General features: G+C 36.4%; 210 protein-coding genes and 17 pseudogenes (2 of these 227 only partly in view). 82 read left to right on the top strand and 145 right to left on the bottom strand.

Going from position 1 to position 230,686, the window contains the following annotated elements; translation table 11 throughout:
- Positions 1–104: the beginning of an ABC transporter ATP-binding protein gene (locus LO754_RS07830; protein WP_231785948.1), read on the bottom strand. The gene continues 802 nt to the left of window position 1, outside the view; the window shows 104 of its 906 coding nt (coding positions 1–104); its start codon is at positions 102–104; its stop codon lies off the left edge, out of view.
- The gene (locus tag LO754_RS07825) at positions 88–339 is read right to left on the bottom strand and encodes a PLD nuclease N-terminal domain-containing protein (protein WP_024363332.1); all 252 of its coding nucleotides are present in this window, start codon (positions 337–339) and stop codon (positions 88–90) included. Before LO754_RS07825 ends, LO754_RS07830 begins: the two co-directional genes overlap by 17 nt.
- 342 nt (positions 340–681) lie before the next feature.
- On the opposite strand from LO754_RS07825, the pseudogene LO754_RS07820 reads away from it, so the two are divergent.
- Together LO754_RS07820 and LO754_RS07815 are read left to right on the top strand one after the other, a co-directional pair.
- Positions 682–1,011: pseudogene (locus LO754_RS07820) on the top strand (GntR family transcriptional regulator); the annotation flags it as partial.
- A 185-nt stretch (positions 1,012–1,196) separates the two neighbouring features.
- The gene (locus tag LO754_RS07815; protein ID WP_025219134.1) at positions 1,197–1,814 is read left to right on the top strand and encodes an HAD-IA family hydrolase; all 618 of its coding nucleotides are present in this window, start codon (positions 1,197–1,199) and stop codon (positions 1,812–1,814) included.
- A 108-nt stretch (positions 1,815–1,922) separates the two neighbouring features.
- Here the strand turns inward: LO754_RS07815 and LO754_RS07810 are convergent, their stop codons facing one another.
- Entirely contained in the window at positions 1,923–2,888 is a 966-nt protein-coding gene (locus tag LO754_RS07810) for a VanW family protein (RefSeq protein WP_231786295.1), read from the bottom strand.
- Positions 2,889–3,445: 557 nt separating this feature from the next.
- Between LO754_RS07810 and LO754_RS07805 the strand changes: the two genes are divergently transcribed.
- Positions 3,446–4,642: a DNA glycosylase AlkZ-like family protein gene (locus LO754_RS07805; RefSeq protein ID WP_231785947.1), complete on the top strand. Its 1,197-nt coding sequence runs from the start codon at positions 3,446–3,448 to the stop codon at positions 4,640–4,642.
- A gap of 201 nt (positions 4,643–4,843) precedes the next feature.
- On the opposite strand, the gene LO754_RS07800 is transcribed toward LO754_RS07805, so the two are convergent.
- From LO754_RS07800 to LO754_RS07785, 4 genes are all read right to left on the bottom strand, one after another.
- Positions 4,844–7,417, bottom strand: a complete 2,574-nt coding sequence (locus LO754_RS07800) for an ABC transporter permease (RefSeq protein WP_231785946.1) — start codon at positions 7,415–7,417, stop codon at positions 4,844–4,846.
- Positions 7,417–8,103: an ABC transporter ATP-binding protein gene (locus LO754_RS07795; protein ID WP_024363325.1), complete on the bottom strand. Its 687-nt coding sequence runs from the start codon at positions 8,101–8,103 to the stop codon at positions 7,417–7,419. Before LO754_RS07795 ends, LO754_RS07800 begins: the two co-directional genes overlap by 1 nt.
- An 80-nt stretch (positions 8,104–8,183) precedes the next feature.
- Entirely contained in the window at positions 8,184–9,173 is a 990-nt protein-coding gene (locus LO754_RS07790) for a sensor histidine kinase (protein WP_231785945.1), read from the bottom strand.
- The gene (locus LO754_RS07785) at positions 9,160–9,846 is read right to left on the bottom strand and encodes a response regulator transcription factor (protein ID WP_231785944.1); all 687 of its coding nucleotides are present in this window, start codon (positions 9,844–9,846) and stop codon (positions 9,160–9,162) included. The genes LO754_RS07790 and LO754_RS07785 overlap by 14 nt, the downstream gene beginning before the upstream one ends.
- Positions 9,847–10,181: 335 nt before the next feature.
- On the opposite strand from LO754_RS07785, the gene LO754_RS07780 reads away from it, so the two are divergent.
- The 3 genes from LO754_RS07780 (at position 10,182) to LO754_RS07770 (ending at position 11,219) form a co-directional block, all read left to right on the top strand.
- The gene (locus LO754_RS07780) at positions 10,182–10,379 is read left to right on the top strand and encodes a DUF6980 family protein (protein ID WP_231785943.1); all 198 of its coding nucleotides are present in this window, start codon (positions 10,182–10,184) and stop codon (positions 10,377–10,379) included.
- A 78-nt stretch (positions 10,380–10,457) separates the two neighbouring features.
- Positions 10,458–10,652: a hypothetical protein gene (locus LO754_RS07775; RefSeq protein ID WP_231785942.1), complete on the top strand. Its 195-nt coding sequence runs from the start codon at positions 10,458–10,460 to the stop codon at positions 10,650–10,652.
- Between the two features lie 312 nt (positions 10,653–10,964).
- A complete protein-coding gene (locus LO754_RS07770) occupies positions 10,965–11,219 on the top strand; it encodes a hypothetical protein (protein WP_025219126.1) in 255 nt (84 codons plus the stop codon).
- 373 nt (positions 11,220–11,592) lie between these two features.
- On the opposite strand, the gene LO754_RS07765 is transcribed toward LO754_RS07770, so the two are convergent.
- The 11 genes and pseudogenes from LO754_RS07765 to LO754_RS23420 form a co-directional block, all read right to left on the bottom strand.
- A complete protein-coding gene (locus tag LO754_RS07765) occupies positions 11,593–12,744 on the bottom strand; it encodes a glutathionylspermidine synthase family protein (protein WP_231785941.1) in 1,152 nt (383 codons plus the stop codon).
- Positions 12,745–12,839: 95 nt separating this feature from the next.
- Positions 12,840–13,232 carry an RNA helicase gene (locus LO754_RS07760; RefSeq protein WP_231785940.1) on the bottom strand — a complete coding sequence of 131 codons (393 nt, stop codon included), beginning with the start codon at positions 13,230–13,232 and terminating at the stop codon, positions 12,840–12,842.
- A gap of 80 nt (positions 13,233–13,312) precedes the next feature.
- Positions 13,313–13,711, bottom strand: coding sequence for a DUF350 domain-containing protein (locus LO754_RS07755; protein WP_025219123.1), 399 nt, complete (start codon positions 13,709–13,711; stop codon positions 13,313–13,315).
- 15 nt (positions 13,712–13,726) lie between these two features.
- Positions 13,727–14,059: an aminotransferase yhxA gene (locus LO754_RS07750; protein ID WP_231785939.1), complete on the bottom strand. Its 333-nt coding sequence runs from the start codon at positions 14,057–14,059 to the stop codon at positions 13,727–13,729.
- A gap of 203 nt (positions 14,060–14,262) precedes the next feature.
- Positions 14,263–15,060, bottom strand: coding sequence for a DUF2705 family protein (locus LO754_RS07745; RefSeq protein WP_231785938.1), 798 nt, complete (start codon positions 15,058–15,060; stop codon positions 14,263–14,265).
- A 45-nt stretch (positions 15,061–15,105) separates the two neighbouring features.
- Positions 15,106–15,903 carry an ABC transporter permease subunit gene (locus LO754_RS07740; RefSeq protein WP_024363314.1) on the bottom strand — a complete coding sequence of 266 codons (798 nt, stop codon included), beginning with the start codon at positions 15,901–15,903 and terminating at the stop codon, positions 15,106–15,108.
- A 6-nt stretch (positions 15,904–15,909) separates the two neighbouring features.
- Complete coding sequence (locus LO754_RS07735) at positions 15,910–16,794, bottom strand: ABC transporter ATP-binding protein (RefSeq protein WP_231785937.1); 885 nt, start codon at positions 16,792–16,794, stop codon at positions 15,910–15,912.
- Between the two features lie 971 nt (positions 16,795–17,765).
- A complete protein-coding gene (locus LO754_RS07730) occupies positions 17,766–18,953 on the bottom strand; it encodes an aminotransferase (protein ID WP_231785936.1) in 1,188 nt (395 codons plus the stop codon).
- 106 nt (positions 18,954–19,059) lie between these two features.
- The gene (locus LO754_RS07725) at positions 19,060–19,965 is read right to left on the bottom strand and encodes a D-alanine--D-alanine ligase (RefSeq protein ID WP_231785935.1); all 906 of its coding nucleotides are present in this window, start codon (positions 19,963–19,965) and stop codon (positions 19,060–19,062) included.
- Between the two features lie 4 nt (positions 19,966–19,969).
- A complete protein-coding gene (pdxR, locus tag LO754_RS07720) occupies positions 19,970–21,418 on the bottom strand; it encodes a MocR-like pyridoxine biosynthesis transcription factor PdxR (RefSeq protein ID WP_231785934.1) in 1,449 nt (482 codons plus the stop codon).
- Between the two features lie 17 nt (positions 21,419–21,435).
- A pseudogene (locus LO754_RS23420) lies at positions 21,436–21,639 on the bottom strand (transposase); the annotation flags it as partial.
- A gap of 405 nt (positions 21,640–22,044) precedes the next feature.
- On the opposite strand from LO754_RS23420, the gene LO754_RS07710 reads away from it, so the two are divergent.
- A complete protein-coding gene (locus LO754_RS07710; RefSeq protein WP_108030445.1) occupies positions 22,045–22,929 on the top strand; it encodes a helix-turn-helix domain-containing protein in 885 nt (294 codons plus the stop codon).
- A gap of 387 nt (positions 22,930–23,316) precedes the next feature.
- Here LO754_RS07710 and LO754_RS07705 read toward each other — a convergent pair whose 3' ends face one another.
- Complete coding sequence (locus tag LO754_RS07705) at positions 23,317–25,065, bottom strand: methyl-accepting chemotaxis protein (RefSeq protein WP_231785933.1); 1,749 nt, start codon at positions 25,063–25,065, stop codon at positions 23,317–23,319.
- Positions 25,066–25,444: 379 nt separating this feature from the next.
- Between LO754_RS07705 and LO754_RS07700 the strand changes: the two genes are divergently transcribed.
- On the top strand, positions 25,445–25,732 hold the full coding sequence (locus LO754_RS07700; protein WP_231785932.1) for a hypothetical protein: 288 nt from the start codon (positions 25,445–25,447) through the stop codon (positions 25,730–25,732).
- Positions 25,733–25,815: 83 nt separating this feature from the next.
- Here the strand turns inward: LO754_RS07700 and LO754_RS07695 are convergent, their stop codons facing one another.
- Positions 25,816–26,376, bottom strand: coding sequence for an LOG family protein (locus LO754_RS07695; protein ID WP_024363305.1), 561 nt, complete (start codon positions 26,374–26,376; stop codon positions 25,816–25,818).
- A gap of 58 nt (positions 26,377–26,434) precedes the next feature.
- On the opposite strand from LO754_RS07695, the gene LO754_RS07690 reads away from it, so the two are divergent.
- Entirely contained in the window at positions 26,435–26,749 is a 315-nt protein-coding gene (locus LO754_RS07690) for a MazG nucleotide pyrophosphohydrolase domain-containing protein (protein WP_024363304.1), read from the top strand.
- Between the two features lie 238 nt (positions 26,750–26,987).
- Here LO754_RS07690 and LO754_RS07685 read toward each other — a convergent pair whose 3' ends face one another.
- The 10 genes and pseudogenes from LO754_RS07685 to LO754_RS07640 form a co-directional block, all read right to left on the bottom strand.
- Entirely contained in the window at positions 26,988–27,443 is a 456-nt protein-coding gene (locus tag LO754_RS07685; protein ID WP_108030441.1) for a hydrogenase maturation protease, read from the bottom strand.
- Positions 27,443–28,706, bottom strand: a pseudogene (locus LO754_RS07680) (nickel-dependent hydrogenase large subunit). Before LO754_RS07680 ends, LO754_RS07685 begins: the two are co-directional and overlap by 1 nt.
- Before the next feature lie 121 nt (positions 28,707–28,827).
- Positions 28,828–29,733 (bottom strand): hydrogenase small subunit, encoded by a 906-nt coding sequence (locus LO754_RS07675; protein WP_025219112.1) that lies wholly within the window; start codon positions 29,731–29,733, stop codon positions 28,828–28,830.
- The gene (locus tag LO754_RS07670) at positions 29,726–30,262 is read right to left on the bottom strand and encodes a cytochrome b5 domain-containing protein (RefSeq protein WP_231785931.1); all 537 of its coding nucleotides are present in this window, start codon (positions 30,260–30,262) and stop codon (positions 29,726–29,728) included. Before LO754_RS07670 ends, LO754_RS07675 begins: the two co-directional genes overlap by 8 nt.
- A 55-nt stretch (positions 30,263–30,317) precedes the next feature.
- On the bottom strand, positions 30,318–31,325 hold the full coding sequence (hypE, locus tag LO754_RS07665) for a hydrogenase expression/formation protein HypE (RefSeq protein WP_024363299.1): 1,008 nt from the start codon (positions 31,323–31,325) through the stop codon (positions 30,318–30,320).
- Between the two features lie 4 nt (positions 31,326–31,329).
- The gene (gene hypD / locus LO754_RS07660) at positions 31,330–32,436 is read right to left on the bottom strand and encodes a hydrogenase formation protein HypD (protein WP_231785930.1); all 1,107 of its coding nucleotides are present in this window, start codon (positions 32,434–32,436) and stop codon (positions 31,330–31,332) included.
- Positions 32,411–32,644 carry a HypC/HybG/HupF family hydrogenase formation chaperone gene (locus LO754_RS07655; RefSeq protein WP_024363297.1) on the bottom strand — a complete coding sequence of 78 codons (234 nt, stop codon included), beginning with the start codon at positions 32,642–32,644 and terminating at the stop codon, positions 32,411–32,413. The genes hypD and LO754_RS07655 overlap by 26 nt, the downstream gene beginning before the upstream one ends.
- Positions 32,645–32,659: 15 nt before the next feature.
- The gene (gene hypF, locus LO754_RS07650) at positions 32,660–34,963 is read right to left on the bottom strand and encodes a carbamoyltransferase HypF (RefSeq protein ID WP_231785929.1); all 2,304 of its coding nucleotides are present in this window, start codon (positions 34,961–34,963) and stop codon (positions 32,660–32,662) included.
- Positions 34,948–35,607: a hydrogenase nickel incorporation protein HypB gene (gene hypB, locus LO754_RS07645; RefSeq protein ID WP_024363295.1), complete on the bottom strand. Its 660-nt coding sequence runs from the start codon at positions 35,605–35,607 to the stop codon at positions 34,948–34,950. The genes hypF and hypB overlap by 16 nt, the downstream gene beginning before the upstream one ends.
- A 1-nt stretch (position 35,608) precedes the next feature.
- The gene (locus LO754_RS07640; RefSeq protein WP_024363294.1) at positions 35,609–35,962 is read right to left on the bottom strand and encodes a hydrogenase maturation nickel metallochaperone HypA/HybF; all 354 of its coding nucleotides are present in this window, start codon (positions 35,960–35,962) and stop codon (positions 35,609–35,611) included.
- A 406-nt stretch (positions 35,963–36,368) separates the two neighbouring features.
- Here LO754_RS07640 and LO754_RS07635 point away from each other — a divergent pair, with 406 nt between their 5' ends.
- Positions 36,369–36,926, top strand: coding sequence for a hypothetical protein (locus LO754_RS07635; RefSeq protein ID WP_108030438.1), 558 nt, complete (start codon positions 36,369–36,371; stop codon positions 36,924–36,926).
- 234 nt (positions 36,927–37,160) lie between these two features.
- Positions 37,161–37,479, top strand: a pseudogene (locus tag LO754_RS07630) (transposase); the annotation flags it as partial.
- Between the two features lie 144 nt (positions 37,480–37,623).
- On the opposite strand, the gene LO754_RS07625 reads toward LO754_RS07630, so the two are convergent.
- From LO754_RS07625 to LO754_RS07615, 3 genes are all read right to left on the bottom strand, one after another.
- Positions 37,624–38,283 carry a hypothetical protein gene (locus tag LO754_RS07625; protein WP_024363292.1) on the bottom strand — a complete coding sequence of 220 codons (660 nt, stop codon included), beginning with the start codon at positions 38,281–38,283 and terminating at the stop codon, positions 37,624–37,626.
- A 111-nt stretch (positions 38,284–38,394) separates the two neighbouring features.
- Positions 38,395–39,792, bottom strand: coding sequence for a sensor histidine kinase (locus tag LO754_RS07620; RefSeq protein ID WP_024363291.1), 1,398 nt, complete (start codon positions 39,790–39,792; stop codon positions 38,395–38,397).
- Positions 39,793–40,446, bottom strand: coding sequence for a response regulator transcription factor (locus LO754_RS07615; protein WP_024363290.1), 654 nt, complete (start codon positions 40,444–40,446; stop codon positions 39,793–39,795). It abuts the gene before it with no gap.
- 847 nt (positions 40,447–41,293) lie between these two features.
- On the opposite strand from LO754_RS07615, the gene LO754_RS07610 reads away from it, so the two are divergent.
- Both LO754_RS07610 and LO754_RS07605 read left to right on the top strand, forming a co-directional pair.
- On the top strand, positions 41,294–42,070 hold the full coding sequence (locus tag LO754_RS07610; RefSeq protein WP_024363289.1) for a MerR family transcriptional regulator: 777 nt from the start codon (positions 41,294–41,296) through the stop codon (positions 42,068–42,070).
- A 470-nt stretch (positions 42,071–42,540) separates the two neighbouring features.
- Positions 42,541–42,981: a GNAT family N-acetyltransferase gene (locus LO754_RS07605; protein WP_024363288.1), complete on the top strand. Its 441-nt coding sequence runs from the start codon at positions 42,541–42,543 to the stop codon at positions 42,979–42,981.
- Between the two features lie 275 nt (positions 42,982–43,256).
- Here LO754_RS07605 and LO754_RS07600 read toward each other — a convergent pair whose 3' ends face one another.
- Positions 43,257–43,970 (bottom strand): M15 family metallopeptidase, encoded by a 714-nt coding sequence (locus LO754_RS07600; RefSeq protein ID WP_229389796.1) that lies wholly within the window; start codon positions 43,968–43,970, stop codon positions 43,257–43,259.
- Between the two features lie 126 nt (positions 43,971–44,096).
- Positions 44,097–45,030: pseudogene (gene vanY, locus LO754_RS07595) on the bottom strand (VanY-A/VanY-F/VanY-M family D-Ala-D-Ala carboxypeptidase).
- A gap of 875 nt (positions 45,031–45,905) precedes the next feature.
- On the opposite strand from vanY, the pseudogene LO754_RS07590 reads away from it, so the two are divergent.
- Positions 45,906–46,304, top strand: a pseudogene (locus LO754_RS07590) (methyl-accepting chemotaxis protein); the annotation flags it as partial.
- An 86-nt stretch (positions 46,305–46,390) separates the two neighbouring features.
- Here LO754_RS07590 and LO754_RS07585 read toward each other — a convergent pair.
- Entirely contained in the window at positions 46,391–48,118 is a 1,728-nt protein-coding gene (locus LO754_RS07585; RefSeq protein ID WP_024363285.1) for a methyl-accepting chemotaxis protein, read from the bottom strand.
- A 369-nt stretch (positions 48,119–48,487) separates the two neighbouring features.
- Between LO754_RS07585 and LO754_RS07580 the strand changes: the two are divergent.
- Positions 48,488–48,697 (top strand): annotated as a pseudogene (locus LO754_RS07580) (IS4 family transposase); the annotation flags it as partial.
- 228 nt (positions 48,698–48,925) lie between these two features.
- Here LO754_RS07580 and LO754_RS07575 read toward each other — a convergent pair.
- Positions 48,926–50,611 (bottom strand): methyl-accepting chemotaxis protein, encoded by a 1,686-nt coding sequence (locus LO754_RS07575; protein ID WP_231785928.1) that lies wholly within the window; start codon positions 50,609–50,611, stop codon positions 48,926–48,928.
- A gap of 829 nt (positions 50,612–51,440) precedes the next feature.
- On the opposite strand from LO754_RS07575, the gene LO754_RS23625 reads away from it, so the two are divergent.
- Positions 51,441–53,936, top strand: a complete 2,496-nt coding sequence (locus LO754_RS23625; protein WP_305068883.1) for a winged helix-turn-helix domain-containing protein — start codon at positions 51,441–51,443, stop codon at positions 53,934–53,936.
- 138 nt (positions 53,937–54,074) lie between these two features.
- Here LO754_RS23625 and LO754_RS07560 read toward each other — a convergent pair whose 3' ends face one another.
- Both LO754_RS07560 and LO754_RS07555 read right to left on the bottom strand, forming a co-directional pair.
- A complete protein-coding gene (locus LO754_RS07560) occupies positions 54,075–54,683 on the bottom strand; it encodes a CAP domain-containing protein (RefSeq protein ID WP_025219101.1) in 609 nt (202 codons plus the stop codon).
- Between the two features lie 270 nt (positions 54,684–54,953).
- Positions 54,954–55,586, bottom strand: coding sequence for a transmembrane-type terpene cyclase (locus LO754_RS07555; protein WP_024364226.1), 633 nt, complete (start codon positions 55,584–55,586; stop codon positions 54,954–54,956).
- A gap of 206 nt (positions 55,587–55,792) precedes the next feature.
- Here LO754_RS07555 and pgeF point away from each other — a divergent pair, with 206 nt between their 5' ends.
- Positions 55,793–56,557, top strand: coding sequence for a peptidoglycan editing factor PgeF (pgeF, locus tag LO754_RS07550; RefSeq protein ID WP_231785927.1), 765 nt, complete (start codon positions 55,793–55,795; stop codon positions 56,555–56,557).
- A gap of 575 nt (positions 56,558–57,132) precedes the next feature.
- Here the strand turns inward: pgeF and LO754_RS07545 are convergent.
- From LO754_RS07545 to LO754_RS07520, 7 genes and pseudogenes are all read right to left on the bottom strand, one after another.
- Positions 57,133–57,747 (bottom strand): hypothetical protein, encoded by a 615-nt coding sequence (locus tag LO754_RS07545; protein ID WP_231785926.1) that lies wholly within the window; start codon positions 57,745–57,747, stop codon positions 57,133–57,135.
- A gap of 323 nt (positions 57,748–58,070) precedes the next feature.
- Positions 58,071–59,183 carry a Ger(x)C family spore germination protein gene (locus tag LO754_RS07540; protein ID WP_231785925.1) on the bottom strand — a complete coding sequence of 371 codons (1,113 nt, stop codon included), beginning with the start codon at positions 59,181–59,183 and terminating at the stop codon, positions 58,071–58,073.
- The gene (locus LO754_RS07535) at positions 59,180–59,350 is read right to left on the bottom strand and encodes a hypothetical protein (protein WP_231785924.1); all 171 of its coding nucleotides are present in this window, start codon (positions 59,348–59,350) and stop codon (positions 59,180–59,182) included. The genes LO754_RS07540 and LO754_RS07535 overlap by 4 nt, the downstream gene beginning before the upstream one ends.
- A gap of 81 nt (positions 59,351–59,431) precedes the next feature.
- Positions 59,432–59,875, bottom strand: a pseudogene (locus LO754_RS23700) (GerAB/ArcD/ProY family transporter).
- Complete coding sequence (locus tag LO754_RS07530; RefSeq protein ID WP_231785923.1) at positions 59,844–60,263, bottom strand: GerAB/ArcD/ProY family transporter; 420 nt, start codon at positions 60,261–60,263, stop codon at positions 59,844–59,846. Before LO754_RS07530 ends, LO754_RS23700 begins: the two are co-directional and overlap by 32 nt.
- 30 nt (positions 60,264–60,293) lie before the next feature.
- A complete protein-coding gene (locus tag LO754_RS07525) occupies positions 60,294–61,688 on the bottom strand; it encodes a spore germination protein (protein ID WP_024364231.1) in 1,395 nt (464 codons plus the stop codon).
- A gap of 166 nt (positions 61,689–61,854) precedes the next feature.
- A complete protein-coding gene (locus LO754_RS07520; protein WP_305068882.1) occupies positions 61,855–63,228 on the bottom strand; it encodes an amino acid permease in 1,374 nt (457 codons plus the stop codon).
- Positions 63,229–63,747: 519 nt separating this feature from the next.
- Here LO754_RS07520 and bcaP point away from each other — a divergent pair.
- Positions 63,748–65,133: a branched-chain amino acid transporter BcaP gene (gene bcaP / locus LO754_RS07515; RefSeq protein WP_231785922.1), complete on the top strand. Its 1,386-nt coding sequence runs from the start codon at positions 63,748–63,750 to the stop codon at positions 65,131–65,133.
- Positions 65,134–65,254: 121 nt separating this feature from the next.
- On the opposite strand, the gene LO754_RS07510 is transcribed toward bcaP, so the two are convergent.
- From LO754_RS07510 to LO754_RS07485, 6 genes are all read right to left on the bottom strand, one after another.
- On the bottom strand, positions 65,255–65,464 hold the full coding sequence (locus LO754_RS07510; RefSeq protein WP_025219097.1) for a hypothetical protein: 210 nt from the start codon (positions 65,462–65,464) through the stop codon (positions 65,255–65,257).
- Positions 65,465–65,484: 20 nt separating this feature from the next.
- A complete protein-coding gene (locus tag LO754_RS07505) occupies positions 65,485–67,005 on the bottom strand; it encodes an NCS1 family transporter (RefSeq protein ID WP_231785921.1) in 1,521 nt (506 codons plus the stop codon).
- Positions 67,006–67,271: 266 nt separating this feature from the next.
- Positions 67,272–68,534 (bottom strand): NAD-dependent dihydropyrimidine dehydrogenase subunit PreA, encoded by a 1,263-nt coding sequence (gene preA, locus LO754_RS07500; RefSeq protein WP_231785920.1) that lies wholly within the window; start codon positions 68,532–68,534, stop codon positions 67,272–67,274.
- A 13-nt stretch (positions 68,535–68,547) separates the two neighbouring features.
- Complete coding sequence (locus LO754_RS07495; protein ID WP_231785919.1) at positions 68,548–69,915, bottom strand: NAD(P)-dependent oxidoreductase; 1,368 nt, start codon at positions 69,913–69,915, stop codon at positions 68,548–68,550.
- A 204-nt stretch (positions 69,916–70,119) separates the two neighbouring features.
- Positions 70,120–71,520, bottom strand: a complete 1,401-nt coding sequence (gene hydA / locus LO754_RS07490; protein ID WP_231785918.1) for a dihydropyrimidinase — start codon at positions 71,518–71,520, stop codon at positions 70,120–70,122.
- 135 nt (positions 71,521–71,655) lie between these two features.
- Entirely contained in the window at positions 71,656–72,900 is a 1,245-nt protein-coding gene (locus tag LO754_RS07485) for a Zn-dependent hydrolase (RefSeq protein ID WP_231785917.1), read from the bottom strand.
- Between the two features lie 139 nt (positions 72,901–73,039).
- Here LO754_RS07485 and LO754_RS07480 point away from each other — a divergent pair, with 139 nt between their 5' ends.
- On the top strand, positions 73,040–74,209 hold the full coding sequence (locus LO754_RS07480; protein WP_231785916.1) for a PucR family transcriptional regulator: 1,170 nt from the start codon (positions 73,040–73,042) through the stop codon (positions 74,207–74,209).
- A gap of 295 nt (positions 74,210–74,504) precedes the next feature.
- Positions 74,505–76,025, top strand: a complete 1,521-nt coding sequence (locus LO754_RS07475; protein ID WP_025219091.1) for a CoA-acylating methylmalonate-semialdehyde dehydrogenase — start codon at positions 74,505–74,507, stop codon at positions 76,023–76,025.
- 83 nt (positions 76,026–76,108) lie between these two features.
- Here the strand turns inward: LO754_RS07475 and LO754_RS07470 are convergent, their stop codons facing one another.
- Entirely contained in the window at positions 76,109–76,435 is a 327-nt protein-coding gene (locus tag LO754_RS07470; RefSeq protein ID WP_231785915.1) for a DUF378 domain-containing protein, read from the bottom strand.
- 693 nt (positions 76,436–77,128) lie between these two features.
- On the opposite strand from LO754_RS07470, the gene LO754_RS07465 reads away from it, so the two are divergent.
- Positions 77,129–78,934 carry a diguanylate cyclase gene (locus tag LO754_RS07465; RefSeq protein ID WP_231785914.1) on the top strand — a complete coding sequence of 602 codons (1,806 nt, stop codon included), beginning with the start codon at positions 77,129–77,131 and terminating at the stop codon, positions 78,932–78,934.
- A 37-nt stretch (positions 78,935–78,971) separates the two neighbouring features.
- Here the strand turns inward: LO754_RS07465 and dinG are convergent, their stop codons facing one another.
- The 4 genes from dinG to panB all read right to left on the bottom strand — a co-directional run bounded on the left by dinG (position 78,972) and on the right by panB (position 84,045).
- Positions 78,972–81,743: an ATP-dependent DNA helicase DinG gene (gene dinG / locus LO754_RS07460; RefSeq protein ID WP_024364244.1), complete on the bottom strand. Its 2,772-nt coding sequence runs from the start codon at positions 81,741–81,743 to the stop codon at positions 78,972–78,974.
- A 225-nt stretch (positions 81,744–81,968) separates the two neighbouring features.
- Positions 81,969–82,352 carry an aspartate 1-decarboxylase gene (gene panD, locus LO754_RS07455; protein ID WP_024364245.1) on the bottom strand — a complete coding sequence of 128 codons (384 nt, stop codon included), beginning with the start codon at positions 82,350–82,352 and terminating at the stop codon, positions 81,969–81,971.
- A 1-nt stretch (position 82,353) separates the two neighbouring features.
- The gene (gene panC / locus LO754_RS07450; RefSeq protein WP_231785913.1) at positions 82,354–83,208 is read right to left on the bottom strand and encodes a pantoate--beta-alanine ligase; all 855 of its coding nucleotides are present in this window, start codon (positions 83,206–83,208) and stop codon (positions 82,354–82,356) included.
- Positions 83,209–84,045, bottom strand: a complete 837-nt coding sequence (panB, locus tag LO754_RS07445; RefSeq protein ID WP_024364247.1) for a 3-methyl-2-oxobutanoate hydroxymethyltransferase — start codon at positions 84,043–84,045, stop codon at positions 83,209–83,211.
- A 498-nt stretch (positions 84,046–84,543) separates the two neighbouring features.
- On the opposite strand from panB, the gene LO754_RS07440 reads away from it, so the two are divergent.
- The 3 genes from LO754_RS07440 to LO754_RS07430 are packed head-to-tail and all read left to right on the top strand — an operon-like array spanning position 84,544 to position 86,290.
- Complete coding sequence (locus LO754_RS07440; RefSeq protein WP_024364248.1) at positions 84,544–84,864, top strand: PadR family transcriptional regulator; 321 nt, start codon at positions 84,544–84,546, stop codon at positions 84,862–84,864.
- Positions 84,857–85,456: an HAAS signaling domain-containing protein gene (locus tag LO754_RS07435; protein ID WP_231785912.1), complete on the top strand. Its 600-nt coding sequence runs from the start codon at positions 84,857–84,859 to the stop codon at positions 85,454–85,456. Before LO754_RS07440 ends, LO754_RS07435 begins: the two co-directional genes overlap by 8 nt.
- Positions 85,457–86,290, top strand: a complete 834-nt coding sequence (locus tag LO754_RS07430; protein WP_229389191.1) for a DUF4097 family beta strand repeat-containing protein — start codon at positions 85,457–85,459, stop codon at positions 86,288–86,290.
- Positions 86,291–86,605: 315 nt separating this feature from the next.
- On the opposite strand, the gene LO754_RS07425 is transcribed toward LO754_RS07430, so the two are convergent.
- From LO754_RS07425 to LO754_RS07395, 7 genes and pseudogenes are all read right to left on the bottom strand, one after another.
- Entirely contained in the window at positions 86,606–87,589 is a 984-nt protein-coding gene (locus LO754_RS07425) for a biotin--[acetyl-CoA-carboxylase] ligase (RefSeq protein WP_024364251.1), read from the bottom strand.
- 83 nt (positions 87,590–87,672) lie between these two features.
- A complete protein-coding gene (locus LO754_RS07420) occupies positions 87,673–88,209 on the bottom strand; it encodes a GNAT family N-acetyltransferase (RefSeq protein ID WP_029747403.1) in 537 nt (178 codons plus the stop codon).
- Positions 88,210–88,362: 153 nt separating this feature from the next.
- Positions 88,363–89,538: a CCA tRNA nucleotidyltransferase gene (locus LO754_RS07415; protein WP_231785911.1), complete on the bottom strand. Its 1,176-nt coding sequence runs from the start codon at positions 89,536–89,538 to the stop codon at positions 88,363–88,365.
- Positions 89,525–90,670 (bottom strand): N-acetyl-alpha-D-glucosaminyl L-malate synthase BshA, encoded by a 1,146-nt coding sequence (gene bshA, locus LO754_RS07410; protein ID WP_024364254.1) that lies wholly within the window; start codon positions 90,668–90,670, stop codon positions 89,525–89,527. The genes LO754_RS07415 and bshA overlap by 14 nt, the downstream gene beginning before the upstream one ends.
- A gap of 31 nt (positions 90,671–90,701) precedes the next feature.
- Positions 90,702–91,106 (bottom strand): methylglyoxal synthase, encoded by a 405-nt coding sequence (mgsA, locus tag LO754_RS07405; RefSeq protein ID WP_024364255.1) that lies wholly within the window; start codon positions 91,104–91,106, stop codon positions 90,702–90,704.
- An 18-nt stretch (positions 91,107–91,124) separates the two neighbouring features.
- Positions 91,125–91,921 (bottom strand): annotated as a pseudogene (dapB, locus tag LO754_RS07400) (4-hydroxy-tetrahydrodipicolinate reductase).
- Positions 91,921–92,256: a nucleotide pyrophosphohydrolase gene (locus LO754_RS07395; protein ID WP_024364257.1), complete on the bottom strand. Its 336-nt coding sequence runs from the start codon at positions 92,254–92,256 to the stop codon at positions 91,921–91,923. Before LO754_RS07395 ends, dapB begins: the two are co-directional and overlap by 1 nt.
- Before the next feature lie 115 nt (positions 92,257–92,371).
- On the opposite strand from LO754_RS07395, the gene LO754_RS07390 reads away from it, so the two are divergent.
- Positions 92,372–93,241: a YitT family protein gene (locus LO754_RS07390; protein WP_024364258.1), complete on the top strand. Its 870-nt coding sequence runs from the start codon at positions 92,372–92,374 to the stop codon at positions 93,239–93,241.
- A 105-nt stretch (positions 93,242–93,346) separates the two neighbouring features.
- Here the strand turns inward: LO754_RS07390 and LO754_RS07385 are convergent, their stop codons facing one another.
- The 21 genes and pseudogenes from LO754_RS07385 to LO754_RS07280 all read right to left on the bottom strand — a co-directional run bounded on the left by LO754_RS07385 (position 93,347) and on the right by LO754_RS07280 (position 114,642).
- Positions 93,347–94,021 carry a zinc metallopeptidase gene (locus LO754_RS07385; RefSeq protein WP_024364259.1) on the bottom strand — a complete coding sequence of 225 codons (675 nt, stop codon included), beginning with the start codon at positions 94,019–94,021 and terminating at the stop codon, positions 93,347–93,349.
- Positions 94,022–94,081: 60 nt separating this feature from the next.
- Positions 94,082–94,678 carry a lipoprotein heptaprenylglyceryl N-acetyltransferase LhaT gene (lhaT, locus tag LO754_RS07380; RefSeq protein ID WP_025219081.1) on the bottom strand — a complete coding sequence of 199 codons (597 nt, stop codon included), beginning with the start codon at positions 94,676–94,678 and terminating at the stop codon, positions 94,082–94,084.
- A gap of 204 nt (positions 94,679–94,882) precedes the next feature.
- A pseudogene (locus LO754_RS07375) lies at positions 94,883–95,656 on the bottom strand (c-type cytochrome).
- 42 nt (positions 95,657–95,698) lie between these two features.
- Positions 95,699–96,373, bottom strand: a complete 675-nt coding sequence (gene qcrB / locus LO754_RS07370; RefSeq protein ID WP_024364262.1) for a menaquinol-cytochrome c reductase cytochrome b subunit — start codon at positions 96,371–96,373, stop codon at positions 95,699–95,701.
- Between the two features lie 22 nt (positions 96,374–96,395).
- Positions 96,396–96,899 carry a QcrA and Rieske domain-containing protein gene (locus LO754_RS07365; RefSeq protein WP_024364263.1) on the bottom strand — a complete coding sequence of 168 codons (504 nt, stop codon included), beginning with the start codon at positions 96,897–96,899 and terminating at the stop codon, positions 96,396–96,398.
- A 155-nt stretch (positions 96,900–97,054) separates the two neighbouring features.
- Positions 97,055–97,504 (bottom strand): DUF2487 family protein, encoded by a 450-nt coding sequence (locus LO754_RS07360; RefSeq protein ID WP_231785909.1) that lies wholly within the window; start codon positions 97,502–97,504, stop codon positions 97,055–97,057.
- A gap of 151 nt (positions 97,505–97,655) precedes the next feature.
- Positions 97,656–98,213: a ReoY family proteolytic degradation factor gene (locus LO754_RS07355; protein WP_024364265.1), complete on the bottom strand. Its 558-nt coding sequence runs from the start codon at positions 98,211–98,213 to the stop codon at positions 97,656–97,658.
- A gap of 14 nt (positions 98,214–98,227) precedes the next feature.
- Positions 98,228–99,496 carry a tetratricopeptide repeat protein gene (locus tag LO754_RS07350; RefSeq protein WP_029747404.1) on the bottom strand — a complete coding sequence of 423 codons (1,269 nt, stop codon included), beginning with the start codon at positions 99,494–99,496 and terminating at the stop codon, positions 98,228–98,230.
- A gap of 287 nt (positions 99,497–99,783) precedes the next feature.
- A complete protein-coding gene (gene aroA, locus LO754_RS07345) occupies positions 99,784–101,073 on the bottom strand; it encodes a 3-phosphoshikimate 1-carboxyvinyltransferase (protein ID WP_231785908.1) in 1,290 nt (429 codons plus the stop codon).
- 101 nt (positions 101,074–101,174) lie between these two features.
- Complete coding sequence (locus tag LO754_RS07340) at positions 101,175–102,272, bottom strand: prephenate dehydrogenase (RefSeq protein ID WP_025219078.1); 1,098 nt, start codon at positions 102,270–102,272, stop codon at positions 101,175–101,177.
- On the bottom strand, positions 102,269–103,369 hold the full coding sequence (hisC, locus tag LO754_RS07335; RefSeq protein ID WP_024364269.1) for a histidinol-phosphate transaminase: 1,101 nt from the start codon (positions 103,367–103,369) through the stop codon (positions 102,269–102,271). Before hisC ends, LO754_RS07340 begins: the two co-directional genes overlap by 4 nt.
- An 18-nt stretch (positions 103,370–103,387) precedes the next feature.
- Positions 103,388–103,756 carry a chorismate mutase gene (gene aroH, locus LO754_RS07330; RefSeq protein ID WP_024364270.1) on the bottom strand — a complete coding sequence of 123 codons (369 nt, stop codon included), beginning with the start codon at positions 103,754–103,756 and terminating at the stop codon, positions 103,388–103,390.
- A pseudogene (gene aroB, locus LO754_RS07325) lies at positions 103,753–104,844 on the bottom strand (3-dehydroquinate synthase). The gene aroH and the pseudogene aroB overlap by 4 nt, the downstream one beginning before the upstream one ends.
- Positions 104,845–104,847: 3 nt before the next feature.
- Positions 104,848–106,029 (bottom strand): chorismate synthase, encoded by a 1,182-nt coding sequence (gene aroC / locus LO754_RS07315; protein ID WP_024364272.1) that lies wholly within the window; start codon positions 106,027–106,029, stop codon positions 104,848–104,850.
- A gap of 375 nt (positions 106,030–106,404) precedes the next feature.
- Positions 106,405–107,175, bottom strand: coding sequence for a CheR family methyltransferase (locus LO754_RS07310; protein WP_024364273.1), 771 nt, complete (start codon positions 107,173–107,175; stop codon positions 106,405–106,407).
- Between the two features lie 84 nt (positions 107,176–107,259).
- The gene (locus LO754_RS07305; protein WP_024364274.1) at positions 107,260–107,490 is read right to left on the bottom strand and encodes a hypothetical protein; all 231 of its coding nucleotides are present in this window, start codon (positions 107,488–107,490) and stop codon (positions 107,260–107,262) included.
- Between the two features lie 532 nt (positions 107,491–108,022).
- A pseudogene (locus tag LO754_RS07300) lies at positions 108,023–109,646 on the bottom strand (long-chain fatty acid--CoA ligase).
- A gap of 124 nt (positions 109,647–109,770) precedes the next feature.
- Positions 109,771–110,538 (bottom strand): 3-hydroxyacyl-CoA dehydrogenase, encoded by a 768-nt coding sequence (locus LO754_RS07295; protein ID WP_024364276.1) that lies wholly within the window; start codon positions 110,536–110,538, stop codon positions 109,771–109,773.
- A gap of 14 nt (positions 110,539–110,552) precedes the next feature.
- Complete coding sequence (locus LO754_RS07290) at positions 110,553–111,701, bottom strand: thiolase family protein (protein WP_231785905.1); 1,149 nt, start codon at positions 111,699–111,701, stop codon at positions 110,553–110,555.
- A 770-nt stretch (positions 111,702–112,471) separates the two neighbouring features.
- Complete coding sequence (locus tag LO754_RS07285) at positions 112,472–113,650, bottom strand: DUF418 domain-containing protein (protein ID WP_024364278.1); 1,179 nt, start codon at positions 113,648–113,650, stop codon at positions 112,472–112,474.
- A gap of 170 nt (positions 113,651–113,820) precedes the next feature.
- A complete protein-coding gene (locus LO754_RS07280) occupies positions 113,821–114,642 on the bottom strand; it encodes a MerR family transcriptional regulator (RefSeq protein WP_029747405.1) in 822 nt (273 codons plus the stop codon).
- A 145-nt stretch (positions 114,643–114,787) separates the two neighbouring features.
- Between LO754_RS07280 and pssA the strand changes: the two genes are divergently transcribed.
- The 4 genes and pseudogenes from pssA to LO754_RS23695 all read left to right on the top strand — a co-directional run bounded on the left by pssA (position 114,788) and on the right by LO754_RS23695 (position 117,092).
- The gene (gene pssA / locus LO754_RS07275; RefSeq protein WP_024364279.1) at positions 114,788–115,327 is read left to right on the top strand and encodes a CDP-diacylglycerol--serine O-phosphatidyltransferase; all 540 of its coding nucleotides are present in this window, start codon (positions 114,788–114,790) and stop codon (positions 115,325–115,327) included.
- Complete coding sequence (locus LO754_RS07270; protein ID WP_231785904.1) at positions 115,314–115,787, top strand: DedA family protein; 474 nt, start codon at positions 115,314–115,316, stop codon at positions 115,785–115,787. The genes pssA and LO754_RS07270 overlap by 14 nt, the downstream gene beginning before the upstream one ends.
- 25 nt (positions 115,788–115,812) lie before the next feature.
- Positions 115,813–116,373, top strand: coding sequence for a GNAT family N-acetyltransferase (locus LO754_RS07265; protein ID WP_024364280.1), 561 nt, complete (start codon positions 115,813–115,815; stop codon positions 116,371–116,373).
- A gap of 117 nt (positions 116,374–116,490) precedes the next feature.
- Positions 116,491–117,092, top strand: a pseudogene (locus tag LO754_RS23695) (ABC transporter transmembrane domain-containing protein).
- 289 nt (positions 117,093–117,381) lie between these two features.
- Here LO754_RS23695 and LO754_RS07250 read toward each other — a convergent pair.
- The 19 genes and pseudogenes from LO754_RS07250 to prsW form a co-directional block, all read right to left on the bottom strand.
- Entirely contained in the window at positions 117,382–118,890 is a 1,509-nt protein-coding gene (locus LO754_RS07250) for an SH3 domain-containing protein (RefSeq protein ID WP_231785902.1), read from the bottom strand.
- Positions 118,891–120,100: 1,210 nt separating this feature from the next.
- Positions 120,101–120,517: a nucleoside-diphosphate kinase gene (ndk, locus tag LO754_RS07245; protein WP_024364284.1), complete on the bottom strand. Its 417-nt coding sequence runs from the start codon at positions 120,515–120,517 to the stop codon at positions 120,101–120,103.
- An 86-nt stretch (positions 120,518–120,603) separates the two neighbouring features.
- Positions 120,604–121,578, bottom strand: coding sequence for a heptaprenyl diphosphate synthase component II (hepT, locus tag LO754_RS07240; protein WP_024364285.1), 975 nt, complete (start codon positions 121,576–121,578; stop codon positions 120,604–120,606).
- A gap of 19 nt (positions 121,579–121,597) precedes the next feature.
- A complete protein-coding gene (locus LO754_RS07235; protein WP_024364286.1) occupies positions 121,598–122,302 on the bottom strand; it encodes a demethylmenaquinone methyltransferase in 705 nt (234 codons plus the stop codon).
- Between the two features lie 16 nt (positions 122,303–122,318).
- On the bottom strand, positions 122,319–123,086 hold the full coding sequence (locus LO754_RS07230) for a heptaprenyl diphosphate synthase component 1 (RefSeq protein ID WP_024364287.1): 768 nt from the start codon (positions 123,084–123,086) through the stop codon (positions 122,319–122,321).
- A 312-nt stretch (positions 123,087–123,398) separates the two neighbouring features.
- Complete coding sequence (gene mtrB, locus LO754_RS07225; RefSeq protein WP_010858802.1) at positions 123,399–123,617, bottom strand: trp RNA-binding attenuation protein MtrB; 219 nt, start codon at positions 123,615–123,617, stop codon at positions 123,399–123,401.
- 63 nt (positions 123,618–123,680) lie between these two features.
- The gene (folE, locus tag LO754_RS07220; RefSeq protein ID WP_024364288.1) at positions 123,681–124,250 is read right to left on the bottom strand and encodes a GTP cyclohydrolase I FolE; all 570 of its coding nucleotides are present in this window, start codon (positions 124,248–124,250) and stop codon (positions 123,681–123,683) included.
- Between the two features lie 459 nt (positions 124,251–124,709).
- Positions 124,710–124,982, bottom strand: coding sequence for an HU family DNA-binding protein (locus tag LO754_RS07215; protein WP_004232618.1), 273 nt, complete (start codon positions 124,980–124,982; stop codon positions 124,710–124,712).
- Between the two features lie 199 nt (positions 124,983–125,181).
- On the bottom strand, positions 125,182–126,660 hold the full coding sequence (gene spoIVA, locus LO754_RS07210) for a stage IV sporulation protein A (protein ID WP_231785901.1): 1,479 nt from the start codon (positions 126,658–126,660) through the stop codon (positions 125,182–125,184).
- A gap of 144 nt (positions 126,661–126,804) precedes the next feature.
- On the bottom strand, positions 126,805–127,593 hold the full coding sequence (locus tag LO754_RS07205; RefSeq protein WP_024364290.1) for a hypothetical protein: 789 nt from the start codon (positions 127,591–127,593) through the stop codon (positions 126,805–126,807).
- Positions 127,523–127,783, bottom strand: a complete 261-nt coding sequence (locus LO754_RS07200) for a DUF2768 domain-containing protein (RefSeq protein WP_255702664.1) — start codon at positions 127,781–127,783, stop codon at positions 127,523–127,525. Before LO754_RS07200 ends, LO754_RS07205 begins: the two co-directional genes overlap by 71 nt.
- Positions 127,784–128,234: 451 nt before the next feature.
- Positions 128,235–129,246: pseudogene (locus tag LO754_RS07195) on the bottom strand (NAD(P)H-dependent glycerol-3-phosphate dehydrogenase).
- A 157-nt stretch (positions 129,247–129,403) separates the two neighbouring features.
- Entirely contained in the window at positions 129,404–130,714 is a 1,311-nt protein-coding gene (der, locus tag LO754_RS07190) for a ribosome biogenesis GTPase Der (RefSeq protein ID WP_024364293.1), read from the bottom strand.
- A gap of 436 nt (positions 130,715–131,150) precedes the next feature.
- Positions 131,151–132,287: a 30S ribosomal protein S1 gene (gene rpsA / locus LO754_RS07185; protein WP_025219071.1), complete on the bottom strand. Its 1,137-nt coding sequence runs from the start codon at positions 132,285–132,287 to the stop codon at positions 131,151–131,153.
- A 102-nt stretch (positions 132,288–132,389) separates the two neighbouring features.
- Positions 132,390–133,064 carry a (d)CMP kinase gene (gene cmk, locus LO754_RS07180; RefSeq protein WP_025219070.1) on the bottom strand — a complete coding sequence of 225 codons (675 nt, stop codon included), beginning with the start codon at positions 133,062–133,064 and terminating at the stop codon, positions 132,390–132,392.
- A gap of 83 nt (positions 133,065–133,147) precedes the next feature.
- Positions 133,148–133,807, bottom strand: a complete 660-nt coding sequence (locus LO754_RS07175) for a flagellar brake protein (protein WP_024364296.1) — start codon at positions 133,805–133,807, stop codon at positions 133,148–133,150.
- Between the two features lie 86 nt (positions 133,808–133,893).
- Positions 133,894–135,168, bottom strand: coding sequence for a PepSY1/2 domain-containing protein (locus LO754_RS07170; RefSeq protein ID WP_036205511.1), 1,275 nt, complete (start codon positions 135,166–135,168; stop codon positions 133,894–133,896).
- Between the two features lie 24 nt (positions 135,169–135,192).
- A complete protein-coding gene (gene sleB, locus LO754_RS07165; RefSeq protein ID WP_024364298.1) occupies positions 135,193–136,017 on the bottom strand; it encodes a spore cortex-lytic enzyme in 825 nt (274 codons plus the stop codon).
- A gap of 100 nt (positions 136,018–136,117) precedes the next feature.
- Positions 136,118–136,792, bottom strand: coding sequence for a glutamic-type intramembrane protease PrsW (gene prsW / locus LO754_RS07160; RefSeq protein WP_024362348.1), 675 nt, complete (start codon positions 136,790–136,792; stop codon positions 136,118–136,120).
- 82 nt (positions 136,793–136,874) lie between these two features.
- On the opposite strand from prsW, the gene LO754_RS07155 reads away from it, so the two are divergent.
- Positions 136,875–137,843 (top strand): asparaginase, encoded by a 969-nt coding sequence (locus tag LO754_RS07155; protein WP_231785900.1) that lies wholly within the window; start codon positions 136,875–136,877, stop codon positions 137,841–137,843.
- 68 nt (positions 137,844–137,911) lie between these two features.
- Here LO754_RS07155 and LO754_RS07150 read toward each other — a convergent pair whose 3' ends face one another.
- The 8 genes from LO754_RS07150 to LO754_RS07110 form a co-directional block, all read right to left on the bottom strand.
- Positions 137,912–138,868 carry an aminotransferase class V-fold PLP-dependent enzyme gene (locus LO754_RS07150; RefSeq protein WP_231785899.1) on the bottom strand — a complete coding sequence of 319 codons (957 nt, stop codon included), beginning with the start codon at positions 138,866–138,868 and terminating at the stop codon, positions 137,912–137,914.
- 21 nt (positions 138,869–138,889) lie between these two features.
- The gene (locus tag LO754_RS07145) at positions 138,890–139,453 is read right to left on the bottom strand and encodes a GNAT family N-acetyltransferase (RefSeq protein ID WP_231785898.1); all 564 of its coding nucleotides are present in this window, start codon (positions 139,451–139,453) and stop codon (positions 138,890–138,892) included.
- Between the two features lie 4 nt (positions 139,454–139,457).
- The gene (locus LO754_RS07140; RefSeq protein WP_025219067.1) at positions 139,458–140,018 is read right to left on the bottom strand and encodes a glycerol-3-phosphate acyltransferase; all 561 of its coding nucleotides are present in this window, start codon (positions 140,016–140,018) and stop codon (positions 139,458–139,460) included.
- Positions 140,019–140,087: 69 nt separating this feature from the next.
- Entirely contained in the window at positions 140,088–141,053 is a 966-nt protein-coding gene (locus tag LO754_RS07135; protein WP_231785897.1) for a YpdA family putative bacillithiol disulfide reductase, read from the bottom strand.
- A gap of 145 nt (positions 141,054–141,198) precedes the next feature.
- The gene (locus LO754_RS07130; protein ID WP_231785896.1) at positions 141,199–141,954 is read right to left on the bottom strand and encodes a metallophosphoesterase; all 756 of its coding nucleotides are present in this window, start codon (positions 141,952–141,954) and stop codon (positions 141,199–141,201) included.
- 393 nt (positions 141,955–142,347) lie between these two features.
- Complete coding sequence (locus tag LO754_RS07120) at positions 142,348–142,863, bottom strand: hypothetical protein (protein WP_231785894.1); 516 nt, start codon at positions 142,861–142,863, stop codon at positions 142,348–142,350.
- An 87-nt stretch (positions 142,864–142,950) separates the two neighbouring features.
- A complete protein-coding gene (locus LO754_RS07115; protein ID WP_231785893.1) occupies positions 142,951–144,393 on the bottom strand; it encodes a RecQ family ATP-dependent DNA helicase in 1,443 nt (480 codons plus the stop codon).
- Positions 144,393–145,421, bottom strand: coding sequence for a helix-turn-helix domain-containing protein (locus LO754_RS07110; RefSeq protein WP_231785892.1), 1,029 nt, complete (start codon positions 145,419–145,421; stop codon positions 144,393–144,395). The genes LO754_RS07115 and LO754_RS07110 overlap by 1 nt, the downstream gene beginning before the upstream one ends.
- A 105-nt stretch (positions 145,422–145,526) precedes the next feature.
- Here LO754_RS07110 and LO754_RS07105 point away from each other — a divergent pair, with 105 nt between their 5' ends.
- Both LO754_RS07105 and LO754_RS07100 read left to right on the top strand, forming a co-directional pair.
- Positions 145,527–145,775, top strand: a complete 249-nt coding sequence (locus tag LO754_RS07105; RefSeq protein ID WP_024362357.1) for a ferredoxin — start codon at positions 145,527–145,529, stop codon at positions 145,773–145,775.
- A 210-nt stretch (positions 145,776–145,985) separates the two neighbouring features.
- Positions 145,986–146,768, top strand: coding sequence for an enoyl-ACP reductase FabI (locus tag LO754_RS07100; RefSeq protein WP_081769866.1), 783 nt, complete (start codon positions 145,986–145,988; stop codon positions 146,766–146,768).
- 97 nt (positions 146,769–146,865) lie between these two features.
- Here the strand turns inward: LO754_RS07100 and LO754_RS07095 are convergent, their stop codons facing one another.
- On the bottom strand, positions 146,866–148,071 hold the full coding sequence (locus LO754_RS07095; protein ID WP_025219061.1) for an MFS transporter: 1,206 nt from the start codon (positions 148,069–148,071) through the stop codon (positions 146,866–146,868).
- A 300-nt stretch (positions 148,072–148,371) separates the two neighbouring features.
- Here LO754_RS07095 and LO754_RS07090 point away from each other — a divergent pair, with 300 nt between their 5' ends.
- Positions 148,372–149,196: a methyl-accepting chemotaxis protein gene (locus tag LO754_RS07090; RefSeq protein WP_231785891.1), complete on the top strand. Its 825-nt coding sequence runs from the start codon at positions 148,372–148,374 to the stop codon at positions 149,194–149,196.
- A gap of 28 nt (positions 149,197–149,224) precedes the next feature.
- Positions 149,225–149,797: a GNAT family N-acetyltransferase gene (locus LO754_RS07085; protein WP_229389153.1), complete on the top strand. Its 573-nt coding sequence runs from the start codon at positions 149,225–149,227 to the stop codon at positions 149,795–149,797.
- Between the two features lie 96 nt (positions 149,798–149,893).
- Here LO754_RS07085 and floT read toward each other — a convergent pair whose 3' ends face one another.
- From floT to LO754_RS07045, 8 genes are all read right to left on the bottom strand, one after another.
- Positions 149,894–151,450, bottom strand: coding sequence for a flotillin lipid rafts scaffold protein FloT (floT, locus tag LO754_RS07080; RefSeq protein WP_024362362.1), 1,557 nt, complete (start codon positions 151,448–151,450; stop codon positions 149,894–149,896).
- 15 nt (positions 151,451–151,465) lie between these two features.
- Complete coding sequence (locus LO754_RS07075; RefSeq protein WP_231785890.1) at positions 151,466–151,996, bottom strand: NfeD family protein; 531 nt, start codon at positions 151,994–151,996, stop codon at positions 151,466–151,468.
- Between the two features lie 145 nt (positions 151,997–152,141).
- Positions 152,142–152,792: a 3D domain-containing protein gene (locus LO754_RS07070; protein WP_229389151.1), complete on the bottom strand. Its 651-nt coding sequence runs from the start codon at positions 152,790–152,792 to the stop codon at positions 152,142–152,144.
- A gap of 109 nt (positions 152,793–152,901) precedes the next feature.
- Positions 152,902–153,090, bottom strand: coding sequence for a hypothetical protein (locus LO754_RS07065; RefSeq protein WP_025219057.1), 189 nt, complete (start codon positions 153,088–153,090; stop codon positions 152,902–152,904).
- A gap of 36 nt (positions 153,091–153,126) precedes the next feature.
- Positions 153,127–153,384: a hypothetical protein gene (locus LO754_RS07060; RefSeq protein ID WP_229389148.1), complete on the bottom strand. Its 258-nt coding sequence runs from the start codon at positions 153,382–153,384 to the stop codon at positions 153,127–153,129.
- 82 nt (positions 153,385–153,466) lie between these two features.
- Complete coding sequence (locus LO754_RS07055; protein ID WP_231785889.1) at positions 153,467–153,931, bottom strand: Ros/MucR family transcriptional regulator; 465 nt, start codon at positions 153,929–153,931, stop codon at positions 153,467–153,469.
- A gap of 260 nt (positions 153,932–154,191) precedes the next feature.
- Complete coding sequence (locus tag LO754_RS07050) at positions 154,192–155,178, bottom strand: phage lytic cycle repressor MrpR family protein (protein WP_231785888.1); 987 nt, start codon at positions 155,176–155,178, stop codon at positions 154,192–154,194.
- Positions 155,179–155,193: 15 nt separating this feature from the next.
- Positions 155,194–156,507, bottom strand: coding sequence for a ParB N-terminal domain-containing protein (locus LO754_RS07045; protein ID WP_231785887.1), 1,314 nt, complete (start codon positions 156,505–156,507; stop codon positions 155,194–155,196).
- Between the two features lie 282 nt (positions 156,508–156,789).
- Between LO754_RS07045 and LO754_RS07040 the strand changes: the two genes are divergently transcribed.
- The 27 genes and pseudogenes from LO754_RS07040 to LO754_RS06910 all read left to right on the top strand — a co-directional run bounded on the left by LO754_RS07040 (position 156,790) and on the right by LO754_RS06910 (position 188,946).
- Entirely contained in the window at positions 156,790–157,299 is a 510-nt protein-coding gene (locus LO754_RS07040; RefSeq protein WP_231785886.1) for a hypothetical protein, read from the top strand.
- 75 nt (positions 157,300–157,374) lie between these two features.
- Complete coding sequence (locus LO754_RS07035; RefSeq protein WP_231785885.1) at positions 157,375–157,845, top strand: hypothetical protein; 471 nt, start codon at positions 157,375–157,377, stop codon at positions 157,843–157,845.
- A 230-nt stretch (positions 157,846–158,075) separates the two neighbouring features.
- Positions 158,076–158,618, top strand: coding sequence for a hypothetical protein (locus LO754_RS07030; protein ID WP_231785884.1), 543 nt, complete (start codon positions 158,076–158,078; stop codon positions 158,616–158,618).
- On the top strand, positions 158,615–159,385 hold the full coding sequence (locus LO754_RS07025) for a hypothetical protein (protein WP_231785883.1): 771 nt from the start codon (positions 158,615–158,617) through the stop codon (positions 159,383–159,385). The genes LO754_RS07030 and LO754_RS07025 overlap by 4 nt, the downstream gene beginning before the upstream one ends.
- A 22-nt stretch (positions 159,386–159,407) precedes the next feature.
- Positions 159,408–160,406: an immunoglobulin-like domain-containing protein gene (locus tag LO754_RS07020; protein ID WP_231785882.1), complete on the top strand. Its 999-nt coding sequence runs from the start codon at positions 159,408–159,410 to the stop codon at positions 160,404–160,406.
- Positions 160,407–160,478: 72 nt separating this feature from the next.
- A complete protein-coding gene (locus LO754_RS07015; protein ID WP_103977117.1) occupies positions 160,479–160,973 on the top strand; it encodes a hypothetical protein in 495 nt (164 codons plus the stop codon).
- A gap of 155 nt (positions 160,974–161,128) precedes the next feature.
- Complete coding sequence (locus tag LO754_RS07010) at positions 161,129–167,512, top strand: peptidoglycan DD-metalloendopeptidase family protein (protein WP_231785881.1); 6,384 nt, start codon at positions 161,129–161,131, stop codon at positions 167,510–167,512.
- A complete protein-coding gene (locus tag LO754_RS07005) occupies positions 167,512–168,108 on the top strand; it encodes a distal tail protein Dit (RefSeq protein ID WP_025219045.1) in 597 nt (198 codons plus the stop codon). The genes LO754_RS07010 and LO754_RS07005 overlap by 1 nt, the downstream gene beginning before the upstream one ends.
- A complete protein-coding gene (locus LO754_RS07000) occupies positions 168,109–168,765 on the top strand; it encodes a hypothetical protein (RefSeq protein ID WP_025219044.1) in 657 nt (218 codons plus the stop codon). It abuts the gene before it with no gap.
- A gap of 11 nt (positions 168,766–168,776) precedes the next feature.
- The gene (locus LO754_RS06995; protein WP_229389134.1) at positions 168,777–169,418 is read left to right on the top strand and encodes a phage tail domain-containing protein; all 642 of its coding nucleotides are present in this window, start codon (positions 168,777–168,779) and stop codon (positions 169,416–169,418) included.
- A gap of 23 nt (positions 169,419–169,441) precedes the next feature.
- Entirely contained in the window at positions 169,442–173,206 is a 3,765-nt protein-coding gene (locus tag LO754_RS06990) for a phage tail spike protein (RefSeq protein WP_231785880.1), read from the top strand.
- Between the two features lie 12 nt (positions 173,207–173,218).
- Complete coding sequence (locus tag LO754_RS06985; protein WP_231785879.1) at positions 173,219–173,632, top strand: PAAR domain-containing protein; 414 nt, start codon at positions 173,219–173,221, stop codon at positions 173,630–173,632.
- A gap of 23 nt (positions 173,633–173,655) precedes the next feature.
- Positions 173,656–174,819 carry a hypothetical protein gene (locus tag LO754_RS06980; protein ID WP_229389124.1) on the top strand — a complete coding sequence of 388 codons (1,164 nt, stop codon included), beginning with the start codon at positions 173,656–173,658 and terminating at the stop codon, positions 174,817–174,819.
- 64 nt (positions 174,820–174,883) lie between these two features.
- The gene (locus LO754_RS06975; protein ID WP_231785878.1) at positions 174,884–175,630 is read left to right on the top strand and encodes a hypothetical protein; all 747 of its coding nucleotides are present in this window, start codon (positions 174,884–174,886) and stop codon (positions 175,628–175,630) included.
- Between the two features lie 104 nt (positions 175,631–175,734).
- Positions 175,735–176,331 carry a hypothetical protein gene (locus tag LO754_RS06970; protein ID WP_025219038.1) on the top strand — a complete coding sequence of 199 codons (597 nt, stop codon included), beginning with the start codon at positions 175,735–175,737 and terminating at the stop codon, positions 176,329–176,331.
- A 25-nt stretch (positions 176,332–176,356) separates the two neighbouring features.
- Positions 176,357–176,686 carry a hypothetical protein gene (locus LO754_RS06965; protein ID WP_229389118.1) on the top strand — a complete coding sequence of 110 codons (330 nt, stop codon included), beginning with the start codon at positions 176,357–176,359 and terminating at the stop codon, positions 176,684–176,686.
- 17 nt (positions 176,687–176,703) lie between these two features.
- A complete protein-coding gene (locus LO754_RS06960) occupies positions 176,704–177,777 on the top strand; it encodes a hypothetical protein (RefSeq protein ID WP_231785877.1) in 1,074 nt (357 codons plus the stop codon).
- A complete protein-coding gene (locus LO754_RS06955; protein ID WP_231785876.1) occupies positions 177,774–179,087 on the top strand; it encodes an SPRY domain-containing protein in 1,314 nt (437 codons plus the stop codon). Before LO754_RS06960 ends, LO754_RS06955 begins: the two co-directional genes overlap by 4 nt.
- Positions 179,088–180,269 (top strand): discoidin domain-containing protein, encoded by a 1,182-nt coding sequence (locus tag LO754_RS06950; protein WP_231785875.1) that lies wholly within the window; start codon positions 179,088–179,090, stop codon positions 180,267–180,269.
- 1 nt (position 180,270) lies between these two features.
- Positions 180,271–181,449, top strand: a complete 1,179-nt coding sequence (locus LO754_RS06945) for a discoidin domain-containing protein (RefSeq protein ID WP_231785874.1) — start codon at positions 180,271–180,273, stop codon at positions 181,447–181,449.
- Positions 181,450–181,491: 42 nt separating this feature from the next.
- Positions 181,492–184,344: a discoidin domain-containing protein gene (locus LO754_RS06940; RefSeq protein WP_231785873.1), complete on the top strand. Its 2,853-nt coding sequence runs from the start codon at positions 181,492–181,494 to the stop codon at positions 184,342–184,344.
- Between the two features lie 31 nt (positions 184,345–184,375).
- On the top strand, positions 184,376–186,292 hold the full coding sequence (locus LO754_RS06935) for a DNRLRE domain-containing protein (RefSeq protein ID WP_231785872.1): 1,917 nt from the start codon (positions 184,376–184,378) through the stop codon (positions 186,290–186,292).
- Positions 186,293–186,314: 22 nt separating this feature from the next.
- On the top strand, positions 186,315–186,764 hold the full coding sequence (locus LO754_RS06930) for a hypothetical protein (RefSeq protein ID WP_025219030.1): 450 nt from the start codon (positions 186,315–186,317) through the stop codon (positions 186,762–186,764).
- A gap of 66 nt (positions 186,765–186,830) precedes the next feature.
- On the top strand, positions 186,831–187,253 hold the full coding sequence (locus LO754_RS06925) for a hypothetical protein (protein WP_231785871.1): 423 nt from the start codon (positions 186,831–186,833) through the stop codon (positions 187,251–187,253).
- A 17-nt stretch (positions 187,254–187,270) separates the two neighbouring features.
- Positions 187,271–187,561, top strand: a complete 291-nt coding sequence (locus LO754_RS06920; protein WP_025219028.1) for a phage holin family protein — start codon at positions 187,271–187,273, stop codon at positions 187,559–187,561.
- Positions 187,551–188,093 (top strand): annotated as a pseudogene (locus LO754_RS06915) (peptidoglycan recognition protein family protein); the annotation flags it as partial. The gene LO754_RS06920 and the pseudogene LO754_RS06915, both read left to right, overlap by 11 nt.
- 472 nt (positions 188,094–188,565) lie before the next feature.
- On the top strand, positions 188,566–188,946 hold the full coding sequence (locus LO754_RS06910; protein WP_024362364.1) for a hypothetical protein: 381 nt from the start codon (positions 188,566–188,568) through the stop codon (positions 188,944–188,946).
- Between the two features lie 62 nt (positions 188,947–189,008).
- On the opposite strand, the gene LO754_RS06905 is transcribed toward LO754_RS06910, so the two are convergent.
- The 4 genes from LO754_RS06905 to LO754_RS23620 form a co-directional block, all read right to left on the bottom strand.
- Complete coding sequence (locus LO754_RS06905) at positions 189,009–189,743, bottom strand: hypothetical protein (RefSeq protein ID WP_024362365.1); 735 nt, start codon at positions 189,741–189,743, stop codon at positions 189,009–189,011.
- Between the two features lie 91 nt (positions 189,744–189,834).
- Entirely contained in the window at positions 189,835–190,626 is a 792-nt protein-coding gene (locus LO754_RS06900) for a GNAT family N-acetyltransferase (RefSeq protein WP_231785870.1), read from the bottom strand.
- Positions 190,619–192,424, bottom strand: a complete 1,806-nt coding sequence (gene abc-f / locus LO754_RS06895) for a ribosomal protection-like ABC-F family protein (RefSeq protein ID WP_231785869.1) — start codon at positions 192,422–192,424, stop codon at positions 190,619–190,621. Before abc-f ends, LO754_RS06900 begins: the two co-directional genes overlap by 8 nt.
- 104 nt (positions 192,425–192,528) lie before the next feature.
- Positions 192,529–192,669 carry an RAxF-45 family protein gene (locus LO754_RS23620; RefSeq protein WP_279633374.1) on the bottom strand — a complete coding sequence of 47 codons (141 nt, stop codon included), beginning with the start codon at positions 192,667–192,669 and terminating at the stop codon, positions 192,529–192,531.
- Positions 192,670–192,955: 286 nt separating this feature from the next.
- On the opposite strand from LO754_RS23620, the gene LO754_RS06890 reads away from it, so the two are divergent.
- Positions 192,956–194,650 carry a methyl-accepting chemotaxis protein gene (locus LO754_RS06890; RefSeq protein ID WP_231785868.1) on the top strand — a complete coding sequence of 565 codons (1,695 nt, stop codon included), beginning with the start codon at positions 192,956–192,958 and terminating at the stop codon, positions 194,648–194,650.
- A gap of 51 nt (positions 194,651–194,701) precedes the next feature.
- Here the strand turns inward: LO754_RS06890 and LO754_RS06885 are convergent, their stop codons facing one another.
- On the bottom strand, positions 194,702–195,736 hold the full coding sequence (locus LO754_RS06885; RefSeq protein ID WP_229389091.1) for an AbrB family transcriptional regulator: 1,035 nt from the start codon (positions 195,734–195,736) through the stop codon (positions 194,702–194,704).
- A 318-nt stretch (positions 195,737–196,054) separates the two neighbouring features.
- Here LO754_RS06885 and LO754_RS06880 point away from each other — a divergent pair, with 318 nt between their 5' ends.
- From LO754_RS06880 to LO754_RS06855, 6 genes are all read left to right on the top strand, one after another.
- On the top strand, positions 196,055–196,504 hold the full coding sequence (locus LO754_RS06880) for a LytTR family DNA-binding domain-containing protein (RefSeq protein ID WP_231785867.1): 450 nt from the start codon (positions 196,055–196,057) through the stop codon (positions 196,502–196,504).
- 1 nt (position 196,505) lies between these two features.
- Positions 196,506–196,910, top strand: a complete 405-nt coding sequence (locus tag LO754_RS06875; protein WP_025219022.1) for a DUF3021 domain-containing protein — start codon at positions 196,506–196,508, stop codon at positions 196,908–196,910.
- A gap of 6 nt (positions 196,911–196,916) precedes the next feature.
- Entirely contained in the window at positions 196,917–197,870 is a 954-nt protein-coding gene (locus LO754_RS06870) for an ABC transporter ATP-binding protein (protein ID WP_231785866.1), read from the top strand.
- Positions 197,836–198,711: an ABC transporter permease gene (locus tag LO754_RS06865; RefSeq protein ID WP_231785865.1), complete on the top strand. Its 876-nt coding sequence runs from the start codon at positions 197,836–197,838 to the stop codon at positions 198,709–198,711. The genes LO754_RS06870 and LO754_RS06865 overlap by 35 nt, the downstream gene beginning before the upstream one ends.
- A 134-nt stretch (positions 198,712–198,845) precedes the next feature.
- A complete protein-coding gene (locus tag LO754_RS06860) occupies positions 198,846–199,601 on the top strand; it encodes a DUF2087 domain-containing protein (protein ID WP_231785864.1) in 756 nt (251 codons plus the stop codon).
- A 16-nt stretch (positions 199,602–199,617) separates the two neighbouring features.
- A complete protein-coding gene (locus LO754_RS06855) occupies positions 199,618–199,962 on the top strand; it encodes a GIY-YIG nuclease family protein (RefSeq protein WP_024362375.1) in 345 nt (114 codons plus the stop codon).
- A 22-nt stretch (positions 199,963–199,984) separates the two neighbouring features.
- Here the strand turns inward: LO754_RS06855 and LO754_RS06850 are convergent, their stop codons facing one another.
- The 8 genes and pseudogenes from LO754_RS06850 to LO754_RS06815 all read right to left on the bottom strand — a co-directional run bounded on the left by LO754_RS06850 (position 199,985) and on the right by LO754_RS06815 (position 209,013).
- Positions 199,985–200,341: an MmcQ/YjbR family DNA-binding protein gene (locus tag LO754_RS06850; protein WP_024362376.1), complete on the bottom strand. Its 357-nt coding sequence runs from the start codon at positions 200,339–200,341 to the stop codon at positions 199,985–199,987.
- A 107-nt stretch (positions 200,342–200,448) separates the two neighbouring features.
- On the bottom strand, positions 200,449–201,264 hold the full coding sequence (locus tag LO754_RS06845) for a YitT family protein (RefSeq protein WP_024362377.1): 816 nt from the start codon (positions 201,262–201,264) through the stop codon (positions 200,449–200,451).
- Positions 201,265–201,374: 110 nt separating this feature from the next.
- A complete protein-coding gene (locus LO754_RS06840; protein WP_025219018.1) occupies positions 201,375–202,676 on the bottom strand; it encodes a M48 family metallopeptidase in 1,302 nt (433 codons plus the stop codon).
- A gap of 665 nt (positions 202,677–203,341) precedes the next feature.
- Positions 203,342–204,148, bottom strand: coding sequence for a hypothetical protein (locus tag LO754_RS06835; protein ID WP_231785863.1), 807 nt, complete (start codon positions 204,146–204,148; stop codon positions 203,342–203,344).
- Positions 204,145–205,236 carry an MBL fold metallo-hydrolase gene (locus LO754_RS06830; RefSeq protein ID WP_231785862.1) on the bottom strand — a complete coding sequence of 364 codons (1,092 nt, stop codon included), beginning with the start codon at positions 205,234–205,236 and terminating at the stop codon, positions 204,145–204,147. Before LO754_RS06830 ends, LO754_RS06835 begins: the two co-directional genes overlap by 4 nt.
- Entirely contained in the window at positions 205,229–206,890 is a 1,662-nt protein-coding gene (locus LO754_RS06825) for an ABC transporter permease (protein WP_024362381.1), read from the bottom strand. The genes LO754_RS06830 and LO754_RS06825 overlap by 8 nt, the downstream gene beginning before the upstream one ends.
- Positions 206,891–207,021: 131 nt before the next feature.
- A pseudogene (locus LO754_RS06820) lies at positions 207,022–208,068 on the bottom strand (ABC transporter substrate-binding protein).
- A pseudogene (locus LO754_RS06815) lies at positions 208,050–209,013 on the bottom strand (ABC transporter ATP-binding protein). The pseudogenes LO754_RS06820 and LO754_RS06815 overlap by 19 nt, the downstream one beginning before the upstream one ends.
- Before the next feature lie 137 nt (positions 209,014–209,150).
- On the opposite strand from LO754_RS06815, the gene LO754_RS06810 reads away from it, so the two are divergent.
- The 6 genes from LO754_RS06810 to modB all read left to right on the top strand — a co-directional run bounded on the left by LO754_RS06810 (position 209,151) and on the right by modB (position 213,901).
- The gene (locus LO754_RS06810) at positions 209,151–210,047 is read left to right on the top strand and encodes a LysR family transcriptional regulator (RefSeq protein WP_024362384.1); all 897 of its coding nucleotides are present in this window, start codon (positions 209,151–209,153) and stop codon (positions 210,045–210,047) included.
- Positions 210,048–210,245: 198 nt separating this feature from the next.
- Positions 210,246–210,701, top strand: coding sequence for a PTS sugar transporter subunit IIA (locus tag LO754_RS06805; protein WP_231785861.1), 456 nt, complete (start codon positions 210,246–210,248; stop codon positions 210,699–210,701).
- On the top strand, positions 210,702–210,965 hold the full coding sequence (locus tag LO754_RS06800) for a PTS sugar transporter subunit IIB (RefSeq protein ID WP_108029685.1): 264 nt from the start codon (positions 210,702–210,704) through the stop codon (positions 210,963–210,965). It begins immediately after the preceding gene.
- A 67-nt stretch (positions 210,966–211,032) separates the two neighbouring features.
- Entirely contained in the window at positions 211,033–212,301 is a 1,269-nt protein-coding gene (gene ulaA / locus LO754_RS06795) for a PTS ascorbate transporter subunit IIC (RefSeq protein ID WP_024362387.1), read from the top strand.
- A 157-nt stretch (positions 212,302–212,458) separates the two neighbouring features.
- Entirely contained in the window at positions 212,459–213,244 is a 786-nt protein-coding gene (modA, locus tag LO754_RS06790; protein ID WP_231785860.1) for a molybdate ABC transporter substrate-binding protein, read from the top strand.
- Positions 213,245–213,901, top strand: a complete 657-nt coding sequence (gene modB, locus LO754_RS06785; protein ID WP_024362389.1) for a molybdate ABC transporter permease subunit — start codon at positions 213,245–213,247, stop codon at positions 213,899–213,901.
- A 317-nt stretch (positions 213,902–214,218) separates the two neighbouring features.
- On the opposite strand, the gene moaD is transcribed toward modB, so the two are convergent.
- The 5 genes from moaD to LO754_RS06760 are packed head-to-tail and all read right to left on the bottom strand — an operon-like array spanning position 214,219 to position 217,731.
- Entirely contained in the window at positions 214,219–214,452 is a 234-nt protein-coding gene (gene moaD, locus LO754_RS06780) for a molybdopterin converting factor subunit 1 (protein ID WP_231785859.1), read from the bottom strand.
- Entirely contained in the window at positions 214,449–214,928 is a 480-nt protein-coding gene (locus tag LO754_RS06775; protein ID WP_229389067.1) for a molybdenum cofactor biosynthesis protein MoaE, read from the bottom strand. The genes moaD and LO754_RS06775 overlap by 4 nt, the downstream gene beginning before the upstream one ends.
- Positions 214,909–215,442 carry a molybdopterin-guanine dinucleotide biosynthesis protein B gene (mobB, locus tag LO754_RS06770; protein WP_024362392.1) on the bottom strand — a complete coding sequence of 178 codons (534 nt, stop codon included), beginning with the start codon at positions 215,440–215,442 and terminating at the stop codon, positions 214,909–214,911. The genes LO754_RS06775 and mobB overlap by 20 nt, the downstream gene beginning before the upstream one ends.
- Positions 215,443–215,444: 2 nt before the next feature.
- Entirely contained in the window at positions 215,445–216,701 is a 1,257-nt protein-coding gene (locus tag LO754_RS06765; protein ID WP_231785858.1) for a molybdopterin molybdotransferase MoeA, read from the bottom strand.
- A gap of 13 nt (positions 216,702–216,714) precedes the next feature.
- On the bottom strand, positions 216,715–217,731 hold the full coding sequence (locus LO754_RS06760) for a thiazole biosynthesis adenylyltransferase ThiF (protein WP_231785857.1): 1,017 nt from the start codon (positions 217,729–217,731) through the stop codon (positions 216,715–216,717).
- A gap of 101 nt (positions 217,732–217,832) precedes the next feature.
- On the opposite strand from LO754_RS06760, the gene LO754_RS06755 reads away from it, so the two are divergent.
- From LO754_RS06755 to moaC, 3 genes are read left to right on the top strand one after another with little or no spacing between them, the layout of a single operon-like run.
- Positions 217,833–218,327 (top strand): MogA/MoaB family molybdenum cofactor biosynthesis protein, encoded by a 495-nt coding sequence (locus LO754_RS06755; protein WP_231785856.1) that lies wholly within the window; start codon positions 217,833–217,835, stop codon positions 218,325–218,327.
- Positions 218,324–218,914: a molybdenum cofactor guanylyltransferase gene (gene mobA / locus LO754_RS06750; RefSeq protein WP_024362396.1), complete on the top strand. Its 591-nt coding sequence runs from the start codon at positions 218,324–218,326 to the stop codon at positions 218,912–218,914. Before LO754_RS06755 ends, mobA begins: the two co-directional genes overlap by 4 nt.
- Positions 218,907–219,389, top strand: a complete 483-nt coding sequence (gene moaC / locus LO754_RS06745) for a cyclic pyranopterin monophosphate synthase MoaC (protein ID WP_024362397.1) — start codon at positions 218,907–218,909, stop codon at positions 219,387–219,389. The genes mobA and moaC overlap by 8 nt, the downstream gene beginning before the upstream one ends.
- Before the next feature lie 48 nt (positions 219,390–219,437).
- On the opposite strand, the gene moaA is transcribed toward moaC, so the two are convergent.
- The 3 genes from moaA to LO754_RS06730 are packed head-to-tail and all read right to left on the bottom strand — an operon-like array spanning position 219,438 to position 221,633.
- Complete coding sequence (gene moaA / locus LO754_RS06740; protein WP_231785855.1) at positions 219,438–220,454, bottom strand: GTP 3',8-cyclase MoaA; 1,017 nt, start codon at positions 220,452–220,454, stop codon at positions 219,438–219,440.
- Positions 220,455–221,273: a formate dehydrogenase accessory sulfurtransferase FdhD gene (gene fdhD, locus LO754_RS06735; protein ID WP_229389055.1), complete on the bottom strand. Its 819-nt coding sequence runs from the start codon at positions 221,271–221,273 to the stop codon at positions 220,455–220,457.
- Positions 221,274–221,285: 12 nt separating this feature from the next.
- Entirely contained in the window at positions 221,286–221,633 is a 348-nt protein-coding gene (locus LO754_RS06730; protein WP_025219003.1) for a Na-translocating system protein MpsC family protein, read from the bottom strand.
- Positions 221,634–222,205: 572 nt separating this feature from the next.
- On the opposite strand from LO754_RS06730, the gene fdhF reads away from it, so the two are divergent.
- From fdhF to LO754_RS06715, 3 genes are read left to right on the top strand one after another with little or no spacing between them, the layout of a single operon-like run.
- On the top strand, positions 222,206–225,142 hold the full coding sequence (fdhF, locus tag LO754_RS06725; RefSeq protein WP_231785854.1) for a formate dehydrogenase subunit alpha: 2,937 nt from the start codon (positions 222,206–222,208) through the stop codon (positions 225,140–225,142).
- Between the two features lie 4 nt (positions 225,143–225,146).
- Positions 225,147–225,626, top strand: coding sequence for a helical membrane plugin domain-containing protein (locus tag LO754_RS06720; RefSeq protein ID WP_024362402.1), 480 nt, complete (start codon positions 225,147–225,149; stop codon positions 225,624–225,626).
- Positions 225,627–225,638: 12 nt separating this feature from the next.
- On the top strand, positions 225,639–226,685 hold the full coding sequence (locus tag LO754_RS06715; RefSeq protein ID WP_229389051.1) for an Mrp/NBP35 family ATP-binding protein: 1,047 nt from the start codon (positions 225,639–225,641) through the stop codon (positions 226,683–226,685).
- Positions 226,686–226,734: 49 nt separating this feature from the next.
- Here LO754_RS06715 and LO754_RS06710 read toward each other — a convergent pair whose 3' ends face one another.
- From LO754_RS06710 to LO754_RS06700, 3 genes are all read right to left on the bottom strand, one after another.
- Positions 226,735–227,025 carry a hypothetical protein gene (locus LO754_RS06710; RefSeq protein WP_025218999.1) on the bottom strand — a complete coding sequence of 97 codons (291 nt, stop codon included), beginning with the start codon at positions 227,023–227,025 and terminating at the stop codon, positions 226,735–226,737.
- Positions 227,026–227,140: 115 nt separating this feature from the next.
- A complete protein-coding gene (locus tag LO754_RS06705) occupies positions 227,141–228,271 on the bottom strand; it encodes a CamS family sex pheromone protein (protein ID WP_231785853.1) in 1,131 nt (376 codons plus the stop codon).
- 192 nt (positions 228,272–228,463) lie between these two features.
- Positions 228,464–228,676, bottom strand: coding sequence for a DUF3955 domain-containing protein (locus LO754_RS06700; RefSeq protein ID WP_024362406.1), 213 nt, complete (start codon positions 228,674–228,676; stop codon positions 228,464–228,466).
- A 226-nt stretch (positions 228,677–228,902) separates the two neighbouring features.
- Between LO754_RS06700 and LO754_RS06695 the strand changes: the two genes are divergently transcribed.
- Together LO754_RS06695 and LO754_RS06690 are read left to right on the top strand one after the other, a co-directional pair.
- Positions 228,903–229,352 carry a hypothetical protein gene (locus tag LO754_RS06695; RefSeq protein ID WP_024362407.1) on the top strand — a complete coding sequence of 150 codons (450 nt, stop codon included), beginning with the start codon at positions 228,903–228,905 and terminating at the stop codon, positions 229,350–229,352.
- Positions 229,353–229,507: 155 nt separating this feature from the next.
- Positions 229,508–230,686 carry the 5' portion of a spore germination protein gene (locus tag LO754_RS06690; RefSeq protein ID WP_231785852.1) on the top strand. The gene runs 345 nt beyond the window's last position, so only the first 1,179 of its 1,524 coding nucleotides appear in the window; it begins with the start codon at positions 229,508–229,510; its stop codon lies off the right edge, out of view.

Raw genomic sequence — 230,686 nt, 5'->3', positions numbered from 1 at the left:
CCAATAAGCCCTACACATTGTCCAGTTTCAACCACCATCGAGAAATTATTGACTGCTGTCTTTGCCTTAAATGTTTTAGTCACCCCTTTAATTTCTAACTTCATGATGTTTCGCTCCTTTTCGCCCAATAGTGAAATATAAAATTGGACCAATGGTATTAAAAAATAAAATAATGATTGTCCACAACACAACATTTGATCTTGCATTTCGGTGTCGATACAAATCAATTAATGCAACAAGGATAAGGATGAAACCAACCATCATAAATGGCAATATAACCTGTAATACAGCCAACCAATCAATGTCATTCAATTCATCTAACCCATAGTGAAGTTTCAATAAAAACGCTCCTCTCAACATTCATTATCATTACTAATAATGATAACATTAACACACATTTTTTGGAATTGCACTTGTTATTTTATTAAATGATATGCTACAGTCAATATTATCTATAATGATAATATTATCATTATAGATAATTATTTTTACATTGATTTCACTGCCAATATTGTTAAAAGGAGAAAATCGCGTGAAAGTGCACCGGATAAGAATGAAAATTAGTCAAACTCAAAAAGAAATTCCTATTACGCCGATTTCAGCTAATTTATTTATTTTAGGGGGAATACTATGCTACCTATTCATATAGATACAAATAGCCCATAGCTATTATATAAGCAAGTCGGAAATCAATTAATTGAACAGATTGCAAAAGGGCATATTCAAGACAATGAAATGCTTCCTTCCATTAGAAATATGGCGCAAGATATTGGAATCAATATACATACTGTTTCAAAAAGCTATCGTGAACTTGAGAAAAAAGCGATTATCAAGATGGAAAATCGCTTGAAAGCAACAGTTATCGCTCGTTCAAATCGACGGTTAGACGAAAACCAATTACATAATCTCGAACTTTCTATAAAAAACATGATAATGGAAGCTTATGTAATAGGTTATAGCAAGAAACAAATCAAACAATATATCACAAAAGTATTAGACCAAGTGCAGTAATTTACCTGCTAAATAGGTAAGGTATTAATGCCTGTTTTGTATTCTTCCCTCCATAATGTATGAATCAGATAGTGTATACTAATTCATTTCTTTTTTTCCGCATTCATGTCATCATGAACGAATGACTATATTGATTTAAGTATTATGAATGGTAAAGCCAAATACCCTTTAAGGAGAAAAATACAATGAAACATATAATATTTGATTTTGATGGCACACTTGCGGATTCCACGGCAGTGTTTGCTTCTGTATGGAATACGATTGCTAAAAAACATGCATTCAAAGAAGTACAGTTAGAAGATATTGATGCACTAAAAAAATTATCGATTGCTGAACGAAGTAAATTATTTAACTTCCCGTTACACAAACTACCTACTATACTCCCGCAATTTTATCGTTTATATCAGCAATCATTACAAGATGTTCATTTATTTCACGGTATGAAAGAGGTCATACAGGAACTTGATAAGAAAGGATATACAATTGCCATTATTTCCTCCAATTCAAAAGATAATATTTTGGCGTTTTTACAAACTAATGGTATCGACCATGTGTCCGAAGTACTTTGTTCGAGCCGTATTTTTGGTAAAGATAAAGTGATAAAAAAATATTTAAAACAAGCCAATTTAAAAACATCCGATGTTTTATATATTGGGGATGAGCAACGAGATATCGTCGCCTGCAAAAAAGTAGGTATTCCAATTATTTGGGTTGGTTGGGGGTATGATGCCATTGAGATAGTCCAATCCGCAGAACCCGATTACAAAGTATTTACTCCTGCAGAAATACTAACTATTATTTAAGGTTTATGAACTCTATCACCACTGCCTAGGCTCTAAAAAAAAGACACTCTTTATAAGTGTCTTAAAATACAAGAGAAGTTGATTATTATTCCTACATCAACTTCTTTCTTATTGTGGGGGAAGCTTTGTTAAAATTTCTTGGTATTTTTTTGCTGTCCTTATTTCCACTGTCAGAAAATCTTGTCCATAGGTCGCCTTAATTAAAAATGGTACATCACTGGTGTTTTGAAATCTAAAATCTAAGCCACCATAGGACACCGTTGCATCTCTGCCCTTTGGAACATATCCTACATCTAATGAATGATGGTGTCGCTCCACAAATTTAATCGGGAGTTGATCGACTGCATTAAACAATGTTGAAGATGTTTGGCAAATCCCCCCACCAATGCCCATAACAAGCTTTTTATTAATAATTTCAGGTGCGGGCTGATAGCCATTCGCTTCATCTCTAGGGCCTATAACAGTATTAAACGAAAAAGTATCTCCGCTACCAACAATCACATTGTGAATGGCTTTTGCTGAAAGTTCAATATTTTTATTTCTTCCAACATCCGCTCCATTGAAGTAGGTTGTATAAGAAGCCACTACAACATCTTCTAAATAGGGTATGTCTTCAAAATAATAGCCACTTTCAGTAATATACAGTGGCATTTCTACTGTGCCACCCGTTGCTGATGCTGCCATAATTTTTTCTACCAATTCACTTTCTTTTAAAATAACTAATGGACTACCTTTTATAATCCGACCATTGTCATCGACTTTATCAAGCATCATTCGCTTATCAAAACCAACTTTTGTTTCTGTGCCTCTCGCTAATTGTTGTGCCAATTGTTCAATGTTCTTTTTATACAAGACTGGGTCTGTTTCAAAGCCTAATTCTATGGGCGATACGATGTGGATGATTTCTTTAGATTGTGGATTAACAATTTCAACCACTACAGGACCTACTTCCTGCTCCTTGTCATGCGTGTACATAACAGATTGTTGCACGTCGTCTTTTTCAATTTGTTCGTGCTTTATTTTATCCTGACAACCTGCTAAAGCCATTACACTGCCTAAACAAAATACAACCATCCATTTTTTCAATTTAAACACCTACCTCCAACTTACTTACAGCAACATCTTATTCGACTCGTTAGGATAGTGTGTTTCTTTTTATGGATTATTATTGACTGTTGCTTAAATATTTGTTCGTTTACTTTATCTTTTGCAATTAAAAACACACCCATTAAGATTTTGCTCTTGCTTTAACAGCATTTTGTAATCTTTACAAGACTATAGTTATATATGTGTCGTTTCCCATGTGTCCTGTGCAAAAATAAGAGAGTACAGCCTTATTTGAGGTCTTTTCTCACTCATCCACCAAACGGAACATATGTTTGTTTATTTTCACTGTATTCTGTATAATAAAACAGAAATGGTGCTAAGAGGAGAAGTTTGGAAGTATTAGGGATGATGGTTTAATGGCATTTGCAGTAGCTAGAAGGAACATTGCAAGTATGCCAAATTAGAATAAGCTATTTTGTAAGAAGCATGCTACACTGACTATCCGTAAAAAGATTTCACTTCACGGTTTCGTTTTTTGTTCTCCACTCTCCTGAATTACACTAAAACTAGAGGTAGGTGCATAGATGATTCACTTAACAAACCGCCAGGCACGGCAATTTCTGTTGTTGAAACACGGACTTTTGGACGACTATAAATTTAGCGGGAAACGGGGTGTATTGGACTTTACTCGACAAGCTGGTTGTATTCAATACGACCCCATCGATGTTTGCGGAAAGAATGCCGAATTGGTGTTGCAGTCCCGAATCAAAGAATTTACTAAAGGAATGCTCGCCGATTTGCTGTATGTGGAAAGAAGCCTTGTCGATTATCCCGACAAGAACCTCTCTATTATCACTGTTGAAGACTGGCCGTATTTTGAACGCTATAGGGAAGCCGCCCGACAACATGCCAAACGCTATCCCGAAATGGAAGCGTTGACAACGCTAGTACGGGCTCATATCCAAAATCATGGTGCACTAAGTTCGGATGATTTAAAATTGGATGGAGATTTCTCTTGGCAATCAGCCATTCACTGGAGTAGCGGAAACAATCCATCTCGCTCAGTACTGGAACAGATGTATTCAACGGGTGAGTTGATTATCCATCATAAAAAGGGCAGCCGTAAATATTACGATTTAGCCAAGAAGTACATACAGCCGAATCTGCTGACTGCATCAGAGCCCCTAGTTGATGAACTTGCGCATTATAAGTGGCGGGTACTACGTCGAATCGGCTCGGTCGGTCTCTTATGGAATCGTGCGTCAGATGCATGGTTGAATATTTGGGGGTTGAAAGCAGCACAGCGCAAAGAGGTTTTTAACCAGCTATTGCAGGAAGATCGTATTGTTGCTGTTACTGTGGATCAAATGAAGGATATGCTGTATTGCCTTGCGGAGGATTTACCGCTTATTGAAGTGGTTTTGCAAAATCCAGAACCAAAATGGCGTTGCGAGCTGATTGCGCCGCTCGATAATTTCCTTTGGGACAGAAAACTAATTACCGCATTGTTTAACTTTGATTATACGTGGGAGATATACACACCTGTAAGCAAACGAAAATTCGGCTACTATGTGCTCCCCCTCGTATATGGCGAACGCTTCATTGGACGAGCTGAGATTATCGCGGAGCGAAAAACTAACACACTCGTTGTTAAAAACATCTGGTACGAGAACGGTGTGAAGCAAACAACTCAATTGCGTACAGCTTTGAACAATTGTCTCAAAAAATTTGCTCACTTCAACGGGTGTGAGACCATGTCAGTAGAATATTTGAACGAATAGCCATAATTTTGTGCAGTATAGGAAGATATGCCATTGTTTATGTGCAACCATTTATCGTTGCCAATTGCCATTTTCACCATAGTCTCTCCCCTACTATTAGACAACAAATTGTTACAGAGTCGGATTTCCAAAGTAAAAACGGCGGTTCTGAAAGATTCAAAACTGCCGTTTAGGTCTATAGCTATTCGCTACATTTTAAAATTAATTCATATCATCACGCAGTGCATCGACGATATTTTCTTTTTTAATTATGCGAAGTGCGTACATTGTTGTAATAAATATGACAAGGAATACGCCCAGTACACTAATGCCCATACTGCTCCAAGGGAATGTGAATGCAACTTCCGCTCCACCGATAAACATCCCTTTATAGATTAGCCAAGCTAAAATACCTGAAATAGGGAGTCCAAATAGTAATGTTTGGAACCCATAAAGAACACATTCAAAGCGCATCATCTTATTGAAATCACGATTGGACATACCAACTGAGCGAAGCATTGCAAGCTCTCGTCTACGTAATCGAATATTCGTAGAAATGGTGTTAAACACATTGGCGATGGCAATAAGTGACATCATTATGACGAAAACAATGGTGAACAAATCAATGATGAAGATAATATTGCGGTTCTGGTCAAATATTTCATTGGCATTGTATATCGAATATTCGTATGAGGTTTCTTCCGATTCGATTATTTTTTTCATTTCATCAACTGACTGCGATGCATCCTTTGATAGGAACGTTAAGCCCCAATCCATCGGAACATCAGCTAGTGCCCATGTATCGATTAATTGATATGGTGCAACAATCATAAACGTGTACGGTCTTACTTCAGACGGTAACTTTGGTAATGGATCGACAGGATACGTATCGACAAATGTAATCGTTACATTTCGCTCTTCATTTAAGATTGCGCTAGTATTTACGTTTGGAGTAATATCTAAATTCATCGACTGTTTTGTAAACATATCTATTATGTTGTCTTTTTCCGATGCAGTAGCCGTTTTATTTTTCACTTTGGCAACGGCAATGACTTTCGCATTTTCCCCTGTATATTCAGCTATATCTAAACCTAAGCTTTTAATAAAATCTAGGTAAACACTATCCTCTAAAAACTGCATGTCTAGCGGTACATCAATCGTCTTATCGAGCTCAACATAACCTGCTGCTTGACGGTAGTCTGCTGAGAAATCATGTAAGTTAATTTTACTTGCATATTCCATCATGGATTGATAAGAGCCTTTATAAACCCCATCTACATTTTGTAGTTTGTCAAATAGCTGAAATGAATCGTTTTCTTTCATGTTCTCACTAAAGAACATAATATCGTAATCCGTATTGACAACGGATGACTCTGCAGCCTGCTGGAGCGTTGTTTTAAATGTGCTAGACGATACAAACATCACTACACTTAATATAAGTGATAGGACGATACTGCGATATCGTCTTTTGTTTCGTTTAAAGTTTTTAAGCGCAAGTGTGCGTTCTAAGCCGTAAATACGCTCCATCCATTTAGACGTATTAATGGCTTTTGATTCCACTTTAATTTCATTTGTTTGACGAATACAAGCCATAACTGGAGTATTAGCAGCTTTGCGTGCTGGGATATAAGCTGAAATTAAAATGGTCATCAAACTAATAACGACTGTGGCGATTATGATAGGTATCGAAACGGTCAAAGTTAATGGTACATTATCATAGGCGATATTTTCAAAATTTTTCGACACAAGAGAAAGAACACCTTTGATACTTGGGATGCCAACTAGCACACCGATTGGTATACCAACAGCACCAATACAAAGTCCTTCAAATAATACGGAATTTCGCAATTGTTTTGCCGTTGCACCTACTGACATCAAAATTCCATATTGTCGCATACGTTCGTTTAACGAAATGGAAAAGGCATTGTATATAAGGAAAACTGAACCGAGCATAATTAAGGCAACTAACATGCCACCAATTGAGTAGAGGAGACGATTAAATATTTTATCATTTGACAGACCCATAAATCGTAACACGTTGTCATTTGTAACAAATTGATGTTCAGTTGCGAATTCATCTGCATAATCATGCACTTTACGAGGACTTTTCATTTTAATAAAGGTACTAAAGCTACTCGCTTTTTTCATAGCATTAGTTGTTGTAATTAATGTATAACCAGGTGCCTTTACCTCTTCGAATCCAGGTCGTTTGAATGTCCCAACGACTGTATAGTGTTTCTTACGCTCAGCTACAAAGCTTTCTGGATTAGTTGAAAGATAAGGGTCATATTGTGAGAGCTGTTTATCCTCGCTTATACGTCTTCCAACATTCAATGCAAGGGTATCACCTACAGAAATCGTCACGCCCCCATTTTCCTTAAGGTGCGAAGGAATGAGAATTTCCGTGTCATTTTTAGGGTATCGACCAGCAGTAAGTGTTATTGGTAAATGGGCATACGTGTCTTGGTCAAAGCCAGCAATAAAGAGATACGGCTTGTTGACGTTTTTACCTCCCTCCAGTTTGGCATAACCAATGTTTTCAAAGGTAATGGTATTGGCTATTCGATTATCTTCATTTTGTTGTTCGATAAATGTAGCGTCAACATCAGAAAATCCAACGTGCCAATCGCCATATTTTATTATCGAGCCATTAATCATGTAGTTTTGTAGGGAGGTCGCAAAGGTCGTAACGCCTGTAATCATCGCTGCAGATAAAATAACGCCAATAATGGTCACAATCGTTCGCGTGCGGTTTTTTAGTAAACTTTGCAAGGCGACTTTATTGAAAATATTCATTATCTTGCCACCCGTTTCTCATCTCGAATAACTTTGCCATCAGACATGGAAATAATCCGATCCGCTTGTAAGGCGATATTTTCATCGTGCGTGACTACAATCAGCGTTTGCTGATATTTTTCGTGGCTGGATTTTAACAAACGCATAATTTCATGCCCATTTTTGCTATCTAAACTACCTGTAGGTTCGTCAGCTAACATCACGGCTGGCGCGTTCATCAGTGCACGTCCAATCGCAACGCGTTGCTGCTGACCACCTGATAGTTGATTGGGTAAATGGGTTTTTCGGTCTTCGAGCCCAAGTAAGTTTAATAAGTCCATTAATCGTTCTTCATTCACTTTACGTCGATCCATCAAAATTGGTAATGTAATATTTTCTACGACATTTAACGTAGGAATAAGGTTATGAAATTGATAAATCAGACCAACTTCTCGACGACGGAAAATTGCCAATTTTTCATGATTTTGAGCATACACATCTTGTCCGTTCAAGTAAATTTTTCCGCTTGTCGGTACATCTACGCCAGCTATTGCATGTAGTAATGTCGATTTACCTGAGCCAGATGAACCGATAATGGCAGTAAATTCCCCTTTTTCTATCGTAAGTGAAACATTGTCCAATGCTGTCACTTGATTTTCACCTTGCCCATATGTTTTGTATAAGTTTTCAATTTTTAAAAACTCCATTATGTGAGCCTCCTTTTGTGCTGTACCCTTATAATAGAATTTTTAACTTACATCCTCGTGACTCTAAAGTGAGAGATTCGTCACTTTGGGAAACGAATAGAAAAAATTGCGCCACCTTGCGGATGATTTTTGGCACTAATAGTTCCCCCTTGGCGCGTAATAATGGTTTTGCAAAGCGCTAGGCCAATGCCATATCCTGCCGTGCTCGTATTTTTCCCACGGTAAAATCGTTCAAATAAGTAGGGCACATCTTCTTTTTTAAAACCTGGTCCACTATCATGCAAGGTGATTTCTGTATACAGTATATTTTCCTGACAAACAATTTGAATCGTCCCGTTATTGCCTATACTCTCTATGCAATTTTTTAAAATGTTTTGAATGGCCTCTGAAAGCCAACCGAAATCTCCATGAATAACTAGTCTGTCCGCTGTATTCACTTGAGGTGTAATATTATGTAAATCCATCGACATAAGAAATGGATGAAGCGAATCCTTTATTAAGGTTGTGACATCCAATGGTTTCATTTTGAAATTTACAATATCTGCATCTAAACGTGATAATTTTAACAGAGAGGTTAATAGCCAATCCATTTGTACAAATAATTTTTGAATATCCCATAGCAACGTTTTACGCTCATGTTCCTCTGGATTGTTTTTCAGTAAAGATACAATCAAATTCGCTGAAGTTAGTGGTGTACGTAGTTGGTGTGCAATATCGGCTAGTGAATCAGCTAGATATATTTTCTCTTTTTTCAGTGCTTCATTTTGTTCTCGTATGCGAAGCGTCATTTTAGTAATTTCATTTTGTAAAATAGACAGTTCGCCTTCTTCTGCATTACTAATAAACAAATGATCTGTATTATGCAGCACTAAATTTATTTGCTCCGAAATTTGTGTAATCCTTTGATAATGCGCTTTTGTAAATAGGAAAAATAAGGTACCAAATGTAGCACAAGTAAAAAGTATTAATAGGCCAGCTACGGGCTGAATAGTAAAGCCTAAAATGGCGGTAATGATTGTGATGCCGGTAAATAAAAGTGTAAATTGTCGAATCTCCCTATTCCGCAACATGGCTAGCTCCTAGGCGATAACCTGTACCACGAACAGTTAAAATGTATCGCGGGTTGCCAGGTTCTGTCTCAATTTTTTCTCTTAGGCGTTTTATATAGACGGTTAGGGTATTGTTCGTTACAAACTCGCCGGATGCATCCCATAATTCGTCCAATAGCCTGTCGCGCGTGATAATACCTTTAGGGTTATTTATAAACACTAATAGTAATCGGTACTCAAGCGCAGAAAGAAAAACTTCTTGCCCATCCTTTTTGACAACGCCACTCGTTGGATCAACATGAAGGTCCCCCATTTCAAAGACAACTGGAGAATGGCCGTTTTTTCGTAATGCTGTTCCAATTCGAGCAATCAATTCGCGTGGACGAAAAGGTTTAGTAACATAGTCATCAGCCCCTATGTTCAGCCCCGTTACAACACTGCCTTCATCGCCAGAAGCTGTTAGAAAGATTACTGGAATGTTCTGAGTTTGCTTGATATCCGTACAGACTGCAAAGCCGTTGCCATCAGGAAGGGAAATATCAAGCAATGCCAAGTCATATTTCTGCGCAGCAAGCATGAGTATGGCTTCTTTTTGCGTCGCAGCATGGGTGATGGTAAATCCTTCAGAGCGGAGTAAAAGAGCGAGGTTTTTCGCAATTTCCAAATCGTCTTCAACTAAAAATATATGTTTCATTTATTATCACCAACCTTTATTAGCATATTTTGTATTTTTAATATATAGATTTTCTGTTTCAATCGGACCATAATCCATACTTCAACACCTCTGAAATTGATTTCAAGAGAAATCATACCATGTATCTCAATGAATCCGTACAGACTATAAAGTTTTTGCATTCAATTAAGCTATGGTACCTGTCACACACTTTTCATGGATTACGTCGCACTTATGCAACGTTTCGATTAAAATAGACAATGATTGGAACTGTGAAGTGTTGAAACGAACCTATCCCATAAAGGCGCCAAGTGTGCCGATATTGGGTCCGTTTACTTTAGGAAAAGAGGTTGAATATGGCGAAACAACATTGTTGTGAGTATATGGATTACCATGCAAATTTCAAATGTGACATGCATATCGATTCATTTGATTGTCCTGACAAAATAATCATTTTTTCGGATAAAGATAATACATACGGTTTGATTATTCATGATGGCGGTTCTTCAAGTATAGCAATTGAATTCTGTCCATGGTGTGGTTCAAAATTATAGTTAGTTGTTGGTGCATGTGTTTATCGAATACATGAATAGTAGAATCAGATACTGAAATTGATTGAGGGAGAGTTATAAATGAAAAAAATTAGAGCAATATTTATTGGCGATGTCAGATTTGACCAATGTCCAGTGTTTGAACTTAATGTTGAAACAAATTATTTTGAAATGCTGATTGATAAAGAACTTAGATATGAAAAAGAAGTTGTAGAAGAAGATACTGATTTTTTAGTTTTTGAAATAGAAAACGATGTCGCAACATTGATTAAATAAAATTATGGCATTTCACAATGGTGAATATAATTTTCGAAAAAACGTTGCGAATATAAATATGAATAATCTATACCTTCACTCGAGTCTAGCATGTTTAACTAACGATTTTGATAGCGGTTTTGGACTTCCTCACGTCTTGTAAATATTAGATGTTTGGGGTAGTTCCCAACGTAAATATAAAAACCAATATTCATTATATTAAGTAAATAATGTTATATTTAAATCATAAGTAATTGAATACTATGCATGAAGGTGCTCCTCACACAAGCCTGCTTAATTAATAAACTTGTTGATTTAAAGGGGGTTACATTTTTGAACAAAAATATATTAGGCGTTTTATCAGTTTTGACAGTAGCAATAAGTATCATTTTTTTCTTTATAATCAGAGGACCTAACGCAAACTTAACTTTGGGTATAAATGTGTTTACAGTGCTTTCTGTACTAGGCATTATCTTTGCTATCTTATCTAAAAAACTATGGTTTATTATTACAGGAATCTTGTTAAATGGTGCCGTGTTAGTATTTGTTTATTTTCTGTTGCTTGCAGTAGGAATTAGTGAACCATAAAAAAAATAAACGTCAAGAAAATGGCGTGATTGTTGTATATCCTCTTTCCTGATTCGGCTAACGTGTGCTTAAATTTTAAGGATTTATAACATTTACATAAATAAACCTACTAACGTTCCCAAATACTGTTACGTTAGTAGGTTTATAATGAATATAAAATGGTTTTAGGAGTTACTTATTTATATCTTTCGAAATGGAATAAAACTAAAGACGATTTGCGTTCAAGAATGGATTTTCAGTTCATTCATAATAGACGTGCGCATGACTGGCTGGCAGAGCCGTCATGACTTTGATACTCTCTATTCTCGCTAGCTTGGGAGAACTTCCGTTGAATTCAACTCACATTACTTTAAGTGCATTGCTTCCTCTTCTTTTAAAATCGTTCAGAACCCAAACTTCCCACTTTTATTCCAATTGGCAAGTAATACGATAAATTGTTTGTAATCATTCCACCAATGCGTAAACCAATTGCGCTTGGCTTTCCGCTAATTAAAAAGCTACCAACCAATATGTCTCCTGTTTGTTTGCCTTTTTCACTGTGAAATGTTGTTTTTGGTTGCTCGATATATTGCTGATACACCTTTGTATAGTGATGATAAGATTTTTGTGCATCCGCCTTTAGTAAATGTCCATCTGCTTCATAAATCTCTATCGTATCCCCTTCACGACCGAATACAGGTTTTTTTACATAGCGCAGCCCTTTGTCCAAAAACGGGCTTTCTTCTAAATAGGTAGGTAACAAATAATCGGCAATCCATTCATGCTCTTCAGCAGAAAAAAATTCATTTCCTTCCTCGTGCAAGCCCCAAATGACAGCTTGTACCGCTTTGTTTTGTAGTAAAAAAGCAGAGGGTGGGTTGATAATCGTTAACAAATTTTGTTCAACTAACTCTAATAGCCACAAGCCGATTTTATTTTGTGCTTCATCCTCGTCTAGAATTAAATTTTCAATCGGAAACGTTTGACGATACAGGATATCGATTTGCTTCCCGTCCTCATCAAATAACCCGACACCTCTTTGAATTTGTAATTGATGCAACGGCGTAAATTTGGCTCCAGATATAAATTGCATTAAGTAAAGCGTTGTATAGTAGTCTTCTATATTTTGTTCATGCGCAGTAAAGACGATATGTGTTTTTTGAGAACATTTATTTTGTTTAACGCTTTCCTGAATCAAATCTTTTAAAACCTGCTCCGCTTCAGCATTCGGATTTTCCATTGCGAACGCATGACAAATGCGTTCGTTGACAAAAAATAATTCCTTAATAAACGTCGGTGTATCTGCATTCATTTCAATACATTTATAGCTACCGTTATGTGGAATAAAGTCAAAGCGCGCAATTACGCTTTCAACCTCCATCGTTTTTAAACGAAGAAAATGGAGCGTTTCTTCCGGATAACCCATTTCAAGTAATGTCTCATTGGATACGTTGCGTAATAAATGAGCCGTTTTAAAAAAAATTTTACCCGTTCGTTCCGTTGCTAACCGAATCTTTTCAACTTCTTCCTCTGTTATTTCATACATATCATAAAGGGCATATTCCTCGTCATATAAATCGGCTCAAAACTGTTCAATTTGCGTATAAAACTGTTGGCGCTCGCTTTTATACATGAAACCATTCAGCTCACTTTCAATTCCGTTACATAAATCACATAAACGCCACGGTCCTCGTCAATTTCAGTAGAAGTAACAAGCATTTGTCCGATATTAGGAATATCTACAACATTCTTTAATAAATAGCGAATAACTTCAGTATGTGTCTCACAAGGGATACGTAAGAGCAATGGATAATTTTCACGTTCATTTGGACTTCTAAATTCGATATGTATGCCTCGTTCACGAAAGCTTCGCTCATCCTCACCTGATAAATTACGGCTCATCTCTCTTAATACAAGCACTTCCACATTCCCTTCCATCTCATTCGATATAAGCTCATATTGTATACCTTGCATGATAAAATATGTACAAAGCTGTCGCGCATAAAATTCATCTAGGCCAACATTAGGTTCCATATATTCAAAAAACGGCTCAAAATATCCATTTCCTTTATCAATATAATAAATTAACTCCTTCAGAGCTACCCCTCCTCAAACTAATATGATAAACATTTCGCAACAATCCAACCAACTGCTAATGATAACGATAATAAAATTGTTCCGACTGCTCGATTATCTTCTTCAATCGCTTTTTGAATGCTAAAACGAATCGTTATTAGTTCTGCTATGAAAAACACAACGACTTGCGCTACAATGCCGATTGCACCCCAGATGACCATATCAAATAATGAAATCGAATACTCTACAGCCGCCCCTAATACGATGGCTAAGCCGATTACTTTACCACCTAATAGCATCGCAGCACTTACATTTTTTTGCGCAATTAATTGGAACTCTTTAATTTTTGGTGTACTTAGCGTAAATAGCAACATACCGATTACTAATAAACTAATGGATACACCTAGATATGATAAAAAATTTAAATACACATTCATATTTTTCGCCCTCTCTTATCCTCCGAAACTTTTTAATCCACTGCCAAACCCTGAGCTGGATCGCCCTGCTTTAGAGCTGGTACTGCTTTTATAATTTTTGTAGTCTCTGCTACTCTTTAACGCTGACTTGGTATTATAATAGCTTCCCCCGTAATAGTAGGCTCCATAATGCCCTGAACGACTTTCATCACATTGCCATACGCCCTCTTCCTCTGACCAATCCCAGTCATTACAGCTTTCATCTGTTGGCTTTGATGGTAAGCTACTTGTTGATGTGTCACAACCAGCTAAGCTTAACGTTAAGGCTGTTGCTGATATACCAACCATCATTTTTTTCGTTTTCTCCATTTCTATGAGCCTCCATTTCCTTTCCTACTTTAACGTACGAAAGAAGAACGAGAAAAGATTCAAAAAATTTAACATCGTATAAATCTTGGAAAAAAAGTGAAACTGCAATGATCGGAAAATTCACTAGTATAGGTTTTTTTGCAATGTTAACTATCTTTGTGATTTTTCCCATGAAAAAAAGACCGCAAATGATGGTCTTTTAACTAAACATTCAAATCTCTTTTTTTATAATAAACATAGGTTATCACCAAAAATGATAGAATCAATATTAGGGAGATTACGACAAAGCTTACATCTAGCCCACCGCCATACATTACATTTTTCGCTTCAAAATATTTAAATGGTGTAAAATACCTTATTCCTCTTATACTCTCATTCAGATCAATAATCATTGATAACATATACATAAGTAAGAGAATTCCAGTAGCCACTGATGCAGCCGTTTTTGGTTTCTTCTTTACAGCAGCAATCGCACTGCCAATAACCATAAACAACACCTGCAAAATGAACATTGCTACCATTAAGATTGCGATTTCACCATTCACCGCTTCGCCATCGCTGTATTTCCCTAAAAGAATAATAGACGAAACGAATGTTGCGAGATTGAAGATCACAATATTTATCAACGCAGCCAATAGCTTGGCTGTAATAACTTTACTTCTAGATACTGGTTTAACGAATAAAAACTCAGATGTTTTATCTCGCTCTTCTTTGGCAATAATGGTCGCTCCGAGCATCACTGCATGAATAGTTGCCATTAACACTAAATAGAGAAAAAGCATACCATAGTAGCCGCTAGCTTTCGTTAAATCCAAATCATTGAAACCTAATACAGCCCGTAGCGATTTTGGCATATCTGCCATCAATTTATTTATCGATTGGCTCGATGACGAATACGCTTCATATTTAGTCATTCCTGATGCCACCATCAGGAAAACACCGATGCTCCAAAATATGAGTGATTTTCGATGAGACTTCAATTCTTTTAAAAATATATTCATTACCGAACCCCTCCATTTCGCTTTCTACAAGTAAAGCTAACATTTTTAAACCGCATGGATATCCTTCTTACTATAGACAACATAACTAGTTGCAATTGCAAGAATAATAATCACTGCACCAGCAATTAAAAATGTTGTTTCATAGCTGGAATGCTTTATGATATAAGCGGTGTCGAAGTATTTAAACGGCGAAAAATAACGTTTCACTTCATCACCAGTCGTATCGCTGAACATTCCGACAAAATAGAAAGCAAAGACGGTAGCAAGTGAGACGGTCAGCACAGATTTAATCTTTTGGACAATAACGGAAATGATTATTCCTAAGGATAGGAATATCAGCTGAATAAAGAATATTGTAAGTGAAAGCAGCAAGAAAATTTTTAAGCTAAAATCATCAGTCTGAACTTGTAATGCCACAAAGCTAGCGGCAGCGAAATAAAAGATATTCGTCACGACAATCGAAACGAAGGCTGCTAATAATTTAGCTGTCAAGATTTTTGTACGGGTAACAGGCTTCGTTAGCAAAAAGTCCGCTGTTTTTTCACGGACTTCCTTATTGATAATGGACGTGCCAAGATTCATCGCCTGGATTGCTGCGCAAAGAGTAATAAACGATAACGGGAAACTATAGAATCCTAAAATAGTAAAAAAATTTTCTTGATTAAACCCCATTGCATTTCTGATCGCCTCTGGATAGTTTTCAACGATTTTCATAAAACCCTTTGCATCTTCAGCAAATGTAGAATACATTGACATAAAAATAATCATAATGGCAATTAACGATAGCGACCAAATAATTGTAGACTTTCGATACGTTTTCAATTCATGTATAAAGATATTCATTAATGCTTAGACCTCCTTCTCATAATAATGTAAAAAGATCTCCTCAAGGTCTGGTTCTTCAATCCACAAATTCGTAATTTCAATGTCAGCGATTTTTTTCATCACCGTATTAATATTACCTTTAAATAAAAAGCTAGTTACGTTATTGTGAATATCTAATTTATTGACCCCATCGATTTGGAAGTAATTTTTGTCTAGGGGTGCATCCGTCTCAACTTTAAACTTTTTATAGTTATTCTCTTGTAACGTACTAATCTTTTCTACCGTTACAATTTTACCTTCTTTAATGATGGCAACACGATTACATAATCTTTGAACCTCACTGAGGATGTGCGACGAAAATAAGATCGTAGCACCTTTTTTATTCTCTTCCTCTAATAGTTCAAAGAATTTTTGTTGCATTAATGGGTCTAGCCCGCTTGTCGGTTCATCTAAAATAATGAGTTTCGGCTCATGGAGGAGCCCTTGAACAATTCCGACCTTCTTCTTGTTTCCTAAAGATAGGTCATCAATTTTTTTATTCAGATCCAAGTCCATCATTTTTGCTAACTCTTTCATTCTGTTACTGCAATCTTTTTTATAAAAGCTAGCTGAGTATTTTAATAGGTCCTTTACTTTCATATTGTCATAGTAAAAGATTTCTGATGGTAAATAGCCGACCTCCTTTTTTATTTCGGGTGCAAATTGAATGCAGTCCTTGCCAAAAATCGTGGCGCTGCCGCTCGTTGGGTAAATAAGCGATAATAATGTGCGAATTGTTGTCGACTTTCCAGCACCATTAGGTCCAATAAATCCGAAAATTTCACCCTGTTCAACGTTAAAACTAACATCAGCTATTCCCCTTGCTTTGCCGTAAGTCTTCGTTAGATTTTTAATTTCTATTACGTTCATTAATAATACCTCCCTTTTTCTTCTCAAACAGTTTCGCAAAAGATTACTGTCTTATTCGTAAGTCAGCTCACAGTCAACAACGATATTTCTCTTTTCACTTTATATATACATACATTAGTATTTTTGTAAATTACAACTTGCAACATTCATTTTCTCTAAATGGAATCTATAATAAAAGGGGTGTTAATATGAATAAAAGACTTTTGTTTTTAAGGTTGAGGTAAAATAAAAATTACAACTACTAATTTTAAGTATTTGCTGTTAGGGAGAGGTCACGAGGTAGCTCTTTATATAGGGGTGCTGTTGAAGTAAGCTTACTGTTAAGCCTAGAAGCTTGTTCTCTAAAATCATAAAAAAGTCAGATCACTGTGACTATCCTAGTTTTTTGTGAAATGACCTTTATTAGTAAGGTTCACCTTCTACTTTTATTACTTAAAGGTATATACTGATTTTCCACATTAGGGGGTAAATTCGTGAAATTGAAATGCAAGTGTTTGCTATCTATTGTCTTATGTTTGAGTATATTGAGTGGATGTAGTAATGAGAATCGTTCTAACGGGACATACGTTTCTTTTGCTAGAAAAGAAAATTTATCAGACGCGTTACGAAAATCGTTATTCGAACAATTAAAAGAAAATGATATAGAATATATAATAGATACTGAAGGTTCCGTGTATGTAAGTGAAAAAGATATCAATAAAGCTGTTTCGTGTTGTTCATAATATAACAAAACTTGCTATACGTCGTTAGGCTATGGAACAGTTATCAACGACACCGTCAAAGAGAGTTACATCCATTAATGGATGTCCTCACACTTTTGCAATGATTCTAATAAATAATGGGCAAAACGTAAACAACATTGCTGAACGATTAGGTATAGCTCAGCAATGTTGTTTAATTTTACGGACTTGTAATGAGAGCGTTAGAGAAGCAATCAATAGAAGTGTGTAGCATAATTTATTTTATTAATATTAAATCTGGGGATTGTGATTTTCAAGATTATCAACAAATCGCTGAATACGTTTCATCGCTTCTTGTAGTTGTTCCATAGAAGCAGCGTAGGAGCAACGAATACTTCCTTCACCGCTTTCACCGAAAACATCTCCTGGAACAACAGCAACTTTTTCAGTTAATAACAACTGCTCTGCGAATGCTTGAGAACTTAGTCCTGTTGACGCAATGGATGGAAATGCATAGAATGCTCCGCCCGGATAATGACAACTTAACCCCATATCATTAAAAGATTTAACGATAAAATTACGACGTTGGCGATAAATGTTTCTCATATCCTCTACATTGGATCTACCATGTTTTAGCCCTTCTAGCGCTGCATATTGGGCCATCGTTGGAGCACACATAATAGTGTATTGATGAATTTTTAACATGCCCTGTGATATTTCTTCAGGAGCACAAACAAATCCTAAGCGCCATCCTGTCATCGCAAATGCCTTTGAAAAACCGTTAAATAAGATCGTTCGCTTGTGCATTCCTTCTATAGAGGCAATGCTTGTATAGTTTTCATCATAAACAAGTTCTGCGTAAATTTCATCAGAAAGTACAAGCAAATCATGTTGTTCACACAGTTCAGCAATCTTCTCTAATTCTGTTTTATTAAGCAAAGAACCAGTAGGATTATTAGGAGAACAAATCATAATCGCTTTGGTCTTTTTTGTAATAGCTGCTTCTAATTGATGCGGAAGAATTTTAAATTCATTTTCTTTTAATGCTTGCACAGTAACAGGTACGCCTCCAGCCATCGTTACGAGTGGAGCATACGAGACAAAACAAGGCTCCACAACAATGACTTCATCACCTGGATCTAGTATTGCTCTTAAAGCTATATCTATTGCTTGGCTAGCACCCACAGTCACAATAATTTCTGATTGCGGAGCATAAGTAACTGAAAAGTATTTTTTCATATATAAAGCAATCTCTTCTCTTAGTTCAAGTAGTCCAGCATTTGCTGTATAAGAAGTATAGCCTTGTTCTAACGATGAAATTGCAGCTTCTCTGACATGCCAAGGTGTGACAAAGTCTGGTTCTCCTACGCCAAGAGAAATAACACCTTCCATTTTTGTAGCCAAGTCAAAAAAGTGGCGTATACCAGAAGGCTTTAATTGTTCTACAGCGTTTGCTAAATAAGATTTTGTTTCGATCATTATGGGACACCACGATTCTTTTATCTTTATCTTTTGTTCGTATTCTATTTCAATAATATGTAAAAATATTGCTAAGGCTAATATCTGCTTATTATTGCTCTATCCATCATTTCTCTTTAACTTTAAGTGATTTTTCAATGATTAAGTCAAGTAGCTGAGGATACGGAATGCCTGCTGATTGTGCACTTTTAGGTAACAGGCTGTTTTTCGTCATTCCAGGTAATGTATTAACTTCCAATACATACGGAACGCCGTTATTCATGATCATATCAATACGGGCATAAACGCTACATTTCAATGATTTATAGCAAGAAATCGCTGAAGCAACAACACGATGATATGTTTCAGGCGGTAGCTGAATCACCTCTTCAACTGTAGTCACATCATTATATTTAGAAGTGTAGTCAAAAAACTCGTTCTGATGACGAATAGAAATTACCGGCAAAATTTTGCCATCCAATATCGAACAAGTGATTTCCTCGCCCGTTACCAGCTTTTCGATTATCACTTCGGAATCCCATTTGAATACTTCCGCAATCGTAGATTTTACCGCTTCTTTGTCATACACAATTTTTACGCCTACACTTGAGCCACCTGCATTAGGTTTCACTACTACTGGGTATCCCATGTTATCTAGTTCATCCATATTAAGCTCTTCCATACTCATAAGATGAATCCAATCTGGTGTTTGCACACCTTCAGACCTCATGATTTTTTTCGAAATATTCTTATCCATACATAAGCTACTGGACAGGACACCGCTTCCTGTATAGGGAACTCCCATAGTTTCAAGGGTACCTTGAACGGTGCCGTCCTCACCATACTTGCCATGTAACGCCAGTAACGCAACGTCAAGATTCCGTGCATTTTCCACTAAATCTTCTTTATTCTCTATGTGGATTGGTATAATTGTATACTTATTTTTATCTAAATTAGCTATCATTTCTTCACCTGTCATAATCGAAACTTGCTTCTCGGAAGAAACCCCGCCCATAATGACGCCAACTCTCATTTTTTTAACCTCCATAATTATTTTTTAAAGTGTCTCCTATGATTTTAATTCCTTGAATAATTTCTTTCTCATGTAACCTAGAAAATCCTAACCGCAACGTATGTTGTCCACTACTGTCTGTGTAAAATACATTGCCTGTCGAAAAAACAACTCCCTTTTGGTAACACTTTTCTAAAAGCTTTTGTGAGTCAATGTTGTGATCTAGTTCTATAAAAAGGTGGAGCCCACCGTCACTTGTGATTCGCTTACATGGAATATATTGCTTACAATAATGGACAGCTAGTTCATATTTTTTCTTATAGACTGCTTTTGCTTTTTTTATATACTTCTCAAAGTAGCCATCATTTAAATATTGATATAGCACGGCTTGATCTAAAGTTGACGTATGCACCGTTCGAGCTCTTTTCATACTTTCCAAATAATAAATCAACTCTTTGTCTGCTAAAATCCAGCCAACTCGCAAGCCAGGAAAAAGAATTTTAGAGAAGCTACCAATATAAATCACATTATTGCCGTTTCCAGCAAAAGCAGCTAATGGAGCCTGATGGGACCCTGAGTAACGTAATTCTTCATTAAATCCATCTTCTATAATAGGAAGCTGATAGGTCGAAAACAGATCCATGATTTTCTTTCTTTTTTGAGAGGATGTTACGATTCCAGTTGGATTATGATAAGACGGAATGAAATAGGCAAAATCATATTCCTGTTTAGATAAGCATTTTTCTAGCTCACTAACATTGACACCGTCATCCTCCATTTCAATGCCATCAATCTCATAGCCATGTAATCGAAAGAGCTTGAGGGCTGCATGATGGGTTGGATTTTCACAAATCACACGGCCTTTCTTTTTATTTAAGGTGGATAAAAGAATATCCAGTCCTTCCGTAAAACCATTGGTAATTAAAATATCTTTGTTTCGAATGTCTACTCCCTTAATCTCCATGTAGTTAAGGAGGTAATCGATAAGCGGTTTATAGCCCTTTGCATAACCATAGTTAAGAACAATGTCTCCTTCAATGGACATACGATTTAAAAATGCCTTTTTAAAATTTTCTACATCAAATAGCTTTTCATCGGGCGCGATACTTGTAAATGAAATCATTTCTTTATTCCAACGTACTCCGTGTTTCATGAGATCTAATTTTTCAGATAAAAAGGTTTGCTCATTGATTTTTTCAGTCCAATTTAACTCGATAGTTGGAGCTTGAAAGGTCTCTACATGACTTACAAAGTGTCCTTTTCCTTTTACTGCATAAATCATGCCTTCTTGCTCTAAATCTGCATAAGCCGTAAGAACGGTATTTCGACTGATAGCTAATAATGAGCTGAGTTCACGAGTGGATGGAAGCTTTTGATGTTCAAGTAAATGCCCGTTCGTCATCATTCTTATTAAATATTCCTTAAGCTGAATATACAAAGGCCTGCCTTCCGTTATCTTAAAATCCTTAAACACTGAATTCATCTCCTTATTTACATTTTTACATTTCTGCACCGATTCCAAAAGGTCCACTCAACATGGATTTTTATGGTCTGGTGGTAGGGTGTGGAACGATTCTTTTCTTTCAAATAACCTACAAACGATGAAACACGTAATTTTGGTAGTATACTCACCAACATGTGAATACAATCAGGACAATTTGTTACTTGACTATTTTCTACTCTATTTCTTTCACATCACTATCGAAGAATCATCTATTATTTGCCAAGGGCGATGTGATACTTATAATCCTGGTCGTGTGCTTTCCTTTCGTACGGCGTTGCTAACCAAACTTGATTTCATGGTACGATTGTTTTTTCTTGTTGTACTAGAACCTGTTTGGCTGTCTCTATTACGAACGTAGCCATTCAAAACTATTCAGTTATTCCATTATAGAGCGCCTTTCCAGTGTAACGATAAACTAAATTTCTCGAGCAAGTTGGTTTGTTATATTGTACAGGTTCTATTGTTGTAGCTATAAAAAGAGTATTATTACATCAACCTGTTCTTAATGGTTTTTAGGATGCAGCGATTACTTCGCAAGATATATCAAAAAACGAAGGAAGAACCTTGATATTCTATATTTAAAGGAGGTGTCTTCGTTGTATAACCATGAAATTATAATTAAAAAAATTATTTTATATGTGGAAGAAAATCTACATGAACCACTTACATTAAAAAATATTGCAGCACAATCAAATTTTTCAATGTATCACTTCCATCGAATATTTCAAGCCACGGTTGGCATGACGGTAACTGAATATATTCGGTTAAGAAGATTGGCTAATGCTTCTTCCGCCTTGCTTTACACAAGCAAACGCATTCTGGATATTGCTTTATATTATCAGTTTGAATCACAAGAATCATTTACGAGAGCATTTAAAGAGATTTATAAGCTACCACCTGGTAAATATCGCAGAATAATGTCAGACGTGATGAAAATGAAGGAGGAAACAAATATGGATACAAAGGTGAAAGGTTGGTTTTTAAGTGGATCAAATCCATTTAATTACGAAATGGGAATTGATTATGAAGTTGTTCATCAGGGGAAAGCATCAGGTTATTTAAAATCCAAAACAGTGTTAGATTCAACTGAATTCGCTACTATGATGCAAACATTTAAGGCTAATCAGTTTGTTGGAAAGCGTATTCGACTCTCTTGTTTCATCCGTACGGAAGAGGTAAATACGTACGCTGGGATGTGGATGCGAGTAGACAACACAACGGAAGATGTTCTTCAATTTGATAATATGAGTAATCGCCCCATTAAAGGTACAACAAAGTGGAACCACTACTCTATTATTTTAGATGTTCCCACCCAAAGTGCTGTTATTTCGTTTGGTATCATGCTGTGTGGACAAGGAACTGTATGGGCAGATCAATTCACTTTTGAAGAAGTAAATAAAAATATTCCAACAACTAATTTAGATGTGCATGGTGAACTGCTGGACGAGCCAGTAAATTTATCGTTTGACGAAGAAATATAATTTAAGAGATGGTGATAACATGGCTAATTCCGGTAAAAAGGCTATTGGTGTAGTATTAAGTATTATCGTTATACTTATAATTATGTCTGTTAAGTTTGCAGGAATTAATACGTTAGTACATTACTTAACGTTTTGGTGAATATACGCCTAACTACACCGCAAATGTGCGCATTTCTTTAATAAAGAGATGCGTATTTTTTCATTAAAGGCTATATTGTAGTCATTCCGAATATCATTTTTGAAATTTAAGGGGCAAAATGAAGAGTCAACTTACTAACTAGAATAAATGCATCGAAACATTTGATTCGATGCATTTTTTTATATCTAATTTGTAAACTGGTTATCTTTTGAAGTAGTTTTAGAGCATGTCCTACCATCACTATCCTGTTATAAAGTATATTTGTCCATTAAAGCATTTAAATCTCGATTTAATTCCGTTAGTGTTTCAGCAGCACTTGCAACATCAGCAATTGCTTTAATGTGCTCATCTATGGACGATGCAATTTCCTGTACTGAAGCCGCCGTCTGTTCTGATACACTGGACGCGCTTTCGATTCCTTCACTCATCAACTTATTATAGGATGTCATAACGTCCATTTCTTTATTTACTGCTAATATCGATTCTACTATTTGTTTAACAGAATCAGACATCTGATTGAATTTGCTTTGTGTTAGAACAACATCATCATTTAACTTTTTAGCAGTCTCCATTGTTACTTCTACAGTTTCAACTGTTTTAGTAGTTTCTGAAACAATGGATAAAACGACTCCTTGTACTTGATGAGTAGCATTTTTTGATTGTTCCGCTAGTTTCCTTATTTCATCGGCAACAACTGAAAATCCTCTACCATACTCACCTGCTCTTGCTGCTTCAATACTCGCATTTAAAGCTAGTAAATTTGTCTGTTCTGCGATTGTTTCAATTGTTTCCATTACCTGTGTGATTTGATTTATTTTACTATTTAAATTTTTTATTTCATGACTGACTTCTCGTGATGCTGCTAATGAATCCGTATTTGATTTTTGTAATTGGTGAACGATTTCAATTCCCTCGGATGATAGTTTTTCTGCATGTTTTGTAATGTCGTACATAACTTTACTTTGTTTTTCCGTAGTATCTATTGAACAAGATAATAGCTCTACTGTTTGGTTTATCTTGTCCAAATCATGGGCTTGTTCTTGTGTACCAGTAGCAATTTCGGTAATTGCTCTACCAACTTCATCACTACTAGCTGATGTTTCTTCTGAAATTGCTGATAAGTTTGTCGCTGAATCCAATAATTGTTCACTAGTATTTTTAGTATTTTCGACAAGCGTACGTAATTGCTGTGACATTTTATTAAAAGCAATCGCAAGTTGTCCAATTTCATCACTTGATTCAGGCAAATTGGTAACCATTATATGACCATCAGCAATTTTTGATGATGTTTCAGCTACATCTTTTAGTGTATTTATTTTCCTGCGAATACCTAAATAAAACACAAGTGAGCTTAAAATAATGAGTACAACTGTTGTACCAAAGATAATATATTGTAAAATGTTTAATCCTTCATAAAATTCATCTTGAAAAACAGCAATTCCAATAGTCCAGTCCCAAGGCTCAAAATATTCTGTATAGGCTGTTTTATCTTTAAAAGAACCATCAGGCTGTTTGTCGGAATAAACGACATAACGATCTGATTCATTTTTGGACTTACCACCTGCAACTATCTTTTCTCGATTGCTTCTGTTAAGTTCATCGGTAGGAGCTCCACCTATTTTAGAAGGGTGCAGTTGCAACACTAAATCTTCGTCAAAAGCTAATATATAACCATTTTCTTTGTAAGTAAAATGGGATTTTTTATAATCGTAGATTCCATTTTCATTTACTGGTCCATTTAGAATAATTCTCGCTTTTTCTTTCCCTTCCGCTAGTGTTATTTTGCCACTTTCTACTTCTTCATTAATCAATTCTAATGAAGTATAGGCCTCCTTAACAATGCTTTGTAGTTCTCTTTGACCTGATTCTAAGAGCTGATTTTTGGCAACCAAATAACTTGTTGAGCCGATAATCACAACTGTGACAAGTATAATAGTTGTGATAAGTAGCATTAACTTCCCTGAGATACTTCGTAACTGTAAATTTTTCTTCTTCATTTGCTTCCTCCCACAACTATATATAGGTATATTTCGACAATAATCTACATAATTCAATAGTATCGAAATTATTTTTTATATTAGGAGAATGGATCTACGAACAGCTAGAAGCAAATTCTTTTTTAATCATTTGTCTTTTTCCACTGCCAACAGCCTTTTAAAGTTGTAACACTCTTGTGAAATGTCATCTAAAAGCAATCGCGTATAAATAACTATACATTGCTCATTCTTTAGTACTTTATGGTCTCCATCTTCCACAATCGTGCATTTTTTGTGAGAAGCTATGAAAGTGTTCATCTTGTTAAAGATTATATTGTTGAGGAACGCTCATTTTTTTATAATTCATTCATAGCAAAAAAACATGTTAGGGGGCATTGTTATGGAAATACATTGGGTAAATGGACAATATAGAGAAGATAATAGAATTTTTGATTCTCCGTTTGAAGTATATGAATGGACGGACTCTTTGTATCAAGATTTCTCAAATCACTTTTTGAGAGAAGAAAATGTCGGTTATGCCAGTCCTGATGTAAAGGTTATTGATTGTTTAACTGAACTAATACCACAATGGGCGGGATACATTAATGTGGTTGTTATATTACATAGAGATGTGATAGAGGTAGATGGTAAATATTTGTATAGGGTTTGGACGTCATATAGTAGATAAAGTTAATCAACAATTGGGCGCATTTCTTTAATAAGGAATGCGCATTCCTCTTTTAAAGAGCCATTTTGTTTTATTATGTATCATTAATATGTTCTTACGGAGACCGGTGTAAATTCTTTTATATATTGTTCCATTTTTGTAATGGAATCCGTAAATAACATCGCTTTTTGGTCAGCCATTGTTAAAAATCCACTTGTTACCATACCATTGTAAAAATCCTTTAACTTATCGTAATAACCTGCTACGTTGAACAGGATACATGGATTTTTGTGTTGCCCAATTCTTGCCCATGAAATAACTTCTGATATTTCTTCTAATGTCCCTGGTCCACCTGGTAATGCAATATAGCAGTCTCCTAATTCAATCATTTTATTTTTTCTTTCAGACATTGAATTTACAATTTCTAAACGAGTTAAATTTGGATGACTTAGCTCTCGGTCTACTAAAAATGTCGGAATAATTCCGATTACTTCACCATTATGGTATAAAACTTCATCAGCAATGACGCCCATTAACCCTGCTTTTCCCCCACCATACACTAGCGTATGACCATGATCGGCAATCCACTTACCTAACGCTTTTGCTGCTTCAATATAATCTTCATTGTTTCCTAAACTCGCGCCACAATAAACTGCAATATTCAAATTTAACGCCTCCTTCATGCTATTATTATCATTATAGAAAAATAAGGAGTAGATTGCTTTGAATATTGTAGAATATCAAAAATGGATTACAGAATTTTATAAAAAACGAGGTTGGTATGACTTAAATCCATTTATTCGTGTGAATTTTTTAACAGAAGAAGTAGGTGAAGTATCAAAAGCCATTCGTACACTTGAGATTGGTCGCGACCGTCCAGATGAAATTACACAATCTAAAGAACAACAAATCGAAAACTTGAAAGAAGAACTGGGTGATGTATTGGATAATTTATTTATTTTAGCAGACAAATACGAAATTGATTTGACAGAAATTATGGAAAGTCATAAAGATAAATTAACGAAACGCTATCAATAATACATATAGAAAGCGTCCCAAACACTGCTTGTAAAAAAATGCGGATTATCAACGTTAAAAATAGGCTAATTCTTATTCAATAATGATGAGATTGAAAGGCTTCAAATGCGCAATGCTTTTATCATTTAAATAGGGGGATTGTTAAAAAATTTACTCTGTTGGTTCCTTTTTTGGGTCGTCCAAAGTCTCCTTTTTCACTTACTAAATAGCATAGAGACCACCATTAATAGAGTAGTCTCTATGCTATGTTGATTAATTGTTGAATCACTTCTTTTACATTTTTTTCGATTTCATTTCTTTTATTTTCTATGACTTTGCTTAATCCAAAATTAAATGATATTTTATATGGCTCAATTCCAATTAGATAACCTTTGATTTGATTTCTCAATTGATACAATACTTGGAATAAATGAAGATTATGAACTGAAAAGTCGAATGAACGAGATACAACAAGATGATCTAATGAATGAATTGTTATCTCTCCTGGTTGCCCACCTGTAATGGTACAATCTATTATAATAACAAACGTTGCATTTTCGATTTGTTGAATACAATAGTCGATGTCTGACTCTCCGATAATATACTGGATATTTTGTGCACTTGCATCTCGCATCATTTCTTCTACTAAATAAATGCCAATCCCATCATCCATCATTAACCGATTTCCAATACCAAGTACGATAACTTTTTCCATTAGAACACCTGTATAGTTTTCACTTTTTTTCCGGGGCTGTATACATGTGTTGCACATGACATGCACGGGTCGAAAGAACGTAGTATTCTGCCGATCTCAACCGGTTCATCGGGATTGGCTATCGGTGTACCAATTAGCGCTTCTTCAGCTACTCCTCTATAACCATTCTCATCTCGGGTTGAAAAATCCCATGTTGATGGTGTTATAATTTTTCTGATTTTTAATCTCTAGCCAATGCCCTAATGCTCCTCTTGTAGTATCTACTAGTCCCCTACCAGATGCTGATAAAGGGAGGTCGTATTTTTGCTGCATTTCCACATCCGGTATAATTTGTTTCAGTAATATTTTCATAATTTCTGCAATTTTCTTTGTTTCTAATGCTCTGGCAATTGTACGGTCCATTGCTGAAATACGATTTATATAATTTCCACTTAAAATTAGTCTTGCTAGTGGTCCTACTTCAAAAGGAAGTCCATTATATCGTGGTGCCTTCACCCAAGAATATGCCCCTTTTTTATCCATGTCTGGTTCTAGAGCCAATTGATTTTGTTTATCAGTTTTCTCTGACAACTTGTAATAAGAATAATCTATTTTTTCTTCTATATTATTTTCGTTAAACACTTCTAGTCCTTTATTTGATAGAACAAGTGGATTCGTATACAGTGTTCCTAACTCTTTATAATTATGAAATGAACCATAAGATAGTAAGTTACCGTACCCTCCACCTAGTTTAAAATATTCGGGGTAATAATGAGCAATATCATAAACGTCAGGAATCATTTTTTCGTCTATAAATTCTACAATTTTTTGTAATAGTGAATCAATCAATACTACCTTCTCAGATGTTGCTTTTGTTGTAATACCACCGATAAACACCCCATGATTATGTGGTGCTTTCCCTCCTAATACCGCTAACATTTGGTGTGCTGAACGACTGATAGCGAGTGAATCTAAATAATGCTGTGCAATCCGATTATTCATTTCTTTAGCTAATCGAAAATCATGATGATCCGTTTCTAAGAGTGTATTTTGACCTAATTTAACAAAATCCGGAACAGTATATTGATAAAAATGACGAATGTGATTTTGTAAAAACTCACAGCAATGAATGATGTCTCGTAAATAGCGTCCTTGTTCCATAGGCTCAATTTTTAGTGCATCTTCTAAAGCCAGTGAGGAAGCCATAGAATGAGCCGCCGAACAAATTCCACATATTCGTTGTGTAAAGTAAACCGCATCAAAAGGACTCCTACCTACTAACATTTGTTCAAATCCTCGAAATAAGTTTCCTTTTGTTTTTGCATCCACAACTACATTGTTTTCAATCCGAACGTCAATTTCTAAAAAACCACTAATACGTGTCAAAGGATTTATGATAATTCTTTTATTCATCTTTTACCACTCTCGTTGTGTCATAGCTAATAAAAGGAGCCATCGCATCTGGAAAACCAAATTGCGCACACCCAATACAAGGTGTATCATCCCCAATTGGCCAATTTACGTGCCCGTTCCATTGCCTTGTCGGACAATCCGTTCTCGTTACTGGGCCACGACATCCAAGTTTGAATAAGCAAGTTTTATCACTTAATTTCTCCGCAAAAATTCCCCGATCAAAAAACGGTCTTCTTGGGCAACGGTCATGAATAAGCGTACTATAAAACATCAATGGGCGGTTTAAGCTATCTGTATCTGGCTCCCCATATAATAAAAGATGGGCTAAGGTTCCTAAAAACCAATCTGGGTGTACAGGACAACCAGGTAACATTATCATTTTTTTATTTGTTAGAACTTTGTTTATACCTACTGATTCAGATGGGTTTGGTTTTGCTGCTGACACTCCACCATGTGTAGCACATGCACCGACTGCCAATATGTGTGATGCTTTTTCTCCTAACAACTTGATTGCTTCTAGTCCTGTTAACGGTTTTCCTTTCCAACTACCAATGATGTTGTAAAGACCATTATTTTTTAAGGCTACTGCCCCTTCAACGGCTAAAATATAATCTCCTTCTAGTGCGTTCATTAATTTTGCAATAGCTTTTTCACCCTCCGAAACCATTAACGAATTACTGTAAAGAATATTGACCATTGATGTAAAAGCGTATTCGAAGTCTGGATTTTGCCCGTTTAACAAAGATATAATATTTCCTGAACAACCATTCAGTTCTAAATACACAAGATTCTTTTTGTTAATCAGTCCATTGTTCACATTATTTAACGCATTTGTCGTTAACCTTTTTGAAATAGCTTCATTACTTAAATCTTCCGGCGGTAAAATAAGCTTATTCAAGAAATAACCTCCCCACAACAGGTAGAGTTGTTAAAATAGATTGTTGTCCAGCATGACATGAAGCAAATTCTTGTGAATATTCTTTACCAGCTAGTAAACCAAAGTGGGTCGCTGCAGCCCATGCTCGATTATTGGTGATATCATAAACAGTGCCGTTGACAGCAACATAAGCAGGATTTCCATTTTTACCATCGAAATTTGCTAATTCTCCTATTGTAAAATTACGTCCGTTTAAATGTGGAATGGATTGATTTGGCGATTGAGGTGTAGTAGGTGGCACTTGAGTGTTTTTAGGGGTACTGTTTACAGAAATTATTTGTGAATTATCAGATATTGGCTGGTAACAATTTAAAGCTTGATTGACAAGTAATTCACCAATGAAATGGATACTAGAAGTTGTATCCCATAACCTTTGAAGAATTACAGGGGTTATTGATGATTGATTAGTTGTAGAAAGTGTATAAATATCTTGTTGTACTTGTGAAACAAGGCTGTTCAACTGCCATCGAAGCATCTCGATATTTTGCATGTTTTCCTCCTAATTAGAGAGACTCCACACATTTTATGCTTCATGTTTATTTTCATTAACAAATTCTAGGTAATAGCAGGCCTGAAAGACGGAAAAGACGTCTTGTAGAACCTATAGGTGTTTTTAATAACACCTTCCCCTCTTCTTTTTGACATTCAGTAATTTGGCCAATTACTTTTGCATCTTTGCCTAGTTCGTGATTTTGTAGGATATCTAAAACACAATCTATTTGATTTTTGTCAACAATCAGCAATACTTTACCTTCATTAGCAAGATAGAGTGGGTCAAAACCTAAAATATCGCATGCTCCTTCTACCTCTTGCCGAATAGGAATTGAACGGTCTTCTATTTCAATTGTACAATGCAATTCTTCACATAGTTCGACAAGTGCCGTTGATACACCACCACGTGTAGGATCACGCATTACACGAATCCCATCCACTTGCTCTAAAAGCTCTTGTAGTAAATGATTTAATGAAGCACAGTCACTTTGTACATCTGTCATCAAACCCAATTCCTCGCGTGCAGATACGATAGCAATACCATGGTCTCCAACTGTTCCACTTACAATTACCATATCGCCCACGCTTATATTTTCTGGATACAATTGATGTGTTTCTTTTATAAAACCAATTCCGGTTGTGTTAATAAATAATCCATCAACACTTCCCTTTTCTACTACTTTCGTGTCACCAGCTATAATTGACACACCTGCATTTTTGGCTTCTTCCGCCATACTTTTAACGATAAGTTTTAATTGCCTTATTGGAAATCCTTCTTCAAGAATAAAACCTGCAGTAATAGCTTGAGGTGTTGCACCACTTACTGCTAAGTCATTGACTGTTCCCGTAATAGCAAGCTTACCAATATCTCCACCTGGGAAAAATAAGGGTTTTACAACGTAACAATCTGTTGTAACTGCTAATTTTGAAGCGTTTAATTTAATGATTGCTGCATCAAGTTGTGTGTGCTGAAGATTACCAAAAGATTCGATAAAAACATCTTTAATTAACCGATGAGTTAACTCGCCGCCTTCTCCATGTGTTAAACTAATACGCTGCACCAAATTATCCCTCCTTCATATATTGGTAATGTGCTGCACAAGTACCTTCTGCCGAAACCATACAAGGACCAATTGGAAATAATGGTGTACACCCTTTACTAAATAGGATACATTCCTCAGGTGTTATTACCCCTTGAATAATTTCACCGCAGCGGCATTTTGTTTTTCGCGGCTCTTCAACAGACACATGAAACTTTTTCTTTGCATCGAATATCGCATATTCAGGTTTTAAAATGAAGCCACTGTTTTGAATTACGCCTATACCGCGCCATGCTTCATCGTGGTAATCTAAATATTTTTCCATCAACTTTTTCGCGACTATATTTCCGTCATTTTTGACCATATATTTATAATCATTAATAATTTCATTTTTTCCGCTTAATAATTGCTGTAATAGTTTATAAATGGCTCTTAACAATTCAACTGGTTCAAACCCTGTTATTACACCAGAAATACCGTACTCTTTTACTAAAAAATCAAAACTATTCTTTCCTGTCACCACAGAAACATGACCAGGTAATAAAAAACCATCTATATTAATCTCTTTGCCATTAAGTAGCGTCCTTAGTATAGGCTCCACTAATTTCGTTGTCATCCAAATAGTGTAATTTGTTAATCCCTTTTTTTCTGCCTCCTGAATAGTTGCCACAAGAATAGGTATAGTCGTTTCAAAACCAATACCTAAAAAAATGACTTCTTTTTCTGGATTCTCTTCTGCAATTTTAATACTGTCTAACGGGGAGTACACAACTCGTATATCCTTGCCTTCTGTTTTTGCCTCCATTAAAGAAAACTTTGATCCTGGGACACGCACCATATCACCAAATGTACAAAGAATGCGATTGGTATCTCGCGATAATTCTATCATGGTATCTATGGATTTTTGATCTGTTACACAAACTGGACATCCTGGTCCTGCAATTAAACGAACATGATCTTTCAGTCTTGTTTTAATACCAGTTTTTGCAAAAGCCATTGTATGTGAACCACATACTTCCATCAGTACAGGGATTCTACCTTTTTCTTTCTTATATTGCTCAGCAAGTTGAATGACTGCTTCCAAAGATTTTCGTAGAATAATAGGATTAGATAAATGTATCAGATGTTCCATTCATTATATTCCTCCATTCTTCCATACTCTCTTTTGCAAATTTCTCATCAACTATAGTCATGGCTTGCCCAGCATGTAACAAAACAAAATCGTTTAATTGAACTTCTGGTACAAAAACGATTCCAACAAACATCTTTGATCCCATTACATCCACTAATGCTTTCTCCGCTTTTATTTTTATTACTTTAGCAGGAACCCCTATACACATTGTTTCAAGTCTCTCCTAACTATTTTTATCTATAATTTTATGTGCAGCAATTAAAAGTTGTCCTATAGCTAAGCCACCATCATGACATGGAATCTTTTGATGTGTATATACTTGAAACCCTTCCTCACGAAGCTTATTCGTTATTTCAATTGACAAATAGTTATTTTGGAACGAGCCACCCGAAAGAACGACATTTCTATTTAAAACAGGGGATTTTTTCACAATTAATACAATCATTTTAACGCAACTTTCAACAATCGTTTGATGGAACTTTTGGATGATTTGGACAATAGGTTTTTGTTCTAATTTATCAATGACTATTTGACGTATCATAGCACTCATATCAAGTACAAATTCTTGAGGATTTTCTATAATTTCGAAGGAATACATATCCTTCGTTGATTTATTCATTGTGTCACGAGTTAAGTAATCAGATAACTTGATTGCTGCTTCTCCCTCATAAGTAGAACTTGTACAGATGCCCAATATTGCACTAACCGCATCAAATAAGCGTCCACAAGTTCCTGCCATTGCTGTATTTAATTGTTTTATAATCATTTGTTCTAGGACATGAATTTCGTTTGATTTTTCAGGGAAAAGTTGTGTAGCAAATCTATTTCCTTCTTCTTTCAAAGATGAAACAATCATCCCAACTGCATTTCGCCACGGTTCTTTAACTGCCTTTTCACTTCCAGGTAAAGGTGTGTACTTTAAATATACCAATCTTCTGATTCTTTTTGCATCTCCATATAAAAATTCAAATCCCCAAATATGACCGTCATTACCGTAACCAGTACCATCTAAAATAATACCCAAACATGGTTCTTTGAGATTATGTTCTGCCATACAAGATACGTGATGAGCGTGATGATGTTGAATCGGTATTACTTCACTTTTCGATTGTTTTGCCAGTATAGTAGTTGCGTATAAAGGATGCATATCAACGGCGATATATTTTTCGTCAACAGTGTACCATTCTTTAAAAGATTGAAGCTGTTTGTTCAAGCTATTCATCATTTCCTCATTTTCTAAATCTCCAATTTGCGGACTAAGTATTAGACCTTTTTGACCCCCTATAGCAAATGCGTTTCTTTGATTTCCACCAAGAGCAATAATATTTGAAACATTCATATTGGATTCAATTACTTCAGGTGCGAAACCTCTAGCACTTCTAATAATGACCGTATTCTCTCCATTATGTTGTATTACTGAATCATCAATTGGATGTGCAATTTCACGATTATGCGTTAAGATATAATCACTAAGTTCACTCAAACCGTCATAATCTGAATCTTTGTAATAAATGGGAGAGCCACTTCTGTTGGCACTTGTCATAATTAGACATTCCAGTTCTGGCGTATCAAATAACAGATGATGAATAGGTGTATAGGGTAACATAACTCCAAGCTTGGTTAATCCAGGAGCAATATTAAGTGGTAATAAATTTTCTTTCTTCATTTCCAATAAAACGATAGGATTTGCTGAACTTGTTAATAATGCGGCTTCATCAGATGTTATATAACAAAATTTCCGCGCGACTTCTAGTGATTTTACCATTATAGCGAATGGCTTTTGAGGACGTTTTTTTCGATTCCGTAGTAAATCTATTCCTTTTTCTTGGGTGGCATCACAAACAAGATGATAACCGCCTATTCCTTTAACGGAAATGATTTTCCCGAGTTTCAATAACTCTGTGGTTTTGGCGATTGCGAAAAGGTTATACGCTATTTGCTCACCTTTTGTATTTAGTAGATTCAATGTTGGTCCACAATTAGGGCAACAAATTGGTTGTGCATGGTGCCGTCGATTATTTGGGTTATGATATTCATTTTGACAGTCTGAACACATCGGAAATTTACTCATAGTCGTCTGAGGACGATCATATGGAAAACGATGTATTATCGTATAACGTGGACCGCATTGAGTACAATTAATAAATGGATGTTGAAAACGGCGATTTTGTGGATTCATCATTTCTTCTAAGCATAATTCACAAATTGCTGCATCTGGAGTAATAGCAAGAGTCGTAGGATGTTTGCTTTCTTTACTTTGAAGAATAGAGAAATCTTTGTAATAATGAGGCGGTATTTTTTGTATTTCCAAATCCGTGATGTTGCATATTTTTGGTGGATTACTTTTTAATTCGTGTATCATCTCGTATAGTCTTTCTTCTTCACCCTCTATAATAATCGATACACTGCCAACGGTATTTTGTACAGTTCCTTTTAAGTCGTACTTTTTTGATAAATCATACACAAAAGGACGAAAACCTACACCTTGTATTTTTCCCTGCACAACGACATTTAATGCTTGATACATGTACGATAAACATCCTTAATCCAATTAATCCAATCATCTATACCTTCCCCTGTCGTTGCAGATACTAATTTGAATTGTGCGGTGGGATTAATTTGTGCTAAATCTTGTTTCGCCTCTTCGATGTTGAAAGCTACATATGGCAAAAGATCTATTTTATTAATAATCGTTAAATCGGTTCTTCGAAACATGACAGGATATTTCGGTATTTTATCATTACCTTCTGGGACACTTAAAACGACAACTTTATAATCTTGGCCTAAATCATAACCAGAAGGACAAACTAAATTACCAATGTTTTCTATAAAGAGTATATCAATAGATTCAAAGTTGAATTCTGGAATAGTCTTGGCAATCATTCTTGCATCTAGATGACAACCACCCACAGTATTAATTTGAACTGTTTTGATTCCAAGAGAGCGTAATCTTTCTGCATCTCGTTCTGTCGCTAAATCTCCTTCAATCACAGCAATATTGAACTTGTCCGCTAGTCTTTTAACTGTTTCTTCTAATAGGGTTGTCTTACCTGCACCAGGTGAACTCATTAAATTAATTACTAGTGTTTTATTCTCTTTAAACAAATTCCGATTAAATGTTGCCGCTGCATTCAGATCGGTTAATACTTCTTCTTTAAGTTTTATTTTCAAACTAATCACTTCCTTCATAAAATTCAACTTGAAATGTTTCTCCTGATATAATCAGGCCATCTAGTAAATTGCATTTTGGACAAAGGGCGATGCGATAGTCCGGTTCAAACTGAAATAAACAGTTTTGGCATTGTGATATTGCCTTTTCACGGATAATTGTTAGTTGTGATTCTTCATTCAGAAGACAGGCTCTCTCTCTACAAAAATACAAAAATGCCCATTCTAACGCATCTGGCAACACGTTTGATAAATCTCCTACAATCACTTGGATTTGTTTTACTTTTTGAAAACCTCTTAATTTCGCATCCTCTGAAACAAGCTGAATGATTTCATACATTAATGACATTTCATGCATCTAATAGGCGCCTTTCTTCAAACTTCTATAAAAATTTTATGTTTGATATTACCAAAAAGAACTTAAATTATAAATTAAGGATTATGCTTATTTATTTCTCACTTTGTCCATTTTGGTATGGTTGCTTCAAACGAAAGAAAGAATTCACCCCTGTAACTAGCTATGACATAACCATACATTTGGATATTAAAACACTCTAAGATAAGTAGAAGGAAAGAAAAGTCGACTGCCATCTAGAACCATTTGTAAGTCTGTATATCAAAGCCGCTAACATCCCTTCTATGAATCAATCCACTTCTTCATGCAGTTAACAAATTTCATAAAGGAATTTCTCCATTAGCCCTAGCGTAATTCCTTATAAAACATATTATAGAGATAATAAGTTGAAACTTTTTGGGGTGAGTTTATGCATAGAAATAAGACCTATAAAATCGTTCAAAGATGCTGTTCAGAACAAGAATGTAAAAAATATACTAAGATAAAAGCAGTTTGTCCACCAGAACCACAGAGAGAAAAAGAACCTCCGGCAAGCAGCGGGCTATTGACGGAATTTGATCAAAATATCGTTATACCTACTTTTATTGAGCTTACGTTGTTACCAACACTGTTAGCTACTGTCACATTAAATATTGACGACTTAGGTGACCGAGTATGGTTTACTGGAACAGTTCAGACAAGGGTATCTACAGGTGCGCCTGCACCAGGTTTTGTACAAATTGCTCTCCAAATATTTAGAAATGACCCTACGTTCACTTCATCAATTTTCCTGATTGAAGATGTAGTAGTGAATAGCGGGTTTGTAAATGGCAATGCTACTACCTTTACCTTTGTAGACCTCTCACCGCCTACTGGTGTGAATACTTACTATCTTACTGGACAAATATTATCTACAGATCCCCAAGCTACAGGGGCTTTTGTAGAAAAAACTGTTTTTACAGGGGCAGAAATTGAAGCAAATAGTTAGCTATTTTCAATTTATTTAAAAAGTGATTATTATAAGAATGCCAAAACCGTTATATGTCCCAAGCAGCAGCCGAGCGTTCTTCAATACGCTTTCCTGCTGTTTCTTTATCCACTGAATTAGAGAGCAGGCAATGGAAGTGTTTAGTAGAAGTGTAGCAATCGGGGGAATTAGCTTGAATTTAAACAAGTACCACAAAAACGGATAAGTACGATTACACGCGAGAGTGTAAGGTGTGAAAACTGTTCCAAATACCTCCTCCGTTCATTCTGTACAAAAGCAAAAGAAGAAAATCGTAAGTTAATCGTGAGTGAGTTGTGGGAACAGCAAAAGGAACAGGTGAGAGCAAAGCTTTCAGAAGAAAAAACGAGGACCATTTATCGTCAACACAAAATTAACGTGGAATCCGTTTTTGGATTCTTGAAGGCTAATTTGCGTTTCACTCAATTTTCTGTACGAGGAAAATCGATGGTAATAATAGAAGGGTCTCACATTAATGGCTGTGAATATAAGAAAATTCACAGCCATTAGCAAAAACTATCTGGAGATAACATAAACAGAGAAATCCGAATTTAAATTTATTCAAATTCGGATTTCTTACTAATCGAAGCTAGTTATGATCTAGCCTCTTTTTGTATCTTATATCTCGTCACAATTTAAGAATTTTATGATGTTAATCAAGGGTTTTCGTAAAACAACATTATCCGTGCGCTTGACCTTCATCTAACATAAAATAAGTTACTTTCTTAAGGTCTTTATTTACATGAACTAAACATGTTTTTCCGTCATCATACTTAAAATAAAAATAATAGGACCAAACCTCTTTTGCATCTTTAGCAGTATTTACTTCCTTACTTTGTGCTTCTAAAAATTCATAGCTTTTACCATCTAATATGTTATTCTCTTTGATAAAGTTAGTTGCTAAATCTTTAGCTTCATCATAAGAGAAATCCTTATAATTTTGATTTTTAGGTTCTCCTGGATGGTAATCTAGACTTACTATCTCATTAGTTTCAGCGTCTATTACAGCAATATAAGAACTGGCTGTATTTCCATTTACAAATTCACTATTTTTATTAGACCATCCTATTAGATAAAATTTATGTCCGTCTATCTCAAAAAAATCATTGTTTCTTTCATAAAAGTTTTTCGTATCTATTGTTTCATTAAAATTCTTTTGAAAAGCATTAAGTGCCATTTCTTTAAGTTTATTTGCTTTGTAATTGTCTTGTTCAACAACCTGCTCAGTCATTACTGTATTCTTTGGCACTAAATCAGTTGAGGCATGTGCAATAGCTGTAACACCTCCAGTACTTAATATCCCAATTAACGCTAATCCCAATATTTTTGGTGATTTCATAATATTTTCCCTCCTGTATTTGCAAGTATTTATTTTACTTCCCTGCTATTACTGAAGTATATAGTGGATATTTATCTAAACTATCTACTAGTTGTAAATTAGTTGTAAAATCTAATTAAATAATATTTTTATAGTTGTCCCTTTATTTATTTCACTTTCTATTTTTAATTCAGCCTCATGAATTTTGGCTATTTCAGCACATATCGTAAGTCCAAGTCCAGCACCATTGTTAGCTCTAGTTCTAGATTTATCAACCATATAAAAGGCTTCAAAAACTTTGGGTAGATCTTCTTCTGAAATCCCTATCCCTTCATCTTTTATTTCAAGTACAACTTTACTTTCTTTATTTTTATAAACATTTAAATATATATTACTATTCTCTTTTGATGCTTTAATAGAGTTATCAATAAAATTTCTAATTAAATTTCTAATTAAATCTTTTTCTACACTAATTTGATACTCATCACTACTTATAATTAAATTTATATTTTTATCCTGTAATTTGGGCTTTAAAGCATATCTGATATCTACCAGTATTTTGTTTATGTTTTCTATTTCCATCATAAAATTTTCTTTTTTAAGCATTATTAAGCTCATCATTTTCCATGATAGTTCTTCTAGTCTTTTTCCCTCTTCAAATATATGGTTTAACCCTTCTATAAATATTTCTTCATTATATGCAGTTGAACGAAGAAAATCTGCATATCCAATTATAGAAGTTAAGGGTGTTTTAAATTCATGAGTTAAATTATCTATAAATCTTTGTTTTTCCTCAGCATTAATTTCTAACTGATGTATTTTTTCCTCAACAGCATCTGCCATTTCATTAAAGTTTTCTGCTAAAACCCCTATTTCGTCCTTAGAATTAATTTCTACTCTCTCTGAATAATTCCCCTTTGATATTATTCTTGTAGTGTTTATTAGCTTATCTATAGGGCTTGTAATAAGCTTACTTAACATATATATACAAATAGCTAAAATTATAGATACCCCCATGGATAATCGAATAAAAAAGCTATATTGTTCTTGTTTATCTTGGTAAATATATGTTATATCATGAATGTATGAAACCTTTAAATCTTCTCCTTGTACATTTACCAAACTAGTTACAAATAATAATGTTTTATTTCCTACATCCCTTATAATATATTTCCTTTCATCTGAAGAGACCTCTTTTAGTTCTTTCCTTTCTCCTGAAATGTTAAAGTACATGTTGCTAAAAACTACATTATTATTTTTATCTAAAACCTCTAAGTACGTATCTTTAGAGTTGAATTTTCCCAAATAATTTTTAATAATTTCTTTATCTATAGTTTTACTACTCTTTACTGAAATCATATTATAATAAATCATTCCTGCTGAGATATTACTCTGCTCACCTAAAGACCTATCTATTTCTCTTTTTAAGGTTAAATTGTAGCTGTTTTGGATTATGAAAACAGCACCAAAATTAAAAGCGACCAAAAATATCAATAATGTATATATGAAGATTTTTTGCCAAAACTTCATTTAATCCTCCAATCTGTAACCAACCTTATATACAGTTTTAATTTCTTTCTCTAAATCAAGTTTTTTTCTAAGTTTTTGAATATGCATATCAACAGTTCTAGTCTCACCTAAATAATCATATCCCCAAACTGTTTCTAAAATTTTTTCTCTAGATAAAGCTATACCTTTATTTCGTATAAAAAGATTTATAAGTTCAAATTCTTTTAAGGTTAAATCTATAATATTACCTTGTTTTTTCACAATCATTTGTTCTAAATATATTTCTAAATCTTTAAAACTCAATATATCCTTCTTTTTACCATAACGCCTTAAGACCGCTTCAACCCTCGCTAAAAGCTCTATGGATTCAAAAGGTTTAACGATATAATCATCTGCTCCCATTTTAAGACCTTGAACTTTATCTGCAATAGATGCTTTAGCAGTTAAAAAAATTACAGGTATATCTTTATGTTTTATTTTACCTATTATGCTGAAACCGTCCATTTCAGGAAGCATAACGTCTAAAAGTATTAAATCAAATCCTTCTTTTCCAATTACTTCCAAAGCTTGTATCCCATCGTAAACTTGCCAAGTCTCATAACCGACCATTTTTAAATTTAATTTTATTAAATCTGAAATAGTTACATCGTCTTCTACGATTAATATTTTTTCCATTCTATCAATTCACTCTCCTAAATATAAACTTGCATTCGATAAGTTGTTAGAAAAATTCTAACACTCATGCCTTTTTACCTTTAAAGTCTCACAGTATATGGTATAGCTTCAACTGGGTTAGCAGCAAATTACGAAAAAATTGCTACTATATTGAATTTTAATTAGAAGATCCTTAACATTTACGTACCCTATTTGGGGATAAAAGTAGATATAGTTTATTTCACCTATGATTAATACGACTTAGTAGCCTTCTTTAATTTCATCTATGTTATTTTCTACTCACGTCTTTGATTATAATCATGAAATTCTTTCTTACCTTGTTTATATTTTTGCATATTAATATTAACATGAAAGAAGATAAACAACTAAAGTTTCATTGTGCTTTATTAGTTGCATCTATGATAATCCTATAAAGATTCCAGAAGAGCTAAAAAACAAACTCCGCCCTATTAATAACTAATCCTTGTGAACTCTGTGACCTGCGATTGTTTTATACTGTTTGATGCAGTTTTCAAAGCAAAAGAAAAAGCCACACCTATTTAGATGTGGCTAAATCTATATAATTAAGGAAGTACATACATAACTGTAACAGCTGCACCAAATGGCAGTGCCCCATCACCTGTTACAATCCTAAATGTGAAGAATAATTATCACCTTTTTATTATAACTATATTTTCATTAAAAGTATAAAATTTACTTTTTATATTATTTTACCCAATGCAATTTGCCCATGCAAAATAGTATACAATTATAGAATATGAACAATATTATTCTTCAAATTCCGTCTTGAACCTAAAGTTACTTGAGGTTTTATAATGAACTTATACTTTTGATGGGAGGATTTTTGATGAATAAGAATAACAAATTTTCTATTGGGGAATTTTCAGAAAAAACAGGAATCTCTATTCCTACTTTACATTACTATGATGAGATTGGTTTATTACGACCAGAAAAAAATCCATCTTCAGGGCATCGCATTTACAAATATCAAGACATGATAAACTTACAAAAAATTCTTAGTCTAAAATTCCTAGGGTATAGTCTAGATAAAATCACTAATTTGTTAAATGAATCGAGCTTTTCTGTTGACTTAAATGAAAGCTTGTCTCTCCATTTGCACGCTTTAGAGAAAGAAGAAAAACGAATCGAGCAATCCATAAAATCCATTAAAAGAGTAATAAGATTAGTCGAGGAAGAAGGAGAATTGGATAGCACCTTATTATTTAGTCTTATTCACGGTATGAGTACTGAACATATACATGAAGAATGGATGAATCGCCATATGTTAAAGGATGTCGCAGAAGAATTATCAAAGAAATCGGAAGAAGATAAAATCCTTTTAGATCAAACGTTTATTCAATTGACGAAAGAAGTGAGAAAATTATATGGTAAACCAGTAGAAGACCCAAAAGTACATGCGATGATTAAGACCTATTTAGAAGCTTTGTTTTCATTTCTTGGTGAAAATATGATGCAAAAACTAGCTAACACTAATATCGAAGAACTGGATATGGATATTTATGAAATAGAAAATATGACACTATCTCCCTTCACTGAAGATGAACAAAATTGGCTTAATCAAGTGATGGAATATTATATGAAGCAAGAAGTAATAGATTATTAAAAAGCTATTCTCTTATACGGGACTGCCTCCGATATATAAGACGGTAATCAAAAAAGCATTCCTAACCAGTAGTCGGTATTGAACCGACGACCGGTAGACTGTTCAAATGGTCTAAGTAGAATGTTTCAGACTTTAACACAGCATGAAACGATTCGATTGGGGCATTTCAGGGGCTACTAGCATTTTTATGTACCTAATTTACACATTATCTCTTAAAAAATTTAAAACGATTATTGGTCTTTAATCATTTCAATGAATACAAGACTACAGCTTGCCCTTAAAAAGATGAGTTGGTGATAACGTATGATATGAGAACCTATGCGGGCATGATTCTCCAACAAGGAGGTTCATGCCTTTAATGACAATAAATATAAAGAGACCCCAATCAAAAAAGATATGAATATCCTTTTAAATATTGCTATAATTATAGCAATATTTAAGTTTTCAAACAAAGTTTGGAGGTATATAGAATGATTAGATTAGAGAAAGTGAACGCTGATAACTACCAAGAAGTTTTTGGTTTAGAACTTGTAGGAGAACAACAAAATTTTGTTTCGTCAAATATGAAATCATTGGCACAAGCATGGGTATTTTACAATAGAGCCCAGCCCTATGCTATTTATAGTGATGATACAATTGTAGGATTTATAATGTTTGACTATAGAATAGAAAATAGAAAAGTAGAGATTTGGCGTTTTATGTTAGGAAATGCATATCAAGGAAAAGGCTATGGTAAGGAAGCATTAACTAAAGCCATTGAATTTTTGAAGCAAGAAAACTTATTCGACTACATCCAAATAAATTATGTTGAAGAAAATCTAGTAGCAAAAAAACTTTATCAAAAAGTTGGTTTTTCAGAAACCGGAGAAATGGAAGGAAACGAAGTTGTTATGAAGCTTTCATTAGTTTAAGTTCCATAATGCTCCAAAATTTCTTTAATTCATATATATTTCCATTACACAAAATCAATAATACATAACTTTATTGTAAAATGTAATATTTTTTCTAGTTATACTAATTATTTTTAAAACTAATAATCCATTTTAAGAAAAAAAACATAAACCTTGATATAGCAATAACTACAATTAATTCAAAAAAGAGCCCCCATTCTTCAATAGGAGCCTACTAAATTAATTTTCTCTACATATCATTGGAAAATATAATAATTGTTATTTTCTCTCTCTGCTCACAGGTGCAGATCATAATATTCTTCTAATGTTAGCTCTTTATTATATAACTCAGTGGCTAAATTCACCCCAACATAACGGATATGCCATGGTTCATATTGATACCCGGTAATATGTTCTTTTTCTTTCGGAAAGCGAATAATATATCCATATTTATGGGCGTTATCTTCAAGCCATGCTGACTCCTCTGTATTCGCGAAACAGTCATCTGCTGCACAAGATCCATTAGTACCACTAACGTCAATTGCTAATCCTGATTGATGTTCGCTTGTTCCAGGAGCAGCACTATATGTTTTTGCTTTTTCGATTCCATCTTTTTCAACATAATTATTAAATAGGGTTGCTTGAGTTTGAGAAGAACGATAGGCTGAAACACCTGCTAGATGAATATTCATTTTTTTCGCCGCATTGAACATTTTCTCGAGATACTTTGCTGCTTCTTCTCTCATCATTCTTTTGTCTATTTTTTCTTTAAATATAAATGCAACATCTGGATAAACGAGATCTTTCGGTTCATAGCCTTCTGGAAAAGAATATTTTTTATTGACAAGTACGATAATACTTTCAGGATCATTGACAGAGGGTACTTCCTGTTGGGAATCATCGACAGAGGGTACTTCCTGTTGGTTTTGTTGTTGGTTTTGTTTATTTCCGGAACAGCCAGAAACAATTAGAATTATCATGAGTGTTGCAATTGTGACTATTTTTTTTATCATATTAATATGACTCCTCGTTAGTAGTAATATCTCTTTCCAATAGAATTTCCAGTTAATCCATAGAACTGAGGAATTTGTTGGATTTCCTAGGTGTTAATTGCTTCAAATAGCGCCTGTACCATATTACCGCTCATCAATTTTGTTCAGTTTATTTCGCTCCCTCAACATCCTTGAGTTTCTATACGTTATCAGGATATACTGTCACAATCACACCATCCATATTATTTCCAGATACCTCATACCGAAGATTTGCTGGCACATTAATAGTGGTGTTTTCAGTAACAGGATAATAAAAGACCTCATATTTTTGACCATTTATAGTAGGAGAAATATATTTTTCTTCTTTTAGATAGTCTAAGTATTCCTCTAAAACAAAATTCTTTTCTTTCATAATCACACTATGTGGTAAACCGACATAGCGGATATGCCACGGTTCATTCATAATTCCCGTTATGTCCGTTTTGCCCTCTGGATAACGTAGAGTAAACCCATATTTCCAAGCGTTCTCTGCAATCCACTCTCCCTCAGGTGCGACCTCCATCTTCCCTTGGGTACTTCCAACATCAAGCGATAATCCTAAATTGTGTTCGCTGTAACCTGCTGGCAAGGCACGATTGGAACCCATTTCTTCATAAAGTTTAGTTTGCTCATCAAATCCTCGAAAACCACTTGTAATTAAAAAACTAGAAACTCCATCTTTTCCCGCATCCAGAACCATATCCGAAAATTTACTTGCTATATCTTCTGATAAATATATTTCGCTGTTAAATAATCGGTATCCTTTTACCAATTCATCACGAGCATATAAATTGATGCTATCTGATTTTATACTTTTATTGTGAACTGGGTAATTACTGTTGACCAAAAGTAAATTCCCTTGATAAATTTGTTCTACTGGAATTTCTACTTTTTTTATATTTCCAGAAACCAACTTATCCTCCACTACACCATTCTCGCTATAGGCTTTTTCACCTTTTTCATCTTGAAAGAACGGTGCTATCTTAAAGACTGTCACACCTAAACATATTACAAAAATTAAAAAGCCCCACTTTTTCATTCTTAACTTCCCCTTATTCTTTCTAAAAATGTTCCTTTAGCGGAACGTTTTTGCTTTCTTCAATCCCCCGACATACCCAATAGGAATGGGGTTTTCTCGTAGCTATAGTTTTATAAAAAGGATTGATTATTTTATTTAAAACTAAAAAGTATGATTATAAAAAGTTTCATTAAACACCCTGTGTTAAAATGCAGGATTTTTTATTCCACAACGTACCTTTGAGGAGCAAATTTAGTATCAACGGTGGCGAACCCTACCACAAGTAATGGAGGTTTTTCTCAAAATTAAATTTATATTTTAGGGAGAAGTGTACTGTAAGTGATGCAGATTTAAAACTTTTTTTGAAAAGTATTAAGTGCTATTTATTTGAGTTTACTTGCTTTGTTCGTGTCTTGTTTACAACCAGCTCAGTCATTACTGTATTCTTTGGCACTAAATCCGTTGATGCATGTGCAATAACTGTAACACCTCCAGTACTTAATATCCCAATTAACGCTAATCCTAAATTTTTGTTTATTTCATAATATCTTCCCTTCTGAATTTGTAAGTATTTATTTTATTTCCCTGCTATTACTGAAGTATATAGTGGATATTTATCTAAACTATCTACTAGTTGTAAATTAGTTGTAAAGTCTAATTAAATAATATTTTTATAGTTGTCCCTTTATTATTTCACTTGCTATTTTTAATTCAGCCTCATGAATTTTTGCTATTTCAGCACATATCGTAAGTCCAAGTCCAGCACCATTGGTAGCTCTAGTTCTAGATTTATCAACTATAAAAAAGGCTTCAATATCAAAGCTTTGCTACCATAAAAGGCAGTAGTTTCTTTTTTATCTATCCGTTTTAATAACAAAAGCTAACACGGGAAAGGTTTCGCTATCGTAGCAGAAGAAGTACGGATTTTAGCAGAACAAATAGCAAGTTCCGTAGATGAAATTACAAAGATTGTTCAAACGTTTCAACAAGATTTTCAAAACGTCAATACATCCTTAGCTACTGGATTTATGAAAGTACAAGAAGGATCCGCTCAATTACAACAAACAACAGAAACATTTAAATCTATTAATGAAGCAATGCAACAAGTAGCGAATCATGTAGTGCGTATGATGCAAAATGTTCAAGGTATGGCGGAAGAAGGACAAGAATTCAATGCTTCCATTCAAGAAATTACCGCTATTACAAAAGAGGCATCAGCTGGCGTTCAAGGAACAGAGCAACTAGCTACCCTGTCTACAGAACTAGATGCATTAGTCAAACAATATAAACTATAGCCATTACCTTAAACATACAAATAAAATAGCATTATAAAAGCGCAATAATCCTTACAATACAAGGATTATTGCGCTTCTATTTATTACTAAAGTTCTTTCTCTAAATCCGTTAATAAACCCAAAACAATTTCGGAATATTTCTCTAATTCTTCAAAGGCTTTCTCTATTCCTATAGGATCATTCATTTCAAAACATTTCACTGCCAGTTGAGCACTTTGATGTACTTTCATATGCGGTTGTTCCAAGTCTTTAAATGTTTTTTTGCTTTTCACATGATTAGGTAAATCTCCGTAATACCAATTGCCTAGCCTACATTCTTTATGTGAAATCATTTCTTTTGAGTCAATCGTCCCTATGCCTAAAATTAAGTTATACACTCGCCATTTCCATAGTAAATGGTCCGTTTTCGCCACTTTTAAAATATCTTTTGATGTTAGTTTCACATTGATATTTAAGAATTTTTTTCGATACGTATCCATTTTATTACTAATTTCAAAAAATGTTTTTGCTGTTCGTTTTGATATTTCTTGTGATTCCACACTATTATCATAGATACTGGCATTTCGTGAAGCGATGTCCACAATCGTAGCGGTTTGCTCTTCACTCATCGCTGCGATTTGGGAGGTTGATTCATTAATCCCTTTCATCATTTCAACGATACTGATTAATGCTTCACTTGCACTTTCTGCCCCTACAACACTCTTTTCAACTAATTTTTCCGTTTGGTCAATCCCTTCAATGACTTCCAAAGATACATTTTGCAATGACTCCATATTAGCAATAATCTTCACGATTTCTTCCTTCGTATGCTCTGACAGCTTTCTCACCTCTGAAGCAACTACCGAAAAACCACGTCCATGCTCCCCTGCACGAGCCGCTTCAATGGATGCGTTAAGTGCTAATAAGTTGGTTTGATCAGCGATTTCTTTAATGATTCTCACAATATCCTGTGTATAGTCAATTTCTTGATTCAGTTGTTCTACATTCTTTACAATTTTTCCATATACATGACCGACTTGCTTTATATCTTCCATCGTTTCATCTACGACTTTTCCGCTTTCTTCCGCTGAATGAACCGCCTCATCTGTTCCTTCTGCTACTTCTACTGCATAATTTGCTACCCCATGTATAGAAGCGCTCATTTCTTCCGTTGCGGCAGTTACACTATGGGTCTCATCTATCTTTTTCTGCATATTCGAAAGCAGTTGTTTGATTGTATCTAAACTCATCATATCATTTAACATGTCGGATACTTCGTTTAAAAAGTATTTAAACGTATTTTCCATATATACTTCAACGATTAATTGTTTGTCATAGGCTGCTAGCTTTTGTACAGCAACCACACTTTCTATCATACGCTTAGGATGTCGATGTAGTTTTTCCATTAAAATTGTGGTCATTATCTGAATCAGCAAATCATGTGCAGCAACAAAATTTTCTGCTGTCAAATTAATTCGACTATTGTACTCCCCTATTTTTATTCGCGTCACGATATAATGCTGATCTACTTCCGCTTCTAAAAATTGATCGATATATTGTTCTATCTTCTCTCTTAGACGATCGACTGTGGCGTGTTGCACAATAAGTTGATTAAATATATGTTCAGATTGTATTCTTCCGTAAAATTTATCAATCATTTCCTTCTTAAAAGGAGCTAATATATTCGCTGATTGTTTTACCCTATTAAGCGTTTCTTGGTCAACACCTAAGAACGATAAGCGCTCCTTCGCTCGTTCCCCTACTTTAGGTAAGTCTGTTTTTGAAGCATTTATATATTGATCCCATTTGTTAGATTTATTTATGAAAAAGACCATCTTTTCCCCTCAACTTTGCATAATATTATTTTTCATTTGAATACATACATTCCATTTCGTATTTCTATTCGGTTAGTAACTTGAAGCTATTCTAGAATTAGGTATTTTAGACTATACACAATTAGAAGTTTCGAGGGCTTTTCGTATAATAATAAGGAGGGCAAAAAATCTAATAAAATCCCCTATAGTAAGTAGTGATACAAAGGTATTTCACTACTAGCTTACATCCATTCAACCGTTCATCACTTCAGCTACTTTACTCTATTATAGTTATATATAACTAAAAATCAATATTTATTCTTACTTTTATGAAAAATAAAGAGCACAAAGAATCAATGTGCGCGTCTTTCATTTAGGAATATAGATTTTGAAGGATTGAATCAACGCTTTAATCCGGCAGCTGTCGCCTTTCTCCAAGAAGTCTTTACTTTCCTTCTCACACAAAAACTTTGTGCGACACAATTCCTCTCTTCAGATATCCTTTCAGCTTTCGAACCTATTCGGATTTTAGATACGACGGTGTTTCAACTGCCTGACTCCTTCACCATTGATTATCAAGGCTCTGGAGGGAGTCGTAACATAGTACCGATTTATTATTTTCAGGAAATAGTTTATCCCCTTAAAAAGACGAAATGAAATGATTATAAACATTACGGGATTGTTCATTAAGCCATTTCATTTAAGGTATATTCTCTTTTTTAAACAGACAGAAAATCCTCATCTCCTTTTTAAATGGAAATGAGGACTTCTTTTTAATAGAAAAGGATGATTTTTTTCATAAAGCAACTAACCAAATTAATCCTTTAATTATATTTTAAATTTATTAATTTCTTCTTGCACTGTCATTGCACCTTCACTTAACGATTTAGCTACAGCATTGATTTCTTGAATCGTTGCTGTTTGTTCTTCTACGGCTGCAGCAATCATTTCGGATTGTTCTGCGGCGGTAGTTGCAGCAGAAGCCATTTCATTTACTGAAGCGGCAACTTCTTCAGTACTTGCCGAAATTTCTTCAGTAGAAGCTGAAACATCTTCAATTTGAGAAGTAATTTCTTGAATGGCCTTCATAATAGTATCAAATGATACTTGGGCATTTTGGATAAAGGTAACACCTTCTTCGACATTTTGCACAGTGACACTCACTGCCTTTTCAACTGCATTTGTTTCTTGTTGAATAGATGTTGTTAGATCAACAATTTGATGAGCAGAAGCCTTTGATTCTTCTGCAAGCTTCCGAACTTCATCGGCAACGACTGCAAAACCTTTTCCATGCTCACCAGCACGTGCCGCTTCAATAGCTGCATTAAGGGCAAGAAGATTTGTTTGCTCCGTAATATCTGTAATAACTTTTATAATTTTTTCTATCTCTGTTGATTGTGCACTTAACTGTTTAATTCGCTCATTTGTCTCATGAGAAGATTGTTGAATAACAGCCATTTGGTTTTCTGCGGTCTGTAATGTTTTTCCGCCTTCATTGGCAATCACTTGTGTGTCTAATGCTTTTGAATTAAGTAGCTGTGTTGCTTCTGCAATTCGTTGTACACCATGGGCAGTTTCATCCATTGCGGTCGCACTTTCTCGTCCCGTTATAGCTGATTGATTAGCACCCTCTGATGTTACCTCTATTCGATTGGCTACTTCATTGGATGAGATAGCTACTTGATCTGTACTGGCTGCTAATTGTTCAGCAGCGGCCGTTGTCTGCTCTACATTTGCGGCAACATTATTAATAATTGAATGTAATCTCCTTTTCATTTCATTAAATGAATCAGCTAATACTCCAATTTCATCGTTTGTTTTCACATTTATATCTTCTCCGCTTAAATCACCCTCAGCAATAACTTTTGCAGTAGCATTTAGTTTATTAATAGGTACAGTAATTAAACGAGTAATAAATACTGAAATGAGAAGAGCAAGAATTGTGGTTACGATAGCAATACCTAAAATGATCAGTGAACTATTATTTGCAATTTTAGTTGCTTCCGTGTTCGCCTTTTCCATCAGTTCCTTTTGGTAAACAGAAATTTTATTCACTGCAAGTTGAATACCTTCGTTTGCAGGACGCACCAAGACTTGTATTTTTTCAATTGAAGCTTGAACATCTTCTTTGTCATATGTATTGATAATATCTTGCGCACCTTGATTAAATTTTGCTTGGTTTTCTTTTATACTTTGAAGTTGTTTTTGCATTTCAGGATTTTTTATTATTTTTTCTAATTCTGCAGTTTTTTCTTCGATTAGTTCTTCCTGTTTTTCCAGGTTTTTAATTGTTTCATCACTTGGATCAAGTATGTAAGAACGAATGTAAAGACCTTGTAAAGAAGATGCGTTTAATATTGCATCGACTTGTAAAAGTTTATAGACTCTGTCTTCTATAGTAAATGAATACTTGTTATTAACACTTTTTAATTGAACAAATGCAATGGTAGAACTAAGTAATAGAAATAAAATAATACTACCAAACCCTAAGTAAATTTTCTTTTTAATTGACATAAATCTAAACCTCCCATATTTTGAAACACCTTTCTTTTAAAAAAGTATATTAGAATAATAATTAAATAATGCATTAACCTTTTAAAATTCATCTGGTTATATGAAAATATCCATATGTTAAAGCATGTCTTTTGTTCCTCTCGATCTTCTATAAAAGCCAGTAATCTCACCCATAAAGCCATATTATGCAAATCTAAAACGATTTAAACAGTTCAATCAAATAGCTTAATAATAAAGGTAATGCAGGAATCGCCCTTCTTACAGTAACGAATCTTCCTTGGTATGTCCATAACTTAATCAAATGTTCTTCCGACTTTTTAAACTTGTCATACTCAGAGTCATTATTTAATGAATTAACCTAATTGAATAATTTAGAGTTCACTTTTTATATACAATAAGTCATCTAGGTCAATGGTGAATTTTACAAAATCCTCTCAATTATTGTACTAAATCAATAAAATAATGTGGGGAATTATACATATAACAAGTTAAATCATACGTAAAAGAATTAATATATAATAAATAGTTTTATAATAAATATTGTTCCGTTCTAAATCTAACTATACTGTCCCATTTTTCTTCAAAATTACAGAATGCCTTTTTAATTATTCAACCCTCTTGATTCTATTCATTCTTCGAAATTCGAAAGACAAACAAATTGCTTTTATTGTCTTTGGAAAAATGCTATTTGTTTAGTGAACTCTAAGGACCACTTGGCTTAACTTGGATTTATCTAATGCTAGGACTATTAACATTCGAAATTATGTTAACGCTTGTAGTAAAATTAATTACATGATTATCCTAAATTTAAAAAAATGAGGTAAAAAAGATGTCTACTACACTAGTATCTTCTAAATTAACTATTCCTCTCAATACACCTGATTTGATTGAGCGCAAGCAATTGTTTGATCTTTTACAGAACCAAACTTATAAAAAAGTGACGGTTCTCCGTGCACCAGCAGGTTATGGGAAAACGACTGTTCTAAGTAGTTGGTTCAAATCTAAGAAGGGCACGGTGGCTTGGCTTTCACTTGATGCTGCTGATAATGATCCGATTCGTTTTTGGACGTACGCTGTGCATGCCGTTGCAAAAGCCTATCAATGCCCTATCGATCAAGTACTTGCACCGCTTTTACACACCCAAGACCTAGCTACACTGGAATTTTTTATCAATTCATTTTTAGAGGAGCTCCATGCTTTAGCAAAACCGATTCAAATTGTATTAGATGATTATCATGTAATCGATAATCCGGTAATTCATCAACTTATGACACAATTTATCGAGTACTTACCTGTAGAGATACACGTCTATCTAACGACTCGAACAACCCTAGCCCTCCCTATTGCTAAGTGGCGAGTGAAACAATGGCTACAAGAATTCGATGCGGATCATTTACGCTTTACGTTCCAAGAAACGAAGCAATTTTTTTCTTGCAAACAGGTAACACCACTCAATCAACAATTTTTACAACAAATGTTGGACAAAACGGAAGGATGGGTAGCTGGCCTATTATTAACACGCTTGGCAAATGAACACCAAGTTGACTTATACGATCATATCGCACAACCGTTTATTTCTGAATTTTTATGGCAAGAAATCATTCAAAACCTTCCGACAACAACGCAAAAATTTCTTATAAAGACCTCCCTACTGCACGAGCTAGAACCAGCGATATGTGACCAACTAACAAAGCAGTCAAATAGTCTTGAACTGTTGGAAAGTTTAGAAGCAAAAGGTCTATTTATTATTCGTCTCCAAACAAAAAAGCCTGTTTTTCGCTACCATCATTTGTTTGCCGAAGCTTTACAAGTAGAACTAAATAAACAGTATTCCGTGCAGCAAGTACAGACTATTGTCCAAGAAGTCTCACATGCTATTTACAATCAAGGAAATTATCATTCTGCCATTGAACTTGCACTTAAATATGAACAATATAATCAAGCTGCTTTATGGATTGCAGAACATCTTGTCCAGCTATACGCTTCTGGGCAAACGACAACATTCATGCGCTGGTTGCATCAACTTCGAAGTGCTCATTATACCGTTTCGTATGAAATGCTTGTTATCGGCTTCCTAACTTCTATAACAACAATGGACACAAAAATAGCTACTTCTCTAATGGAAGAGCTTGAACTGCGACAGCATGTAGAACAATGGATGGCGCAAGAAGAGCATGCTGCTATGGCCTATATATATGAAAGTGCAAAGGCGTATGCCATTGTCGCTTCCGGCGGAAATTTACAATTAGTAGAAGAGATTATGCGCAATTTGCTTGCGAATGGTCCTGCTCCTTCTCGCTGGGATAATGTTCCGATTCCCTATAATATTTTTGAATATAAGATTTCACGTACAAGTATTGGCTCTAAAGGAAAACTGCAACTGTTTGAAGAAGGCGAAGCTGTTAGCAAACTTTTTCGAGAAACAACATTACAAACTGCAAATGTGACAGCATTTAGTTATGGGGTTGCTGCTGAATCTTTATATGAGCGAAGTTTTATAGAAGCTGCCCAAAAAGAGTTGGAAATCGCCATTGCATTAGGTCATCAACATCAAGACCCAGGTTTATATATCCCTATGTATTTACTTAAAGCGAAAATATACGCTCATCAGCAACAGTCAAATACAGCCCGTATCATGTTGTCTCAGGTGTTAGAAGATGTTTCAGAAAAACATTGGCAAACGTCGATTCAAATTATGCAAGCCTATTGTTTTATCGTCGAGGGAGATAGCCAAAACGCAGAGATGCTCTTACTAGCAACAAAAACAAAGCAACCATTTTGGCAGCTCGTTTATGCTCGTTTATTGTTATTAAAGGACACACCTCAGGATGCACTACCAGTAATCATTCAAGTTAAAACAAAGGCACAGCAAGATGATCAAGTTGCAACGATGATAGAAGCAACAGTACTAGAAGTTATTTGTCAGCATCGTTTAGGAAACACTGCTATTGCATTAGATATTTTACATAAAGTATTGCAATGGGCCGCTAAATACTACTATGTTCGGACATTGGCAGATGAAAAAGAGCTACTCCCCCTTCTGGAGCAATATTTTCAATTAGATTCATTGGCAGCTAAGTGGAATCCTTACCCAGACTATTATTTACATTATTTACAAAGCTGTACAACCAATGTAGTTCGTCATGAAGTGTTGACACCGCGTGAAAAAGAGGTATTTGATCTGTTAGCCAAGGGTGTAACCAATCGTGAAATTGCAAACATGCTAAATCTATCGGCTGGTACTATTCGCGTTTATTTATCTACTATTTATCAAAAACTAGGTGTAAAATCCCGTTCACAAGCTATTCTCCTTGCCAAAAAGTAACAAAAAGCAACTAACAGCTCTTGAAAGCTGGTAGTTGCTCTTTTTTGTCAACTTATAGACGACACGCAAAGGACGCATAATTCATGAATGCACGTCATAAAAAAGAACTGTTCCACTTTGAGAACAGTTCTGAATATATTATTTTTGAATAAACATTTGAGACCAATAGTTGCCGTCTTTCACAAAGCCAACTCCGATATGTGTATAGCTTTTGTTTAAAATATTTGCACGGTGTCCTTCACTATTCATCCACGCATTTACGACTTCAGAAGCTGATTTTTGACCTTTGGCGATATTTTCTCCAGCTGCTTTATACGTAATGCCAAATTTCTTCATCATTGCAAATGGTGAACCATACGTTGGGCTAGTATGGTCAAAGTAATTTTTATCATGCATATCTTGAGATTTATATTTTGCTACTCGTGATAGCTCCCAATCTTCTTTTAATGCTGGCAGACCTGCTTTCGCTCGTTCTGCATTGACAAGTTTCACTACTTCTTGCTCTACAGAAGCTTGTTCATTTGTTGGAATATTAATTTTTTGACCTATATTTATTTGATCTGGGTTTGCCAGTTGAGGGTTTGCATCTATTAATTCTTGTACACCTGTTTGTGTTTTTACAGCAATTTTCCAAAGAGAATCGCCTGCTACTACTGTATATGAGTCAGCGGCCATTGCGCTAATTGGTACCAATAAGGATAGTGATAATACGGATGCCATCGCTACTTTTTTTACTTTTCTAAACATGTAAATCATTCCTTCCTGTTTTGCTCTATATTTATGGTAAATAGATTAGTGAAATAATGCATCACTAAATATTTGGAAGGATTTTTACAGTTGTATGACATTTGAAATAATTGACGAATAGATTACGAGTTTATCAGTGTTTATTCTCAACTTGTCAGTAATAAAATTGAAATATAGTTGTAACAGGAATATATTACTACAAGATTTTAAACAGCAAAGGCACCATTCCAGTCATAAACTTCATGATAAATGGAAAACTTCCCGCCCACATTAAATTGTTTGAGTGACTGGCACTATATTCAGAATTGTTTGGGTGACTGGCACTAAACAGTCATACATAAAGGTTGCCATAGAGATAATTGTAATAAGTGGGATGCTACTATAGAAATAGAATGCGACGGCTGCAAATAATGTTCCAATCATTTTGCACACTGCAATAGACATAGATTGACCTGCCAGACTCCCCCTTGCAAAAAACAAGCCGATAAATAACCCTGACATCATTAAGTTTTGTATAAACGCAGCATATATCCCTTGCATATCATGAAGCTCATGCGAGAGTGCCAAAATAACTAAAAAGCTTGTTGCCAATGTAAAAAGGAAAGATGTATAAAAAAGTGTGGTAGACATAGTATTTTTAAATTCTTTGCGCCCATATATTAAATACTGCCACATAATTACAAGGTCAAGGACAAACCAACTAAACGTAATGATTCTTTGAAAATCATTGTGTGGATATATAAACGTAAAGATAAACTCCCATGAAATATTGGCACAAATTGCAACCATTGGCATACCATATTGCTCATCCTGAAAACCACGTTTTATAATAAATATGTATGTCACTATCCAAAACAGACCCATGCCTATTTGACAAATTAAGAGAAAGTAGTCTTGATTCATAAACACACTCCTTTTTACTTGAATGTTGGTAATGTAACCTCTACTTTGCTACTGTATGATAAGGTATGAATCTATTATGTCTGTTTAAAGAAAGTCCGTTTTTTATAAGTAAACACAGTGAGGTCAAATAGCCTGTAACACCAGATACATATTGCATAAGCTATACATTGGCAATCTAATCCGATATAGTTAAACGGGGTGATAATATGAAAACTAAATTTTATTACAACAATAAGCAATTCATAGCAGGAACTACCTTAAAGGACGATTTGGAACTTGAACAAAATAATATGGCACTACATGTCTGCACAAATACTGAGGATGTGTTAAGCAATCGAAAGAAATTAGCAGCTTCGTTGCAATGTGATATCAATGATTTTATATGTACTCAACAAACACACAGTGCTAATTTTTATCGTGCAACTGTAGCAGATAAAGGTTTAGGCGCGCTGAGGCAAGATACAGCCATTGCCAATACCGATGCACTCTATACATTTGACCAAGATGTAATGCTTTGTACTTTTACTGCTGATTGTGTACCTGTTATTTTTTATAATGAACGTAGTGGTGTCATCGGTGTCATTCATTCTGGCTGGCAAGGAACAGTCAAGGAAGTGACATTGAAACTTTTCCGTCATTTAATAGAACAAGAGCACTGTAATCCACAGGATTTCCATGTTCAAATTGGCATGGCACTTAGCCAGCAAAAATTTGAGGTTGATGGTGATGTCTATGAACAATTTAATCGTCTAGGCTATGCCGATAATTTTATGTATTTCAATGCTGACACAAACAAGTATCACATTGATAATCAGCAAACTGTGAAAAAGCAATGTGAAATTGCCGGCATTCCGTCACAACAAATTACGATTGATCAAACATGTACGTATCTTAGTGAAGAAGGTTTCTCCTACCGCCAAGACAAAACATGTGGCCTACATGTAAGCTTTATTATGCGAAAATCATTCTAAAAAAAAGGCAATTTATCACTTTTTCAAATGATAAATTGCCTTTTTATAGCTTTCAAGTCCAGTAGTGTTAATAGCGGGACTTTCTTCAATTGAGCTTTCGGCAAATGATAAATACTTGTGTCTTGCTTATCCTCTTTGAAAACACAAGTCAAAATAATCTTCGCTTTGGAAATCAAATTATCTCATCTTTTGTTCCTTCCAAAATATAAAATATATAAAGTAAAAGTCGCAAATAAGAATAAAATAATGGTTGTCGCTCTAGGAAAATAACCATTTTGGACTTGATTAAAAATTTCTATTAATGAAAAAGATAATACGCCAAATATGATAAGTATTACTAAAATAAAATGTATCGCTTTTTTATTTTTCATGAAACCCGTACATTGGAAAAATCATCGTATTTTCCAAATCTCCAATTCCGTTCTGGTCCAGGGATTTTTTTATAGGCGTCTAACGTTTTATTAGTAAGAATTAAATATTCAACAGATGCAACTATTACAGAAATGCCTAGTATGCTTTTTAAATATTTTCTCAAAAAATTTGTGACATTAGCAACTGTAGGCTTTTTAATTGATTTAAATGCCTGATCTAGTAATCACATTTCTTGTAAATTGATCAAAGTACTTATTGTATGTGTTAACTGTTTTTTCATTGGATAGTTCTCTTGCTTTTCCCCCTCCATTACTATGTTTAGAATATGAATAATTAAACCCACTCGCTCTTGCTGTCACCCATTCACCTGGTGCACTTGACGTATATACTGTTTTATCATTCTTAATTTCGTTCACAGGCGAAACATGCACAGATGTTTTTGAATACATCTGTTTACTTAATAAATTTTTCTGGCTTACAAAACTATCATCTTTATTCATATCAATAATTGTTATGAAATTTTCGACAAGTTCTTTAGCTACATTATCTATTTTATATTTATTAGTAGTTACAGCTTCATTTTCAATTTGCTCCTCATATAAAAAAAGGTCCCCATTTTCTAATGTTTTATAAGCTACTTCGTTATCCGTAAATTTAATAATTTCCAATATAACAAAACTATCATCTTCCAATTCTTCTGAAAGAGGTATAGCAAATGACTTAGCTGGTACAAAAGTTAATGTAACTGTAGTGATTAATACAACTGTAGTTATGTAAATTATTGAGTTTCTAGCAAAAAAGTAAAATGTTTTTTTCATAGTACCATTTTCCTTCCCTTTCTTAGAAAATATTCAATAAATATTTTTTGAATAATCAGTTTTTTATTTATAAAATAATATACACTCTTTAGTTTTTCAACAATTTTGTATGTTTTTCTTCAATTCTTTTCAAACCCTTTAAACAGCAATTTACTGTATTTATAAATCAACCACATTAAAACTGGCTATGGGTTAAAAAATAAAGGCAATTTATCACTTTTTCAAATGATAAATTGCCTTTTTATAACTTTCAAGTCCAGTTGTGTTGATGATAGCTGTGAACATATACCTGTCAATAGTGGCACTTTCTTTACTGAATCAGTTTATTTTAATGTCCCTGTACTAATGATGGATGTTTTCACCTGTACATCAATTGCTACTTTACTAATAATCTCCCGCTTTTTTTCAGTTGTCCATTTTCCGCGATGGTACATTCGGAAATATTCACTAAGACCACTTGGATCTACTTGCCATTCATTGAGTTTATCTAAAAACTTTTTAATATCTTGCTCCAACTCTTTATTCACGTCTTTTTCTAAATCCGCTAAACTTTCTATAGTAAATAAATCATTTTCTCGTGCACCTTTATATTCACTTAATGTTCCTTTGATTGTTAATGCTATCTTGAGTTTAGGTGAATGCATATTTTTATTACTCTCAATATGCACATCATTTTCCACTAAGTCAATCAATAACTTTTCTTTGCCATGTCCTTGCTCCATTTTAATATCTAATGGCGCAAGATTTTTTCTTCCTTGGATTGCCTGAATAATGAGTGCCTCATTCGGCGTGATCAATTCAATCATCTGGTTACCTTTAAATACAGAAATCCCTTTTATTTCGATTTTATCACTATTTTTATCAATAAACGGTATAGTAGGATCAAATACCGGATTCGAAATGGTATACATAAAATCATGGATGTTCGTATTAGGATTAAATGCTGTATTAATGCTAGGTTGCAATAAATCGTTTAAATAGAAATTAATATTCGGTTTATCGGGATAATTATATTTCAGCATTTCCTCTCCTTTTTCCTTCACAATGGCGATAAGTACTTTATTACCAACTTCGGCATTTCGGTATAAATGCTGAAGCACTTTTCGAATATTGCCTTGACGTGCGAACTCTTCATTAAACAACACAACGCGTAACTGATTAAAAACAATTTTTTTGTCTGAAAGTTTTTCTATTTCCACAATGCCATTTGAAACAAGTTCCGTAGTCACAGAAAAAGTTTGCGTACTACGTTGCGCTTCAGGTGAATATTGAGGAATGGCGACGGTTAATTTCATACTATCCTTATCAATATAATCAAATGCGATAATGCCCACCATTCCGACGTCTTCAAGCGGAACTTTTACTTCTTTTTCCGTACAGGCGGCTAAAACGAATAGTTGGATACAAAGAGTTACATAAAGAAGTTTTCTGCTCATACTTGCACCTGCTTCTTTTTTCGAAGTACATAAACCATCATTAATAATACTGGCCAAAGAATTAACATATAGCCAACATAATTGGCACTTGTAAATAATTTATCTTGAAATTCTCTGGAAGATGGCATTTTTACAACAAAGAAAATAATCGCAACTAAGATGTACAAATAAACATTACTTTTTTTAGATACTAAAGTCTCTACCCCTTTTTTGCACACCATAAATAGGCGTTACCACGGTCGATAAAATTAAAAAACCCATAATGTAATGCCAAAAATATCAATTCTCTCAATAAACGAAAACTCTCCAGCTTTAAACAAGTTTAGTACTGAAAATTCCACATATTCTAGCTGCCATTCAGAATAATACATAACACTAATCGCTGTCGTAATAAAACAAAGTAAGATACTAATCCAAATGCCAATTAACGAATGACGGAATGCTTTTTTGATCGACAATGTAGGGAAAATAAAACATGACTAATTCATAACCTAGAACGGATAAATACCCTCTTTTAATGCCTCATAAAAGTCATTTACACTAAAAAAATTAAATAGAGGTAAAAAGTGACTCATATCGCCCTTTTCAAATGCCCAATGTGTAAAATATAGAAAACCTATCGTTAGAAAAAAGGTCATGATACAAAAACGGGCAATTGATTTAATGCCTCCACTGACAATATAAATAAGCAATAATAAAAAACAAAAAACACGTAATAGTTTGCTCTTGAAGAGCAGTACTTTGAATTAGATGCATATAATTACTAATAATACCTGCAATAAAAACGAGAAATTGAATAACGAAAAAAAGATTGATACATTTCCCTAACCATTTACCTAGTAGGATTTCATTGATACGAAATAGGTTGTCATTTGGAAATTTAGAATTAATCCAAATCATTGGGTACAGTGTAACACTTGCAATCACACCAAAAATCAATGGCATCAATGCTTGGCTATAGCCTAAAGAACTAAGTTGCTGAGGCAGGGAGAGAATACCAGTACCAATCATGACGCTTTGTGCTAAAAACACAACATGATATGCATTTAATAACTTTTTCTTGCTCTTACCTGTACTCAACTAAAACCACCTCAAATGCTACAAAAGCTGTTATTTTTTTTGTGCTCTAGAAATACCCTTCTTGGTTTTTAAATATTTTGTTGGAAATCGAATAATACTATCGAATAAATCACTGGCATTACGAGGAACAACCGGTGACATATACGGTGTTCCTAATGAATTTAATCGTAATAAATGAGCAAATAGCCATGCAAATGCTAGCATTAATCCGTATAACCCAAACAGACCAGCAGACAAAATAAAAATATAACGAATAAATCTACTTGTATTACTCAATAAAAAGATCGGTGGTAGAAATGACAGTAAGGCAGATGTCGCAACCAATACAATTAGAATATTACTAAGCAATCCCGCTTCAACAGCTGCTGTACCGATCACGATACCTCCAACGATACCAATCGTTTGACCGACTTTAGCAGGCATTCGCGAACCTGCTTCACGCAGCACTTCAATAATTAATTCAATAAACAATACTTCTATTAGTGGCGGAAATGGAACTTTACTTCTGGATTCCTGAAGATTTAACAAAAGCTCATAAGGTAATACTTCAGGATGAAATGTTAAAGCAGAGATATACATCGGCGTAATCATAATGGTTAGGAAAAAGCCAAAAAATCGAAGCATTCGTAATAATGAGGCTGTTGTCCAACGGTTATAATAATCTTCGACTGAAACAAACATTTCAAAAAAGGATGTAGGACAAACAATCGCAGCCTGACTATTATCCATAAAAATCACGATTCTTCCATCAATAAGATACTGACTAACACTATCTGGTCGTACGCTCATATAATGCTGCGGGAAAGGAGATAACGGATTATCTTCAATCAGTTGCTTGAGCTCTGATATATCTGTAAAAAAAGGGAATTGTATTTGATTGATTCGCTCTCGTAGCGTGTCTAAATTTTCTTTATTTACGATATTGTCTATATATAAAATTGAAATTTTAATATTGGTTTCTGTTCCTACAGTGCGTGTTTCATTTTTTAACATTGGATTTTGAATCCGTCTTTTTACTAATGAAATATTGGTCTCTAATGATTCAGTAAAAGCATCTTGTGGTCCAATAACTGTTGACTCTGTTTCCGTATTTGTTATCGAACGTGTAGGGGCACTATAGGTGTCAATCACTCGTAGTTGCGCTGTTTTATGGAAAAACAATAAGGTTTGGCCTGCATCTAATTTTTGCAAAATCAAATCCACATCGTCTAATTCTACTGCATCAGATACTTGAAAAATTTGATTAACATGGTTCGCTAACGGTATGAAAACCATCGATTGTAATGTCATTTTCTCGATAAGAGAAGAGAAATAGATAATTGTCGCATCCCCTGCATCAGTAACCATCTCTTTTATAACGACATCATCAATTTCTTGAACCTTGTCCTTTATCTGGTCAATTACTTGCTGTTCTCTTTCTTCCATGCCATTTCAACCCCTTTAAACGCCCGTATGTATCATGAACACAACATATTTCTTTATGTAGCTTATCCCTTTTTTGAATAACTATGTATGGAACATCTCTAAAAAATCTTGATTCTACTATAAAAAAGGATGTATCTCAACTTAAAGAGATACATCCTTTTTCTATTTATTTAGTACGCTTGCCAGCAGGTCTTTCTTTTCCAATACCAAACACATAATAACTAAGTGTTACAAGTATCAGGAAAGCAATCCCTACAATTAACGAAACACGCGTATCCTCATTAAACCACATACCGATAAGCACCATAACTAAAAACGCGATGGTTGCATAGTTTGTCAAAGGAGCTAAAGGCGTTTTAAATGGGTGATTTTCCATTTGCGCTGCTTTTACTTTTCTAAACCGAATTTGACTAATTAAAATAATAAACCAAGGAATCATCCCAGGAAGTACGCTTGCACTATAAACATAAACAAATAGGTTTTCTGGTGCAATATAACTTAAAATAACACCAATGACTAACCCAACTAATACGCCAGCAGTACCTAAAATCGGAACACCGTTATTTGAAACCTTTGCAAAAAACTTAGGTGCCTGACCATTCATAGCCAGTGTATAAAGCATACGTCCCGCACTGTAAATGCCACTATTACAACCACTCATAGCTGCTGTAATTACAACAAAGTTAATAATACCGGCTGCTGCCGTAATCCCTACCTTAGCAAAAGTAGCAACAAACGGACTACCAATCGTTCCTAACTCATCCCACGGGTAAACCGTTACAATAACAAAAATCGCACCGATATAGAAAATTAAAATGCGCCAAATAATACTTTGGATAGCATTGGTAATTGTTTTTTGCGGATTTTTTGCTTCTCCAGCCGTAATTCCGATAAGCTCTACACCTTGGTAAGCCGCCACGACTAAAGATAATGCAAAGAAGAAACCTGTCCAACCACCTGTGAAGAAGCCACCATGTGACCACAGATTGGATAAACCGATTGGCATACCGTCATTTCCAAACCCAAAGAAAATAAGGACAATACCAGCCACAATCATAAGCACAATTGTAACGATCTTAATCATCGCAAACCAAAACTCGAATTCGCCGAATGATTTAACAGAAATAAAGTTTGCTACACCTAGTATAACCATAGCAATTAACCCAGGAATCCATGCAGGTAAATCAGGATACCAATATTGCATATATGTTCCGACTGCTATAATTTCAGACATCCCAACGATAACCCACTGAAACCAGTTACTCCACGCAGTTAAATAACCCGCCAATGGGTGAATATATTTATAACCGAATGTTGCAAAAGATCCAGTACTTGGCTCTACATAGAGCATCTCACCCATAGCTCGCATGATGAAAAATATAAAAATGCCCGAGATAGCATATGCAAGGAGCACGGATGGCACAGTCCACTGGATAGCGCTAGCGGAACCCATAAATAGGCCTATACCAATCGTACCACCTAGAGCGATCATTTGAATATGTCGCGCCTCCAGCCCTCTCTTTAATTCTTTGTTTGCCACTTGAATACGCCTCTTTCTATCTTAATATAAGAACGATAAATTACTTTATAAATAATAATAAATTCTTCTCAAAAACACAAATGTATTTTTAGGAAAAACAATATTTTTTAAATTTTAATATAATAAATACACGATTTAATACCCTCTTTGAAAACAGTTTTACCTAGACACTACTAAAGAAGTCAACAATCCATATATCTAGTTAAAAGAACATAATAAATGTGCTAAAGAAACAAAAATTCTTAAAATTCACTACCTGCTTTTCCCATGTATAACGCACGCTCAATTACTATATTAGTAGCGTAATAATATCGTTAAACTTCCTTCTCTTTTTAACAGTATTATTATTTCAGAATATTCATAATTATCATTTTTATACTAAAAAACTTCTTTCTTTTCTTTAGATTTTAATATTTCTTAAAATTCGACCAATTTCACTTCGAAATCGTAAAAATAATTGACCTGAATGTCAAAAAAGTATAAGATTTTTACATATTTCTAAGAAAAAGAGGCTTTCATGTGAGAAATTTATTATTTAGAAGAAAAAATATAGCGGATTTATTGAAAAAAGAAGGAACCATTCAGCTCAAACAATCGCTAGGTGCTTTTGACCTGATATTGCTTGGGGTTGGCGCAATTGTTGGCACAGGGATATTTATCTTGCCTGGAACGGTGTCAGCTACCCATGCAGAGTATGGAATTGTTTTTTCATTTATCATAGCCGCTATTGTTTGTGCATTAGCAGGTATGTGCTATTCTGAGTTTGCTTCAAGTGTACCTGTCACAGGGAGTGCCTATACGTATGGCTACATTGTATTTGGCGAAATCGTTGCTTGGCTAGTTGGCTGGGCACTGTTATTAGAGTATGGATTAGCCGTTGCAGCCGTTGCAACTGGATGGTCATCGTATTTAAGTGCGCTCCTTGCTGGCTTTAATATTTCGCTGCCAACAGCAATCTCAGGATCATTTAACCCTGCCGCTGGTACGTATATCAATTTACCTGCCATCGTTATTATTTTTGCCACAGCCTTTTTCTTAATGCTAGGCATAAAAGAATCCACTCGATTAAATTCCATTATGGTCTTTTTGAAAGTGGGTGTTATTTTACTATTTATTGGCGTTGGCGTATTTTACGTGGAACCATCAAATTGGCAACCGTTTCTACCATTTGGCGTAAGTGGTGTATTAAGTGGCGCTGCTCTTGTATTTTTCGCTTATCTTGGATTTGATGCTGTTTCATCAGCAGCTGAAGAAGTAAAAAATCCCCAACGTAATATGCCAATTGGTATTATTGGCTCCTTATTAATATGTACAGTTCTTTATGTTGTTGTTTCACTTGTATTAACAGGTATGGTGCCCTACACTGATTTAAACGTTAGTGATCCAGTCAGCTATGTTATGCAACTTGTTCATCAAGACTGGATTGCGGGTATTATTTCCCTTGGTGCAGTTGTCGGCATGATGACGGTTATCCTTGTCATGTCCTATGGAGGGACACGCTTGCTATATGCTTTAGGTCGTGATGGTTTACTGCCAAAAAGTATGGCTGAACTGAGTCCTAAGTTTAAAACCCCTGTCAAGAACACTTGGGTATTCGCTATCCTTGTAGCCTTTTGCGCTGGCTTTGTCCCGTTATCGAAGCTTACGGAACTTGTCAATATGGGGACGCTAGTAGCTTTCACAATCGTTTCAATAGGAGTCATTTATTTACGTAAAAACAAAAATATTCCATCAGGTGGTTTTAAAGTACCGTTCTTCCCTGTACTACCGATTCTGTCATTCTTGATGTGCTTATTTTTAATTTCCCAGCTATCTATTCATACATGGATTGCTTGTGGACTTTGGTTTGTATTCGGTTTAATTGTGTACTTTGTATATGGCCGAAAGCATAGCACGATGAACTAAATCGTGCCAGTCACTCAAACAATTTGCAAACAATTTAAAAGCTGTGTGGCCCTTGTGGAAACGCACAAAACGTAAGCCGCAACAATCTGCGTGGTAGCAGAGGTTGCGGCTTACGCAATAGCTATTGCAATAAGGTTTGTTCTTGAAGTTTTGCGGCGAAATATTTGCGGGCATCCGCTGTAAGAATTTTCAAATGTACAACTTCTTCCTGCCGTGCAAACTCTACAAACATACCACTTAAGTTTTCATAGACATATTGTATTTTAAAGCCGCTGTCTAAAAAGTCATCAACTTTCTTTATTTCTTCCGTACTTTGTAAAAAATCTGACATGCGCTCACCCCTTCTCTCTACTAATCAGCACCTTTTATTTCTAAAAGTGGTTCCGTTTGATCTACTGCCTCAACGTCATCTGAGCCAACTGCTGGCAGTGGCACCAAATCTTGCCCAAATAGTTCATCTAAGTTATGACCAGCTGTAATCCCTAAATACTTCGCATCACTTGGATCTTCTAATTCAGCTTGAGGATACTTTTTAAACCACCAGTACTTCGCTAATACATAGTAAATCAACGCTCCAACGATAAAACCCACTAGTGATGAATAAGCAGAGAAAATATTTGCAATGACACCGCCGATAACCCAAGCGATTAAGCCAGCTAAATTAAAGCCATTCATATATTTGAATTGACCGTTTAGCTCATACAAATCTTTGACATTGATGCGTCTTTTTCGAATTAAATAATAATCTGCGTATAAAATACCAACAATGGCTGTTAAAATACCACCTATAATTAAGAGCGCGTTGACTAAAACATCAAATAAGCTCCATGGCTGTGCAAGAATTCCTATTACACCCGCAATTACAACGCCAACCCAGAATGGTACTTTTGGGCCGCCAATATTAGAGAAAATAGTAGCTGCTGGAATCACATTAGCAGACGTATTCGTTGACCATTGCGCTAAAACAATCATTAATAATAAAATTCCAAGTATCAAGCCACTTGCACTTTGCTGTAATGCATTGATTGGATCTGCAGATGCAACCGCCATATAACAAACCGCGCCAATTGTAACGATAAATGTATTCGTGATGGGCATAACAATTAAAGAACCGACCAACTGGGTTTTGTTCCGTTTAAACCAGTTGCGCTCATTTTTAGGTGCTTTAAAAAAGCGAGACAATGATGGCATATCAGCGGCTAACGTAGCCCAGAATCCCATATTTGCCATGATAACAATCATAAATGCTGTAAAAGCCGCTACACCCGTAGTTGGCGTCTCAACCCAAGTCCAGACATCTTTGCCTTGTGTTGTGGCAGCATCTGCTAATGTTATATACATCCAGCAGGAAATTAAAATAATAATGGGCGCCGCTAAATCTGCAAAACGCTCAATTGATTTAATGCCTAACGAAGTATTAAATAATTGTAGAGCAGCAAAGACTAGAAAACATAGAAACCAATTATTAAAACCAAAAAGTAAATTAAGAATGCCATTAATAGCCATGGCGCCGAAATAGGTGTTTATACCGAACCAACAGGCTGCTGTTACGCCTCGCACTAACGATGGAATGTGCGTTCCAAAAGTACCGAATGGAGCACGCATATATACAGGAAAAGATAAGCCATGCTCAATCCCGATATCACCAATTAATGTCATAAATACACCGATTAAACAAGAGCCAATCAATGTCGCTAAAATAACCATTGGCAAAGGTAAACTCATAATAGCAGAACCACCAATTGCAAATGCGGCTAGTACAATAGCCATGCCTATCCAAATGACTGCAAAACCGAATGTTCCAATATTTCTTTGTTGATGTGTCACTGGAAGTAAATCAGGGGATTTCAAATAATTCCCGTCATGTTCCATACATTTCGCTCCTTTTTGAATAGATTATGCATCGGCACAAGGAATCCGAATATCATTCGTACCATGTACTGACAGCATGCATTTATCCAGACATCGAATCATTATCCCCTGAAATCTAGCATTTTGTACCAGTTAGCTCTTACATGGGGAAAATGCTCTACTGAATAAACGAGATTTCCGTGACAACTCCATGAGGCTTTCCTCCCTTTTCGAAATCATTCGTAAGGAAGGTGGAAAAACAGTTAATCATTACACAGATGAACCTTTTATTTAGATAGACTATTCATTAACAATTGGCGCTCATTCCAAGTCATTGGCGCAATAGCGGATTGTCTTTCGACCATAGAAATTGCTCCATCAACCGGACAGACAATCGAACATAAATTACAACCAACACAATCTTCTTCGCGAACCTTTAGCATAGGTTTTCCATTTTCCGTATACAAATCGATACATTGATGGGACGTATCTTCACAAGCAATATGACACTTATTACAGTTAATACATACATCATTATTGATGTCCGCAACAATTTTATAGTTTAAATCTAGATTGCCCCAGTCTGAATATCGAGGCACCGAGCGACCAACTAAGTCCTTTACCGAGGCAATTCCCTTATCATCTAAATAATTATTTAGTCCATCAATCATATCTTCGACAATACTAAATCCGTGGTGCATAGCTGCTGTACAAACTTGCACACCAGTTGCACCCATCAACATAAACTCTGCTGCATCTTGCCAATTGGAAATACCACCTATACCCGATATCGGAACCTGAATGTGAGGATTACGAGCACACTCTGCTACCATATTGAGTGCTATTGGCTTCACAGCTGGACCACAATAGCCGCCATGCGCCCCTTTACCTGCAACATGAGGTATTGTATTCCATGTATTTAAATCAACACCTGCCAAGCTGTTGATTGTATTAATCATACTAATAGCGTCTGCTCCACCTCTTGTCGCCGCTTCTGCTGTTACTGTTATATCCGTTATATTTGGCGTTAGTTTCACAATAACTGGCGTACGTGCTACTTCCTTCACCCAATACGTTTGCCTTTCCACCAATTCAGGTACTTGACCAGAGGCGGAGCCCATTCCTCGTTCTGCCATGCCATGTGGACAACCAAAGTTAAGCTCAAGACCATCTACCCCCACATCTTCTACGCGTTTGACAATTTCATGCCACTTTTCTTGCTTTGGTTCTACCATAAGGGAAGCAATAATGGCGTGATGAGGAAACCTTTTTTTCGTTTCATAAATCTCTTTTAAATTTACCTCCAACGGTCGATCGGTTATTAATTCAATGTTATTAAAACCTGCCACACGTTGCCCGTTATAACTAACCGCTGCAAAACGTGAAGAAACATTTAAAATCGGTTCACCCAATGTTTTCCAAACTGCCCCACCCCACCCTGCTTCAAATGCACGCTGCACTTGATAGCCTGAGTTCGTAGGTGGTGCGGATGCGAGCCAAAATGGATTGGGTGATTTTATCCCCGCTAAATCTATTCGTAAATCTGCCATGTCACTGCCCCCCTTATGCAATCTCGCTTGGTTTTCTTAAACGTTCATGAATCTTATAAGCAGCATCTTTTCCTTGTTGAACCGCTGTTACAACCATTGCCTCTCCTTGTCCGTTGCCAAAAACAACATCCCCACATGCAAACACTTTTTTATTCGATGTTTGCATCGTCGTTTCATCAATATCAACAACGCCATTTGTATGCTGTAAGCCAAACGCTTCAATTAATGACACAAAACGCGTTTGACCAATTGCTTTAATAACTGCATCCACCTTTAAAATAAAATTGGATCCTGCAACCTCTTCTGGTCTTTGACGACCATCTGCTCCTGCTTCACCGAGCTTCATGTGAACGCATTCAATGCCAATCACTTCACCTGCATCATTGCCGATGATTTTTTTCGGCGCTGTTAACCATTGAAACTCCACGCCATCTTGCTTGGCAAATTCAAATTCAAATTTGTATGCGGTCATTTCTTTTTGCGTTCTTCTATAAAGTATTTTCACATTATCCGCACCTAATCGCATGGCACAAGTAGCACCATCAATTGCGGTATTCCCAGCACCGATAACTGCAACACGTTTCCCTACTAAATCAGTTGGAAGCGCTCCCACTTTTGTTTGTTTTACAAATTCAATGGCATCATGCACGCCTAACAGACCTTCTCCTTCAATGCCCAGATGTGGCACAGCCCCCATACCAACTGCTAAAATGACACTGTCATATTGTGCTAATATTTCTTCTGCAGAAATGTCGCTACCTACTGTCGTATTTGTTTGAATGTTCACACCGAGTTTGGCAATTTGCTCGACTTCCCAATCTGCTATCTCATTTGGTAAGCGGAACGACACGATACCATAGCTTCCTAAACCACCTGCTTTCGCTTCAGCCTCATAGATTGTGACACTATAACCAAACCGACTAAGCTCACGCGCCGCCGAAAGACCAGCTGGACCCGCCCCAATAATGGCTACTTTCAGTCCATTGCTTTCGCCTTTCTTAAATAGCTGTGCACCTGTCTCCATCGCCCAATCTGTCGCATAACGCTGTAGTTCTCCGATTCTAATTGGCTTTGTTGAGGAATTTAACACACATGCCCCTTCACAGAGCTCTTCTGTTGGACAAACTCTTGCACAACTTGCACCAATTGGGTTTGCTTCTAATATAGTAGTGGCAGAACCCTTCATATTCCATGATGCAATTTTTTTTATGAAATTTGGGATTTGAATGCTTGTTGGACAAGCTTTAATACAGGGTGCATCATAACAATAAAGGCAACGATTTGCTTCTTCCATTGCCTCATTTTTTGTCATTCGACTTGTTAACTCAACAAAATTACGCTGAAGTAGCTTGGTCATTGCATGCTCTTGCATCGGAACCATTTCCACATCCCCCTCATGTGTTCTTGTTGAACTTGCTATTGTTTAATAGCCGATTGTTTTGTTCTCCAGTCAAAACAATCGGCCATGTATTACCTATTGCTAATTACACCTTTGCATGATTGTTTAAATCCTGCTTGAAAGGTGGTGCTACATTGACTGTGTGACAACAGTGTTGAAGCCACACGAAATATTTGCAAAAACAAGTTAGATTTTTATCGTTTCCGCAGTCGTTTTCAGTTGGCGTTTGATATAGCGACCACTGCCTAGTACACCAACAAATTCTTTCTCTTTAATAACATATTCCCCACGGACAAGCACAGTGACCGGTTCACCCGTCACTTCCCAACCTTCATATGGGTTGTAGTCCACATTCATATGGTGGGTTTTTGCTGAAATTTCGCGTTTTACATTAGGATCAAAAATCACGATATCTGCGTCAGAACCTATAGCAATTGTCCCTTTTTGTGGAAACAGACCAAAAACTTTTGCAGCATTTGTAGCAATCATATCAACAAATTCATTGACAGTTATTTTCCCTTTGGCAACCCCTTCTGAATATAAAATACTAAAGCGATCTTCAATAAACGGTCCACCGTTCGGAATTTTAGAAAAATCATTTAACCCTAATTGCTTTTTGCCGTTAAAACTAAACGAGCATTGATCGGAACCAATTGTTTGTAATTGCTTCGCTTTTAAGGCATTCCATAAATGCTCCTGATGGTATTTCGGACGAAGTGGCGGTGACCATACGTATTTCGCCCCTTCAAAGCCTGGTTGTGCTAAAGCAGACTGGTCTAATGTTAAATAAGGTGGACATGTTTCGCCATAGACGTTATAGCCTTTTTCACGTGCTGCAATAATTTCATCCACCGCTTCTTTACAAGTAACATGGACAACATAAAGCGTTGCACCTGCGATATGGGCTAGTTCAATGGCACGTTTTGTCGCCTCACCCTCTAATTCAGCTGGACGCGTAAGTGCATGATAAATCGGCTCTTTATGTCCCGCACGTCTTGCCTCTTCGACAAGCTCATCGATAACTGAGCCATTTTCACAGTGCACCATAACAATAGCACCAACATCTTTTGCAATTTTGAACGCTTTAAAAAGCGTGCGATCTGTCGCTTGGAATTCTTTTGCATATGCCATAAAAACCTTTACAGAGGTAATTCCTTCTTGCTCTAGTAACACGGGTAATTCCGCTTCTGTCTGTGGTGTTAAATCCCCAATCATTAAATGGAATCCATAATCAATCGCAGATTTCCCTTTTGCTTTTTCATGCCATTTTTCAACAGCAGTAGAAAGTTTCTCTTCACCTGCTGTTAAACAAAAGTCTAAAATCGTTGTGGTGCCGCCAAACGCAGCCGCTATCGTACCCGATTTCCAATCATCGTCTGTTACTGTATTATTAAAAGGCATATCTAAATGGGTATGCGGATCAATTCCTCCTGGCATTACGTATTTATCAGTAGCATCAATGATTTCCGCACCTGCAACAGATAAATTTTTACCTATCTGTACAATGATTCCGTTCTCAATAAGAATATCTGCTTCGTAGACATCTGAAGCAGTTGCGATTCGTCCACCTTGAATGATTTTTTTCATACTATCCTACCTTTCGTGGTCGATATTCAAGTAAACTATTTTCACTTTCTTCTTTTAACTTGATTCATTGCAGCATCACTTTGACAGCTTTTTAGTTAGTAATAGAGACGTAACAATCATGATAAATTTCAAATTTTAATGTAAGCTGTACGTTTGCCCCATACTGTATTTTGTTTGCATCGTTAATACCGTTTCGAGGAGAATATCTGCTCCCTTTGCGCAATCTTCAAATGATGTGTCTTCCTCCTCGCAATGACTCTTTCCATTAATACTTGGTACGAAAATCATTGCTGAAGGTATCATCGTCGCTATATATTGCGCATCATGCCCTGCTCCACTAAACATTCGATGAGCGGTATAGCCAAATCGTTGGCAAGATTTTTCGATTTCATCACAAATTTGTCGATCAAATAATACTGTGTCTCTTCCCCATAGTTTCACAGCTTCTATACGACAACCTGTGTCTTCTGTAGGCAAGTTTTTCAATACTTCCTCGACCTTTTGCATAATAGCAGGATTTTGATGCCGTGAATCAATTGTAAACGTCACTTTATTTGGTATAACGGTATGAATATTAGGTAAAACATGCATCCGCCCAAAGGTATATACTAGTTGCTCATCAATCTTGCCAAGCTGTTCATGTAAAAATACCATTGTTTTTGCGGCAACAATCATCGGGTCTTGGCGCATTGCCATCGGTGTTGTTCCTGCATGATTGGATTGGCCAGTAAAGGTAATTTCATAACAAACCATTCCTAGTACCCCTTCAACAACACCTATTTCCATTTGCTTTGCTTCTAAAACGGGCCCTTGTTCGATATGGAGTTCAATATAAGCAAGGGCTTCCTTTAAGCGATGTTGTTGCTCACCCTCATAACCACTTGCTTGTAGTGCAGCTTGAAAAGTCATGCCATTGTTATCGACAGACTGTAGCATTTGGGCTTTTTCAAATTTTGCAGCAATGACGCCTGAGCTCATCATCGCCGGATCAAAGCGAGCCCCTTCTTCATTCGTAAAATTCACAATCATTAATGGCACATCTAACTCTACGTCATTGTCCTTTAATGTTCGAATCGCTTCTAAGGCTGTTAACACACCCAAAACACCATCAAATTTCCCACCCTTTTCAACTGAATCTAAATGGGAGCCCATAACAATTGGCGGAACTTCTTTTTTGCCTGGTAGCATCGCATAGATGTTGGCCATATCATCTACTTTAATTTCCATCCCTAATTCTTCACAACACTTACAAAAATAATTTCTAGCTAAAATATCTTCTTTCGAAAGAGATAAACGCGTGACACCACCGTTTAAAGTAGCTCCAAACTGACTAAATTGTTCAATCGAATCTTGCAATCGTCTACTATTACATTTATACATATGCAAGTCCTCTCTTTCACAGTAGTTACTAAACATTCTAAAATAGATAAATTTTAAGAGATATGGATATAACACTAAAAAAATATGTGCATCTGCACATGATATATGGTAAGTTATGTTCATAATAAGGGGGGAAACGATGGGAACGATTCGCAAAATTGTGGAGGGAAATCAATTCCCTATGCTTACATTAGTAGCTGGACATAGTGGTGTACATCGAAGAGTTACAGGTATTAACGTAGTAGAGAGCATTGATTTAATTATGTTTTGTCGGCCAAATGAATTGGTCGTCACGACAGGTATTAACTTATCACAGCAGGAAGATTCCTTAGAACAACTCGTTAAGTTAGCTTATAGCAAAAAAGTAGCAGGATTTATTATCAATATCGGCCCTTATATTCCTGCCATTCCTGAATCTATCATCGCTTTTGCTAACGAGCATGATTTCCCTGTTTTTCAAATGCCTTGGCATTGCCGCGTAGCTGATTTATTAAAAACTACTTTTCAATTTATAGCTAACCATCATCAAGAACATTCCATTGAAGAAAAGGTACTTTTCAATTTACTTTTTCACTCCAAAAAACAGATGGATACGAGGAAAGTACAACTGGCGCAACTTGGATTCCCACAAGGTAGAGAACTTGCTATTATCACTTGCACAACAATAGGTGTACAATCTAGCATTGACCGCTATGAAGTGATGATCCAATTTGCTTTTCAACATCGTTATAAACGCTTTTTAAAACTAAAACATAAAAATCACCTCATTTTTTTAATTGACCGAGCGCAAATTAATACACCGAACATCCCCTTCTCAAAAGTAGTTGAAGAAATCTATGAAAAAATCAAACAAAAAAATGGCTTTCTCGATATCATTATTGGCAAAGGAAACTATCAAAAAGAACATGAAAATATTCGTAAAAGCTATGAAGAATCGTTAACAGTTATCCATTTAGCACAGCTTCATAACAATCGTTTTTTGTACAAATATAAAGATATTGGTGCCTACCAAATTATTATGGCTGTACAAAACCAACCATTAATGCAATCCTTTAGCCATGATATTTTAGGTCAATTACAACGATACGATGAACTGCACAATACGGATTATATTGCATTTTTGCGCATATTTCTCGAGGAAAATGGGAGTACAAGTAAAATTAGCGAACGGCAATTTATTCACCGTAATACTGTGCTATATAAAATTAAAAAAATAGAATCACTGTTAGATATGGATTTAACAAATCCATTTACCAAAACCAATCTCTACTTAGCATTTTTAATTGAAGATGTCTTAACACATCAATAATGAATGAGATACTAAGTTTATACACCTCGTTTTATATATCAGAATTTTCGATTAATAGATAAACCTTCTAAATTATTTTTCCTATTCATATAAAGTATTATTGACGTAGCCTTTAAACGTCATAGATTACCCCCACTTGTTGGTATAAGGGAAGTTGCGACAATAGGGTACTAGAAAGTTAAACAGATAAAGCATAACAAAACTACTTATTCGTCGTATCGTTTTCACAATGAATAGAGAAAGAATACCTTATGTAATGTTTTTAGTGCATATAAACGAAGGAGGAATAATGAGGATGGTAACGAATACGGACGTAAAAGAATTAGGGCATTTTATTAATGGCACCGTAGTGGCGGGTCAAAGCGGGCGCTTTTCAAATGTCTATAACCCGAGTACAGGAGCTGTCATTGCCCATGTCCCACTTGCTACAAAGGAGGAGGTTCAACAGGCAATCGCTACTGCTCAAAATGCCTTTCCAGCTTGGCGCGCACTTTCAGTTGGCAAACGGGCGGAGATTGTACTGAAGTTTCGACAATTACTAACAGCACGTATGGACGAATTAATTGACATGATTTGTACTGAAAGTGGCAAAACCATTGAGGATGCTAAGGGTGAAATTACCCGCGGTTTAGAGTCAGTGGATTTGGCAATTAATGCTCCTCATTTAGTTAAAGGGGAATATTCGGTCAATGTAGGCGGAAATATTAATGCCTATTCTACAAAAGCGCCCCTTGGCGTTGTGGCGGCAATTTCACCTTTTAACTTCCCAGTGATGGTGCCACTTGCCATTACAAGCATGGCAATTGCAGTAGGAAATGCCGTTATTTTAAAACCGTCAGAACGTGTTCCTTGCTCTGCCCTCTTGCTTTCAGAGCTGTGGAAGGAAGCTGGCTTGCCTGATGGGATTTGGACGGTCATCAATGGTGATAAAGAGACGGTAACCGAATTATTAGAAAATCCTTCTGTTGAAGCGATTTCTTTTGTCGGATCAACACCAGTTGCTGAATATATTTACGCAACAGGCTCAAAATATGGAAAACGAGTAACAGCATTAGGTGGTGGTAAAAACAATATGGTGGTCATGCCTGATGCCGATTTGGAACAAGCTGCAAATGCCTTTTTAGGGGCGGCATATGGGGCGGCTTCTCAACGTTGTATGGCGATTTCAACAATTATTCCAGTCGGTGATACAACCGCTAACAAGCTTGTTAAAATATTAGCCGATAAAATTGCCAATTTAAAAGTAGGCCCTTACACGGATCCAGAAGTAGATTTTGGTCCTGTTATTACACAACAATCGAAGGACTCCATCATCGGCTTTATCGATCGCAGTCTTCAAGAAGGTGCTACAATCGTGTGCGATGGTCGCCAACCCGATATCTCAAAAAACTCTAAAGGATTTTACTTAGGGCCAACTCTATTAGATAACGTCAAGCCAGGGATGGAAATTTACGAACAGGAAGTATTTGGACCTGCACGAAATGTCGTACGTGTACAAACATTGGAAGAGGCGATAAGCTTAATTAATAACCATGAGTTAGGAAATGGCGTCACGATTTTTACAAATAATGGTGCTGCTGCGCGTAAATTCACTTCTGAAATAGAAGTTGGGATGGTAGGCGTTAACGTACCTATTCCAATTCCCGTTGGCTACCATAATTTTGGTGGCTGGAAACGTTCAAAATTTGGCGAAGGTCATATGTTTGGGCCAGATCAAGTACGCTTCTTTACAAAGGCTAAAACAATTTCCGAAAAATGGTTTGAGGATACGAACGAGTCTGCATCCTCTTTTGCCTTCCCAAGTAATAACGACTAATAGGAGGAGCCGTTTCATTTTTTGAGGCGGCTTCTTGTTATTAAAAAACTGACGCACCCAAAGGGCCATCAGTTTTAAAAAGCTTACATTTTTTTATTTCCTGAATCCTTTTTCTTCGCTTTTGGCACGTCTGTAAAATCGGCTTCTTCCCCAGCTTCCATACCATAACTCGGATTGCTGTGAATACGAGTATGTGCATCGAAGTCTTCTTCCTCATCTAAACGCTTCATAAGGATTGGGATTGATATAAGCCCAGCAATTCCGACAAGTGCATAAATCCATCTCGACAATACGGCTGTTTGACCGCCAAATAAATATGCGACTAAATCAAATCTAAAAAATCCTATTAGTCCCCAGTTAATTGCACCAATAATTACGAGAACTAAGGCAATCCTATATACTACACCCATTTGTAGCACCTCCTTCCTTCTGTTGTTCCAGCGAAGCAATCATTGTATGGTAATGACAAACCTTTACCATTCTTAAACGCAACACTGTTATAACTGTCTTGGCGATAACGCCAAAATTACTTGCCATTTCTCGAATGTGCAATGTAAATTTTTTACAACACTCATGATGACGGTCTTATTTTTTGCAATAACCGTTTTTTTATACAAAGAGCAATTTCAGCTCGTCGAGAAGAAATTGTTTTCATCAAAATTTTTTGCAATACAAAAATGCACTAATAAAATTCATTAGTGCGTAAATGCCATTTAGAATGATGTTCATTTCTATTTTATCTAACGAAAGATTTACGTTACTATCCATTAAGTACCTCTTCTTTTTCAGCAATTTTTATAAAAATGATGTATTCTCTGTCTCCACTAATCGTGTTGCATTTTTTAGGATATTTCATTCTAAAATGCTGGAAACGTTGAACACCCTTCGTTCCTCATTCTTTTCTTATGGTCTAAGGTAACATTTGATAATATAAAAATCATGTATTTTATTGGTAAATTCAGAAAATAGCAAATAAAATATGGTATATTACTTAAGGTATATTCTTCTTAAAGAGCTAATACCCTAAGTTGCTAAGTATTACGTATCATTCTAGATACGATTAATTGAATGACTTATTTATGAAACGTAGGTGAAAGAAAAATATGAAAAAGAAAATTGTAATAAAAGTTATCGTTATGATTGCAATGTTCGCGACATTAAGTACGGTAATGCTATTTCCTTTAAAAAGTTATGCCACAGAACTTTCAGAGCCTATTGTATTAGGGCAATACTTTGATATTTTTCGTGATCCTTCAAAATCCATTACAATTGAGGACATCTTATCTGGTGATTATGATCAATCCTTTGAGACAAGTAACCAAAATTATTTGTTTTTTTGGCATACAAACGATACGATTTGGCTAAGGCTCCATACCGCAGAAATTATGGATAATAAACAAGGGCACTATTGGCTAGAATCTATTGATAAACTAGACAATGTTGAATTGTTTTTAGTAAAAGAAGATGGTTCTTATGACCAACAAAAGAGCGGAGTTGCCCATATAAACGAGCAAAAGATTGACTACCGTTCGAATGTCTTTACTATAACAGACCCATCTACTACAGCAATTTATGTAAAGTTAGATGGCGTTCTTCCAAAAAGTTTTATGTCCTATTTGTATACAACAGAGGGCTTTTTAGAAAAAATCATTTCATATAAATTTTTCTCGGGTATGTTTTATGGCTTTATGTTCGCCTTATTAATATATAATTTATTTTTGTTTTTTTCTTTAAAAGAAAAAGCGTATTTTTATTATGTCTTGTATATGCTTAGTTTTATTTTTTATCAAGCGACGATGAACTCCTTAGATTTGGAAATTGCAGGTCATTTCTTGCCAGAATGGTTTTTTATCCGATCGTTAGTGATCAGTAGTAATTTTTTACTGATATTTATGATTTTATTTTCCAAAGAGTTTCTAGAGTTAAAAACATATTTACCGAAGTATCACTTACTCGCAAATATTTTATTATGGCTTTCGATTTTATCACTTATTGCCGTATTTATTATTCCAGATGTTGCTATTGTCAATAATTTCACAACCATTTTTGCAGTCGTAGTACTTTCCTTTCTTTGGTTATCTGGACTCCTTGTATGGTTAAAAGGACAAAAAATGGCTCGTTTTTATTTGATTGGTTGGTCAGTTTTACTAGGGTCTGTTATTGTTCAAGCGTTAGCCTTTTTAAGTATCATTCCATTTCATCCAAGAATATTCGAGGATATACCAGCAATTGGAGCTACTTTTGAAGCAATCTTTTTATCACTAGCACTCGGGGATAAAATTAATCTTATTAAAAAAGAACATCAAAAAATGCAGCAAATGTTAACTGAAACGCTTGAATATAAAGTACAGGAACGAACGCAAGAGTTAGAGAAAGCAAGGCAAGAGCTTGAAAATATCGCCAATACTGATAAATTGACGCAAATACCAAACCGAGTCCGCTTAGATGATGTATTGGATGAAGCATTCAAGCAAGCACAAAATCATGCAACGCCTCTTTCTATTATTTTGCTCGATATTGATTATTTTAAAGCCGTAAATGATGAATTTGGTCATCAAGTTGGGGATATTGTATTGATTAATGCAGCGGAGTTATTTAAAAAATCTATTCGGGAACAGGATACAATCGGTCGATGGGGTGGTGAGGAATTTTTAGTTATTTGTCCTCAAACCACATTACATGAAGCACTTCAACTTGCTGAGCAGCTCCGACATCAGCTAGAGAATTATCAGTTTCCAATCGTAAAGCAAAAAACGAGTAGCTTTGGTGTAACCACTTATGTACATGGGGATACGCTTACAACATTATTAACAAGATGCGATCAAGCATTGTATCAAGCAAAAAATAATGGACGTAACTGTGTCGCGTATTTACATAATGAAGAAACAACAGTTCCCCATTTCATTTAAAAAATCCCTTCTAGCCTCATGCTAAAAGGGATTCTTTTTATTTCTGCCAATTACTTAATTCCTTCAGCAATTCTGGCAATTGGAGTTTCTTGACATCTATAGGCGGTAATGCATGAATAAATTCTTTGCCATAAGATTTTGTGCTAATACGGCGATCTAGCACAATAAATGCGCCCTTATCTTGGGATGATCGAATTAAACGGCCAAATCCTTGCTTAAAGCGCATAATTGCTTCCGGTAAAGATAGCTCCGTAAAGGAGTTGTGCCCTTGTAATGTTAGATGTTTGGCTCGTGCCTTGAACACTGGCTCCTCTGGTGAAGAAAACGGTAGTCGTACAACAATGACAGAAGAAAGTGCATCACCAGGAACGTCTACCCCTTCCCAAAAGCTGTTTGTGCCAAATAGCACTGCTTGGTTGAACTTCTGAAATGATTTAAGAATGCGCATTCGACTACCACCTGTGACACCTTGTGCAAAGAGCATATAGTCATCGAGAAGCTCACTATCTTGTATCAGCTCAACCGTTTTTCTTAACATATCTTGGGCAGTGAATAACACAAAGCAACGTCCTTCTGTCATGCGAACCGTGCGTGTAATCGCATGTGCCACTGCTTCAATATAATCTGCCTGCGTCACCTGTTGAATATCTGGCATATCTGTGACAATAAACGCTTTTGCACCAGAATAATATGATGCTGGTGCTTGTAACTGCATAACTTGGACACTATCTGAAATGCCAAGCTGACGTGTAATAAAGCGTTCATTTCCTGGTACCGTTAAAGTGCCTGAAGTCCAAACGATACTTGCTTGTTTACGAAGTGGCGCCATTACTTTTTCTATAATTGGTGTTACATTAACTGGCTTCTTATAAACATGCAGACTGCCAGGGACACTGCGTAAATCAAATTCAAACCAAACGGAATGTTCGTCCTGATGTAAAAGGAAAATTTCCTCCCATTCCGCAATTCTTAGCTTCATCTCTCGAATCCAATAGTGCCACTCAGATAAAATAAAAACCTCATTTTTGTCTAACTGTTCAATATTATTTTCAAAAGCTTTACCAGCTTCCACCGCGAGATCAAGCCAGTGCTGTAATAGTTTGCTGACTTGTAAGAGCGGCTCTTTTGCTAGTGATACATCCTCTAAGAACAGGGTACATTTGCTACTAGCCTGTTTGCCTCGAACTTGCTGTTGCATTTTTTGTACAGCATGCCCAATGGTGTCATCGAAAACGCGCTGTAATCGGATAAATTGTTTGTCAAGTTGCTGTAAACTTTGCATTGGGATGCGCTGTTTCTTTTTAGCTGCCTGACTGAATTGTTGAAAGAGCGCTGTATCTTCCATTGTTCCAATTTGGCCAAAAATATATTTCCATTGTGTGTAGGAAAAGACGGTTTCATCTTGTTGCATAGCTGCTTGAATAACTTGATGCGCTTCATCGATAATCCACCCATCGATTTGTCTAAAGATTGGTGTTTGACGAACTAAATCACTAATGACCATCGAATGATTTGTCACGATGCAATCCGCTGTCGTACTATTTTTTAATGCTTGCTCATAAAAATCAAAGCCCTTTGTCGGTTTCTCCTCAGGCAATTTGCGAATTTTTTCTAAAAAAAGCTGTCCCCCACCGGAAACATTCAGTTCACTTAATACGCCTGTCTGCGTTTTTGTCAGCCAGACAAGCAACTGTAAGATGGTAAAAGTATCATCATATGATTCATCCGCATATGCCATACACTGTTCAAAGCGAGCAAGGTCGATATAATGTTGCATGCCTTTCAGTACAGCAACGTTTACTTTTGTATCAAGAATTTTTTCGATTTTTAGTAGTTCTTCTTCTACAAGTTGCTCTTGTAGATGTGCTGTATACGTACTAATTGCAATTTTTTTATTGTTCGCCCGCGCATATAAAATACTAGGTAAAAGATAACCGACTGTTTTGCCTATGCCCGTCGAAGCCTCAATCACACATTCTTCTTTGTCATTTAATGCTTGCCAAATCGTATCCATCATCGTAAATTGCGCAGGTCGTTGCTCGAAGTTGGGCATAGCTTTTGTCATCAGTGCTTCTTTTTCATTTATTGTTTTTGGATAAGGTGCTAGCTCGGATTTTAGAACCCGTTTTTGACGACCATCACAAATTGCAATATTGCGATAGTACGTAATATTTTCATCAGTTGTTCTATGATGACGTTTAAGTTGTAATGCTTCAAAGAAAAGCTGGGACAAATTAGATTTTAAACGGAATGAACGTTTATGCATTTGTTCGAGCGTTAGTTGTGGAAGGCTTAGAAGCTCTTTCCAACTACGTTTAAAAAGTTCAGCCGTTGCCAGCGCATCATCATCCGCTCTATGCGCATTTTCAAGTTCAATATTTAAGTCTGCGGCTAAATCACCTAGCTTAAAGCTAAGAGACATGGGAAATAAAATTTTTGCTAGTTCAACTGTATCCATTTTCTTACCATGCCATTTTGGTAAACCCGCTCGTTTAAATTCTGCTTGTAAAAAGGATAAGTCAAAATCCGTATTATGCGCGACAAAAACACAATCGGAAATTAATTCGTATATGTAGTCGGCATGTGCCTCGAACGGCAAGGCATCTTTCACATCCTCGTCCGTTATATGCGTTAAATCTTGAATAAAGGACGGAATCGATTTCCCTGGATGAATAAACTTTGTATAGGTGCGTTCTATTTTCCAATCCTTCATAATGACAATGGCAATTTGAATCATTCGGTCACCATTTGCTGGAGAATGACCTGTCGTCTCCAAATCAACTATTGCATACTTTTGACTTTCCATCATACATCTCAACTCACAGTTCACATTAGATAGATGAATTTTATCATAAATACATCTCGCAGGTCATCCTTGCGCCATTTCAATAAAAAAATGCACGAGAATCATATGAATTATGCGAATTTTGCGAATAGTTCTGGTGACTGGCACCCAAAAAAATCCACTTCGCTTTCTGCGGATACACCGTTAGCGAAGTGGATTTTACTAAAAGAATTGTGTAGGTGACTGGCACTACAATACAGTTGCTTCTGGCTCGTAGGCAATCATTTCTTTAATGGTATTGCCTTCTCCCATAATGGCTACTGTCGGTTTATGGTCCTTGGCCTCTGCATTATCCACATAAACATAAGAAATAATGATTACAATATCTCCACGTTGTACGAGGCGCGCTGCTGCCCCATTGACACAAATCACGCCTGATCCGCGCTCACCTGCAATAATATACGTTTCAAAGCGCGCTCCATTGTTATTATTCACAATATGCACTTTTTCATTTGGTAACATTCCAACGGCATCTAAAATATCCTCATCAATTGTAATCGAGCCTACATAATTTAAATCCGCTTCCGTTACAGTAGCACGGTGGATTTTACTATTCATCATCATTCGTAACATGTTATTTTCCTTCTTTCACATTAAAAATACAATTATCAATTAAACGTGTTTTACTGATGTAGACGGCGGCTGCCAAAAGAACTTTTTCCGTTTGGGCTGTTACAGGCAGGAGATCCGGATAAGCCAATAATTCTATATAGTCAATTTTGCCATGTGTGCGTGCTGCGATATGAGCTTTTGCCTTTGCAAGGGCTGCTGTTGCATCACCATTTGCTAAAAAGCTATGTTGAGCCAGTTGCAAAGCCTCATAAATCGCCGGTGCTTCTGTGCGGTCCACCTCGTTCAAATATACATTACGAGAAGACTTCGCTAAGCCATCTTCCTCTCGGACAATTGGTACAACACGAATCTCTAAAGGAAAATGGTAATCTCGCACCATCGTAGAGATAAGTGCCACTTGTTGGGCATCCTTTTGTCCAAAGTAAGCACGTGTTGGCTGTGTTAAATGAAACAATATTGAGACCACCTGTAAAACACCATCAAAATGCCCTGGACGGCTTGCTCCGCATAGAAGCGTTGCCTGCTCACCTGCGCGGATACGAATACCACCATCATGCGGATATATCTCTTCCACACTTGGTGCAAAGATTATGTCTACACCGACAGATTGTGCTAAAGCAGTGTCCCTTGCCAAATCACGAGGGTAACTTTCAAAATCCTCATTTGGCCCAAATTGTGTTGGGTTAACAAAAATGCTCATCACAACAAGGTCATTTTCTGCACGAGCTTTTGATGCTAATGTTAAGTGACCTTCATGTAAAAAACCCATTGTTGGCACTAGGCCAATTGTTTTTTGTGCTCGTTTAGCTGCTTGAATTTCTGATGTCAGTGCTTTAATTGTAGTAATGACTTTCATTTACTTTACGCCCCCGTATAGCTGATCCAATGCTTCTTCTTTCATCGTAAAGGAGTGGTTTAATGTTGGAAATGTCCCTGTCTTCACAGCATTAACAAAACTTGCAATGCCGCTGCTGGCTTCACTCCCCATATCAGCAAATTGTGCTACAAATTTTGGCACATGGTGCGAACCATAACTCAGCATGTCATGGAAAACTAATACTTGTCCATCAGCCTCAATACCCGCCCCAATACCAATTGTCGGAATCGTAAGTGCTGCGGATACTAAATCCGTTAGTTGATGTGGAATACATTCTAAAACAACTGCACATGCGCCTGCTGCTTCACATTGTTTGGCATTTTCAATAAGTTGTGCTGCCTGTTCCGCGGTTTTCCCTTGCACCTTATAGCCTCCAAGCACGCCTGCTAATTGCGGTTGCAAACCTAAATGTGCAACGACTGGAATACCTGCTGATGTTAATTTACTAATCACTGGCACGACATCTCCTGCACCTTCAACCTTAAGGGCATCTGCACCCGTTTCTTGCATCATAGATACCGCTGTTTTTAACGTGTCATTGACATCCCCGTGATAAGAACCAAATGGCATGTCCACGACAACAAACGTATTTTTTGCCCCACGACGGACAGCTTTTGCATGATGAACCATATCGGCTACTGTCACTGGCATCGTAGAAGAATAACCGAGTACAACCATTCCAAGTGAATCTCCCACTAGAATCATATCAACGCCGGCTTGCTCGGCAAATGTTGCGGAAGGATAATCGTAGGCTGTTAGCATCACGATTTTCTCCCCATTTGCTTTCATCTTTAAAAAATCTGATGTTGTCTTCATTGTGTAGTCCTCCTTTTTTAAGGAAAGAAAACAAAAAAGACCTTTCTATTCCTAAATTTGGACAGAAAGGTCATGAGTTCGTTCAGTACCGTTTTTTCCTCAGTGATACATGATGAGGTTTTAACGTTAATTAGGCAGATAAAAACTAGTCGCGACTTATCATTTGCGATTAGGTTTCCCACTCAATCAAGTTAAATTTTGAACGTATCGTTTTCTTCCGTCCCTGTCTAAAAAGATCAAGGCAGATATTTGTTGTAAATTGTAAAACGCTGTTGAAGGTGCCGTTCACAAGGATACTGCCCTTCAGCCATTACTATAACAGATTCACTAGCTAATCTTCAAATAGTTTTTTCTAGCAATTCACTACAAGGAGCATTTATTTGTAAAGATAATGGTAAAAAAAATTGACAAGTATATACTATACGTCATATACTATCCACATACTATACAACATATAATATAAAACCTTGTATAGGTAATAGAATGTGAGGTGGAAAGATGACATTTCAGCTTGGCTCCGCATTACTTGACGCTTGTGTACTTGCCATTGTCGATAAAGAGGATGCATACGGTTACTCGTTAACACAGCAAGTGCAATCTGTGATGGATATATCCGAATCAACGCTGTATCCGGTATTACGTCGTTTACAAAAAGCTAATTATCTAACAACGTATGACCAACCCTATCAAGGACGAAATAGACGGTATTATCAAATTACCGAGCAAGGGCGTAAACGATTGCTCGAGCTTTTACAGGAATGGCAAATGTATAAACAAAAAGTTGACTGTGTACTTTTAGGAGGGAAATTAGATGGATAGAGAAAGCTATTTAAAAAAGCTACGAGGGAAATTACGGCGTCTTCCAGCGCATGAACTAAATGCAGCGCTTGTCTACTATGAAGAGTATTTTGATGAAGCAGGCGTAGAAAATGAGCAACAAGTTATACAACAACTAGGCTCTCCTTCTGTTGTGGCCTCACAAATAATGGCTGATTTTGCCTTAAAGGATTTAGATGCGACACCCGCTTCTACAAAGAAAAATATGACGGCTATTTGGCTTATTATTCTTGCAATCTTGTCGGCACCACTATCTTTACCATTACTTGCCGTAGCGGTAGCACTTATTATATCGGTTGGAGCAGTTATTTTTAGTTTTGTTATTGCAATCGTTGCAATGGTATTAAGTATTTTTTTTGGCGGTATTGTAGCACTTATTTCAGGAGTGCTCGTATTAACCGAACACTGGTCAACCGCATTACTCTTTATAGGCATAGGATTAGTAGTAACAGGTTTAGGCGTCCTGCTTTTCCCAATCGTTGCCCGCCTACTAAAGAAAATTGGTATGGTTTGCGTGGAAGTATTAGCAAACTTGTTCCATAAAATGACGAAAAAGCACAAGGGGGGACTATAGATGACTTCACGACATAAGCTCATCGCTTTTAGTATGATTACTTTAGGGATTTTACTTGCCGTCGTTGGTTTTACCTCTGGTGGTAAATGGGTAATTGTAAAAGGGGATAACGGCTTCTCTGTACCAAGTAATAATGGGCTCGAAAAGAATTCCCATACACTCGAAGCATTTTCAGATATCCATGTAATAAACAACTATGGAGATGTTGAAATACTTCAGGGCGATAGCTACACATTAGAAACAAATGTTGTTAAAAACACAGATGTATCTTACAGCATGGATAATGGTACATTAACAGTTGAAACAAAAAGTAAAGGAAAAAATGGCGTCACATTTGGCATTGGAACGTTTCAAACACCTTCTATCATCATTACTGTGCCAAAAGATGCAAAGTTAAATTCGCTTATAGTAGACAGTGATTTTGGCGATACGATGCTTCAAGGACTACACTACCAACAGCTAACTATCAAAGGGGATTATGGGGATATCCTACTCCAAAATATTACTAGTGACAAAACGGAGATTACACAGGCTTTCGGGGATTTGACACTCGAACAATTCATCAGTAATGGCTTTGTTGTTGAAAGCGAGCATGGAGAAATTGATATAGAAGGAACACTTAACGGTCAATCACAAATCACTTCTAACTTTGGGGATACAACATTAGACTTGCAAAATAAAAAAAGTGAACTAGGCTTTGAGTTAAAAACAAGCTTTGGGGAGATTACAGTGAATGATCGTGAGCACAATAGCAAGGCTTCACAACCTCTTGAAGGACATAATCAGCTAAATGTGTCTCTGTCACATGGGGATTTAGAATTATCCTTAAACTAAACGTCACATAGCCTCAGCGCTCATCATGAAACGTTATCTTACTTAAAAAACAAGAGAATGGGACAAAACTAAAAAAATTTAAGGAACAGAGGAAAGCTGTTCATAAATTTTTGCTATATGGGGACCTTAGCTATTCTTGCTTTTGCAATTAAAAAAATTAGAAGTGTTCACTAGTTGTTGGTAGCGGAGGTGGTGACTCCAGCTCAGAACAGCACATAATGTAAGACGCGGGCAACAACCGCATAGCAAAAAAGTGTTAGATTGATTGGGTTCAATCTAACACTTTTTCTCTTATGTCCCATCCTCTTTCATTTTTTATAAAATTTTAATATCACCTGAATAAATCGTTCGTATTGTCCCATCGTTTTGCGTTAGCTGAAGCACGCCATCATCTGTAATACCGCTAGCAATTCCTTCAAAGCGTTCTCTTAAAGTTGTCACTTCGATGCGTTGACCAATCGTGCACGACATCTGCTCCCAAAGCGCTTTAATACTAGAGAAGCCCTCTTTCACGTATAGTGCAGTAAACTGCTCCAAATATTGCAAAATTGTTGCGACAAGTGCAGCACGGTTAATTTCCTCCCCTGCCGCAATACGTAACGATGTCGCAATATCTGCGATGTCTGGTGAGAAATCGTTTTCTAGCTGGTTGGCATTGATGCCGATTCCTACAAGTAATGCTTGTACAAGATCTGCCTCTGCCTGCATCTCTGTTAAAATACCTGTGCATTTCTTACCGTTTATCAGTAAATCATTTGGCCATTTAATAGCAGGCTCTACATGTTTATACAATGTTTTAATCGCCATTGTAACCGCAACCGCTACGACAAGTGTGAACGAAGATGCTTGCTGTGGTGAGACATCTGGTCGTAAAATAATGGTCATCCAAATACCCGTACCATTTGCTGATTCCCATGGTCTTGCCATACGTCCACGCCCTGCTGTTTGTTCTTCACTAATCACAATTGTGCCATCTGGAGCACCTTCCTGTGCAAGTTTATGGGCAATGGTTTGTGTGGAATCGACTACATCAAAATAGTGGATTTCTCGCCCAAAACGCTCTGTATTTAAAAATAATTCTATTTGTGTGGGACTTAAGCTATTCGGTACACCAGTCAACATATAACCTTTTTTCTTAACGGTTTCAAAAGTATAGCCTTCCTCTTGCAACGTCTGCATATGCTTCCAAATAGCCGTACGTGAAACCCCTAGTGAATCTGCCAACTCCTGTCCTGAAACCGCCTCACCGCTAGATGCTAATAATCTTTTTAAAATTTCATCCTTCATGGACATACTCATACTCAAACCAATCCTTTAGTATTTTTCTTCATTGCAAACCTTAACCCATAACCTATCTCATTAGCACGAAATGCGAATAAGATTTACCATTCATGCTTTAAAATACTGAATAAAAGAGAATCTCGCCAGCCGTCTTTTAGTAGCAAATCTTGCCGTATTCTACCTTCGTAAGTCATACCGATTTTTTCTAACACTTTTGCCGAGCCTAGATTTCTTGGGTCACAAGTAGCAAAAATGCGGTGTAAATTGAATGCACTAAATCCAAATTCAATCAGAAGCTTTGCTACTTCAGTAGCGTATCCCTTTGCCCAATCATCTGGATGAATAATATAACCAATCTCACCTTGTCTATTGGTAAAATCCCGAATATTCATTTCTCCAGCACCGATGACTCGATTCTTTTCCATAACAGCAAAAACGAAGCGACTTCTCGGAACGTTAGCCGCCTCCAAAACTACTTGTGTTACAAAATCTTGTGACTCTTTCTCGGAATTCGGACCCCAAGGTTGATATTGGCAAACAATTGGTTGCGATGCATATGCATGCACAGCGCTCCAATCTTGTTGTTCCATTTCTCTCAGTATCACTCTCTCACCTTTTAAATGGTTCATGTCAATCATCACCCAAACACCCCTTGATTGAAATTTACTTCACGATTTATGTATAAAGTGTGTGCTATGTCCCAAAAAAGATAAAGCAAGTGACCCTTTTAATGACGTATTTTCATGGTCACTTGTTGTCACTTGCTTAATTTACTTTATATCAACAATGATTCATCCTTTATGGACATACGCACGCTCAAACCAATCCTTTATGTGGTTTCGCTCATTTATTAGCTCCCCGTTAACAACAGCCGTTAGAATCCTTTGCAACGCTTCTTTTAACCATGGACCACGTTTTTGTTCAGACCATTGTAGTAAATCCATTCCATTGACTACAAGCTCTTGGCGATTTCTTATTGGTAATCTTGCCTGCACTTCACGTATACTGTGCTGCGAAATGGTAACTTGCTCTTTCAATTGTGCAAAGTAGTGTGCTGTTTCAAGCTCCTCAAGCGAATACGTAAAATAGTCCATGCTCGTCCAGCCATTCTGTAAGGCATGGAACGCACTTAAAACAGCCTTCACAAATGCCATTTCCTTATTCGATAAACGATAAGCACGCAACACTTCCTGCCAATTTTCTTTTTGTCCAAGAGCAAAATACGCCCAACCGCAAGTTGCATTTTCTACAGCAAAACCACGCCAATGGTCTACTTGGAAATCCCCTTGTAAATAAGACACAAGTCCACTTTCTTCAAGCTTTTTAATGCCATTATATACATCTTTTCCTAGCCATAGCTTATCAAGTTCAGCCTTCATGCGCTCTTTGGCAACCCATGCAATATCGGGGGCTTTTTGCTGCATTGCCTGAAGGGTAGCCGCTTCAATCGAAAAGCCAAGCTGTGCTGAAAATCGCACAGCTCTTAACATTCGTAAGGCATCCTCGGCAAAGCGCACCTTCGCCTCCCCTACAGCTCGAATCACGCTAGCCTCAATATCACGTTGTCCACCGTAAAAATCAACAAATGACCCATCTCTACGCATGGCTATAGCATTCATCGTAAAATCACGACGCTGTAAATCTTCTTTCAAGGAACGTACAAAATGAACTTCCTCAGGTCTTCGATGATCTGTATACTCTCCATCTGTGCGATAAGTTGTTACTTCAACATACTCTTCTGGCACAATGACAAGTACAGTTCCATGTTGAATACCGATATCAACGGTACGATTAAAAACAGTTTTAACTTCTTGTGGCAATGCATTTGTCGCTACGTCAACATCATGTGCAGGACGATTTAAAATTGCATCTCGCACAGCGCCACCTACGACAACTGCTTCAAAGCCAGCCTCCTCCAATTGCTCAATAACTGTGAAGGCTGCTTGCCATTCTTTAGTGTTTTGCATGGTTTATTTCCGCTACCTTTTCATACAGTTGTTCATACTGCTCGACAATTTTAGATGAATGGAATTTTTCATTGACTGCGCGCATTGCTGCTTCACGGAAACGAAGTAATTTATCTTCATCATTTAATAATTCTACAGCATACTCAGCTACTGCATCTGTATCGCCTAATTCTACTAAGTAGCCATCGACACCATGATCAATGACTTCTGGTATTCCACCAACGTTCGAACCGATACATGGCACACCACAAGCCATTGCTTCTAGCAGTACAAGGCCAAAAGATTCCTGTTGAGACAGTAATAGCTTTAAATCACTAATAGCGTATAATTCAGCTAAATTTTCTTGCTTGCCTAAAAATAAAACATCCTTCACATATGGACTTTCCTTTACTTGGTCCATCACACGATGCTTTTCAGGTCCATCTCCTACTAACAATAGTTTCGCTTTCATATTAGCGCGGATTTTCATAAAGGCATCGACAATATGAGGAAGGTTTTTAATTTTACGGAAATTTGACACATGAATGATAACTTTTTCATCAGCTTGAATACCAAACTGTTCTTTTAAGTTACCAGCGTCAAGTGGACGATATTCACGCTCATCTACAAAGTTATAAATTGTTTCAATTGGTTTTACTGTATCAATTAGTTTGTAAGTTTGTTCTTTGAGTGACTGTGATACTGCTGTGACAATATCAGATTTATCAATGCCGTATTTAATAGCTTGTGAAAGCGTTGAATCCTGTCCAAGCACGGAAATATCTGTGCCGTGTAGCGTTGTCACAATACCTATATTTTGCCCACTCATTTCTCGGGCTAGCACCGCACATACAGCATGTGGGATAGCATAATGTACATGGAGTACATCTAGCCCTTCATCTTTAATCACGTCCGCCATTTTACTCGCTAATGCAATATCATACGGCGAATACTGAAATACTGAATAATTGTTTACTTCTACTTCATGGAAAAAGACGGTCGGATAAATTTTATTCAATCGAAATGGTACGCTGGAGGTGATGAAATGTATTTCGTGTCCTCTCTCTGCAAGCATTTTTCCTAATTCTGTTGCAATCACACCAGAGCCTCCAACAGTTGGATAACAGGTAATGCCGATTTTTAGCTTTCTCATTCGATGATCATCCTTTCTAAAATCACGTCTTTTAGTCTCGTCTTTCTTGAATCAGTCTCCAATCCACAAAGCCTTCTTGTAGGCCTTTTAGTAATATTTCTGCAGTTCCCATATTTGTTGCCAGTGGCACTTGGTAAACATCACAAAGACGGATAAGTGCAGAAACATCTGGCTCATGTGGTTGTGCTGTTAATGGATCACGGAAGAAAATCACCATGTCCATATCATTATTGGCAATCATAGCGCCAATTTGTTGGTCTCCTCCAAGAGGACCTGAGCGAAAACGTGTAATTTCTAAGCTCGTAGCTTCCATCACACGTTGCCCTGTTGTACCTGTAGCATAAAGCGTATGCTCATTTAAAATATCGCGGTAAGCAATAGCAAACTGTACTAGATTATCTTTTTTGCGATCATGTGCAATCAATGCAATTTTCATAAGTATTCCATCCGTTCTTTAGATGATGTTTTCTAAACCATAAACGAGCTGATCCATTTTCATAACTTCTTCTACACAAAAAGCAACGCCAGACATAAAGGAATTACGATTTAATGAGTCATGACGGATTGTTAACAGTTGGCCGTCTCCTCCAAATAATACTTGCTGGTGTGCCACTAAACCAGGTAAGCGAACAGAATGAATGCGCATGCCATCAAAATCTGCTCCTCTTGCTCCTTCAATCGTTTCTTTCTCCTCTGGATGACCTTGCATTTTTTGTGCACGCACCTCTTGGATCATTTGTGCTGTTTTAACCCCTGTACCAGATGGTGCATCTAACTTCTGGTCATGGTGCATCTCAATGATTTCTACATCAGGTAAATATTTTGCTGCTTCTTTAGCAAATTTCATCATCAGAATCGCGCCAATCGCAAAGTTTGGTGCAATAATACAACCTAACTCCTTCTCATTCGCAAGTGCTGATAATTCTTCTAGTTGTGCATCTGTAAAACCTGTTGTACCAATCACTGGTCGTACATTTAAATTTAATGCTTCTTTTGTATGATGATATACTGCATGTGGATTCGTTAAATCGACTAAAACATCAGGGGCCTTTGCCTCTACTAGTTCATGCATATCTGTAAATATTGGTGCTGTATAGCTTGCTGGGAACATTTCTAAATCAGCTAATGTATGACCAACCTCTTTATAATCTAGTACAGCTACTAACTCCATTTTGGCATGTTTCATGACTGTATGTACAGCTTCTGCTCCCATTTTTCCTCTTGGCCTGCAATGGCTACACGAATCGACATTATTCCTCTTCCTTTCTTGTCCAGCGATCCTTATCTCTCGTCTCAAATTTATGTATGACACGCAACAGTGCCTCATCTAATTTTATACCTTGTGCATTTGCAAAGCATACTAAAACAAAGAAAAAGTCACCTAGTTCTTCTTCAATACTATTCGTTTCTTCTGTGCTCTTTTTCTTTTTTTGACCGTAAACGTCCTGCACTTCGCGCGACAGTTCTCCAAGCTCTTCCGTTAAACGTGCGAGTAGTTCAAAAGGTGGGAAATAACCTTCCTTAAATTGCCCAATGTAATCATCCACACGTTTTTGCAAGGCTTGCATCGTAATCTGTTCTGTCATCTAATATCACACTCCTAATTACCATCGTATAAAATTTACACCATTGTTGTCAAAAACAATAAAATGACAGATAATAGAATCCACTACTTCATAGCTAAGAACTACAGGAGGTCTTATGTTTAAACAGATTAAAATACGTAATATTATCGCAATAATGCTCGGAGCAGCCATTTTTAGCTTTGGTTTTGTACACTTTAATATGCAAAATCATTTAGGTGAAGGCGGTTTTAGCGGAATTACCCTTGTTCTCTATTTTACACTAGGTTGGGACCCCGCATTACTTAATTTACTGTTGAATATTCCAATGTTTATTTTAGGTTGGCGCTTACTAGGTAAAAAATCTTTTATTTACACATTAATTGGTACCATTTCAGTATCAATTTTCCTGAAAATTTTCCAGAAATACCAATTCACTATTCACTTAGAGGATGATTTATTTCTCGTGGCATTGTTTGCCGGTATCTTCGTTGGACTTGGACTAGGAATTGTGTTCCGCTTCGGAGGTACAACTGGTGGTGTGGATATATTAGCACGTCTCGGACATAAATATCTAGGCTGGAGTATGGGGAAAACCATGTTTATATTCGATGCCATTGTTATTTTATTATCTTGGCTAACATTTTTAGATGCACGTTCAATGATGTACACGCTTGTCGCTGTATTCGTAGGTGCTCGTGTTATTGATTTTGTACAGGATGGCGCCTATTCAGGGCGTGGCGCACTCATTATTTCAGAAAAATCTAGTGCGATAGCGGATATGATTACTTTGCGCATGGAACGAGGTGTCACGATTTTAGAAGGTCACGGTCACTTTACAAAACAAGCAAAAGAAGTAATTTACTGCGTTGTTGGACGCAATGAAGTTGTACGCTTAAAATCGATTATTCATGAGGTCGATCCGCATGCTTTTGTCTCTATTTCAGAAGTTCGGGATGTTGCGGGAGAAGGCTTTACGCTGGACGATCAAAAGCAACCTTTACATTAAGGTTCACATATTGCAGTAGCGCAGATTAAATAGATTCTAAAATACTAGCTATGTAAATAAATTAAAAAAACTTGTTATAGTGGTTAACCCACTATAACAAGTTTTTTAGTCGTCACTACGCATATTTGTAAATATTAATATTAAACGTAATAATTCTAATACAGCTACTGCTGCTGCTGCCACATAAGTTAACGCAGCGGCACTTAACACTTTACGTGCAGGGCGTTCTTCTTCATTGGTAATAATACCAAGGGAATTCATTTGCACTAATGCACGCTTCGATGCATCGAATTCAACTGGTAGCGTAACTAATTGGAACACTACGCCTGCTGCTAATAGGACAATACCTAGTAATAACATGTTTGATAATCCAGAAAAAATACCAATCATAACGAATATCCAAGATGCGTTTGATGAAATATTTGCAACTGGTACAAGCTTACTACGTAAAGTAAGCATTGAATATGCCTCTTTATGCTGAATAGCATGACCTACTTCATGGGCAGCAACTGCTGCGCCAGCAACACTTGCTTCATAGAAATTGCTTTCTGATAATGCGACTGTTTTTGTCGCAGGATTGTAGTGATCAGATAACACACCTTGGGTTGGCACAACTCGCACATCGTACAAACCGTTCGCATCTAAGATCGCCCTAGCTACCTCAGCACCAGTTTGTCCCTTCATGGTACGTTCCTTTGCAAACTTTTTATACGTACCTTTTACCTTCATCTGTGCGTACAATGGCAGCAGCATAATAATCGCAAAATAAACAATATACATGCTTGTTGACAATTTTCTAACCCCTTTCTATCTCGATACTATAATTCTATAGAGATTTCCCTAATTGGGCAAATATTTGCGCCACCTAATTGAGAAAATGGCGATAAAAATACAAGCAATTGATAACCAAAATGTAAAATAGCCAATGATACTTGTATAGTCTGCTAAATCACGGTACATTGGCATTTGTCCAAATACATAGTCAATGACATCATTGTGCAAAGTCCATACCGCAGCAAAAGCAACATGCCAATATGAAAATACATATTTACCGATATAAAGAACACCTTGGACAGCCATCGCAAAATGTGAAGCAATCAGCATCCAACCTTGCCAGCCTATATAGCCCGTTTCAACTAGCGTCCAAAGATTCATCACATCCGCCCAGATACCATATTTAACCAATGTCACAAGCGCTAATACTTCCATCAATGGCCATCGTTTTCCTAAAATCCATGCCAGCAGCACAAAACAAAAAAATAAACTAGCAGTGGGACTATCTGGTACAAAAATATAAAAAATGGGCTTTGTTATCGCAAGTTGCCAACCATACCAGTAATAGCCGTAAATGGTTCCTAACAAGTTAATAAGCAGTAAAATGATTAAAAATGTTTTATGCGTAAGGAGATACCAAATGTTTGCAGGCGTTATTTGCATGATTAAAACTCCTTTACTATCCGTCTATTCTAAGATGTCTTTTTCCTCGATTTTTATGTATGATGTGACGGCTGCGCTTCTTAGTCCACTATGTCATATCGTAGTTTCCTTTCAAAGCTGTGCCTTATTAAGTATATCGTAAACATCCATATAATTTTGATAAAAACTAGAAAAAAAGAGTCAGTTTCCTGACTCTTTTTGAAATTATTCAGCTTTTAAGCTTTCGATAAACTCAGCAAGCTTTTGAAGATCTTCATCAGATCCTGTCCATAGACCTGCTGGCATTTTACCGCTAGGCGTACCATTGTGTGCGATGTCAATTATTTCATCAGCTGTTAAGCCAGTGTTCATAAGTGTTGGCGCACCAGCACCACCTTCTAAGCCTTCACCGTGACATGTAATACATGCAGAGCCGGCATAGATTTGGTAACCTTCTGAGCCTTTATCGAACTCTACAGTTTCCACGATAGCACCTTGAATTTTTTGAGCTTCCCAGTCATGATTAACAACTGACTCCCAAGTTAAATAGAACATAGCAGCCAATGTTAATAACATAAACGCAGTTGGTAACGGACGTTTAGACGGACGGCGTTCTGGACTCTTATCTAAAAATGGCATTAATAATAGCGCTCCAAATGCTAGACCTGGAATGACAATTGCTCCGATAACATTATATGGACCAGAAGCAAATGAGTATTTTAAGAGTTGGTACATGAATAAGAAGTACCAGTCCGGTAATGGCGTGTATGCTCTTGTTGGATCAGCTGGCCCTTCAAGTGGAGATGGGTGAGCGACTGTTAACAGTAAATAACCGATTAAGAAAACAGCACCTACCATCCATTCTTTTAGTAAGAAGTTCGGTCAGAAAGCTTCAGTTTTACCTGGATATTCGGAATAATCCTTTGGAACGTTCGGCATTCTGTGATTCGCTTTGATACGAGAATCGCCGACAAATTTCATTCCTTTTCCGCGATGCATAGTGTCCCCTCCTTTAAAAAATCATCGAACCGTCAAGAAGTATTACAACGGCCCTGAAATTCCTTGACGACGAATCATGATAAAGTGTGCTGCAAGTAACCCAAACAATACTGCAGGCAAGAAGAATACATGAATCGCAAAGAATCGTGTTAACGTTTGAGCACCAAGAATAGTACTGTCACCCGCTAATAATACTTTAATCATCGAACCGATAAACGGTACAGATGCTGCAATTTCGATACCTACTTTAGTAGCGAATAATGCTTTCATATCCCATGGTAATAGGTATCCTGTAAAACCAAGACCCATCATTACTCCAAAAATACCTACACCAACCATCCAGTTTAACTCACGAGGTTTCTTATAAGACCCTGTGAAGAATACACGAAGCGTATGTAAGAACATCATTACAATTACTAATGAGGCTCCCCAGTGGTGCATACCGCGCACGATTTCACCAAATGCTACTTCGTTTTGTAAATAATAAACTGACTTCCAGGCATTCACGACGTCTGGTACATAGTACATTGTTAAGAACATACCAGAAAGAATTTGAATTACTGTGATGAAAAATGTTAATCCACCAAAGCAGTAAACGAATGCTGAAAAATGGTGTGCAGGGTTCACGTGCTCTGGCACTTCGTGGTCGGCAATATCACGCCAAATTGGTGTAATATCTAATCGTTCATCGACCCAATCATAAATTTTATTTAGCACTGAATTCGTACCCCCTTACAAATTAAACTAGAGTATTTGCTCTTGCTGGACCAATCATTAAATAACCATCTTTTTCTTGTACTTCAAATTCATCCAACGGACCTAGAGGTGGTGTACCTGCAATGTTTGCCCCGTTTTTCTCGTAACGCCCTGCATGACAAGGACAGAAGAATTGATCTGGGTGTGCTTTATCGCCACCCCAGTCCACCATACAACCTAAATGCTTACAAACTGGTGATAGAGCAATTATTTGGTCGCCACTTTTGTAAACCCAAGCTACGTTTGTAACGTTAGATTTGTACCATGCGTCAACTTGTTCAAAAGTAAAGTCAACTTTAATTGGCTGTTCAGTAATGTCGGCGACTTTATGTTCGGTTTTGATAAAATCCCCACCTTCATGCTTTTGTAAGACTGGGTCAATTGCAAAACGAACCATTGGCATCAACATACCTGCCGCCATAAATCCGCCAACACCAGTAAGTGTGTAGCTTAGAAATTGACGACGTGAAACTCGATTGTTACTCATCCTTTTCCCCCCTCTAACTTTAAAGGTCAGTCCAACGGACATACTTTTACAAATAGTAATACTAGGACATATCTATGATATATCAAGTCCATAGCTTGGTCAATATAGCATTCTGTGGAAACCTGGAGAATGTGAACATTTATTGAAACAAATTGCTAAATTTGTGACCATTTAGTCGAAAATATAGGGATTACTTGCCGTAACTGATCTTCGAGAATGGTGTTTTTCACGCCTTTATCCATGGATTCTAACGGAATAGCTGGCAACCAAATTATATTTACTACATCTCCAATATTTGTCCAAAAATGGTCACAAGTAATGAAGAACACATGCTTAAAACCAGCAGTATGTAATTGTGCTTCTAATTGCGCTGGCAATTCTTCGTCTTTCAAGGTCGTACTATATGAAAATGGTGGCATCACTAGTAAACGTCCTTTAAACTGTTGTTCAATAAAAGCCGTTAACGATAATAAGTAATCTGCTTCTGCGCCACTTTGCTTCAACTTTTCAGCAGCAAAATCGATCCCTACGAGTGGTACAATCGCTGTATCGATAAAATCCTTCTGCGCTAAAAAAGATGTTACATCGTTTGCATTAAAATACATCCAACAACCCTCCTTACGATTACAAAATAAAAATGCCCTTTTCCACTCTTTAATAGGATAACCAATAAAAAGTGAAAACAATCATTCACTAGTCATGTTACCATATAGAGGTGGAGAAAGGGCATTCAATTTTTACCTATTCGGCTTGAGATTATTGTAAATTAGCAGTTTCCTTTAAAACTTGTAACAAATTAGACAATTCATAAAATCGTTCTTCATCGCCCTTATCTAGAGCTTCATCAATTTGCGCAAGTAATTTTTCTTCTTGGAATACGAGTAAACTATTGGAAAGTAACTCTTCAGCCAGTAAACGATCCTTTTCACTAACAATCAATGTTTCTGGCATATAAGGGTTTTCTTCAAGAACTGCTAAGTATTGTGCACTTGGCGGTATATTTGGAAAGTTCAATTGTATATACATATCTTCTTGCTCATGTAAACGTAAGTCATGGAAAGATTTCTCGGCATCGGCTGTCATCACATTGCCTTTATAAAAACGAAATGGTACACCTGTTGAGTCTACTGTAGACATCACCATTGCTCTAGGACAATAGTGTGCTTCTTCTACAAACCGTATTCGTTTTAACAACTCATCATTACTTAATAAGTAATTTAAAATCCATACACACTCACGACGTTTTAATTGGTAATTTTTCAAAAACCAGCGAACAAATGCTTTTTTATCGACAACTGATACAGAAGCAGTCATACCCACTCCCTCCTTTACTCTAATTCTAAGCCTTCTAACATCTCTTGCCATTGTGGTTCACCTGGCTGAAGCTTGATTAAATGACCGATTACCTCTTTAACCTCTGAACGCTTGCCTTCTTCTAATAAGAAATAAACATATTTCTCTAAAAATGCTGCGTCTTCCTTAAAATCAGTATATGCCAAACGGTAAAATTCGTATGCACGGTCGTACAATTCTAAATTTGCATATGCGTCGGCAGCGTAAGGGTATAAAGTGTTCCACTCAAAATCATTTTTTTGCAATGTCTCAAATAATTCAACAACATCTTCAAAACGTTCTTGCTGTGTCAGTATAGAGATAAGTGTTAATACTGCCTCCATATATTCAGGATCCAAGGCAATCGCTTCACGTAAATAACTTTCAGCTTCATTTGGCAATGCATTTTTTAATGCCATTTTACCTGCGAATAAGAATAATGATTTGTCGTACTCATCACGCTTTAAACCTTCTTTAATGGCAGCATATGCTTTTTTATTGTCTTCCGTCATAGCATAACTTTCCGCAAGCAATAAATAAGCAGAGAAATAATCAGGATCCAATTCCTTTAAGTCCTCTAATTGTTTAATCGCCATTTCATATTTTTGTGATTGGAATGCAGCGTATGCTGCGCCAAATAAAATATCTGGCTTCACTTCGTCCTCAAGTGCTGCTAAATAATAGTCTAAAGCTGTTTCATAGGCAGCGCCTGCACGATATACTTCAGCTAATCGTTCAACGAGACTGATACCTGCAAAGTCTTCCTGCTGTTCATGTAATTCTTCATAAAGGCGTGCGGCCTCTAGAAAACGTCCTGTCTCAAATAACAGCTCGGCTTTAGCAAATTGTAGTAGTGGCTCATCAGGTAAGATGGCTAGCGCTTCATTAATGCGCTTTTCTGCTACCTCAAATAACCCTTGCATTTGATAATAATCAGCTAGCACTAGTAATGCTTGCGGGTACTCTGGAGCGGTATCTTCGACTGCTAACAACATGTCTAACGCCTCGTCCTCATCACCAAGCTCCATTAAAACATTGGCACGATCAATTTTTAATTGTGCCTCTTCAGGGAATAAAAATTGCAAATGCTCCAGTACACGGTCCGCTTCTTTCATATACCCATATTGCATAAAAACTTCCGCCAGTGCGTAAATTTCCTCAGGTAACTCCTTCATTAAAAAAGATTCGAGTAGCTGGTCTATTAAAGCTAAATCCCCTTGCTCAAGTGCTTGCATCATTTCAGTCATCGCATTATTCACAGTCATTCACCTATTCTTTCTTGTATATCTTTATGCTACAAAATATTTTCTTTCGAAACAAGAAAAAACTCCCCAAAAGGATTGGGGAGTCCAGACTTTAGACAACCCAAAGAATGACGCATTTGTCTACTGTCTTGTTTGATTAAAAATACTTTTACATTATTACTGCCTGTATTAATTGACAACCTACTGTAAAATACTAGAATTACAGCCAACTGCTACATCAACTAAACTATCATGTAAGAAATTTAAACGATAGAGAATGGCAATAGATGAAAGCATACACTTGCAGACTATTTCTTCACAGTTTCAACATGCTCGAAAAACGATGGGTAGGATACAGCGATGCATTCCGCATCATCTAATGTCACTGCACCATTCGTAATTAAAGCTGCCACAGCGCCCATCATACCGATACGGTGGTCTCCGTATGTTTTTAGGCTAGCCCCTTGTAATGGCGTTGGCACTTCAATCACCATGCCATCCTCAGTTGCTTCAATACGTGCACCAAGTTTTTGTAGTTCATCCACCACAGCCGTAATCCGATCTGTCTCTTTAACCTTAAGCTCCTCAGCGTCTTTAATAATGGTTGTACCATGTGCTTGTGTTGCTAAAAGTGCAAGAATCGGAATTTCATCGATTAGTCGTGGAATTATATCGCCTTCAATAATTGTCCCTTTTAATGTAGACGTTTCAATTGTAATAGTTGCTGTTGGCTCAAATTGATCTTCTTCATTTGGCACTACTGTCATCGACGCCCCCATATTTCGAAGCACTTCAATAACCCCATCACGCGTTGGGTTAATGCCCACATTTTCTAAAACAACTTTACTATTTTGGCAAATAGCACCCGCCACTAAGAAAAATGCTGCGGAAGAAATATCTCCTGGTACCGACACATGTGTTCCTAATAGTGTTTGTCCACCTTCAAATGAGATAACGCCTTCCTCCACAGTTAGTTGTGCCCCAAATTGACGTAACATGCGCTCTGTATGATCGCGAGAAATTTCCGTTTCGCGCACTACTGTTGTGCCTTGCGCACGTAAACCTGCTAGTAAAATAGCAGATTTCACTTGTGCACTCGCAACAGGCATTTGGTAGTCTATCGCTTGTAGCGTTGTACCCTGTATGGCAAGAGGTGTATATTGTCCATCTGCACGTCCCGTAATATGAGCACCCATTTGACGTAGTGGATCGATGACACGTCGCATCGGACGCTTCCCAATTGATGCATCCCCTGTCATTACAGAATGTACGTTAGAGCCTGCTAGAATGCCAAGCATTAAGCGAGTCGTTGTACCGGAGTTCCCTGTATAAAGCACTTCGCTAGGCTCTTGCCATGCTTCCATTCCTGCACTTTCAATTGTTACATTTGTACCGTCCACATCAATTTTGACGCCAAGCTTGCGGAAGCAATCAATTGTGCTTAAACAATCCTCTCCAAGTAGAAAGCCATCCACCGTTGTTTTCCCTGTTGCGATAGCGCCAAACATAACTGAACGATGTGACACTGATTTATCACCTGGGATTGTTAAGTGTCCTTGTAATGATGGTTTATGATACTGTAATACTTTTTCACTCATCGTTATCTCCCGCCTCCATATGAAGATAGAAAGCGCCGATATATCGACGCTTTCTTCATTATTAGTAATCCAACGTCTGTTCTTAACGTGAATGCACTTACCTATGAAATATATGTTTCAAATTTTGCACGCTGTTGAATACATGCAGCTGCACGCTCACGATCACTTTCACTTTGTAAACTAATGACAAGTATACCGAAGACATCTTCGCGAGATTCTACGATACGTAAATTAGTAATACTAATTTTTTCATCTGCAAGTAAACCTGTTACTTCAGAAATTACCCCTGGGTAGTCAGGAACATCGACATACAAATCAAACGACGTAAACATTGCCCCAGCACTAATTGGTAATTCATCACGAAGCTCCTTAGCAATTGCAAAATAGTTTTCAATATCAGCAGAGCTTCCATTTAGTAAAAGCTCCTTCACACGATTCATTTCGGATTGCCATCCCTCAAGCTGGGCTACTAATTCATCACGATTTTGTAGTGTAATATCACGCCATAATATCGGATTAGATGATGCAATACGCGTGACATCACGGAAGCCCCCTGCTGCCAGTGAGCGTGTCATCGGATACTCACCATTTTCTCCGCCTAATTGATGCACAAGAGATGCCGCAATAACATGCGGGAAATGGCTAACTACGGCTGTCATATGATCGTGCTCACGTGCAGATACACTAACAACTTTGGCATGAGTGAATTTCAATAGACTTTCAAGCTGGGCCATATTAATAATTTCTTCACCCGCTAGTGGTGTTAACATATAGTACGCATTTTCAAAAAGATGAGCCTTTGCCGCTAAAACACCACTTTTATGAGACCCTGCCATCGGGTGTCCACCGATAAAGGTAATACCTAATTCACGTAACTCCCCAGCTTTTTGCATAATCATTTTTTTCGTGCTACCTGTATCTGTTACAATCACTTTATTTTTTAACGGCCATGTTTTTAATTGTTCCATCCACTCAAGTGTAGCGTTAACAGGAGTCCCAAATATAATGATATCAACTTCTGCTGCAACATCTTGTGGATTTGTCACAATGTCATGAACAATATTTAATGTTTTAGCATGTTCACGTGTTGTTTCGTCCATATCATAGCCTATAATTTTTGTGTTAGGTGCTTTTTGTAAAGCAAGAGCAATCGAGCCTCCAATTAAGCCTAAACCAATTACAAGAACTTTGCGTGTCATGCAAAAACTCCTTGTTCTTGTAACACGGCTTCAAGATGCTGTAACAACGCCGCATTTTGCGCTTCAGTACCAATAGTTACACGAATAAAACCAGGGGCACCTAAAGCGTTCCCACTGCGAATAATAAACCCGCGCTTCATAAGTTCCTGAAAAACAACATCACTATTAGCTTTCGTATCAAATAAAATAAAGTTCGTATCAGATGGGTAGTATTTCAAATTATGCTTTTCACAAAAATCAACATATTGCTTTTTACCTAGTTCATTTGCTTTACAGCAATTTTTAATATAGTCTTGATCATTTAATGCAATCGCCGCAACTGCTTGGCTTAAAATCGTATTGTTAAACGGTGCACGCACTGGATCTAGTTTAGCAATGACTTCAGGTTGACCAATTGCGTAGCCTACTCGGAAGGAAGCAAGACCGTATGCTTTTGAGAATGTGCGCATTAATAGTACGTTTGGATACTCGTTAATTAATGGTAGTGTTTCTTTATGACCAGGGTGTGTCACATATTCGATATACGCTTCATCTAACACGACCAGTACATCGCTTGGTACTTTCGCTAAAAACGCTCGTAAATCCGTATCTGCAATGACAACACCTGTTGGATTGTTCGGGCTACATACCCACACAATTGAAGTATGCTCGTCAATTGCTGCCGCCATAGCATCCAAGTCATGTGCGCCATCAATACAAGGAATTTTACGAACTTCTGCGCCTTCAATTTCAGCATTATGAGCATATTGTGAGAATGATGGATCTGCCATGATTGTATTCACACCTGGATACAACAGCGCACGAGTAAGAATCGCAATAATATCATCTGAGCCATTGCCAAAAAGAAGCTGTGTTTCCTTGACACCTACATGATTTGCTACAGTTGTACGTAAGTTTTGCGCATAGCCGTCTGGATATAATGCATGGTTTACTGCACTATTGTGTAAATATGCTGTTACCTTAGGGGAGCAACCAAATGGGTTTTCATTTGATGCTAACTTTACGACTTCTTGTAAGCCAAATTCACGTTGTACTTCTTCAATTGGTTTACCTGGCTTATATGCTTGCATCCCGTCCAATTGTTGTTTCCATTTCATCTCAAACATCTCCTCTTATTATTTAGCTTGGGCTAAATCTGGTCTTAATTTGATTGCATCATTTAAATAAATATGCTTTACATCTTTTTGCGCCATTTCGACATTCGCATGAATTAACACGCGAATGCATAATGGCAAAGCTCCAGGCACGTCCATTTCATGCATACACATGACAGGAACATACTGCCAGCCTTCCATTAACCTAACAGCACGCGCTGGAAACGCTGATGTAATATCCGGCGTTGTCGAAATGACAATAGAGGCAATATCCTCTACCGCAACACCGTTTACTGCTACTACTTCACGTACTAATCTAGCTGTCTCATCCCATACAAGCTCTGGCTTGTCCAATTCAATTGTAATTGCGCCTCTTAAACCACGAATCATCCAAGCACCTCCGCTAATAATTGGCGGAATTCTGCATCTATTTCTTTGCATTCTGCTAACTCAATTGGTCGCACAAAAGGTTTCCCAATTTCTTCTAGCAGGACAAATTGTAATACACCATATTCCGCTTTTTTATCTTTTAATAAATATGTTGTTAACTGTTCAAATGAATAATCATTCACCGCTTCGAAAGGATAGCCGTTTTTTACAGCAAAATGTAAAAATGCTGTTGTAAAGTCACGATCCAGCTTACCATATCGCTCACTCAGTAAAAGACAATACACAAGACCAATCATCACTGCCTCACCATGTGCGACTTTCCCATAACCTGCTGCTGCTTCAATAGCATGGCCATATGTATGACCTAAGTTTAAATATTTGCGCACAGATTGTTCCGTTTCATCTTCAGACACAATTTTCGCCTTTACCTCAATGCCAGCCTTTAGCTGTTGAGCCAATTCCGTTGTACTAAAATGAATGACTGATTCAGCCGCCATTAATTGCTGTAGCCAGGAAGCACTTGAAATCATCGCATGTTTTATGACTTCAGCTGTTCCCGAACGCACCTCACGCTCTGGCAAACTCTCAATAAAGAGCGTATCGTATATTACCCCTTCAGGCTGGTAGAAAGCACCAATCATATTTTTGCCTAGTGGATGATTGATAGCTGTTTTACCTCCCACTGCTGAGTCATGTGCTAAAATCGTCGTTGGGATTTGAATAAACGGTACTCCTCGCATATAGGTAGCTGCAACAAACCCTGTTAAATCGCCAACTGCTCCGCCACCAAAGGCAAAAATAAATGATTTTCGTGAACATTTTTGTTCAAGTAAGAAAGTTTGTGCTGCATTGTATTGCCCAAAAGTTTTACAAGCTTCACCACCCGGTAGCACAAAGACCTCAAAGTCATATGGGAAATGGCCCTAAAAATATTCCCCTTGGGCAGCCCACACATTGGCATCTGTAAAAACAATGAGTTTATCTGCTTTTTGCAGTTTATCGTCAAATGTTTTGACTGCTTCAGCTAAAAAATTATGCCCAAGCACTACTTCATACTGATGTGATGTTGTCGCTACTGGTACACGCATATATCAAAACTCCTTTGCGTAACGGCGTTGTTCTTCAATTTGAGCTTGTAGTTGTGGCAATTGATCTCCGTGGAATTGCTCCATAATCGCATTTGCTATTTCCCAGGCAATAACATGTTCGGCAACAACAGATGCCGCCGGTACTGCACAGCTATCAGAACGTTCAACACTTGCTTTAAACGGTTCTTTTGTTTCAATATCAACACTTTGCAAAGGTTTATACAGCGTTGGAATAGGCTTCATAACACCGCGAACGACAATTGGCATACCTGTTGACATACCGCCTTCTAAGCCACCAAGTCGATTTGTTGCACGTGTATATCCTTCTTCTTCTGACCAAATAATTTCGTCATGGACTTCTGAACCTTTGCGACGAGCCATTTCAAAGCCAATACCGAATTCAACACCTTTAAAGGCATTAATTGATAACATAGCTGCCGCTAATTTCGCATCAAGCTTGCGATCGTAATGCACATAAGAGCCAATACCAGCTGGCATACCCTCAACAATTACTTCAACAACACCACCGATAGAGTCACCAGCTTTTTTCGCCTCATCGATTGCCTCCACCATTTTTGCAGAAGCAACAGGGTCTACACAGTAACATGGATCTGCTTCAACAATCGTACGAATTTCTGCTACTGATTTCCCTTCAATTACAGAAGTGTCTGCCTTAATACCTACGATTTCTGTAACATGTGACACAATTGATATACCAAGCTCATTTAATAATGCTTTAGCAACAGCACCAACAGCTACGCGGACAGTTGTTTCACGCGCAGAAGAACGCTCTAAAACATTGCGTAAATCGCGATGCCCATATTTCATGCCGCCTACTAAATCTGCATGACCCGGACGCGGACGTGAAATCTGACGTTTTATATCTTCTGGATTAATATCCTCTGCTAATGGTTCGGCCCCCATAATTTTTGTCCAATGCTTCCAGTCATCATTTGTGACAACAAGCGCAACTGGAGAACCTAGCGTTTGTCCGTGGCGCACACCACCTACTATTTCTACTGTATCTGTCTCAATTTGCATACGGCGACCGCGGCCATGTCCTCCTTGACGACGTTTTAAATCATGATTAATTTTCTCTGCTGTAATTGGTAAAAGTGACGGTAAACCCTCAATTATCGTTGTTAATTGCGGTCCGTGTGATTCACCTGCTGTTAAATAACGCATAAACGCTTTCTCCCTTCAACTCGCTAAAGTATGTATTTTTCACTATAACATATATTCTCTAAAAAAACAGTCCTTTTACAAATGTCATACCACCTTGCTATTAATACGTTCAAATAAACAGCACAGTATTATATGCGAATATTCTGAACGATTCATTTAAAAAAAGAAGGTTTTCTAGTAACACATCCAACTATTCTAACGCTACACATTCTACTGGAAATTATCGGCAGCAAAATGGTGAACTTAATAAAAAAATACGCTTTTTGCTTATGACAAGCGAAAAGCGTACGATCATCTATGTCTAGTGTCTTGGCAATTTTATGTACGTGACAGTCATCTTGTTCACTGTACGAATGCTTTTCATCATATAGTTTGCTATTTTTTTCGATAGAAGAATGTATCCTCTACCTCAAATTCATAACGCGAAGGATTAAATATTTGCTCCGTTGAGCCGACAAATAAAATGCCATCTTGTCGTAATGCTTTACTGAAGTTTGCATAGATTTGATCCTTTGCTTCTTCGGTAAAATAAATCATCACATTGCGGCACACGATCAGATCATAATTGGCATCATAATGATCGTTAAGCAAATTATGCTTTTTAAAGGTCACACAACGTTTAATTTCATCTTTCACTCGGTAGAAGCTTCCCTCTTGCTCAAAATACTTCGCCTGAATATCTTTTGGAACCTCTGCTAAAGAACGCTCTGGATAGACGCCCAATTTAGCTTTTTGAATAACATTTTCATCTAAATCTGTGGCGATTATTTGAATTTGCGATAACGGTACTAATTGTGATAATACCATTGCTAATGAATAAGGTTCTTCCCCAGTAGAACAGGCAGCACTCCAAATTTTCAAACGCTTATTGGATTGCAATAACTTTGGAAAAATTTTCTTTTGCAATACTTCCCAGCGCTTTCCATTTCGATAAAACTCCGAAACATTAATGGTCATTCGATCTAGAAATTCATTCATTAAATCGCGATCTTGTTCAAGAGCCTTAAAAAAATCAACAAAATTACGATATCCCTTTTTCTCATAGAGTGAAGTTAATCGTCTTTTCATTTGCGCTTCTTTATATAACGCTAAATCAATACCTGTTTTGCGCTTAATACCTTCTACAAATTGTTCATAATCTGACATACGGTCATCTTCCCCTCTAGCGTCGTATTTCCATTATAGCGGAAAAATGCCTTTACTGAAATAGTCTTTCATGTGTATTCAAAGTTACCTCGTTGTATTTTTCTTCTCTTCTAATAGTAGCACTTTCGAATGTTCCAATTCTAGTCGCAGTTTTTCGGTTTCTTTTGTATATGATTCCAATCTTAGCTTCTCTAATTCCACTTCTTGTTCGATTGTCTTTAATTTAAGTTTTTGTCCCTTCGTACGCGCATCAGTAAATATCCCAGCCAAAGCGACCATAATGCCGCCAATAATAGCAACAATAGCGATTTCCATAATTTCTCTTCCTCCTATCTATAAAGATTATCTATAAAGATTATACGATAAAACAAGCAAATAGTTTCCTTTTTTAAGTGTACTCCATCCATTTTCTAATTAATCAACAATGGAAAAACTAGTTCGAGGAAAAACACACGTCTTTTGTTATAGACATCACGCGTTTTCTCTCAACACAGCATCCAATGCAATAAAAGGCATCAAAAGAGAAAAAGTGTTAGATTGACTGCAATCAATCCAACACTTTTTCGCTATGCCGTTGTTGTCCGCTACGGCGGTGCTTTCCTCTCAGCACAGTAAGCCACAACCCTCGCTAACGCTCGGAATGCCAGCGTCTTACATTGTGTGCTGTTCTGAGCAGGAGTCACCACCTCCGCTACCAACAACTAGTGAACACTTCTAATTTTTTTATTGCAAGAGCATGAATAGCTAAGTTCTCCATATAGCAAAAAATTATGAACACCTTTCGTCTGTTTCTTAAATTTTTTGAGTTATGTCCCAGCTCCAGTCTATTACCATATTAATATAACTGTTAAATTTTCACACGATAATCTTTTAAATGTTCCCTTAACTTAGCTTTCATAAATTTACCAACGGATGTTTTCGGCACTTCATCTAAAAAAACAACATCATCGGGAATCCACGTTTTATGGAACTGTGTACGCAAACTATCGAGCAGTTCCTCCTTCGTAATGGAATCTTTATATTCAGGCTTAGGAACGACACATGCCAGCGGACGTTCCAACCATTTCTCATGTGGAATGGTCACCACGGCCGCTTCAAACACTTTCGGATGTGTCATTAAGGCATTTTCAAGCTCCACAGATGAAATCCATTCCCCACCACTCTTAATCAAGTCTTTTGTACGATCTGTAATTTTAATATAGCCATCAGGGGTCATCACCGCAATATCTCCAGTATATAGCCACCCATCTTTAAATGCTTCTGCCGTGCGCTCATCTTTATAATATTCACTAGCAATCCAAGACTCTTATTGTGATTTCTCCCATCGTCTTGCCGTCCCACGGTACCTCACCATGTTCATTAACGATTCGCATATCAAGAAGTGGCATCGTGATCCCTTGCGTTGTGCGAACGTGCATTTTTTCGTCTGTCGTATAGTGTTCCATATGTGATAAGTAGGTCGATAAGCTAACAAGTGGTGATGTCTCGGTCATACCGTAGCCCGTAAAATACGGAATTTTTTGTTCTTCTTCAAAACCGCGCACAAGACCAATGGGCGATGCAGAGCCACCACAAATAATCGAACGTAACGACGATAAATCACGTGGTTGTTGACGTTGCGCTTGTAACACACCAAGCCAAATCGTTGGAACGCCCGCTGTTAATGTTACTTTGTACTGTTCAATTAAATCCGCTAATAGCTGCGGTGTAAACATCGGTCCAGGTAGTACTTGAGTAGCCCCAAATAACACGCTAGCAAACGGTAAGCCCCAAGCATTGGCATGAAACATTGGGACGACCGGTAACACGACATCACGTTCACATATCGCGATGCTATCAGACAGCCCAGCTGTAATGCTATGAAGAACAATGCTCCGATGTGTATAGACAACACCCTTTGGCATACCTGTTGTTGCACTTGTATAGCACATGCCAGCAGGTGCATTCTCCTCTATATCGTCTGGAAATTCAAAATCACCACTTGCCTCTGCAAGTAGGTCTTCATAAGACAGCGCATTGGGTAATGGCGAGTTTTGCAATTCCACTGCATCCCCCATAACAATAAAATACTTCACTGTTTTAAGCTTAGACACGATTGGTGCAATGACAGGAACTAGATTTTCATCAATAAGTAAAATTTCATCTTCTGCATGATTTATCACATACACGATATGCTCAGGCGTCAAGCGAATATTAATCATATGCAGTACTGCACCAGCACACGGTACGGCAAAATATGCCTCTAAGTGACGATGATGATTCCAAGCAAAAGTACCCACTTTTATACCTCGGTCCATGCCTAGTGTTGTTAAAGCATCCGCTAATTTACGAGTACGAATAGCAAACTCTTTATAAGTAAACTCATGAATCGTTGTAGGGCTTGTACGCGAATAGATTTTCTTCGCATGAAAGAATCGTTCTGCCCGACTTAAAAAACTTGTCAGTAGTAAAGGTGTATCCATCATATGCATAACATCGCTCCCTTTCATTATCCTGACGTTTATCACGCCCTAATTAAACCGAAGCTGACCGCTGCTACAAAACATTTGTTTTTATCGACGACTATTCATTTACATCATAAGTACTTCAATTTTATTATTTCGGTTGCATGCGTATCGCACCATCAAGGCGAATGACCTCGCCATTAAGCATAACATTATGAATAATACTTTCTACAAGCAATGCATATTCGGATGGTTTGCCAAGACGTTTAGGAAACGGTGTCATAGTTGCTAGTGCTGTACGAGCTGGTTCAGCTAGCGACGCAAACATCGGCGTTTCAATTAGCCCAGGCGCGATCGTCATTACTCGTATTCCTAACTCTGCAAGCTCGCGCGCAATTGGCAATGTCATCGCCGCTACTCCACCCTTTGAGGCACTATAAGCCGCTTGTCCAATTTGACCATCAAATGCAGCCACAGATGCTGTATTAATCATAACGCCTCGCTGCCCATCTTCATCAGGCTTATTATGCTGCATTTGTTCGGCTGCAAGACGAATAACGTTAAATGTCCCAATTAAATTGACAGCTATCACTTTCGAAAATAACTCAAGTGCATGGACACCTCGTTTTGAAATGACTTTACTCGCATCCGCAATCCCTGCACAGTTAACAGCTACATTAATCAGTCCAAATGTTGCTATCGCATGTTCAATGCCCGCTGCCACATCCGCTTCCTGTGTCACATCAACACGAACATAGCGGACATTATCACCTAATTCTTGCACAAGTGTCTGCCCTCTCTCATCATTGACATCAAAAATAACAGCTTTACCACCTTCTCCAACAATTTTCCGGACAGTTGCCTCCCCTAAACCTGATGCACCACCTGTTACAATCGCTACAACTTCATGACATTTCATCCCACACAACCCCTTTACATTTTTTCAATAATTGTGGCATTTGCCATACCCATACCCTCACATATAGCAATGAGGCCATAGCGTAAATTTTCACGTTGCATCCGATATACCATTGTCGTTAACAACTTCGTACCCGTTGCTCCTAATGGATGCCCTAAAGCAATAGCACCACCATCTGGATTTAGCTTTGCTGGGTCTGCACCGATATCATGTAACCAAGCAAGTGGCACAGGAGCAAAGGCTTCGTTGACTTCATACGTATCTATCTCTTCAATTGTCAGTCCTGCACGTTTCAAGGCTTGTCTTGTAGCTTCAATTGGACCCGTAAGCATAAGCGTCGGATCAGAGCCTACCACAACGCGTGTAACAATTTTTGCAAGCGGTTGAATGCCAAGCTCTTGTGCTTTTTCTAACGACATCAGCACGACAGCCGATGCCCCATCACTCATTTGGCTTGCATTACCGGCTGTAATAACCCCTTGCTCTTGAAAGACGGTTTTTAAGTTATTTAATCGTTCCATCGTTGTATCTGCTCGAGGCTCTTCATCGACATTAAATATGGTAACCGTTCCGTCTTCTTGTGTGAGATGGACAGGCATGATTTCCTGTTGAAAAAGACCTGCCTCAATGGCTGCTAAAGCTCGCCTATGACTTTCATAAGCAAAATGATTTAAATGGTCTTTTGAAAATTGCCATTTTGCCGCCATTTTCTCAGCTGATAGCCCTTGATGAATAATCGTATAATTTTCTTGTAAGCGTTTGCCTTTATGGGCACTCTGCATATTTGAAAACATTGGCACCCTTGTCATACTTTCTACACCACCAGCAATGACAGTATCCATATCACCTGCTAAGATAGCTTGTGCGCCAAAATGCACAGCTTGCTGGCTAGAACCGCATTGTCGATCAATCGTGACGCCAGGAACTTTCTCTGGGAAGCCTGCCATTAATAACGCTGTGCGGGCAATATTTGCACCTTGCTCACCTGATTGTGTCACACAGCCGAAAATAACATCCTCCACTTGACCCTTGTCAATCCCTGCACGCTTTACTACTTCTTGTAATACATCTGCTGCTAAATCATCTGCACGTACATCCTTTAAAGCGCCTTTACTACGTCCAACTGCGGTACGAACAGCTGCTACTATTACTACTTCTCTCATATCACTACCCCTTTTCTAAAACGTTTCTGTCATTCCCCTTAATGCATTACGTTTAAGTTTATTTGCTTGCTAGAAAATATATACCGCTTTATGAAACTATTTACTAGCAACAAATTATCTGAATATTATAGCATTTATCCAAAAAAAGTTATAGCTTATAAGGATTGCACTCACAGCCAAAACAGATGGAAAGTTTGTAAATTCATATGTCTTTCAATAGCTATTTTGTCACTTATTATAGCGCCTTCCATTGTTATGCTTTCTCCAAGTGTGTCAAGAAAGGATTTATTAAACATAAAAAAGAAAAGATGACCATTCTGTAAGATTAAGTACAAGTAATTGTACATAAAGTCTTATTTAATAGTGTTTAGCTTATAATGTTACACTTTTAATAAAAATGCACATTACTAAATGCTTTAATTTAGTGGCGTACTATTTTATTTTGCAATCTTTCTCATTTAGATTTGTTAAAAGACTGCACATTTTACAAATTGCCCTCTAATGAATATGAGCTCTGATTCTTGTTACAGAATCGCGTCCGATTGTGGAATAACGTTTTTTTTTGCTAAAGCCCCTAAGTAACCCTGCCTTTATAAACTTCCATTTCAATAAAATCAACATCATTATAATAGACAGAATTAACTTCAAGTTAGGTATATTTTATATCAGGATTTTTTAAAATTACTCAAATAATGTGAAAGACGATAAACATAGAATTGAATATGTTTTATCGTCATCTTACCTTGAATCGCTATATTACATAATTTAAGTTAATAAGGCATTTTTTGTTTTTTGAACGTTGGCTTTTGCCCATATGTCCCCCAACGCCAAATGTATTCAATAGGCCCGTATTGGAAGCGTGTCATCCACCATTTACTTAAAAGTGTTTGAAAGATAAAGAACGCAAATACTAAGACAAAGCCAGCTGTATAGGAAATACTGCCGTATAGACCCAATCCGTAGCTATAAAAAATGAACGTCATGGCAATAGACTGAAGTAGATAATTACTCATCGATAGACGTCCCACATTCGCGAATGGTTTTAATAGCTTTTGCCCAATTGTCGTTTGTGTCGATAATACAATCACTATCATGTAAAATAATGCGATGAATGCACCACTAAATTGCTCTTGCATGATCACAAGGAACAGGCTATCCATATAAAAGGAAGATGCTATTCTCGCACCAAGTCCAAAAATAAGTCCAGTTATTAGTAAACCAATCAATAAGCGTTTGTGGTTGTCGACATCAACAAGCCATCGTAACTTCGCAAATGCCGCACCTAATAACATAAGTCCTAAAACACCAATTCCAAGTGTAACAGCACTCATTTCTAAATTCATATATGCCCAATCAGTAGCCCGCTGTTTTAAAATTTCTAAAACACTACCACTGCTATAGTTTTGAATTGATGTCTGAACAGCATCTACATTTTCACTAAAATGTTCTTGAGAGTGCATTGATAAAAACGTTGTAAATAAAACGGGAATACAGTAAATCACAACGCCAACACGTAACAACATTTGACCACTTAGTCGATAAAACAAAATAAAGAAAAAACCTGTAATAGCATACGTGATTAAAATATCACCATTCCAAATAAGAAAGGCATGTATACAGCCAATTATTAATAGGATTGCTAGTCTACGTGCAAAAAAAGCAGGGAAATAAATCCCTTTTACTTGTGAACGGTCTGCAATAATCATTGCCCCGTAGCCAAATAAAAAGGCAAACAGTGGGTAAAAATTGGCTTGTGCAAATAAGTCAACGATTCCTTGAAAAAATTTATCCATTTTACTTGGCCAATATGTAAATGAATCTAAGTAAAGAAACGGACTATGGAATGTAGGCATATTGACTAGCAAAATTCCAAGTAATGCAAATCCTCGTAGAACATCAATAGAAATTGTTCGACTTTTTTCGGGTAAGGGGGTAAACTTTTGTGTCATTTTTGTGCCTCCAGTAAAAAAGTATCGGTCGTTATGATAACGACTAATCGTGAGTGTAAAGTATGGAGTAACTCTAGAGTAAAGGGTGTTTCAAGATTTTTTTTGAGGGGTGAAAAAAAACGCCTATCCATCAAGATAGACGTAACGTATAACAAACTTTAAAGACGTTGCTAACTCACCTCACGCGATTTTACTTTTACACTAATTTTTGTAATATAATCCTTTTCTTCTTTTGCTGCAATGGAATGTAGGAAATATTCCTCGTATATATCACTGTCCAATTTGAATTGCGCCTTTTCCAAATAATTGAGTAACGTATCATACGTTACTGCGATTTCTTCATAAGTTCCTTGATGATAAATGATTGCATAATATCCTGCTGGCTTCATTTTCGCTGAAGAGTCGTTTAGGCGACAAAAGAGGTAGCTTTTTACTGCAGGTCGTACCTTCATAAAGTCTTCTTTCGGATAAACTACACCGTATGCCGCCGTACTTTTAACGCCGAGCCTTTTTAAAAATTGGCTAGATTGTTCATACAGTTGTTCCATTGATACCGTCCAATCTATTTTCTCCTCGCTATACACAACGGGTTCGGCTGGTAATTGCTTCACTAAGACTTCACCGAATGAAATTTCCCCCATCTCCTTTGTTAGGGCAACTGTACGTTCAAGGAAAAACTGAATATCTTCCAATTTTTGAATTTCTAATGCGACTTTTTCGTACTGTTCCATTGCTAGTTGTTGTAACGATTGGATATTAGGTGCATCAAAATACGTTTTGAGTTCTTTAATCGGTAGCTCAACTGCACGTAGTGACTGAATGGCTACGAATTGTTCGAACTGTTCAAACGTGTAATAACGATAACCATTATTGTGAGTTCCTGCTGGTTTAAATAAATCAATTTTATCGTAATACAGTAACGTATCCTTGTTAATTTCAAGCAGCTTGGCAAACTCGCCAGTGGAAAATGTTTTTTCGGTCGTTTTTTTCATTACTTTTCACTTCTTTCTTTACTCTGGAGTCAATCCACACTTTACACTATTTGTTGTGAAGTTAACACGAAATTATACATGAGACAAGCCATAACTTACGTAAGGGTTGGATTCACTGTCTTAAAGTAAGAGAGGAGATGGTTTGATGCGACAGCAGCTATTACCTACGATGCTGACACTTTGTAACTTCGCTTGTGGGGTACTAGCGATATACGCCGTTTTTGAACAAAAATTTGATATTGCAATTGCCTGTATTAGTTTAGGCTTATTATTTGATTTATTCGATGGATGGACAGCACGAAAATTGAATGCTGTTTCCTCCTTTGGAAAAGAGTTAGATTCACTTTCAGATATTGTGACATTTGGGGTTGCACCAGCGATTTTAGCATATCAACTTGTTTTAACACAGTTTGGGCAATTTGGTTTAGGAGTTGCTCTGCTTTATAGTATCGGTGCGGTGCTTCGCTTAGCCCGATTTAATGTGATGCAAAATAATTTACCAACGTTTGTCGGACTACCTGTTCCAGTAGCAGCCATTGGGTTATTTTTAGGTACATCGTTTATGTCACCGAGGTTATTAGCAGTAAGTACATGTTTTCTTGCTTGGTTAATGGTGAGCCATCTGAAATTCCCTCACTTTAAGAAAATAAAGAAAAATGAGGAAGAAGTTCATGACGTTCATTGATCAGTTAATTGAAAACTATGGGTATACAGCAATATTTATTATACTTGCTCTCGGACTATTTAGCCTACCGATTCCTGATGAATTGATGGTATTACTTGTCGGTTATTTTACGAAAATCGGCTTATTACATTATAGCTTTTCACTGTTAGCGGTGTTTAGTGGCTCCCTTATTGGTATGTTGGTGAGCTATGTACTTGGTAATAAGATTGGCCGTCCGTTGCTGGATTGGCTTGGGAAATGGTTTAGACTATCTCGGAAATGGAATAGTAATGTGGCGAACTGGATTGAAAAATACGGCGCCCCTGCCATCATTGTGAGCTATTTTATTCCTGGTATGCGACACGTTGCAGGGTATCTTTGTGGGATGTCGTATATATCTCTAAAAAAATACATGTTATATGCAGGGATAAGTGCTTTCCTATGGAGTCTACTGTTTCTAACAATCGGGCGAATTTTTTAATCAAAGATAGAAAGGATTTATATAAATGACAACACAAGAACAAATAACATTAGCACCTGTACTGAAAGAAGAGCTAACAATATTTAAAGAAGAATTACAAGAGGCGTTCATGAAAGGGTTACAAGATAGTTTATTTGAGGCACAAAAACCAACTGAAATGGGACTACTCCCGTCTGATGAGGATTTCGAGCATTCGCTTACTGCAAATGAGTCGGTCGTGCGCCAACTTGTTCAAAACGGCGAAAGAATCGGTGGGGTTGTCTTAAAAATTAATAACGACACGCAGCGAAACGAAGTGGACTTCCTTTATACAAAGGCTAATGCACACGGCAAAGGTCTTGGGACAAAGGTGTGGCAGACAATAGAAGCAGCGTTCCCAGAGACGAAAGTATGGGAACTACACACACCGTACTTTGAAAAACGTAATATTCATTTTTACGTGAATAAGTGTGGATTTCACATTGTAGAATTCTATCACCGAGGAAATCCAGGTCCGAACGTTGAAGGTGAAGAGCCTGAATCTGATGAAGAATATGAGTTTTTCCGTTTTGAAAAGGTTATGACGAAAGCGAGTAGTGAAACGTAATGCAGGGCAAGGTGTCACAGCTTTGGACACTGATGAATCGCAGTTAAATTGCGAAGGGTCGATTAGTGTTTTTAGTTATCATTAGCTTAAGCAGGGCTTGCTGTATCATTGCTAACGATGAAGCTGATTAATCAAATTTCAGCATCTGGCTTTGCAGTGAAGTCGCTACTACCAGTCATTGCAATTTTAATTGTACAGGCGATATTAAGTGCTGTTCCGTTTTATATGATGCGTCGCTTAGGTGAAAAGGTTGTCGCAAATTTACGTACAGAAGTGTGGGACCATATGCTACATTTACGTTTATCGTATTATGATGCGCATGAATCAGGCGAAACGATGAGTCGGATTACGCAGGATACAAATGTCTTGAAGGAATTTGTGACTGAGCAGTCGTGTCCTTTGTATCAGGGCTTTTCGCAATTCTTGGTGCCGTTGTTTTTTTGCTATGGATTGACTGGAAAATGATACTGCTGTTACTCATTCCAGTCCCACTAACGATTTTTGTGATATATCCATTAGGTGAAAAAATGTACGCTATTTCGAAAGCAAATCAAGATGAGCTAGCATTCTTCAGTGGACGTTTAGGGCGTATTTTATCCAACATTCATCTAGTATTCTCTTCTTTTAAAATACATTATATAACTACATCTATAAATGCAGGAGCTATTGATTTCTATGAGGCAACCAAATTTCAAGGAAGGTTATCAAAAATTATGTAGGTGAAAGACAAAATCGAATCGTTTTTCAAAGAGTATTTAATCATTAAGATTTTATTTAGGTGGACTTTAAAATTTCAAACCTTCGTTTGGCGCATTTCATAAAAGAACGTTATTCAACAATATGGCCCGATTGTGGAATAGGAAGAAAAGTGCTAATAAAATAAAAAGACGAAACCCTTTTGGGTACCGTCTTGAACAATCATAATGTGTAACATTATATTCTGTTGTTGTAAAAATAATTATAGATAAATAAAATTTTATAGTCACCTTTTCACTTGTAAGTAGCAATTTAGTTATTAAATATTTGTTCGTAACGGTGGAAGAATGCCACTGTGTGCGCTCTTGCTAGAGAATCATTTGGTTTAAACTCTTCATTTGTTTTAGTAGTTGTTAAACCATTATCACGAAGGAATTTAATAGCCTCTGACTGAGATACGGTCTTACCATAATGCATTGAAGCTAAGATACGAGCGAAGTTACCTCGTGTGATATCCTTCCCTGCAATGGCTTGTTTGGATGCTGTGTTTGCACCTAGGACAGGTAGAGAGTATTTTGTAGCCAGTTGGTAGTTTACGTCTCCATACCATGAAGTATTAGCTTTCGTTAAAGCTAGTTCTGATGGTTTGAAGTAACGGAATAGGATAGATAACATTTGGTTTTCCGTTAAGTTCGTGTACGGTTTAAGTAAGTTTTCGTACTTACCTGTTGATGGGTTTTTCACATTTGGGTATCCACTGATGATACCGATGTTGACTGCCCACTTAAAATCCTCAGCCCAGTATTGGTTTGCATTGTAATCAGCAAACTTTGATACATCAACGTTGCCCGTTGTGGGCGGTGTTACTGGAGGTGTTGGTGTTGCAGCTGAGTAGTTTAAATAACTTGATGCTACATAGCCCTCTGTCCCGTCACTTCTTTTCACAGGATACCACACAAAATGGTTTTTCTTCATTGATACTTTTTCATATTCAAAAGGACCTGTAATGGTAACAATTTCACCTTCACGTAAAGTACCCAAAGAAGGACTATCCGTAGTAGGTCTTGTCCTAATTGTTACATTCGTTATTGCACTAACCTTTTGATTTTTTTCAAAATAATACTTAGATTTTGTTAATGGTAAATCAAAGTCATAGTTCATCGTTGAAAATTTAATATTTTCCCTGCTGTTAGAGTCATATTGAAAATGTTCACGTGAAAAAGGCAGCTCTGTTAAGTCTATTAATTCCAATTTATTAATAATACTGAGAATTCTTTCTTGATAGGCATTGGTATTTCTTTCACCAGTTGCTTGAACAATTGGACTATTTACTGGCTTAGTACCGTTATAAGCCATGATAGCGAAGTACCAATGTTCCAGTACATCTCTTTCTCCACCGTTGATGCTAGGTAAATCCTTTCGCTTAAACATATTATCTAGCGTCTCTACACCAGCTTGAATATTATAGACAATATCGCTTTTTAGTCTATCTTGGTTGTAGCCTGCTTGATTTGTAATTTGCATAATGCCTATTCCATTATCAGCTGTCACAATTGCTTCACCATTCTTATCAAAATGACGCCAATTTCCACTTTCACCTTCCGCTATTGCCTTCACAATTTCAGGAGGAACATCATATTTCAGTGCTGTTTCAGTTAACAAACAGTTCATTGTGGAATAATCAAGGTTTACTTTCGATGTCGAATTATACGCACATGTATTTGCAATATTATTAGCGAATACATTTTTATCGATGTTTATAGATAGAGAGAGGGTTCCAATGGCAATAACACTAATCAATGGTTTCAATATCTTTTTCATATATGATTATTACACTTCCTTTCATAAGTATTTAAAGTTAAAAGATTCAAATATATGTTATCATAAACCCAATATTTGAGATAGAGGTATTAGTCATTTATTCCTTAATTTAACATAGTAGAATGATAAATGATAGCTCAAACATATATTGTTTAATTTTAATTCGGTGAAAAGTTTGTACATAGTGATTGTTATGAAATAGGTAAGCTTCCTAACGTCCATTGAAACAAGCCCAAGCAAAATCTATCAACTCTTGCAAGTTCGTTAAAGGACTCTATAAGCTTGCTACCATTGTTGTTGTAAGCTGGCTGACTCAAAGTTGAAAGAATAGCACTTTGTTACACGCCTTATTACCACCATGAGCCTGTGTTCGCTTTGTCGCTTTATATTTATTCATTAATCTTATTCATATAGAAAAGCACACCAACTTAATGATAGGCTACCGCAATCTCATCATAATCTGTTTTATAATCTCGCACTTCTACACACCCATTAATTCAACTGAATTGAGGGAATCTTTCTTCATATGTTTAAATACTGAAGAAATTATTTATCAGGTCGATAACGATAATAATGTTTAAATATAAAATCAAACGCAACCCCATGGTTGATTTATCCAAAAGCAATAACACTAATGCTAACTCTTTTTCTGTAGCAGCTTCCTTAACGCTTGAATTTACTTTTATTTTGATGTTTGTGCAAAACTTTAAGTATATCCAGCCATTATCGTAACACTTGCTTAAAACGGCTTAAACGACCATATAAAGAAATGTCCTTCACAAATATTGATCAATTTTTCATTATTAATTTTATGTAGATATTCAACTTCGGTTACCTCAACAAAACGCTTAAAATTATAGTTATACCTATCAATTGTCCTTGGTCTTAATCCACTTAGTCACCACTGTTGATTTAAAATTTGTGTCGCGTATTGAATTTATATTTTGTTGTCCAACTCATCAAAAGAATCCATTTTAATTATTGAGTTATTGATTTTTTTCACCATTGCTTTCTTTGGTTCTATTTCAGTTTTGCTAGTCAAAAAGCTTAAATCAATGTTTGCGTTCTTCACTTTATTGAGAGATTTTGACAAACAAAAAACCCCCTAACATTTTTTTGTTAGAAGGTAAAAGTCACATCGAAAAATAGATGATTTTTTTATTGAGTTCTATTCGTAGTTTTTTTCGCTACGCTTCTTAAGAAGTGCGAATTAAACTAAATCTTCACCGAAGAATAAACCGATTTCGCGCTCTGCAGATGCAAGAGAGTCAGAACCGTGGATGATGTTGTGAGATACAGTTGTAGCGTAGTCACCACGGATTGTACCTGGGTTAGATTCTTCTGGTTTCGTAGCACCCATCATTGTACGTGCAAGTTTGATTACGTTTTCGCCTTCCCATACCATAGCGAATACTGGACCAGAAGTGATGAAGTCTACTAATTCACCGAAGAATGGACGTTCAGCATGCTCAGCATAGTGTTTTTCAGCTAATTCTTGAGGAATTACCATTAATTTAGCGCCTTTTAATACAAAACCGCGACGTTCAAAACGGTCAACGATGTCACCTACTACTTGTCGTTCTACGCCATCAGGCTTAACCATTAAAAAAGTTTTTTCGATTGCCATGTTTAAAACACTCCTTAAATTCGTCTAACAGGTTTTACACCTACCGATAAATATTAACAAAAAATAAGCTTTAGCACAACAAAAAGCTAGAATTTACGCTTGCCCATAAACAAAGCGATGTCACGAAGCTTTTTCTTAATTGGATGTTTTGGTAAAGCATCTATTTCTTGTAAAGCTTTTTTCAAATACTTATCACTCATTTTATTAGCTTGTGTAATTGCGTCAGATTTACGCACATATTGCAACATATTTTGGCGCTCAAGCTCCGTTAATGTTCCTGCAAACACTTTTGCTAAGTAAGGTTGCATTTGTGGATCATCTTTTAATAACAAAATCGGCAAGGTAATATTGCCTTGCAATAAGTCACTACCTGCTGGCTTCCCTAATTCTTTATCTGTCGCCATAATATCTAATACATCATCGATTATTTGAAAGCTCATACCAACAAAGTAGCCAAAGCGTTTCAAATGGCTTACTGTTTTTGCATCAACACCTGCTGCCACTGCACCAATCTCACAACTTGAAGAAATAAGTAATGCCGTTTTTCGTTTAATACGTCTGAAGTAATCCTTTAAGCCCTGATCCAATCTAAACTTGTCCTCAATTTGTATCACTTCGCCATTGCAAATTTCTACCATTGTACGTGCCAAAATTTGATGAACAAGTGGATCCTCTAGCTTTGTGATGTACTCAAGTGCACGTGCAAAAATAAAATCGCCCGTGTACATTGCTACTCTGTTATTCCATTGGGATTTGACAGTTGGACGTCCTCGTCGCATATCGGAATCATCAATCACATCATCATGCACTAGCGACGCCATGTGAATGAGCTCTAAAGGCACAGCCACATTTTTCATCTTTTCGATATCATAATCGCCAAATTTTGCGCCAAGCAACACAAAGATTGGTCGGATTCGTTTGCCACCAGCTTGTAATAAATGGAGAGAAGCATCGTTAATTAAATGCGAAGACGAATTCACCGCTTTTTCTAATTCTTGTTCGATGATATCAATATCTGACTTCAAATCGGAATAGAGTAGTTTTAACTTCATCTTTTCCACGCTTGAAAACCTTCCCCCATTAACGTACCTTTTTAAAGCCCATATGCATTGCCGCAGCACCGCCACTGTATGCTTTGTACGTTACTTTTTCTAAACCTGCCTGTTCAAACATTGCCGCTAGCTTCTTCATACCTGGGAAATCATTTGCAGATTCCTGTAACCAAGAATACTCTTTATAACTTTTCGCAAAAATTTTACCAAATATCGGCATAATATATTTAAAATAAAAACGGAATAGTTGTCGATAGCCAGGTATTTCTGATTGAGATGTTTCTAAACATACAACCATGCCCCCCGGTTTTACAACACGATTCATTTCTTTTAACACTTGTAAATAATCAGGAACATTGCGTAGACCAAAACCAATCGTCACATAATCAAATGTATTGTCTGGAAATGGTAATTCCATTGCATTTCCTTGTATCAGTTCAATTTGTGGGTAAGGCGTTATTTTTTTTTCGCCCACTTGCAGCATGTTATGACTGAAATCCAGTCCCTTAACTTCGCCACTTTCTCCAACTGCTTCAGCTAGTGCAATTGTCCAGTCAGCTGTGCCACAACAAACATCTAGCGCTTTCGATCCAGGCTTGACAGCCATGCGCTTCATCGTATCGTTGCGCCAGCCTACATGCATTTGGAAGCTAATTACACCATTCATTTTGTCATAGCTTTCAGAAATACTTTCAAATACTTCGTGAACGTGCTCTTCTTTTGATTTAGCCATTTTAGAAAAACCTCTCTTATCCGTTTGTAGAAGCAATCGATGCATCTACACGTGCTTGTAGAGCTTGTTTCACATCACTTTGTAAAAATGATGCTTGTGCTATTACTTGCAACAGCTCTGTTTTTAAGCGGGCAATTTTATCTTGTAAGACGCTATTGAAGGTCGCACCTGTCTGTAATGCACTTTGTTCCAGCACTTTACTCATCAATGATTTTTGTCCACGTTGATACATAGCCCATTCTCTTTCTAATCGTAAGATCAATAAGCTCTTCTCCATTATTGGAATATAATGATGCAATGCATAAAGCTCAAAAAATTTCGCAATTAAACCTGACTCGATATTGCTAATTGAAGAACACCATTGTTCCACTGTACGCTGTTTTGCCTCATACACTTTTATTTGATGTTCGCAACGTGACACGATACCTTGTGATAAATTCCGAATTAATGCGACATTTCCCGACATTGCTAAAATTTCATAATACCGGCCACTATAAAAATCCCCAGCCAAAACGGTTAGCTGCTGTTCCTTTGAAGTGGCATCTAATTCTTTTATATGATCATGTGCCGCTAACGCTGCATATACAATTCCAACAGTTATTGCAGCTTCCCTTTGCTCTTGTTGCCACTCTTCTCCATTCAAGAAGGGCACTAACAAGTAAAACAGTTGATTTTCATCGAGCACAGGCGCTCCTGTGTATTTTTGCAAAGTTCTATGACGAACATCCATGAAAATCTCTGTTTTTAACTGTGCAATTGAATTTTGAATGTATGTTGCATTCATAGACCTTACTCCATTTCACTTTCAAATACGTTCATCATCAACATGACTTAACGCTTGCTTACTGAGTCATTATAGCATAAGCATCTATTCGGAATAAAAAGTTTTTGCTTTCACCAACACGAACGGGCAGTAGAACCCTACCACGGAAAGTACAAGAAAAAAATGGTAGGAAATCTACTTGCCCGTAAAAGCCAGTTTCACCAACACATATTACTTTTTTCATATGCATTTGGCACATCTGCAGATTATAACTAACCAGTCATCAGCACTGTATGTTGACTCTACCGACGGAAGCTAACTTACATGACTATGCTACTTTTTACCTTCACTTTGAATAACACCATGTGCTGTGTGGATTTGTGCTTTGCCACGAATTTTCATGGCAGAAGTATGCTCAGTAAATTGAGCAATCATTACTTCCCCTGCATCTAATTTTTCAGAATGATGGAATTTCGTATCCGTACCACGTGTTAACCCAATTACATGTACACCATCTTCTTCTGCCTGTATTACTATATAATCTTGCGCCATTGTCTGTACACTCCTTAAATCCGACAAATTCTTAGTCCATCATAACATAATTAGACATGCAGTTTAAGACATTTGAATAAATGACAAGACTTCTCTACGTTTTACCTCATCTTGTTCATAAATGCCACGTGCAACTGATGTAACCGTTTTAGATCCAGGCTTTTTCAGTCCACGCATAGTCATACACATATGTTCTGCTTCAATAACGACATAAACACCTTTAGGAGATAGCATTTCCATAATCGTGTCGGCTACTGATGATGTAATCCGTTCTTGTAATTGCGGACGACGTGCAATCGTTTCCACTGCGCGACCTAATTTACTTAGGCCCGCTACAATGCCGTCGTTTGGTATGTAAGCTACATGTGCTTTGCCGTAAAATGGCACTAGATGATGCTCACACATTGAGTAAAATGGGATATCCTTTACAAGCACTAGTTCTTCATGATCCTCATGGAAAACCGTTTTAAAATAATCTTTTGCATCTTCATGTAAGCCACTAAACATTTCAGCATACATTTTAGCAACGCGTTTTGGTGTATCGAGTAATCCTTCACGATTCACATCTTCGCCCACAGCTTCTAAAATCATTTTCACTGCTTGTTCTATTTTCAATAAATCTACATTCGACATTCGTAAAAACCCTCCTGCGTATCAAAACATTACACATTTCCCTATGCATCGTAGCATATCCAAAAGTTAAGCGCAAAACGACTTACTTGAATTAAAAGAAATTCAACATAACTTCTGTAATTAGGCATTAACTGCCGTCTTTGTTTCCAAATTTTATATTCAAGTTTGCTCAAAAAGTCATCTTAAAATCCATGCTATCCTTCTATAGCATTTAACATAATCAATCTTTGATGGAATGCTTGCTCTTATCCGTTCCTATTTGGCATTTATCCTCATTTTTAGTAATAAGGGACTTGTGGTGAAGCAAGTTATAGTTGTCGTTCATTATGCTATGTATACAAATCTTAGTAAAACGATTTCATGTATTACTGCTATAAGTCATTTTATAAATTAAGTTAAAAAGAGCAGCCCTCATGCTCGTTTACATGAAGACTGCTCTATGTAACTACTAGACGTGTATTATTTTACAGCATCTTTAAGCGCTTTACCTGGTTTGAAAGCAGGTACCTTGCTAGCAGCGATTTCGATTTCTTTACCAGTTTGTGGGTTACGACCTTTACGAGCCGCACGTTCACGTACTTCAAAGTTACCAAAACCAATTAATTGTACTTTGTCACCCTTTGCAAGAGCATCTTGAATTGTATCAAATACAGCTTCAACTGCTTTAGAAGCGTCTTTTTTAGAAAGACCTGCAGCTTCAGCAACAGAGTTTACTAATTCTGTTTTATTCACACCATTCACCTCCTCTCAAAGGGTCATGAACCAATTCTGTAAAAAGAGTAACACATAGAAAACCGCGACGCAACTGTATTCATTCATGATTATAACCAAAAAATGCGTTTTTCACGCAAAAAACAAAAATAACAGGACTTTTCGCATAAATACGAATAGTCCTGCACTATTTTTTTGCTCAGTATTTTCCATTTTATCTCTATAAAATAAATGTCACTAATCCTCTATCACCTTCATTCACCATACGCTCAATTGTTTGACGCATACGTTTTTTAGCTGTAGGTGGTACTGCATTCATTTTATAACGTATGCCCTCTTTTAACACTTCATGCAATGGCGTACCGAAAAGTTGTGTTTGCCAAAGCGCATCACGATCATGTAAATAAGCATGGTTTAAATCTTTTAATAACTGCTGACTGTGGAATTCAGAACCAATAAGTGGCGCAAATTCTGATTCCATATCAACACGAATAATATGATAGGATGGCGCTTTTGCTTTCATTCGTACGCCGTAGAAATTATTTTGCTTAATTAGTTCTGGAGCAGTTGGTTCGAATTCTTGCATCATTGGCAATGTTACGCCATAACCACTATTATCTGCTTCAGTAATGGCATCTTTAAAGCGTTTTTGGGCTTCTTTTGCTTCAGCAGCCTCTTTAATAAATAGCAGCCAATCGCGCTTTGTTTCAATCGGCTCTTCCAACCATTCATTACAAACAGCTTTATATAATTCACCTTGTAATGACACGCGAATAACCGCTGTACCGATTCCTGAATCGACATGTACCACTTCACTTTGATCGATAAAATCAATCGCTTTAAAGGCATCAGAAGCTTGTTGCACGTCCCTAATTTTCATCACAGACGAAAGCACTTCTTCCATCGAATCAATTAATGCCACGTTTAGTGGGTGAGTAGCATCAAGGACATCGAGCCAATCTGGTTTTTCAACCTCAATCGTCCGAATCGGAAACTCAAATAGTGCCTCTTGTAAAATATATTGAATATCAGAAGCACGCATTTGATCGATTGAAATCGCAATTACCGGAACATTATATCGTTCAAATAGCTCATTTCGAAGCTGTACTGTTTCTTCTCTTGCCGGCATTTGACAATTTAACACAATAACAAAAGGCTTGCCAATTTCGGTTAATTGCGCAACAATCTCTTCTTCCGCTTTTTCAGCTGCACGACGGCTGATGCCATTTACTGTTCCATCTGTTGTCACAACAATCCCGATATTCGCATGGTCACGAATCACTTTATCTGTGCCAATTTTCGCTGCTTCTTGGAAAGGAATTGGCTCAGTATGCCAAGGCGTATGCACGTATTTCGGACCATTTTCATCCTCATAGCCCTTTGTACCTTCAATCACATAACCAACGCAATCTGCTAAACGAATTTGGAATGTCATTTCATCTTCGCCAACCGCAATACGAGTCGCTTGAGCAGGCACAAACTTCGGCTCAGCAGTCATGATAACTGGGCCTAGCGAGCTTTGTGGCAGCTCGTCCTGTGCTCGCATTCTTTCTGTATCATCCACAATATTCGGCAATACTACAGCTTCCATTACTTTTTTTACAAATGTTGATTTACCTACCCGAACTGGACCAACAACACCAATATAAACATCGCCATTTGTGCGCTCTGCAATTTCTTTAAATACTGCTTCACTCAAGGTTTCTGCCTCCTTTATCTACGCTTTTTCACTATATGCGCCCATGCAGATAAATATGAAAATGTATGAGAATTGTTTGAGTGACTGGCACATAAAAAAAATCCCCAATCATTAGACCAACATCTAATGATTGGGGTGAAAAATTTATTTTGAATCCGTAGCTTTGCTTTCTTTCTCTTGCGCGGCTTTAGCTTCTTCCTTAGCTTTTTTGACGTCTGCATTATAAGCATCCATCATATAAGTTGGCTCTCCATTTTCATCCACAGTATATGGCACTGAATAAGCTGGAACAACAGGATACTTTTCGACAAGCAATTGACGAATATCATCACCTGGTTTCACATCTGGCTTGTCTTCTTTTAAAAGTTGGCCTAAATCAATAGAATAATCCACATGCATTTCGCCATCACCAGTCATAAAAATTGGTAATTCAGCACCTGAATATGGACTTTTCACCGTCACTTCTGATTTATAGCCTAATTTTTCAAAGTTAATTTGATACACATTATCGGCAATTGCCCCCTTTGTCGGGATATATTGCGTACCCAATTTTCGAATATTAATCTCTCGCATGCGCTCAGCAGAGTTTAAGTCTACTAACTTAACTTCAGCACTGTTTTCCGGATCCCAAATAATGTATTGATAAATACCGCCCTTTTCATAGGCATTTCCAGGAATTTGAGCGATATATTTTGGCATAAGTTTTTCAAAATCGATTAAATATTTTATATAAATATCTGTATCCATTTCACTGTTTTTAATTGGCACAAGGCCACCAGTCGCTTCACGATATTCATTGACAGCACGTTGTACGGCTGCTAACTGGTCGACATCTGGCACTTGGTTTGCGGCTTTTTCTTCCTCAGGATAGGCACAGCCACCTAACAAGACGGCAATTGCCACTGTTAAAAGAAAAGCATTTAGTTTTTTCATAACACGTTCTTCCTCCTTTTAACCATGTGGCAATAATCAGTACCATTAAAAATGTTCCAAGTCCAAACAGTATGTATGCTAATAAATTTACGATTGTACGTAAAAAACCATTTGAAATTTTATTGCAGTATAAATAAATTAAACCCACCGACAAAATCATAAAGCCGATACAATAAAAAGATACCCACATGACATCTAGTGCAGGCATATGTGCTAACGGACCCATTTTCGTCTACCACCTTTCTTCAATGACACGAGACAATCAACGTTTATTATACTATGGGCAACTTCAAAAAAGAAATGGCGCTGTAGCAAAAAAGAAAATAGCCTAACGACTTTAGTGAAAATACTATTTTTTTGATATACTTATAAAATCCAAGAAATGTACTACAGAAATAAGAACATAGCTATATTCAATTATATACCCATGGAAATTATAACATATATTTACTAAATAGAGAGAGGGTTATAAACATTAAAAGGACTTTTTGCATAATTGCATTATGAGAAAAGTACTAAAAACAACATTTCTCTTTTGTCATTTAAATTAAAAAAGGTATCTCACAGTGTGTCTGAGATACCTTTTTGTGTCCATTTCATGACAAATTCTTGCTGTTTAATAAAATGAAAGTTACGGTAATTTAATGCATCATTTCGTCAATTTCACGCTTTTTCATACGCATCATTAATGCATCAACCGCCACTTTTGGTTCTACATCGTTGAACAATACACCATAAAGTTCTGTTGAAATAGGCATTGCGACATTATATTTTTCTGCTAATTGATAGGCTGCCTTTGTTGTTCGTACGCCTTCCACTACCATACCCATTTGATCGAGTACTTCTGGCAGTTTCATACCCTTACCTAACATATTTCCAGCACGCCAATTACGAGAATGCACGCTTGTACATGTAACGATTAAATCCCCCATACCTGTCAGCCCCGCGAATGTAAATGGATTTCCGCCCATTTTGACACCTAAGCGCGTAATTTCAGCGAGTCCACGTGTAATTAGTGCCGCTTTTGCATTATCACCATAATTTAGCCCGTCTGTAATGCCTGCCGCTAACGCAATCACGTTTTTTAACGCCCCACCCATTTCTACGCCTATAACATCCTCATTCGTATAAACGCGGAAAAATTGATTCATAAACAAATCTTGGACTTTTTCAGCTGCTTCAATATTGGCACAAGCTGCCGTAATCGTTGTCGGATGATGTAATACGACTTCTTCTGCATGACTTTGAAAGTACTACAATGTCTTCGATAAATTCAGTTGGCAAGCTTTCAGCCAAAATTTCAGATATACGTTTTAATGAATCAGGCTCAATTCCCTTTGATACATGGACAAATAATACTTTTTGATTTAACGTAGCAGTCATCTTTTCACAAACTTCTCGAATAGCCTTCGTTGGTACTGCTACAATTATTGTATTGGAGTGAGCTACTGCCTTTGCAATATCATTCGTTGCATGTAAATTCTCCGGTAATAGCGTTTCAGGTAAATACTTTTTATTTGTATGTTGCGTATTCATTTCTTCAGCCTGATCTGCTCTATGCGTCCAGACAAGCGTATCATGTCCATTTTCTGCAAGTACCATTGCTAGTGCCGATCCCCATGAGCCTGCTCCTAGTACACAAACTCGTTCCATTGTTATTCCCCCTTTTAATTCCTACAGGTTAATTGCTAAAGGTCCATATGCATGCTAGACATATTTTAACCAATTAGTGATTTAGCCTAATCCTTTGAAAAAAGACGCCACCCAACAACAATTGTCGGGTTGGCGTACTGAAGTGTAATATTTTAAATTATGCACGTGCACGTGTAATTAAACGAATTGGCGTCCCTTCAAAATCGAATGTTTCACGAATTCTATTTTCTAAAAATCGCTCATAAGAGAAGTGCATTAATTCTGTTTCGTTGACGAATACCACAAACGTTGGTGGTTGAATCGCCACTTGAGTAGCATAGTAAATACGTAAACGGCGACCTTTGTCAGTCGGCGCTGGGTTACGTGCCACAGCATCTTCAATCACTTCATTCAGAATAGACGATTGAATACGCATTGCATGATTTTCACTTACGCGCTGCACAATCGGTAAAATTTGATGTACTCGTTGTTTTGTATTGGCTGATACGAAAATAATTGGAGCATAGTCTAAGAATAAAAAGTGCTCACGGATTTGCTGCGTAAAAACATTCATTGTTTTTTCGTCTTTTTCAATCGCGTCCCATTTGTTAACGACAATAACAATTGCTTTTCCAGCCTCATGTGCATAGCCTGCAATTTTTTTATCCTGTTCCTGAATGCCCTCTTCAGCATTCAGAACAACTAATACAACGTCAGAGCGTTCAATGGCACGAAGCGCACGTAACACAGAATATTTTTCTGTCGTTTCGTACACTTTTCCTTTTTTACGCATACCGGCTGTATCAATAATGACATATTCATGCCCATCATATTCGTAAGGTGTATCAATTGCATCTCGCGTTGTCCCTGCAATGTTGCTGACAATAACGCGTTCTTGACCTAAAAAGGCATTGACTAGTGATGATTTTCCGACATTTGGACGACCAATTAAAGAGAATTTAATTACGTCATCGCCATATTGGTTTTCATCCTCTTGAGGGAAGTGTTTTGCACACTCATCTAATAAATCCCCTAAGCCTAAGCCATGAGAGCCTGAAATTGGCCAAGGTTCACCAAAGCCAAGTGCGTAAAAATCATAAATCATTTCACGCATGTCCGGATTATCAATTTTGTTGACAGCAAGAACGACAGGCTTTTTTGTTTTGTATAAAATTTTTGCAACTTGTTCATCTGCTGCTGTTACGCCTTCACGGCCATTCGTCATAAATATAATAACGTCTGCTTCTTCAATAGCGATCTCTGCTTGTTGACGAATTTGTTCTAAAAACGGCTCGTCTCCAATTTCGATACCACCTGTATCAATAATATTAAAATCATGTGTTAACCACTCTGCCGAACTATAAATACGGTCACGTGTTACTCCCGGAATATCTTCTACAATCGAGACACGTTCTCCAACGATACGATTAAAAATCGTCGACTTACCTACGTTCGGACGACCTACGATGGCTACTACTGGTTTCGTCATCTGTACTTCATCCTTCCAACTTCTTATCTTTCGCTATTATACACGAAAAATGCCATTATATCATAACATATCCATCGAGGAGAGTACTTTTTACTTTTCTGCTCGACATAATCGTTGTTTTTTGTCCCAGCGTGCTCTTTAATCCTCGTATTATTCACCTATTTTATTTTCCTTTGCGCACGTGCCATTTCGCTTAGTATCACCAAATCGGCAAATTAACATGTAAACAAAGTAAGCCCCACCAAATAGGCTTCTGTAGGCAGCAAACTAGACATGGCTTCACTCATTTATTAGGCAAATGCCATGGATAGAAGCTCTTACTCGCTCACTAGAAGCGCAGTGATGGGGCTTGCATAGTTACATTCCTATGTAGCTTAATTATCATATGATGACAGACGAAAGCGAGGATACAACATCATATCCTCGCATGTCATGATTATTTAAAGTTTTTCAGTTGATCGCCGATGACATCACCAAGAGAGAAACCTGTGTTTTCTTCTGGTAATTCATAATCGATTACTTCTTCTGCCTCTGGATTTTCCAATAAATCTTTTATACTTAATGCTAGACGACCTTCGTCAACGTTAACATCCAGCACCTTCACCTGTACCTCTTGCGCTTCTTTTAACGCTTCATGTGGTGTATTAATATGTTTATGCGCAATTTGCGATATATGCACTAAGCCTTCCACACCAGGGAACACTTCTACAAAAGCACCAAACGATGTAAGGCGTTTGACTTTCCCTACAAGTATTGTGCCTTTCGCTGCACGCTCTTCAATATTCGACCAAGGTCCAGGAATTGTTTCCTTAATGGATAATGAGATACGTTCATTCTCTGGATCTACCGACAGAACTTTTACCTTCACTTCTTGTCCTTCTGATAAAACCTCACTGACATCACTTACATGCTCATGTGATACTTGTGAAATATGAACAAGGCCATCGATACCACCAAGGTCAATAAATGCACCAAACGATGCTATACGTTGCACTTTACCGTCTAATACATCACCAGCTTTAATTTGGTTAATGACATTTTTCTTCTGAGATGCTTTCTCAGATTCAACTACAGCTCGATGTGATAAAATTAAGCGGTTTTTTTCTTTATCTAGCTCAACAATTTTAAAGCTTAATACTTTCCCTTTATAATCTTCAAAATCATCAACAAAATAATCTTCTACTAAGGATGCCGGAACGAAGCCACGAACTCCTAAATCAACAACAAGACCACCTTTAACAATATCCTTTACTTCCGCTTCGAAAACTTCCTCAGCAGTAAATTGTTGTTCAAGTGTATCCCATGCTTTTAAGGCATCTACTTTACGTTTTGATAATACATAGTTTCCTTCTTCAACTTTTGTAATCATCAATTCTAACTCATCCCCAACGGAGATTGCGTCAGACGCTTTTTCAATGTGTAAGCTCGATAATTCACTTATTGGTACGATACCGTCAAACGGTGCACCTGGAATTGAAACAGTTACCGCTTTTTCATCAACCTGCTCTGCAATACCTTTGACGATATCACCTTCGTTAAACGTTTGTTCTGCATAGTTCATTTCTTCAGACATATGTAACCCTCCTTCGCATCTTCCCTTACTATTTTATTCGATATTGAAGACAAAGACAAAAATAAATCCTTTAAATTCAAAAAATGTCTGAAATTTTAGGATTTATACCATTTTTTCTTGTGCTAATTTTAAAATGGCCTGTGCTGCGGCATCAATTGATAGCTCCGTTGTGTCTAAAAATATAGCATCCGCTGCTTGAATCAGTGGTGATGCTTCGCGCTCACTGTCCATTTTGTCGCGCAAAGCAATCTCTTCTTGGAGCTTTTCTATTGAAGACGCGATCCCTCTTTTTTCATTGTCAATAAAACGACGTCTTGCACGTTCTTCTACAGTAGCAGACATGAAGATTTTGAGTTCAGCATTTTTTAACACATGCGTCGCAATATCCCGTCCATCCATCACAACACCACCATTTGCAGCAAGTTTTTGCTGCTGTGCGACCAACAATTCACGTACTTTGGCATGTGCTGCTACTTGTGAAACAGATGATGTCACTTCGTTAGAGCGTATTGCATCTGATACGTTTTCGCCGTCTAAAAAAACAAGTTGACCTTGAGGAGATGGCTTTAATTCAATTGAGCTAACGGCTAACATTTCTGCTAATTTTGCTTCATCATCTAAATGTATGTTTTGTTGCATCGCTTTATACGTAACTGCTCGATACATTGCACCCGTATCGATATACGTGAATCCTAGTGATTCTGCAACGATTTTCGCGATTGTACTTTTCCCAGCTCCTGCAGGTCCGTCAATCGCAATTTGAATGTTTTTGTTCATTATGCTTCCCTACTTTCTTTCACACCATATTGTATCATACTAACAAAAAAAAGCCCTCTATTTACAAGAGGGCTACTGCGATTTTAATCATCGAAAGGATTTAATTCTTTACGGCGATTGACTAGCTGACGTTCGAAGCAGAAACGCACAATATGTTGTTGATCGATATCATCCGTATCTGTTAACTGAATGGTAGCAATTGTCTTATCTTCTTTTTCAAATATCTTAACAACAGTAGCTTCTGTTACGACATAAATGACATCTCCATTGGCAAATGGTAAGACAATCGTTAACTTAACATCATCATCGTCTTTGAAAGCTACATCACCTTTCAAAATTAGTGCAATACCACCCGCACTGATATCCGCTGTGACTAATTGATACTTAAATTCATTAAATTGAACTGCCACATCAACAGGTGTTTCAACACGAACATATTCACGGCGTTGAATTTTAATAAAATCATCTTCTTGAGGGCAATGCAACATAATCATCGGTATATTGCCCGCCTTGCGTCCTATTACTTCTGTATTGAATGCATAGGAAAGCTTATCCTCTGTTCGAAAGGTTGCCCTAAATTCTGAACCATCTATTAAAAAAGCGGTTTTCTTTGTTACTACATTTGTTGGATAGTCAATATAAAGAATATTGTCTTTTTGTTCAACTACTTTACAGCGGAATTTCTCTATACGTTCTGTATAAGTAGGTTCTAGTTGTAATAGTGTTCCAATTTTTATTTCCATGAGCATCTCCCCGAACAATATATATACCTCCATTATCGCATGGGATGTAAATTTTGGCTATATGAACTGGGAGCTTTTTCTTTATCTTAGGTTAAATATTCTACTTTTAAAACATTGTGATTTTCAGCATCAATGACAATACGGAATGTTTCTTGCGTCTGTTCATCTCGAACGGCTATCACTTCATAGCAAAGTCGTTGCTCGAATTGTCCATTATCCGTATAAATATTTTTCACTTCTTCCACACGCACATTATTATCAAAGAAAGATTTCCAATCAATTGGATTGGCTTTTTGAGGTTTGATTGATTCTTCTTGGATATATTCCATTGCATTGGCACCTAGTAATTCCCCAGTATCTTTTGCAATTTTTAACTGAACACCATCCGCATAGATTAATGCATTATCACCAGGATGAACGCGTGCAAATGTAACATGCCATGCTAAATGATTTTCACGAGCTTCAACATAAGCAACATCTTTCATTTCCAATCGCTTTAAATGTTCTTCAGCTTTTTTAATTATTTCATCTTGGGAAAGTTTTGCTTCATCCACAGGACGTTCCACTAAATAGGACAGTAAATGTCCTCCTTTTTCAGTTAAATCTACATAGCCTAAGCGAATTCCTTGGTGGAACTGTATGTGATAAAACGGATACGGTGCGGTATCACTACTTTTGGTCACAGTAAATGTAGCATCTTTAATAAGCGGGAATAAATATTTTACTTTTTCCAATGCTTCTTTTTCCGTAATAACTGAATCTTGTAACGCTTTTAATTCTATTTTCTTTTGCCAATCTGCTTCACTTAAAGTAAGCGGGAAATCACTTTCACCATAATCTTTTAGTGTTTTTTGAATATTATCGAAAGAGGTATTAGGATTTTTATTGTCTACTTGACGCATCCAAACATCCATTTTTCCATCTTGCTTGTAGTAATCAACCGTTGCTGTCGTCCACTCGTCAGATAAAGCTTGTAAATTCGTAGAAATTTGCGGCATTTTTTCTCGCCATGCTTCATAATCCCCCGATTTTGCTGTTTTCTTTGCTTCATCTCCTAGTTTTCCCAAATAACCTAGCCACTGATTAGAAAGTTCTTGCCCAATTGGAATATTCGCTATAGAAGAACGTACTTCAGAGCTTAGTCGCCAAATAGAATCTAACTCACTATCGATCGCCTGTTCATCCTTAAATAATAAGGATTGTGAAACGGCTCTTTGTAAGTATGATAATTTTTCAGAAGCGTCCGTTAATTTTTCTGTATACTGCGCATGTACAGTACGTTGTAAACTTTCTTTATCGCCATGTAAATCAATGCTATAGGCACCCAAACCAATTACTGCTATTGTTAAAATAACGAGCATTGTTCTCAATTGTTTTCCTCCTTTCTATGAACAGAAAATATGCTCACCTATTTGTTTTATTTGAGGACGAGTCCAAATCCACTTACTTGTTGCTGTTTTTGGATTAAAGTAATACAGGGCATTTTCCGATGGATCCCAGCCATTCATAGCATCAATGACCGCTTCCTTTGCACGTTGGTTCGGCTCTAACCAAATTTGTCCATCTGCTACTGCTGTAAATGCTAATGGTTGGAATATAATACCTGATATTGTATTAGGGAAATCAGGGCTTTCTAGTCGATTTAAAATCACTGCTGCTACAGCAACTTGCCCCTCATAAGGTTCTCCCCTCGCTTCTCCGTAAACGGCATTAGCGATTAGCTGTAAATCTCGTTCTGTATACTTTGGTGGAATTTGTGTATCGGTACCATTACTATTGCTGCTACCACTGCTGTCACCACGATTTGCTGTACTGCCTCCACCACTATTTTTCACCTGTTGATCAAGAGGCACACCACCATAATAGGTAAATTGATTGCCTGCTTTTAATTGCGCTTTTACCCAATTCTCATCATAATCTGAATAGCCAGCTAACGCTTTTTTCGTCTTTGCCCCCGCTATTCCATCAATCGGCAATCCATATTTTTCTTGGAAATTTCGCAGTGCCCAATACGTGTTGTAGCCAAATTTCCCATCAATTTTACTTTTATAAAATCCTAAGTATTGTAGTCTAGCTTGCAGCTCAATCACGTCATCTCCATAAGCACCACGAGCAATCTGTTGATCGCTAAACGCTATGGCGTCATTTTGCGGTATCGAGACTATACTAATCGCAAATAGGAAAGCAAAAAGTATGCTTAATAAACGCACAATCATCACTCCTTTTTTTTATAGCTTGAAACAAAAGACACTTTTTATACATTGATAAAAAAGAAAAAAACGTAGAAATCATTTTTAGATTTCTACGTTTTTATATTTTTTTATGCATATGCAAATGTTGGACAAGATGATAGTGCGCTAGCTTTACTTTACGTAAGCCAAACCACCATAAAAATAACATAAACGGTATCATTAAATATACCCAATGCCCTTTAAATGATAATATTGTATTGTATAAAATGTGTAATACTACCGGTGCGCAAATGGCCATTGCAATCATTTCTTTCGTCTTTGCATTTTTTGAAAATTTAGCACGTCCATAGTAATAGCCCATTACTACACCGAACAGAGCATGACTGGATACGGGTAATAACGCGCGCATAAACGCCGTGTTTAAACCGAAAGAAAATAAATATAATATATTTTCTATCGTAGCAAATCCAAGAGATATACTCGCACCGTACAATATACCATCATAAGGATCATCAAATTCCACATGATTGTAAATAGCTATTAACAGAACAAACCATTTAAAAAACTCTTCAATGACACTTGAAAAAAGGACATCTTGTAAATAAAGATATCGAAAAACTCCCTCCTCCGTTAATACATATTGTAAAAACAAGATAGGGAAAGTTAGAAAAGCACCATACAAAAACGTTTGAAGTAAAGTTCTTCTTGGCTCCGTTGCCATTTGATTGCGCAAATAGAAGTAACTAAAAAGCGCTAGACCGGGAGCAATGGCAGCTGATAAAAGAATGATCATGTTGCCGGCTCCTTTCAACAATAGACTGATTTCATTATACCATGTAATGACAAAAAAACTTTTTAAAAGGAGATATATTTTTATGAAAAAAACAATTTTATTAATTCATACGGGTGGCACAATTTCCATGGCAATGAGTGATGAAGGTGCGGTGATGCCTAACAAGGAAAATCCATTAATAAAAGAGAGTAAAAAACTTGATACACTGGCATCTATAAAAGAAGTGGAGGCGTTTAATCTTCCTTCACCACATATAACACCAAAAGAAATGCTTCATTTACGTAACTTAATTATGGAAAAAACTTCAACAGAACATTTTGATGGTGTGGTCATTACACACGGCACAGATACTTTAGAAGAAACAGCCTATTTTTTAGAGTTAACAACCAATTTATCCATTCCAATTGTCTTAACAGGCGCAATGCGCTCCTCCAATGAGCTAGGTGCTGACGGCATATACAATTTAGTGGAAGCTGTTCGTGTAGCGATAGATGCTGAAGCAAAAGACAAAGGTGTGCTAGTTGTAATGAACGATGAAGTCCATTTGGCTGTCAACACAACAAAAACGAGTACGAGCTCAGTCAATACATTTCAATCCCCACAATACGGCTCAATCGGACTTATTACAAAAACACGTATTCTGTTTCATCATGCCCCGATTCGTCGCCAATATGTAGATGTACAAGGCTTAACAAAACGAGTAGCGATGTTGAAAGTATATGCAGGAATGGAAGTTGATTTACTTGATGTGGTCCTCGCCTGCCAATATGATGGTGTTGTACTTGAAGGACTTGGACAAGGCAATGTACCACCAACAGTTGTTAAAGGCATTGAAAGTCTATTGGAACGAGGTATTCCGGTCGTTTTAGTTTCTAGATGCTTCAATGGCATCGCAGAAGGCGTATACGGCTACATTGGTGGTGGTAAAATGCTGGAAGACTTAGGCGCCATTTTCGCCACAGGTATTAACGGACAAAAAGCACGCTTAAAGTTACTAATCGGTTTAAATACAGCAGGGAATCCTTTAGACTTAAAAGAGTTTTTCCAGTAATAGTACTGCCCCAATTGTTAGACACCACCTAACAATTGGGGCAGTTTATAGTTAGTTTGAGATGTCACTTATAAATCAACTGTTTGCTTATAGAAAGTTAACAAATTTTGCAAGCGCCTATAGGCTAACTCAAAATCAGGTTGAATCACCGATAACTGTATAAAATTTCGATGTTTTAAATAGTTACTATCTGCATGCACAAATAACCCGTTTAATTTTAAATCTGTTGCTAGCTTGGTTAAGCCATTTGGACATTGTATAGTGATGATCATTGGATACGCTGTGATTGGTAAACGATAATGCATAAAAGGCAACTGCAACAATGCCTCATAGCGCTGCTGTAGTTGATGATAACGCGCTGGATAGGCTTGTAAGGCTTCCACTACATTCCCAACTAGTGCTGCTGGTAGTGTATAGGGAATTGTTCCATGTTGATAATTGGTTAAATCCAAATAGGCAGGCAACGCTGTCACAGGCTCTACAAGTTCTTGAGAAAACACAAAGGCCAAACCACTCAATGCCCCAATAGCTTTACCACTCACCGCTGTCGCTAAATAGCAATCGTCCAATAAAAACGGCATAGCACCAAAAGAGCTAATACAATCAACACAAAGTTTTATGTTATAGCGCTTAGCCAACTGCTTCATCCCGTGTAAATCATTGCATGCACCTGTTGACGTTTCTCCGTGCACCATAAGCAACCACTGATAAGCCCCCGTTTGTAATAAATCCTCCAATGCCTGCATGTCAAATGCGCTTCCCCACGCTTGCGTAACAACATCAAAATCCAATAACCAACGTTCTGCCTGCTTCTGAAGACGCTCTCCAAATTCGCCATTTGTTAAAATAAGTCCATGCCCCGCTTGTTGAGCCTTGAGTTGCCCAAGCATCACTTCATTTGCGAGCGTCCCTGATCCAACGATTGTAGCGACTTGTTTAGCCCCAGATAATTCAAGCAACTTGCTACGCATACGTGCATAGAGCGATTGAAAGGCTTGTGACCTGTGCGACATATCAGAATACACAATTGCTCCCTGCTGTTTCACTTACTCTGGATAAAATGTATAACTTTCTTGCGCAAGCTTGTGTTGCAACGACTGTTCAAATTGTTGCCTTGTTAAGACCATTGGTAAAAACATTGCTTCGTTTGTTCCTACCGCAGGTGCGAATTGGCTAAAGCCCATTTGTTTATACATCTTTTCCTCACGTGTAGTACCTGAGATAACAGCTGCTGAGTACCCCTTTTCATAGGCAAATGCATTTAATGCTTGTGTTAATCTGATTAGTACTCGACCTGAGCGGTAAGGCTTTTTCACTGCGAGTAAGCGAATTTCACAAAGCTTTGTACAAATTTCCTTTGGTAAAAATTGCTCTACTTCGCCAATTTTTTCATCGATTGAAAACGGTCGCTGATCTCGAAAGGCTAGCATACCGATAAGCTCAGTACCTTTATACACCACTAAATACGTATTTTCTTTATGGAAACGATCGACTTTTCTTTTCAGCGCATTTGGTTCATGTTGTGGAATTTCCTCAACAAAAGTTTCATAATTCAACTGCGCAATTGCATCAAATTCCTTTTCTGTCTGTGCGACTTTACACCAGTACATAAATTCACTTCCCTCTTCTCAATGACTCCTTTATATTGGATGAATGCTTCAATAGCATACACATAATGGCAACAAGTATCGGTATGTATAACTGTAAATGTCCTGTCAGTACAATTGCGCCAATGTAAAATACAAAGCCACCTAACATGCCGAGTGTTAAACTTCTTGTTACACCAAGTACAATAGCTGTACCGACAATCATCATTGAAAATAAAGATGGAGAAAGGGCAAGTCCAACACCAATAAACGTTGCAACCCCCTTACCACCATTAAATTTTAGCCAAATCGGATATAAATGACCGAGAATCACGAAACAGGCTCCAGCCATAATAACCCACTGTTCCAAATGCCAGAAATAGCCCAATGTTACAACTAGTACACCTTTTAATGCATCCCCCAAAAATGTCCACATAAATGCAGCCTTGCCAATTACACTCCCTGCATTTCTGGCTCCAAGATTTTTACTACGTTCTTGTTGCAAATTGACACCATACATTTTTCCAACGAAATAAGCCGTCAAAAAGTTTCCAACACTATAACTAAATAGCCAATAAAGCCAAGTCATTATTCCCCTCCTTCTACAGTCTAAAGAAGCTGTATAAGCAGTGCATGCCTATACAGCTTCCTTTTTCTTTTATAGCTTTCTTTCCGCAATAGCTTGAGCAATACAATCCCCATGGAAGCGGTCATTTTCTATAAAAATTTCATTGGCATTATTCCCTGCTGCAATAACCCCAGCAATAAATAATCCAGCTACATTGGTTTCCATTGTTTCTGGATGACAAAATGGTCGACCTGTTTCTTCGTCAATTGTAACTCCCATCGCACGGATAAATGAATGGTCTGGATGATACCCTGTCATAGCAAAGACAAAGTCGTTTTTTATCATTTCTTCACGACCATCAATATTAATGATGACTTCATGCTCACGGATTTCCTTCACAATTGTATTAAAATGCATTGTGACTTCTCCATTGCGCACAACACCTTCAAATTCTGGTAAGACCCATGGCTTAATACTTGATGAATACTCGCTACCTCGATAAACAACTGTGACACGAGCGCCCGCTTTGTTTAATTCTAAAGCTGCATCTACTGCTGAATTTTTGCCACCAATCACAAGGACATCCGTATCAAAAAATTCATGGCCTTCTTTAAAATAATGGTGAACTTTAGGTAATGCCTCGCCAGGAATATTCATATAGTTAGGATGATCATAGTAACCCGTTGCAATGACCACATAGGGTGTTCCATATACATCCTTATCAGTCGTAACAGTAAAAAGTTCCCCTGATTTGACAACACTTTCGACTTTTTCAAAACGGTTTACTTGAATATTTTTCAAGCGTACTACTTCACGATAATAAACAAGTGCCTGATTTCGCTTTGGCTTCCGTCCTTCAATAATAAATGGTACATCACCAATCGCTAAACGTTCACTCGTACTAAAAAAAGTTTGATGTGTAGGATAATTGTAAATAGCGTTTACGATATTTCCTTTTTCAATTACAATCGGTTGTAAACCAATTTTTTGCAAAGATATTGCTGCGGCTAAACCACAAGGGCCTCCTCCAACAATAATTGCATCAACTTGTTGCATTGTTTGACACTCCTATCAAATTGGCATCAGCGTATTAAACACAAATGCTTAACTGTTGCAGATGAGCTCCCTTTAGGGCATCTACAAAATGATTTCAAAATCCACTATCGTTTCCATTATACGCCTTCTATACATTTTTGGTTGTTTATTTATCCGAAATATCGATGTCAATAATATGACACTCTGGTTTCGCGCCTAAACGTAATGGCAATAAAGTTGTACCATAGCCATTACTTACGAGCGTCATAATGCCTTCACGTTGTCGATAGGAGCCTAGCGGATGCACCCCATATGGCCTCACTCGTATTTGCCCACCATGCAAATGTCCACCAATCATTAAGTCAGCTCTAAATTTTGCTCTTACTCGGGCAAAGACACCTGGATTATGTGAAATAAAAACGACTAAATCCTCCTCACCCACTTTTTCAAAAGCAGCATCAAAACTATATTTCATTGTCGAAGTATCTTCAATCGCACTTATCCAAAAGCGGTTCTTATTAGGCAATAACACAGCATCATTGGCGATAATCTTTACACCATGCTGTTGTAAAATAGCTCGAAGTCGCTCCTCGCCCACTTCTCTATCATTATTTCCCCAGACAAAATAAGTAGGACCTAACGGTGTCAATAAATCGAGATTTTCATGAATACGCTGAATCGGCGTGCGTCCATCTGCAAAATCTCCACCGATGATGACCGCATCAAATGTACTTTCTAATCGTTCAATCATTGAGCGATTTATTTTCCGTAAATGCGTATCTGAAATAAAAAATAGTCGAATCTTTTCTGGTTGACCTTTAAGTGATAATTGATGATGCAACACATTATTTTCGTGCGCGACCTTCCACATGTAGAGTAGGAAGGCGATAACTATTAAAAGAAATAGTCCAATATATAGCATTCCCTCACTTCTCCTTACGATAGCAAAAAGGCGATTCAATACGCTATAGAATCGCCTTTTTGCTAATTAGACGTTTGCCTCAACCTTATGTTGGTGTTGACGTTTGTCCTTTATTTTATACTAGAAAAACATCGTTGCCAAAGAATGACACCGTTTTTCTTATGGTAGTTTAATGACTTGCCCAACAATTACCGTGTCAGAAGTCATACCGTTCGCAGCTCGAATTTTCGCTAGCGTTGCTTCACTACCATCACCGTAGTGATTCAATGCAATACGATATAGATTTTCATTAGGTTTAACTGTATGTGTTTTTGCTGGTGTCGCATTTTGCTTTTCTTGTTCGGCTTTACGAGCTTGTTCCGCTTTACGTGCTTGCTCCGCTTTTTTCGCTTCCTATTTTTGCTGCCTCTGCCTGTTGCTGTGCTTTCTTCGCTTCTTCCGCTTTTTTCGCCTCTTCAGCTTTTTCGCTTCTTCTGCCTTCTTTGCTTCGTCAGTAGCTTTTTGTTGTGCAGCTAGCTTTTCAGCATCTTTTTGCGCTTGTTCTTTTGCTTGTTCATTTGCTTTATCATCTTTTTCTTTATCTGCTGATGTAGATGCTTCCGCTTTTCCATCAGTCTTATCAATTTCTACAACAGCATCCATCGTATCTTTTTCAGCTTCTTCAATCGTTTTACCAGGATCATAGAATTGCACAAAATAAATTAATATAGTTAATGGAATTAAGATAAATGTAACAAAAAGAATCGTCATTAAAGGAAATTTACGTTGTTTTGTATTTTTCGGCTTTTTGTTATTACTTCCATTTTTATTCATTCTTGAAACTCTAGATAGATTTTGCTGTTCTTGTTGTTCTTCTTCAAATGACTGACGATGTTCTTCGATTTTATCACGATAGTCTTCTTTACTCATTCGACTTTCCTCCAACCTTGCTACGCATTCTTCTATCATTCTATTATGACGAATTTTGCGAAAAAAGTAAATGACCGTAAGTTTAGTCTAGTCGCTTATTAAAAGCTGTTTTAATCGACTTTCCCACGCCATCATTTCTACTTTCTTCTCTTCCTTCATGCGTACTGTATTGATTTCATCATAATGGATTCCACAATTTTCACAACAGTTTTCAGGTTTTTTCTTCAATTTTTGCCCAAAATACCCGACAAGTTGCTCGCGCAAACAATCTTTTGTCTTTATAATTTTTAACATTTCATCCACTGCCTGATATTTTTCAAGTGCAAAATGACGAAGTCGTGATTTTACTCGTTCTTCAGGTTCCTGATGGAGCCAATAATCTAGCACACGAAAGGCTGTTTCACTCAACTCAGCATTTTTTAACATTTGAGAGGGGGCAATACGCTGCAATACAAGCTCTTGATAGCGATCGACATGACTAGATGACGGTAAATCTCCTGTTACTACAAATTTCGCCAGTTCCTCGTCACCATCGCTGTAAAGTAAAATCGCAAGTGCAGGTTTACCATCACGACCTGCGCGCCCAATTTCTTGCATATAATTCGCAACATTGGCAGGCATTGTCTCATGTATCACCTGTCGAATATCTCCCTTATTAATGCCCATACCAAACGCATTGGTCGCCACAATCCAATCTAACTCTCCATCGATAAACTGCTGTTGAATAAATTGACGATCCTCCGCACTATAGCCTGCATGATATGCGGCAGCTCGCAAACCCGCTTGCATAAACAGTTCACAATATTGCTCAGCACGCTTGCGTGATGACAAATATAAAATACCTGGTCCAGCGGTTTTTTTTACATGCTCCACTATCCATCTTGCTTTATCGCCCCTATCCTCGAAAAGAACACGTCCGAGGTGAATATTTGGACGATCAACATTATACATAAATTCAAACGGTGCATGCAGTGATAGTGTAGCATGAATATCTTTTACTACTTTTTCAGTTGCAGTCGCAGACAACGCTAATACAGGGGGACGATTACCTTGTGAAAACCAGTCGCCAATGCGCAAATAATCCGGACGAAAATCAAATCCCCACTGCGAGATACAATGTGCTTCATCCACAACGATAAGACTTAACGTCATATTTGCTAACTTCTCCTGTACCTGTTGTTGTAACAACATCTCCGGCGATGTGAAAATAAAGCGATACTGTTCTAAAAAATGGAGAGCATATCGTTTTTCTTCTACTGTTAAAAATGAATTTAATGCTACTACCCTTTTTTCACCAAATCGCTTCAGTTGCTCTACTTGATCTTGCATTAAAGACAATAGCGGAGACACTATTAACACTGGTTTTTGCAATAAATAAGCGGGCAACTGATAGCACAATGATTTACCCATGCCTGTTGGCAATAATGCAATAACATCTTTCCCGCTAAGAATTGCTTCAATTACCTCTTTTTGCCCTGGTCGAAAGGTGGCATAACCGAAATATTTTGCTAATGTTTGCTCTAGTTCCATTATACTTCTCCTTTCGCGAGGACAAGTCTGAGCTGGAAATAACTCAAGTCATTGACCACTTCATGCAATGCCTTTAATTTCTTTGTTTGATATTGCTTGGATGCCTGCCAAACTTTTTCCGCTTCCTCATAAGAGACGAACGGACCAATCGAAAAGTTCGGTTCGTTCATTGCTATTTCAACTAAATGATCTTCAATTGTACTTTGTTTCAACTTTCTAATTTGAACAATCTGCTCAATTGAATACCCTTGTTCATATAAATAAGCGGTTTGCTGTGTCGAATCTGTCAACAATGCCTTTACTCGCAATTCTTCTGCTATTTTGCCAAGCAACGGGTAGTTGTTTGTTGCATGCACTTCATTCAATAGTGTATGTAGTAACTCAATAAATGCTAATTGACTATCAAGTACCGTTTCTTTGCGTTCAACGGAAAGTTGCTGCCATGTCCAACCTGGTAAACTATAGCCACTCAATCGATAAAGGGCAAGTTGCTTATTACTTTCAGAAACGGCTAGTGTTGCGAACACACGCAAGCATTCATCCAGTAATTGCTGTTGCAAATGCCCTGATTGATATTGCTGATCTTGTAAAAAAGCACGTACCCATGATTGTACTTGCGTATCCTTACTAATTGGTGAAAATGACCGAATTCCCTCTTTTTGATAGGACAAACTTTGTACAACTAAGGAAAGCCGCGCAAAAAACACATGTTCATTTCCTCGATAATGCCAACCGTCAAATAAAAAAGTTGGTGTTTGCGCTGCTCGCTGTAAACCTAGCTTTTTCATGGAATAGTGACCTGATTCCTGCATAATTAACCAACTATATTGCAAAAAGGTAGAAACAGCTTCATCAAATGTCGCACGAGGTAATTTTGGGAGTAATCCAAAATAGTTATGTAACTGAAACAGTCCCACATCTTGAATTGTCTTACCTGAACGCTTTCCTCTAAGGATATGATATACTGCAGATACGGTTCGTTCATTATTTAGTTTTTGAAAGATTTGCAATAAAATTTGATAAAACATTGAAGCAAATTCCTCCAATTTAATAGTATTAGGTTGAAATGTCAGTTAAACATCTTTAAAATGAGTATGAAGCTTTGTAGGAACATCGTAAAAGGAGAGAAAGAAATGGCTAAATACACAATTGTTGATAAAGATACATGCATCGCTTGTGGCGCATGCGGAGCCGCAGCACCAGATATTTATGATTATGATGATGAAGGAATTGCCTTCGTTATTTTAGATGATAACATGGGAACTGCTGAAGTTCCAGAAGATCTACTAGAAGACATGCAAGATGCTTTTGAAGGTTGCCCAACTGATTCTATCAAAGTGGCTGACGAACCTTTTGACGGCGACTCTTTAAAATTCGAATAGTCTATACCTTACTAAAAAGGCATCCAATAAAGGATGCCTTTTTGCATGGATTCACCGTTAACAATCTCAATGATTCCTAGAATTGAAGAACGCATTAAAATGAATCTCATGCCCTTTTCATCTTGTTATTGCAACCATAATTTATGTATGATAAGATTTTAGTAGTTGGTACTAATAACAGATATTATTTCGTAAAGGGGATTCTTATAAATGATGGATAATTTATTACAATTAAAAGATAAAAATATTGTCGTAATGGGCGTTGCAAACGATCGCAGTATTGCTTGGGGGATTGCTAAACGTTTATTTGATGTAGGGGCAAACGTGATTTTCACATATCGTCAGGAACGTTCTTTAAAAAAATTACAAAAACAACTTGAAAATTATGGGCATGCAGATGCTCTTGTTGTGCAATGCGATGTGAACAGTGATGAAAGCACAAAATCAGCATTCGATGAAATCGGATCAAAAGTTGGGGTTATCCACGGTATTGTGCACTCAGTAGCATTTGCCAATGCAGAAGATTTACACAATCGCTTTTTAGAAACAACTCGTGATGGCTATGCATTTGCCCAAGATACAAGCGCCTATTCCCTTATTTCTACAGCCAAAGCAGCACATCCATATATGACAGAAGGCGGCTCAATTGTAACAATGAGTTACCTAGGTGCAGAACGTGTACTTGACGGCTACAACGTAATGGGTGTTGCCAAAGCAGCATTAGAAGCATCTATGCGCTACCTTGCTGCCGATATTGGTCAAGACAATATCCGTGTCAATGCAATATCTGCAGGTGCTATTCGTACACTTGCTGCGAAAGGCGTTCCTTCATTTAATACAATTTTACACAAAATTGAAGAGACAGCACCGTTAAAACGTAATGTTCAACAAGATGAAGTAGCTGATATGACAATCGTGATGTTATCTCACTTATCACGTGGTGTAACAGGCGAAACAATCTATATTGACGCAGGCTATAATATAATGGGTTAACACCTAAAAAGTGTTAGATTGATTGTCGACAATCAATCTAACACTTTTTCTTTGCTTTTATTAATGCCTAGTTGTAACACTAACTTAGCACCTCACGCTAATGCCCAGTAAGGAACCGTTGTTTGGCAATAACGCTTTTTAAAACAAATGTTAGCCCACAAGCAATGACTAAAAAGACAGTGATCATGGCAACCACACCCATCCAGCCAAAATGCATCCAAAATATGCCTCCTACCGTTCCACCGACACTAGAGCCAAAATAGTAGAAAAATAAATATAAAGACGATGCTTGTGCTTTATCATGAGTAGCTCGTTTGCTCACCCATCCACTTGCGATTGAATGGGCTGCAAAAAAACCAAAGGTAAACACTGTAATTCCTACTATTTTTAATAAAAGTAGACCTTGTAGAGTAATAATGGCACCAGCTAGCATAATTGCAATGGCTAACAATAACATTTTCTGACGCCCAAAACGATCAGCTAAACTGCCAAACCACGCAGAGCTAAATGTCCCAACTAAATAAATTACAAATATCCAACCGACAATTGTGGCACTCAAATGATAGGGAGGTGCCATTAATTTAAAACCAATATAATTGTAAAGTGTTACAAAGCTTCCCATTAGCACAAAACTAATAGCAAACAAGCACTGCATGGATGGGTCCTTTAAATGCTGCATAAGTGATTTGGTTAAAGCTTTTATTTGTAACGGCCTTGCCGAAAAATGCTGCGAGTTCGGTAGCATCCAGACAAATAACACACTAATGATTAAACTAATGATACCAAGTACAATCATACCAACCTGCCAGTTATAAAGGTCTGTTAATGTACCAATAATGACACGTCCACTAAGACCACCTACAGAATTGCCACTTATGTAAAGTCCCATTGCAATACCTAGGCTAGATGGGTTCATTTCCTCTCCTAAATAAGCCATCGCAATTGCTGGTAAGCCTGCAAATACAACACCTTGAATAACACGCAATACTAATATGGTTTCAAAATTTGGTGAAAAAGCGAGTGCTAGCGTCAAAATGGATGCTGCAAATATCGAAATCGTCATTAATGACTTTCTACCCCACGCCTCAGATAATGAGCCAACAATAATCATACTAATCGACAGTGCCAATGTGGTCACCGATAGTGACAAACTCGCTACTGCTGGCGAGACATGGAATTCCTCTGCAAATGTCGGTAACAATGGCTGCGAAACGTATAAATTCGCAAAGGTAATAAAGCCTGCTAAAAATAAAGCCCAATTTGCTTTGTGGAATGCCTTTGTTCCTTTCTCTATATACTCCATTTCAATCTCCTCCATTTACGAGTCCATCTATCTATTATTCTAATACAATATTCTCCAAAATACAGTGCGAATTGTCGAAAAATAGACAAGAATAAAGAGCTTCTTTATATTTTCTACCATTTTCATTTGACAATTCTATACATTGCTAAATAGTATTATTTCTATTTTTTCCAATTAATACATTTAATAGTAATAATAGTGATTTAATGTTAAATGCATGTTTTTGCTATGTTGAATTCGGCGTTTATATGCTACAGTGAGTAATATAATGACTGTTATTCTACAATTTGGAGGTATTTCATGAAAATAATCGAAGCTTTAGCACAATCAGCGCACTATATCCATCTTGCATTAAAAGAAGAAGCCATTGTAGCTGTCGTTGATAAAGAAAGTGAAACAGTTGTAAAATACTTAGCAGGTAAACGTGTTGACTCAGGTTATGTAGATGGGCAACAAGTAAATGCAAATGATCAAAATGTTTACATCGCCTTTACTGGAAAAAATGCAGATGTCATCATACCCGAGGATGTATATGGCATTGCCATTAACGCCTTTGCATTTCCAATTCGAGAAAATGGCAAAGTGATTGGCGCTCTAGCGTTTGGACTTCCTATCGATAATGAGCTAAAACTCGAACATTATATGAATACAATGGATAGTATCGTCTATAACCTTCAAGATAAAGTACATAACATCGCCTCTCATTCGGAGGAGTTAGCTGCCACTAGTGAGGAGATTAATAAACAGGCACAACATGCCCTAGAAGATTCTGAAAAAACAAATGATGTCACAGATTTAATAAAAAACATTTCTCAACAGACAAATTTACTTGGCTTAAATGCCTCGATTGAAGCTGCGCGTGCGGGTCAGCATGGAGCTGGTTTTAATATCGTAGCACAGGAAGTTAGAAAGCTTTCTTTTGAAACGTCAAGTGCCACGGAAAATATTGAAGCTTCTCTGCGCAATATTACTCGAAATCTTGATAATTTAAAGAAAAACATGGGTCAAATCTCCTATGCGACTAATGAACAAGCACAACTTGTCCAAGATTTTAGTGAAATTATCGACGAACTTACAACCTTAAGTCAAGAAATGAAGGGCTTCATGCATAATGCCTTGAAATAAACTATCGAAACGGAGGGCTACAATACCAATGCAGATTACAATCAATCACGAACTAATGTTAAGAACCATCACGCTTGATGATGCAGAAACGGTTTTCGCACTAACGGATACATCGAGAGCATATTTACGTGAATGGTTACCATGGTTAGATTTTACAAAGGAACTAGCGGATACAAAAAGCTATATAGAAGGCTGTATTGCTGGTTATGAAGCAAAAAGTAGTATGTCCTTTGTGATTATTTTCCGCGATAAAATTGTAGGAATTGCGGGTTTTAATACGATCAATCATGCTAATAAAATTGCAGCCATTGGCTATTGGCTTAGTGCAGATGCTCAAGGGCACGGCATTATGACAACAACAGTACAAGCGCTATTACAGTATGCTTTTGTCGAGCTCCAGTTAAACAAAGTGGAAATCCGTGCTGCTGTTGGCAATACAAAAAGTCGCGCGATTCCAGAGCGACTTGGTTTTAAAACGGAAGGAACCATTCGCGCGGCAGAATGGCTATACGATCACTATGTCGATCACGTCGTTTACGGCATGCTTGCGAGCGAATGGACATCAGCATCAGTACTATTGGGTAACGATATTCGTCGCTAATAGTATTTGGCTTTGCGCCACTATTACTTCATAAAGTTCCACTTAACATAAAAAAGCTACTTAATCCCGAAGGTTTAGGTAGCTTTTCTTACTATTTTATTGTTCGACGGTTTCTTTTACTTGTTCTGTCGTCGCAACAGGCTCTGGCTTTTTCACTAGCTCCGTTGCAATACGCTCAAGCTCTGGACGCAATGTATGCTTGCCCGCATAGCTTTCGATTAACTCCTTCATATCAATGCCGGAAGTTTCCTTTAATGTTTCTTGCAAGGTTGACATTAAATTCGTTGCATAAGAAGTGACCTTGTTCGCACCACTGCCTCCTTCTCCACTACCCGTGTCAACAACTGTAATTTTGTCAATATTGCCAAGTGGACTTGCAAGCTCTTTTGCGTACTCAGGCATCATACGTACAACCATATCCAGGACAGCTGCTTGACCGTAGTATTCAAAGGCTTCCGCAATTTTACGTTTTGCTTCTGCTTCCGCTAGACCACGAAGACGAATAATATCGGCATCTGTTTCACCCTGTGCACGCTCAGCATCTGCTTTCGCAATACCATCTAAACGTATTTTCTCCGCTTCCGCTTTTGCTAACGACTCAATACGATATTTTTCCGCATCTGCCTGTGCAAGCTCACGCATTTTTTCCGCCTCTGCATTTTGCTCAACTGCATAGCGGTCGGCATCTGCCTTTTTCTTCACTTCTGAATCATATTGCTTTTCACGACGTAGAATTTCTTTTTCTTCTAATTCAATTTGCTTTTGACGTTCAATAATGCGAATTTGCATTTCTTGCTCTGTTACTTCCTGCTTCGCACGTGCAGTTTCTAATTCATAAGCTTGGTCGGCACGAGCTTTAGCTATATCTTGCTCACGACGGAATTCCGCCACTTTTAATTGATTTTCTTTTTCCGCTTCCGCAATTTCTGTTGCCCGTTCTAGCTCAGCTTTTTGTGCTTCTTTTGATGCTTCTGCTCGTTTAATGCGCGTTTCTTTTTCTGCCTCGGCAGTTGCAATATCTGCATCACGTTTCACTTGTGCAATTCTAGGCTTCCCTAGTGAATCAAGATAACCATTTTTATCGCGCACATCTTTAATTGTAAAGGACACAATGACAAGACCCATCTTCGCTAAATCTTGAGAAGCTACACGTTGTACCTCTTGCGAAAATTTATCGCGATTTTTATAAATTTCCTCAACTGTCATTGATCCTAAAATAGAACGTAAATGTCCTTCTAATACTTCACGTGCTTCCCCTTCACGTTCTGCCTTTTGCTTTCCTAAAAACTGTTCAGCCGCTGTAGCGATTTCTGAAATGGAACCACCAATTTTAATAATCGCTGTACCATCCGCCATTACCGGAACACCTTGCTCTGTATAAACTTCAGGCGTTGTTACTTCTAACTTACTTGATAATAGACTTAATGGTTGTGCTTGCTGGAAAATTGGGAAGACAAATGTACCGCCCCCACGAATAATTTTAATACGGTTTCCTGACTCATCTTTATGTACATTTTTTGAGCCAAGATAGCTACCTGTCACAATCAGTGCCTCATCAGGACCCGCTGTACGATACTTTGTTACATACAGTGCCACTAGTGCGATTAAAATAAATGCTACAATTCCCAAGACAATTAAAATCTCCATTGACATGACTGTATCTCTCCTTTATATAAACTTTTTTTCATAGGCTCTTACAAAAAGAGTGCCTTCCTTCACTTCAACAACAAGGACGGTCGAATCATAATCGATGACCTCATTGTCATAGCCTGCTGCGCGCTTTGCAATCATACCGCTCGTTGTCTCAATAACAACTTCACCGAAGCCATCTTCTGGTATTGGTACAATCACTTTACCTAACTGCCCCTCAAGAGATTGTTCCGTATAGGCTAATGAAACATCCGCTGATTTTAGTGGAACAAGAATAAATAAATAAAATAGGGCACTTAAAATCACGCCGATGATAGCAGCCATACCTATGTTCCATACGCTAGGGAAAAAGGCTAACTTTTCTAATATAAATCCAGCTGCTGACATCAATGTGAAGAATGATAAAATGACACTTGGATTAAAAATCGGTAGACCATCCCCAATGCCCTCGACTACTTCGCCGAAAAACATAAACAAAATCGTTGCAAGTCCCGCGAAAATCAACACCACCAAATAAATTTGCTCGAGTGAATAGCCAAATAGCGTCAAGTTGTTCACCCCTTTTCATCATATTACCTACTATACGGATACCCTAAGGGAAAAGTTTCATAATTTTTAAAAAATACAATAATTTCTTTGCAATGTCCTATATTTGCCATTAAAATTGCTAGTTTTCAACTTCACACTGTACATATTAAGGAAGTTGGACAATACGTAATTGCACAGCATGTCTACCGTATTGCGTTGCAATTTTTTCAGATTCTACAAGAATATCTAACTTAAAACCTTTGATGGCTCCACCTTTATCAGCTGCAATTGCAATAAACGATTCATAAGGCGTCCTTATTTCTACAATTGTTCCTAATGAAATAACTTTAGGATCCACCGCTACAATCCTCATTCCATTATAATAGTAGGTTTCATGAACATTAATACCCGTAACTGTAATACCACTACATCCATTGCAATCGGGCCCATAATAGGATGCATTAAATTGCATCCATTTTTTAGAGCTTGTTTCTTGATTCTCTGGATTACTGTTTATTTGTCCTTTCTCTTTAGAAAACGAATTTTTATTTTGTTCAACTGGAATTATTCCTTTTTTATGCATAGTTTCATGTTCTATCTTCTGCTTTTTCTTTTCTATTTGTAACCTTTCTTGCCTTAATGTTATTGCTTTATTGCGAATCATATCCATAGAGGCTGCAAGCTTGTGTTTTGATGAATATTGTAATAACTCTTCACCTTTATCGCTGCTTACATTTGTTATTTTATTTTCATAGGTAAAGTTCTTTAACATAAAAAGTAGTATTACTATAAATGTTATTGCTTTATATACATTCATTAATGTACCTTTCTCTCCAACAGAAAACCATTCGAAAAATCGCATTTTTATATTAATTCATCCAATATAGTTATTATATTTATGTATCTTATGTATTAAATGCTATGTATTAAGTATTTTTAATTAAAATATTTATTGTCTTTAAAAATGCTTCTACTGTTTTCATTGTTTCGATTTCTAAATGCTCCATCTCTTCTGAAATCTTTAAATTCAATTTGCCCATTTCCTGATAGGCTAAAGCCATTGCATAACGATCAACTTTATTTCTATTTAAATTTCTGTTGTTGGAAGCCTTCATGTATTTCCCTTCCCTTCACCTTAGCAATAATTTAAATCATTGAGCATCAACCTGTCTTTCTAAAAATTCAATTAGCTTATTCAACCTTTCTAAAGTTTGTTCTTTTTCTGATTGAATTTGTAATTGCTCTACATGCTTTGTAAAATCCCTTAACTTTAATTGAAACGCTTGACTTCTATGCAAAAAATCTTTCATATTAATGTCACTTTCAAATACTCTTCCTTGATTAACAGCGCCAAAAATATAACCAAAATCTAACGTCAATTCTTTTAATAATTTATTTATCGTTTCCATATGAACCCAACCTTTATTATGTAATATCATTTTTAAATTATTTCACTTAAATAATTCCTATGTCGATTTCATTTATGCGCTATTAGCTTATCTTCTCTAAAATTTTATGCTTTGGATAGTGATTATTTAGATATTCTTTTAAACTTTCTAAACATGTAATACTATCATCAAATATCGACTTTCTTAAAAAACCATTATATAAATAAATTATATTTTTAAGCTCCACAACACAAAATAAATTTTCTTGATTATCATCCAATTGAACTAAACTATCATATTGAATATCTATATTTTGTGATTGTTGATAGATAAATTTTGTATCATCAACCCCTTTAATTAATTCTAGTTCATCCTCATTCCAAGTATCCATTAGTATTAAACTAGATACAGAACTGTCCATACATTTACATTCTAAAATATTTCCTCCCTCATCGCTTAAAATAACATTTGTAATTCCACCATTAAAGTCCTTCAATAACTCGCGTGAGATATTACTTTCATTGAAAAGAACTAACTCTAAAATAGCTGTTGTTTGTAATTCATTCACTTATATAACCTCCCAGTATTACACTAAACTAACATATTTTTCTCAACAATATTAGATTCGTTCTTATTTTATCACGAACAGATGTTCGTTTACAAGTTATTTTAGAGAATTTTTACATTTTATTTACTGTTTAATTAAAAAGATACCCTGAAAACTAGAGGAATGAATTGATAAAACTTAAACTAGCTAACCTTGTCAATGTCATTCTCTAAAAGTGCTCTTAAAATTCTGCAATAAAAAAAACTGGTATCACACCAGTTCTATAGTTCTATATTAAAATGTCCATAATTTTTTTTCATAAAATCAAAATCTAATTTATGTTTAAGCACAGAATAACTTACATATTTATTATCTTTGTTTGCAAAACCTGTATCATATTTAAGGGCCACTTTCTCAAGTAGTTCTTTATTCACTACTTTTATTTCATCATCTTTAATGATCTCCCAAATATACCACATCATCCCTGATATTTGGATGGTGCTAGCAATTAAATTATTATTATCAAAAACTATTTTTGCTAATTCTAATGCTCTATTTCCGAAGGAAGCTCTCAGTTGAATATCACTACTTTTTACATTCGCTTTTTTAAAAATATAGGTATTGTCAGAGAAGTATTTTTGTCCTTGTTTAGGTATTAAACTTGTCGAAGACACCTTGTCTAATTTTTCAAGTTTCCAATAAAGATCTTCTGTAATATTTATTTTTCTTTTATAGCCTTTATTACTCATTAATCTAGCAAAATAATGACCATTTTCTTCGCTTAAATCTTCCATTTTTAAATTTAGTATTTCACTATAGCCTTCTCCTTTTATTCCTTCGAATAAACATAATAAAAATACTGCATGTCTTTGGTCATCAAATGAACGCATATAAGTAAATAATTGGTCTCTAGTGTATCTTACAATTGATGCTTTAAAAACAAATCTACTACAGTATTCCATATCAATGATGCTCGGTAACCTTTGTGAACGATTTTTTGTATAACCGTTCATTATTGCCCAATCGATATATCTAGAAATAAAACCGATAGACGCACTTAACGGCTGGGGGCTAGGAGATTTTAAGCTATAAAATAGTTCTTCTAACTCCACTTTATTCATATCAAAAATATCTTTATTTTTTTGATTTTCAATTTGTGTCGCTTTATTAAAGAGAGAATAATACGTAGTTAAACTATTATCTTTTACATCTAATGTTGTTAAATACCATTCCTTTATATCCTTATTAAATACATTATCTTTTAGCATCAGTTGTACACCTCATTATTGGATTAAGTTCCTAAATATTTCCCGAAGTTTTTTTCTATTTTGAACGCTAAGTCCACCGTACTGATGAATACCTAGCTCTTCCCATAACGGATTTTGAATAGAAAAGTCTAGCTGATTTAAGTAATTACTCAAACCTTCAAATGTGATATTTTTATTATGCATTTGTGCTGCCAATTCAATATGACCATTAAACATTCGATTTCTAAACATTAAAGAGTTTTTATCATTTAAATGTTCTTTATAAAACGCAAAAAGATACATCATATAGTCATTAATCACTTTGGCTACCTTTACTACCTCTATTCGACTTTCCAATTGAAAGCTACTTTCGATTGCATTTGAAAGCTCTGAAAAAGTAACGACTTCACCATATGAATATTTAATATTAGAATTTGAAGTGATCCTTCCCTTCAATTCCCCTTCCACCTTTAATTCAATCACCACTTCATCCGATAACTTATCTTTAGCCAATTCTTGCAATCTTGGTTTTGGAATCGGATTAGCTTTTGCCATATCTACTTGAACTCTTTTGCATTGTGCTTCTGTCATATTTGAAAAGATAACAATCATATTTCCCTCTAGTTCAGTCTTTTTCATATAGGCGTTATAAATAGAGAACGTTCTATGTGCACCATCTAACACATCCAATATAGTACCTTCTAACAAAGTCAGCGTTTTTTCCTTGTCATCATAAAATAATTCCACTCCTTCATTCCCTGTACCAACTTTAGCATTGTATCTCAAAGTAGAAGTAATCAAATCTCCATTTAAAGTTTGTTTTTCAATCTCACGTAATGATTTAGGATTTAGATTCATCACTTCTATTATTTCGCTTTTTAGCTTTTTCTTTTTTGCTTGTCGCTGAATATTGGGGTTATACATCGTAATACCACTCATCCACAACTTCCCAATGATTGCATTTGGTATCACTGCAGTGAATTCGTTATGTCCTGTTTTTATAACATTTTCAAAAGAATAAGGTAAACTGATAGTCTCTTCATAAGGTGACACTCTTTTATACAATCTTAATTCTTTGATTTCAGAAGGATTTAACCATTCCTCTATCCAATTTGAATTAGTTTCTTCAAGTTTTAAATTAAATTGTTCACCTAATAATAATAACTCAAATAAATTTGCTTCTTGTAATACATCTTCGTCGTTAATCATTTCTAAAATATTTCCGATATTTATGTTATGTCTATTGAGTTGAATAGCCATTTCATCTAAAAATAAATCATTCTGAACGATTAATGGAATTTTAGCTATAATCTCTTCAATTAATAATTCGCGGGTTTTACCAATTTTCAACGTTTACACTCCCTCGTTTTTCCATTAATTATCTAATTATTTCAATAGTACCATACGAGAAATTAAAATGTAACTATTATAAATGAATTAATTGAAGTTATAATTAATTGATTGAAACTTTGTTAAAAATTTTTAAAATACCTTTATATAGGTAGAAACACAGTAAATATGTATATCGAACATTTTTTATAAATGAATTAATTAAAAATATGTTGAATAATTCTATGTTACGACTATAATAACATTAAGAGCGACTGAATTAAATGAAAGGAGACGATGTTATTGGCTCATCAAACAGCTAAAGATGCGAGATTCAAACAATTAGTATTATCAGATGAAACAGTAATTAAGGAATTATTGACGTATAGAGGTTCGATCGATGATACGTTGTTAAATGGAAACCAAGGAGGCTGTACGTCTAGCACTTTAAAAATGAATACGGATGTTATTAGTTTATTTATTGATTTAGATGGATTAATTAAAAAAAGTTTGAACGAGGAACAGATAAAATTACTTACCTACATAGCTAAAGACTATTCATACCATAAAATTGGACAGCTTTTAGAAATTCCTATTAAAACAGTTGGACGCAGACTATCTACCATTTGCTCACGAATAAAACAAGAAAATGATCGACAATGGAGAAAAATTGTTTATACGGAGAAATTGCATTTAAAATCGAAACGATGTAGCAAATGTAAAGAAGTGCTTCCTGCTACTGATGAATTTTATAGCATAAACAACAGTAGCAAAGATTTATATCATTCACAGTGTAAAAAATGCAAAAAGTAAGGAAAAAAATATTTGGGCGAAAATAGTAGTTTTTTAGATACACTAGTCAACTTAATAAGTAGAAGGAGCATTTATATGAAACTACAATTACCTCACGCTATCGTAGAGCTGAATGTAAATCTTCCAATTGAGGAAAGAGTTCAGTACATAAGATGTATGCTAGAAAATGAAAAATTAACTTATAAAGGCGAAGAAATTCCGTTAGAGTTATATTTTAGCATCACAGCAAATACATATAATACATTAATTCTATTGGACATGATAGGTTATTATTTAACAAAAGGTTATTTCACAAAAGAGGAATTACTTTTAGAAGAAGAGAATTTGAAGTTTATTAAAGAAACAAAAAAACGTAATAGAAGACGTAGAGAAATCACTCAATTACTTAAAAGCCAAGGGGGGCAGCATCGCTTGCAAGATAATTATGTACTATCTCATTATAAACAAAAGGAAATCAAAAAGGGATCAACAAGACATAACACTTTTTCAAATACTTCCTATTTAGAAGCTATTACTTTCGGCATTGAAGAGGTAGAAGAGGAGTAAGCTCAATAGATGAATTAATTTAAAAATACATAATGAAGGTTTCAAATGTATCTATGCACTTTGCATGGATACATCATGAAGGTTTCATATAAAAATTTTCAAAAGTACATAAGTTTAAGCTTAAATTCAATAAATAAATAGTAGGTGATGCCATTGCATGAATTAATGTAAAAAAACAAACGAAACCTTCAAAAATATACCCTTCTCTTAGGAAGTGAGGACAAAGGAGAATGAAAATTGTAAATAATTTATCTACGTTTTATCAACTATTGATAAATGATAAAAAATTACTTCGTTTACTATATTATTTACCAAAAGATGATGTAGACGACCCACTGGATGAGTCAAAAATTGAGGTTTCTATGTTACCCGAAAAAGATCTTATTATAAACAATTTACTTGTAATTGGAGACAAAACAAACGATTTAACAATGGAATCTTCTTTTTGTCGAATATGTTTATATACCGGTTCACGAACACCTCAAAAACATTATCTTAACAAAACAAAGCAATTTATAGATAACCCTTATTGTAGCACGCAACAATATATTTTCGATATTTATACACCCAATTCAATTAATAACGTAGATTTTCGACTTGATTGGCTAGGTGAAGCGCTTAATGAAGTACTATTTCATGGGGAACAAGGAGAATTAAATGAGTTGAGATTCCATAGTGGGATGCCACTATTAAATATGCCTAATGGTTTTGTAGGTTATCGTTGGACTTATATCCTCCCTTCCGACCAAAAAGCACGAGGTTATCAAAAATGAGCATTTCAACAATAAAAGCATTTGGCAAGCCCACCGCTTACAAGGGTTTACATCTTCATCCTATCCGAATGAAGGATGCTGATGAATTTTACGATTGTGTACAATGTTTACTTTTGCCTAAAAACGATTTTCAAGAACCCGAAGTCATTAGAATGTCTTATTTCATGTTTCTCCTAGCTCTCTCCCAAAATAAAGATGGTAATGATTTAATAGTAAAGTTATTGGCATTATACCGGCTGATCTTTAAAACAGAAAACATACAGTTAACTGTTAATGAAAAAGGTATGGCGTTTATTATTGTCGACGGTATCTCCTTACACGAACGTGATTTTGATAAAATCAAGACCATTATTAGTGAGCAAAACCTAATCGATTTAGATGATGAATTTATCGACCCAGATACTAAAAAAGCGATTCAAGATGCGCGTGCATTTATGGCTAAAAGAAAAACAAGACAAGCAGATATAGAGCAGCAAATAGTAGCCTATCATTGTAAATCTGGGCTCCCCTATCACGAAATACAAAACTTAACCCTTTATCAATTTCACAAAGGATTAGTACGTATGGATTATATGATTAGTAGCGAAGCAATTTTAAATGCTCGTTATTCCGGTATGGTTGAATTTAAAAATGAGCAAGATCTCCCCCATTGGTTAGGACATATAGAAGAACCAAAGAAAAATGAAGATGTCATTATGACAAAAACTGCATTTGATAAACAAATGAAACAACTAGGACTTGATCCCAGTTTCAATAAAAAACAATAATCTAAAAGGATGGTAATTTATTATGACACAACAAAATCAATTTTTAACTTCAGTAGCAAATGTTCGTTTATTTGATCGTTTAACAGATGAATTAATTCTTAATGGGAAAACATTATTAAATTCATCAATGACACAAGCAATTCAAACACAAGCAATTCATGCAGGGAAAGGCTCTAAAAAAGTTTATGAACTTAACTACCAAAAAGAATTGACATTCTCCATTGAAGATGCCGCATTCGATACGGCTTATATTGCTTTGCAAAATGGGACAGAAATTAATCATCAATTAGCGGAATTCTATACAGATGAAATTATTTTACTTGATGAAAATGGGAAAGGATCGTTAACTGATACGCCTATTGGCAAAGTCCATGTGGAACAATTAAACGGCACGTTCTCCCAATCCACTCCAACTGGTAAAGATATCTCAATTCCAACTTTAGCTGGTAAAGAAGTGCAGGTTGTCTATGCAGTACAGGAAATGATGGATACGATTGAAATCTCAGCTGATTCATTCCCTAAAGCTGTGCGTATGGAATTAAATGTAGATATTCGCTCTAACAATGGGAAAACAGGTGAAGTCATTATTGAAGTGCCTAACTTTAAACCAAATGGTGCAGTGGAAATTTCCATGACGCACGAAGGTGTAGCTTCTTCTTCTCTTGCAGGTAGCTCACTGGCTGATAAAAAAGGAAACTACGCCTACATTAAACTTCGTAATTTAACGGATGAAAAGGTACAAGTTACAGCATTAGCTTCAAATCCTTCTCGTTTAGTTCTTGATTCAGCTGTTCCTGGAGATTCACAAAAAATCACTGTACTAGGTATTCGAGGTCCTGGTTACAGTAATGTACTTTTACAAAACAGTGATCTAACATGGACTTCAAAAAATCCAACAATTGCAACTGTCGATACTAATGGTGTTGTAACGTTAGGCGCAAGTGCTGCAACGAATGGCCTAACAGTTATTGAAGTAACAGATGGTACATATATTGAAACAATTACTGTAGATGTCATTTAAATAAATTAATTTAAAAATGGTAGAGAATATAATTCTCTACCATTTTTTATTCTAAAAGAAGGAGTCGAGAAAATGGCTAAACGTGAAACGAAATTAACTTTAGTAGATATTCAAAAAAATGCTGATGAGCTAAACAAAAAGCAAAAGTTTTACATTGATAAAAATCTTGGAAAATTTATTTATTACTATCCAAAGTTCAGTAAACGCAGAAAAACAATGTTAATTAATGATTTAGCAAGTACATTTGAATATGTTCAACAAAACAACTTGGATTTCTTTAAAAATGACCATGAATTACAACACTATATTCTCTTTTTAATTATCAAACATTTTACTGAACTAAAAGCTGAACTGAAAGATAAATCAATTGAAACTCACTTTGCTACGATGCACAATCTAGTAGAGCTTGGTTGGTATGACCTATTCCTAATGGACATGTTCTCTGTTCAAGAAATCTCGCATGTTCTCGAAGAAATTAGTAAGCAATTCAATATAAGCATCCAGTTTTTGGAGCTCGAAAAGCAATTAATGAGTAAAATAGAATCCAATGCCAAAATAGAAAAATAAATAGTTAAAATTTTGAACTACTCCCCTACCTTTTTAGGTGGGTATTTGAACATTTTAGGATATTTATATATTCGTAGAAAATTAGATAAAACAAGAATACAGCTACTATTTTAGGGCTGTATTTTTATTTATCTCATATTAGGAGGGAAAAACTATTGAGTACTAACCGTACACGATCAAATAAACCAATGGATTTATTAGTCGCACTAGGAGTCAATGACGAAGTTTCAAAAAAGAATATTAATACCTACATAGAGAGATTAAAAAACATTAATACATTTACAGTAAACCTAGACGTAAAAGGTTTTAATACGAATCCATTTATGGAATACGAACAGCAAATTATTGCCCTACAACAGCAATTAAACACGTTAAATTCACAAATTCAAAATATTGGAAGTGAATCATCCCCTACCCTTTCACAATTTGAAGAATTCAAACAACAAATAACCACATCAGTAAATTCGATAGCTAAGTTTAATGAAGCAGTCGATGATAGCAATATAAATGTAAAACAATTTTATAAGCATTTAGCAAATATTCCTACTGGTGACTTACAATCACTAGAGCAACTCGTAAAGCAATTAAAAAACGAAGTAGAAAAAGTAAGTTTCAACCATTTTCAATTAAATGGTGTACAAGAAACTCAACAAAGTCTGCAAAATCTCGAAACAACATTATCCAACTTTTACGCATTATATAATGGATATGCAAACAACACGGACTTTGAACAATTAACGGCTCAAATTACAGATTTAAACTCTCAGATCACAGACATTCAATTCGGTGAAGGTTTCAACATCGCTGGTATATCAGAAATCTCAAGCCAACTAGAAAAAATTAATCAAGGAATTATAGGTTTTAATAAAAATACAATAGAAACCGCCCAAAACTCTACTTCTCTTACTGATACATTAGTGGGTGCAATAGAAACAACAACCACACTGAAAGAGACCTTTTCAACCGCTGGCACAACTGTAGCGACGTTTGGAAGATCGCTATTATCTGCAACAGGCATTGGCTTATACTTTATGGCTGTTGACTTTGTTATAGGGAAAATTAGTGAAAGCATCGCAAAAGCAAAGCAAAAGGCAGAAGATTTTAAAGCCTCTCAAAAAGAAATGCTGGATACTTATAACCAAAATTCAATTACAATCGATAGTTTAATTCCTAAATATGAACGATTAAGCGAAATTGTTAACAATGGGAATGCTGATAATAATACCCTTGCAGAGTATCGTGATATTCAAAATGAATTAGCTACGCTTCTCCCTTCACTAGCCACAGGTGAAGAAGAATATGGCAAGAAAATGGTGGGGTCAGTTGAATCTATTAAAATAAAAACAGCATTGTTAAAAGAGCAATTAGAAATTGAGAAAGAAATAGAAAATGCTAAATCTGAGGAAGATAAAACTAGAGTAAATTTCATTGAGGATAAATTAGATAGCTATGATAATCATAAGTCCAATATTGAAAGTAAACTTAAAATGTTTGCCAACATAAATGACTCTAATATCTACAAAAATGTAAGTCCCAATTATAAAATAGATTTTTTCGAGAAAAAAGAAAACTTTTGGGATGAAAATATACCTATTTATAACTCTGTTGAAAAATTGGAAAAATTACTTCCTGAGCTTAAAAATAAACTAGCAGATGCCAAAATAGGAGGAACAGAAGAAGATGTTAAATACTTAAATTCATTAATATCAAGTACAGAACGATACATTAAATTACTACAAGACCCATCTCTCGAATTAAATAAAGTATCCTCTGAAATAAAAACAGGCTATATTGAGAACTTAGAATCTATCATCAGTAACAATGAAAATATAAAAGGAAGTTCTATTGATCTAGCTCAAACGCTTAGTTCTCAATTAATTTTTTCATCGAATACAAGTGAAGTCCAAAATTTAAACTCTGCGTTAGAAACTTTATTTCAGAATACAAATGCTTCTGATTTTATAAATAATATTAACTCTCAATTCAGTAAACTGGAATATGCTTCTCCAGAAAAGTTTATAGAAAGGCAAAAAGAAGTAGAAGATTATTTCAACGGAATAAAAGATCAATTAAAAATAGCTTATCCTGATATAGATGATAGCAAACTAGCTTCTATTCAAGAAGGCTTAAAAAGACATCTTGGAAGTATAACTACTGATTACAATAAATATAAAAATGTAATGAATTCAACTGGCTTGTCACTTCACAATTTCACTTCAGGTGCTACAGCATCAGGCAATGAACTAGATAATCTTGCCTCCAAAATGAAGAACTATAAAGACGTGACTGAAGAATCATTAGGTATTTCAAGTACTTATGTAGATGCTTTAGATGATTCTTTATTTAGTTATGAAGCCTTAACAAATCAATTAGCTGGTTATTCTCAACAGACTTTAATAGATATTTTTAACAAAGAACAATTAACTGAAAAAGAACAACATGTAAAAGATTTATTAAATAATCGATACAAAATTATACAAGATTTAGCTTCTGTCTATCCAGAACTCATGAACAATGATTATAAATTTATTGGTCTTTCTTCAGAAAAAATAAATATGATGAGCGCAGAAAATAAGGCAAATGCTGCATTATTAAATGCCTATAGATTGTTTCGTGAAAATAAACTTACTGAGGAACAAAAAGCCACTCTTGATCTTGCACTTGAAACGAATAAACGTATTACAATTATTAATTGTGAGATTGCAGCACTTGAAGAAATAAGTGATAAAATAGACAACCCATCTTCTTCATCGGACATAACAAATCTACAAAATGAAATGAGTTATCATAGAACAGCTGATAAAGTAACTCCTAAAAAAGCTAAATTAGTTGATTTAAAAAAATTACAAATACAATACGGTGAAGAATTAAGCAAAATTGGTAATAATGTCGCTTCAGTAAATACAGCTGAAAAAAACGCTAATAAAACAACCCAACAATCCATTTATGTTACTGACAAATATAAAATGTCGCTAGAAAACCTAAATCTTGAAATTCAAAAGCAAGTAAAACTTCAATCTACTTTTCCTAAGCATTCTGAAGAATATCGAAAATCACTAGAACAGCAATTAAAACTAGAAAAAGATAAATTATCTATTATAGAAAGACAAGCCAGCTCCATTCAATCTCAAATCTCTTCATCAAAAATCAATAAAACCGGTGTGATTACAAGTAATGAATCGACATCAAATACTGCAAAAAAAATAAGTGGATGGTCGGGTAAAATTACAAGTTCTTACGGAGGACGTCTAGATCCTATTACTGGTCAACCAGATAAACATTCAGGTATAGATATATCAGCTAAAAAAGGGACCCGATTAGAAGCAAACGTATCTGGTACTGTCGTAAAAGCAGGTAACGCTGTAAAAAATAATGAAGATGATACATATGGAAATATTGTAGTCATTAGAGATGATTCGGGCATTGAACACCTTTATGCTCATTTAGATAAAACTGTAGCCAAAGTTGGTGAATACGTTCAAGCAGGGACCTATATTGGTGACATAGGAAAAGAAGGACGGACAACTGGTCCCCACCTTCATTATGAAGCGCGTAAAAACGGCCAAAAAATTGACCCAACAGCTTATTATAAAAATGCAAATTCAGGCACAATACCTGATTCATCAAATGTTACTGCAAGTGGACAACAAGCAATTGATCAAGCAAAATCTGAACTAATCAATTTGCAAATGGATATTTTAAATCAAAAAGAAGCGATTGCAAAATTAGAAAAAGAAATTATAGATGCTTACTTACTTCCATTCGAATATAAGAAATCTAATTATGATAAATTCCTTGAAAATAGTGCTAATCGTTTAAAGAAATATAAAGAATCATCAAAGGAGTACCGTAATGAATTAGATAAGCAAGCACAAGCTTTAATTGAAAAAAGGAAAATAAATGTTGCTGAAATTGAGCAATTAAAACAATTTATTAATAGTGGTCAACTATCCGCCTCTGTCGTCGATGAGTATACTGAAAAATTACACGAATTAGGGAAAATCAATAGCGAAATTGATTTTGCAATTGTTGATGTTGATACGGCAAAACTAGAGTCGTATGTAAACCTTGTAGATGATCTAATCAATTCCTTTGAAGATAAACGTAAAACGAAAGATTCCGCCCTTGATTACGAGTATTTGGTTTTAAATGAACTCGATACTGCATCACTCAAATATCAACGATCACTTGAAAAAATTAATAAAACAATGAGTGAAAAACAAAACATTAATCGTCAAGAATTAAGTGATATTCAAAAATTAATTAATAATGGTCAATTATTTGGCGAGGCATTAACGAAAGCAAATGATAGAGCGACTGAATTAAAAACGGACATTAAACAACTCCAGCTTGATTTACAAAAAAATAATTATGAAATCATTATTAATATTAAAACCCAATCTGATGTAGCTATTGCCGATATGCAATTTGGGCAAGATAGAGCAGAAGCAATTCGTAAAATGTATGAAGAAGGTTCTGCAGACTATGCCAAATATACTGATATCATGCTAAAGCAGCAAGAAAAAATCGCAGAGAAACATTTAGAAACAAGCAATAATTTAGCTGAAGAATTAAAACGACAAGATATAACAATTGAAGATGCCAAGAAAACTGAAGATTTATTAAAAGCGGAAACTTTAGCTTATATTAATGCCACATTGGCAGTAAAAGATTATAAAAAACAGCTTGAAGAAGCTAATAAATCCAAATTAGAAAAAATTGCGAATGATTTAATTTCCGCATATAAAGATTATGTTCAAGAACGTAGAGATGAGCATATGAAATTAATTGAAGATGAAGTCAATCAAGAAAATGAAAAACATGAAAAAATCATGAATAATCTTCAAGATGAAATGGATTTATTTAGAAAGAATGTAGAGGATAAATTAAAGCTTCTAGATAGGCAAGAATCTGAACGTGATTATGAAATGGAAATAGGCGATATGGAAAAAGAAAGAAATACTGTCCAAAGCCAATATAACCTATTACTACTTGATAACTCACATGAAGCAAAATCTAAGCGAAAAAAACTGCAAGAACAACTAGCTGAAATTGATAAACAAATTGCCGAACGTAGACATGATCGAGAAATTGAATTACGTAAAGAGTCTTTAAATGATGCACTTGAAACAAAAGAAGAAGAAATAGACGAAAAAACCAAGCTTCAAGAGAATGAACATGAAAATGTCCTCAACAACATTAACCGTGAAAAAGAGTATTGGGAAAAACATTATAATGATTTACTTAATGATGAACGAAAGTTTGCACAATTAAGAGAAGACATTATGGCAAAAAACTTTGATAAAATTACTGCCGATTTCCAAGGATATATTAATGAAATGAATTTAACCATGCCAGGATTAAAAGATACAATGAATGGCACTATGGAAGCAGTTGGTATATCTATTCGTTTAAATGTTATAGACCAACTACAAGAAGCCTTAAATTTAATTGATAAATTTAAGGCTTCACAAGTTGAATCAAATGGTTTACCAGAAGGCTATAATCCTGAGATTGATAAAAATTACGGCAATGGTACTTCATCAAAAGGGAATTTATCTGAAGCACACTTAAAAGTGCTACTAGGAAAATTTTTAACTGATAATGTCGCGAATATGTTGACAGGTGCTGAAAAGGAACAAGCTCATTATAAAGGGAATATTTACGGGGAAGCAGGTCGCAACCAAGGAGCTAATAATATTTCAAAAGATATTAGTTTTGATTCTGCGATATCTGGACTAACTCAAGCTGAGATGGAAACTTTAAGAGCATACTTTAAAGAACAATCTAATATTAACGATGGAGCCTATTCAAAATACTTTAATCAGTTTTTAAATGGTGGTGCTATAGGTGGCTCTTCTGAAAACTCCTATAACAATGCTTCTAAATATGGTATTGGTGCTTCAATAAGCCTAGGAGATTCTAGGGTGTTAACTGCTAAATACTTTAAGGATGTGTTGGTCGACCAAATTAGTGACCCTATACAGCAACAAATATTACGTAATACTGCTGATAATATGGCTAAAGCTGGTAGAGATCAAGGTTCAAAAATCCAGACGAATGCAGGTTACAGAGAGATAACTAATACTTTAAATGCAACTCAAAAATCCCAATTAAAAAATATGATGCAAAATTACATAGAATTTATTCAAAACCCTAAATTACAAGATTATTTTCGAAGTCATATAGCATCATTAGATTCAGGCGGGTATATGAATTGGTCTGGAAGTGGTATTGATGGTAAAGGTGGTAAAGCAATCATCGCACATCCAAATGAAATTATGTTAGATTCGGCAGATACTAAAGGTTTGTTTAACTCCATTAATGTCATGGATAAAATTTTTAGTGCCCTATCCCCTTCTTCATTCCGTTTGCCTGAAACGTCAATGTTAAAATCTTATCATTCTGAAGGGGCTACATACGGCAACATAAACATTGAATTCAATATTGATAAAATGAATGGAGATATGAATGATCTTAATAAATTTAGCAAAATGATTAACGATAACTTACTACGTAAGAAAGGAATGAGAACTTAGTGTTAGAATCTATTCATTTTATGTATGATCATATTTCATCAAAGGATATGGGCGTTTATATTGGATGGTCTTCGGGTAAATTATTCGAAGAGAATTTTTTACCGCAACGTCGCATTATCGAAAAGAAAATCGCCAATAATGAAACACCTTACTTTCAGAGAGTGGAACATGATCCACTCTCTTTTACATTGTCTTTTTATATTGATGATTGGGTTAATGCGCACGACTTGAGAAAAATTGCACGTTGGCTCTTTCAGCCCTATTACAAGCCACTAGTCTTTGATTCTAATCCTAATCGAGTTATGTATGCACTTGTAGAAGGTGATTCTCAATTAATTCATAATGGGCTCAAACAAGGATTTGTCGAGTTAACTTTCCGATGCAACTCCCCTTATAGCTATTCTCATGAACAAATAATAGATAAAGTCGCGTTCAGAGAAGCTAATAAGCGCTATCTGCTAAAAGATGATACCGCTACATTTGCGGAAGGACAATTGTATAATATGAAACTCACTTCCAATGGATTAACTATCGATGAACTAACGAACACTTGGGGCACTTTATATGCAAATACTTTAAGATGGAGTGATATTTAAATGGAAACTACAACTAAATTGGACTTAAAAATTGTAACCGAAGATACGTTTGAACAAGATGATATTAAAGAGACCATTATCAACTATGGTAAAAATTTTTCTAAGCTGGAAAAATACTTAAAATCTACAGTACAGTCTATTGAAGATTTAAATGAAAATACTTTCTACGCAATCGGTCATGTGATATGGAACAAAACACCTGCCATTGGGAGCCATATTGGCTGGGTTGCCACAAGAGAAGGCATTCATGCTAAATCGAGAATAAGGAATAAAGAATATGTGGTTGGCGAGTTAATAAAAGCTGTTCCAGATAATGGTGGTTTGTACGAATGTGTAGTGGATGGTAGAAGTTCAACTAGCTCCCCTACCTACCTTACTGGATTAAATCAAGAGTTCTACGATACAAACGGAAACAATTGGCGCAAAGAATATAACTATGAAGTAGGCGATATTATTTATCCTACTAATGGTAATAAACAATACTACTATATTTGCGAAACAGCAGGATTGTCTTCAACAACTGAACCTGAATGGACTGCTATTCAAAATGGAATTACATCTATTGATGGCTCTGTCGTTTGGCGTAAAGCAAAAACAATTAAATGGAAACGGATTGGCAGTAGCTGTGAGTTCAGACCGTTTGGCAAAATTGAATAGGGGTGCTTATTATGAAAAAATGGGGTGCTGTTCTAAACGTAAAAGGCTCTTATATCTCTAAAATTCATTCAATTTCTACTAATGCTCATAAATATTTTACTACGATTGCGGCAAGTATTATAAATATCCATGCCCAACAAGTCGAATTTTATTATTCAGTTTCATACGATACAGTCAATTGGACAAATTGGGCACCAATAAATTTTAATAGTACCGATTTACTAGATCAATACGGTCTTCAAAACTTGTCTTTTCGCTATAAAATTGTCATGAGTACTACTAAAGAGTATCAAAAGCCTTATATTCAAGCATTTTCTATTGATTTTGATCCATGTGCCGTTATAGAAAACTTGGGTGATTTCAATTTAAAACCTAAGCTTTGGATTACAAAAACAAACGGAAATGGATCAATCGAAATCATTAATACCGTGACAAATCAAAAAATGCAATTGCTAAATTTAATTGATAACGAAGAAGTTTATATTCATTGTCAAAAAGAAGAAATCGTGTCAAATAGACAAAATTTAGGGGTCTATCGCTATGATGATCATAATGATGAATTTTTAGATTTAGTTGTTGGAAAGAACTACATTCAAGCAAACGGTGATTTTGATATGCATATTAGGTATCAGCATCAATTTATTCAACAATAACTTCAGTGAAAGGAGGTGATAAAGTGAGAATAGGTGACATTAATTATGATTTAAAAGTAGTAAAACCGCGAATATTCCTTTGCCGCCCTGATAAAAAGACAATTGCACCACTAAGTGAAGCCTATGATATTAGTTATAGTACAAAACTATCTGTATTAAATGAACTATCATTTAAGATTCCCACTGTGGTTTTCCAAGACGGTGTGCCAATGGACAATAGAAATATACAAGCGATTAAAAATCGTTATCTATTTAAATTGAAATTTGGTCCTATTACAGAATACTTTTTATTAAATGAATCAAACAAAACGTATAGTGATGATGAATATATACAGTATTCCGCCCTATCTTTAGGTGTGCAATTAAGTGACAAAAATATTCGAGACTTCGAAGTAGTTAGTAAAACACTTGCACAAATAGCTACAGAAATATTGGCATCAACCAATACGAAGTGGAAGGTTGGATATGTCGATAGCTTTTTTGAAACGCATCGAAGTTACGAAGTTTCCTCAAATAATATATTAGAAATCATTTATGATTTAGCAAACGTATGGAACGCCCTTATCGTTTGGGATACTGTTACATGTGAAATCCACTTCTATAAACCCGATAATATTGGCAATAATAAAGGTTTTTATATTCGGGATGGCAAATATATAGAAAGCTTTAATTTATCTACCAATACGATTGATACGATCACTCGCTTAAAAGTATACGGTCAAGAAGGACTAACCATTCATCGATTAAATCCAACAGGCCAGTCTTATTTAGAAGATTTTAGATTCTATCTCTATCCCTTCAAACGAGAAAATGGAGTTGTCGTTAGCCATTCAGAATATTTGAGTGATGAGTTGTGTATAGCATTAGAAGATTATCGTACATTAGTTGACTCATTGGCAGAAAAGTTTACTTATCTAACTACAGTAATCACCACACAAACTGCTGTTATTCAAACTGAAAATCAGCTACTTAGCACTTTAATTACACAAAAAATCATTTTGGAAGATGAGTTAGATTTATCTAACGCCAATTTTCAATCCAACTCCCCTGCCCATTTGGATATTATTAGCCGATTAGAGGCAAAAAGAAATGAGATTTCCAATCAAGAGGCATTTATTCGACAATTAAGTTATCAGCTAAAAAACTACGAAGATGAGTTGGAACAATTAAGAAACAAATTACAAAGAGAAAATAATTTCTCAAATGAGCAACTAGCAGAACTATCTAATTTTGAAATCGAAAAAGAATATACAAATGACTCCATCGTCGATGATCAAGATTTATTAACAGAAGCGCAAGAAATTTTTAGGCAATATTTAGAACCAAAAATAAAATTAGATATGAATATCATTGATTTTTTAACCGTCGTAGAATGTCAAAATGATTGGGATAAACTCAATTTAGGGGATATCGTTTCTGTTCGTTACAATCGATTACAAGTAGATATTAAAGCAAAAATTACGGAAATTACATTTGACTTTGAAAGAGAAAGTATTTCAGTAATTATTACGAACGAAATAGACGAAAAAAATACTTGGTTAGAGCAGCTTAGTAAAGCTGGTAATACTTCTACCCTTGTCCAAATGGAGAAATGGAAGTGGAATCTTTCCGAAAAAAACAACGGTGCCATTAATGACATCATTCATAATAAATGGGACGCGTTAAAAAATGCGGTCATGGCAGGCTATAATCAGCAAATTGAAATCAATGAACGTGGGATTACTGTAAAAGATTTAACAGATCCTTTAAGCTGGTTAGTAATACAAAATGGATTTTTAGCAATTACCAATGATAACGGTAATTCATGGAAACATGCTATTTCGAAAGATGGCATTTTTGGCGAGCGCATTTTCGGCAAAATTATTTCCGGTGTGAATTTAATCATCGAGGATGAATCAGGTATTTGGCTCACCCAAGGTTCACGGACAACAATCTATAATCGAAATGGTGATGAAGTCATGCGTTTAGGGTTAGTAACAGATGACCCAGAACCCGAATGCTTTGGATTAACTTCATGGAACGATATTACAAGAGTTGCTATTACAACTTGTGAAGGGTTCGCAGTTAGTCAAAAAGAAGATGACAATTGGAAGAAAATTTTATGGGCGAATACAGACGGAACATTATATTCTCGGAACATGGTAGCTGAAAATATTAAAATCGTTAATAATCTGGACCAAGTAATTTTAGATGCTGAAAATAATTATTTTGATATTGGTTTATTTGATAAAATAGTTGCAGATGGTAAGTTAACGACACTTGAAAAATTGGAGCTTATTAAAGAATTATATAAAATCCACACCGACTATCAGTTACTACTTCAACAAGCCCAAAAATATATACGAAGTGAACGAGATAATGAGACGGATGTAAATGGTCCATTTGATATAGCTACTCAAACCTTCCCTACTGTCTATTCGATAACAGATCGATACTCAACAAGTAAAGTGAAAGAAGCCTATTTAGCATTAATGAATTACATAGATAGTTACATAAAAGTATTGAAAAACGGTTACCGTGAGTCTGAAAACTTAGAAATCGATATGACTGATCCCCTTACTGAATCCACGAGTTCTATTGAAAATCGTGGCTTTTTTGTACAAAAATTTAAAGACTATTACGACGAAGCTACACGTTTACGACAAGCAATTGAAGACTCCCTTTTTTATTCAGGCATTCATATGGGCTCTTATAATAACAATTTAATGATGAATGAGTTTGGGTTTATCGCTGTTCGAAATGATGGGAAATATCGCGCATTCCTCAATGCCACAAATGGACTTGCCCTACAAAAGTGGGAAAATAATCAATGGGTAAGTAAATTATTTGCTACACTGGGTGACGATAAGTGGGAAGACGGTACCCTCTACGCTGAAGGATTGGTGACAAAAAATCTTCGTATTGTAGACGGCAATTTAGGTGATGCTATCACGCTTGATTGGGAAAAGGGGATTACCATCTACGGAAAAAACAGAGAAATAATTAAGCTTAATGCCAATGAAGCAATTTCTATTTATGTGGGGAATGAGAAGAAATTTTACGTTGGCACTGACGGTAGGCTTTATGCAAAAGATATTACCACACATAATCTTAAAATTGTGGACGGGTCTTTAGGAGAGAAAATTGTTTTCGACCAAACTAAAGGCATTACGATTAATGGGAATAATGGAGAACAAATCCGCTTAAATGCGAATGAAGGAATTGCCATTGATGCTAAAGGTGAAAAGCGTATTTGGATTGGGAAAGATGGGCTTATTTACGCTAAAAAGCTTCTTGTTATGGGCAATGATACAGATGAAATCATTAAAGATGTGGACGGCAGCTATATTTCAGATTTAACCGTTAATAAATTAAAGACACTTAATTCCAATCAACCTCAAGATTTTATTCATATTAAGGACAATTTCTTTAAAATCAAAACAAATTATGGCGGTGCTGAAAAAGATAAGCTCACCATTACAGTAAAAGAAACAGGCGATGCCGCTTACCCCCATATGACTTGGGGTGCTGGCGGTGATACAGGCGCTGGAAATAATGTGGGTTACCAATACAAAAAAAGTGATGGTTTCTATTTTGATTATGTAGGTACAGATGGCCAAAAACGCGAATTTGCCCTTAAAAATGGCGATGAATCTATTTTAATGAAGACACCCCATTCTATGAACTTTGATGGTAAAAACATTAATTTCAAAGCCTCCTCTGCCATTACTCTAGCTGTAGGAGAAAACAAAATCATTATTAATGGTGAAGGTGTCAAAGTCAATGGTACACGAATTAACTTAAACTAAGGAGGCGGTGACATGCCAGAAGTAGCGATAAAAGGTGCCAAAATACAAAATAGTATGGCACCAAATCATATTCAAGTAAGAAAGCTTAATCCTGATACTATTCCTCCCTACTCCTCCTATATTTATGATTATATTAACACAACCATTGAAGGAGAAATTAACGAAGGCAGTTCCAATGTATTTGTAAATGGAAAGGAAGTGGTATTCTCAGGCGCCAAAACAACCGAAAATGATAGTTATTCCCTTCCTGATGGTTGGACTTATGATAGCGGTGCTCATACAAATACGAATGGTTCCGTTATTAATGGCAGTCCTACAGTTTTTGTTAATGGAAAGCCATTAGGAAGAAAAGGGGATGCAATTAAAACACATGCTGGCTCAAATGCAATAATTACTGAAGGTTCTAGCAATGTGTTTGCAAATTAATTATGAAGAAAGAAGGTGATACTTTGTCATTACCTATAAACTATTTAGAATTTAATAACCCTATCCATATCGTTTGGAGAAAAGGCTCACCAAACGACCCTTTTATCGATAGACTTGATATTGCACGTGTAGTAAATCAACGTGTGTGCTTATTAGAAATTCCTGATGAATTGTTTAAGGTACGTATTGCAAATATGCTTGAAATAAACTATGAAGCATTTATAAAACATAATCTCAGTGATCATGAGTTTTACGTTGACTATACGAATGGTTTTGTTTATTTTCATCAATCAAAAGAAGCACAAACACTGTCCATTATTTATAAAGGAAGAGGCCTTATCCTCTACCCTTCCACACGGATTATTCACTATGACGGAACAACTGCTACTGAATCATTGCATCACATTATTGAAAAAAGCAAAACTCAAGTACAAGAATTAATAGATCGAACAGATACATATGAAAATTACTTAAAACGCCTTGTGGTTGCCATTAATGATGCTTCTAATGCAACCGATCAGGCATTAATTGCAACACAAAAAGCACAAGACGCCACAGAATTGGTCAAAGATGCATATGAAACAACCGTGTTAATATATCAGCCTTATGTTCATACATATAAGGATATTGCCAAAAAGTACCCTTACCCTGAAGTTGGCTGGACAACTCACGTTTTTGATACAGGTATACGCTATCGCTGGAATGGTAAAGATTGGACTCCAATTGATGCATTAGGCGGTAATATCCCATTAGCAAGTGAACTATTAAATGGCTTAATGAGTAAAGAACATTTCATTAAATTAAAAGGTATTACAGAATTTGTTAACGACAAAACAATTGTATTTATTATCCCAAAAGATATTTTAGAAGGTGTGCAAGACCCTCATATAGTTTTTGATTATGCAGGTGAAATTGTCGAAATCAAAGCTTCCGTTACATCAAAAGGCTTAGAACCAACCCCTATTTGGGTACAAAAATCAGCTAACTTCGCAGATTGGTTCAATGTAACCGATAATCCAATAATGATTAGAGAAAACAATAATCTTGATGATCAATCTCATACTTTAACAGCATTTACCGTGCAAAAAGGTGATATTTTCAGATTAAATATTCCCTCCTTTTCTGTGGATGCCCAAAATCTATCTGTCAATGTCAAAATCATGTTAACCGACTCTTTAAACTCCTAACGGGACTTAAAGAGTTTTTATTATATAAAAAAAACAAAATGAACTAGAAAGAAGGAATTTATTTATGTCTAACCAACCAATCGTATCATGGTATGAAGGTACTAATGAATTATCAAAAGAAGTTAATTACACAGTGAACTACGATACTGTTGATGCTGCATCCCGATCAGAAACAAAGATATTCTATATTTGGAACAATCGAGAGCAAGCAACCGATGCTCCTAAAATGGAAGAAGTAACATTTACAACACGGGATCGAAGCGGTGGGACAGGCGATTCAGATGGAATGGTTGTAGAAGCTGTAAAAAACAATTGGTTCCATGTCCGTGTTGATAGTTTATCAGAGTCCCGATTCCTACCTGTTGGAAAAGGCGGAAATCCTCTTAATCCATCCGGTACTAAGGACTTAGGCACAAACGGTACTACTACAAATATTAACGCTGCAACTGCTCAAGTTTGGTCTGCTGAAACAGCAATGACACTAGATGCATACGTTCAACCAACATCAAGTAATGATTATATTTATAAAGTAACGAAAGCTGGAACGACAGGTGTTACACAACCTTCATGGCCTACTGTAGAAGGCAACCCTATTATGGATGGAACGGTAGAATATATTGCAATTAAAATTAATAAAACACCGAAGGCTAAAGAAATTTTAGGTTTAGCCAATGCTACGAATGCCGAAGGAACTAACGCAGATTTAGCAGGCGGTAACTTCGTTAAAATTTCTGTTTATGCAGATGTTCCAATGGATGCATCTGCAGGTAAAAACCTACTAATGCAACGTGTTTCTTATCGTTACGTATAAAAATTAATACAATACGAGTAGTTTTCAGGGTAAGGGTCAGTCCCCTACCCTGTTTTTATGCAATCAATAAAACACTTCAATACAATGAAGGAGATGGGTATTATATGTTATTCACCAATACTGAAAACTATCAGGCAATCAATATCCCCTTTAATTGGAATGCCGATTACGCCAATGGTAAAAACTTCGCTGAGTATGACCTACTTACGCATAAAAAAAATGATTTTTATTTAATTCAGAGAAACCAGGTCATTCGTTTTGGTTTGTTTGGACAAAGGATGAAATTTTATTTCGAAATGTCAGATGGCTCCTTCAACATAGATGGTAGAAAAATTGAAATTGAATATGTGAAAGAAGATGGCACAACCTATCCTTTAACAACGAATTACGAGCATAAAGACCTTATCACATATAAAGAAGCCTTTACTGATTTTAGTAATCAACAAGGAGTTCAACGATCGAATATCAAATCGATACATTTTGGCTATAAAACAAATTACAAGATGGAAGATATCCAACTGTTTTTTCAACCGATTGTCACATTGCCATTTAACGAGCATGCCTTCATTGCTGTAAAGCTTACTTCAACTAAAGCAATGAACGGATATTTGCTTTTCAAAACAAATGGCATTGAAGTAGGACGGTTTTATGCTCCATTAGAAGCCAATCGAGTTGGTCAAATAAACTGGATTATTAAATAATTCATATAGAAAGGAAGAAGGGAAAATGAAACGATTTTGGTTGCAACTACCTGACAAAAGCAATGATTTTGAGATTACAGCAGCTAACAACAAGTTCTCACTATTTGAATCATCCACTGAACGAAGCTATACAATAGCTGTGGGAAAATACACATTAGAAAAGCTTATTGAAATGATCTCAAACGAAGGCTTGGTTGCCAAAATGGGCGGTATCAATGCTGATAAGAAAGCTAAATTTCTTGTGTTGTTTTTAAGTCAATCTATTACGAACATTAATGGAAACTTTATTACGTTCATAGGCGGGATAGAATCGATTGATACTGGAGATAGACAAGAAGAAAGTATCATTCATTAAGAAAGGAGGATGCCCTCATGGCTTTAATAGGCGGTAATTTAGAGAAAAAAGAAATAGGGCTAGCCCTCGGTGTATCTGGTACATATAAAAACACAGAAATCGACAAAACAACAGGACATTTACGATTAACTCAAATCGATTTTGATAGTAATGAAAACCCAATCTATGCCGCAGAAGGCAGTTGGACTTCTGATGTAATTAATCTCGGAGATAGATTTAATCGCTACGAAAAAATATTTACAACAAACACGACGAATGGCTCAAGCTCATTCACAGTGTCCACAAGAGTATCAGCTAACGGTGTAAATTGGTCCGATTGGTTACCTATTGCAACGGATGGAACAATCCAGTCAGCTATGAAACCATACATTCAAGTAAGAATTCATTTACTTGCAGGGTTTGTGTCGGATGAATTTATTATTGCTAAAGGGGATTTTAAGGCTAACCCATACGTTTTAGAATCTCCATCTAGAGTTGGGAACTATATTGTACCAAAATTAACTTCTAATACATCATCACAAATGGGTTTTGCTTTCTCCGAAACAGTATATAGCTCAAGTTATCCTGCATGGAAAGCATTTAGTGGAATTGATAACTCAGAAAGCTATATTACTAAAAGTGGAGTTCTTGGTGGTTTTTTAGGTTTTTATTTTAAAAATAAAATTAGAATAAATAAATACAAAATTAGAAGTATGGCAGGCGCTTATTTAAATTCTATGCCCAAAAGTTGGGTGCTAGAAGGCAGTTTAAATACAACTGATGGTATTGATGGCACTTGGTTAGAACTAGACCAAAGATCAAATCAATCTTGGTCAACAAACAATACTGACAAAGAATATGAGTTCTTCAATAATAAAGGGTACAGGTCATATAGGATAAAATGGAATGGTAATAATGGCCATAGTAGCTACACAGGAATTGGTGCATTAAACTTCTTTCAACCTTCAGAATCCACAATATCATTAAAAAGAGATTACAATTTTGACATGAATATTGATTCAACATGGTTAGAGGCAGGTAGTATTCATAGACAGCAAATAAGTCGTAGCCAATGGTTAAGTATTAATAGATTGGATGTGAAAAGAAAATGACAACATGGAATCCAATTGAAAAAGGCTCTGTTACAACACTCAGCAACGGAAATTTAACTGCCAACAATATACTTCAAAATAGCTCAGTTAAATCAACTGACCCAAAATCTAGCGGAAAATGGTTTTGTGAAATTAAAGTTGACGCATTAAATATTAACTGCATAGGGATAGGTTCATCAGATTTACTCATGACTAGTGGAATTACTTCATCTAATAATTTTTTTTATTATTACTTTGATGGGAGAAAAAGTAATGGTGGTTTAACCTCGACTTACGCTTCTACACTATCTGTTGGGGATATTATAGGTATCCTCATAGACTTTGATGCTGGTACTCTTACTTATTATAAAAATGGAGTGAACTTAGGAATAGCTTTTGACAATATTAAAAAACTATCAAATTTCTGCATTGTGGTATCAAGTGGAACTTTGAGTGGAAACGGAGGTGTTACTGCTAACTTTGGTGCAACACCTTTTAAATATCTTCCTAATTCTAATGATTTACCTTTTGGAGTTAAAAGCTATGATGGTTCACAGACTCTATCACACGAGAGCAAGTCTTTTATTTATCATGATTATCAATACAAAAAATTTATTCCAAAAGTAAACTCACAACCTAAAGACACAAATCTTGTTCCAATTATGACTAGTAATACTTCACCAATAGGAAAAGTCTCAGCAAACTCTGAATCTGACCCTGCTTGGGGTGCTTTTGATGATGAAATTAAGTCTAGATCTTTTTGGTATTCAGCAGACAACAATAACTCTAATAATCAATGGCTTCAATATGAGTTTGAAGAAAGTAAGATTGTAAATAGAATTTCTCTTCAATCATCAATTGCTATTTCAGGGATTAATTATGGTATTAAAAATTTCACAATACTAGGCTCAAACGATGGAGTCTCATATTATACTTTATTCAATGGTATTCATCCTAATAACAGCAATGAAGTTTTTTATACTTTTACAAACAACAATAGCTATAAAATTTATAGAATCAAGGGAAATAGCTACCACAGTGACTCACAGATGTTAATCAGTTCATTCAAAATGTTCGGTGATGAGGTGTTGGGCGCACTTGCTCATTGGAAAACTATTTCCTCTACTCTTCCTAGTTCAACTAGTTTTTTGGAACAAGGCATGAATAACCTCCCTTCTACACTTAATAGAAGAGTACAATCCCTAGAGCCTATTCAGATGAATAAAAAAGAAGATGTATTAGAAGTAAGTGGTGTAGGTTTTGTGTTCAGTAAAACTATCAATCTAAATAAATATATAGACCTTAGAAAAATAAATATAGAGGTGAGATAAATGGCAGGAGCTTCAAGACCTCACGAATCGCTATTAGGCTCTCTTGAAGAAGTGGGGTATAAAATACATGGATATGTATTATATGACCCTGCTGAAAATCTTTTTAATGGTGGTTTAAATAATATTGCAGTTGCTCCATTCGCCGGCACATACAGTAGAATAGGTAGTAATTTTGCCTATTGGTATGACGCAAATCATTATTTAGATATTGAGTTTTATGACGATGTTAGAATTTGGGATTGCGGTTACTCAAGTGCTTCGTATTGGGGTAAGCTAGATGTTTTTGATAATACTAATGGCGTATTAGGTGGAAAGATAGGTGTTTTATCTGCCTACAGCGGAACTTTTAACATTGATAATCCTAATTGGGTAATGATAGGAATTCTCAAAAAAGGTAGATATAAGATTAATCGAGGTTCTAGTTTAAGAGTCTCACATGAATGGTATCTTGAGTTAAAGCATAAGAAAAAAACAATTCTTAAATCCAACCAGAAGCATTATGTTTTAACAACAACAGAAAAATGGTATGAGACAAAAATGACCTCTAATACGGCCCCTGCCCCATTAGTCGCTAGTTCTAGTACATCTTATAATTCAACATATTACCCATATAAAGCGTTTAATGGTATGAATGCTGCTGGAAACTATGATCAATGGTTAACGCAATTAGGTGTTTTAACAGGGTGGATTCAAATAGATTTTGGTAGTGTCAAAAGAATAAACAGATTGAAACTAGGAGCAAGCTCAGATTATCTAACCGCAAATCCAAAAGACTTTGATATTCTCTATTCCAATGATGGTGTGAATTTTAAAAACGTAAAATCTATTAAAAATCAAATCGATTGGCAAGTAAATCAATATAGGGAATTTAATTTTAATTTGATTAAAGCGAGATATATGAAAATAGATGTTTCAGCTATCAATGGTGGTTTAAACTATCTTGCAATTGGTGAGATAGTGTTTGGTTTAAAAACTAACACTATTATTGAGTTCACAGAATTATCAAAGGATATCTTTGATAACTATGGAATATTTACATTTCAAAATTTAAATCAACCTATCCATTCAAAAAACTATATTTTTCAACAGACCGCTCAAAACGATTTAAATGGCCTAAGCATTAAAAGTAGCAATAAAAAACCTTTGAGCATAGTGTTAAAAATAAGTAATAAAGAGGTATGAAATGTCAGTAAAAAAAATAGTTTTTAAAGTAAATAAAGCTAGTACTTACTACACATTAGGTTCTGTTCGTTTTTATGATGAAGATGATAATATATATCCCATTACGTTTCCTTTAAAAGACCAATCATTAGAAAATACTTTCTATATTCAAGGAACAAACATTACAGGAAACGTAAACACAACAAACAGTTATACTGGTTACTATTTTGTAGATTCTCCTTTTGATACTGATAAGCCAGTTACTACAACATATCCTCAAAAAAACTATTGGTTAAGTAGTAATACAGATACTATTAGTATTTCTTTTAATAGTCCTATTAAAATAAGTAAAATAGATTTTATCCCTTATTGTGGTGACGGTACAGATAGGAAACAAAATACAGTGGAAATAACTGCAATTGACCATAGCGATAAAGTAGCTTTATCAAAAGTATACGATACTTCTGCTTATGTGATAAATCAAGTATATACTGCTATAACTGATCAGCTTTTAATAAATGAATGTACTTTGCTAAAATCAAAAAACAAGATTTATTCATTAAAACCTATCTACACTTGGTATGAAATTAAAATGAACTCTTATAATTCTCCATCTCCTTTTACAATCACAGGAAGTGGTGATTATAGTTCATATTATCTTTGGAAAGCTTTTGATGGTGTAAAAACATCGGCTAATAGTTGGAACTTCAATAGTGGAGATAAAGCATGGATTCAGATTGACTTCGGTTCTGCGAGAAAAGCAAACAGTGTAAAAATAACAGGGAGTCTCTATGCGTTTTCTTATTCCCCTTCCTCAATTAAGATTTATGGGTCATTAAACAACGTTGATTTTAAAGAGTTATTCAGTGTCGATAATTTAACATGGGTTGCAAATGAGGAGAAGACAATTGATTTTAACAACCATAAAAATTACAGATATTATAAATTAGAAGTATTATCCAGTGCCCAAGGTAATTGGGTAGGACTTACAGAGATCTGTTATGGCTATAGTGGATTAGAATTACAAACAATACCTACAACCACATCACAAAACTTTATCTATGGATTAGGTTCTGTTAGTAGACTAAACTTACCAGTAGTAAAAAAAAGCTATGTACTACAGGATAGTAACACTAAAAGTCTAGATATGTTATTAACAACTAAATTAGACAAAAAACCACTCAGCATTAGTTGCAAATAATGTTGAGTGGTTTTTGAAAATAATATAGAAAGGAATGATCTTATGGCGATAATTGGAGAGACTTTAATAAATCCTGAGAGTGGATGGAAAAGAATTGAGGATATTGACACTAACTTTACTTACGAAGGAACATGGGCTTCAAGGTCAAACTCTGCATACAGTGGGAGTAGTCAAAAAACACAGGCAAACAACATATTAGGAAATAAGATTAAGTTTCAATTCTATGGTTCTAAGATAAGAATAATTTCATCACTTTATCCATCCTACACGCCGAAAGTAAAAATTACAATTGATGGAATTGAAGATTACTACACGCTTCAAGGAACTGCTACTAACAGAGCTCTTATTTATGAGAAGCTAAATCTCCCATTAGATTTACACTACGTTGAGATTGAGAAATTAACTAATGGTAGTTATAATCCTGACTTCCTTTGGGATGCAATTGATATTGATGATAGTGGCTATATCGCAGATATGTATTTTTCATTTAATAGACTAATACTTAAAAACCCAATAACAAATAACTATTATTCTCTATTAGATAAAACGTTAATTCATATGCCTAACAACTCAACTAAAAACATGCAATTATATGGTATTGAGCAAGGAAAGGAGGTTCAATTAGATGTACCTTTTGACAAGATGAACTACGTGTATGACAAAGAAGAAATTTTAGGTAGTGGAATAATATATAGTAATACTATAGAAGACGTATCTAAAACTGAAAGAATGACTTTTAATTCGGATAAACAAAGTAAAATTTTATTTAGCTCAAATAACCAAATTTACACTTTTGAGTTTGAAAAGAAATTTAAAGAACAATATCCCCCTAATATGACTAGCAATACAGCACCATCTCCTTATGTTGCAAGTGCTAGTAGCTATTTAACAAGTGATCGTGGTATGGAAGCTTTCAAAGCTTTCAATGAAAATATAACAACTACAACATCTTGGTCATGGCAATCAAATGCTTCTTACCTCACTAGTCATTGGCTTAAAATTGATTTTGGAACAGGAAATGAAAAGATCATACAAGGTTTTCATGTCCATGGATACCGTATTGGAGGTTCAGGTGTAATACCTAGCAAATTAATCCTAGAAGGGTCAAATGACGATAATGTGTTTAATACGATGTTTGAAGTTGTCCCTGCTTCTAGCGAGTGGAATAATAAGGTTACTTATGAATTCGATAACCATTTATCATACAGATATTTCAGACTTACTATAAACCTTCCTTCAGCAGGAGATATAATGATTAGAGATTTCAGATTATATGAATATGATGTGAAACAACAAATAGTTAATTTACCATCAAAAGAAGAATCTGATTTTATTAATTTTGGTATTGACAATAAAAGAGTCATTGACTTCAATTATAAGTTCTCGCAAAGAAAAATAGTAAACTTAGATGGCACAACAACTCTGGATGCAGTACCATTACCCTTCACTTTAAAAGATGAATTTTCCGACAAACCATTAAATATATTGGAATATTCAACTGACAAAAATAAAGTTTCTTCAATTGTCATAACTGATGTCGACCAATACTCAGTCTATGACTATATCTCAGAGCTCCCCCAAATACTAGTTTACACTGAGAAAACAGACGACATCATCGTCTCCACAACAACAGAACCATTCGACATTTACGATGAATTCGGGGATAGTGTTGAAGTACTTTACTACACTGACGATCCAGAGGTCACAAATGCTGATTTAATCTTAGAAGCCAATTGGTCACCGCTTGATGAATTAGAGGGTGATTTCGAGGTTGTGACATGGACTGATGAAGCGCCTGAGACTGCACAGAGAGTACTTGAAATGAAAGCTATACCTAAACCTCAGTTTATTAAGTTGGTCAATCCAAAGCGAATCTATGGTGCTTTAGATGAAGTGTTAGTGAATGATCTCTCTCAATCCTATCGTGATGAAGCTCGTTATTTTATCTCTGGGACGGATACTTCGAAGTGGTATGTTTGGAATAAGGTTCTTAAGAAGTTTGTCATAGCCGATGCTTCTAGTAAAGAAGCTATTATCGCCCATGGTATGAAACATACAGACTTAAACAATATCACTGACACAGAATGGCGAACATGGAATGAACAGTTCTTAAATATTGGAATCTTCTTAAAAGACAATCCTCGTGATACCATCGTTTCAGTTGTTGAAAATGTTTCATATGAAGATTATCTTCCACGTCATACATCCACGATTCAGGACACAAGTCTATATATTTTGAATACAACTGCCAAAATTGATATTGCTTTTAATGGAAATGTTTTAAAAGGAATGTTAAGTGATGATGACTTAACACGCGTTCAATATCGGGTAATACTGAACAATCGCTACTACTACCCTGCTGATGGCAGCTTTACACAACTAGGTGAATCTCCTCAAAATATTGAGTTAGTAATACGAAGTAAGGACATTAAAATTGATGATTGGAATACTTTAAAAGTAGAGTTTCAAGATTCCTTTGGTACTACCGATTATTGGTCCACAAACTTTATGGGTACATATACAGGGCTTATGTTTAAAGATGTTTACGGTGAATACTTTTCTAATGAAATTGGAGAAGTATTAAAATATCTTGATTTTGGTGTCATTATAGCAGGACAAACGACTATAGAGCATGAGGTATTTCTAAAAAACCAATATGGATATGATGTTAAAAATGTGCACTTACTTGCAAATACAACTAATTTCCCAAGCGATATGACGGTCGAGTTTAGTCAAAGTAATTCACCTTTTACACCTCATTCAGATTTAAAGCTCAGTGGTATGCTTGCGAATAATGCTGAAACGTCCTTTTTTATTCGCTTAAAAACAAAATTAGGTTCAACGCCTGACGCAAATGGATCGTTTGACATTATCGTGAGAGCTGATAAAGCCTAATCACAATACAATGTGATAAGGAAGTGAAAAGATGAACGAAGATAATAATATTGAAATAGTGAAGGACCCTCCCCTATACCAACAGACAGATGAAAGCGAAACCTTGCAAAACGATTGGCTGGGCATAGAATCTGTTCTTACCGTTAGTAATAGTTTTAAGGCAAAATATAGTTTAATTGCGGTTGGCAGCGCTGATATTTATACAGAAATTATTTCAAGACCTAAAAAAAATGCCGACGTTCATATGGAAATTATTTCTCGTGCCTATAGAGAGTCTTCGAAAGAAACTTACATAAACATAATGTACCGAGGAAATGCTGATGTACTAACAGTAATTCAACCGATTGGATATAATAACCTACTGGCCGAAATAGAAGTGCCGCCGCACAACAGAATGTCGGCTATTTATGAAGTTCAGCAACCACCAATTATTACGAATGTATTCACCCCTACTCAAGACGCTTTTACTCGTGAAAAAACGGAATATCAAACGATTAACTATGGTGATTATTCATCTATGTTGGTAGGTCACGGTCATGATGATATTTGGCGATCTTTTGTACAATTTGACGTTTCTTCTATCAATCCTTCTTTTGTCTTAACAAATGCATATGTAAGGCTGTACTACAATGGTAGTATTCCTAATGGCATTCAACTGGAACTTTTAAATTCTGGTAGTAAATGGTCAGAAACTAGTATTACACACTTAAATCGCCCTACGCCTATTCAACTAATTACCAATCAATACACTATCAATGAACAAGCAGGTTACGTTGAATTTAACGTGTTCGATATCGTAAAAAGTTGGGTCTCCCTTAGTCAAGTGAATAATGGCTTTATTATTCGTGTATCGAATGAAATAGCCAATGGCTCCGCTAACTTTAAAACAAAAGAATCGCTGCAACCTCCTGAACTAGTAGTAAATTATTTTGACTCTACAATATTTAGTTTTGGTAGAAGTCAGCACATTACTGAAATTTTTGTTTATACGTCGCGGCATTCAGTTAAAGAAGCGGAAATCACAGTTGGTTCAACATTTGAACATTCTGATCATGATACATCTCTATACGTTCACCGTGCTGAAGTACCTATCGACGAAGATATTTTCGTAGATATACAAGTGAATCAACCGTTAATTCCAAGTGAGCTAGTAGTAGCTATTCCAGATGAAAGCAAGATTTTGACGGAGATTAGCGTTAAAGTTGCAAGAACATCTTCAATTTTTACAGATATTACTATTAATAAACCGAATATTCCAATTGAAATAACAGCATCCGTAAGTAAAGATGAAGAGCATGAAATAGAATTAGTTGTAAATAAGCCTTTCACAGAAGCAGAAATCACTATACCTTCACATAAGGATAGTGATATGAATACTGAAATTGATATTAACACTATTTTTTCAAGTATTGTACATACAGAGATTCTTGTAAGTAAAGATACTATTCCTGTTGAAATTTCATCACGAGCTCTTAAAGATCATAACTTATATTCAACAATTTCTATTTCTAAACCAAAGATTGAAGCAGAAATCGCGGTAAACTATCGAGACGATATTTGGATTGAAATCGAACCAAATATCATTAGTGATCTTGCAACTGAACTTGTTGTATCAAAGCCTGCAGTTGCAACTTGTATAGCCATTAGAGTACAAAAAGATTTAGATTTAAATGCAGAAATTTTTGTCTCTTACATAAATGAAATCCATACCGAGATTATAGCAAAAAAAGTCAGCCAGTTACCTACTGAAATTGATATTAAGGCTGTTAGTCAAATTGACACGATATTAATTGTATCAAAACCATCTATCCCGACTCAAATTACAATCCCAACTTGGGATAATTCAGATATTTTAACAACAATAAAACCGCGAATATTGTATGTAGACAACATAAATACAATTATTAGGGTAAACGGTGGCGTTTCAGGTTATGTATTTATAATGTAAAACGGAAAAAGGAGAAAAAACGATGATTATTAAAAATTACGAAATTAGTGAGTTATATGCTTTTCTATTTAACCTTATTTTAAAAGGGAAAGAGTCACGCATGCGTACCAGGTTTCTCAAACTATTGGAAGATCAGCTAAATTTAGTAAATCAGGAAAGACAACAATTAGTAGCTGATTATGCCGATAAAGACGACAACGGAGAAGTTTTATATAACAAAGAAATTGTTGATAATAAGGAAATTGAAATACCTATTTTCGGTAAAGATGCTGAAAAAGAAGTTCAGCGTCAAATATTAACATTACTTCATGAAGATTTTATTATCGAGGAAACTGCAGATAAAATAGACATGCTGCAAGTTTTACAAGAAATACTGTTAAATTTAGATTTAGAGTTCACTGGTAAAAAAGCAACTTTATATAATCGATATTGCGAAATTTTCGAGGACATTCAATTACTTGAAAAACAATAGAAGTATTCTTTTGGGATAGTTGTGGACTGTAAATCCACACTATCCTTTTATTATTTTTTAAAGTTGGTGATGAATATGGAAATTGAAAAACATGGAGAACGATTGGCGACTGTAGAAGTAGAAATGAAGAATCACGAAAAAAGAATATCAAAATTAGAAGGTAACCATGAATTATTACAACGTTTAACAGTCGTTTCAGAACAACAACAAGAAATGAATAAATACCAACAAATTCAATTAAATCGAATGGATAAAACATTTAACAACATCAATATCAATCTAACGAAACTAAACATGTCACAAGTAGAACTGCAAGATGATGTAAAAGGTATTGGTAAACGAGTAGACAGTATTGAAGAAGATTTAAAATATGAATCTGCAAAAGATAACATTTCCATTAGCGAAATCATTAAACAATATCTAAATTGGTGGATTCTTATTCCTCTCACCATTTTAGGCACTGAAATATTAAAATGGCTTGGTTTATAAGAAAGGAAGGATTATATATGAAAATCAACTGGAAAGTACGTAGTCGAAACCCTCAATTTTGGATTACGTTTGGATTATCTATTATTACCCCACTATTCGCCTACTACGGCATTACTGGAGCTGATTTAACTACTTGGGATAGTGTACGGAGCTTAATAATCAATGCCGTGTCTAATCCCTACGTATTAGCTTTAATGGCAGTAAGCACCTATAATGCCGTTTTAGATCCTACCACAGCTAATTTTAGTGACTCTCAAAACGCATTGACATATGTGAAACCGAAACGAGATGATTTTATTGACAATTAATATTAAACAACATTTAGTACATCCTTCAAAATATACGATTAAATGCCCTTATACGATTAATGCGCAATTTTTAACGGTACATAATACAGCTAATGATGCATCAGCAGCAAACGAAATCAATTATATGATTAGTAATAGCCAACAGGTATCCTTCCATTATGCTATCGATGATAAAGAAGTAATCCAAGGTTTACCTTTAAACCGTAATGGTTGGCATTGTGGCGATGGTAAAGGATTTGGAAATATGCAATCAATTGGTATTGAAATTTGCTATTCTAAATCTGGTGGTAATCGTTATGCAAATGCTGAAAAATTAGCTACACAATTTATAGCGCAACTTTTACTAGAACGAGGTTGGAAAATTGATAGAGTAAGAAAACATCAAGATTGGAGTGGTAAATATTGTCCACATCGCATTCTTGATGAAGGAAGATGGGCATCGTTTTTAAATAGCATTCAAAAAGAACTGAATAAACTCACTAGCAATAAAGGAGGCTTCACTGTGTCACAATATGAAGAATTAAAAGCTGACTGTCAAAAAATTTTCCAACAATTAGCATTTATTAATGCAATGTTAGGAATAGAAGAGCGACCTGTTAACAAAGCTCATGAAACAGGATGGAAATGGACTCAAGAACAAGGTTTATTAAATGGACAAAACCCACAAAAACCACTTACTAGGGAGCAATTTGCTACAGTTCTTTATAGATTAAATAATCAAAAATAGTTCTTTCCTTGTAAAAAATATAATCCTTAGAAGGTTGTTAGCGGAGAGAGACGACCCCTATTCAGAACGAACAAAACAAAAACAAGTGTTGTCAGTTTACGGTGCTAAGGCAAAAAGTACGGCGCCGTAGCGGACAACAACAGCAGAGTAAAACATTTTTTCTCTTTTGTCACGCCACGAGTTTTTCGCACTACATTTTCAGCTGAAGGATGATTAAACATGCAAACTCAAACCATGTTACAATAGAAAAGAATAAAGGCATCGAAGGAGATATTGCATGAAGCGATCAACAATTATTAATGTTTGTATTTTCATTTTTTTCACTTTACTATTCGTCAATGATTTTTTCCCTGCCACTCCGTTAGCAGAAATATTGTCGAAGAAAATTATTCTTGTTATATTAATTGTCCTAGTAGGTATAAATCTAGTGTCATCAAAAGGTACATATAAAAAGCTATCCAAAAAAGCATATGCTGGTTTAACACTTTATACAGTTGGTCTTTGGATTGTGCTCACATTATTAGGTGGCGAGTCCGAAATTGGCTTATCTTATAATAGCCCTATTTTCTATCTTATCGTGATTGTACTAGGGTTTGACTTATTACGAGTTTATCGCCAATGGAAGCGTGAAGAAGCAGAAAAAAATAATGCAAAATAAAAGCATGTTGCCAATTAGCAATGAACACTAATTGGCAACATGCCTTTTTTGTATATAGCAGCTTAGGATTCTAGTACATTTAAAATCGTATCAAGTTCATTGACAGCGTGGTCTAATCGTTCCTTTGCCTCAATGTTTTGTTGCTTTAACTGACTATACTCTAATAAATTTTTTTCATGCTTTAATTTAATAGAAGATAAGCGCTCAATGCGTGCTTCTACTTTGTCAATTGCTTGCTCACAAACGCTAATCCATAATTTTTCTGATTGCTGAATTTCTGTCGTGGATGGATTGTGCTGACGCATAATACGTGCATATATTGCTTCTATTTGCTCAATCATTTCACTATAAAAATGACGCTCAACTCGCGTAGTTTGGAAAGTAGGATGCTCTATATCTTTTGCATATGGCGTAATTTGACGTAACAGCTTTCCAGCATTTTCACCAAAACTATGCGATAAATTCAATACATTCATCAATTGCAATAATAAGCGAACTTCTTCAAGATTAATAAGCTGTGAATCGATATTTTCTTTGACTTTTAGCGACTCCATATAGCGGCGATCGAAATGCTCAATTTCCCCTTTATGTTGCTCTACTAAATGGGCACTCGCATTTTCTTTTAAACTTTTAATATATCGGATTGCATGACTTCTTAGCTCCTCCATTGAAAGCATGTTGTCATTATCTTGTTGTGGTTTTCCTCGTTGAACATACGCAAATGCATCCACTTTTCGGGGCCATTTTGCTTCTTGGTTTTTTTCTGAGACATTGTAGCGTATATAAATTCCGTGCATTCCATATCCTCCAAGTCCATTTAACAAGTATCTCTAAAGACAATAAATCGAATACCACTTTTTTTCAAGTAATTTACCTTCAAAAATTTACTTATTTTGCAGACCTTATTTCTTGAATAGTTTTCCCTTCTGTAAATGCATGTATTGATTTTATTTTACCAAAAGAATAAAAATTTGCCTTTTCATATACTTTAGCGACTTGCTCATTAATAGGCAATAGCCAAAGATGTTCTAAGTTATTTTTAACAGCTTCTTTTTGAATATGTTGCAATACATAACCAATCAATCCTCTTCCACGATAGCTTTCTAATGTTGCGACACTTTCAATTCGACCTTGACGACCAGATAGAAACAAATTGGCCGTACAGCAAGCAACACCATCTATTTTTAATAAATAGTACGTAAAATACGGTGAACAGTACATGTTTTCGAACGCCCTTTTTATTAAAGCAGGCTCACCAAATGTAGAGATAGTCATTTCTACTTCTAATGCTTCTTGTACATTTGCATCTGTCACACGTTCAATGCGAATCGCTGGATTATGCGGTAATATAACAAATTCGCCATTCCAACACTGGATGTCATCTGTAAAAGACTCATATTGAAAACCATGTGATGATAATGCCTCCACACAGTGATGATTTTCCTCAACATTATATAAATACATTCTCGGAATTAACCCTTTTGAGAGATAGAATTGTTTTACATTAGTTAAAAATGTCTCTGCTTGCTCTACTCTCTTCCATATATGTGCATGGTTGGCGTCATAGTACATAGGCATTTCCTTATTGTAAAAAAATACTCCTTCCGGACACCGTTCCATCTCACTAAACTCATTGATATAGTCAATGTCTAACTGCATAATGTCTTGGAGCTTATGCATGTGTTGTTCCTCCTTCCAACCATTTAACATATAGAGCTTCTAGCTGTTGCTCCAATTTTTGACGTTGCTCTTTAGCAAGTGTAGGTTCTTTTAATTTAAATTCTACTTTTTCAATTTGTTCTTCAATTGGGAGTTCTTTATCACTGTGATCTTTTGTCTTTGTGCTGCTATCCACTTTTACTTCAGGCACTTGCTCAACGAGGGAATGCTTTGTTCTTGCCCATTCATAATCCCCTTCATATACATAAATCGTTTCTTGCTCAATCCATGCAATTTTTGTAAAGATTTTTTGTAAGAAGTAGCGGTCATGGGATACACCAATAATAGTACCTGTAAAGGATTCAAGGGTGTCTTCTAATACCTCTCTTGCTTCTATATCTAAATGGTTAGTCGGTTCATCTAAAATGAGTAAATTAATATCTTCATGCATTAATTGTGCGAGACGCAGACGCATCTTTTCTCCACCACTTAAGTCCTTCATTTTCTTAAAGACATCGTATCCATAAAACAGAAACTGTGCTAACAAATGACGTGCCTCTGCTTCTGATACGGATACACATTCCCGAAAGGCATCAATTAAACGAATAGCAGGATTTTCATGGTCAAATTGCTGCGATAAATATCCTATTTTTACACTACTACCTACTTTACACTCTCCTTGATTCGGTACAATCTCCCCTAACATCATTTTTAATAAGGTCGACTTTCCACTGCCATTATTGCCTACAATCGCGAGACGTTCTCCAAAATATACCGATAGATGACTATTGTTAAATAATGGCTTATCAAATGCATGACTTATCGCTGTCATCTGTATCACTTCTTTCCCACTACGTTCAGCCATCGTTAAGGCGAGATTCATTTTCTTTTTTGTGCCAGGTTTTTTAACTCGTTCTATACGATTCAGTGCCTTTTCCATACTTTTAGCACGGCGAAACAATGCGGCATTCGGTGGGTTCGCTTCATTTGCCCACTGTCTTAAACGTTTAATCGCTTCTTGCATCTTCTTAATTTTCTTTTGCTGTTCCTCATATTCAGCAAATTGCTGTTCAACTTTCGCTTCTTTCTGTGCAGTAAAATCATCATAATTTCCTGCATAGGTAAACGCCTCTCCATCCTCAATTTCAATGATTTTTTGCGCTACTTGATTCATAAATTGACGATCATGCGAAACAGCAATGACAATGCCAGCAAAGTGTTGTACATACTGTTCAAGCCACTCAATTGCTTGCATATCTAAATGATTGGTTGGTTCATCTAAAAGTAAAATAGATGGGTTACTTAAAAGCATTTGACCTAGCATTACCTTTGTTTTTTCGCCACCGCTTATGCTTGCAAAGGGCACAGGAAGTAAAGATGTAATGTTCAGTCCATTTGCAATAGTAGCTAATTGCGCATCGACTTCATAGCCCCCCTGTAGCATAAATTGTTCCTGAACTTGACCATATTGTTGTAACACTTTGTCTGTACTATTCACTTGCATTGCCTGTTCCAGTGTGGTCATTTTTGCCTTCAGTTTGTAGATGTCAACAAATGCTTCCTCCAGTACTTCTTTAACAGTAAGCAAAGGATAGCTTGGAATTTGGTGTAAGTAGCCAATAGTTGCTCCTTTACTTTTAATAATACGGTCAGCATCAGGTGTATCGAGCCCTGCTAATAATTGCAGTAAAGTTGTTTTTCCACTACCATTCACACCAACAATCGCTACATGTTCCCCTTTATTGACTTCCAGTTGCAATCCTTCAAATAATACGTTTCCACCGATGATTTTTTGTATTTGTTCAGCCTTTATTTGCATTGTTTTTTCCTCCATGAAACGCGCGAAAAAACATCTCTAGACAACAAAAAAGACTGCTCAATTAACAAGCAGTCTTTTTCTTCAATATATGTGAAAAAGAATGGTTAATTCGCTACGTTTAGTATTTGATTTTGCTTAAAAATAGACAGACTTATCCCGTTGTTAGCAAAATCGAAAGTTTGAACACGTGTAAAATAAATAGCTATATCTATATTTCCACCTGTTCTCGTAGCGTTTAAATTCATTCCTTTTCACCTCCGTTCAAATTAGTTAGGTATAGCATACCATATTCCATATAATTTGGGAATGTTCAATTTCCACAACTGGAACAACCATCATTGCAAAATTCCACTATTTAGCAATGAAATAATCTAAATGTCACTAATTATATTTAATTTTGAAATATACAAATAGCGTAAGTAATTATATACTAGTAAAAATACAATGTTTTCCTGAAATACATACAATTACAGCAAGTTACTTTGCAATACTTGCTGTCTATTTATGTGGACAAAAACGTGGAGGGAATCTATGAAAAATTTAACGATGCAAATGAAAATGAGCTTATTGATTGTAACAGTTATTTTATTTGTTTTAATTGCTGTTGGTATTGTCAATACAAGCGAAATGAAAACGACCATTGAAGCAGAAAATAAAGCACGTCTTAGTCAAATCTATGATTTAAGTGTTTATAATTTAGATCAGGCATTACCTGGCGAATGGCATTTAAAAAATGGGGAGCTGTACAAAGGTGACGCTAAAATAGCAGAAGAAACTGCATTAATTGATAAATTAGGAGAATTATCCCACGCAGCTATTACTATTTTTGCTCAAGATACACGAGTTAACACGAATATACAGGTTGATGGACAACGTGCGATTGGCACAACTGCCGATCCTAAAGTGACAGAAGCAGTGCTTACACAAGGAAACCTTTACAAAGGAGCAGCTGATGTAGTTGGCAAACCTTATTTTACACAGTATGGACCCATTCAAAATGCGAATGGAGAAACGATAGGTATGATTTTCGCTGGTGTTCCCTCCTCTGAAATCAATGCTATCGAACAAAAAATGCTTCTTAAAATGGCGGTTGTTGCCATCATTGCAGCAATTATCGCTGTCATTGCTGGAACATTGCTTGTGCGTAATATTGTTAAGCCTTTAAAGCGTTTAAATAGGCAGTTGGAAACCATTTCTGCTGGCGAAGGCGATTTAACGCAACAGTTAGTTGTAACAACGAAAGATGAAATCGGAGACCTTGCTACATCCTTTAATGCAATGCTTGCAACACTCCGCAAAATGATGCAACAAGTTGATGAAACAGCCAATGAAGTCTCGGCATCATCTGCTGAGCTTTCTGCAACAGCAGGCTCTACAACAAGAACAACGGAACAACTAACAGCCAATATGCAAGAATTAGCGAGCGGTGCAAGCACCCAAAAACAAAGCGCCAATGAAAATGCAGAAGCCATGCAGGATATTGCAGGCGGTATTCAGCTTGTAACGGAAACAAATATGGAAGTTTCATCTCAAGCTTCAGAAGCGTTTAATACGGCGAAACATGGCGAAAAAACAGCACATGCTATGCAAACTCAAATGCATGCTATGACCGAAGCCGTCTTACAAAGCGTCAATTCAATCGTAGCATTGGATAAACACGCCAATACAATTGGAGACATTGTAGAGGTTATTCATGCTATAGCCGATCAAACAAACTTACTTGCTTTAAATGCATCTATAGAAGCTGCACGTGCTGGAGAACATGGCAAAGGCTTTGCCGTTGTCGCAGAGGAAGTTCGTAAATTAGCCGAGCAATCTAAAACATCTGCCGCTCAAATTACCGAGACTATTCATACAATGCAACAATTAGCAAAAGAAGCAAGCGACTATATGCAACAAAGTGAAAAAGAAGCCGCTTCAAGTGTAGAAATAGTTCGGACAACAAATAGCGCATTTGAGAACATTACAACAAAAGTAGCGGTAGTCACACATAAAATTCAGGAAGTTTCGGGTATTGCAGAGGAGCTGTATGCACGTATTGAACAAGCCAATGCCTCTACCCAAATCATGGCTGAAATTGCGGTTGATGCACGCGAACAATCAAAAGTCGTGACCCAAATTGCCGAGACAAATCTTTACTCTATGGAAGACATTAATAACGCAGCTACAACACTTACAAAAAATGCCGAAACACTTCAAAACCTAATTCATCAGTTTAAATATTAAGGCCAAAAGATTGTTCATCGCGGGAACGCATGGGCAATCTTTTTTATTCTTCTAATCATGAACTTTCACCTTTTTGACAAACACCTTTACCAATGGGACAAGAAAGACAGATACTATCAATACCCTAAATAGCTGAAAAGCGGTCACAATAGTTACATTTGCATGTACAGAAGCCGCTATAATGCCCATTTGATCGAGTCCTCCTGGTACAATACTTAAAAATCCTGTACGGAAATCAAGGCTATACAAATGTTTCATCACAAAAGATAAAACATAAGCAGCACCGATAAAAAGACTTGCTGACGCAAAAGCATAAAATACATGCTTCTTTGATAAATGTAAATCTTCCTTTTTCAATAAAAGACCAATATAAATTCCGATTACTAGCTGTGCTATATGCAGCAATGATAATGGCATCTTTGGCACAGCAACTTCTGCTATATTCAACCCCATTAATAAAAATACCGGTCCTAACATATAGCCCGTTGGAATTTTTACCTTTTGAGCAAGCCACCCTGCTAAGCCGCAAATAAGTAGTAAAGTTAGCAACTGCCAAGAAAAGACTCCATCTACCATGACAAGATTTTCACCAGTGCCTGTCACCATTAATGGCACAAAGCCAACGATTAAAAGGACTCGCAATACCTGATAAAACGTAATGACAGCCATATTCATATTGCCTTGCTCCTCGGCAAATGCAATAATTTGTGTCATGCCTCCTGGTACACAACATGTGAGCGCAGTGGAAAAATCTAAATCCGTACGCCTTGCAACTAAAAAACTGATGGCAAAAAATAAAATAGTAAAAATTATATTTAGCACAATTATACTGCCTAAAAACTGTTGAATATCCTGAATGGCTTCTTTAGTAAAAGCAAATCCAATGGAGTAGCCCGCCACGACTAATCCAATATTGCGGAAATAACGATGCCATCGCAACTGTATGTTTGTAAATAACTGCACGCAAAGTACAGCGGCAATAGCCCCTAACAACCACGGCATCGGAATATGTAAAAGTTGAAATAAAAGCGCTCCTAACAACCCTATACATAGTGTTAGGAACATCTGCTTATAAAATGTAAACATTGCTAGCAACCCCTCAAGAATGAATAGTTCTATTATGACGTGAACATCCCCAATTTACTACTCATGCCTTTTACTCAACGTGCCTGTCACCGAAACAATTTTGAATATTCAAAAAAATATAAATGCATTGGAAATAATTGATGTTAGTTGCCGTTATTGTATAAAACAAACCTGTTAGTCATTAATTTTTACCACTTGTTAAACATTTAGCCTTCGTTAAAAATTTCTATGCTACATTAATATTAAGCTGATTCAGTACATAAATGCCTTTTTCTTTTACGGGAGATGAGGTAATACGATTACCAAAGGAGGCCTCTAATGAAAATTCATTTAACCATTAATAGTGCGCTAGAAGAAACAGAGATTCATATACATGCCAAAGAATACAACGAACATATTGAAAAATTAATGAAGCAATTACAAGCAGTCCAAACAACCATGCTTGATGGCTATTTACAACAGGAAATTCATCTAATCAAAATCACAGATATTTATTCGGTTTTTGCTGAAGGGGCAAAAGTTTTTTTGCAGACCGAGGAGCAAGAATTTGAGTCCAAACGCAAGTTATATGAGCTAGAAGCCCAATTAGCAAAAGACTTTGCAAGAGTTAGCAAATCGACGCTCGTCAATATCAATAAAATTTCATCTATTCAAATGGGTAAAATTGGCACAACAGAGTTACTGCTTGAAAATGATGTATCCATTCATGTTAGCCGAAAATATTTAAAAGAATTAAAACGCCAATTAGGTATAGGGAGGGAATTATAATATGAAAATATTACGCATGATGATAATTGGACTACTGATTTCACTAAGCTCATCCTACATTTTAGTAACAATAAGTGTTATGTCGAATCATTCAACAATAGTAGGAGCAGAACTTTTCGAACAAATAATCATAGCCGCCATACTTGGTGTTGTAATAGGTTCACTATCCCTCATCTTTGAAATAGAACGTTTAGCATTTTCTATTCAGCTCATTGCACATTTTATTGCTGTGACATGTTGCGTAATGATTGCTGGTTATTTTGGGCGTTGGTTTGAGCACTCGAGCATACTGTATGTGCTTGTAGCGGAAATTATCATTTACTCCATCGTATGGTGCATTTTATATGTACTGCAAAAAAACGATATTGAAGAAATCAATAATCAAATCCAAAAAAGAAAGGAATAGACGAATATGACATTTGCCATTCAAGTTGACCACTTACAAAAGCACTATGGCGAGCATTTAGCTGTAAAAGGAATTTCTTTCAAGGTGGAGCAGGGCTCCCTCTTTGCATTTTTAGGTGCTAATGGCGCCGGTAAATCGACGACCATCGAAATTTTATGTACACTACTACAAAAATCTAGTGGTACCGTTACGATTAACGGTTATACACTTGATGATAAATCACATAATGCAAAAATACGCAAATCTATCGGCGTTGTTTTTCAGCAAAGCCTCCTAGATGAACGATTAACCGTTCGAGAAAATATCCTGCACCGTGGCAAAACATATGGCTTATCGAAAGCACAGCTGACAAAAAATTATCAATTCGTCTCGACCTATTTACATTTAGATGATATTGAACTGCAAAAATACGGGACATTATCAGGCGGCCAAAAAAGACGCGCGGATATCGCTCGGGCACTTATTCATCGGCCACAAATTTTATTTTTAGACGAGCCTACAACTGGTCTCGACCCCCAAACACGCCAATTTGTTTGGCAAGCAATCAAACAACTTCAGGCAGAAACAAATATGACCGTATTTTTAACTACGCACTATATGGAAGAAGCTGCCGTGGCGCATCAGGTGATTGTCTTAAAACAAGGTCGTATTGTCGCTGAAGGAACCCCAGATGCCTTAAAAACAAAATATGCCTACGACCAGATGGCACTTGCATTTCATGATCCTTCATTAGGGCTGAAGTGGCTTAAGGAAAATACCTTACCGTACACAGAAAAGCTAGGCATTTTCTATGTTCGAGTTAGCTCTACACTGACAGCACTTACACTTTTAAAAAGTGCCGAGCCCCTATTAGCCTCTTTTGAAGTTATGAAGGGCACGATGGATGATGTCTTTCTTCATATCATGGCACAAGGAGATGGTACAAATGGAAGCAATGATAAGCTTAATACAGCGCAATAGTAAAGTTTTTAGAAGAGATAAAACCCAAGTCTTTTTCTCTCTGCTTTCCGTCATTATTGTGATTGTTCTTTACGCAATTTTTCTCCAAAAAATGCAGGTGGATGCGATTGAGCAAGTAACAGAGGCTACTCCTGAGTTGATTACAATGGTCAATGAATGGCTTGTTGCTGGTCTATTATCAATGATGGCGGTTACGACAACTTTAGGTGCATTTGCCATTGCGGTGCGCGATATGGAGTCAAAAGCAACTGCAGATTTTCTCACAGCTCCTATTTCTCGTGCAACGATTCACATGAGCTATGTATTGAACGCTTTTATTATCGGTTGTCTGTTCTCCTTCGTAGCGCTAATAGGCTGTGAGATTTTCATTGTATCAACTGGCGGAAAGCTACTTAGTTTTAGCGCCTTCATCAACGTGATTGGCATACTTTTATTATCCGTATTCCTTGCGAGCGTATTTAATATGTTTCTTGTATTATTTGTTAGCACGCAAAATGCCTTTTCTACATTAAGTACAATCGTTGGTACAGTACTCGGTTTTTTATGTGGTGTTTATGTCCCTGTGGGCGTCCTCCCTAGCTTTGCTCAACAACTAATCATGTATTTTCCAATTAGTCATACTACATTACTATTGCGAAATGCCTTTATGGAAAGCTCGATTGCGAAAGTTTTTGATGGCGTTCCGACGGAGCATGTGGAAAGCTATAAGCTGAATTATGGTATTACTTATGAGCTAAATGGCCATGCTGTTAGCCTAACTACAAGTTATATAATTATTTTAATAACTATTGTTCTCCTTGCTCTATTATCAATTATTATTTTCAAAAAGAAAAATCACTAGGTTCATTTAAGATACACATCGGCGATAAATGCGGTGTGTATTTTTTTATTGCTTTTTAACAAACGTTTTGTTATTTTAAATATAAATAAGCAAACAAAAATTAAATACGTTTGTTTTTTTAGAGGAGGTTCCATATGGATCTAAACCAATTATTTTGGCAGGCTTCTATCGAGGACATTAAGCAAGGCTACACAGATGAAGATACACACTACACTTGCCTTCTTTGTGGAGATAAAATTGAAAAAGGGATTATATATCCACATGAAAATGTCCTGTATGAAGCAAAAAAATTTATGCAACATCATATTTCGGCTGCACACCAATCTGTTTTTCACTATTTAAATGGATTAAATAAAAAAATGACAGGCTTAACGGACCATCAAAGTCACATTTTGCGTTTATTTTACGAAGGTAAAACCGATCAGGCCATTAAAGAAGAGCTTGCCATTGGCAGTGCCACAACGATTCGTCACCACCGTTTTGCCTTAAAAGAAAAAGAACGTCAGGCTAAAACATTTCTTGCCATGATGGAACTATTAAAAGAACAAGGTCAAAAGGAAGAACCTTTTGTCCCTATTCACAAAACAGCTACGATGGTGGATGATCGCTATAACATCACCTTGGCCGAAGAACAACAGCTACTGGCTAAATACTTCCCTCATGGCATTGGGCAGGAGCTTGTCCGCTTTCCAAAACGAGAAAAACATAAAATTGTTGTGCTCCGTGCCATTACAAAGCTTCTTGATGAGTCAACACACTATACAGAAAAGGAACTTAATGCAATTATCCAGCCGATGTATGAGGATTATGTACAAATTCGTCGCTATTTAATTCAATATGGATTTATGGATCGTCAGGATGATGGTAGTGCATATTGGGTAAAAAAATAAGAAAGTAGGGTTATGAATGGACCACAAAAAAGAATTAAAAGAACTTTATAAAGAAATGAAAATTGAAGCAGGCGTTTTTACCATGACGAACAAACAAAATGGCAAAGTGTTTGTTGGTAGCTTCAATAACTTAAAGCGCCTAAATGGCTTTCAGTTTATGCTAAAGACAAATACGTATACAAATAAAGCGTTACAAGCAGATTACAATACATTTGGTACGGATGCCTTTCAGCTCGAAGTAGTGGAGTATTTGAAGCAGAAAGAAGAGGGATTTTTTGATGCCAAAAAAGAACTCGAAAAGCTTGAACAAAAATGGCTTGAAGAGCTACAACCTTATGGTGAACAAGGCTATAACTCTTGAGAATTGTTTGCGTGACTGGCACTCAAATGCCTATTTCCTGTTGTGCTTTTTTTGTTAGCTTTTCGAATACGAGCTCGTAGGAATGCTGAATTAAATGTTCAAGTAACTCGTTCGGTATATTGGCATCTAAATAAATAGAATTCCAGTGTGTTTTGTTCATATAGTACCCTGGAATAATGCCTTCATAGGATTCTCTTAATTCTTCTGCACGACTAGGTGCACATTTTAACGTAATAATCGGCTTTCTCGTTGCATCCCCGCCCATCATGGCAAACATTTTGCCACCGATATGATAGCGATCAGCCTGCCATTCGTCCTTGTAATCATGCGTTGTGCCACGAAGTTTTAAACAATACGAATGAATGCTATCTTTTTGCATGTTTACTCCTTTCTTCAACAAAAATTTAAAAACACACGTTCGATTATATTATAATCAATTACGTGTGTTTTTAAAATACATTTTTTGCAAATGATTGAACTTTCCTATCATTTGGAACCGCGGTCAAACATACCAATCACTTCTGTTGTTTGCAAAATATTCACAAACGCTTTTGCATCTGCTTCTTTTATTAGGCTTTTCACTTCAGCAAGCTGATAACGTGTAATGACGGTAATCAGCACTTTTCGCCCTTCTCCTGAATAGCCACCTTTCGCATCCATCATCGTAATCCCTCGATGCAGCCTAGCTAACAGTTGTTGTTTCACATCTTCACCGTTGCTAGTAATAATCATTAGCGTCAGTTTAATATTACTCGTATGGATGGTATCAACAACTTTTCCAGTGGCATATATCGAAACGAGCGTCAGCAAAGCGGCATCCCAACTAAAAACAAAACCTGAAATCGCTACTACGACCCCGTTCATAGCTGAAATAAGTACCCCCAGTGGAAAATCCCTTTTGCGACTCAACAACATCGCAATAATATCAAAGCCACCTGAGGAGCCAGATGCGCGAAAAATCAAACCTACACAAAGGCCCACAATAACCCCACCAAATAAGGAAGCTAAAATCGGTTCCTGTGTTGCCTTATAAATCGGAATAATTAACAAGGCGATAGACATCACCGCAACTGAAAGAATTGTATAAGCAATAAAACGTTTCCCTAACTTCATTACACCTAATATAAGCAAGGGCAAGTTTAATAAAAGATTTAACACACCTGTATTCAACGGCGTTACGATGCCAAGCATAATGGCAATCCCACTTAATCCACCACTTAAAATCTCATGCGGTATTAATAAAAAATTATAAGCAAATGCCATTAAAATGGATGCAAGCGTTATAATAACAATATTGCGCATAAACTCCCCTACCATTCTAAAACGAACAAATTTTGATCAACTTATCGTTAGAATACCCAATTTATTCGTCTGAAAAACCTCGGCAATTGTGGATTATTAAACTTCCATCATTACCTCGTTTTTTTCTGTTCTTCTTTTATCGGCTTTTCTTTGATTGGTTCTTCGGTTTCCGCTACTTTCATAATGCGGTCAAGCATGGTTGGATGCGTATAGCGGAACCATTTCACAAGAAGCGGTGGATTCACTTCACTTAATCCTGATATGGTAAGCTTTTGGAATGCCGTTACAGCTGCCTGACGATCGTCCATCATTGATATGGCATATTGATCAGCTCGTGTTTCTTGATATCTTGATATAAAATTCGATAAAGGGCTCGAAGCAAATAATAAAAAAGATGTAATAAGTAAAAATAGTGGCAAAGAATTGATGTCACTTATTTTTGTAATTTTTAATGCATGTCCGTAACGGGCTATTACCCACCGCATAATTTTCGCTGTTATCCAAAGCCCGACTAAGGTCATTAATAAATAACCCGCAATGCCAAAATAAATATGTTTCTCAACATAATGCCCCATCTCATGTGCCATAATAAATAAAATTTCATTATCTGTTAAACGATTTAACGTCGTATCCCACAGCACAATTCTTGAATTACTACCAATACCCGTCACATAAGCATTTAATGCATTGGTCTTTTGTGCCATATTCACTTCATACACATGCTCTGCTGGAATATCCGCTTGTTCTGCTATTGCTAATATTTTCGTTTCTAGCTCCTTGTTTTTTAGCGGATAAAAATCATTGTATAACGGATCAATTACAACGGGCTGAATAAACATTACAAAAATTGTAAAGGGAATCGTTAATATCCACGCATATAGCCACCATCTCTTGGCACTCTTTTTCATAAGCCAATAAAGAACGGATACGATAATAAAAGTCATGCCAAAGTTAACCCAAAAATCAATGACACCATCACGCATCCAAGACGGAAAAGCTTGAGTGCTAATGCCATAGCTTTTACTTAAATAGTAACGATAGTATTCAATTGGGAAAAGGACTACATACAGCAAAAACGATAATAAAAATAAATAAGCAGCATTTTGTAACGGCTTCCTTTTCGTTTGGGACGTCGAAACTTTTTCAAAATAGCGAGAAACACCCATTAACAAAATCACAATATAAGCAAGCCATTCAAATGGTGTTACTACAAAAAATAAGAAATTTCGTATTTTCGAATATTCCAGACTTAAGTTTAGTTCTTTTTCAGACATAAACATAACTGGGTCCGCAACGGAGCCTTGAAACGCTCGCGGTATTGTGCCACCACCACTATGAAATATATACCAATACATGCCCAGAACGTAGGCACCAAATATTAGTAGTGCCACAACTCCCATTTTTTTCGCTATGTTATTTCCCCCTTACTCCACACAAAGTTCGTCCTATAGTAAGTGTAAGCTAAATTAAAAAAGTTAGAACAAAGTTTATAGGTTTTATTTTCACGCTTTGACCAATTCACTCCATAGTCAACACGATATTTATTACCTACTAGGCTGTTCCTTATCCATACTTATTTTAAAGCCGTAAATTAACAAAAAAATCCCGTGAACGTATCACGAAATTTTTTTATTATCCGTATTTAACAATATTATTGCAGGTCCTCGTTCTTCGCGGGTATTTGTCTTTGTTCCGCGGGTAAAACCTCTTACTTCGCGGGTATTTTACCTTGTTCCGCGGGTAAAACCTCTCACTTCGCCGGTATTTCACCTTGTTCCGCGGGTAAACCTCTCCACTCCGCGAGTATTTCACTTTTTCCGCGGGTAAAACCTCTTACTTCGCGGGTATTTTACCTTGTTCCGCGGGTAAACTCTCACTTCGCGGGTATTTCACCTTGTTCCGCGGGTAAACTCTCACTTCGCGGGTATTTCACCTTGTTCCGCGGGTAAAACCTCTTACTTCGCGGGTATTTCACCTTGTTCCGCGGGTAAAACCTCTTACTTCGCGGGTATTTCACCTTGTTCCGCGGGTAAAACCTCTTACTTCGCGGGTATTTCACCTTGTTCCGCGGGTATTCTTATTGCTCCATTACAAAGGCTGTTTTTCCACGTTGATCCGCACTAAGATATCCAACTGCTGCTAGCTGATCATGCCATACTTGCTCAATTACTGCAGCTTTTGTGGCGTCGTCTTCTTTAGTAGATAGTTCTATCATAACATCCCCTTGATAATGCCAAACCTCGATATCAGCCTCATAGCCTGCATAACTTCCTTTATAGGTTGTTGCATTGGCAGGCCCATACACGATGGCTTGCGATAACGTGTTGTTATACCATGTTGCCGAATCCCAATTTAAAATTTTCTTTGGAACATTATCTAAAATCATTTTTTTCGCAGCATTTTCATCCACTGCATCGAAAGAAACTTTAGTCGTTGCTTTTAACGATTCTTTGCGACTAATTGTAAATGTACGATTTCCCCCCTTAATATCCATTTCAAACTTATAGTTAGATTCATCCCCTGTAAAGCCGTGGCTTTTGGTGATTGCTAGTGCTTCGTCAAGCGGTGTATTCAGAAATCTCTTTTTATACGTAATATCGATTTTCGTACTATCTTTATAGACACGTAAACGGTTGTTATAATCTGCATTTAAAAATTCTTGATTATTTGTATCGAAATAGTAAATCTTTACTTCATCTTTTTTCGTTGCTGCAAAAAGTTTTAAAATGGCTGATTCATTAAATAAATCCGTTCGCAAATTATATTTAATCTCATGACTAGGCTCTATTGCTGCTTTCACTTGTACTGTATTCAATAGGCCAAGCGTGCCCAATACCATGGTCATTACGACCATTTTCAGTGCAACTCTTTTAAAATGATTCATCCTATATCCGCCTCTTTTCCGATTAAAGTTAATAGTGTTGTTTCTTCATTTGTAAAATGGCTGTGAAAATAAATGGTTTTCTCAGCATTTATGTGCTTGGACAGGGCAATAATATCCTCATAATCCGGATGTGTTTTGTAAAAAAACTGTTTTACTTGTTGGGGTGCTAATGATTGAGTATAACTAGCTTTATTCAAATATCCTGTAAAGATAACAATTGCTGATGGACTATTTTTGAGTAGTTGCGATATTGTTGCTTCCTCTCGCTCTGGAACAAAATAAATAGCATTTTCCTCCACAGTCTTCTCTTGTAAACATTCACTTCTAAACAACGGCAATATCGGAGTAGGTACCACATTTTCAGGTGCTGCATAGTAATCTTCAAACAATGGGAACAACTGATGATCAATACACACTTTTCTTGTACTATGCGCAAAAAGATAAATTGCAATATCAGCCGTTTTGCCTGAAAAGGACGAAGGGAAAATAATCGGTCTACTAGCGTTCGTACAAATAAACTCCACTATTTGTTGCAATACTTCTTCGTTCTTAATGGTCTTTTCAACATGCCCACTATCGATAAACGCGACGTTATACTTCCCACAATCCTCATACGGAAGATTCGCCTTTAATAGATAGGAATCTAAAACATAGTCTCCCGAAAAAAATATCACCTCCCCCAAAAATCGAATGCTGTACCAGACACTTCCTATTAGATGCCCACTAAAACCCCATTGAAAAGAAAGATGCTGATTAATATGTAACCAATAACCAATCGATTCTGGTGAAAAGGTTTGAATGTTTGGATAAGCGTGTTTTAATTGTTTTGCTGTCATCTCACTCATAATTAGTTGACCATTGTAACCCCACTGTTCCAGTAAAGGAAGCGCGCCGACATGATCAATATGCGAATGAGAAATAAACACAGCATCAAGTTTTGCCACATGAGCGGGAGTTAAGGTTGGTATCGTTTTTTCCCGATTATTCATGACACCACAATCAAGTAATATCGCTCGTCCGTCCTTTTCGAGATAAAAGCAATTTCGTCCGTACTCTCCAACCCCTCCTAAAATCTCTACATTAAGCACGTACATGTCCTCCCCATCTTTGAAGCCAATTTAATAGGAACATAAAAACAACGGTCATCGCGACTGTAATAACTGCAACAGCCATTCCTATCCCAACATTGCCTTGTTCAAATTGGCTGTAAATAAATGTTGCGCCTGTCTCAACTGAAGGAGGCAAAATAAGGAGACCCGCGACTAGTTCGCGCATTGAAATAATAAATGTCATCATCATACCAGCAAGTATTCCTTGCATTAGCAGGGGGATGATGATAGCTCGATACACGTCCCAACTATTGCGTCCAAAAATCGCAGCTGATTGGAAAATAGATTGATCTAGCTGTGATAGTGAGGATTTTGTATATTGCACAGCGTAGGGTAAGAACAGCACACAATAAGTCACAACAACCATCGCCTTTGTATTGTAAATGGTTGCTGGTAACCATGGGGCATTCCAAAACATAATTAAGCCGACAACAAAGACGATACCAGGAATAATATTCGGCATTAGACTAAAGAAATCTAATAGTTGTTGCTTTTTCGTTTCTCCCTTTTTAATGTAAAGGGCAATAAATAAACCAATTATCGCTGTAATCACTGCTGTAAGTATTGAAAAAACAACGCTATTTAAAAATGCCGTTAAGCCAGCGCTACCACTAGTAAAGACAGCCTGATAAGACGCTAATGTGAAATTGCCTGCACGTAAACCGTCTCCCCTTACTTTTTGTAGCGAGGTTACAATTATTGAAAAGTAAGGAATACCGATTGCAAACAATAATACAAAACCTACATAAAACCATGATCCCAATTGGATAAACCATTTATCTTTTATTTCACGTGCAGCGGGCGTTTTTCCTGAAAGTACGCTATATGTAAACTTTCGTCCGATAAGATTTTGAAAATACCAGATAATAAGACATACGGAAAGCAAAAATACAGAAAGCGATGTAGCCATTCGAATATCTACTGGCCACCTTGAAAGATAAGCATGAATTTCTGTCGTAAAAACATGAAAACCGATACGGCTTCCAAACGTAGCAGGCGTCCCGAATTCCGCTAGCGTTTTAATGAAAATTAACAATACCCCAAGAACATAACTAGAAATAAGTAACGGCAGTATTACTTGTAGCCAGTTGCGCAAAGAGCTACGTCCGAAAATAAGTGCAGCATCCAAAAAGGAACCATTTATTCTAAGCAACGTATTTTTCAGCATTAAGTATAGAAAAGGAAATAGATGTAGACTCATAACCATGACCATGCCAAATAAAGAAAAAAAGGCATCAGACAACCAAGCTGTGCCTGGCACTAGTTGCTGTAAAAATCCATTATTTTGCATAAATAATATCCATCCCATGGAACCGATATAAGGGGGTGTCATAAAAGGAATCGTTAGGACAATATCTAGCCAATCATATTTTTGTAAAGTTGTTTTCGTGCGAATGAATGCCATAGGCAATGCTAATATCGTCGTACCTAAAATAACCAATACACCTAATAATAATGAGTTGCCCAAAGTCTGCCATAATCTTTCATTAGCAAACATGCTACTAAATTGTGAAACATCAACTAGACCATCATGGACAAATGTATAATACATAATGGCTATTAATGGTGCGATCGCAAACGTTGCGACAATCGTCAATAACAAGCCAAAACTTCGTCTGCTTTCCATTATCATGTTGCGTTATTCCTTTCAAAGAGCTTTATTTTCGAAAAATTCGAAATAGTCAGTATTATAAAGTGATGACTGACCAATAGCGAATTTTACACACGCAGGATGATTGCATCATCTAGAAGGAAGCTTGCAACTTAACGAAAAATATCATTGAACTTCGTTAAAATATCAAGTTGCTTTGCTTCTGAACCTTTCCAGCTCACATTTAACTGCGGGATTTCATCCAATGTTGCGCGATCTTTTACAGCTATATCATGATTGCCAGGTAGTAGATAAGCATCTGCCACTAGTTTTTGTCCTTCATCTGAAAGTAAAAAATTCACATAGGCCTACGCACCTTCCACATTTTTAGCATCTTTCATAATGCCTACTGCTCGCGGACTAACAACCGTTCCACTCTTCGGATAAACAATTTCTACTGGTTCCCCACTCGCTTTCGCTTTATACGCCATATAGTCAACACCTGAAATGGTTGCATTTTTATCACCTGTAATAACAGCATCCAATGCTTCCTTATTGGCTCCATTCACTTGTAGTCCATTGTTTTTCCATGCTTGGATTGTATCCCATGCCGATTTTTCCGCTTCTGTATAACCGTAAATAAAATCAACAGCAGATCCAGACAAACTTGGATCAGGAATATTTATTTTACCTTGCCACTGTGCTTTAGCTAAATCTGTCCATTCGCTTGGTATGTCTTTCGTATTTTTCGTATTGTAGGCAATGCCTAATGCCGATGCGCTATAGCCATAGTAATAGCCTTCTGCATCTGACCAATCGGGGTTCATTTTACTAGCATTTTCAGCTTCTTTGTAACTTTGTAATTGGTTGGCTTCCTTTAATCCATCCATTGATGCAATAGAAGCTAGCACAACGACATCTGCGACCGGATTATTTTTCTCTGCTTCTAAACGCGATAAAATTTTGCCCGTTGTCCCTTGGAACATCTCTACTTTCATGCCTGTTTTTTCTTCAAAAGCTTGTTGAATACTTGCTGCCAAGCCATCAGGACCAGCAGAATAGACGGTTAGTGTTTGCACTTCATTTGGCTTTGCACTGGCTGCATCATTCTTCACACTGTCAGTCGACTTAGTAGCGTTGCACCCTGCTAATGTTAATGCCACAAGAAAGCTCGCTGTTGCTAATAATTTGAAACGTTTTTTCACTGTAAACCCTCCCATTGATAGATTTGTTTAGTATCCACAAAAACTTCCAGTTGCTGTCCGTGTTCAAGCGGTACAGCTTCATAAAAGCTCCATTGCTTCCCTTCAACTTGCGCATGTACTAAATAGCGATCACCAACAAAAGTACTTTTCACAATCATTGCCTGTTTCGCAATGCTTCCAGGATAGTGTTGTCTCGATACTCCCTCTGGACGTACAATTCGATTCCCTTTACCGAACCAATTGACCTTCCCTATAAAATCCGCTACATAAGGTGTTGCCGGCGTATGATAAATTTCCTCAGGTGATCCAACCTGCGCAATTTTACCTGATTCCATCACAATTATTTGATCCGACATCGTCATAGCTTCTGTTTGATCATGTGTTACAAAAATAGCTTGGCAACCCAGTTCATGAATAATATGCATAATTTCATCCTGCATTTTTTCTCTAAGTACGGCATCTAACGCTGATAATGGTTCATCAAATAAAATTAACTTTGGATTCGTTGCCAATGCCCTTGCCAATGCAACTCGTTGTTGTTGGCCTCCCGATAATTGTCCCGGCTTACGTTTTTCATATCCTTCCATCTTCACTAACCGCATCACATATGCTACTCGCTCTGATATTTCTTCTTTTGGCATCATTCCTTTTAAGCCGAATGCGATGTTTTGGAAAATGGTCATATGAGTATAATGCGAAATCTTGAAAGACCATGGCAATATTGCGTTTATTTGGTTTAACATTTTTGTGAAGCTTAGACGAATAAATAATTGTGTCATCGAATGCAATTTCACCATTTGTTGGCTTTTCAAGACCAGCTAGTATTTTCAATAATGTCGTTTTCCCACAGCCCGATTGTCCTAAAATTGTAATGAACTTACTATCTAATTCCACATTAATGGGCCATAACGCTTGTGCCTGTCCATATTTTTTCTCTAAGTTCGTTATTGAGATTTTCATGGTATCCTCCTCGTCTATCTCTACTATAGTTTCCAGATATTTAGAAAATATTAACCTACTATTAATATGTCGTTAAAAAAAGTCTAATAAACTTAAGGAAATGCAATACTTTTTCGAATTTCCTTTAGGAGGCTAAAATGAATCATCTGAAATTACAGGCATTTTGTTTACTCGTCGATTTTAAAAAATTAGCTCCTGTCGCTAAAGAGCTAGGTATTACGCCGCCTACGGTGTCCTTTCATATTCGCTCGATTGAAGAAGAGTACGGGATACGTTTGTTTCGCACAAATGCGGGTGGCTATCGTTTAACAGAAGCTGGAGAGGGGCTCTATCACTACGCAAGACAAATCGTCCAACTACAAAACGATATGAATCGTTTCATTGAAAATCTATTAGCAGGCAATATTGGCTCCATTCGATTAGGTGCAAGTGCCCTACCTGCGCATATTTATATGCCTGAAATTATTAATCAAATTTCCACTGCATATCCTGACATCCGTATATCCTTAGAGGTTAAAACAGCACCTGAAATTGAAAAAATGGTAGCCCTGCAAGAACTAGATTTTGGGTTAATTATGGAAACAAAGCAAGAAAACAAAGCATTAATCTATGAAACAATTGGTGAAGATTCGCTTGTTTTAGCTCTAAGCCCTCGTCACGAGCTGGCAGCAAAAAAGGACATCTCGCAATCCGATGTCCTTAAAAACAAAGTATTATTACATACTTCCTCTAGTTCAACCAATCATTTTATCGAAAAATGGTTGGACCCTTTCCAACCAGCATTTAATACCATTGAACTCGATTCTGTAAGTACGATAAAAAAAATGCTGACGTTTGGTAAAACCATTGCTTTTCTTTCCGTTTCCCTTATTGAGGACGAACTGCAATCTGGCTTATTAATCAAAAAAGATTTAAATGATATTACGCTAAAACGGAAAATCCAACTAGTTTACCCGCAATCTAGACTAGACAATCAAATTGATGTATTTGTCAAAAAAGTGATTTACGATTTAGCACAAAAAATCAAAACATAATCCGCTTCAAGCAATGAGTCTCACAGCTTCAACCAACTGTGAGCTCTCCCTCATCTATCTGCACAAAATAACTTTCAACTTACTCCCTTTTTCAACATATTTTCTAAAAAAATTCAGTAATCTGACATAATTACATAGCAACCATTAATAACATGGATAGAAGACATGTTGTGCTCTAACGAAAGGAGGAATGACAAGTTGCTTACCGAATTGCTTCAGAGTGAGACTATCCAAATCACAAACGAAGTAGCAAATTGGCAGGGTGCTATACGCATTGCTGCATCACCACTCTTACAGCAAAACAAAATAGAAAAGCGCTATATCCAAGCCATGATCGATTCCATCGAACAACACGGTCCTTATATTGTACTTACACCTAAAGTAGCAATTCCACATGCGCTGCCATCTGACGGGGTAAACGAATTATCAATGAGTTTATTAGTTTTACAAAAACCTGTATATTTCGGACCCGATAAACCTGTGTATGTAATCATTATTTTAGCAGCGACAGATCATACAACCCATTTACAGGCATTAGTCGATTTAACACAAGTCTTACAAGAACCTAGCCAAATCGATAACATTATCGGATGTAAGCGTGCAAAATGCGTCATGGATAAAATCAAACAATATGCAACAAAGGAGCAATTATAAATGAAAATTTTAGTCGTTTGTGGAAATGGCTTAGGCAGTAGCTTCATGATGGAACTGACTATCAAAAAAGCATTGCTAGAACTCAGCAAAGAAGCAGAGGTAACGCATACTGATTTAACATCTGCAACTTCTGAAAAGGCTGATATTTATATTGGTGCAGGAGATATCGTCGACCAACTAGATAATGGTGTGCGAAAAGTTGTGCGAATCGTCAATATGATGAGTATCCCAGAAATCAAAGGAAAACTTGCCCCACTATTGTAATGGACAATATGATGTGCAGTTGTAACGCTTACGTTGCTTTTAAAATTGGATAAGATGAGGTGTTGGTATGTTAGATGTTATGATGAATGACATTTTAGGTACACCAGCAATACTAGTCGGCCTATTTGCGCTTGTCGGCTTATTAATCCAAAAGAAATCTGCTTCAACTGTTCTTTCAGGGACGTTAAAAACTATTATGGGCTTTGTCATTTTAGGTGCCGGTGCAGCTGTTTTAATTGGTTCTTTAACTCACTTTAGCAAAATGTTTGATCATGCCTTTCAGGTACAAGGGGTTATCCCCAATAATGAAGCCATTGTTGCTGTGGCACAAACGACATTTGGCACATCCACAGCCTTGATTATGGTATTCGGGATGGTAATGAATCTTTTGCTAGCGCGATTTACGCCTTTAAAATATATTTTTTTAACTGGTCATCATACATTATTTATGGCGTGTTTAATCGCAGCTTCCCTCTCTGTTGGGGGGATGAGTGGCGCTCCTCTCATTATTTTCGGTTCTATATTGTTAGGTTTATGTATGGTGATTTTCCCTGCCATTTTACAACCTACCGTGCGTCAAATAACAGGAAATAATGACTTTGCAGTTGGGCATTTTGGCAGCATTGGCTACTATGTATCTGCTAAAATTGGTCAACTATTTGGCAACAAAGCCAAGTCGACTGAAGCAATAGCAGTGCCTAAATCACTTGGATTTTTAAGAGATACATCCGTTGCCATTTCCTTAACAATGAGCTTATTTTTCATTGTTGTCGCTTTATTCGCAGGTCGTTCTTATATTGAAGCGCAATTATCCGGGGGATCGAACTTCATAGTTTTCGCGATTATCCAAGCGATTACCTTTGCAGCGGGGGTCTATATTATCCTTGCGGGTGTTCGTATGCTGATTGCAGAAATTATTCCTGCATTTAAAGGGATTGCTGATAAGCTCGTACCAAACGCTAAACCTGCTTTAGATTGCCCGACAATTTTCCCCTTCGCACCGAATGCCGTTATAATCGGTTTCCTCTTTAGCTTTTTAGCTGGCTTATTGTCCATGTTTGCCCTGCCGCTGATTGGGCTTAAAGTTATTGTTCCTGGTCTAGTGCCACATTTCTTTACAGGTGCTGCGGCAGGTGTTTTCGGTAATGCAACGGGTGGTCGTATTGGCTCCATGGCAGGTGCATTTGCTAACGGGATAATCATTAGTTTTATTCCAGCGATTCTCCTTATCTTTATGGGTGATATCGGCTACGAAGGAACAACATTTGGTGATTCTGACTTTGGCATCGTAGGCATTATTATTATTAATATTTTAAAATTATTTGGTGCGGTGTAAGCACATCACTTCATATTTAAAAACTCGTTCTAACATGCAGAACGAGTTTTTAAATTGTCAGAATTGTTCGGGTGACTGGCACGACTATCTTTTTTACTTGGCACTGATTATAATTAGTTATGTCTTGTTATAACGAGTTATAAAAGGAGTAAAATCAGTGAAAAACTTTTATCGTTTATTTGCGACACTGGCTCTACTAGTAGGTCTATTAGTAGCTTGTGGTAACCAAGAAAAAGAAGGGACTGCAAACGAACCTGTTGAATTAACAATTTCTGCGGCAGCTAGTTTACAGGATGCCTTAGAAGAACTTAAAACAACGTATGAAAAAGAACACGATTCGGTCAATATCCTCTATAACTTTGGCGGCTCTGGTGCATTGCAACAACAAATTTTACAAGGTGCACCGGTGGATTTATTCTTTTCAGCAGCGAAAGATAAATTCGACGCCCTAGTAGAAAAAGAAATGATTGAACAACAGCAAGGAACAGATCTTTTAGCTAATGAGTTAGTATTAATCGTTCCTAAAAACAACGAAAATCAAATCCATTCCTTTGACGATTTACTTCAAGCAGGAAAAATTGCGCTTGGCACACCCGAAACGGTTCCTGCTGGGCAGTATGGCGTCGACACATTAAAAAGCATGCAGCTTTGGGAATCACTTGCATCTAAAATGGTATATACAAAAGATGTGCGTCAAGTACTTACTTATACTGAAAGCGAAAATGTAGATGCTGGCATCGTTTATAAAACAGATGCCCTCGTCTCTGATAAAGTCGATGTCATTGCGACTGCCGATGATGCGACCCATGCACCGATTATTTATCCTGTAGGCGTCCTAAAAGCGAGTAAGCATGGACAAGAGGCAAAAGATTTTTATCAATTTTTACAAAGTGATGAGGCAATGAATATTTTCAAAAAGTATGGCTTTAAAGGAGCTCAATAAATGGGTACCGATTTTTGGTCTCCTCTTAGGCTTTCCATTGAAATTGCCTTTGTTGCTGGAATTACTGCTATTATAGTTGGTATTTTAATGGGTAAATGGATGGCAACTCGCCATTTTAAAGGCAAACTCTTGTTAGAAACGGTGTTGCTTTTACCCTTAGTATTACCTCCTACTGTAGTTGGTTTTCTGCTCATCGTTATTTTTGGAAAAAATAGTGTATTAGGAAATCTAATTATGTGGCTTTTCGATCAACCAATCATGTTCACATGGTGGGCTGCCGTCATCGCTTCTACAATTGTTGCCTTTCCATTAATGTATCAATCTGCGAAAACGGGCTTTGCCTCTGTAGATAAAGATATTGAAAATGCAGCACGTGTTGATGGGGCGAATGAATGGCAAGTCTTTGTTTGTGTATCTATTCCGCTCGCATTAAAGGCACTTGTATCTGGTGGAATTTTAAGCTTTACACGTGCTTTAGGGGAGTTTGGGGCGACCTTGATGTTTGCGGGGAACATTCCAGGAAAAACACAAACAACACCGCTAGCGATTTATATGGCACTTGATTCAGGTAACATGACGCTAGCTTGGACATGGGTTTTGTGCATGATTGCTATTTCCTTTCTAATGCTTCTTAGTATCCATTTACTAAAAGTATAAAAGAGAACAAGTGTTGGATTGATTGCAGTCAATCCAACACTTTTTTGCTCTATCATTGATGTCTGCTACGGGTGGTCTCTTTTCGCTCAGTACAGTAAGCCACCACCCTCTGCTTGACCGCTAAATGCCCTCGTCTTACGGTTGAACAGGAGTCGCCTCTCATCGCACTCATCAACTAGTTTTAACTTCTAACCAAAATTTATAAACAGCTTTCCTCTGTTCCTTCAATAATTTTTTTTGTTTTGTCCCAGCTTTTTTGATAGCTGTTAACTACGGCTGATGCTCTCGTAGCGCTACTTACCGCATAGTCTCTTTCATCATCCCCCGCTAATTGGTGGGATAAAGGCGATAGTATCACCCGATTTAACGATTGTCGTATCGGTTGCAAATTCTTCATTGACTGCTGTCATTATTTGTTGTAATGATAGCTGCGGATAGTGCTTTTCTAGCCACTCTTTTAACTGAGCAACTGTGACATCTGACAGCTCTACCTCGAGTTGTGATTCACCAACTTGTTCCTGTAAGTGCGCAAATAATAAGATGTTAATCACGCTTTCCTTTCCTCCTCCCGAATAACTGGTGTTCCTTGTGGATAGGGGATATTTTCTAATTGGTCACCAATCCATTCCGTCCCGTCCTCCCAATGCTCTTTTTTCCATATTGGAACAATTTGTTTAATGCGATCAATCGCATATTCATTTGCCATATACGCCACTTTACGATGTGGCGATGACACAGCAATAACAACAGCTATGTCTGAAATATCCAAGCGACCTACTCGATGCGTAATAGCCACTATCGCTTCTGGCCACTGCTCTTGTATTTCCTTTGCAATCTGTTCAAACATTTTTATCGCCATCGCGGGATAGGCTTGATATTCTAAATGCAATGTTTTTTTACCATTTGTAATTTCACGTACTGTGCCGATAAATAGTGTAACGGCACCAGCATTTCGATTTAGTACTTTTTGTCTTACTTGCTCGACATCAATCGGTTGGTCGATAATTTCAAACAACGCTACCGTCATGGTCTTCCCTCATTTCTTTCAACAAAAATTCCATATATTTTCTTTCTTCATAAATTGAATACGCTGGGATTGTTAACGGTGGATCCAGTGGATAGCTCGGCCAATAAATAACACAAATAATATTGGTTACTTGCTGCAATAGCACTTGGTCCTGTGCTGTTCGGAGTAGTACTACTTTTGGATAATGTTCCTGTTTATATCCTTCAATCAGCACGATATCCATCGAAAAGGAAGCATAGATTGCTAGAATTTCAGCTAATCGCCAGCTATTTTGGTGAATACTCATACGTAAAGTACCCTCCCCTTCCACAGCAGTCACAATCGCACCTGCCTGCTCATGCCGACTACTATCTTTGGACGTTTCGATCATTGGCGCACCACCATGTCCGTGATGCTTAATCGTTCCTACTCGTAGCCCTTCCAGTGAAGCTTGTTTAATTAATTGCTCCATCAATGTTGTCTTTCCACTATTTTGATAGCCAACTATCTGTAAGATTTTTCGAACTTGTCCCAAGGCTACTCACTTCCTTGTAAATCTTCTAACAATAAGACTGCTACGGACATGCCTCTTTCATAACCTCGTGAACCACCTGGTAAAACGATAAAAGCATTAGCTGTCGCCAACGAAGAAACGGCACTCGATTTATCAAAACCAGATGGCACAGCAACTAGCTGCCCTGTTTCGTAATAAGCTGTCGCGCGCACAAAACGTGTAAAGGGATTCGGCTTTGTAAAATCCGCCCCTAATATAGCTTGCTCTCTGCGTAAATGAGGTTGCGGATGACAATAGGCAGTGCGTATAATGGGGCGTACAAATAGTTCAAAACCAACATAGCAGGCTGAAGGATTACCAGAAAGGCCGAATAACAATTTACCATTGCAAGCAGCGACAGTTGTTACACTGCCTGGACGCATTGCTACTTTATTAAATAATACCTTTGCATCCATCGCCTGATAAATGGCCGGTAAATAATCATAATCACCTACGGAAACGCCCCCCGTTGTAATTAGAATATCTACTTCCTGCAATGCTTTTTCCACGATTTTAATACATAATGCCAAATCATCGCTAAACTTGCCAAAATATTTGACTTCTGCGCCTGCACGTTCAATTTGTGCCATCATCATATAAGCATTACTATTTCGAATTTTGCCCGGCTGTAAACATTCACCTGGCTCTAGTAATTCGCTACCCGTGGCTATCACACCAATGATCATTTTACGATAAACTGGTACTTGCTCGTAGCCAAACGTAGCGAGTAAAGCCATCACACCGGGGTTAATATATTGACCTTTGTCAATAAGGATTGTACCCTGCTGTACATCTTCCCCCTTGTAGGAAATATTAGTCCCCGCTTCAATAGAGCGTTTAATCGACATATACTTTTGTTGATTTTCTTCAAAAGTATGGGTTATTTCTAGCATAACCACCGCATCACAGCCTTGTGGTATCGGTGCCCCTGTCATAATGCGAACAGCTTGACCTTTCTCCACTACACTGTCATAGACATAGCCTGCGCCAATTTCCCCAACGACCTGAAATCGAACTGGCTGCTGTGAACAAGCGCCTTGACTATTAATGGAACGAATGGCATAGCCATCATACGGTGAACGATCAAAAGCTGGGACATCTTGATCGGCTCGAATCGCTTCTGCTATAAAGCGACCATGGGCTTGTGTTAATGGTACAAGTTCATTTTTTGCTTGAAAGGCATAGTCCATTACACGATGAACAGCTTCTGCCACAGGAATTGGTTGTCTTTTTTCTAGCATTTAGCACACTCCTTTAACCTAATAAACGATAGTAAATTGTTTTAGCTTTTTGTATATCTTGTATACCATGAATCACAACTCGCCCATCTTGAAAAATAACGATTCGATAATCGTCCGCTTGACAAGAAAGCAAATAAGGATTCATCTGAATTTCACCATAGGAACGAAGCTGATGTGCCAATTGCTCGAACTGATAGTAAATGGGCTTTGGTGGTCGAATTTGCACAGCGTCCCGTCCACAAAGTATTTGTAATTTCGTTTGACTTTCATAGGATAAATAAGGATATGTTGGCGCATTGCCACAAGATGGACAATCAGCCTGTCTCATTTTAGCGACATTGATTTCATAGTGTTGATTTTGCCAAACATCAAATGTTAAATAGCTTTTTCGTAGCGCTTTGTCATCTCCAACAAGCAGTTTTAACACTTCAGCCACTTGATATGCGGCAACGATTTGAACCGTTGGGCTAATAATACCTACCGTATCACAAGTCATCCCTGTTTGGGGTATTGCTTTTAATAAGCACTGCAAACAAGGTGTTTTGCCTGGCACAATCGTATAGGTTGCGCCATAACTACCGACACAAGAGCCGTACACCCACGGAATTCGATACTTTTGTGCAAGGTCATTCATTAGAAAACGCACATCAAAATTATCGGTCGCATCAACCATTACATCTACATCTTTTAGCAATGGTAGCAAAGTCTCTAAACATGCATCCATAACGGCAACATTGATTTCAACCTCTGTGTTAATTTCTTGCAGACGTTTTTTAGCTGCGATGACTTTTGGCATTTTTTCTTGGGCATCTTGCTCTGTATATAATTGTTGTCTTTGTAAATTACTCCACTCTACATAATCACGATCAATCAGTGTTAACTTGCCAATACCAGCACGTACAAGCGCTTCGGCACTAGCACTCCCCAATGCACCGACACCTATTAAAAGGGCATGTTTTTGTTGGATCGATACTTGCCCAGATTGTCCGATAGGGGTAAATAATTGTTGTCTCGAATATCTATTTTGCATACGTATAGAGCCTTTCTTTCTATGAATTTCGTTTGACCTTTTTATTTATAGCATTATAATAAAAGCAATGTTTTTTAGTAATTTTGAAGGAGGTCTTAACTGTGCATCCCACACATCATCAGCAACCCATTCAAGTTGCTCTTTTAACTGTCAGTGACACACGCACAAAGGCAAATGATCACGCTGGACAGCGTATTCAAACTTTACTTCAAGAAGCAACATTCGAAGTAGTGGACTACCAACTCACAAAGGATGAACCACGGGATATCGCTCGTTATGTGAAACAGTGGTCCAGTGATCCATCCATCAATACCATTATCGTAACGGGCGGAACAGGCTTTACACCAAGAGACCAAACTTACGATACCATTTTACCTCTTTTCGAAAAGGAAATGATGGGATTTGGTGAGTTATTTCGAACACTTAGCTATGACGAAATTGGCACAAGGGCAATGTTTAGTCGTGCCACTGCTGGGACTATTCAACAAACAGCCATCTATGTTTTACCTGGTTCCACAAATGCGGTATCACTAGCTATGACGAAACTTATAGTACCCACTGTTCAACATTTTGTTGGTGAGTTGAATCGTCTATGAAAATTGCAGGGATTATATTAGCAGGTGGGCAATCCTCTCGATATGGTAAACCTAAAATGTTCGAGCTGTTTGCTGGGCAGCCTTTATACAAGCATAGTCTTATCGCTTTACAAAAAAATCAGCTATCGCCTATTATTATTGCTACAAACGCACAGTTACAACATCAGTTTGAGCAGGAAAACGTCCAATGGATTATCGACAAACAGCTACATCAAGGACCACTTTTTGCTTTACATCATATCATGACAGCCTACCCTGATGTGGAATGGTTTTTTGTCGTGGCTAGCGATATGCCTTATATGAATGCTGATTTTATCAAAAAAATGGTCGGTCGAATAAGTGACGATTATGATGCAATCGTTCCTATGCAGGCGCAAAAACATCAGCCATTAGCTGCATTATTTCGACGTACAGCTTTACCTAAAGCACAACAATTAACGAAACAAAACAAACGAAGTATGAAAGTACTGTTAGAGCAACTGCGAGTTTGTTACGTCCCTTTTGATGACGATGACACAACATTTATCAATATTAATGCACAACAAGACTGGTCTCAAACAAGGAAAAAGGAGTCTAATAATGAATAATTTTACACACTGGAACGCAGAAGGTCGTCCTAAAATGGTTGATATTTCAGAAAAAGAAATCACAACACGTACAGCCATTGCGCGTAGTACAATCACGTTATCCGATGCTGTCTATGAAGCCATCCAACAAGGTGGCATTAAAAAAGGCGATCCAACACAAGTTGCCCAAATTGCAGGGATTATGGGGGCTAAAAAGACCGCTGATCTTATTCCCATGTGCCATCCCATCATGTTACAAGGCACGGACTTCCAATTTAACTATGACAAAGTAGAGAAGGGCTATGAGCTTCATATTCAAGCTACAGTCAAATGTAGTGGGAAAACTGGTGTTGAAATGGAAGCCCTCACAGCTGTGACAATCGCTGCCTTAACTTTTTATGATATGTGTAAAGCAGTTGATAAAACGATGGTCATTAAAGACACCTATCTTGTTGAAAAAACGGGTGGGAAAAGTGGCACTTTTGTGCATAAATAAACAGAAAAATTCGGCAGCACTTTGCCGATTTTTTCTGTTTTTTTCGCACTACCCCCCAATATGAGACATTTCAATTTTTGCATTTTTCCTTGTTGTCATCGTTTGTTCATTGCGTTCATCTGAGTAACGATCGTCCCTTGTTTCCCATACCTTTGATACACATTCACGGATAGCGGCATCATCTTGTCCTGTTCGTAACAGCTCTCTTAAATCTGTGCCCTCTGTTGCAAATAAACAAGTATATAAGGTCCCTTCTGCTGAGAGACGAGCACGTGAACAATCGGAACAGAAGGAATCTGTAACGGATGAAATCACACCTATTTCCCCTTGTGCATCTTGATATTGATAACGTGATGCCACTTCCCCTTTGTAATTAGGCGCTACTTGTTGTAGCGGATAAAACTGATGGACTCGCTCAATAATATCCTGCTTCGACACAACATCCTGTAAGTTCCAACCATTCGAATTGCCTACATCCATATATTCAATAAAACGTAAAATATGCTGTTTTTCTTTAAAATATTGTGCCATTGTAACAATATCTTGGTCATTCTTTCCTTTTTGCACAACCATATTAATTTTCACTTGTAAACCTGCTTCCGCAGCCCTTTCTATGCCCTCTAACACCGTTAATACCTTACCTCGATGTCCATTCATCTCCAAAAATCGTTCATCATTCAATGAATCTAGACTAACAGAAACGCGAGTTAAGCCTGCTTGAGCCAATGCTTGTGCATATTTTTTTAATAAAGTGCCATTTGTTGTTAAAGCAATATCTTCTACACCTTCAATGCGGTGAATGCGTGCAATTAATGCTGGTAAATCACGACGAAGCAAGGGCTCTCCACCTGTAATTCGTATTTTTTTCACATTCAACGACACAAATATTTTTACTAATCGTTCAATCTCATCAAAAGTTAATATTTTATTAGACGGTAAAAATGCATAATCTGGACCAAATACTTCAGCTGGCATACAATAGCGGCAACGGAAATTACAGCGATCTGTTACAGATATTCTTAAATCTCTTAAAGGTCTATTGAATTGGTCTTGTAGATCTGACATTTAATCTCCTTCTTTCAGTGCATTCTGATCTGGTAATAGGATGCGTCGTGGCTGTGTATAAATATTCAAAGCTTGTTGTCGGATAAAACCTACCGTTGTAATGCCGAGCTGCTCGGCTAATTGTAATGCTAAGTCCGTTGGTGCTGATTTAGATAGCACAATTTCACAGCCTATTTTGGAGACCTTTAGTAAAATTTCTGACGATAGTCGTCCGCTAAAGACGATAATTTTATCTTGCATACTGATATTGTTGCGCAGACAATAGCCGTAAATTTTATCTAACGCATTATGACGTCCAATATCCATGCGACTTAAGACAATGCCATTGACATTACATAGTGCAGCATTGTGCACACCACCCGTTTGCTTAAAAATGTCTGCACCTTCCTGCATATCATGCATTAAACGGAAGCAATCCTCGGTTGTGATTTGCACATGCACATCGTCCATTTTTTTCGCCACTAATGCATCATTCGTAAAAACAAAGCCTTGTCGACTCATTCCACAACAAGAGGTAATATAGCGTTTGTTTTGCGTCTGCTGGTAATAGGGATTAACATGCTTTGTTTTAATATGCACAAAGCCTTCTTTTTCTTGGTGCCAAATTTCCTCAATATCATCAAAGCTACGAATAACTCGTTCAGAAGCTAAGTAGCCAATAACCATATCTTCCACATACTCTGGTGAACATACCATCGTGACAAATTCTTGCTGATTGATTTTTACAGTTACAGCGTATTCTGTGACGATTACATCATCCATTTCTTTTACTTGCTGTCCTTCAACGCGCATAATTTTCCTTGTGATTGCTCGTTCCATAAGGCATCCCCTTTAGACACTGATATTCTTTTCAAAAACAAAGACGGAAATTGCAAAATCCTCTTCAATTTTAATATCTGAAAATAAGTGGAGCAATTTGCTGCCCATCAATTCTTCCATACCCTCTGGCGGTGATTGTGCATATAAATCTTGAATCATAGTTGTCCTTGCAGCATGCACCATTTTTAGCCCTTCAGGTGTACTGGCAATAAATTTTTCCGTTGGTGTTATATTTCCATACAAAGTAGATACAGCCATATTCTCGACAAAAACTGTATGAATACGCTCTGGACCTTTACCAAATACTTCTTTTCTTAATTTACGTATCATATCATTAAATTCATGTATTTTTTTAGACATAGCAACGATTCTCCCATCGTAATAAAACTTTTTTAGTCAATTTGATGTGACGGTCACCCTTACAGTTTGTTAATGATATAGCAACTTGAAAAAAATTAAAAGAGAAAATACTTTTTGATAACCATTATCATCTAATAATTTTTTATGATAAATATTGTTCATTTTGTAGAAAAAGGCTATAATTATTGTTATTCCAAATGGAGTTTATCTATTTTGATCCCTTTCTCACGATGTTGGAAAGTGGTTTTAATAGTTACATTCTATTGTTATTTAACATAAAAGTAGATTGAGTTTTTAGCAAGACCTGCTAAGAATTTTATCCACCATGAATGATTAGCATGTCTTGGACATGTAATTTCATGGTGGATTTTTTTTATTTTCATGAACCAAGACATGGAGTACTTGTTATGAACTAGACATTTAACTATTTCTAGGTAGATTAAAGACGAAGTGGGAATTACAATAATAACAAGACAATCAATTCAATCAAGAACTCAATTCGTCATTCCCTTTTTGTCTTAAGCCGTAACAAGTTGTTTCATGAGTCTCAACGTGCAAAAGGAGGAAGTATCTTGACTCAAATTCTTATTAATGGGGTACCGTATGATGTCAAAGAAGGAGCTACAATACTTGATACCATTAATCAACATGACATTCCTCATCCACAGATTTGTCATGTGCCAGCTGTAGACCCAATCGAAACATGTGATACATGTATCGTGGAGGTAAACGGCCAATTAGTTCGTTCTTGCTCTACAAAGGCAGTAGAAGGCATGAATGTGTTATTAGCTTCTGACAAAGCTAAAGCGGCACAAACAGAAGCGATGGACCGTTTACTCGAAAACCATTTACTGTACTGTACAGTGTGTGATAATAACAACGGAAATTGCACATTACACAATACAGCCGAATTAATGGAAATCGAACATCAAAAATATCCGTACAAACCAAAAGTTGAACCACATGAAGTAGACATGTCACACCCATTTTACCGATATGATCCGAACCAATGCATTGCATGCGGACAATGCGTAGAAGTTTGTCAAAATTTACAGGTAAACGAAACATTATCGCTCGATTGGGAGGCAGAAAGACCACGTGTAATTTGGGATAAAGGTGCTGCCATTAATGATTCTTCCTGTGTAAGCTGCGGACAATGTGTAACCGTTTGTCCTTGTAATGCTTTAATGGAAAAATCCATGCTTGGAGAGGCTGGATTTATGACGGGTTTAAAACAAGATATGTTAGATCCCATGATCCATTTGATTAAAGAAGTTGAACCAGGGTATAGCGGTATTTTTGCTGTTTCTGAAGTGGAAGCTGCCATGCGTAGTAAGCGCACAAAAAAAACAAAAACAGTTTGTACTTTCTGTGGTGTAGGTTGTTCATTCGAAGTTTGGACAAAAGACCGAAAAATTTTAAAAGTACAACCTTCTGATGGTCCGGTCAATGCCATTTCTACATGTGTAAAAGGAAAATTCGGTTGGGATTTCATCAATTCGGAAGAACGCATTACAAAACCACTTATTCGCAAAAATAATGAGTTTGTTGAATCTTCTTGGGATGAAGCGTTAGATTTAATCGCCACAAAACTTGGTGGCATTCAACAACAATATGGTCCAGGTTCTGTCGGTTTTATCTCTTCTTCTAAAATTACAAATGAAGAAAATTACTTAATACAAAAAATGGCACGTCAATTATTTGCAACAAATGACGTCGACAATTGCTCTCGTTATTGTCAGTCTCCCGCTACGGACGGTTTATTACGTACAGTAGGTTTAGGCGGTGACGCTGGTACGATTCAAGATATTGCCAAAGCAGGCTTTGTCATTATTGTTGGTGCTAACCCAGCTGAAGGCCATCCTGTTTTAGCAACACGTGTGAAACGTGCCCACAAATTACATGGTCAAAAATTAATCGTTGCCGATATTCGTAAACATGAAATGGCTGAGCGTTCAGACATCTTTATGCATCCAAAACAAGGTACTGACCAAGTGTGGATTATGGCAGTTACCAAATATATCATCGATCAAGGATGGCATGACGAAGCCTTTATTCAAGACAATGTCCTGCATTTTGAAGATTTTAAACAAGTGCTTGCAACCTATACCCTTGATTACGCTCAAGATATGACCGGAATTAGCAAGGAAACATTGATTGAAGTTGCTGAAATGATTCGTGATGCAAACGGCACTTGTGTTCTTTGGGGTATGGGTGTCACGCAAAATACGGGAGGCTCTTATACATCAGCGGCTATTTCGAATTTACTATTAGCAACTGGTAACTATCGTCGTCCTGGAGCTGGGGCTTACCCGCTACGCGGTCACAATAATGTTCAAGGTGCCTGTGATATGGGGACATTACCAAATCTATTGCCTGGCTACCAAAAAGTGACCGATGATGAAGCACGAGCAAAATTTGAAAAAGCTTATGGTGTCCCTATTCAATCTCAACCAGGTCGAAATAATATGCAAATGTTAGATGCTATTATGGAAGGTAAAATGAAAGCGATGTATTTAGTGGGCGAGGATATGGCACTGGTTGACTGTAATGCCAACCATGTAGATGAGGTTCTTTCACAAATAGAATTTTTTGTTGTCCAAGATTGCTTCCTATCACGTACTGCCCAATATGCAGATGTGATTTTACCAGCAGCCCCTTCGCTTGAAAAAGAAGGCACATTCACGAATACAGAACGTCGCGTTCAGCGTCTCTATCAAGTTTTGCCAACACTCGGTGAGTCAAAAGCAGATTGGGAAATCCTTCAAGCAGTCGCACGTCGATTAGGAGCAGATTGGCAGTATAATCATCCAAGCGACATTTTCGATGAAATGGCGAGTCTATCCCCCCTATTCTCACAAGCCAACTATGAAGTCTTAGCAGGCTGGGGTAGCTTCTGTTGGGGTAGTCATGATGGAAAAGATACACCATTATTATATGAAGACGGATTTAACTTCCCTGATAAAAAAGCACGTTTTGCTTTACATGATTGGGTGCAACCGGTTGAATTTGAGGCACAATACGATTGTCATATTAATAACGGTCGTATGCTCGAGCACTTCCACGAAGGAAATCTAACAAATAAATCGAAAGGTATTCAATCAAAGGTACCTGAAATTTTCGTTGAAGTTTCACCACAATTGGCGAAAGAACGAGGCATTGAAGATGGCGCCCTACTCCGTTTAGTATCTCCATATGGCGCATTAAAGCTCAATGCATTAGTAACAGATCGCGTGCAAGGGAATGAATTATTTTTACCAATGAACTCTGTTAGCAAAGATTCAGCTATCAACTTCTTAACTGGTCCTGCAGCAGATATTAATACATCAACACCAGCCTACAAACAAACAAAAGTTCGAGTAGAAGTGCTAAAAGCAAAAGGCAAGACGCCGTTGCCACGCACTAACCCGCGCTATAAAAAGCGTCATCCTCAAAATGGTGTAGAGGTACAACGAAAATGGAATCGTCCTGGCTACGTTCACTTAACAACCCTAAACGAAAGAGAGTGAGAACATGGCTGAACCCATTACAAGCATAAAAAAACAACAAGTAACAGACGAACAGCTCAAGGAACAAAAATTAGATAATCTTAAACAACTACTTTCTGAGCAGGAAGAAGCGGTCAATCAAGTATTGCTTATTATGGCTGAATTAAATCATATCGGTGCACTAGAAGCCGCAATGAAACTACTAGAAGCCAAAGAAGAAGTGGCCCATATTGCGCTTGGACAACTAACACGAAAGCCTGTAACCAATATGATTAATAATTTAATGGGGGTTGCAGGAGCTTTGACAGAGCTCAAGCCGGAAACAACAGCGAAGCTTATTGAAGGCTTAAATTCAGGGGTAGAAGAAGCTAACAAAGCACTTGAATCCGATGACAAAGTTAGCGCCTTTAAACTTGTCAAAATGTTAAATGATCCAGATGTCAATCGCGCACTCAATTTTGGTGTTCATTTCTTAAAGGGACTTGGCAAAGGGTTAAAAGAATAAGGTGGTTCTAATATGTTAGTACAAGAAGATGTTATCAACGCATTACAACAAGTTCAAGATCCTGAGCTTCATCAGAGTATCGTCACATTGAATATGGTACGCAATATTCACATAAGTGGCACCCATCTATCACTGGATATTATGTTAACCATACCAGGCTGTCCGTTAAAAGCGAAAATTCAGCAAGATGTGGAGGAGGCACTACAAGCAATTGGTGCCTCCAGTGTTGCCGTTACCTTTGGTGTTATGACTGAACAGGAACGTCGTGCACTATCGACCCTGCTACAAGCGAAAAATAGTAACGAACAAGGGATGCCAAACATGTTGCAGCTTCATTCAGGTGTGCAGTTTATTGCTATCACAAGTGGTAAAGGCGGCGTTGGGAAGTCGACAGTGACCATTAATTTAGCGGTCGCTCTTGCTCGTCTTGGCAAACGTGTAGGCATACTAGATGCTGATATTTACGGCTTCAGCATTCCTGCAATGATGAACATTGAGCAAAAACCTATTATGCTTGACCAAACAGTGATACCAGTTGAGAGTCATGGGGTTAAATTAATGTCAATGGGCTTTTTCACCAATGGGAACCAGCCTGTTATGTGGCGTGGACCAATGCTCAACAAATGGATTCGCAATTTCCTTGTCAACACGGTATGGGGAGAGTTGGATTTTCTGCTGATTGATTTACCACCAGGAACTGGGGATGTGGCGATTGATATGGCCGCAATGATTCCACAAGCACAAGAAATTATCGTAACGACACCGCATTTGGCCGCTTCTCACGTCGCATCCCGTGCAGGCTTAATGGCTCAACATACGAAACATTCCATTCTTGGTGTAGTTGAAAACATGGCTTATTTTGAAGGGGCAGATGGTCAAAAAAACTATTTATTCGGACAAGGTGGAGCCGAACATTTAGCAAAATTACTCCAAACTGAAGTGATTGCCCGTATTCCTTTCGCCCAGCCTGAAGAAAATACAGGTTCCTCCATATATGATGAAGAAACAGTGATTGGCGAAATCTTTACTCATCTAGCAGAAGATTTACTATATCAATAAAACAACAATCCCTTGATTTGCTTATTCACAAATCAAGGGATTTTCATTGCTACAAATAACCCGCTTTTTTTAACACTTGTATGAAATAAAAACGATACGTATTTTGGACAAATGTATCTAAAGGTAACCCTACATGCACCTGATACTTTGTAAAAATAAAATAAAAGCGTTTATCCCATTTTAAACGTAATAACGCTCCTGCCTCTTCACCATATTTCGCTGTAAATTCTCCAATCAAAGGCTCAATTATGTTGTAACAATAGCTTTTTAAATGTGCTAATGCTTCAATATCTTTATCCCTTTGAAAGCGTATAATCCAATCTACTAATTGCTCATTCATGTTGTCTAAATGCCATCCTTCAATATAGAGTTTCTTCCTATTTAAATGATACTCCATATTAACGCAATTGATAAGCGAATAATTTTCAGAATTGTTTGGGTGCCTGTCACTAAAACTAAATCGGGGTAGCAAATATTTGTTTTTCTTTTGGATCCCATAGAACAATGCCGATATCTTGGTTTTGATCGATAATACGAATCGACACAGGCACATAGTCAAATAAAATAGTATTTAGTTTTGTCCCTATAAACTGTAAAAGCCCAATCAGTTCGGTATCGTTTATTAAAGGGGCATGTACCTCTATTTTTATATCTGCTAGCTTGCCATTTTCATATCGCAACTTTCCAATTATTTTAGGATTTAAATGTTTGAAATTCTGTTGTATATCTTCCTTAAACTTTAATAATTGATTATATGTATCTTGATCTAAACTATATAAGGCATCAGAAGGAAACGTATAGTCTTTTTTATCAATGGCATTCCATTTATCTATTTTCTCCTTCCCCTCTGCAATATAAGTATCAGCTAAAAAAACACCTGGAATAATATCGTTTTTATTGGACTCTTGATACAACGTTAAATAGATTGGAACGTTAGGTATTGTGGCATTTTTCCTTAGATCTTTTATGATGCTTTCAGCCACTTTTTTGCCATACTCAGCAACATCATTCACATCATTATCAGTATTATCTACTTTCACTTGCCCTGTATAAATCAAGCCTTTATCGTCGGATACCCGAATATCATAAAATTCATTTAACGATATAGCTAAAGACATTCCTTCTATTTTCCCGCTTTTTTTGTTAATAAAATTTTGCTCTAACACATGTGATAATATTAGCGGATTCATTTTTTCATCCTCTAAAACATTGCCCGTACTATTTTCGATAGCTGGATTTAACCCTAAACCTTCTTCAATTTTTCTAGCTAACCATTGATTTATAATATTTTTATCTAAATATTGTCCTTCTTGCATATAAAAACTCTTGGGAGAAAAATGGTCAACTGATAAATTCATGAGCCCTTTTTCGATTTCATTGATATTGATTGAATTGTTCATGTGACCAACAATTAGCCCTCTTGAAACGTTCGATTTGGCAGGCTGTTGAATTTCATAAATTTCCTTCTTTTGAATTGAAGAAATATACATTTTTTCTTCTTTCGTATTTACATCGTCATTATCACTACAAGCAGCTAAAAAAAACAAAGGGGATAACCAAATTAGCGCACTCTTTTTTATATCCATTTCTTTTTGCTCCTTAATCATTGTCATTTCAGGCAATTCTCTACAAATAATTCCACACCTAATATTACCATAAATTGTACAAAGATAGGTTAACGCCATAAATAACCTTTACCTGATTAACTGCCCTCTTATTCTATTTTTACACCATACAAAAAACCCTGTAATAAAACAGGGCTTTTAATGAATTCATAATCAAACATGTCTTGTTTTTTGGATTAACGACAACAATACTACCCCTACTACACAAATGCAGCCAATAAATAACAACAAAAACCCTATTGGAATTAAAAAGAACGGTTCCTCTAATGTACCATCAGGTGCAACACTACTCCCCTTTATCATAAAGATTAAAAAGCTGATGACTCCTAAAACAATTGGTGTTGAAGCTAACACATATTTCTTCATTTCTTTGTCCCTCCATATAAATAATTTTGGATTCAGTGTTTTAATTTAGCACCAAATCCCTTGCTATCCTGTTGCTATCATAAACGAATCATTTAACCTAAGTCAATTATTTTTTATCGTAAATCGATAAATTTTTATTCTTTAATACGTTCTTTTATTTTTGACTTTTAAAATCTAATATTATAAAATAACCAAAAATCTTATATAAATATGGAAGGGTGTTTTTATGAACTATGAGGATTTAATGCAGCGAGAAGGTTATTTATTTTTAGATAAGATAACAGAGCCTGGAACAAACGCTTTAAGGATTTCGATTAATAGAGCTGCTATCAGTTCAAAAAGCGAGGATGTCAACATTCATGAATTTCAATTACATGATGCCTATCCTATTGAAATTGATAAGACATTACCACAAATCCATATCGAATTCGATTCGTATGTAGCGTACACTGTTTTTGATGAGTCATTCCACTTTGTCAATAACGAAGATGAATTTCGAGGTCATGCCATACGCATATTTACAAAATCCGCCTATTTAGATTTTGTATGTAAAACAACGATTGCACAGGAAATATATTCTTATAAAGAATTAATCCACTATCAGATTGTTTGTCTAGACCATATAGTAGATATTGTTTCCTTCGAACAACCTAGCATTTGGACAAGCGAAAAATAGATTTCAAAACAGACAATCATCATATGTCTGTTTTTTTATTTTCTATTCATTTCATTGATTTTAGAGAATTTATGAAACAGCAATTCTATTATTTGGTATAAACACGCTATCATTTGCATATTCTATTAAATAGAAAACTAAAGGAGGACACTGTAGTGAGTAATGCCGAAAATGATAATCTCTTAGAAAATAAAACGATTACATCTCTTTCTACATCTCTCCTAGAAAATATTAAGACCATTAAAAACTCACTAGGTAATAGCAATGATATTATTATCCGTGAATTTTTAGTTGGCAAACCGGTGGAGATACCAATCGCTATTATTTATACGGATGGTCTGGCAGATAATACCTCGATTAATGACTTTGTCTTAGAGTCTATTATTTCTAATTTTGAAGTGACATCTGAAACTACTTTGCAAGAAATTGCGATTCGATTAAAAGCTTATTGCATAACCGTTGGCAGTATAAAAGATATTGCAGACTTTTCATCATTGTTAAATGCTATTTTAAGTGGCGAAACTATTTTATTAATAGATGGGCTTGCTATCGGTATTTCAACAAGTACTAAACGAGTCAAAGATAGGGCGATAACAGAGCCCGTTACAGAAGCTGTTATTAGGGGGCCTATAGAATCATTCACCGAAACTTTACGAACGAATACAGCTTTAATTCGACGGAAAATAAAAAGCCCTAATCTATGGATAAAATCAAGAGTGATAGGTGAGGTTACACAAACAGAAATCGCCGTTATGTATATAAACGGCATAGCCAATGAAAAAATAGTGAAGGAAGTACTGCATCGATTAGATCAGATTGATATTGATGGTATTTTAGAGAGTGGTTACATTGAACAATTAATTCAGGATACAAAGTTTACTTTATTTCCTACTATCTACAATTCCGAAAGACCAGATGTTATAGCTGGAGAATTACTAGAAGGAAAGATTGCGATTCTAGTGGATGGTACACCTTTTGTTTTAATTGTACCTGCTTTATTCACTTCCTTTTTGCAATCAGCAGAAGATTATTATCAGAGCGCATTTGTTAGTTCGTTCATCCGTCTTATTCGATTTATAGGGATTAGTTTGGCATTAGTTGCGCCATCTCTTTATATTTCTTTAACGACCTTTCATCAAGAAATGCTACCAACATCGCTACTAATTAGTATTTATGCGCAGCGAGAAGGCGTTCCATTCCCTGCTTTTGTTGAAGCTTTAATTATGGAAATCGCCTTTGAAGTTTTAAGAGAAGCTGGTTTGAGGATGCCGCGAATGATTGGATCAGCCATTTCGATAGTCGGCACACTTATTATTGGACAAGCAGCCGTTGAG

The sequence above is a fragment of the Lysinibacillus sp. GJ-1 genome (genome assembly GCF_021166035.1).
Classification (GTDB): Bacteria; Bacillota; Bacilli; order Bacillales_A; family Planococcaceae; genus Lysinibacillus; species Lysinibacillus sphaericus.
Note: the sequence above shows the minus strand (reverse complement) of the source record. Positions and strands in the feature narration are given on the sequence as shown.

Bases quoted from the DNA above. Each gene is read 5' to 3' on its own strand.
- LO754_RS07815 (WP_025219134.1), top strand. From the start codon at position 1,197: ATGAAACATATAATATTTGATTTTGATGGCACACTTGCGGATTCCACG.
- LO754_RS07810 (WP_231786295.1), bottom strand. From the start codon at position 2,888: ATGGTTGTATTTTGTTTAGGCAGTGTAATGGCTTTAGCAGGTTGTCAG.
- LO754_RS07805 (WP_231785947.1), top strand. From the start codon at position 3,446: ATGATTCACTTAACAAACCGCCAGGCACGGCAATTTCTGTTGTTGAAA.
- LO754_RS07800 (WP_231785946.1), bottom strand. From the start codon at position 7,417: ATGAATATTTTCAATAAAGTCGCCTTGCAAAGTTTACTAAAAAACCGC.
- LO754_RS07795 (WP_024363325.1), bottom strand. From the start codon at position 8,103: ATGGAGTTTTTAAAAATTGAAAACTTATACAAAACATATGGGCAAGGT.
- LO754_RS07790 (WP_231785945.1), bottom strand. From the start codon at position 9,173: ATGTTGCGGAATAGGGAGATTCGACAATTTACACTTTTATTTACCGGC.
- LO754_RS07785 (WP_231785944.1), bottom strand. From the start codon at position 9,846: ATGAAACATATATTTTTAGTTGAAGACGATTTGGAAATTGCGAAAAAC.
- LO754_RS07780 (WP_231785943.1), top strand. From the start codon at position 10,182: ATGGCGAAACAACATTGTTGTGAGTATATGGATTACCATGCAAATTTC.
- LO754_RS07775 (WP_231785942.1), top strand. From the start codon at position 10,458: ATGAAAAAAATTAGAGCAATATTTATTGGCGATGTCAGATTTGACCAA.
- LO754_RS07765 (WP_231785941.1), bottom strand. From the start codon at position 12,744: ATGTATGAAATAACAGAGGAAGAAGTTGAAAAGATTCGGTTAGCAACG.
- LO754_RS07760 (WP_231785940.1), bottom strand. From the start codon at position 13,232: ATGGAACCTAATGTTGGCCTAGATGAATTTTATGCGCGACAGCTTTGT.
- LO754_RS07755 (WP_025219123.1), bottom strand. From the start codon at position 13,711: ATGAATGTGTATTTAAATTTTTTATCATATCTAGGTGTATCCATTAGT.
- LO754_RS07750 (WP_231785939.1), bottom strand. From the start codon at position 14,059: ATGGAGAAAACGAAAAAAATGATGGTTGGTATATCAGCAACAGCCTTA.
- LO754_RS07745 (WP_231785938.1), bottom strand. From the start codon at position 15,060: ATGAATATATTTTTAAAAGAATTGAAGTCTCATCGAAAATCACTCATA.
- LO754_RS07740 (WP_024363314.1), bottom strand. From the start codon at position 15,903: ATGAATATCTTTATACATGAATTGAAAACGTATCGAAAGTCTACAATT.
- LO754_RS07735 (WP_231785937.1), bottom strand. From the start codon at position 16,794: ATGAACGTAATAGAAATTAAAAATCTAACGAAGACTTACGGCAAAGCA.
- LO754_RS07730 (WP_231785936.1), bottom strand. From the start codon at position 18,953: ATGATCGAAACAAAATCTTATTTAGCAAACGCTGTAGAACAATTAAAG.
- LO754_RS07725 (WP_231785935.1), bottom strand. From the start codon at position 19,965: ATGAGAGTTGGCGTCATTATGGGCGGGGTTTCTTCCGAGAAGCAAGTT.
- LO754_RS07705 (WP_231785933.1), bottom strand. From the start codon at position 25,065: ATGAAGAAGAAAAATTTACAGTTACGAAGTATCTCAGGGAAGTTAATG.
- LO754_RS07700 (WP_231785932.1), top strand. From the start codon at position 25,445: ATGGAAATACATTGGGTAAATGGACAATATAGAGAAGATAATAGAATT.
- LO754_RS07685 (WP_108030441.1), bottom strand. From the start codon at position 27,443: ATGGAAAAAGTTATCGTACTTGGTATTGGAAATCGGTTAATGATGGAT.
- LO754_RS07670 (WP_231785931.1), bottom strand. From the start codon at position 30,262: ATGCAAAATATCGAGATGCTTCGATGGCAGTTGAACAGCCTTGTTTCA.
- hypD (WP_231785930.1), bottom strand. From the start codon at position 32,436: ATGGAACATCTGATACATTTATCTAATCCTATTATTCTACGAAAATCT.
- LO754_RS07655 (WP_024363297.1), bottom strand. From the start codon at position 32,644: ATGTGTATAGGGGTTCCTGCTAAAGTAATAAAAATAAAAGCGGAGAAA.
- hypF (WP_231785929.1), bottom strand. From the start codon at position 34,963: ATGTATCAAGCATTAAATGTCGTTGTGCAGGGAAAAATACAAGGTGTA.
- LO754_RS07640 (WP_024363294.1), bottom strand. From the start codon at position 35,962: ATGCATGAAATGTCATTAATGTATGAAATCATTCAGCTTGTTTCAGAG.
- LO754_RS07635 (WP_108030438.1), top strand. From the start codon at position 36,369: ATGCATAGAAATAAGACCTATAAAATCGTTCAAAGATGCTGTTCAGAA.
- LO754_RS07625 (WP_024363292.1), bottom strand. From the start codon at position 38,283: ATGAAATCACCAAAAATATTGGGATTAGCGTTAATTGGGATATTAAGT.
- LO754_RS07620 (WP_024363291.1), bottom strand. From the start codon at position 39,792: ATGAAGTTTTGGCAAAAAATCTTCATATATACATTATTGATATTTTTG.
- LO754_RS07615 (WP_024363290.1), bottom strand. From the start codon at position 40,446: ATGGAAAAAATATTAATCGTAGAAGACGATGTAACTATTTCAGATTTA.
- LO754_RS07610 (WP_024363289.1), top strand. From the start codon at position 41,294: ATGAATAAGAATAACAAATTTTCTATTGGGGAATTTTCAGAAAAAACA.
- LO754_RS07605 (WP_024363288.1), top strand. From the start codon at position 42,541: ATGATTAGATTAGAGAAAGTGAACGCTGATAACTACCAAGAAGTTTTT.
- LO754_RS07585 (WP_024363285.1), bottom strand. From the start codon at position 48,118: ATGGTCTTTTTCATAAATAAATCTAACAAATGGGATCAATATATAAAT.
- LO754_RS07575 (WP_231785928.1), bottom strand. From the start codon at position 50,611: ATGTCAATTAAAAAGAAAATTTACTTAGGGTTTGGTAGTATTATTTTA.
- LO754_RS23625 (WP_305068883.1), top strand. From the start codon at position 51,441: ATGTCTACTACACTAGTATCTTCTAAATTAACTATTCCTCTCAATACA.
- LO754_RS07560 (WP_025219101.1), bottom strand. From the start codon at position 54,683: ATGTTTAGAAAAGTAAAAAAAGTAGCGATGGCATCCGTATTATCACTA.
- LO754_RS07555 (WP_024364226.1), bottom strand. From the start codon at position 55,586: ATGAATCAAGACTACTTTCTCTTAATTTGTCAAATAGGCATGGGTCTG.
- pgeF (WP_231785927.1), top strand. From the start codon at position 55,793: ATGAAAACTAAATTTTATTACAACAATAAGCAATTCATAGCAGGAACT.
- LO754_RS07545 (WP_231785926.1), bottom strand. From the start codon at position 57,747: ATGAAAAAAACATTTTACTTTTTTGCTAGAAACTCAATAATTTACATA.
- LO754_RS07540 (WP_231785925.1), bottom strand. From the start codon at position 59,183: ATGAGCAGAAAACTTCTTTATGTAACTCTTTGTATCCAACTATTCGTT.
- LO754_RS07525 (WP_024364231.1), bottom strand. From the start codon at position 61,688: ATGGAAGAAAGAGAACAGCAAGTAATTGACCAGATAAAGGACAAGGTT.
- LO754_RS07510 (WP_025219097.1), bottom strand. From the start codon at position 65,464: ATGTCAGATTTTTTACAAAGTACGGAAGAAATAAAGAAAGTTGATGAC.
- LO754_RS07505 (WP_231785921.1), bottom strand. From the start codon at position 67,005: ATGGAACATGACGGGAATTATTTGAAATCCCCTGATTTACTTCCAGTG.
- preA (WP_231785920.1), bottom strand. From the start codon at position 68,534: ATGGCAGATTTACGAATAGATTTAGCGGGGATAAAATCACCCAATCCA.
- LO754_RS07495 (WP_231785919.1), bottom strand. From the start codon at position 69,915: ATGGTTCCGATGCAAGAGCATGCAATGACCAAGCTACTTCAGCGTAAT.
- hydA (WP_231785918.1), bottom strand. From the start codon at position 71,520: ATGAAAAAAATCATTCAAGGTGGACGAATCGCAACTGCTTCAGATGTC.
- LO754_RS07485 (WP_231785917.1), bottom strand. From the start codon at position 72,900: ATGTATAAATGTAATAGTAGACGATTGCAAGATTCGATTGAACAATTT.
- LO754_RS07480 (WP_231785916.1), top strand. From the start codon at position 73,040: ATGGGAACGATTCGCAAAATTGTGGAGGGAAATCAATTCCCTATGCTT.
- LO754_RS07475 (WP_025219091.1), top strand. From the start codon at position 74,505: ATGGTAACGAATACGGACGTAAAAGAATTAGGGCATTTTATTAATGGC.
- LO754_RS07470 (WP_231785915.1), bottom strand. From the start codon at position 76,435: ATGGGTGTAGTATATAGGATTGCCTTAGTTCTCGTAATTATTGGTGCA.
- LO754_RS07465 (WP_231785914.1), top strand. From the start codon at position 77,129: ATGAAAAAGAAAATTGTAATAAAAGTTATCGTTATGATTGCAATGTTC.
- dinG (WP_024364244.1), bottom strand. From the start codon at position 81,743: ATGATGGAAAGTCAAAAGTATGCAATAGTTGATTTGGAGACGACAGGT.
- panD (WP_024364245.1), bottom strand. From the start codon at position 82,352: ATGTTACGAATGATGATGAATAGTAAAATCCACCGTGCTACTGTAACG.
- panC (WP_231785913.1), bottom strand. From the start codon at position 83,208: ATGAAAGTCATTACTACAATTAAAGCACTGACATCAGAAATTCAAGCA.
- panB (WP_024364247.1), bottom strand. From the start codon at position 84,045: ATGAAGACAACATCAGATTTTTTAAAGATGAAAGCAAATGGGGAGAAA.
- LO754_RS07440 (WP_024364248.1), top strand. From the start codon at position 84,544: ATGACATTTCAGCTTGGCTCCGCATTACTTGACGCTTGTGTACTTGCC.
- LO754_RS07435 (WP_231785912.1), top strand. From the start codon at position 84,857: ATGGATAGAGAAAGCTATTTAAAAAAGCTACGAGGGAAATTACGGCGT.
- LO754_RS07430 (WP_229389191.1), top strand. From the start codon at position 85,457: ATGACTTCACGACATAAGCTCATCGCTTTTAGTATGATTACTTTAGGG.
- LO754_RS07425 (WP_024364251.1), bottom strand. From the start codon at position 87,589: ATGAGTATGTCCATGAAGGATGAAATTTTAAAAAGATTATTAGCATCT.
- LO754_RS07420 (WP_029747403.1), bottom strand. From the start codon at position 88,209: ATGATTGACATGAACCATTTAAAAGGTGAGAGAGTGATACTGAGAGAA.
- LO754_RS07415 (WP_231785911.1), bottom strand. From the start codon at position 89,538: ATGCAAAACACTAAAGAATGGCAAGCAGCCTTCACAGTTATTGAGCAA.
- bshA (WP_024364254.1), bottom strand. From the start codon at position 90,670: ATGAGAAAGCTAAAAATCGGCATTACCTGTTATCCAACTGTTGGAGGC.
- mgsA (WP_024364255.1), bottom strand. From the start codon at position 91,106: ATGAAAATTGCATTGATTGCACATGATCGCAAAAAAGATAATCTAGTA.
- LO754_RS07395 (WP_024364257.1), bottom strand. From the start codon at position 92,256: ATGACAGAACAGATTACGATGCAAGCCTTGCAAAAACGTGTGGATGAT.
- LO754_RS07390 (WP_024364258.1), top strand. From the start codon at position 92,372: ATGTTTAAACAGATTAAAATACGTAATATTATCGCAATAATGCTCGGA.
- LO754_RS07385 (WP_024364259.1), bottom strand. From the start codon at position 94,021: ATGTATATTGTTTATTTTGCGATTATTATGCTGCTGCCATTGTACGCA.
- lhaT (WP_025219081.1), bottom strand. From the start codon at position 94,678: ATGCAAATAACGCCTGCAAACATTTGGTATCTCCTTACGCATAAAACA.
- LO754_RS07365 (WP_024364263.1), bottom strand. From the start codon at position 96,899: ATGAGTAACAATCGAGTTTCACGTCGTCAATTTCTAAGCTACACACTT.
- LO754_RS07360 (WP_231785909.1), bottom strand. From the start codon at position 97,504: ATGTATTTTAATGCAAACGATGTAACATCTTTTTTAGCGCAGAAGGAT.
- LO754_RS07355 (WP_024364265.1), bottom strand. From the start codon at position 98,213: ATGACTGCTTCTGTATCAGTTGTCGATAAAAAAGCATTTGTTCGCTGG.
- LO754_RS07350 (WP_029747404.1), bottom strand. From the start codon at position 99,496: ATGACTGTGAATAATGCGATGACTGAAATGATGCAAGCACTTGAGCAA.
- aroA (WP_231785908.1), bottom strand. From the start codon at position 101,073: ATGAGTGAAAAAGTATTACAGTATCATAAACCATCATTACAAGGACAC.
- LO754_RS07340 (WP_025219078.1), bottom strand. From the start codon at position 102,272: ATGACACGCAAAGTTCTTGTAATTGGTTTAGGCTTAATTGGAGGCTCG.
- hisC (WP_024364269.1), bottom strand. From the start codon at position 103,369: ATGAAATGGAAACAACAATTGGACGGGATGCAAGCATATAAGCCAGGT.
- aroH (WP_024364270.1), bottom strand. From the start codon at position 103,756: ATGATTCGTGGTTTAAGAGGCGCAATTACAATTGAATTGGACAAGCCA.
- aroC (WP_024364272.1), bottom strand. From the start codon at position 106,029: ATGCGTTATTTAACAGCAGGTGAATCACACGGACCGCAATTAACAACG.
- LO754_RS07310 (WP_024364273.1), bottom strand. From the start codon at position 107,175: ATGTCAGATTATGAACAATTTGTAGAAGGTATTAAGCGCAAAACAGGT.
- LO754_RS07305 (WP_024364274.1), bottom strand. From the start codon at position 107,490: ATGGAAATCGCTATTGTTGCTATTATTGGCGGCATTATGGTCGCTTTG.
- LO754_RS07295 (WP_024364276.1), bottom strand. From the start codon at position 110,538: ATGAAATGTCATGAAGTTGTAGCGATTGTAACAGGTGGTGCATCAGGT.
- LO754_RS07290 (WP_231785905.1), bottom strand. From the start codon at position 111,701: ATGAGAGAAGTAGTAATAGTAGCAGCTGTTCGTACCGCAGTTGGACGT.
- LO754_RS07285 (WP_024364278.1), bottom strand. From the start codon at position 113,650: ATGACACAAAAGTTTACCCCCTTACCCGAAAAAAGTCGAACAATTTCT.
- LO754_RS07280 (WP_029747405.1), bottom strand. From the start codon at position 114,642: ATGAAAAAAACGACCGAAAAAACATTTTCCACTGGCGAGTTTGCCAAG.
- pssA (WP_024364279.1), top strand. From the start codon at position 114,788: ATGCGACAGCAGCTATTACCTACGATGCTGACACTTTGTAACTTCGCT.
- LO754_RS07270 (WP_231785904.1), top strand. From the start codon at position 115,314: ATGACGTTCATTGATCAGTTAATTGAAAACTATGGGTATACAGCAATA.
- LO754_RS07265 (WP_024364280.1), top strand. From the start codon at position 115,813: ATGACAACACAAGAACAAATAACATTAGCACCTGTACTGAAAGAAGAG.
- LO754_RS07250 (WP_231785902.1), bottom strand. From the start codon at position 118,890: ATGAAAAAGATATTGAAACCATTGATTAGTGTTATTGCCATTGGAACC.
- ndk (WP_024364284.1), bottom strand. From the start codon at position 120,517: ATGGCAATCGAAAAAACTTTTTTAATGGTTAAGCCTGATGGCGTAGAA.
- LO754_RS07235 (WP_024364286.1), bottom strand. From the start codon at position 122,302: ATGGCTAAATCAAAAGAAGAGCACGTTCACGAAGTATTTGAAAGTATT.
- LO754_RS07230 (WP_024364287.1), bottom strand. From the start codon at position 123,086: ATGAATGCAACATACATTCAAAATTCAATTGCACAGTTAAAAACAGAG.
- mtrB (WP_010858802.1), bottom strand. From the start codon at position 123,617: ATGGCGCAAGATTATATAGTAATACAGGCAGAAGAAGATGGTGTACAT.
- folE (WP_024364288.1), bottom strand. From the start codon at position 124,250: ATGTCGAATGTAGATTTATTGAAAATAGAACAAGCAGTGAAAATGATT.
- LO754_RS07205 (WP_024364290.1), bottom strand. From the start codon at position 127,593: ATGAAAAAACTAAATGCTTTTCTTTTAACAGTGGCAATTGCCGTCTTG.
- LO754_RS07200 (WP_255702664.1), bottom strand. From the start codon at position 127,783: ATGTGGGTATCTTTTTATTGTATCGGCTTTATGATTTTGTCGGTGGGT.
- der (WP_024364293.1), bottom strand. From the start codon at position 130,714: ATGACGAAACCAGTAGTAGCCATCGTAGGTCGTCCGAACGTAGGTAAG.
- rpsA (WP_025219071.1), bottom strand. From the start codon at position 132,287: ATGTCTGAAGAAATGAACTATGCAGAACAAACGTTTAACGAAGGTGAT.
- cmk (WP_025219070.1), bottom strand. From the start codon at position 133,064: ATGAACAAAAACATTCAAATTGCGATTGACGGACCTGCAGGAGCTGGG.
- LO754_RS07175 (WP_024364296.1), bottom strand. From the start codon at position 133,807: ATGGAAATAAAAATTGGAACACTATTACAACTAGAACCTACTTATACA.
- LO754_RS07170 (WP_036205511.1), bottom strand. From the start codon at position 135,168: ATGCTCGTTATTTTAACAATAGCAGTAATTGGTTTGGGTGCCTATAGC.
- prsW (WP_024362348.1), bottom strand. From the start codon at position 136,792: ATGATCATTCTTTTATCAGCTGCCATTGCTCCCGGTCTAGCGCTTTTT.
- LO754_RS07155 (WP_231785900.1), top strand. From the start codon at position 136,875: ATGAAAAAAACAATTTTATTAATTCATACGGGTGGCACAATTTCCATG.
- LO754_RS07145 (WP_231785898.1), bottom strand. From the start codon at position 139,453: ATGTACTGGTGTAAAGTCGCACAGACAGAAAAGGAATTTGATGCAATT.
- LO754_RS07140 (WP_025219067.1), bottom strand. From the start codon at position 140,018: ATGACTTGGCTTTATTGGCTATTTAGTTATAGTGTTGGAAACTTTTTG.
- LO754_RS07135 (WP_231785897.1), bottom strand. From the start codon at position 141,053: ATGCAACAAGTTGATGCAATTATTGTTGGAGGAGGCCCTTGTGGTTTA.
- LO754_RS07130 (WP_231785896.1), bottom strand. From the start codon at position 141,954: ATGCTATATATTGGACTATTTCTTTTAATAGTTATCGCCTTCCTACTC.
- LO754_RS07120 (WP_231785894.1), bottom strand. From the start codon at position 142,863: ATGAGTAAAGAAGACTATCGTGATAAAATCGAAGAACATCGTCAGTCA.
- LO754_RS07115 (WP_231785893.1), bottom strand. From the start codon at position 144,393: ATGGAACTAGAGCAAACATTAGCAAAATATTTCGGTTATGCCACCTTT.
- LO754_RS07110 (WP_231785892.1), bottom strand. From the start codon at position 145,421: ATGTTTTATCAAATTTTATTGCAAATCTTTCAAAAACTAAATAATGAA.
- LO754_RS07105 (WP_024362357.1), top strand. From the start codon at position 145,527: ATGGCTAAATACACAATTGTTGATAAAGATACATGCATCGCTTGTGGC.
- LO754_RS07100 (WP_081769866.1), top strand. From the start codon at position 145,986: ATGATGGATAATTTATTACAATTAAAAGATAAAAATATTGTCGTAATG.
- LO754_RS07095 (WP_025219061.1), bottom strand. From the start codon at position 148,071: ATGGAGTATATAGAGAAAGGAACAAAGGCATTCCACAAAGCAAATTGG.
- LO754_RS07090 (WP_231785891.1), top strand. From the start codon at position 148,372: ATGAAAATAATCGAAGCTTTAGCACAATCAGCGCACTATATCCATCTT.
- LO754_RS07085 (WP_229389153.1), top strand. From the start codon at position 149,225: ATGCAGATTACAATCAATCACGAACTAATGTTAAGAACCATCACGCTT.
- floT (WP_024362362.1), bottom strand. From the start codon at position 151,450: ATGTCAATGGAGATTTTAATTGTCTTGGGAATTGTAGCATTTATTTTA.
- LO754_RS07070 (WP_229389151.1), bottom strand. From the start codon at position 152,792: ATGAATGTATATAAAGCAATAACATTTATAGTAATACTACTTTTTATG.
- LO754_RS07065 (WP_025219057.1), bottom strand. From the start codon at position 153,090: ATGAAGGCTTCCAACAACAGAAATTTAAATAGAAATAAAGTTGATCGT.
- LO754_RS07060 (WP_229389148.1), bottom strand. From the start codon at position 153,384: ATGGAAACGATAAATAAATTATTAAAAGAATTGACGTTAGATTTTGGT.
- LO754_RS07050 (WP_231785888.1), bottom strand. From the start codon at position 155,178: ATGCTAAAAGATAATGTATTTAATAAGGATATAAAGGAATGGTATTTA.
- LO754_RS07035 (WP_231785885.1), top strand. From the start codon at position 157,375: ATGAAACTACAATTACCTCACGCTATCGTAGAGCTGAATGTAAATCTT.
- LO754_RS07030 (WP_231785884.1), top strand. From the start codon at position 158,076: ATGAAAATTGTAAATAATTTATCTACGTTTTATCAACTATTGATAAAT.
- LO754_RS07025 (WP_231785883.1), top strand. From the start codon at position 158,615: ATGAGCATTTCAACAATAAAAGCATTTGGCAAGCCCACCGCTTACAAG.
- LO754_RS07020 (WP_231785882.1), top strand. From the start codon at position 159,408: ATGACACAACAAAATCAATTTTTAACTTCAGTAGCAAATGTTCGTTTA.
- LO754_RS07015 (WP_103977117.1), top strand. From the start codon at position 160,479: ATGGCTAAACGTGAAACGAAATTAACTTTAGTAGATATTCAAAAAAAT.
- LO754_RS07000 (WP_025219044.1), top strand. From the start codon at position 168,109: ATGGAAACTACAACTAAATTGGACTTAAAAATTGTAACCGAAGATACG.
- LO754_RS06995 (WP_229389134.1), top strand. From the start codon at position 168,777: ATGAAAAAATGGGGTGCTGTTCTAAACGTAAAAGGCTCTTATATCTCT.
- LO754_RS06985 (WP_231785879.1), top strand. From the start codon at position 173,219: ATGCCAGAAGTAGCGATAAAAGGTGCCAAAATACAAAATAGTATGGCA.
- LO754_RS06975 (WP_231785878.1), top strand. From the start codon at position 174,884: ATGTCTAACCAACCAATCGTATCATGGTATGAAGGTACTAATGAATTA.
- LO754_RS06970 (WP_025219038.1), top strand. From the start codon at position 175,735: ATGTTATTCACCAATACTGAAAACTATCAGGCAATCAATATCCCCTTT.
- LO754_RS06965 (WP_229389118.1), top strand. From the start codon at position 176,357: ATGAAACGATTTTGGTTGCAACTACCTGACAAAAGCAATGATTTTGAG.
- LO754_RS06960 (WP_231785877.1), top strand. From the start codon at position 176,704: ATGGCTTTAATAGGCGGTAATTTAGAGAAAAAAGAAATAGGGCTAGCC.
- LO754_RS06955 (WP_231785876.1), top strand. From the start codon at position 177,774: ATGACAACATGGAATCCAATTGAAAAAGGCTCTGTTACAACACTCAGC.
- LO754_RS06950 (WP_231785875.1), top strand. From the start codon at position 179,088: ATGGCAGGAGCTTCAAGACCTCACGAATCGCTATTAGGCTCTCTTGAA.
- LO754_RS06945 (WP_231785874.1), top strand. From the start codon at position 180,271: ATGTCAGTAAAAAAAATAGTTTTTAAAGTAAATAAAGCTAGTACTTAC.
- LO754_RS06940 (WP_231785873.1), top strand. From the start codon at position 181,492: ATGGCGATAATTGGAGAGACTTTAATAAATCCTGAGAGTGGATGGAAA.
- LO754_RS06935 (WP_231785872.1), top strand. From the start codon at position 184,376: ATGAACGAAGATAATAATATTGAAATAGTGAAGGACCCTCCCCTATAC.
- LO754_RS06930 (WP_025219030.1), top strand. From the start codon at position 186,315: ATGATTATTAAAAATTACGAAATTAGTGAGTTATATGCTTTTCTATTT.
- LO754_RS06920 (WP_025219028.1), top strand. From the start codon at position 187,271: ATGAAAATCAACTGGAAAGTACGTAGTCGAAACCCTCAATTTTGGATT.
- LO754_RS06910 (WP_024362364.1), top strand. From the start codon at position 188,566: ATGAAGCGATCAACAATTATTAATGTTTGTATTTTCATTTTTTTCACT.
- LO754_RS06905 (WP_024362365.1), bottom strand. From the start codon at position 189,743: ATGCACGGAATTTATATACGCTACAATGTCTCAGAAAAAAACCAAGAA.
- LO754_RS06900 (WP_231785870.1), bottom strand. From the start codon at position 190,626: ATGCATAAGCTCCAAGACATTATGCAGTTAGACATTGACTATATCAAT.
- abc-f (WP_231785869.1), bottom strand. From the start codon at position 192,424: ATGCAAATAAAGGCTGAACAAATACAAAAAATCATCGGTGGAAACGTA.
- LO754_RS23620 (WP_279633374.1), bottom strand. From the start codon at position 192,669: ATGAATTTAAACGCTACGAGAACAGGTGGAAATATAGATATAGCTATT.
- LO754_RS06890 (WP_231785868.1), top strand. From the start codon at position 192,956: ATGAAAAATTTAACGATGCAAATGAAAATGAGCTTATTGATTGTAACA.
- LO754_RS06885 (WP_229389091.1), bottom strand. From the start codon at position 195,736: ATGTTTACATTTTATAAGCAGATGTTCCTAACACTATGTATAGGGTTG.
- LO754_RS06880 (WP_231785867.1), top strand. From the start codon at position 196,055: ATGAAAATTCATTTAACCATTAATAGTGCGCTAGAAGAAACAGAGATT.
- LO754_RS06875 (WP_025219022.1), top strand. From the start codon at position 196,506: ATGAAAATATTACGCATGATGATAATTGGACTACTGATTTCACTAAGC.
- LO754_RS06870 (WP_231785866.1), top strand. From the start codon at position 196,917: ATGACATTTGCCATTCAAGTTGACCACTTACAAAAGCACTATGGCGAG.
- LO754_RS06865 (WP_231785865.1), top strand. From the start codon at position 197,836: ATGGAAGCAATGATAAGCTTAATACAGCGCAATAGTAAAGTTTTTAGA.
- LO754_RS06860 (WP_231785864.1), top strand. From the start codon at position 198,846: ATGGATCTAAACCAATTATTTTGGCAGGCTTCTATCGAGGACATTAAG.
- LO754_RS06855 (WP_024362375.1), top strand. From the start codon at position 199,618: ATGGACCACAAAAAAGAATTAAAAGAACTTTATAAAGAAATGAAAATT.
- LO754_RS06850 (WP_024362376.1), bottom strand. From the start codon at position 200,341: ATGCAAAAAGATAGCATTCATTCGTATTGTTTAAAACTTCGTGGCACA.
- LO754_RS06845 (WP_024362377.1), bottom strand. From the start codon at position 201,264: ATGCGCAATATTGTTATTATAACGCTTGCATCCATTTTAATGGCATTT.
- LO754_RS06835 (WP_231785863.1), bottom strand. From the start codon at position 204,148: ATGAATCATTTTAAAAGAGTTGCACTGAAAATGGTCGTAATGACCATG.
- LO754_RS06825 (WP_024362381.1), bottom strand. From the start codon at position 206,890: ATGATAATGGAAAGCAGACGAAGTTTTGGCTTGTTATTGACGATTGTC.
- LO754_RS06810 (WP_024362384.1), top strand. From the start codon at position 209,151: ATGAATCATCTGAAATTACAGGCATTTTGTTTACTCGTCGATTTTAAA.
- LO754_RS06800 (WP_108029685.1), top strand. From the start codon at position 210,702: ATGAAAATTTTAGTCGTTTGTGGAAATGGCTTAGGCAGTAGCTTCATG.
- ulaA (WP_024362387.1), top strand. From the start codon at position 211,033: ATGTTAGATGTTATGATGAATGACATTTTAGGTACACCAGCAATACTA.
- modB (WP_024362389.1), top strand. From the start codon at position 213,245: ATGGGTACCGATTTTTGGTCTCCTCTTAGGCTTTCCATTGAAATTGCC.
- LO754_RS06775 (WP_229389067.1), bottom strand. From the start codon at position 214,928: ATGACGGTAGCGTTGTTTGAAATTATCGACCAACCGATTGATGTCGAG.
- LO754_RS06765 (WP_231785858.1), bottom strand. From the start codon at position 216,701: ATGCTAGAAAAAAGACAACCAATTCCTGTGGCAGAAGCTGTTCATCGT.
- LO754_RS06760 (WP_231785857.1), bottom strand. From the start codon at position 217,731: ATGCAAAATAGATATTCGAGACAACAATTATTTACCCCTATCGGACAA.
- mobA (WP_024362396.1), top strand. From the start codon at position 218,324: ATGAAAATTGCAGGGATTATATTAGCAGGTGGGCAATCCTCTCGATAT.
- moaC (WP_024362397.1), top strand. From the start codon at position 218,907: ATGAATAATTTTACACACTGGAACGCAGAAGGTCGTCCTAAAATGGTT.
- moaA (WP_231785855.1), bottom strand. From the start codon at position 220,454: ATGTCAGATCTACAAGACCAATTCAATAGACCTTTAAGAGATTTAAGA.
- fdhD (WP_229389055.1), bottom strand. From the start codon at position 221,273: ATGGAACGAGCAATCACAAGGAAAATTATGCGCGTTGAAGGACAGCAA.
- LO754_RS06730 (WP_025219003.1), bottom strand. From the start codon at position 221,633: ATGTCTAAAAAAATACATGAATTTAATGATATGATACGTAAATTAAGA.
- LO754_RS06720 (WP_024362402.1), top strand. From the start codon at position 225,147: ATGGCTGAACCCATTACAAGCATAAAAAAACAACAAGTAACAGACGAA.
- LO754_RS06715 (WP_229389051.1), top strand. From the start codon at position 225,639: ATGTTAGTACAAGAAGATGTTATCAACGCATTACAACAAGTTCAAGAT.
- LO754_RS06710 (WP_025218999.1), bottom strand. From the start codon at position 227,025: ATGAATGAGCAATTAGTAGATTGGATTATACGCTTTCAAAGGGATAAA.
- LO754_RS06705 (WP_231785853.1), bottom strand. From the start codon at position 228,271: ATGGATATAAAAAAGAGTGCGCTAATTTGGTTATCCCCTTTGTTTTTT.
- LO754_RS06700 (WP_024362406.1), bottom strand. From the start codon at position 228,676: ATGAAGAAATATGTGTTAGCTTCAACACCAATTGTTTTAGGAGTCATC.
- LO754_RS06695 (WP_024362407.1), top strand. From the start codon at position 228,903: ATGAACTATGAGGATTTAATGCAGCGAGAAGGTTATTTATTTTTAGAT.